This window comes from Thalassovita mediterranea (genome assembly GCA_019448215.1).
GTDB lineage: Bacteria > Pseudomonadota > Alphaproteobacteria > Caulobacterales > Hyphomonadaceae > Henriciella.
In genome coordinates this window covers 1,411,783-1,634,131 of record CP080408.1, presented here as the reverse complement: position 1 = coordinate 1,634,131, position 222,349 = coordinate 1,411,783, and the positions used below count along the sequence as shown (strand labels likewise).

229 protein-coding genes, 5 tRNA genes and 1 other RNA gene (2 of these 235 running past the window's edge) are annotated in these 222,349 nt (G+C 60.6%); 127 read left to right on the top strand and 108 right to left on the bottom strand.

The window, feature by feature from the left end; all coding sequences use genetic code 11:
- The 5 genes in view from KUV46_08115 to KUV46_08095 are tightly spaced (at most 13 nt apart) and all read right to left on the bottom strand, a layout consistent with a single transcriptional unit that may run on beyond the window.
- On the bottom strand, positions 1 to 1,945 hold the 5' portion of the coding sequence (locus KUV46_08115; GenBank protein QYI99324.1) for a flagellar biosynthesis protein FlhA. 134 nt of this gene lie to the left of the window's left edge; the window shows 1,945 of its 2,079 coding nt (coding positions 1-1,945); its start codon is at positions 1,943 to 1,945; its stop codon lies beyond the left edge, outside the window.
- Positions 1,946 to 1,952: 7 nt separating this feature from the next.
- The gene (locus KUV46_08110) at positions 1,953 to 2,216 is read right to left on the bottom strand and encodes a flagellar biosynthetic protein FliQ (GenBank protein ID QYI99323.1); all 264 of its coding nucleotides are present in this window, start codon (positions 2,214 to 2,216) and stop codon (positions 1,953 to 1,955) included.
- 10 nt (positions 2,217 to 2,226) lie between these two features.
- Positions 2,227 to 2,523 (bottom strand): flagellar hook-basal body complex protein FliE, encoded by a 297-nt coding sequence (locus KUV46_08105; protein ID QYI99322.1) that lies wholly within the window; start codon positions 2,521 to 2,523, stop codon positions 2,227 to 2,229.
- Positions 2,524 to 2,536: 13 nt separating this feature from the next.
- The gene (gene flgC, locus KUV46_08100; GenBank protein ID QYI99321.1) at positions 2,537 to 2,911 is read right to left on the bottom strand and encodes a flagellar basal body rod protein FlgC; all 375 of its coding nucleotides are present in this window, start codon (positions 2,909 to 2,911) and stop codon (positions 2,537 to 2,539) included.
- A 12-nt stretch (positions 2,912 to 2,923) separates the two neighbouring features.
- On the bottom strand, positions 2,924 to 3,271 hold the full coding sequence (locus KUV46_08095) for a flagellar biosynthesis protein FlgB (GenBank protein ID QYI99320.1): 348 nt from the start codon (positions 3,269 to 3,271) through the stop codon (positions 2,924 to 2,926).
- Between the two features lie 89 nt (positions 3,272 to 3,360).
- Here KUV46_08095 and KUV46_08090 point away from each other — a divergent pair, with 89 nt between their 5' ends.
- Positions 3,361 to 4,728 (top strand): FliI/YscN family ATPase, encoded by a 1,368-nt coding sequence (locus KUV46_08090; GenBank protein ID QYI99319.1) that lies wholly within the window; start codon positions 3,361 to 3,363, stop codon positions 4,726 to 4,728.
- Here the strand turns inward: KUV46_08090 and KUV46_08085 are convergent.
- The 6 genes from KUV46_08085 to KUV46_08060 form a co-directional block, all read right to left on the bottom strand.
- A complete protein-coding gene (locus KUV46_08085) occupies positions 4,725 to 5,537 on the bottom strand; it encodes a DUF1217 domain-containing protein (GenBank protein ID QYI99318.1) in 813 nt (270 codons plus the stop codon). The two genes, KUV46_08090 and KUV46_08085, sit on opposite strands and share 4 nt — an antisense overlap.
- A 27-nt stretch (positions 5,538 to 5,564) precedes the next feature.
- Positions 5,565 to 6,005, bottom strand: coding sequence for a flagellar biosynthesis repressor FlbT (gene flbT, locus KUV46_08080; GenBank protein QYI99317.1), 441 nt, complete (start codon positions 6,003 to 6,005; stop codon positions 5,565 to 5,567).
- Positions 6,006 to 6,395 (bottom strand): flagellar biosynthesis regulator FlaF, encoded by a 390-nt coding sequence (locus tag KUV46_08075; protein ID QYI99316.1) that lies wholly within the window; start codon positions 6,393 to 6,395, stop codon positions 6,006 to 6,008.
- 69 nt (positions 6,396 to 6,464) lie between these two features.
- On the bottom strand, positions 6,465 to 8,054 hold the full coding sequence (locus KUV46_08070; protein QYI99315.1) for a flagellin: 1,590 nt from the start codon (positions 8,052 to 8,054) through the stop codon (positions 6,465 to 6,467).
- Positions 8,055 to 8,202: 148 nt separating this feature from the next.
- On the bottom strand, positions 8,203 to 8,586 hold the full coding sequence (locus tag KUV46_08065; GenBank protein ID QYI99314.1) for a hypothetical protein: 384 nt from the start codon (positions 8,584 to 8,586) through the stop codon (positions 8,203 to 8,205).
- Entirely contained in the window at positions 8,586 to 9,029 is a 444-nt protein-coding gene (locus KUV46_08060) for a hypothetical protein (GenBank protein QYI99313.1), read from the bottom strand. Before KUV46_08060 ends, KUV46_08065 begins: the two co-directional genes overlap by 1 nt.
- Positions 9,030 to 9,163: 134 nt before the next feature.
- Between KUV46_08060 and KUV46_08055 the strand changes: the two genes are divergently transcribed.
- Positions 9,164 to 10,756, top strand: coding sequence for a flagellar hook-length control protein FliK (locus KUV46_08055; GenBank protein QYI99312.1), 1,593 nt, complete (start codon positions 9,164 to 9,166; stop codon positions 10,754 to 10,756).
- Positions 10,757 to 10,771: 15 nt separating this feature from the next.
- Positions 10,772 to 11,473, top strand: coding sequence for a hypothetical protein (locus KUV46_08050; protein ID QYI99311.1), 702 nt, complete (start codon positions 10,772 to 10,774; stop codon positions 11,471 to 11,473).
- 40 nt (positions 11,474 to 11,513) lie between these two features.
- Here the strand turns inward: KUV46_08050 and KUV46_08045 are convergent, their stop codons facing one another.
- From KUV46_08045 to KUV46_08010, 8 genes are read right to left on the bottom strand one after another with little or no spacing between them, the layout of a single operon-like run.
- Positions 11,514 to 12,053, bottom strand: a complete 540-nt coding sequence (locus tag KUV46_08045; GenBank protein ID QYI99310.1) for a flagellar basal body-associated FliL family protein — start codon at positions 12,051 to 12,053, stop codon at positions 11,514 to 11,516.
- 12 nt (positions 12,054 to 12,065) lie between these two features.
- Positions 12,066 to 12,779 (bottom strand): flagellar basal body L-ring protein FlgH, encoded by a 714-nt coding sequence (locus KUV46_08040; protein ID QYI99309.1) that lies wholly within the window; start codon positions 12,777 to 12,779, stop codon positions 12,066 to 12,068.
- Positions 12,776 to 13,180, bottom strand: coding sequence for a flagellar basal body P-ring formation chaperone FlgA (gene flgA, locus KUV46_08035; GenBank protein ID QYI99308.1), 405 nt, complete (start codon positions 13,178 to 13,180; stop codon positions 12,776 to 12,778). Before flgA ends, KUV46_08040 begins: the two co-directional genes overlap by 4 nt.
- Before the next feature lie 4 nt (positions 13,181 to 13,184).
- Positions 13,185 to 13,970 carry a flagellar basal-body rod protein FlgG gene (flgG, locus tag KUV46_08030; protein QYI99307.1) on the bottom strand — a complete coding sequence of 262 codons (786 nt, stop codon included), beginning with the start codon at positions 13,968 to 13,970 and terminating at the stop codon, positions 13,185 to 13,187.
- 30 nt (positions 13,971 to 14,000) lie between these two features.
- Positions 14,001 to 14,714 carry a flagellar hook-basal body complex protein gene (locus KUV46_08025; GenBank protein ID QYI99306.1) on the bottom strand — a complete coding sequence of 238 codons (714 nt, stop codon included), beginning with the start codon at positions 14,712 to 14,714 and terminating at the stop codon, positions 14,001 to 14,003.
- Positions 14,714 to 16,504 (bottom strand): hypothetical protein, encoded by a 1,791-nt coding sequence (locus KUV46_08020; protein QYI99305.1) that lies wholly within the window; start codon positions 16,502 to 16,504, stop codon positions 14,714 to 14,716. The genes KUV46_08025 and KUV46_08020 overlap by 1 nt, the downstream gene beginning before the upstream one ends.
- Complete coding sequence (gene motA / locus KUV46_08015; protein QYI99304.1) at positions 16,501 to 17,367, bottom strand: flagellar motor stator protein MotA; 867 nt, start codon at positions 17,365 to 17,367, stop codon at positions 16,501 to 16,503. Before motA ends, KUV46_08020 begins: the two co-directional genes overlap by 4 nt.
- A gap of 44 nt (positions 17,368 to 17,411) precedes the next feature.
- Positions 17,412 to 18,236: a FliM/FliN family flagellar motor C-terminal domain-containing protein gene (locus KUV46_08010; GenBank protein QYI99303.1), complete on the bottom strand. Its 825-nt coding sequence runs from the start codon at positions 18,234 to 18,236 to the stop codon at positions 17,412 to 17,414.
- 246 nt (positions 18,237 to 18,482) lie between these two features.
- On the opposite strand from KUV46_08010, the gene KUV46_08005 reads away from it, so the two are divergent.
- Genes KUV46_08005 through KUV46_07985 form a run of 5 tightly spaced genes read left to right on the top strand, consistent with a single transcriptional unit; the run spans position 18,483 to position 24,245 of the window.
- Entirely contained in the window at positions 18,483 to 19,307 is an 825-nt protein-coding gene (locus KUV46_08005) for an OmpA family protein (GenBank protein QYI99302.1), read from the top strand.
- A 60-nt stretch (positions 19,308 to 19,367) separates the two neighbouring features.
- Positions 19,368 to 20,672, top strand: a complete 1,305-nt coding sequence (locus KUV46_08000; GenBank protein QYI99301.1) for a flagellar hook-basal body complex protein — start codon at positions 19,368 to 19,370, stop codon at positions 20,670 to 20,672.
- A 28-nt stretch (positions 20,673 to 20,700) separates the two neighbouring features.
- Positions 20,701 to 22,140 (top strand): flagellar hook-associated protein FlgK, encoded by a 1,440-nt coding sequence (gene flgK, locus KUV46_07995; GenBank protein QYI99300.1) that lies wholly within the window; start codon positions 20,701 to 20,703, stop codon positions 22,138 to 22,140.
- Position 22,141: 1 nt separating this feature from the next.
- Positions 22,142 to 23,128, top strand: coding sequence for a hypothetical protein (locus tag KUV46_07990; GenBank protein ID QYI99299.1), 987 nt, complete (start codon positions 22,142 to 22,144; stop codon positions 23,126 to 23,128).
- Positions 23,129 to 23,132: 4 nt separating this feature from the next.
- Positions 23,133 to 24,245 carry a flagellar basal body P-ring protein FlgI gene (locus KUV46_07985; GenBank protein QYI99298.1) on the top strand — a complete coding sequence of 371 codons (1,113 nt, stop codon included), beginning with the start codon at positions 23,133 to 23,135 and terminating at the stop codon, positions 24,243 to 24,245.
- A 48-nt stretch (positions 24,246 to 24,293) separates the two neighbouring features.
- On the opposite strand, the gene KUV46_07980 is transcribed toward KUV46_07985, so the two are convergent.
- Genes KUV46_07980 through fliF form a run of 5 tightly spaced genes read right to left on the bottom strand, consistent with a single transcriptional unit; the run spans position 24,294 to position 28,562 of the window.
- Entirely contained in the window at positions 24,294 to 25,397 is a 1,104-nt protein-coding gene (locus tag KUV46_07980; GenBank protein ID QYJ02316.1) for a hypothetical protein, read from the bottom strand.
- Positions 25,394 to 26,173 carry a flagellar type III secretion system pore protein FliP gene (gene fliP, locus KUV46_07975; protein QYJ02315.1) on the bottom strand — a complete coding sequence of 260 codons (780 nt, stop codon included), beginning with the start codon at positions 26,171 to 26,173 and terminating at the stop codon, positions 25,394 to 25,396. The genes KUV46_07980 and fliP overlap by 4 nt, the downstream gene beginning before the upstream one ends.
- Complete coding sequence (locus KUV46_07970) at positions 26,157 to 26,480, bottom strand: FliM/FliN family flagellar motor switch protein (protein QYJ02314.1); 324 nt, start codon at positions 26,478 to 26,480, stop codon at positions 26,157 to 26,159. The genes fliP and KUV46_07970 overlap by 17 nt, the downstream gene beginning before the upstream one ends.
- On the bottom strand, positions 26,480 to 27,076 hold the full coding sequence (locus tag KUV46_07965) for a hypothetical protein (protein QYJ02313.1): 597 nt from the start codon (positions 27,074 to 27,076) through the stop codon (positions 26,480 to 26,482). Before KUV46_07965 ends, KUV46_07970 begins: the two co-directional genes overlap by 1 nt.
- Positions 27,069 to 28,562 (bottom strand): flagellar M-ring protein FliF, encoded by a 1,494-nt coding sequence (gene fliF / locus KUV46_07960; GenBank protein ID QYJ02312.1) that lies wholly within the window; start codon positions 28,560 to 28,562, stop codon positions 27,069 to 27,071. The genes KUV46_07965 and fliF overlap by 8 nt, the downstream gene beginning before the upstream one ends.
- A gap of 162 nt (positions 28,563 to 28,724) precedes the next feature.
- On the opposite strand from fliF, the gene KUV46_07955 reads away from it, so the two are divergent.
- The 11 genes from KUV46_07955 (at position 28,725) to KUV46_07905 (ending at position 36,996) form a co-directional block, all read left to right on the top strand.
- Positions 28,725 to 29,237: a flagellar basal body-associated FliL family protein gene (locus tag KUV46_07955; protein QYJ02311.1), complete on the top strand. Its 513-nt coding sequence runs from the start codon at positions 28,725 to 28,727 to the stop codon at positions 29,235 to 29,237.
- Positions 29,238 to 29,241: 4 nt separating this feature from the next.
- Positions 29,242 to 29,748 (top strand): hypothetical protein, encoded by a 507-nt coding sequence (locus KUV46_07950; protein ID QYJ02310.1) that lies wholly within the window; start codon positions 29,242 to 29,244, stop codon positions 29,746 to 29,748.
- A gap of 14 nt (positions 29,749 to 29,762) precedes the next feature.
- Entirely contained in the window at positions 29,763 to 30,422 is a 660-nt protein-coding gene (locus tag KUV46_07945; GenBank protein QYJ02309.1) for a hypothetical protein, read from the top strand.
- Positions 30,423 to 30,480: 58 nt separating this feature from the next.
- Positions 30,481 to 31,095, top strand: coding sequence for a ribonuclease D (locus KUV46_07940; protein QYJ02308.1), 615 nt, complete (start codon positions 30,481 to 30,483; stop codon positions 31,093 to 31,095).
- Between the two features lie 139 nt (positions 31,096 to 31,234).
- Complete coding sequence (locus KUV46_07935) at positions 31,235 to 31,873, top strand: hypothetical protein (protein QYJ02307.1); 639 nt, start codon at positions 31,235 to 31,237, stop codon at positions 31,871 to 31,873.
- 8 nt (positions 31,874 to 31,881) lie between these two features.
- Positions 31,882 to 32,430, top strand: coding sequence for a hypothetical protein (locus KUV46_07930; protein ID QYJ02306.1), 549 nt, complete (start codon positions 31,882 to 31,884; stop codon positions 32,428 to 32,430).
- A gap of 88 nt (positions 32,431 to 32,518) precedes the next feature.
- A complete protein-coding gene (gene lptB / locus KUV46_07925; protein ID QYJ02305.1) occupies positions 32,519 to 33,253 on the top strand; it encodes an LPS export ABC transporter ATP-binding protein in 735 nt (244 codons plus the stop codon).
- Positions 33,254 to 33,258: 5 nt separating this feature from the next.
- Entirely contained in the window at positions 33,259 to 34,770 is a 1,512-nt protein-coding gene (rpoN, locus tag KUV46_07920) for an RNA polymerase factor sigma-54 (GenBank protein QYJ02304.1), read from the top strand.
- A gap of 142 nt (positions 34,771 to 34,912) precedes the next feature.
- A complete protein-coding gene (gene raiA / locus KUV46_07915) occupies positions 34,913 to 35,482 on the top strand; it encodes a ribosome-associated translation inhibitor RaiA (GenBank protein QYJ02303.1) in 570 nt (189 codons plus the stop codon).
- Between the two features lie 19 nt (positions 35,483 to 35,501).
- Positions 35,502 to 35,975 (top strand): PTS sugar transporter subunit IIA, encoded by a 474-nt coding sequence (locus KUV46_07910; GenBank protein ID QYJ02302.1) that lies wholly within the window; start codon positions 35,502 to 35,504, stop codon positions 35,973 to 35,975.
- Positions 35,976 to 36,054: 79 nt separating this feature from the next.
- Positions 36,055 to 36,996, top strand: coding sequence for an MBL fold metallo-hydrolase (locus KUV46_07905; GenBank protein QYJ02301.1), 942 nt, complete (start codon positions 36,055 to 36,057; stop codon positions 36,994 to 36,996).
- Here the strand turns inward: KUV46_07905 and KUV46_07900 are convergent.
- Positions 36,993 to 37,745, bottom strand: a complete 753-nt coding sequence (locus tag KUV46_07900) for a HesA/MoeB/ThiF family protein (protein ID QYJ02300.1) — start codon at positions 37,743 to 37,745, stop codon at positions 36,993 to 36,995. The genes KUV46_07905 and KUV46_07900 overlap by 4 nt on opposite strands.
- 41 nt (positions 37,746 to 37,786) lie before the next feature.
- Between KUV46_07900 and KUV46_07895 the strand changes: the two genes are divergently transcribed.
- Entirely contained in the window at positions 37,787 to 39,136 is a 1,350-nt protein-coding gene (locus KUV46_07895) for an AAA family ATPase (GenBank protein QYJ02299.1), read from the top strand.
- A 9-nt stretch (positions 39,137 to 39,145) separates the two neighbouring features.
- Here the strand turns inward: KUV46_07895 and KUV46_07890 are convergent, their stop codons facing one another.
- The 6 genes from KUV46_07890 to ubiB form a co-directional block, all read right to left on the bottom strand.
- Positions 39,146 to 39,385, bottom strand: a complete 240-nt coding sequence (locus KUV46_07890) for a hypothetical protein (protein QYJ02298.1) — start codon at positions 39,383 to 39,385, stop codon at positions 39,146 to 39,148.
- 96 nt (positions 39,386 to 39,481) lie between these two features.
- Positions 39,482 to 39,937, bottom strand: a complete 456-nt coding sequence (gene dut, locus KUV46_07885; protein ID QYJ02297.1) for a dUTP diphosphatase — start codon at positions 39,935 to 39,937, stop codon at positions 39,482 to 39,484.
- Positions 39,938 to 39,984: 47 nt separating this feature from the next.
- Entirely contained in the window at positions 39,985 to 40,176 is a 192-nt protein-coding gene (locus tag KUV46_07880) for a hypothetical protein (protein ID QYJ02296.1), read from the bottom strand.
- A 189-nt stretch (positions 40,177 to 40,365) separates the two neighbouring features.
- Positions 40,366 to 41,598: a bifunctional phosphopantothenoylcysteine decarboxylase/phosphopantothenate--cysteine ligase CoaBC gene (gene coaBC, locus KUV46_07875; protein QYJ02295.1), complete on the bottom strand. Its 1,233-nt coding sequence runs from the start codon at positions 41,596 to 41,598 to the stop codon at positions 40,366 to 40,368.
- Between the two features lie 101 nt (positions 41,599 to 41,699).
- Positions 41,700 to 42,719, bottom strand: a complete 1,020-nt coding sequence (locus tag KUV46_07870) for a UrcA family protein (protein ID QYJ02294.1) — start codon at positions 42,717 to 42,719, stop codon at positions 41,700 to 41,702.
- Positions 42,720 to 42,810: 91 nt separating this feature from the next.
- Entirely contained in the window at positions 42,811 to 44,340 is a 1,530-nt protein-coding gene (gene ubiB / locus KUV46_07865; protein ID QYJ02293.1) for a 2-polyprenylphenol 6-hydroxylase, read from the bottom strand.
- A 71-nt stretch (positions 44,341 to 44,411) separates the two neighbouring features.
- On the opposite strand from ubiB, the gene KUV46_07860 reads away from it, so the two are divergent.
- The gene (locus tag KUV46_07860; protein QYJ02292.1) at positions 44,412 to 44,594 is read left to right on the top strand and encodes a hypothetical protein; all 183 of its coding nucleotides are present in this window, start codon (positions 44,412 to 44,414) and stop codon (positions 44,592 to 44,594) included.
- A gap of 5 nt (positions 44,595 to 44,599) precedes the next feature.
- Here KUV46_07860 and ubiE read toward each other — a convergent pair whose 3' ends face one another.
- Positions 44,600 to 45,388, bottom strand: coding sequence for a bifunctional demethylmenaquinone methyltransferase/2-methoxy-6-polyprenyl-1,4-benzoquinol methylase UbiE (ubiE, locus tag KUV46_07855; GenBank protein ID QYJ02291.1), 789 nt, complete (start codon positions 45,386 to 45,388; stop codon positions 44,600 to 44,602).
- A 49-nt stretch (positions 45,389 to 45,437) separates the two neighbouring features.
- Between ubiE and mutM the strand changes: the two genes are divergently transcribed.
- The gene (mutM, locus tag KUV46_07850) at positions 45,438 to 46,286 is read left to right on the top strand and encodes a bifunctional DNA-formamidopyrimidine glycosylase/DNA-(apurinic or apyrimidinic site) lyase (protein QYJ02290.1); all 849 of its coding nucleotides are present in this window, start codon (positions 45,438 to 45,440) and stop codon (positions 46,284 to 46,286) included.
- 9 nt (positions 46,287 to 46,295) lie between these two features.
- On the opposite strand, the gene KUV46_07845 is transcribed toward mutM, so the two are convergent.
- Complete coding sequence (locus KUV46_07845) at positions 46,296 to 47,429, bottom strand: iron-containing alcohol dehydrogenase (GenBank protein QYJ02289.1); 1,134 nt, start codon at positions 47,427 to 47,429, stop codon at positions 46,296 to 46,298.
- A gap of 218 nt (positions 47,430 to 47,647) precedes the next feature.
- On the opposite strand from KUV46_07845, the gene KUV46_07840 reads away from it, so the two are divergent.
- Positions 47,648 to 49,504, top strand: a complete 1,857-nt coding sequence (locus KUV46_07840; protein ID QYJ02288.1) for an ABC transporter ATP-binding protein — start codon at positions 47,648 to 47,650, stop codon at positions 49,502 to 49,504.
- An 8-nt stretch (positions 49,505 to 49,512) separates the two neighbouring features.
- On the opposite strand, the gene KUV46_07835 is transcribed toward KUV46_07840, so the two are convergent.
- A complete protein-coding gene (locus KUV46_07835; GenBank protein ID QYJ02287.1) occupies positions 49,513 to 51,891 on the bottom strand; it encodes an EAL domain-containing protein in 2,379 nt (792 codons plus the stop codon).
- Positions 51,892 to 52,006: 115 nt separating this feature from the next.
- On the bottom strand, positions 52,007 to 52,864 hold the full coding sequence (kdsA, locus tag KUV46_07830) for a 3-deoxy-8-phosphooctulonate synthase (protein ID QYJ02286.1): 858 nt from the start codon (positions 52,862 to 52,864) through the stop codon (positions 52,007 to 52,009).
- 139 nt (positions 52,865 to 53,003) lie between these two features.
- On the opposite strand from kdsA, the gene KUV46_07825 reads away from it, so the two are divergent.
- From KUV46_07825 to KUV46_07815, 3 genes are all read left to right on the top strand, one after another.
- Positions 53,004 to 54,218 carry a threonine ammonia-lyase gene (locus KUV46_07825; protein ID QYJ02285.1) on the top strand — a complete coding sequence of 405 codons (1,215 nt, stop codon included), beginning with the start codon at positions 53,004 to 53,006 and terminating at the stop codon, positions 54,216 to 54,218.
- Between the two features lie 311 nt (positions 54,219 to 54,529).
- Entirely contained in the window at positions 54,530 to 55,393 is an 864-nt protein-coding gene (locus KUV46_07820; GenBank protein ID QYJ02284.1) for an FKBP-type peptidyl-prolyl cis-trans isomerase, read from the top strand.
- Between the two features lie 45 nt (positions 55,394 to 55,438).
- Positions 55,439 to 56,485, top strand: coding sequence for an FKBP-type peptidyl-prolyl cis-trans isomerase (locus tag KUV46_07815; protein QYJ02283.1), 1,047 nt, complete (start codon positions 55,439 to 55,441; stop codon positions 56,483 to 56,485).
- 77 nt (positions 56,486 to 56,562) lie between these two features.
- Here KUV46_07815 and cpsB read toward each other — a convergent pair whose 3' ends face one another.
- Complete coding sequence (cpsB, locus tag KUV46_07810) at positions 56,563 to 57,591, bottom strand: mannose-1-phosphate guanylyltransferase/mannose-6-phosphate isomerase (protein ID QYJ02282.1); 1,029 nt, start codon at positions 57,589 to 57,591, stop codon at positions 56,563 to 56,565.
- Positions 57,592 to 57,697: 106 nt separating this feature from the next.
- Here cpsB and rfbC point away from each other — a divergent pair, with 106 nt between their 5' ends.
- Together rfbC and KUV46_07800 are read left to right on the top strand one after the other, a co-directional pair.
- Entirely contained in the window at positions 57,698 to 58,270 is a 573-nt protein-coding gene (gene rfbC, locus KUV46_07805; GenBank protein ID QYJ02281.1) for a dTDP-4-dehydrorhamnose 3,5-epimerase, read from the top strand.
- Positions 58,270 to 59,139 carry an NAD(P)-dependent oxidoreductase gene (locus KUV46_07800; GenBank protein ID QYJ02280.1) on the top strand — a complete coding sequence of 290 codons (870 nt, stop codon included), beginning with the start codon at positions 58,270 to 58,272 and terminating at the stop codon, positions 59,137 to 59,139. The genes rfbC and KUV46_07800 overlap by 1 nt, the downstream gene beginning before the upstream one ends.
- Before the next feature lie 3 nt (positions 59,140 to 59,142).
- On the opposite strand, the gene rfbA is transcribed toward KUV46_07800, so the two are convergent.
- The gene (gene rfbA / locus KUV46_07795; GenBank protein QYJ02279.1) at positions 59,143 to 60,015 is read right to left on the bottom strand and encodes a glucose-1-phosphate thymidylyltransferase RfbA; all 873 of its coding nucleotides are present in this window, start codon (positions 60,013 to 60,015) and stop codon (positions 59,143 to 59,145) included.
- 146 nt (positions 60,016 to 60,161) lie between these two features.
- Here rfbA and rfbB point away from each other — a divergent pair, with 146 nt between their 5' ends.
- The 4 genes from rfbB (at position 60,162) to KUV46_07775 (ending at position 64,585) form a co-directional block, all read left to right on the top strand.
- Positions 60,162 to 61,178 carry a dTDP-glucose 4,6-dehydratase gene (gene rfbB / locus KUV46_07790; GenBank protein QYJ02278.1) on the top strand — a complete coding sequence of 339 codons (1,017 nt, stop codon included), beginning with the start codon at positions 60,162 to 60,164 and terminating at the stop codon, positions 61,176 to 61,178.
- 133 nt (positions 61,179 to 61,311) lie between these two features.
- Positions 61,312 to 62,466, top strand: a complete 1,155-nt coding sequence (locus KUV46_07785) for a sulfotransferase family protein (protein ID QYJ02277.1) — start codon at positions 61,312 to 61,314, stop codon at positions 62,464 to 62,466.
- A 107-nt stretch (positions 62,467 to 62,573) separates the two neighbouring features.
- Positions 62,574 to 63,644, top strand: coding sequence for a GDP-mannose 4,6-dehydratase (gene gmd / locus KUV46_07780; GenBank protein QYJ02276.1), 1,071 nt, complete (start codon positions 62,574 to 62,576; stop codon positions 63,642 to 63,644).
- Between the two features lie 2 nt (positions 63,645 to 63,646).
- Complete coding sequence (locus tag KUV46_07775) at positions 63,647 to 64,585, top strand: GDP-L-fucose synthase (protein ID QYJ02275.1); 939 nt, start codon at positions 63,647 to 63,649, stop codon at positions 64,583 to 64,585.
- Between the two features lie 16 nt (positions 64,586 to 64,601).
- Here the strand turns inward: KUV46_07775 and KUV46_07770 are convergent, their stop codons facing one another.
- The 3 genes from KUV46_07770 to KUV46_07760 form a co-directional block, all read right to left on the bottom strand.
- The gene (locus KUV46_07770; GenBank protein ID QYJ02274.1) at positions 64,602 to 65,741 is read right to left on the bottom strand and encodes a sulfotransferase family 2 domain-containing protein; all 1,140 of its coding nucleotides are present in this window, start codon (positions 65,739 to 65,741) and stop codon (positions 64,602 to 64,604) included.
- An 83-nt stretch (positions 65,742 to 65,824) separates the two neighbouring features.
- Positions 65,825 to 66,829 carry a hypothetical protein gene (locus KUV46_07765; protein QYJ02273.1) on the bottom strand — a complete coding sequence of 335 codons (1,005 nt, stop codon included), beginning with the start codon at positions 66,827 to 66,829 and terminating at the stop codon, positions 65,825 to 65,827.
- A 56-nt stretch (positions 66,830 to 66,885) separates the two neighbouring features.
- Positions 66,886 to 67,947, bottom strand: coding sequence for a hypothetical protein (locus KUV46_07760; GenBank protein QYJ02272.1), 1,062 nt, complete (start codon positions 67,945 to 67,947; stop codon positions 66,886 to 66,888).
- 140 nt (positions 67,948 to 68,087) lie between these two features.
- On the opposite strand from KUV46_07760, the gene KUV46_07755 reads away from it, so the two are divergent.
- The 3 genes from KUV46_07755 to KUV46_07745 all read left to right on the top strand — a co-directional run bounded on the left by KUV46_07755 (position 68,088) and on the right by KUV46_07745 (position 72,338).
- Positions 68,088 to 68,783 (top strand): FkbM family methyltransferase, encoded by a 696-nt coding sequence (locus tag KUV46_07755; GenBank protein ID QYJ02271.1) that lies wholly within the window; start codon positions 68,088 to 68,090, stop codon positions 68,781 to 68,783.
- Positions 68,784 to 68,913: 130 nt separating this feature from the next.
- Positions 68,914 to 69,975 carry a glycosyltransferase gene (locus KUV46_07750; protein ID QYJ02270.1) on the top strand — a complete coding sequence of 354 codons (1,062 nt, stop codon included), beginning with the start codon at positions 68,914 to 68,916 and terminating at the stop codon, positions 69,973 to 69,975.
- Between the two features lie 56 nt (positions 69,976 to 70,031).
- Positions 70,032 to 72,338 carry an FkbM family methyltransferase gene (locus KUV46_07745; GenBank protein ID QYJ02269.1) on the top strand — a complete coding sequence of 769 codons (2,307 nt, stop codon included), beginning with the start codon at positions 70,032 to 70,034 and terminating at the stop codon, positions 72,336 to 72,338.
- Positions 72,339 to 72,343: 5 nt separating this feature from the next.
- On the opposite strand, the gene KUV46_07740 is transcribed toward KUV46_07745, so the two are convergent.
- The 13 genes from KUV46_07740 to KUV46_07680 all read right to left on the bottom strand — a co-directional run bounded on the left by KUV46_07740 (position 72,344) and on the right by KUV46_07680 (position 86,248).
- On the bottom strand, positions 72,344 to 73,432 hold the full coding sequence (locus KUV46_07740) for an acyltransferase (GenBank protein QYJ02268.1): 1,089 nt from the start codon (positions 73,430 to 73,432) through the stop codon (positions 72,344 to 72,346).
- Between the two features lie 13 nt (positions 73,433 to 73,445).
- Positions 73,446 to 74,288, bottom strand: a complete 843-nt coding sequence (locus KUV46_07735) for an SDR family oxidoreductase (protein QYJ02267.1) — start codon at positions 74,286 to 74,288, stop codon at positions 73,446 to 73,448.
- Positions 74,289 to 74,293: 5 nt separating this feature from the next.
- Positions 74,294 to 74,812: a hypothetical protein gene (locus tag KUV46_07730; GenBank protein QYJ02266.1), complete on the bottom strand. Its 519-nt coding sequence runs from the start codon at positions 74,810 to 74,812 to the stop codon at positions 74,294 to 74,296.
- The gene (locus KUV46_07725; GenBank protein QYJ02265.1) at positions 74,809 to 76,533 is read right to left on the bottom strand and encodes a hypothetical protein; all 1,725 of its coding nucleotides are present in this window, start codon (positions 76,531 to 76,533) and stop codon (positions 74,809 to 74,811) included. Before KUV46_07725 ends, KUV46_07730 begins: the two co-directional genes overlap by 4 nt.
- A gap of 13 nt (positions 76,534 to 76,546) precedes the next feature.
- Entirely contained in the window at positions 76,547 to 77,635 is a 1,089-nt protein-coding gene (locus KUV46_07720; protein ID QYJ02264.1) for an N-acetylneuraminate synthase family protein, read from the bottom strand.
- Positions 77,636 to 77,758: 123 nt separating this feature from the next.
- A complete protein-coding gene (locus tag KUV46_07715) occupies positions 77,759 to 79,000 on the bottom strand; it encodes a DUF2793 domain-containing protein (protein QYJ02263.1) in 1,242 nt (413 codons plus the stop codon).
- Positions 79,001 to 79,063: 63 nt separating this feature from the next.
- Complete coding sequence (locus tag KUV46_07710) at positions 79,064 to 79,909, bottom strand: hypothetical protein (protein QYJ02262.1); 846 nt, start codon at positions 79,907 to 79,909, stop codon at positions 79,064 to 79,066.
- Positions 79,909 to 80,859 carry a glycosyltransferase gene (locus KUV46_07705; GenBank protein ID QYJ02261.1) on the bottom strand — a complete coding sequence of 317 codons (951 nt, stop codon included), beginning with the start codon at positions 80,857 to 80,859 and terminating at the stop codon, positions 79,909 to 79,911. Before KUV46_07705 ends, KUV46_07710 begins: the two co-directional genes overlap by 1 nt.
- 19 nt (positions 80,860 to 80,878) lie before the next feature.
- Positions 80,879 to 81,847: an NAD(P)-dependent oxidoreductase gene (locus tag KUV46_07700; GenBank protein QYJ02260.1), complete on the bottom strand. Its 969-nt coding sequence runs from the start codon at positions 81,845 to 81,847 to the stop codon at positions 80,879 to 80,881.
- Positions 81,825 to 82,538, bottom strand: coding sequence for a class I SAM-dependent methyltransferase (locus tag KUV46_07695; GenBank protein QYJ02259.1), 714 nt, complete (start codon positions 82,536 to 82,538; stop codon positions 81,825 to 81,827). The genes KUV46_07700 and KUV46_07695 overlap by 23 nt, the downstream gene beginning before the upstream one ends.
- A complete protein-coding gene (locus tag KUV46_07690; GenBank protein QYJ02258.1) occupies positions 82,535 to 83,890 on the bottom strand; it encodes an ATP-binding cassette domain-containing protein in 1,356 nt (451 codons plus the stop codon). Before KUV46_07690 ends, KUV46_07695 begins: the two co-directional genes overlap by 4 nt.
- A complete protein-coding gene (locus KUV46_07685) occupies positions 83,890 to 84,726 on the bottom strand; it encodes an ABC transporter permease (protein ID QYJ02257.1) in 837 nt (278 codons plus the stop codon). Before KUV46_07685 ends, KUV46_07690 begins: the two co-directional genes overlap by 1 nt.
- A 10-nt stretch (positions 84,727 to 84,736) precedes the next feature.
- On the bottom strand, positions 84,737 to 86,248 hold the full coding sequence (locus KUV46_07680) for a glycosyltransferase (protein QYJ02256.1): 1,512 nt from the start codon (positions 86,246 to 86,248) through the stop codon (positions 84,737 to 84,739).
- Positions 86,249 to 86,424: 176 nt separating this feature from the next.
- On the opposite strand from KUV46_07680, the gene KUV46_07675 reads away from it, so the two are divergent.
- From KUV46_07675 to KUV46_07645, 7 genes are all read left to right on the top strand, one after another.
- The gene (locus KUV46_07675) at positions 86,425 to 87,126 is read left to right on the top strand and encodes an acyltransferase (protein QYJ02255.1); all 702 of its coding nucleotides are present in this window, start codon (positions 86,425 to 86,427) and stop codon (positions 87,124 to 87,126) included.
- Between the two features lie 84 nt (positions 87,127 to 87,210).
- Positions 87,211 to 88,893, top strand: a complete 1,683-nt coding sequence (locus tag KUV46_07670) for a capsule biosynthesis protein (protein QYJ02254.1) — start codon at positions 87,211 to 87,213, stop codon at positions 88,891 to 88,893.
- Complete coding sequence (locus KUV46_07665; GenBank protein ID QYJ02253.1) at positions 88,883 to 90,421, top strand: hypothetical protein; 1,539 nt, start codon at positions 88,883 to 88,885, stop codon at positions 90,419 to 90,421. Before KUV46_07670 ends, KUV46_07665 begins: the two co-directional genes overlap by 11 nt.
- Positions 90,422 to 90,503: 82 nt before the next feature.
- A complete protein-coding gene (locus tag KUV46_07660; GenBank protein QYJ02252.1) occupies positions 90,504 to 91,967 on the top strand; it encodes an aldehyde dehydrogenase family protein in 1,464 nt (487 codons plus the stop codon).
- A 4-nt stretch (positions 91,968 to 91,971) separates the two neighbouring features.
- Positions 91,972 to 92,739 carry an acylneuraminate cytidylyltransferase family protein gene (locus tag KUV46_07655; protein ID QYJ02251.1) on the top strand — a complete coding sequence of 256 codons (768 nt, stop codon included), beginning with the start codon at positions 91,972 to 91,974 and terminating at the stop codon, positions 92,737 to 92,739.
- A 25-nt stretch (positions 92,740 to 92,764) separates the two neighbouring features.
- Positions 92,765 to 94,678, top strand: a complete 1,914-nt coding sequence (locus KUV46_07650) for a hypothetical protein (protein ID QYJ02250.1) — start codon at positions 92,765 to 92,767, stop codon at positions 94,676 to 94,678.
- A gap of 101 nt (positions 94,679 to 94,779) precedes the next feature.
- Entirely contained in the window at positions 94,780 to 95,820 is a 1,041-nt protein-coding gene (locus KUV46_07645) for a glycosyltransferase family 2 protein (GenBank protein ID QYJ02249.1), read from the top strand.
- Between the two features lie 24 nt (positions 95,821 to 95,844).
- Here KUV46_07645 and cysN read toward each other — a convergent pair whose 3' ends face one another.
- Both cysN and cysD read right to left on the bottom strand, forming a co-directional pair.
- A complete protein-coding gene (gene cysN / locus KUV46_07640; GenBank protein ID QYJ02248.1) occupies positions 95,845 to 97,749 on the bottom strand; it encodes a sulfate adenylyltransferase subunit CysN in 1,905 nt (634 codons plus the stop codon).
- Positions 97,749 to 98,651: a sulfate adenylyltransferase subunit CysD gene (gene cysD, locus KUV46_07635; GenBank protein QYJ02247.1), complete on the bottom strand. Its 903-nt coding sequence runs from the start codon at positions 98,649 to 98,651 to the stop codon at positions 97,749 to 97,751. The genes cysN and cysD overlap by 1 nt, the downstream gene beginning before the upstream one ends.
- Positions 98,652 to 98,837: 186 nt before the next feature.
- Here cysD and kdsB point away from each other — a divergent pair, with 186 nt between their 5' ends.
- From kdsB to cysQ, 4 genes are all read left to right on the top strand, one after another.
- Positions 98,838 to 99,653, top strand: coding sequence for a 3-deoxy-manno-octulosonate cytidylyltransferase (gene kdsB / locus KUV46_07630; GenBank protein ID QYJ02246.1), 816 nt, complete (start codon positions 98,838 to 98,840; stop codon positions 99,651 to 99,653).
- The gene (locus tag KUV46_07625; GenBank protein QYJ02245.1) at positions 99,653 to 100,276 is read left to right on the top strand and encodes a histidine phosphatase family protein; all 624 of its coding nucleotides are present in this window, start codon (positions 99,653 to 99,655) and stop codon (positions 100,274 to 100,276) included. Before kdsB ends, KUV46_07625 begins: the two co-directional genes overlap by 1 nt.
- 79 nt (positions 100,277 to 100,355) lie before the next feature.
- Positions 100,356 to 101,318: a Gfo/Idh/MocA family oxidoreductase gene (locus KUV46_07620; protein QYJ02244.1), complete on the top strand. Its 963-nt coding sequence runs from the start codon at positions 100,356 to 100,358 to the stop codon at positions 101,316 to 101,318.
- Between the two features lie 38 nt (positions 101,319 to 101,356).
- Positions 101,357 to 102,160, top strand: a complete 804-nt coding sequence (cysQ, locus tag KUV46_07615) for a 3'(2'),5'-bisphosphate nucleotidase CysQ (protein QYJ02243.1) — start codon at positions 101,357 to 101,359, stop codon at positions 102,158 to 102,160.
- Here cysQ and galE read toward each other — a convergent pair.
- Both galE and KUV46_07605 read right to left on the bottom strand, forming a co-directional pair.
- Positions 102,157 to 103,152 carry a UDP-glucose 4-epimerase GalE gene (galE, locus tag KUV46_07610; GenBank protein QYJ02242.1) on the bottom strand — a complete coding sequence of 332 codons (996 nt, stop codon included), beginning with the start codon at positions 103,150 to 103,152 and terminating at the stop codon, positions 102,157 to 102,159. The two genes, cysQ and galE, sit on opposite strands and share 4 nt — an antisense overlap.
- A 142-nt stretch (positions 103,153 to 103,294) precedes the next feature.
- Complete coding sequence (locus tag KUV46_07605) at positions 103,295 to 106,201, bottom strand: TonB-dependent receptor (GenBank protein QYJ02241.1); 2,907 nt, start codon at positions 106,199 to 106,201, stop codon at positions 103,295 to 103,297.
- A 262-nt stretch (positions 106,202 to 106,463) separates the two neighbouring features.
- On the opposite strand from KUV46_07605, the gene KUV46_07600 reads away from it, so the two are divergent.
- Both KUV46_07600 and KUV46_07595 read left to right on the top strand, forming a co-directional pair.
- Positions 106,464 to 107,897: a YdiU family protein gene (locus KUV46_07600; GenBank protein ID QYJ02240.1), complete on the top strand. Its 1,434-nt coding sequence runs from the start codon at positions 106,464 to 106,466 to the stop codon at positions 107,895 to 107,897.
- Between the two features lie 103 nt (positions 107,898 to 108,000).
- Positions 108,001 to 109,686: an acyl-CoA/acyl-ACP dehydrogenase gene (locus KUV46_07595; protein QYJ02239.1), complete on the top strand. Its 1,686-nt coding sequence runs from the start codon at positions 108,001 to 108,003 to the stop codon at positions 109,684 to 109,686.
- A 1,043-nt stretch (positions 109,687 to 110,729) separates the two neighbouring features.
- Here KUV46_07595 and KUV46_07590 read toward each other — a convergent pair.
- Entirely contained in the window at positions 110,730 to 112,196 is a 1,467-nt protein-coding gene (locus KUV46_07590) for a phospholipase (GenBank protein QYJ02238.1), read from the bottom strand.
- Positions 112,197 to 112,345: 149 nt separating this feature from the next.
- Here KUV46_07590 and KUV46_07585 point away from each other — a divergent pair, with 149 nt between their 5' ends.
- From KUV46_07585 to KUV46_07575, 3 genes are read left to right on the top strand one after another with little or no spacing between them, the layout of a single operon-like run.
- Entirely contained in the window at positions 112,346 to 112,690 is a 345-nt protein-coding gene (locus KUV46_07585) for a hypothetical protein (protein ID QYJ02237.1), read from the top strand.
- Between the two features lie 48 nt (positions 112,691 to 112,738).
- Positions 112,739 to 113,707 carry a KpsF/GutQ family sugar-phosphate isomerase gene (locus tag KUV46_07580; GenBank protein ID QYJ02236.1) on the top strand — a complete coding sequence of 323 codons (969 nt, stop codon included), beginning with the start codon at positions 112,739 to 112,741 and terminating at the stop codon, positions 113,705 to 113,707.
- A gap of 34 nt (positions 113,708 to 113,741) precedes the next feature.
- Positions 113,742 to 114,239 carry a DUF2721 domain-containing protein gene (locus KUV46_07575; protein QYJ02235.1) on the top strand — a complete coding sequence of 166 codons (498 nt, stop codon included), beginning with the start codon at positions 113,742 to 113,744 and terminating at the stop codon, positions 114,237 to 114,239.
- Between the two features lies 1 nt (position 114,240).
- Here KUV46_07575 and rnpB read toward each other — a convergent pair.
- Positions 114,241 to 114,615: RNase P RNA component class A (gene rnpB, locus KUV46_07570), an RNA gene on the bottom strand.
- A gap of 102 nt (positions 114,616 to 114,717) precedes the next feature.
- Between rnpB and KUV46_07565 the strand changes: the two genes are divergently transcribed.
- A complete protein-coding gene (locus KUV46_07565; protein QYJ02234.1) occupies positions 114,718 to 115,317 on the top strand; it encodes a hypothetical protein in 600 nt (199 codons plus the stop codon).
- Between the two features lie 4 nt (positions 115,318 to 115,321).
- On the opposite strand, the gene KUV46_07560 is transcribed toward KUV46_07565, so the two are convergent.
- The 3 genes from KUV46_07560 to KUV46_07550 all read right to left on the bottom strand — a co-directional run bounded on the left by KUV46_07560 (position 115,322) and on the right by KUV46_07550 (position 117,082).
- Complete coding sequence (locus tag KUV46_07560; GenBank protein QYJ02233.1) at positions 115,322 to 115,867, bottom strand: hypothetical protein; 546 nt, start codon at positions 115,865 to 115,867, stop codon at positions 115,322 to 115,324.
- A 9-nt stretch (positions 115,868 to 115,876) separates the two neighbouring features.
- The gene (locus KUV46_07555) at positions 115,877 to 116,419 is read right to left on the bottom strand and encodes a hypothetical protein (protein QYJ02232.1); all 543 of its coding nucleotides are present in this window, start codon (positions 116,417 to 116,419) and stop codon (positions 115,877 to 115,879) included.
- Positions 116,420 to 116,554: 135 nt separating this feature from the next.
- Entirely contained in the window at positions 116,555 to 117,082 is a 528-nt protein-coding gene (locus KUV46_07550; protein QYJ02231.1) for a hypothetical protein, read from the bottom strand.
- Between the two features lie 213 nt (positions 117,083 to 117,295).
- On the opposite strand from KUV46_07550, the gene KUV46_07545 reads away from it, so the two are divergent.
- Positions 117,296 to 118,234 (top strand): YihY/virulence factor BrkB family protein, encoded by a 939-nt coding sequence (locus KUV46_07545; protein QYJ02230.1) that lies wholly within the window; start codon positions 117,296 to 117,298, stop codon positions 118,232 to 118,234.
- Here the strand turns inward: KUV46_07545 and KUV46_07540 are convergent.
- From KUV46_07540 to metZ, 4 genes are read right to left on the bottom strand one after another with little or no spacing between them, the layout of a single operon-like run.
- A complete protein-coding gene (locus KUV46_07540; protein QYJ02229.1) occupies positions 118,219 to 118,902 on the bottom strand; it encodes an N-acetylmuramoyl-L-alanine amidase in 684 nt (227 codons plus the stop codon). The genes KUV46_07545 and KUV46_07540 overlap by 16 nt on opposite strands.
- Positions 118,899 to 119,798, bottom strand: a complete 900-nt coding sequence (locus tag KUV46_07535; GenBank protein ID QYJ02228.1) for a DMT family transporter — start codon at positions 119,796 to 119,798, stop codon at positions 118,899 to 118,901. Before KUV46_07535 ends, KUV46_07540 begins: the two co-directional genes overlap by 4 nt.
- Before the next feature lie 58 nt (positions 119,799 to 119,856).
- The gene (gene apaG, locus KUV46_07530; GenBank protein ID QYJ02227.1) at positions 119,857 to 120,273 is read right to left on the bottom strand and encodes a Co2+/Mg2+ efflux protein ApaG; all 417 of its coding nucleotides are present in this window, start codon (positions 120,271 to 120,273) and stop codon (positions 119,857 to 119,859) included.
- Positions 120,274 to 120,291: 18 nt separating this feature from the next.
- The gene (gene metZ / locus KUV46_07525; GenBank protein QYJ02226.1) at positions 120,292 to 121,488 is read right to left on the bottom strand and encodes an O-succinylhomoserine sulfhydrylase; all 1,197 of its coding nucleotides are present in this window, start codon (positions 121,486 to 121,488) and stop codon (positions 120,292 to 120,294) included.
- 63 nt (positions 121,489 to 121,551) lie between these two features.
- Between metZ and KUV46_07520 the strand changes: the two genes are divergently transcribed.
- From KUV46_07520 to KUV46_07510, 3 genes are all read left to right on the top strand, one after another.
- Positions 121,552 to 122,568, top strand: a complete 1,017-nt coding sequence (locus tag KUV46_07520; protein QYJ02225.1) for a 2'-deoxycytidine 5'-triphosphate deaminase — start codon at positions 121,552 to 121,554, stop codon at positions 122,566 to 122,568.
- A gap of 76 nt (positions 122,569 to 122,644) precedes the next feature.
- Complete coding sequence (locus KUV46_07515; protein ID QYJ02224.1) at positions 122,645 to 123,151, top strand: hypothetical protein; 507 nt, start codon at positions 122,645 to 122,647, stop codon at positions 123,149 to 123,151.
- A 104-nt stretch (positions 123,152 to 123,255) separates the two neighbouring features.
- Positions 123,256 to 124,995, top strand: a complete 1,740-nt coding sequence (locus KUV46_07510) for an amidohydrolase family protein (protein QYJ02223.1) — start codon at positions 123,256 to 123,258, stop codon at positions 124,993 to 124,995.
- Between the two features lie 3 nt (positions 124,996 to 124,998).
- On the opposite strand, the gene KUV46_07505 is transcribed toward KUV46_07510, so the two are convergent.
- Positions 124,999 to 126,306, bottom strand: coding sequence for an MFS transporter (locus tag KUV46_07505; protein ID QYJ02222.1), 1,308 nt, complete (start codon positions 126,304 to 126,306; stop codon positions 124,999 to 125,001).
- A gap of 119 nt (positions 126,307 to 126,425) precedes the next feature.
- Here KUV46_07505 and KUV46_07500 point away from each other — a divergent pair, with 119 nt between their 5' ends.
- From KUV46_07500 to KUV46_07490, 3 genes are read left to right on the top strand one after another with little or no spacing between them, the layout of a single operon-like run.
- Complete coding sequence (locus KUV46_07500; GenBank protein QYJ02221.1) at positions 126,426 to 126,860, top strand: hypothetical protein; 435 nt, start codon at positions 126,426 to 126,428, stop codon at positions 126,858 to 126,860.
- Positions 126,861 to 126,899: 39 nt separating this feature from the next.
- Positions 126,900 to 127,310 (top strand): hypothetical protein, encoded by a 411-nt coding sequence (locus tag KUV46_07495; GenBank protein ID QYJ02220.1) that lies wholly within the window; start codon positions 126,900 to 126,902, stop codon positions 127,308 to 127,310.
- Positions 127,311 to 127,321: 11 nt separating this feature from the next.
- Positions 127,322 to 127,540, top strand: coding sequence for a helix-turn-helix transcriptional regulator (locus KUV46_07490; GenBank protein QYJ02219.1), 219 nt, complete (start codon positions 127,322 to 127,324; stop codon positions 127,538 to 127,540).
- Between the two features lie 5 nt (positions 127,541 to 127,545).
- Here the strand turns inward: KUV46_07490 and KUV46_07485 are convergent, their stop codons facing one another.
- Positions 127,546 to 128,493, bottom strand: coding sequence for a radical SAM protein (locus KUV46_07485; protein QYJ02218.1), 948 nt, complete (start codon positions 128,491 to 128,493; stop codon positions 127,546 to 127,548).
- 149 nt (positions 128,494 to 128,642) lie between these two features.
- Between KUV46_07485 and KUV46_07480 the strand changes: the two genes are divergently transcribed.
- Both KUV46_07480 and KUV46_07475 read left to right on the top strand, forming a co-directional pair.
- Positions 128,643 to 128,716: transfer RNA gene (locus tag KUV46_07480), tRNA-Gly, on the top strand.
- A gap of 94 nt (positions 128,717 to 128,810) precedes the next feature.
- Positions 128,811 to 129,887 carry a GNAT family N-acetyltransferase gene (locus tag KUV46_07475; protein QYJ02217.1) on the top strand — a complete coding sequence of 359 codons (1,077 nt, stop codon included), beginning with the start codon at positions 128,811 to 128,813 and terminating at the stop codon, positions 129,885 to 129,887.
- Between the two features lie 40 nt (positions 129,888 to 129,927).
- Here the strand turns inward: KUV46_07475 and thpD are convergent, their stop codons facing one another.
- Positions 129,928 to 130,935, bottom strand: coding sequence for an ectoine hydroxylase (gene thpD / locus KUV46_07470; GenBank protein ID QYJ02216.1), 1,008 nt, complete (start codon positions 130,933 to 130,935; stop codon positions 129,928 to 129,930).
- A 174-nt stretch (positions 130,936 to 131,109) separates the two neighbouring features.
- On the opposite strand from thpD, the gene KUV46_07465 reads away from it, so the two are divergent.
- The 3 genes from KUV46_07465 (at position 131,110) to KUV46_07455 (ending at position 133,172) form a co-directional block, all read left to right on the top strand.
- On the top strand, positions 131,110 to 131,721 hold the full coding sequence (locus tag KUV46_07465) for a trimeric intracellular cation channel family protein (protein QYJ02215.1): 612 nt from the start codon (positions 131,110 to 131,112) through the stop codon (positions 131,719 to 131,721).
- A 75-nt stretch (positions 131,722 to 131,796) separates the two neighbouring features.
- Positions 131,797 to 132,834, top strand: a complete 1,038-nt coding sequence (locus KUV46_07460; GenBank protein QYJ02214.1) for an alpha/beta hydrolase — start codon at positions 131,797 to 131,799, stop codon at positions 132,832 to 132,834.
- Positions 132,835 to 132,842: 8 nt separating this feature from the next.
- Positions 132,843 to 133,172 (top strand): hypothetical protein, encoded by a 330-nt coding sequence (locus tag KUV46_07455; protein QYJ02213.1) that lies wholly within the window; start codon positions 132,843 to 132,845, stop codon positions 133,170 to 133,172.
- Here the strand turns inward: KUV46_07455 and KUV46_07450 are convergent.
- Together KUV46_07450 and rlmB are read right to left on the bottom strand one after the other, a co-directional pair.
- Entirely contained in the window at positions 133,144 to 134,013 is an 870-nt protein-coding gene (locus tag KUV46_07450) for an alpha/beta hydrolase (GenBank protein QYJ02212.1), read from the bottom strand. The genes KUV46_07455 and KUV46_07450 overlap by 29 nt on opposite strands.
- Positions 134,013 to 134,783: a 23S rRNA (guanosine(2251)-2'-O)-methyltransferase RlmB gene (gene rlmB, locus KUV46_07445; protein QYJ02211.1), complete on the bottom strand. Its 771-nt coding sequence runs from the start codon at positions 134,781 to 134,783 to the stop codon at positions 134,013 to 134,015. Before rlmB ends, KUV46_07450 begins: the two co-directional genes overlap by 1 nt.
- Before the next feature lie 98 nt (positions 134,784 to 134,881).
- On the opposite strand from rlmB, the gene KUV46_07440 reads away from it, so the two are divergent.
- A tRNA-Tyr gene (locus KUV46_07440) sits at positions 134,882 to 134,966 on the top strand.
- A gap of 311 nt (positions 134,967 to 135,277) precedes the next feature.
- A tRNA-Gly gene (locus KUV46_07435) sits at positions 135,278 to 135,351 on the top strand.
- A gap of 8 nt (positions 135,352 to 135,359) precedes the next feature.
- On the opposite strand, the gene KUV46_07430 is transcribed toward KUV46_07435, so the two are convergent.
- Positions 135,360 to 137,597, bottom strand: a complete 2,238-nt coding sequence (locus KUV46_07430) for an EAL domain-containing protein (GenBank protein QYJ02210.1) — start codon at positions 137,595 to 137,597, stop codon at positions 135,360 to 135,362.
- A gap of 10 nt (positions 137,598 to 137,607) precedes the next feature.
- Positions 137,608 to 138,213 carry a hypothetical protein gene (locus KUV46_07425; protein ID QYJ02209.1) on the bottom strand — a complete coding sequence of 202 codons (606 nt, stop codon included), beginning with the start codon at positions 138,211 to 138,213 and terminating at the stop codon, positions 137,608 to 137,610.
- Between the two features lie 119 nt (positions 138,214 to 138,332).
- Between KUV46_07425 and KUV46_07420 the strand changes: the two genes are divergently transcribed.
- Together KUV46_07420 and KUV46_07415 are read left to right on the top strand one after the other, a co-directional pair.
- Positions 138,333 to 139,208 (top strand): DUF3034 family protein, encoded by an 876-nt coding sequence (locus KUV46_07420; protein ID QYJ02208.1) that lies wholly within the window; start codon positions 138,333 to 138,335, stop codon positions 139,206 to 139,208.
- A gap of 3 nt (positions 139,209 to 139,211) precedes the next feature.
- Entirely contained in the window at positions 139,212 to 139,736 is a 525-nt protein-coding gene (locus KUV46_07415; protein ID QYJ02207.1) for a group 1 truncated hemoglobin, read from the top strand.
- Positions 139,737 to 139,754: 18 nt separating this feature from the next.
- Here KUV46_07415 and KUV46_07410 read toward each other — a convergent pair.
- Positions 139,755 to 139,831, bottom strand: a tRNA-Arg gene (locus KUV46_07410).
- 142 nt (positions 139,832 to 139,973) lie between these two features.
- Here KUV46_07410 and KUV46_07405 point away from each other — a divergent pair.
- Positions 139,974 to 141,023, top strand: coding sequence for a TraB/GumN family protein (locus KUV46_07405; protein ID QYJ02206.1), 1,050 nt, complete (start codon positions 139,974 to 139,976; stop codon positions 141,021 to 141,023).
- A 36-nt stretch (positions 141,024 to 141,059) separates the two neighbouring features.
- On the opposite strand, the gene KUV46_07400 is transcribed toward KUV46_07405, so the two are convergent.
- From KUV46_07400 to KUV46_07380, 5 genes are read right to left on the bottom strand one after another with little or no spacing between them, the layout of a single operon-like run.
- Positions 141,060 to 141,512 (bottom strand): YcgN family cysteine cluster protein, encoded by a 453-nt coding sequence (locus tag KUV46_07400; protein QYJ02205.1) that lies wholly within the window; start codon positions 141,510 to 141,512, stop codon positions 141,060 to 141,062.
- Between the two features lie 15 nt (positions 141,513 to 141,527).
- Complete coding sequence (locus KUV46_07395; protein ID QYJ02204.1) at positions 141,528 to 141,803, bottom strand: N-acetyltransferase; 276 nt, start codon at positions 141,801 to 141,803, stop codon at positions 141,528 to 141,530.
- Positions 141,800 to 142,087 carry an N-acetyltransferase gene (locus KUV46_07390; protein ID QYJ02203.1) on the bottom strand — a complete coding sequence of 96 codons (288 nt, stop codon included), beginning with the start codon at positions 142,085 to 142,087 and terminating at the stop codon, positions 141,800 to 141,802. The genes KUV46_07395 and KUV46_07390 overlap by 4 nt, the downstream gene beginning before the upstream one ends.
- Positions 142,080 to 143,324, bottom strand: coding sequence for a hypothetical protein (locus KUV46_07385; GenBank protein ID QYJ02202.1), 1,245 nt, complete (start codon positions 143,322 to 143,324; stop codon positions 142,080 to 142,082). The genes KUV46_07390 and KUV46_07385 overlap by 8 nt, the downstream gene beginning before the upstream one ends.
- A 48-nt stretch (positions 143,325 to 143,372) precedes the next feature.
- Entirely contained in the window at positions 143,373 to 143,564 is a 192-nt protein-coding gene (locus KUV46_07380) for a CsbD family protein (GenBank protein ID QYJ02201.1), read from the bottom strand.
- Positions 143,565 to 143,668: 104 nt separating this feature from the next.
- On the opposite strand from KUV46_07380, the gene mnmD reads away from it, so the two are divergent.
- Positions 143,669 to 145,498, top strand: coding sequence for a tRNA (5-methylaminomethyl-2-thiouridine)(34)-methyltransferase MnmD (gene mnmD, locus KUV46_07375; protein QYJ02200.1), 1,830 nt, complete (start codon positions 143,669 to 143,671; stop codon positions 145,496 to 145,498).
- A 10-nt stretch (positions 145,499 to 145,508) separates the two neighbouring features.
- Here the strand turns inward: mnmD and KUV46_07370 are convergent, their stop codons facing one another.
- From KUV46_07370 to KUV46_07350, 5 genes are all read right to left on the bottom strand, one after another.
- Complete coding sequence (locus KUV46_07370) at positions 145,509 to 145,775, bottom strand: hypothetical protein (protein ID QYJ02199.1); 267 nt, start codon at positions 145,773 to 145,775, stop codon at positions 145,509 to 145,511.
- A gap of 2 nt (positions 145,776 to 145,777) precedes the next feature.
- Positions 145,778 to 146,236, bottom strand: a complete 459-nt coding sequence (gene pspC / locus KUV46_07365) for an envelope stress response membrane protein PspC (protein QYJ02198.1) — start codon at positions 146,234 to 146,236, stop codon at positions 145,778 to 145,780.
- Between the two features lie 12 nt (positions 146,237 to 146,248).
- On the bottom strand, positions 146,249 to 146,506 hold the full coding sequence (gene pspB / locus KUV46_07360) for an envelope stress response membrane protein PspB (GenBank protein ID QYJ02197.1): 258 nt from the start codon (positions 146,504 to 146,506) through the stop codon (positions 146,249 to 146,251).
- A gap of 110 nt (positions 146,507 to 146,616) precedes the next feature.
- Positions 146,617 to 147,303 (bottom strand): phage shock protein PspA, encoded by a 687-nt coding sequence (pspA, locus tag KUV46_07355; protein ID QYJ02196.1) that lies wholly within the window; start codon positions 147,301 to 147,303, stop codon positions 146,617 to 146,619.
- 64 nt (positions 147,304 to 147,367) lie between these two features.
- Positions 147,368 to 147,508, bottom strand: coding sequence for a hypothetical protein (locus tag KUV46_07350; protein QYJ02195.1), 141 nt, complete (start codon positions 147,506 to 147,508; stop codon positions 147,368 to 147,370).
- A 204-nt stretch (positions 147,509 to 147,712) separates the two neighbouring features.
- On the opposite strand from KUV46_07350, the gene pspF reads away from it, so the two are divergent.
- Together pspF and KUV46_07340 are read left to right on the top strand one after the other, a co-directional pair.
- Positions 147,713 to 148,786, top strand: coding sequence for a phage shock protein operon transcriptional activator (pspF, locus tag KUV46_07345; GenBank protein QYJ02194.1), 1,074 nt, complete (start codon positions 147,713 to 147,715; stop codon positions 148,784 to 148,786).
- 53 nt (positions 148,787 to 148,839) lie between these two features.
- A complete protein-coding gene (locus tag KUV46_07340; GenBank protein ID QYJ02193.1) occupies positions 148,840 to 149,646 on the top strand; it encodes a WecB/TagA/CpsF family glycosyltransferase in 807 nt (268 codons plus the stop codon).
- Positions 149,647 to 149,658: 12 nt separating this feature from the next.
- Here KUV46_07340 and KUV46_07335 read toward each other — a convergent pair whose 3' ends face one another.
- Positions 149,659 to 149,853, bottom strand: a complete 195-nt coding sequence (locus tag KUV46_07335) for a zinc-finger domain-containing protein (protein ID QYJ02192.1) — start codon at positions 149,851 to 149,853, stop codon at positions 149,659 to 149,661.
- A 117-nt stretch (positions 149,854 to 149,970) separates the two neighbouring features.
- Between KUV46_07335 and KUV46_07330 the strand changes: the two genes are divergently transcribed.
- The gene (locus KUV46_07330; GenBank protein QYJ02191.1) at positions 149,971 to 150,630 is read left to right on the top strand and encodes a glutathione S-transferase family protein; all 660 of its coding nucleotides are present in this window, start codon (positions 149,971 to 149,973) and stop codon (positions 150,628 to 150,630) included.
- Positions 150,631 to 150,657: 27 nt separating this feature from the next.
- Positions 150,658 to 151,599, top strand: coding sequence for an ABC transporter ATP-binding protein (locus tag KUV46_07325; GenBank protein QYJ02190.1), 942 nt, complete (start codon positions 150,658 to 150,660; stop codon positions 151,597 to 151,599).
- A gap of 146 nt (positions 151,600 to 151,745) precedes the next feature.
- Here KUV46_07325 and KUV46_07320 read toward each other — a convergent pair whose 3' ends face one another.
- Positions 151,746 to 152,696 (bottom strand): glutathione S-transferase, encoded by a 951-nt coding sequence (locus tag KUV46_07320; protein ID QYJ02189.1) that lies wholly within the window; start codon positions 152,694 to 152,696, stop codon positions 151,746 to 151,748.
- Positions 152,697 to 152,815: 119 nt separating this feature from the next.
- Here KUV46_07320 and KUV46_07315 point away from each other — a divergent pair, with 119 nt between their 5' ends.
- From KUV46_07315 to KUV46_07305, 3 genes are all read left to right on the top strand, one after another.
- Positions 152,816 to 154,384: a long-chain-fatty-acid--CoA ligase gene (locus KUV46_07315; GenBank protein ID QYJ02188.1), complete on the top strand. Its 1,569-nt coding sequence runs from the start codon at positions 152,816 to 152,818 to the stop codon at positions 154,382 to 154,384.
- Positions 154,385 to 154,512: 128 nt separating this feature from the next.
- Positions 154,513 to 155,439: an aminotransferase class IV gene (locus tag KUV46_07310; GenBank protein QYJ02187.1), complete on the top strand. Its 927-nt coding sequence runs from the start codon at positions 154,513 to 154,515 to the stop codon at positions 155,437 to 155,439.
- Between the two features lie 20 nt (positions 155,440 to 155,459).
- Positions 155,460 to 156,182 (top strand): sulfotransferase, encoded by a 723-nt coding sequence (locus KUV46_07305; GenBank protein ID QYJ02374.1) that lies wholly within the window; start codon positions 155,460 to 155,462, stop codon positions 156,180 to 156,182.
- Positions 156,183 to 156,303: 121 nt separating this feature from the next.
- Here the strand turns inward: KUV46_07305 and KUV46_07300 are convergent, their stop codons facing one another.
- The gene (locus tag KUV46_07300; protein ID QYJ02186.1) at positions 156,304 to 156,777 is read right to left on the bottom strand and encodes an SAM-dependent methyltransferase; all 474 of its coding nucleotides are present in this window, start codon (positions 156,775 to 156,777) and stop codon (positions 156,304 to 156,306) included.
- Positions 156,778 to 156,859: 82 nt separating this feature from the next.
- Between KUV46_07300 and KUV46_07295 the strand changes: the two genes are divergently transcribed.
- The 17 genes from KUV46_07295 to metK all read left to right on the top strand — a co-directional run bounded on the left by KUV46_07295 (position 156,860) and on the right by metK (position 172,214).
- On the top strand, positions 156,860 to 158,716 hold the full coding sequence (locus tag KUV46_07295; GenBank protein ID QYJ02185.1) for an AMP-binding protein: 1,857 nt from the start codon (positions 156,860 to 156,862) through the stop codon (positions 158,714 to 158,716).
- A gap of 2 nt (positions 158,717 to 158,718) precedes the next feature.
- The gene (locus KUV46_07290; protein QYJ02184.1) at positions 158,719 to 159,633 is read left to right on the top strand and encodes a hypothetical protein; all 915 of its coding nucleotides are present in this window, start codon (positions 158,719 to 158,721) and stop codon (positions 159,631 to 159,633) included.
- A gap of 73 nt (positions 159,634 to 159,706) precedes the next feature.
- Positions 159,707 to 160,663 carry an alpha/beta hydrolase gene (locus KUV46_07285; GenBank protein QYJ02183.1) on the top strand — a complete coding sequence of 319 codons (957 nt, stop codon included), beginning with the start codon at positions 159,707 to 159,709 and terminating at the stop codon, positions 160,661 to 160,663.
- 49 nt (positions 160,664 to 160,712) lie between these two features.
- The gene (locus KUV46_07280; protein QYJ02182.1) at positions 160,713 to 160,919 is read left to right on the top strand and encodes a hypothetical protein; all 207 of its coding nucleotides are present in this window, start codon (positions 160,713 to 160,715) and stop codon (positions 160,917 to 160,919) included.
- 227 nt (positions 160,920 to 161,146) lie between these two features.
- Entirely contained in the window at positions 161,147 to 162,232 is a 1,086-nt protein-coding gene (locus KUV46_07275; GenBank protein ID QYJ02181.1) for a hypothetical protein, read from the top strand.
- A 102-nt stretch (positions 162,233 to 162,334) separates the two neighbouring features.
- A complete protein-coding gene (locus tag KUV46_07270; protein ID QYJ02180.1) occupies positions 162,335 to 162,922 on the top strand; it encodes a NifU family protein in 588 nt (195 codons plus the stop codon).
- Positions 162,923 to 162,950: 28 nt separating this feature from the next.
- The gene (locus KUV46_07265) at positions 162,951 to 163,553 is read left to right on the top strand and encodes a malonic semialdehyde reductase (GenBank protein ID QYJ02179.1); all 603 of its coding nucleotides are present in this window, start codon (positions 162,951 to 162,953) and stop codon (positions 163,551 to 163,553) included.
- Between the two features lie 15 nt (positions 163,554 to 163,568).
- Entirely contained in the window at positions 163,569 to 164,216 is a 648-nt protein-coding gene (tsaB, locus tag KUV46_07260; protein QYJ02178.1) for a tRNA (adenosine(37)-N6)-threonylcarbamoyltransferase complex dimerization subunit type 1 TsaB, read from the top strand.
- Positions 164,216 to 164,704: a GNAT family N-acetyltransferase gene (locus KUV46_07255; GenBank protein ID QYJ02177.1), complete on the top strand. Its 489-nt coding sequence runs from the start codon at positions 164,216 to 164,218 to the stop codon at positions 164,702 to 164,704. The genes tsaB and KUV46_07255 overlap by 1 nt, the downstream gene beginning before the upstream one ends.
- A 7-nt stretch (positions 164,705 to 164,711) precedes the next feature.
- On the top strand, positions 164,712 to 165,131 hold the full coding sequence (locus tag KUV46_07250) for a transcriptional repressor (GenBank protein QYJ02176.1): 420 nt from the start codon (positions 164,712 to 164,714) through the stop codon (positions 165,129 to 165,131).
- Between the two features lie 46 nt (positions 165,132 to 165,177).
- The gene (gene miaB, locus KUV46_07245; GenBank protein ID QYJ02175.1) at positions 165,178 to 166,551 is read left to right on the top strand and encodes a tRNA (N6-isopentenyl adenosine(37)-C2)-methylthiotransferase MiaB; all 1,374 of its coding nucleotides are present in this window, start codon (positions 165,178 to 165,180) and stop codon (positions 166,549 to 166,551) included.
- Positions 166,532 to 167,536: a PhoH family protein gene (locus tag KUV46_07240; protein QYJ02174.1), complete on the top strand. Its 1,005-nt coding sequence runs from the start codon at positions 166,532 to 166,534 to the stop codon at positions 167,534 to 167,536. Before miaB ends, KUV46_07240 begins: the two co-directional genes overlap by 20 nt.
- Positions 167,537 to 167,583: 47 nt before the next feature.
- On the top strand, positions 167,584 to 167,991 hold the full coding sequence (gene ybeY / locus KUV46_07235; protein ID QYJ02373.1) for an rRNA maturation RNase YbeY: 408 nt from the start codon (positions 167,584 to 167,586) through the stop codon (positions 167,989 to 167,991).
- A 110-nt stretch (positions 167,992 to 168,101) separates the two neighbouring features.
- The gene (locus KUV46_07230; GenBank protein ID QYJ02173.1) at positions 168,102 to 168,848 is read left to right on the top strand and encodes a hemolysin family protein; all 747 of its coding nucleotides are present in this window, start codon (positions 168,102 to 168,104) and stop codon (positions 168,846 to 168,848) included.
- Positions 168,845 to 170,485, top strand: a complete 1,641-nt coding sequence (gene lnt, locus KUV46_07225) for an apolipoprotein N-acyltransferase (GenBank protein QYJ02172.1) — start codon at positions 168,845 to 168,847, stop codon at positions 170,483 to 170,485. Before KUV46_07230 ends, lnt begins: the two co-directional genes overlap by 4 nt.
- A gap of 48 nt (positions 170,486 to 170,533) precedes the next feature.
- Complete coding sequence (locus KUV46_07220) at positions 170,534 to 170,947, top strand: helix-turn-helix domain-containing protein (GenBank protein ID QYJ02171.1); 414 nt, start codon at positions 170,534 to 170,536, stop codon at positions 170,945 to 170,947.
- A 70-nt stretch (positions 170,948 to 171,017) separates the two neighbouring features.
- Positions 171,018 to 172,214: a methionine adenosyltransferase gene (gene metK, locus KUV46_07215; protein ID QYJ02170.1), complete on the top strand. Its 1,197-nt coding sequence runs from the start codon at positions 171,018 to 171,020 to the stop codon at positions 172,212 to 172,214.
- On the opposite strand, the gene KUV46_07210 is transcribed toward metK, so the two are convergent.
- Positions 172,211 to 173,872 carry a hypothetical protein gene (locus KUV46_07210; GenBank protein QYJ02169.1) on the bottom strand — a complete coding sequence of 554 codons (1,662 nt, stop codon included), beginning with the start codon at positions 173,870 to 173,872 and terminating at the stop codon, positions 172,211 to 172,213. The genes metK and KUV46_07210 overlap by 4 nt on opposite strands.
- A gap of 56 nt (positions 173,873 to 173,928) precedes the next feature.
- Between KUV46_07210 and trmB the strand changes: the two genes are divergently transcribed.
- From trmB to rbfA, 11 genes are all read left to right on the top strand, one after another.
- Entirely contained in the window at positions 173,929 to 174,540 is a 612-nt protein-coding gene (gene trmB / locus KUV46_07205) for a tRNA (guanosine(46)-N7)-methyltransferase TrmB (GenBank protein ID QYJ02168.1), read from the top strand.
- 52 nt (positions 174,541 to 174,592) lie between these two features.
- The gene (locus KUV46_07200) at positions 174,593 to 175,759 is read left to right on the top strand and encodes an energy transducer TonB (GenBank protein QYJ02167.1); all 1,167 of its coding nucleotides are present in this window, start codon (positions 174,593 to 174,595) and stop codon (positions 175,757 to 175,759) included.
- 49 nt (positions 175,760 to 175,808) lie between these two features.
- On the top strand, positions 175,809 to 177,002 hold the full coding sequence (locus KUV46_07195) for an energy transducer TonB (protein QYJ02166.1): 1,194 nt from the start codon (positions 175,809 to 175,811) through the stop codon (positions 177,000 to 177,002).
- A gap of 198 nt (positions 177,003 to 177,200) precedes the next feature.
- Complete coding sequence (locus KUV46_07190) at positions 177,201 to 177,410, top strand: cold-shock protein (protein ID QYJ02165.1); 210 nt, start codon at positions 177,201 to 177,203, stop codon at positions 177,408 to 177,410.
- Between the two features lie 142 nt (positions 177,411 to 177,552).
- Positions 177,553 to 178,701 (top strand): energy transducer TonB, encoded by a 1,149-nt coding sequence (locus KUV46_07185; protein ID QYJ02164.1) that lies wholly within the window; start codon positions 177,553 to 177,555, stop codon positions 178,699 to 178,701.
- A 121-nt stretch (positions 178,702 to 178,822) separates the two neighbouring features.
- Entirely contained in the window at positions 178,823 to 179,374 is a 552-nt protein-coding gene (gene rimP / locus KUV46_07180; GenBank protein QYJ02163.1) for a ribosome maturation factor RimP, read from the top strand.
- A 51-nt stretch (positions 179,375 to 179,425) separates the two neighbouring features.
- Positions 179,426 to 181,222, top strand: coding sequence for a transcription termination factor NusA (nusA, locus tag KUV46_07175; GenBank protein ID QYJ02162.1), 1,797 nt, complete (start codon positions 179,426 to 179,428; stop codon positions 181,220 to 181,222).
- Positions 181,203 to 181,877 carry an RNA-binding protein gene (locus KUV46_07170; protein QYJ02161.1) on the top strand — a complete coding sequence of 225 codons (675 nt, stop codon included), beginning with the start codon at positions 181,203 to 181,205 and terminating at the stop codon, positions 181,875 to 181,877. The genes nusA and KUV46_07170 overlap by 20 nt, the downstream gene beginning before the upstream one ends.
- Before the next feature lie 53 nt (positions 181,878 to 181,930).
- The gene (gene infB / locus KUV46_07165) at positions 181,931 to 184,486 is read left to right on the top strand and encodes a translation initiation factor IF-2 (GenBank protein QYJ02160.1); all 2,556 of its coding nucleotides are present in this window, start codon (positions 181,931 to 181,933) and stop codon (positions 184,484 to 184,486) included.
- 94 nt (positions 184,487 to 184,580) lie between these two features.
- Positions 184,581 to 185,180, top strand: coding sequence for a YcxB family protein (locus KUV46_07160; protein QYJ02159.1), 600 nt, complete (start codon positions 184,581 to 184,583; stop codon positions 185,178 to 185,180).
- Positions 185,140 to 185,577, top strand: coding sequence for a 30S ribosome-binding factor RbfA (rbfA, locus tag KUV46_07155; protein QYJ02158.1), 438 nt, complete (start codon positions 185,140 to 185,142; stop codon positions 185,575 to 185,577). Before KUV46_07160 ends, rbfA begins: the two co-directional genes overlap by 41 nt.
- 26 nt (positions 185,578 to 185,603) lie before the next feature.
- On the opposite strand, the gene KUV46_07150 is transcribed toward rbfA, so the two are convergent.
- Both KUV46_07150 and KUV46_07145 read right to left on the bottom strand, forming a co-directional pair.
- Positions 185,604 to 185,966 carry a DUF2200 domain-containing protein gene (locus KUV46_07150; GenBank protein QYJ02157.1) on the bottom strand — a complete coding sequence of 121 codons (363 nt, stop codon included), beginning with the start codon at positions 185,964 to 185,966 and terminating at the stop codon, positions 185,604 to 185,606.
- Between the two features lie 69 nt (positions 185,967 to 186,035).
- The gene (locus tag KUV46_07145; protein QYJ02156.1) at positions 186,036 to 187,433 is read right to left on the bottom strand and encodes a mechanosensitive ion channel; all 1,398 of its coding nucleotides are present in this window, start codon (positions 187,431 to 187,433) and stop codon (positions 186,036 to 186,038) included.
- 118 nt (positions 187,434 to 187,551) lie between these two features.
- Here KUV46_07145 and KUV46_07140 point away from each other — a divergent pair, with 118 nt between their 5' ends.
- Positions 187,552 to 188,151: a manganese efflux pump MntP family protein gene (locus tag KUV46_07140; GenBank protein ID QYJ02155.1), complete on the top strand. Its 600-nt coding sequence runs from the start codon at positions 187,552 to 187,554 to the stop codon at positions 188,149 to 188,151.
- 110 nt (positions 188,152 to 188,261) lie between these two features.
- Positions 188,262 to 189,203, top strand: a complete 942-nt coding sequence (gene truB, locus KUV46_07135; GenBank protein QYJ02154.1) for a tRNA pseudouridine(55) synthase TruB — start codon at positions 188,262 to 188,264, stop codon at positions 189,201 to 189,203.
- On the opposite strand, the gene KUV46_07130 is transcribed toward truB, so the two are convergent.
- Positions 189,204 to 189,569 (bottom strand): hypothetical protein, encoded by a 366-nt coding sequence (locus KUV46_07130; protein ID QYJ02153.1) that lies wholly within the window; start codon positions 189,567 to 189,569, stop codon positions 189,204 to 189,206. It lies immediately after the preceding gene.
- 199 nt (positions 189,570 to 189,768) lie between these two features.
- Between KUV46_07130 and KUV46_07125 the strand changes: the two genes are divergently transcribed.
- The 6 genes from KUV46_07125 (at position 189,769) to KUV46_07100 (ending at position 196,362) form a co-directional block, all read left to right on the top strand.
- On the top strand, positions 189,769 to 190,866 hold the full coding sequence (locus tag KUV46_07125; GenBank protein ID QYJ02152.1) for an alkene reductase: 1,098 nt from the start codon (positions 189,769 to 189,771) through the stop codon (positions 190,864 to 190,866).
- Positions 190,867 to 191,133: 267 nt separating this feature from the next.
- Positions 191,134 to 191,403 carry a 30S ribosomal protein S15 gene (rpsO, locus tag KUV46_07120; GenBank protein QYJ02151.1) on the top strand — a complete coding sequence of 90 codons (270 nt, stop codon included), beginning with the start codon at positions 191,134 to 191,136 and terminating at the stop codon, positions 191,401 to 191,403.
- 72 nt (positions 191,404 to 191,475) lie between these two features.
- Positions 191,476 to 193,611 carry a polyribonucleotide nucleotidyltransferase gene (pnp, locus tag KUV46_07115; protein QYJ02150.1) on the top strand — a complete coding sequence of 712 codons (2,136 nt, stop codon included), beginning with the start codon at positions 191,476 to 191,478 and terminating at the stop codon, positions 193,609 to 193,611.
- Between the two features lie 213 nt (positions 193,612 to 193,824).
- Positions 193,825 to 194,664 carry a CAP domain-containing protein gene (locus KUV46_07110; protein QYJ02149.1) on the top strand — a complete coding sequence of 280 codons (840 nt, stop codon included), beginning with the start codon at positions 193,825 to 193,827 and terminating at the stop codon, positions 194,662 to 194,664.
- 125 nt (positions 194,665 to 194,789) lie between these two features.
- Positions 194,790 to 195,476 (top strand): uridine kinase, encoded by a 687-nt coding sequence (gene udk, locus KUV46_07105; protein QYJ02148.1) that lies wholly within the window; start codon positions 194,790 to 194,792, stop codon positions 195,474 to 195,476.
- Positions 195,477 to 195,534: 58 nt separating this feature from the next.
- Positions 195,535 to 196,362, top strand: coding sequence for a CAP domain-containing protein (locus KUV46_07100; protein QYJ02147.1), 828 nt, complete (start codon positions 195,535 to 195,537; stop codon positions 196,360 to 196,362).
- Between the two features lie 16 nt (positions 196,363 to 196,378).
- On the opposite strand, the gene KUV46_07095 is transcribed toward KUV46_07100, so the two are convergent.
- Together KUV46_07095 and KUV46_07090 are read right to left on the bottom strand one after the other, a co-directional pair.
- Positions 196,379 to 197,059, bottom strand: a complete 681-nt coding sequence (locus KUV46_07095; protein ID QYJ02146.1) for a nitroreductase family protein — start codon at positions 197,057 to 197,059, stop codon at positions 196,379 to 196,381.
- Between the two features lie 40 nt (positions 197,060 to 197,099).
- Positions 197,100 to 197,756, bottom strand: a complete 657-nt coding sequence (locus tag KUV46_07090) for an SDR family oxidoreductase (protein ID QYJ02145.1) — start codon at positions 197,754 to 197,756, stop codon at positions 197,100 to 197,102.
- Positions 197,757 to 197,890: 134 nt separating this feature from the next.
- On the opposite strand from KUV46_07090, the gene KUV46_07085 reads away from it, so the two are divergent.
- Positions 197,891 to 198,793, top strand: coding sequence for an SDR family oxidoreductase (locus KUV46_07085; protein QYJ02144.1), 903 nt, complete (start codon positions 197,891 to 197,893; stop codon positions 198,791 to 198,793).
- A 116-nt stretch (positions 198,794 to 198,909) separates the two neighbouring features.
- Here the strand turns inward: KUV46_07085 and KUV46_07080 are convergent, their stop codons facing one another.
- The 4 genes from KUV46_07080 to KUV46_07065 form a co-directional block, all read right to left on the bottom strand.
- Complete coding sequence (locus KUV46_07080) at positions 198,910 to 199,164, bottom strand: YjhX family toxin (GenBank protein QYJ02143.1); 255 nt, start codon at positions 199,162 to 199,164, stop codon at positions 198,910 to 198,912.
- Positions 199,165 to 199,474: 310 nt separating this feature from the next.
- On the bottom strand, positions 199,475 to 200,272 hold the full coding sequence (locus KUV46_07075) for an enoyl-ACP reductase (protein QYJ02372.1): 798 nt from the start codon (positions 200,270 to 200,272) through the stop codon (positions 199,475 to 199,477).
- 81 nt (positions 200,273 to 200,353) lie between these two features.
- Complete coding sequence (gene fabA, locus KUV46_07070) at positions 200,354 to 200,908, bottom strand: bifunctional 3-hydroxydecanoyl-ACP dehydratase/trans-2-decenoyl-ACP isomerase (GenBank protein QYJ02142.1); 555 nt, start codon at positions 200,906 to 200,908, stop codon at positions 200,354 to 200,356.
- 76 nt (positions 200,909 to 200,984) lie between these two features.
- Complete coding sequence (locus KUV46_07065; protein QYJ02141.1) at positions 200,985 to 201,413, bottom strand: aspartyl-trna synthetase; 429 nt, start codon at positions 201,411 to 201,413, stop codon at positions 200,985 to 200,987.
- Positions 201,414 to 201,615: 202 nt separating this feature from the next.
- On the opposite strand from KUV46_07065, the gene KUV46_07060 reads away from it, so the two are divergent.
- Positions 201,616 to 202,602, top strand: coding sequence for a D-glycerate dehydrogenase (locus tag KUV46_07060; GenBank protein ID QYJ02140.1), 987 nt, complete (start codon positions 201,616 to 201,618; stop codon positions 202,600 to 202,602).
- A 56-nt stretch (positions 202,603 to 202,658) separates the two neighbouring features.
- Here the strand turns inward: KUV46_07060 and KUV46_07055 are convergent, their stop codons facing one another.
- From KUV46_07055 to KUV46_07040, 4 genes are all read right to left on the bottom strand, one after another.
- Positions 202,659 to 202,904, bottom strand: coding sequence for a DUF1150 domain-containing protein (locus KUV46_07055; protein QYJ02139.1), 246 nt, complete (start codon positions 202,902 to 202,904; stop codon positions 202,659 to 202,661).
- Between the two features lie 203 nt (positions 202,905 to 203,107).
- Positions 203,108 to 203,785 carry a flavodoxin reductase gene (locus tag KUV46_07050; GenBank protein QYJ02138.1) on the bottom strand — a complete coding sequence of 226 codons (678 nt, stop codon included), beginning with the start codon at positions 203,783 to 203,785 and terminating at the stop codon, positions 203,108 to 203,110.
- Positions 203,786 to 204,078: 293 nt separating this feature from the next.
- Positions 204,079 to 204,154, bottom strand: a tRNA-Ala gene (locus KUV46_07045).
- A 57-nt stretch (positions 204,155 to 204,211) separates the two neighbouring features.
- Positions 204,212 to 204,841 (bottom strand): TIGR02300 family protein, encoded by a 630-nt coding sequence (locus KUV46_07040; GenBank protein ID QYJ02137.1) that lies wholly within the window; start codon positions 204,839 to 204,841, stop codon positions 204,212 to 204,214.
- Between the two features lie 102 nt (positions 204,842 to 204,943).
- On the opposite strand from KUV46_07040, the gene aroA reads away from it, so the two are divergent.
- Both aroA and KUV46_07030 read left to right on the top strand, forming a co-directional pair.
- A complete protein-coding gene (gene aroA / locus KUV46_07035) occupies positions 204,944 to 206,266 on the top strand; it encodes a 3-phosphoshikimate 1-carboxyvinyltransferase (GenBank protein QYJ02136.1) in 1,323 nt (440 codons plus the stop codon).
- Positions 206,267 to 206,325: 59 nt separating this feature from the next.
- The gene (locus KUV46_07030; GenBank protein ID QYJ02135.1) at positions 206,326 to 206,832 is read left to right on the top strand and encodes a macro domain-containing protein; all 507 of its coding nucleotides are present in this window, start codon (positions 206,326 to 206,328) and stop codon (positions 206,830 to 206,832) included.
- On the opposite strand, the gene KUV46_07025 is transcribed toward KUV46_07030, so the two are convergent.
- Entirely contained in the window at positions 206,823 to 207,896 is a 1,074-nt protein-coding gene (locus KUV46_07025) for a PLP-dependent cysteine synthase family protein (protein QYJ02134.1), read from the bottom strand. The two genes, KUV46_07030 and KUV46_07025, sit on opposite strands and share 10 nt — an antisense overlap.
- A 113-nt stretch (positions 207,897 to 208,009) precedes the next feature.
- Between KUV46_07025 and cmk the strand changes: the two genes are divergently transcribed.
- From cmk to mscL, 4 genes are all read left to right on the top strand, one after another.
- Positions 208,010 to 208,642: a (d)CMP kinase gene (gene cmk / locus KUV46_07020; protein ID QYJ02133.1), complete on the top strand. Its 633-nt coding sequence runs from the start codon at positions 208,010 to 208,012 to the stop codon at positions 208,640 to 208,642.
- A 144-nt stretch (positions 208,643 to 208,786) separates the two neighbouring features.
- Complete coding sequence (gene rpsA / locus KUV46_07015) at positions 208,787 to 210,514, top strand: 30S ribosomal protein S1 (GenBank protein ID QYJ02371.1); 1,728 nt, start codon at positions 208,787 to 208,789, stop codon at positions 210,512 to 210,514.
- Positions 210,515 to 210,625: 111 nt separating this feature from the next.
- Positions 210,626 to 210,925, top strand: coding sequence for an integration host factor subunit beta (locus tag KUV46_07010; GenBank protein QYJ02132.1), 300 nt, complete (start codon positions 210,626 to 210,628; stop codon positions 210,923 to 210,925).
- A gap of 109 nt (positions 210,926 to 211,034) precedes the next feature.
- Positions 211,035 to 211,457, top strand: coding sequence for a large conductance mechanosensitive channel protein MscL (mscL, locus tag KUV46_07005; protein QYJ02131.1), 423 nt, complete (start codon positions 211,035 to 211,037; stop codon positions 211,455 to 211,457).
- Positions 211,458 to 211,537: 80 nt separating this feature from the next.
- Here mscL and KUV46_07000 read toward each other — a convergent pair whose 3' ends face one another.
- The 4 genes from KUV46_07000 to KUV46_06985 form a co-directional block, all read right to left on the bottom strand.
- A complete protein-coding gene (locus KUV46_07000) occupies positions 211,538 to 211,966 on the bottom strand; it encodes a DUF3299 domain-containing protein (protein QYJ02370.1) in 429 nt (142 codons plus the stop codon).
- 315 nt (positions 211,967 to 212,281) lie between these two features.
- Positions 212,282 to 213,550, bottom strand: a complete 1,269-nt coding sequence (locus KUV46_06995) for an ABC transporter permease (protein QYJ02130.1) — start codon at positions 213,548 to 213,550, stop codon at positions 212,282 to 212,284.
- Positions 213,550 to 214,254 (bottom strand): ABC transporter ATP-binding protein, encoded by a 705-nt coding sequence (locus tag KUV46_06990; GenBank protein QYJ02129.1) that lies wholly within the window; start codon positions 214,252 to 214,254, stop codon positions 213,550 to 213,552. The genes KUV46_06995 and KUV46_06990 overlap by 1 nt, the downstream gene beginning before the upstream one ends.
- A 7-nt stretch (positions 214,255 to 214,261) precedes the next feature.
- Positions 214,262 to 214,942: a DUF2796 domain-containing protein gene (locus tag KUV46_06985; protein QYJ02128.1), complete on the bottom strand. Its 681-nt coding sequence runs from the start codon at positions 214,940 to 214,942 to the stop codon at positions 214,262 to 214,264.
- A 143-nt stretch (positions 214,943 to 215,085) separates the two neighbouring features.
- On the opposite strand from KUV46_06985, the gene KUV46_06980 reads away from it, so the two are divergent.
- The 3 genes from KUV46_06980 to KUV46_06970 all read left to right on the top strand — a co-directional run bounded on the left by KUV46_06980 (position 215,086) and on the right by KUV46_06970 (position 217,242).
- Entirely contained in the window at positions 215,086 to 215,946 is an 861-nt protein-coding gene (locus KUV46_06980; GenBank protein QYJ02127.1) for a ZIP family metal transporter, read from the top strand.
- A 93-nt stretch (positions 215,947 to 216,039) separates the two neighbouring features.
- A complete protein-coding gene (locus tag KUV46_06975; protein ID QYJ02126.1) occupies positions 216,040 to 216,903 on the top strand; it encodes a hypothetical protein in 864 nt (287 codons plus the stop codon).
- Between the two features lie 63 nt (positions 216,904 to 216,966).
- Positions 216,967 to 217,242: a hypothetical protein gene (locus KUV46_06970; protein QYJ02125.1), complete on the top strand. Its 276-nt coding sequence runs from the start codon at positions 216,967 to 216,969 to the stop codon at positions 217,240 to 217,242.
- On the opposite strand, the gene KUV46_06965 is transcribed toward KUV46_06970, so the two are convergent.
- Both KUV46_06965 and KUV46_06960 read right to left on the bottom strand, forming a co-directional pair.
- Positions 217,239 to 217,631 carry a GtrA family protein gene (locus KUV46_06965; GenBank protein ID QYJ02124.1) on the bottom strand — a complete coding sequence of 131 codons (393 nt, stop codon included), beginning with the start codon at positions 217,629 to 217,631 and terminating at the stop codon, positions 217,239 to 217,241. The genes KUV46_06970 and KUV46_06965 overlap by 4 nt on opposite strands.
- A complete protein-coding gene (locus KUV46_06960) occupies positions 217,628 to 218,608 on the bottom strand; it encodes a glycosyltransferase (protein QYJ02123.1) in 981 nt (326 codons plus the stop codon). The genes KUV46_06965 and KUV46_06960 overlap by 4 nt, the downstream gene beginning before the upstream one ends.
- 87 nt (positions 218,609 to 218,695) lie before the next feature.
- On the opposite strand from KUV46_06960, the gene KUV46_06955 reads away from it, so the two are divergent.
- The 3 genes from KUV46_06955 to KUV46_06945 form a co-directional block, all read left to right on the top strand.
- Entirely contained in the window at positions 218,696 to 220,489 is a 1,794-nt protein-coding gene (locus tag KUV46_06955; GenBank protein QYJ02122.1) for a hypothetical protein, read from the top strand.
- A 30-nt stretch (positions 220,490 to 220,519) separates the two neighbouring features.
- A complete protein-coding gene (locus KUV46_06950; protein QYJ02121.1) occupies positions 220,520 to 221,971 on the top strand; it encodes an AMP nucleosidase in 1,452 nt (483 codons plus the stop codon).
- A 70-nt stretch (positions 221,972 to 222,041) separates the two neighbouring features.
- Positions 222,042 to 222,349, top strand: the 5' end (the start) of a protein-coding gene (locus KUV46_06945) for a tyrosine-protein phosphatase (protein ID QYJ02120.1). It continues 475 nt past the right edge of the window; 308 of the gene's 783 nt are visible here — the first part of the coding sequence; the start codon lies at positions 222,042 to 222,044; the stop codon falls past the right edge of the window.

The following is a 222,349-nucleotide window of genomic DNA, read 5'->3' as shown; positions in this document are numbered from 1 at the left end:
GCGTAACGCCTTTCTGCGCGTACTCGTTCAGCTTCTTCTGGATCGAGGTGGTGAGGTCGCCAAAGATATCTGGCGGCAGTGCGATGTCAGATGCGCCGTCTTCTTTGGTGATCTCATGGGCGGAGAACTGTTCTTCCCAGGTCGGGCCAAGCTGTAGCAGCGGCAGGCGGCCATCGCCGTCCTGGAGGCGGTCCACGATCTGGAAGCCGAGGCGCTGGCGCACGAGCTCTGCGAGCTGCGGCGGGCTGGAGGTGCGGGCTTTCGCTTCGCCGACCGTCTCGATGATGAGGAACATGTTGCGGATAGAGACGCGCTCTTCGAGGAGGAGGCGCAGCACGGCGAGCAGCAGCTCCGGCGTGACCTTGCCGGGGATATACTCGTCGAGGAAACGCTTGTTGGCGGCCGCGCGCTCTGCGTCGGTGAGGCGGGTCAGCGCGTCCAGCGTGTCCATCATCACAAGGCGCGAGAAGATCAGCGAGAAATTGTTCTGGATGATTTCCAGCATGTGCGTGGCGAGCACTTCTGTCGCCTCGATTGCCGGGACACCCGCAGCGGCGAGCTCTGCGCTCTTGCCAGATGGCAACCACCGCGCAGAAGCCTGATAGACAGGCTCTTTCACGCGCTCGCCCTGAAGGTGCGGCAGCTGCTTGTCTTCCATCAGCGCAAGCACATTGCCGGGGCGAAGCGTGCCGCCATCAACCTTCACGCCCTGGATGCGGACACGGTAGGAATTTTTGGCCAGCGTCGGATTGTCCGTCATGCGGATCGACGGCAGGACGAAGCCGTACTCTTCGGCGATGTAGCGGCGGATCTTGTCGACGCGGTTCTCAAACCCGTCGGCGCCCTGAAGCACGAGCGCGACGAGGTCAGGCGCGACCTCCAGGTGGATTTCATCAGAATGGATGCTGTCGCCGATTACGACAGGCTCGGGCGCATCATAGGCGCTTTCCTGCGCCTTCTCAGCTTCCTTGCGCTTCTCGTGCTGCTGGATGAAGTAGGCGGAGGCGCCGAAGATACCTGCCGCTGCAATGAAGGGCAGGAATGGCAGGCCCGGCATGAGGGCGAAAACGCCAAGCAGGCCCGCCACGATATAGAGAACCGATGCGTTCGCACCGAGCTGGGCGAGAAGCGCGACATCGATCGCGCCCTCATCCTTACCCTTGGAAAGCAGAAGCGCTGCCGAGACAGAGATGATCACGGCCGGGATCTGGGAGACGAGACCGTCGCCGACCGTGAGGATCGAGTAATTGTTCAGCGCTTCAGTGACGCTAAGCCCATGCACCGCAATGCCGAAGCCGATGCCAGCAAGCAGGTTGAGCGCCGTGATCAGAAGGCCCGCGACCGCATCACCCTTCACGAATTTCGACACACCGTCGAGGGACCCGAGGAAGGAGGCTTCTTCCTGTTCCTTCTGGCGGCGGATCTTTGCTTCTTCATGGCTGATCGCGCCCACAGCAAGGTCGCTGTCGATGGCGAGCTGCTTGCCCGGCATGGCGTCGAGGGCGAAGCGGGCGCCGACTTCTGCCATACGGCCAGCGCCTTTCGTGATCACCATGAAGTTCACGATGATGAGGACGCCGAAGACAACTAGGCCGACGAAGAGGTTTCCGCCCATGATGAACATGGCGAAGCCCTCGATAACGTTACCGGCCGCGCCCGTGCCGGTGTGGCCCTCGGAAATGATCAGCTTGGTCGAGGAGACGTTGAGCGCCAGCCGCAGGACGAGCGAAGCCAGAAGCACGCTCGGGAAGGATGAGAAATCCAGCGGCTTTTCGATGAAGATCGATGTCGTGAAGATCAGGATGGCGAACGCGAAGGACAGCGTCAGGCCGATATCCATGACCCATGCGGGGACCGGCAGGACCATCACGAGGATGATCAGCATGAGACCGATCGCCAGCAGCGTGGTCGGTTTTGCCAGGTTCAGAAGGCTCGCGGCGGGCATGGCTCGCCTACCCCGCTATTATGGGCAGAACAGAGTTGTTGAAGAAATCGAGACAGAGCTGCGTCATGTAGCCAAGCGTCAGGAAGAAGACGACGACCACCGCCATGATCTTCGGCACGAAGGTCAGCGTCATTTCCTGGATCGAGGTCAGCGCCTGCAGGAGGCCGATCGCGAAACCAAGAATGAGCGTGACGGCAAGGATCGGCAGCGCCATTAGGGCTGCGGTCCAGAAAGCGCCGCGCAGGATTTCAAAGATCGCAAGCTCAGTCATATATGCCCGCCTAGACCGGCATCCGCAGGAGTTCCTGATACGCCTCGACGACCTTGTCGCGGATCGTCACGACGGCATCGAGCGCGAGCTCTGCATTGGCGAGCGCTTCGACCATCGCATGCGGGTCAGCGCCCGATACAGCGGTCTGCATCGCGGTCTGCTCTGCCGCTTCCATCGTCTGCTTGAAGTTTGCAAAGCCATCAGAGACCGCATTGGAACCGCCCTGCGGCTTGGCCGCCTGGCTGGCTGCGTCAGCAGCTTTTACGTTGTTGAGGGCAGCATATGCCGAAAAACCGATACCTGACATCTTCTATGCCCCCCTATCGCTTGAGAACATCGAGCAGGGATTTGTACATTGTACGTGCCTGCTGGAATGAGTTGAGATTGGCCTCGTAAGACCGGTTTGCTTCGCGCATGTCGGCCATCTCTGTGACGACCTGCACGTTGGACATCGTGATGTAGCCATTTTCGTCGGCCATCGGGTGGGTCGGCTCGTAGCTGCGATCACCCTCGGTCTGGTCGAGCTGGATCCGAAGATTGCGGAACGCATCGCCATTCTTATCCACGATGAGCATCTTGCGCTGATAGCCCGGCGTGTCGGCGTTGGAGATGTTCTGCGCCGTCAGGTCGATACGTTCAGACTGAACGCGCATCCCCTGCATGGCCTGCATCATTGTTGCCTTGATCGAATTCATTCAACCTGCCCCCTATCGTCTGCCAAGCGCCGCTCTCAGAAGGTCGAGCGACTTGGTGTAAACCGTGAGCGCCATCTGATGCTGGTCCATTGCTTCGGCCGATTTGTAAAGTTCGTGCTCGATGCTCACCGAGTTGCCATTTGGCGAGGTCGGTGTGCCTGCATCTTGAACCTTGAAGGCCGGCGACTGGCTGGAGCTGAGCGCGGTACGCGAGAGAAAATCCTCAAAGGATTCCAGCTGGGTCGCGCGGTAGCCGGGATCGTCGGCATGCGCGATATTCTTGGAGGCGTGAGTCTGCGCTTCGGCGGCGTGACGCGCCATTGCGCTATACATCTTGAAGACATCCATATTCGAGAACATGGCACAGGCCCATCATGGTTAACTCTTTGCAAAGGGTGCCGGGCTACGTTGAATAAAAGGTTAATGAAAAGCGAGATTCTGTTTACGTAATGCAGTCAGCCCGCGCACAGCCACACGAACTCGTCCGCATCTGGGGCCGCGTCAGCGATGTCAGCCCCGGAAATGTCGGCATTACGGGCGTCAGCGCCCATGCAGGGCTTGGCAATGAGGTCGAGATCCAGACCCAGAGCGGCGCAGCCGTGCGCGGCGAGATCCTGAACATCACCGAAGATCGCGTCACAGCGCTTCTCTTTGACGAGTCCGACGAAGTCCGCATTGGCGACCGCGCCTATATCGACAGGGAAGCGTCTGTCTCGCCCGGTGACCACTGGATCGGCCGGATCATCAATTATCGCGGCGAGATCGTCGATACAGAGAATGGCGCGCCAGAAACACTGCCCAGCAGCCTGATGCGCAAGAAGCTGATCTCGAAGGCGCCCCCGAGCCATGTACGCAAGGCCCTTGGCCCGCGCCTCAATACTGGGCTAATGATCACCGACACCGCCATCCCGCTCTGCCAGGGCCAGCGTCTTGGTCTTTTTGCGGGCTCGGGGGTTGGCAAATCGACCCTGCTTGGTGCGCTCGCCAACGGCGTTCGGGCCGACCGCATCGTCATCGCCCTTATCGGGGAACGCTCACGTGAGCTGAATGAGTTTGCGAAGGTCACCCTTCCCGCAGAAGCCCGCGCAAAGTCCGTCATCGTGACCGCCACTGCCAGCGAACCGCCGGGTGCCAAGAAGCGCGCAGCCTATTGCGCCATGGCGGCCGCTGAGCACTTCCGCGATCAGGGTCACCACACGCTATTGCTCTTTGACTCCATCACCCGCTTTGCCGAGGCGCACCGCGAAGTCGCGCTGGTTGGAGGTGAGGCACCCGCGCTGCACGCTTTCCCGCCCTCGACCGTCCGCACAATTGCCGAACTTGCAGAGCGCGCCGGCCCCGGCCCTGAAGGCCAGGGCGACATCACGGCGATCTTCTCCGTGCTCGTGGCCGGGTCTGATATGGAAGAGCCTGTCGCTGACATGATCCGCGGTATTCTGGACGGCCATATCGTTCTCTCGCGCGATATTGCAGAGCGCGGGCGCTATCCGGCGATCGATGTTCTGAAGTCAGTGTCCCGCGCCCTGCCACGCGCAGCCTCACCCGAAGAGAACATGCTGCTTGCCGAGTACCGCAGGAATCTGGCGCTCTATGAGGAACTGGCACCCATGGTCAGGGCGAACCTCTATGAGCGGGGCAAGGATATGGCGGGCGACCGCGCCATCGATCTCTTTCCATCGCTCGACGGGTTCGTGTCAGAACGCCATGAGGGCGATACCCAGGCCGCCTATGTGCGATTGGCAGAATTACTGAGTGCTGGTCTGATGAAAGAGCTGCCGCAGGACGCACCGCCTAGCATGGCACAAAAGCCGCGCTAGAGCAGGCTCAAGAAGAGGTTCTGGCTGGCGATTGCGCCAAAGCCCTGCCCGCCGCCAAGCAGTGTAAGGGCGGTGTAGCCGGGGGTCATTGCCGAGGGACCATTATTGACCGTTTCCATCACATGGAACCGGCGGATGACCGCGTTGACATTGTCCGGATCCGTCAGCTGCGAAAGGTCGGAAATGCCGAAGGAGGAACGCAGCTTGTCGCGCAGGATCTCAGCCTGCTTTTCAATCGGCTGCTTGGAAATATCCGAAGGCAGGTTCAGCGCCGTTTCCAGCACCGCCTTGACCGGTGGATTGCCGAGGATGCGGTAGGCGATCGCATCATTGGACGCGCCCGTGCCAGCAATATCAACAATTTTCTGCTGATAGTTCAGGCTGAGGCGCATACTCTCATCGACGTCGCCAACGGCGATGCGGAAGGCCGCCGTTTCAAAGTTCTCACCGAGCTGCTCGATCTTGTCAGCGTCAAGCGAGAGCGTGCCGTCTTCGAAGGCGAAAGTCTGCGCGAACTTGGTATAGGCGGGGTTGTTCAGGCGCTCGAGGAAGGTGCTGTCCGGAGTAGCCGCTTCTTCGAGAACCTTGCGGACGAACCCGCCCTTCCATTCCTCGCCGCCGAGATCGAAGGCCGTCATCGTCACGCGCAGGAGCCGCCGGTCGGACATGAAATCGTCCAGCGACACCGGCTTGGACAGCTTTTCGGTCATATAGGCGCGGTCATTCTTGACGCTCGCGCTGTCCGAAAAGGTTTCAAGCTGACGGTTGTAAGTGGACTGGAGAAAGCTCCAGCCGGCCAGGCCCGACATGGGGATCGCTGGCTGCACCATGGCGTATCAGGCGACCTTCGCCTGCTGCGGTTCGGTCATCGCATTCTTCAGGTGAGCGTGACGGAAAAGCTCGGCTTCCAGCTCGACCAGATTGCGCATGTGACAGAGCGCGGAATAGTGATTGCCCCGGCGCAGCATCTGGCGAAGCTGCGGGATCGCTTGCGGATCGATGCCGCGGAAGACGTCTTCGAGGCTGTCGATTTCGCGGAACAGCGCAGGCAGGACATTGTCTTCTTCAAGATCGCCCGTGATCAGCAGCTGGACTGCGTAGTAAACCTGTTTGACGGGCGTGTTCACCTCATCAGGCCGCAGCGCATCGCGGCAGCGCAGGACGCGCGCGTTTGCGTCAGCAATTCTCAGGCTTGAAGGTTTGTCGCCATTTTCCAGCAGCGCGCCGTTGATGACGACTTTCTCGCCAGCGGCGAGCTTCAGTATCAGTCCGGACATTTAGGTAGCAGTCTCCATCTGGCTGGGGCCAACTTCGCCAGAAAGCCCCTTCATTATCGTTTCGTTGATCTCGACAAGATCAGAGATGTCGGTATCGCCCGCGAGCACCTGGTAGCTGACGCGGCGCACCATTTCGGCGAGCGTCAGAAGGTTGGTGCGAAGGCTGTCGTCGAGCCCGTTTTCGGGGCTGACAAGATCTACGGAAAGAAGATGCCAGAGTTGGAGGTTGCGATCGATCGCATCTGCCCAAACGGCAGGAAGCGGCGCATCCTGCACCGCCACATCCTTGAGAGCGTTCGTAATTTCGCTGAACAGGGCAAGTTCGATCTGCTTATCAGAAGCCGTGCGGCTCGTGACCGTGCTGTATGCCTTGTGCGCCAAATTATGCATGTGCCCTCACTCGTAACTGGTAGGTGAAACCGGGCGCCCCAAGGGACGCCCGACCTCAATTCATCGTCCTTAGCGGAACAGTGACAGCAGGGTCTGCGGTGCGCTGTTCGCGATCGAAAGCGCCTGGACACCAAGCTGTTGCTGAACCTGCAGAGCCTGCAGTTTTGCAGATGCTGCTTCGATATCTGCATCGACCATCGCGCCGATACCTGACTTCATCGAGTCGACCAGGTTCTGAACGAACTCCGTCTGGCCTTCGATCTGCTTCTGAGCCGAACCGAAGGTGGTCGCTGCCGTGATCGCCTTGTTGAGAAGCGTCTCGATTGAGGTCAGAGCCGCGGTTGCACCGGCGGAGTCAGACACATCGATGTCAGCAAGAGCACCAAGGCCGCCAGCTGCCGTTGCGGCGTTGGTGGAAGCCAGACCGCCGAGATTGACATCAACGGTGCCGCCATCAGCAGCAAGATTGATCGTCGCGGCGTCGGTTGTCGGATCGTCTGCGTCCGTCACGGTAACAACGAGGTTCGTGATGGATGCATCATCAAGAAGTGACTTAATACCAGCAGCGACGTCGTTTACCGTGTCACCTTCAAGTGCGGTGTAGGTGTAGTCGGTATTGTCGACGTTGACAGTGAACGTATCGCCGGTGGAAATCGTGCCACCTGCAACAGTCACATCGACGCTCTCAGTGTCTGCAAGCTGCGAGACCGATTTGGTAGCGTTCAACTTGGTTTCGTCGAAGGCGATCGTGGAGCTGGCGTTACCGTTTGCAAGGGTCAGGACCGCTTTGTCGGTGCCATCTGCCGGATCGGTCGCGTCGGTGACCGTCACCGTGAGGTCAGAAATGCTTCCGCCGTCAATCTCGGTTTTCAGCGCTGCGGCGATGTCGTTGATGGTCTGACCGGACGTGGCCGTCACGGTGAAGTCCGAACCGCCAACGCTGACCGTGAAGGTATCACCTGCGGCGATGGCGCCACCCTTGATATCGACAGTGATCGAGCCGCTGGTCGGGATCGTGCCCGAGGCGGACGTGGACAGGAAGCCTGCCTCACTTGATACCTTGTCCACATCCGAAGCCGTGATCGTGTCTTCAGTCGAGACATAGCCTGCATCATCAGATGCCTTGGCTGCGGCATCGACAGCGGCAGTCGTCGTGAGGTCAACGCGGGAAACGTTGATGAAGGCTGGTGCAACTGCACCGGTGCCATCGCGGTCAAGCGAAGCGAGGACTTTCAGGTCATCGGTGCCCTTGAGCAGGTTCTGACCGTTCATCTGTGCGCCGTTGACGATGTTCGTGATCGTCGAACGGATAGCAGCAACGTCTTTCTGGATCTTCGCGCGGTCGCTGTCGTTGAGGTCCTGCTGGGCGTCAACGATCAGGTTCTTCATGTCCTGAAGGAGGCTGGTGATCTGCTCGGAAGAAGCGCGTGCAACGCCGACAGTCGCCGAACCCTTGTTCAACGAGGACGAGATTTGTTCGAAGCTTGCAGCGTCGGTCGACATGACAGTCGAGATGGCCCAGACGGAAGCGTTGTCCTTGGCAGACGCAACCTTCTTACCCGTCGAGATTTCATTCTGGATGGATTCGAGATTGCGGTTGATGTTGCGCAGGGTTTCGAGCGCAACCATCGAGCTATTGTTCGTAAGAATACTGGACATCAGTTATCCCCTTTTAAGTTCCAGATCGAGCCGGTGAGACCCGACCTCGAAGTTCCAACTCATGTCATCCTGACAGCAGGTATTTCCTGAACCAATCTTGGTTATGATGCCTGATTACAGGACACTCATGGACAATCGGTTAACTGGCTCACGCTTTTTTTGCGTAGCCACCCGTTGCCTTGGAAAATGCTGTTTTTCCCCCAGCGGCGGTGTAGGCGCCGACATAGGAGTGGGCTGTAGAATCGCTCACGCGCGTAACAGCCTGGCCGACACCATTGCGTACAGCTGAGAAAAGATCGGCATTCTCTGTCGCCAGCGTGACGATGCGCTCCATACGGAGTTTCACGTCAGGCACACCGCGCAGGCGCGCGGGATCTGCAACAAGTGTATCGAAGGCCTTCATAGCCTCCATCTTTGATTGAAGCAGGCCGCTCGCCTTGCCGGCCTGGCCAGCCTTGAGCGCTTCATGTTCTGCTTCGAGAAGTTCCAGCAGACTGGTCAGCACGGACTCTGGATTGGCTTGCGCACTCATCAGGTCTCTCCGACGTTTCTGGACATCTCATATGCCTCCACCGCCCGGTCGACGGCATTGAAGCCGAGCGGATGCTTTTCAGCGAGATCGCGGGCGATGGCTTCGACGGCGAACTGGGTGAAAGCGGCAGCGCCCTCGCCGCCTGCACTGGAGAACGCTTTTTCAAGTCCGGAGTATTTCAGCATCTCGGCCCAGAGCATCTGCTCGAAACGCAGATTCACGTCAGCATTCTTGTCACTGGTCGCAGGAGCGCTGACGGTTTGCGCCGCTGGCGCACGGACGGGCTGCACAGGCGCTGTATAAGAAGTCTGCGTCGATGAAGACGTGGCAGGCGCGGTATGTTCAGGCGTGCGGGAGGATGGCAGCGGCGGCGGGGCAGCCGTCTTCCGTCTCGCTGGCGCAAGCTGATCCGCATTCGGCGTCAGTACTTTTAGAGGGATCAAGTTCTGCCTCCCTGCATCTGGCTGGCCTACGCGGTTGCCGCGATTTTTTTTGGGCCAGCGTTAAATCCGCTTTTACCTGTGGTGAGGCAGATTTGGTTAAGAGAGCGCTAATCAGAGTTAACCAAGGACACTGAATGCCTGCAGCCATTGGACCATTGGGCCCGCTTCTGGCCGAACCGGCGCAGTCGCGCAGTGAGCCTTCCGAGCCAGGCCGCGGCACAGCTTTCGCCAAAATCCTTGAAACTTCAGGCCGCGCTGGAAACGCTTCTGCAGAAGAAGAGCGCGATCAGTCTGACGGATCTGGCAATGCTGCCGCACTTGCCTTCTCTGCGACCGCACATGCATCGCACGAAGAGACCGAAGCCGAAAACACTGACGCCCCAGTCGAAGAGAGCGCCGAGACAGCTGAGATCGCGGTGAGCACTGGCGCTCCGGTCGTTGCTGCGGCGAACGACGTGGAAGTCGACGCTGAAGCCGAAGCTGATGAAGCGAGCGAAGGTGAGACTGCAGTCATCAAAGCCATGAGCGGCGAAGCTGTCAGCCCGAAAGCGGAAGCGGCGACTGCAGAGCAGGCAACGGACGGCAATATCCCCGTTGAGACAAAGGGCGATGCACCTGCGGAGATAAAGCCTGCAGAGGCAGCTCCGACAGATATGGCAAGCCCCTCTGCAGTGGCATCTGATGTGGCTAAAACAGTTGAAGCGCCTTCGAACCCCAAAGTTCAGCCAGCAACCGCTGAGACAGAGACTGCAGACGTTGGAATTGTGAGCCCGGCCTCAGTCGAAGACGCTGAGGCTGCCAAGGTTGATGAAGCAAAAGTCGCCGAACTGAAAGCCGAGAAGGCCGAGCGCCGCGACAATACAGTTGCTGCGAGCACTCAGCTTAAAGGCAATGAAGCACCGGGCCGTCCCGATCTCGTCATGGCTTCTCTGAATCCGGCTGCAAAGACAGAAGGCCGCGAAGCGGGCCGCCTGAAGGATATTCCAGCTACTGGCCTGACGCCGCGCGCTGCCCGCGCTGAAACTGTTGCCATTGGCACGCCGCGCCTCGACCAGCGTGACAATCAGCCTGCCATCACGATCCCGCAGAATGCCGCAGACAATATGATGGAAAGCTCTTCTTTCCTGAGCGGGGGTCTTGAGATCAGTGCGCAGGCGACGGACGCAGGTGATAGCGGCAAGCAGGCCGCCACCCTTTCGCTCGCAGCTGGCGCAGCACCAGCCGCCGCGCCTGCGGCCTACCCGGCGCCCGCCGCCGGTGCCGCGAGCTTTGGTGCCATGATGGCACCGACGCAGGCGACAATCGTCGCTGCGCCTCAGGAAATCGTGGACATCGTCAGCAACAAGCTGGCTGGCGGCGACAAGCCTGACCGTATTCTTGTCCAGCTGGACCCGCCCGAACTTGGCCGTGTGTCGATCGAGTTCAAATTCGATGCACAGGGGCTTCAGCAGGTCGCAGTGCGCGCCGATACACCTGAAGCGATGAAACAGCTTCGCCTGCTGCACTTCGATCTCGTCCAATCGCTCGAACAGCACGGACTTTCGGCCCGCGACATGACCTTCAGCGAAGGGTCGGCCAACGGTTCGCAGAACCAGCAACCAGCTGACTTTATCGACTACACAAACAGTGCAGATGAAGACGCCGCAACCATGCCGGCCGCTGCACTGCTGCAGACACGCCGCGCCCCCGTCACGTTCGGGGCAAGCGGCCTGAACATCAAACTCTAGGAAGGAGTTTCGGAAATGAGCGTTATCAACGCTGCGCAGGCGACACAGATCGCACAGTCCGCGCAATCATCGCAGTCTGGTCAGGCGACAGACAGCCAAAAAAATGAGAGCGGCAGCACACAGTTTGTCGGCGAGGAGTTCAACAACTTCCTCAAGCTCCTGACTGCGCAGCTACGCCACCAGGACCCGCTTTCGCCGCTGGACTCCACGCAGTTCGTTGAACAGCTCGCTTCCTTCTCGACGCTGGAACAACAGGTGCAGTCGAATACCAGCCTGAAGAGCATGGCGAGCATGATCGGCGATCTGCATTCCATGTTCGCCAGCGAATGGCTCGGACAGACTGTGACGGTCGAATCCTCATGGGTGCCCTATTCCGGAAACCCGGTCGATTTCTCCTTCGACGCCCCAAACGAGGCGACTGCCGCCGTGCTGACGATTGCAAATTCGGCTGGCGAGGCCGTCTATAGCGACCGTCTCAAAATCGATGATGAGCGTAAAAGCTGGGATGGCCGGTTCACAAATGGCGGGGCAGCCGCTTCTGGTGAGATCTATCAGTTCGGCATCGATCTCTATGCCGGCGACACCTTCCTTGGCACAGTCGCGCCTCAGGTGCTGACGAAAGTGACCGATGTCGGCACCGAAAACGGTGAGCTGCGCATCGGCACATCGTCGAGCCTTTCAGGTGACCTCGGCCAGGTTCGCCGCGTCGCTGAATAGACTTCTTCTTCACTGGAAATTTGGATTGGAGAGCAGCACGCTAGATGTGCTGCTTTGCCATATCCAGAATGAGCACATTCTCGAGACCTGTTGGTACGAGCTCACGCAGGTTTGCGAGGATCATCGAGCGGATCGTCTCATAATTCTCAGGATTGGTCAGATCGGCCAGGGCGACGCCTTCGTTGGAGAGGCGGATGAGCGTGCTCATGATGTTGTCGCGCAGCTTCGGCTCCATGCCATAGATCTGACCCGAGATGGACTTGTCGATCTCAAGATTGAGATTGATGATCACCAGGGCGTCGACCCGTTCGCCGCGCGTAAGCGGCACGATAAACTCGCGGCTGAATTTGAAATACTCAACATCACCGGACATGCCGGCGCCCGATTTGCCGCCATGGCCACCGCCGCCGCCGTGACCACTCGCTTTTGCCTCACCATGGCCGGATGCTTCGGCCCCATGCCCGTCAGAACTGGCAGCCGCTTCTCCGCCAGACGAGAATGCGCCCTTCATGAATAGGGCGCCGCCCGCCCCGAGGACGACGAAAATGGCAGCGATGATGGCGGGGATAATCTGCTTCATGTCATGCGGACTCTAGAAAGGAACGATGGTGTCGAGAAGTTTGGGAACAAGGCCAGCGCGCACAGGCTCTGTCGCCTGCCCGGAACTGACATAGGAGAGCTGGGCGTCGGCAATCTTTTCATAGGTCACCGTATTCATGCGGGTGATGTCCTGCGAGCGGATAACGCCGGTTACCGTCAGCACACGTACTTCATTGCTGACCCGTGTGCGCTGATAGCCCTGAATGACGAGATTGCCGTTCGGCTCCAGTCCAATAACGCGGGCGGCGAGGCGGAAGGTCACCTGCTCGGCACGGTTGATGGCGCCGCTGCCATTGAGGGCGGAGTTGCGGCTGTAGTCGATACCCGGCGAGACGCTTGCTCCGCCCGGCAGCACGCCATTGGCCCACTCCGGCAGGCCGAAGAGCGCATCGAGATTGAAGTCCTGGTTGGTGCCGCGCGTGCTTTGCAGCGAGTTCTGCATGCTGGCCTGATCATCCATTTCGACGACGACCGTCAGCAGGTCACCCACTGACTTTGCCCGGCGCATGCTGAGCAGCGAATTGGCAGAGGTTGTCCAGAGCGAGTTGGTATCGTTGTTCAACGGCGCTTGCGGGAAGGCCGCCATGGTCTGCACCGGGGGCGGGCTCGCTGGGTGCGGCGCCGTCATGGCCTGCTGGCTGGACGGCGACGACGCGCAGGCCGCGCAACCAAGTGCGACAAGCGAGAGAAGAAGTGCTGTTTTCATTGTGCGAGCACCCATCCACCCGACTGGATGACGCCAGACACCATCTTGCGGGAATTCGTATTGATCAGGGAGACCGTGTCATTGAGGCCGCCCTCTTCCATCGCGCGGGCGGTGGTCGAGATCTCAAGGCCGCCCCGGATATACTTTACCGTGACGACCTGATTGCGGGTCACGAGGCGAGGTGACTGGGTGTTTTCCATGGACACTTCGCGCCCGGCATAGACCGTGCGGCGAACTTCCCGGCCAATGAGCGGGCTATCGAAGACCGGCGTGCCGTCTTCTGTGACCAGCATACCCGGCGTGATGACCTCGCCAGAGCGGATGACGTCTTCGGCAACGATTGAACCGGAAGCGGTGAGCGCAAGCATGAAACCGCCTGCGAGTGTAGCTATAATGCTCATCGGACTACCTCACTCTCGTCGTTGCAGCGAGCATCTCATCTGCTGCCGTGATGACTTTTGAGTTCAGCTCATAGCCGCGCTGGGCCTCGATCAATTCGGAGATTTCCTGAACGACGTCGACGCCGGAGTCTTCAAGATAGCCCTGACGGAGAATGCCAACCCCTTCGGTGGCGGGGACCAGCCTGTTCGGCCCGCCCGAGGCTTCGGTCTCGCGGAACATGTTGTCGCCCATAGCCTCAAGGCCCTTTTCGTTGACGAAGCGGACCAGTGAGATCGTGCCGATCGCCTGACCCTGGGCTTCGTTCGCGAAGTAGGCAACCACTTCACCATCGCTACTGATGGAGATACGTCGGGCATCCTGTGGAATGGTGATCCCATCGGCGAGTTCGAAGCCGTCCTTGGTGACGATCTGGCCTTCAGCGCTGCGGTTCAGCTTGCCGTCGCGGGTATAGGCAGACTCGCCCGAAGGCAGCTGAACCTCAAGGAAGCCTGTACCATCAATGGCGATATCAAGCTCTGATCCCGTCTGGCGAAGCGCGCCCTGCGTGATTTCCATCGAGACGGACGATGGCTTCACACCGGTACCAAGCTGCACACCGGCTGGCACGACCGTGCCCACCTGAGAGGAGATCGTCCCAGGCGTTAGATATTGCTGATACATGAGATCGGAGAATTCTGCCGTACGCGGCCGGTAGGCAGCCGTGCTCATGTTGGCAATGTTGTTGGAGATGACGTCGACACGTAACTGTTGTGCCGCCATGCCCGTGGCTGCGATCTGCAGTGATTTCATAGGGTCCTCCCTTGATCCACGTCCTGTGCGTTAAAGCTGGCGTAAAGTGCTGATGAATTTTGCAATCCGGTCGTCTTCACGTTCGATGAGCGCCTGCCCGGCTTCGTAGGCGCGCTGCACTTCAATCATGCGCGCGATCTCAAGCACGGGAGCGACGTTTGACTGTTCGAGAGCACCCTGAACCACGCGGGGCTCTTCAACCTGCTGGAAGCCGTCTTCTGCCGCGAACATGGAATTGCCTTCGCGGCTGAGCTGGCCTTCTGTCTGAACGACGCCAAGCTGATCGATAATCTGGCCATCGAACGAGATGGTGCCGTCGCCAGCGATGCTGACATTCGTCGCCTCTTCCGGGATCTGGATGGTGCCGCCACCCGCATTCAATACGCGGTAACCGGCAGAGGTAATCAGTTCGGACTGGGCATTCAGCTGGAAGTGGCCCGCACGCGTGAGGCGCTGGCCCTGCGGCGTCTCAATGAGGAAATAGCCTTCGCCCTGAATGGCGACATCGAACTTGCCATTCGTGAAGCGCAGCCCGCCCTGCTCCAGATCGAATTCGTGGCCTGCAAGCGTCCCCATCGACAGGTCCGCCAGATTGTTGCGCGTGCCGGCGATAAATTCGGCGAAGATGGCGCGGTCAGACTTATAACCGGTAGTGCTGGAGTTTGCGAGATTGTTCGCGACGACCTGCATTTCAGTCATCAGGCCGGACTGGCGGGCTAGCGCAGCGTAGATTGCGTTCGACATCAGCGAACCTCCGTCGGAATTGGCCCAAGGGACTCGCGAAGCCGGTCGAGTCTTGAAGACACATCGGTGAGGGCGATCTCGCCCTCGGCGGGCGCTTCTGGTGCCGGTCGCGATTCAGACACACGCAGAGCCCGGACCTGCGCGGCCTCGTCACCGCTCCGGGCGGCGATGGAGTAGAAGCGTTGTGGCACGACCCAATGACCGGCTGCGGCGTCGGCTTCGATCAGCATGAGGGCGGTTTCGACATCTTCGGGCATGCTGCGCGAAAGCCGGTTCACCGCCTCGCTGTCGCCGCGGCTGATCGCGTCGATCAGGGCCACTTTGCGCATCGCCGCATTGTCCGGGTTTTCTGCAATCAGCTGTTGCAGCATTTCGGCATCCTGAAGCTGATAGGCAAGCTCTGCCCGAGCGAGCGCAAGGGCGGCGTCATGCGTGAGGCGCTCTGATAGCTTGGCTGACATGGACGGCAGGCCGAGATTGGCCGCGATAACGGCCGCCCGTGCGAAACGCGCCTCGGTGCCTTCGCGGCCGACGAGAAGGCTTTCGCCCTTCAGCAGCGCGTCCATAGCTTTGAGATTGATGAGGAAAGCCTCGCTCTGCAGGTCGGCGTCGAGCATGCCCTCGAAATGTGCCGCGAGACGCTGACGAGCCTCTGGAGCCGCCGCAGCGGGCATGTTTGCGAGGCGCAGGGTGAGATCGTAGCCGACGGCATCGTTCAGATCGTGCAGGATCAGGTCGAGATTTTGGGAGACAGACGCCTCTGCCGGCAGGTTGCCGAGCTCATTGATATAATAGTCGACGATCTCGCGCTCGAGATCATGTGAGATCGCCTTGCCGTGGCGACGAAGCGCAGCGGCCGCTTCATTGCGGTACTGGGCCCGGCGCAGATAGCCGCGAATGTCTTCGGCAGCACTCGGAGAGCCCATGGACAGGCGCTGGAGCGACTTCACGAATTGTAACTCATGGCTCTGCGCGATTTCTTCAGCGGTGAAGCTCGTCATCAGGCGTTCGGACAGGATCGGCCGGTCCAGCCTGTCGAGGGCAGGAATGATGATGAGCGCGGCGTCGGCGCGAAGGCGCAGCGGCAGCGCGCGGAAGTCGGCAAAGTGTTGCGCCAGAAGGTCAGCCCCGTTGGCGTCATTGGATTTCAGCTGGCCAACAGCCAGCCAGACGCTGTCCTCGGCCGAACAGCTCGCAACGTCGCGGAAGAATGACAGGTTTGGCCGGCCATCCCGGTCCAGAAGATCCGTGAGCTGGCGGAGCGCAACGCCGCCCTGCCCGTGGTCGCCGGCAATCTCGGCGCGCGCTTCAGCGATCATGCCAAGCGAAAGATAGGCTTTCCCCATCAGGCGGCCGAGCGCGGTTGTGCGCTCTTCGCCTTCAAGAAAGCCGCGCCACTGGGCCAGATCGCCATAGGACACGAAGTCGGCGAACTCCGAGAAGTCGTAAGGCGATGTTTCCGGGCAGAGATAATCGACTTTTGTCTGTGCAGCGGCGAGAGGCTCTGTTGGCGTCGTCTCTTCTGTCGCTTCAACCGGCTCAGGCCGAATGTCCCGAGGGGTTTCGCTCAGGGCTGCTTGCTCTGCCACAGGCGCAGGCTGCGCTTCCTCCGATTGAGGCCGCGCAGGCCTTAGCAGGCCCTCATTGATCGCGTCCTGAACAAAACTGTCGAGCTGGCTTGGCAGCCGCTCGATCTCGTCCGGTTCGCCAGACACAATCGGCGGCTCCTGTGCAGAAGCCGCCTGCGCCAGAAACAGAGCGCCAAGACATATGCCCGTGAAAGTTCTCAAGCTGCCTGCTTCAGCCCCCTCAGTGCTTCTTCAATTTCATTGAAGGATGGACGCACCCGTGCCGGTGCGTGGCGTCTCGCCACCTCGACGCAGATGTTGACCGGGTTCTTGTGAAGGTTGGAGACAAGCATCTCGCCGATCATGGAGTAGAAGAAGTGCTCCTCGGTCCGGATGGCTTTGACCCGCGCCGCAAAAGGACCAACAAGTCCGTAGGCAAGGAAGACGCCGAGGAAGGTCCCGACGAGCGCGCCGCCGATCATACCGCCCAGAACTTCCGGCGGCTTGTCGATGGATGACATCGTCTTGATAACACCGAGCACAGCCGCAACGATGCCGAGCGCGGGCAGCGCGTCTGCCATGTTCTGCAGGGCGTGTGACCCGGCCAGCTTGTCCTCGTGCAGGCTTTCCAGATGCTTTTCGAGCAGTTCCTCGACCTGGTGGACATTGTCGAAGTTCATCAGCATCGACCGGATCGTGTCGCAGATCATGTTGATGGCGTCCTCATCCTTGAGGATTTTCGGATACCGCTGGAAGATCGATGATTGCGCCGGGTCTTCGATATGCTGCTCGATGTCGACCGGATTGGTGCGCAGGACGTTCAGAAGCTCTGACATGAGGCAGAGAAGGTCCTGGTAATCAGCTTTTTTCCACTTGGAGCCGGTGAAGGCCGCAAGCACGTCAGCGCCAGTCTGCTTGATCGTGCCGAAATCGTTTGCCGCCAGAAGCGCGCCAATGGCCGCGCCGCCGATCATCATGCCTTCGAATGGAAGCGCATGGGTGATGATCTCCATGTGTCCGCCAGCCAGAATATAGCCGCCAAAGACCATGCCGACCGTCACCAAGATGCCCAGTATTGCGTTCAACTCATCCTCCATCGCGCCGTAAAAGGCGCGGATATTTCCCTCGTTCAGGCGCCCGATAGCTCCTGAACGAAACTTTCCAGCAGGGGCGAAGTCAGCTTTATGGCGCGTCTGTCTTTCCAGTTGCCTAATTCGGCCTCACCGATTTCCACAGGCCCGGTCAGCGTCTCGGCATGCAGGTAAAGCTTGCCGTCCTCTGCATCGGTCAGCGGCAGAACCTGGCCGACCTCCAGGCGCGAACAGTCAGCCACCGTGATAGGCAGCTTTGCCAGCACGGCATCAAGGCCAACACTTGAGCGCCGGATCGACTGGATCAGGTTTGACTTGTTTACGAGAGGCTTCGGTTTCGCGTTCGACGCGGCCGCCCGGTCTAGGCGTTCGGCGTGGGCGGTCAGGCTTTCGACGTCATAGTAGAAGTCCAGGCGCCCACTCGGTTCGACATCGCCGCGGCCAAACAGGTTCACCGTCACGCAGACGAGCTTCGGACCGTCGACAAAGACCTCCGGCAGCCCGGCTGGATCTGCGACCATAAAGTCATCGGGAAGCGGCAGGCCCGCCGGAACAGCGCGCGACAGGTCCCCCATCAACCGGCGCACTGGCTTGTCACACATCAGGCGCAGGAAAAGCGGCGGCGCGATCTCTACATGGGAGAGGTCTTCTTTCAGACGGCGCGCGACGAAACGCTCAGCGAGGGCCGCACCAAGCGAAATGCCGTGAAGGCCGCCCGTCCCGCGTGGTAAACAAATATAGCCGAATTTTTCACGAATACGGACTTTGGCCTGTTCGGTCGCACACATCGACTTGGCGCCGATCTGGGCCTTCATTTCAAAGCCCAGAGCCTCTTTCAGCCACGTCTCACAAGCCTTCGCCATGGAGGCCCAGAGCGGCTCACATTGCAGGAGGGACGGGGGTAATCCGCCCGCAGACCTCATCATTTTGAGCAATGTTTCCGACACGCCAGCCCCTCAGCTGATTGGCTATTTCTCCACAGTCCGGTGTCGATGGATTTGGTAAACGTTTCGTTAGAGAAGCCGCGCCAATCGCGTCCCCTGCCTAGACGAAGCGTCAGCGTCTCTCTGCTATTGGAGATGCTGAAACTGCAGAAAGCGGGTCTTCTCATGGCACAATCGCCGTCCGACGCTCACCACGTCACGATCATCAAGCGCAAGAAAGTCGTCAAAGGCGACGGGCACCATGGCGGGGCCTGGAAAGTCGCATATGCCGACTTCGTGACCGCGATGATGGCGTTCTTCCTTCTCATGTGGCTGTTGAACGCGACGACCGAAGACCAGCGCAAGGGCATCGCAGACTATTTCAACCCGTCCATTCCTGTAAGCCGTGTGTCCGGCGGCGGCGCCGACGGCCTGAATGGCAGCTCGCTCATGGCTGAAGACGCAGCGGTGAAAGTTGGCACCGGCGCAACGGGCATTGGCGACGGCCAGTCGATGGAGCAGCAGCGCCATACCGACATACAGCGCGACCTTGAGCAGATGCGTGAAAAGCTGGGCGAAGACCCAGAGCGCCTGTCGGAACATCTTATGGTCAAGATGACCCCTGAAGGCATCGTGCTTGAGATCGTTGATTCCGAAAGCCGTCCGCTTTTCGAACTCGGCCGCAGCGAACCAACGCCGCTTATGACAAATCTGCTCGATGCTGTGTCAGGTTCGCTCAACACGTTCGAGAATGACGTGAAGATTGTCGGCCATACCGATGACAGGCCATTCCGCGGGGCGGCAGGCTATGACAACTGGCGCCTGTCTTCTGACCGCGCGAACACGGCTCGTCAGCTCCTTGCGGCAAACGGCTTCCCGGCTGACCGTGTAAGAGAGGTTTCCGGCCGGGCAGATACAGACCCGCTGGTGCCTGGCGACCCGTCGGCTGCACGCAACCGCCGCATCTCGATCACCATCATGACAGATGCCCCGGGGCCCGCCGCGAGCTAATTATCCGTCTATTAAACATTCAGCTCCACTTTCAGAGGAAATCTGACAAAGGAGTTGTCAATGAGTATCTCTTCGTCCCTGAATGCAGGAGTAATGGGGCTGAATTCAAACGCGAGCCGTTTGTCCACGATCTCCGACAATATCGCGAACTCTTCGACTTACGGCTACAAGCGCAGCGTCGCAGACTTTTCCAGCATGGTCATCCAGAAACAGGCCTCCGCCTACGCGGCTGGCGGTGTGACCGTGAACACCTTCAAGGATATCCAGCAGACCGGGTCGCTCATCAATACGGGCAACTCGACCGATATCGCAGTTGGCGGCCGCGGCCTCCTGCCAGTGACCGATGGTGCTGGTGTTGGTTCGCTGGCATCTGAACGCGAGCTCATGCTGCTCCCGACCGGCTCTTTCTATGCAGACGAGTCCGGCAACCTTCGCACCCAGAGCGGCATGTTCCTGCTCGGTTGGGCCGTCGATAGCGATGGCGGCATCGGCACAGTCAGCCGCAATAGCGGTGCAAACCTTCAGCCGGTGAACATCTCGGCGTCCCAGTATGTTGCCTCGCCGACCTCCCGGATTGATCTTGGCATCAACCTGCCTGCGGATGCGACGCTCGCAGGCGCTTCCGGCCAGCCATATGATCTGCCGATCGAATATTTTGACAATATCGGCCGTGCACAGACCCTGTCTCTGTCCTTTGTCCCGAACGTGCCGACTGACGGCGCGACCAATCAGTGGACGGTGCAGGTCTTCGATAGCGCGACGGACGGCACAGACCCGATTGCAGAACTGACGCTCGACTTCACGGATGCTGTCGACCAGGGCGGGCGCCTTGAGGATGTCACGGCAGCGACCGGAACCGTCTATGACGAGACGACCGGGATCATGACGCTCACCCTGCCTCATGGCGATGTCGACGTAATGGTCGGCAGGCCAGGCGGCACGACCGGCGTGACGCAACTTTCCGCACCATTCTCGCCAACCAATGTGACCAAGGACGGCGCACCGATTGGTGACCTTCAGTCGGTCGAAGTCGATGAAAAAGGCTTCCTGCAGGCTGTGTACAACTCCGGCTATCGCCGTGCGCTTTACCAGATCCCTGTCGGTGACGTGCCGAACATGAATGGTCTTCGCGCCAAGGATGGTCAGGCTTTCTCCGTCTCGGCTGAAAGCGGCAACCTCTATCTCTGGGATGCAGGTACGGGTCCTGTCGGTGAAGTCGCAGGTTACTCCCTGATGGAGTCGACCACGGACATCGCTGCAGAGCTGACCGACCTCATCGAAACGCAGCGCGCCTATTCGTCGAATGCGAAGATCGTGCAGACCGTCGATGAGATGCTTCAGGAAACAACCAATCTGAAGCGCTAGACCAGTCGCTGAGCGCGGGGGCTAACCCTTGAGTCTGTCAAACGCCATCAATACCGCCCGCACCGGTCTCCAAGTGACCGGCTTGCGGGCGGATATGGTCGCAACGAACGTTTCGAACGCGACGACGCCGGGCTATATCCGGCGCTCGGTGCTTGTCAGCGAACAGATCACCTCGACCAATCCATCCGGCGTGCGGGTGGACGGCGTCGGCCGCGCAACGAATGATCCGCTGACGGCGCAGCGTATGGCGTCCGGCAGCGATCTGGCTCAGGCCAGCGTTATGGCATCAACCTGGGCGTCGCTTTCGGCGCGCCTCGGCGACAGTGTCGATGGGACGGGCCTCTTCTCCAAAATGTCAGGGTTTGAGTCCGCGCTCGCGAATGCCGCGGCGACACCTGAATCCCAGGCAAATCTCAACGCCATAGTCGACTCGGTTCGCGCGCTCGCATCCGAGTTCAATAGTCTTTCAGATTTTGTCTCCTCTGAACGTATCGACGCAGACCGCGAGATCGCGAACGGCGTGGAAACCGTGAACGATGCGCTGAGGCAGATTCAGGCCATCAACTCACAACTTTCGGGAACTGACAGATCATCGGCCAAGGCCGCTGCGCTGATGGATGAGCGCCAGCGCTACGTCGATACGATCTCCGAGTTCGTTCCGGTCCAGACCGTCCAGCGCCCTGCAGGCGCGATTGATATAATGACCAAGGAGGGTGTCTTCCTTCTGGCCGGCAGCGCGCGCGAGATTGAGTTCTCGCCTGCCGCAGCTGTCGGCCCAGGTGACGGTATCGACACTGGCGCTCTTTCGGGCATCAAGGTCGGCAACGTGGATATCACGCCCGGTGCGGCCTCCTATGGCGCGATCTCCAGCGGGCTTTTCGGAGCGCTCTTCACGCTTCGTGATACAGACCTGCCCGCCTTCCAGGACCAGCTCGATACGGTCGCCAGCGATGTGCTGGCGCGTCTCGATAATGCAGATCTTGCAGGCGGGGCGAATACGAGCCTGCTGATCGACCCTGACCCCGGTGCCGGCGTCGGCGTGGCCGCCCGCATTTCGATCAATCCGCTCATTGATCCGCTTCAGGGCGGTCAGCTCAGCCTGCTGCGCGATGGCCTCGACGCCGTTGCACCTGGTGATGCCGGTAATGGCCGCCTCTTCAATGCGATGCTGGACGCGATGTCCTCCAACCGCTCACTGAGCAGTGGAGGGTTTCAGGGAAGCTATACCGCAACTGGCCTTGTCGCTGGATTTGCGTCACGCACCGGACAGATGCGCGTGTCCAGTGAGGCCGTTCAGGCTTCAACCGCCGCCCAGCACTCGATCATGGTCGAAGCTGAGCAGAAGCAGACAGGCGTCGATGTCGACGCACAGATGCAGCTACTTTTGGAAATCGAGCAGGCCTATGCCGCGAATGCGCGCGTCATTGAAGTCGCCAACCAGATGATGCTCAGATTGATGGAGCTCTAGGATGATCAACAAATCCTATCTCGCCAATTCCGTCACGACGCAGCTCAGCCGGGATATCCAGTCTATCCGTGAGCGGATCGACAAGACCTCGAGCGAGGCCGTTACTGGTCGCACGTCTGACCCGACCGCACACCTCTCTGGCCAGATCGGCAGGGCCATGGTGGCGAACGACGCGCTCAACAAGATTGACCGCGACACGAGCCTTCTTCAGATCCGCGAAAGCCGCCTTGATATCACGCAGCAAAGCCTCTCGCGGATGCAGGAAGGGCTGGCTGAGATCTCAGTACGCGCCCTCGACAGCCTGAGCGCTGGCTCGCCTGTCGAACGCACCGCGCTTGCGCGCGATGCGCGGGCCCAGCTTGATGGCGCGCTGATTGCGCTCAATTCCCGTCATGGCGAACGCTTCCTGTTTTCGGGCGATGCGACAGACAAGGCGCCCTTCGGCTCGCCTGAAGACTTCATGACGGATCTGCGCGCAATCGCAGAGGCCGCCACCGACAAGGCAGATTTCGACGCGAGGCTCGATGCCTATTTCGACCTCGACACGGGTGACTTCGCAAACAGCTTTTATCGCGGTTCCAAGACCAGCTCTGACGGCGATGCCGTCACCGGGCTCGACCCCGCTGTGGTCCAGACACTTCGCAGTCTCGGTGTGCTCGCCATGGCTGCCCCGGGCGACGGCCTCGACGACCTGCCCCGAAGTGATGCGCTTGAAGCCATTTCATCGTCGGCCGACAGTCTTGTTCAGGCCGATGCCGCACTCACGCAGCTTCGCGCCGCGAATGGCATCCTTCAGGAACGCGTCGCGACCGGACTCGACAGCCTCGCCAAGGAAAAAATCGTACTGAACAACCTGCTGGAAGGCATGACCTCCCGCGACCAGTACGAAGCCGCCGCCGAACTCAAGGCCCTCGAGGCCAGTCTTGAAGCCTCTTACATGCTGACCGCGAGACTTTCGCAGCTCAGCCTCATGAACTTCCTAAGGTGATCTGATGAAGCCGATCCTCGCTCTTCTCGCCCTCGCAGCCCTCGCTGTTACGGCCCAGCCTGCACTTCAGGCCGACGCGCAGACCCGGATCCGCGATGTGGTCGACGTAGAGGGTGTGCGCCAGAACGATCTGATCGGTTACGGCATCGTGGTTGGCCTCAACGGCACCGGCGACTCGGTGCGAAACTCCCCGTTCACCGAGGATTCGCTCACCTATATGCTCGAACGCCTTGGCGTGAACGTGCAGGGTGAGGACATCAAGCCGGACAATGTCGCAGCGGTGCTTGTCACCGCGACGCTGCCATCTTTTGCCCGAAACGGCTCCACGCTGGATATCTCGGTGGCCTCAATCGGTGACGCCGAGAGCCTTGAAGGCGGCACGCTGGTGCTGACCCCACTCAAGGGCGCCGACAATGAAGTCTATGCTGTCGCCCAGGGCAGTATCGTTGTTTCTGGCATCGATGTGAAAGCAGACGGCGCACGCGCCCGCCGCGGGACACCAACACAGGGCGCCATCCCGAACGGCGCGCGCGTCGAGCGCGAAATCCCCTACCAGTTCAATGACCGCAACTCGCTGGTCTTGGCCCTTCGTGAGCCGGACTTCACGACCGCGGCGCGCATCGAAGACACGATTAACGCCGCAATCGGCTCGCCCGTCGCCTTTACACGCGATCCGGGCACGGTCGATATCGACCTTCGCAGCCTGCAGGGCTCCCCTTCGCGGGTACTTGCCAGCATTGAGAACCTTCCGATCGAAGTCGCTGTCCCCGCCCGCATTGTGATTGACGAGCAGTCTGGCACGATCGTCCTCGGCAAGGACGTCACCATTTCACGCGTCGCCATCGCGCAGGGCGATATTTCCATCAAGGTGACCGAGACACCGGTTGTGTCGCAGCCGAACCCCTTCGCCGATGGCGAGTCGATTGCCCTGCCCCGTTCGCAGATCGAGATCGGCGAGACAGGCTCACGCAATATCGCAACGCTCGACGCCAACGTGACGCTCTCGCAGCTGATCGCAGGCCTCAACGCGCTCGGCGTGTCCCCGCAGGAAATGGGCGACATCATCCGCACCATGAAGGCGGCAGGCGCCCTGCACGCAGATCTGATTATCCAGTAAGTAAAGTCAGGTCAGAGCGCGAAGGGACAGGACTTTGTCCCTGCTCTGCTAACCTGCTTTCACAGGCGCTTTTTCCAGCGTGATCAGGCCGCGGCGCTTCATCGACATGAGCGTCGTCAGGAAAGTGCGCTGCGTTGCTTCGGGGTCCTCGACCGGTGGTCGGTTCGGGTTCGAGAGTGCGTCGCGGTATTGCACCGCGAGGCGAGAGGAAATGTTCTCGAGCAGATAGTCCTGCACCCGCTGGGCCGGGCCGGTCAGGGTCGCGAGCACTGGCACCAGCACGTCCTCACCAAGTTCCTTGAAGACAACCGGCACCGACTGACGTGCCAGGATTTCCGGGAGGCCTTCAATCGTGAACATGACTTTCTCGATGCTCTCGAACTTGTCCTCATGCTCGGTGCGAATGAAGGACATGATGCGCGCGCGCGTATGGTTCGGCAGCAAGCTGAGCAGTTCGCCGACGGATTCCGCGTTCCCACTGCCCGAATCCTCATTCGTCTGTACCTGATTGAGAAACTCGATCTCGACCATCTGGGCGACGACATCCTCAATCTCGCTATCGACATCCTCGCCGCCCACAAGATACCCGATCGTGCTGTCCAGCATCGGCTCCTGAAGGTGGCCGACCACTTCTGAGGCAAAGGCAACGTCGAGCTTACGCAGGATGATCGCACTGATATTCGCGGTCAGCTTCGACAGATAGGCCGCCACCACCGCCGGCTTGCGCGCTTCAAGGCGCGTCCAGACATCGCTCGACTTCGAGACGGGCTGGGGCTTTGGCATTTCGACATTGCCGAAAACGATATCGGCGCGGTTTTCATCAAGGAAGCTGGAAACGATTTCCCGCGCGCGCTCACGTCCACCCCGGAATGAGCCGTTGGTCGCGCGAAGCGCCTGGAGGAAGTCCATGACGATTTCGGTCAGCTCTTCACGGCCGAGATAGGAAACCGCCTCAAGCTCATTGGCGACCTGCGCAAGCGAAGCATTGTCCAGCTTTTCGACGATGGGACGCGCGGCCTGCTCGCCCAGCATGGCGATGACGACAGCCGCCCGCCGTGCCGGCGGGATCGCGCCAACCTTACCGGATGCGGCGCCGCCTCGGGCGCGCATCTGGGTGACGTTCGATCCGGGCTTTGTCGCAGCCTCGCTCATCCGGCATATCCTCTTACCAGTGCCTCGGTGATCTTCAGCCAGCCATCGGCCAGCACGAAGAACCCGATCTTGAATGGCAGCGACACGACGGTTGGCGGAACCATCATCATGCCGACGGCCATCAGGACAGACGCTACGACGAGATCAATAACAAGAAATGGAAGAAAGATTACAAATCCGATCTGAAATGCATGTTTAATTTCAGAAAGCATGAACCCGGTGGCCAGCATCGAGAAAGCTGGCTCCTCGCCTTCGACGATGGGCCGGTTGAGCGCATCGCCCAGCACGCTGAGCGTCCCCGGTTCGACACGCGCGGTCATGAAGGTCCGGAATGGATCGGTTGTCTGCTGCCAGGCAACGGCCTCATCAATCGTGCCGTCGATGTACGGCGAGACACCATTTGCCCATGCCTGGGTGAAGGTGGGCTCCATGATGAAGAAGGTCAGGAAGATGGCGAGCGCCATCAGCATCATGTTTGGCGGGGCCTGCTGAACGCCGAGCGCCTGCCGGATGAATGAAAACACGATGACCAGGAATGGCAGGCAGGTCACCATCATGGCGAGGCCCGGCACAAGGCTGAGCACCGTCACGACAAGGAACAGGATTATGACGGTACCGCTCAGCCCGCCTTCGCCGTCCTGACCAAGCACAGCATCCAGCGCCGCGCCCGCATCGCCAGCTTCCTGCGCGTGCGCCGCAAAGCCAAGGATAAGGGCAAAGGCAATCAGGCTGGCGAGACGCAGGATCAGGCCACTATCCCTAGCCTTCAGAAGCATCAGCCTCTTCCGCGATTTCAGTGATCTTGACGGCAATACCGCCATTGTCAGTCTCGACCAGCTCGCCGCGGGCGATGAGCTTGTCATCGACCATCAGGCGGACCGGATCTTCAATGCGCGAGTCGAGTGCGATGACGGAGTCTGGCGTGAGGTCGAGCACTTCCTGAACGCTGAGACGGCGCTGGCCGACCGACACGGTCAGGGTGACAGGCACGCCATAAATCGCGCGGCGAAACTGATTGACCGGAGAGGTATCTCGCCGGTCTTCGCTTTCGTCGCTGCTTGGCTGAACCTCAGGATTTGCCATCACTCAGTCTCCTGTTCACTCGGCCGCTCGCTGCGCAGATGCCCGATACAGGCTTCCAGCAGACCATCGAAATCGAAATCCAGACCCCCGCTCTTCCAGCTGACATCGACGCGGTTTCCGCAGGCATCTTCCTGTGGGATCACGTTGCAGATATCAGCCAGCTGCTTTGAGCGCTGGATCGTCTCATACAGCTGCTCAGCCAGATGTGGTTCGGCCTTTATGTCAATGCAGACCTCACCGGGCGGGATCATCTTTTCCAGATGGAGAGAGATTTCTTCAGCAAGGAAGCGACGGGCAAGTCTCGGGAAGAGCCGCTCTGCGATCGCAGCGATGGACGCGGCCGTCTGGCGGCGTGCATCCGCCTCGATCTTCTCGACCTTGCCAGCCAGCGAGTCGAGGATGAGCTGAACCTCACCCATCTGCCGACTGAACTGGCTGTCCTGTTCGCGCCGGCGCTTTTCCATCTCGCGCTCATGGGCCTGCTCAAGCTCAGCCAGCCTGTCGCGCGGGTTCTGGGCAGGTGCGGCTGCCGCGACCGATGCGCCCGCGTGAACAGAATCGAAGTTCGGAAAACGGGAAAAGACGGCCCTACTCATTCACAGCTGCCTTTCTGTCTTCGCTCAGCCAGGACTGAAGCAGGGCGACTGCCTCGTCCGGACGCTCGCGGGTGTAGTCGGAAAGATAGACAAACGGGTCGGGCGATTCTTCGCCGGCATTCTCGGCTGCGTTCGGCGCAGGACCTTCAAGCGCGGCGGTCTCCACCTTTTTCTGAGACAGGAGCGGGCGAACTACGCCGAGGCCAAGAACGATGACGACCAGACCAAGAAGCAGCGCCTGCAGACCCGACCAGAAATAATTCTGGACCAGCGTCTCAACCATGGTTGGCGCTGTTACCATGTCAGGCACTTCAGCGACCTGGAACGGCATGAGCTCCACCGTCAGCGTATCGCCCCGCGCTGTGTTCAGACCTGCGCCAGAAAGGATGAGCTGCTCGAAATCGTTCAGGATTTCCTGTGCGGCGGCCTGTGCGGCAGCCGGATCGAGCCCCTCCTCAACAAGCGCGTCCTCATTGAGAAGGACGGCGATGGAGATCCGCTCCACCTGACCTGGCAGAAGTTCTGTTTCGGTGCGGCGCTCATTGAATTCGTAATTGATGCTCTCGGTGGAGTTGCGCATCGTGCTGGAATTGCCTTCACCGCCGCCCGTGCCCTGCGGCAGATTGCTGGCTGCGCTGAGCGCGCCGCTCGTACCAGCGCTGGTTTCGCTGACATCATTAGTGGTGCGGCTGCGCACGATACGTGAGTCCGGGTCTACAGTGCGTTCCGAGATCGTCTGGCGCTGGCGGTTCACATCGACGCTGACGGACACGCGCGCATTACCTGCGCCCACCCGGGCCTCGATCAGCCGCATGATCTTGTCTTCCAGCATGGTCGCCTGATTGTCGGCAGCGATGGATGGCTGGGAGGCTTTCGCAACATTCGGACCTGCAATGACGCCTTTGACCGGGTCGATGACAGCAACGTCTTCTGGCGCAAGCCCCGCAACAGCGAGCGCAACCAGGAACTGGATGGCTTCGGCCTGGCCGGGTGACAGGTCATGCGCCGTGCTCAGCGTGACGGATGCCGTCTGCGGCGTCTGCGAGCGGGCAAAACCTGACCCGAGGCTTGCGCCGATGTGAACTCGTGCGGCCGACACGCCATCTATCGCCAGAATTGTGCGCGTCAGCTCACCTTCCTTGGCGCGCCAGTAGGCGGCATTGTACATTTCCGAAGTTACGGAGAAGCCGTTGACGTCGTCGAGCAGCTCATAGCCTTGCACCGATTGTTGCGGCAGGCCCTGACGCGCGAGCGCATAGCGGACCTGATCGCGCTGGCTCTGCGCAATGAAGATCGAGTCTCCGCGCAGTTCATAGTCGATGCCGCGCTGTTCCAGTTCCTCGATGACCTCACCTGCCGTCGCCGGTTCCAGCTTGGAGTAAAGAAGCGATTTGGGTTCGCTCATCGCGCCCTGGACGAGGAACACCATCGCGAAGATCACACCAAGCACCGCGGCCGCCAGGGCAAGCTGGCGGCTTGGCGGCAAGGATCTCAAGGTCTCTAGAAATTTCATAGCGGATATCAGCCCCGGGTTCTGAAAAGCGCTCCAGATGGAATGATTAATATTTCGGGCGAAATCATTAACGCTTCCTTTACCGGGGATTTACTAAAGCAGCGGTGTGGAATGATGCATTGCCGAGAGGGGCAGATGGCCGCTGATAACGCCCGCAATCCGAACGCAGATGATGCCGCGCCCGCTGAAAGCGGCGGCAATCTCCTTGTAAACTCTGCGATTATTGCCGTCATCTGCGGTGCGGCCGCTTTTGGTGTGGTCTTCTTTCTGGCCCCGTCCGGCGCAACCGAATCGGCCGCCTGCGCGGTCTCTCCAGACGCCCACGGACCTGCTCCGCTGGCGAGCGCCGACACAGGCTATGTCGAGCTGGAAGACATGCTCATTACAGTCGGTGATGGCGCGAATGCGCGTTACGTCAAAGTCAACGCAGTTGTCATGACGCCTGCTGCCGAGGTCGAGGCAGTCCAGGCCGCTTCGCCAATGCTTCAGGATGCCTTCCTGACCTATCTGCGCGCGATCGACATTTCGGACTTCGAGGCAGAAGCCTTCTATCCGGACCTGAAGGAACAGCTGTCGCGGCGCGCCGAACTCGTCCTTGGCGCAGAGCGCGCCCGCGGCGTCCTGATAACCGAATTCATGTTGAGGTAGCGCCATGCCAGAATTTCAGATCACTGACCTTGCGCTTTTCCTCGTCTCGCTCGCAGCCTGCATTTACTGCGTGCAGCTCTCACGCAGGCTGAAATCCCTGCAGGACACACGCGACGGGCTTGGCGCGACCATCATGGCGATGACCAAATCTGTGTCGGCCGTGTCCTCCGCGACTCAGGAAACCCGCAACCAGGCTGGTGAACTGGCCGCCCGCCTCAGCAAGCTGATGAAAGAAGCCGACGCGACGTGCGACCGGCTCGAAGCGCTGGTTGAGCGTGCGGAAGGCTCTGCCCCGCGCCGTCCTGCCCCTGCAACGGCCCGTCCAAAAACCACCTATGAAGAGCCAGCCCGCGAGGCGGCCCCGGCAAGGCTGCCTGCCGGGTCTGAAGGCGGGCTTGAACAATTGATCGACGAAATGCGTGCGCGTCAGGAAAGGCTCAAGAGAGCCGCGCGCAATGGCGACTTCCTTTTCGAAGATGACGAATCCTGGGTCACCCAGAACCATAATTAGGATCTGACGACGATATGGCCGGCAAAGCGCGCACACATGTCCTGATCACGCTCGGTGTCCTCTTCACCGTGGGCGGCGTTGTGCGCATTCTTCCCGACACGCTGGCGTCTGCAGAGAACACCTCGCCGCCAGCCGCAGCCGTTGAAGCGGCCGCCTCTCCTGCCCAACCCGCTGCTCAATCGACCGAAGCCGCACCAGCCACCGCCACGCCTGCCGTGTCAAGCGAGCCTATGGAAGCGCTTCCATCGGAGTTCTGTCTGACTGGAGAAGCCGCCGCAGCGCTCGCCAGCGACCAGAGCGTGCTTCAGGCCCGCTCCGCCGACTTCCAGCAGCGCGAAATCGATCTTCGGGCCCGCGAAGCAGACCTTCGACGCAAGGCAGAAGAACTTGCCGCCCTGCAGCAGGCCGTCGAGGCGCGCTGGGAAGAGATGACGTTGAACGCAGAAGCCGACCTCGAACACCTGACCAAAATGTACAGCGCAATGAAGCCCGATCAGGCTGCGCCCATCTTCAACCAGATGGACCCGAACTTTGCCGCAGGTTTCCTGCGCCTGATGGACAGCGATCAGGCTGGTCTGATCCTGGCGAGCATGCAGTCTGACAAGGCCTATGTGGTAAGCGTCCAGATGGCCAATCGCAACCGCGATATTCGTTCTGCGAGCCGCGCTCCGTAAGGCTTTTCTGCGACTTTACGGTTTGCGTCCCGCAGGAGAATGTCTAAGGCGTCAATGCATGAACAAAATCACCTTACACAAAGGCGATCTGCCTGCCGATCTCGACCTTGGCCGGGAGATTGCCGTCGATACCGAAGCGATGGGTCTCAACCCGTTCCGGGATGCACTCTGTGTCGTCCAGCTGTCGAGCGGCGACGGCACGGCACATGTCGTCCAGCTGGATCGCAGCTTCGACTGTCCGAACCTCAAAGCGATGATGGCGGACACGTCCAGCCTGAAGCTGTTTCACTTTGCCCGTTTTGACGTCGCAATGATGAAGCACTGGCTGGGCATCGATTGCGCGCCTGTCTGGTGCACGAAGATCGCGTCCAAGCTTTGCCGCACCTACACGGATCGTCATGGCCTGAAGGATGTCGCGCGCGAGATCGCAGGCGTCGATATGTCGAAAGCCCAGCAGTCTTCTGACTGGGGCGCATCAGAGCTGACGGATGCACAGCTTCAATACTGCGCCAATGACGTGCTCCATCTTCACGCCATCAAGGCCGGCCTCGAAGAGATGCTCGAAAGAGAGGGCCGGCTGACCCTCGCTCAGGCATGTTTCGATTTCCTGCCAGTTCGTGCACAACTTGACCTTGAAGGTTGGGGAGAGTCAGACATTTTCGCGCACAGTTAGGGACAGACTATCGCCGCAATTAGCGACGATAGGCTAGCTGGCAGGGGGACGCCATTCGCATGGCACGAAGCAATGGAAAGCAAGGCTATTGGCTGTAGACTCAAATAGCGCCCTCAGCTTGTGGGAGCCGCGGCGGCAGATGACGCTTGCGCAGGCGCGCAAACGGTCTTCGCTCGTGGCAATGCTGAGGCTTGCCTTTACCGCGGGCGCCGCCATCGCTGCAGGCATCATGGTCGGCCACCTTGCCGCCAATGCGGTAACCAGCGGGCCCGGCAAGATCGAGCAGCTGACATCGGACGAAGTCGTTACCATGGTGAATGCCAGATTCACCGGCCGCGACGAGACAGGCAGTACGATTGTGATTACGGCTGACACGGCCCAGCGCCAGCGCGACAATCCCGAACAGATTGCCTTGCAGAACCCTCGTCTCGTGACAGAGGACGGCACGGAGATCGACGCACCGTCAGGTCTCTATGACCAGGCCGCGCAGACACTCGCCCTGTTTGAAGATGTGCGCTTGATAGATGCACAGGGCTACGATTTCCGTTCCACGTCAGCGAAAATGTTCATTAGCGAAGGACGCGTGGACGGAATCGATCCACTTGTTGGGACAGGTCCCCTTGGCGATGTGACCTGTGACACGTATGAGATTGTTGACGATGGTGAACGGCTGCGTTGCCGTGGCAATGTCGACATGACGATCTTTCCTGGCGGACGCGATGCATCAGGCAACGCATCGGCCGCAACTACGGCGCCACCGGCCGTCGATGAGGAGTAATTACTGAAATGATGAGACGTCTGACCACGATCCTGGCCATTGCTGCAATTGCTGCTCCGGCCGCCCTTGCGCAAATTTCCGGCGAAGGCGGGCCAATCCGGGTGAATGCCGACACAAGCGAAGTCCTGGAGCGCCAGCGTCAGGTCGTGCTGATCGACAATGTCGACATCATGCAGGGCAATGCCCGCCTGCGCGCTGACAAGGTGACGATCTATTATGGCGGCACCGGCGCAACGCAGACGACTGGCATGAGCGGCTTTGGCGATATTGAGTCCATGGTGGCCGAGGGCGAGGTCTTCTATGTCACGCCTGACCTTAAGGCGACCGGCGATGTCGGCACCTATGATGCACAAACCGATACGATCACGCTGACCGGCGAAGTGGTCCTTGTCCGCGGCGAGGATGTCGCGACGGGTCGCCGGCTCGTCATGCGGCTCGAGGAAGGCCGCACGACGCTCGACGGCGGTGACGGACAGGTACAGTTCAATATTACCCCGAATGAGAGAGAGGCTGGCGAGGCAGACGCCGAGGCCGCCAGCGAAGAAGCTTCAAATTGAACGAACCGGTCTAAGCGGATATTAAGCCTGATCGCCTAAGCATTTATCCGGGCGGCAATCTTCCGCGCCGGGCAAGGGAATGAATTTTATGACGACAGAAGCTACAGGTCTCGTAGCACACGGGCTCGCCAAATCTTTTGGCAAGCGCACGGTCGTCAGAAACGTGTCCCTTTCCCTGCAACGCGGTGAGATTGTGGGTCTGCTCGGGCCGAACGGCGCGGGCAAGACGACGTGTTTCTACATGATCATGGGTCTGATCGGCGCTGATGCCGGGACGATCGAGATTGACGGGGCGGATGTAACTACCCTCCCCATGTATCAGCGCGCACGCCTGGGTGTCGGTTACCTGCCTCAGGAAGCCTCTATTTTTCGCGGGATGAGCGTCGAAGAGAATATCCTCTCGGTCGTTGAGCTCGTCGAAAAGGACAAGGCCGCTCGCAAGCGGGAAGTCGAAGCCCTCCTGGAAGAGCTGCATATCACGCATCTTCGCGAACAGCCTGCGACCTCCCTTTCGGGTGGTGAACGGCGCCGCGTAGAGATTGCACGTGCACTCGCTTCCAGACCGAGTTTCATGCTTCTGGACGAACCGTTTACCGGTATCGACCCCCTCGCCGTGTCGGACATTTCCGATCTGGTCGGTTATCTCAAGCAACGCGGACTAGGCGTGCTGATCACTGACCACCAGGTGCGAGAGACGCTTCAGATCGTGGACCGGGCATCGATCATCTATGATGGTGGCGTGCTGTTTGAAGGTACGCCTCAGGATGTCCTGTCGAACGAGGATGTGCGCAGGGTCTATCTCGGCGAGCGGTTTGCTGCGTAACGCCAATGGCCATTTCACAACGTCTCGACATGCGCCAGGGCCAGTCCCTGGTGATGACCCCGCAATTGCAGCAAGCGATCAAGCTGCTGCAGCTCTCGAACATCGAACTCGCTGAGTTTGTTGAGGCGGAGATCGAGCGCAATCCCCTGCTCGAACACGGCGAAAGCAGCGATCGCGATGATAGCGACCGCGAAGCCCCAGAGCGCGCGTCCAAGCGCGAAGAGCTTAACCTCGATGACAATTCCGCGCTCAATGAAGCGCGCGAGGCAATGGATGCGCCCAAGGAAGACCTCTATGACGGCGGTACCACGTCAGACAGTGCGACGACGGCCAATGAAATGTCCGGCCCGTCCGCCCGCACTGACTGGTCGCAGGCCGGATCTGGCGGCAGCTTCTCCGGTGACGATTATGATTTCGAAGGCTCGCTCAGCTCTGAAACCACGCTGCATGAGCATCTTCACAAACAGATCTCCATGTCCGGCCTCTCTCAGGCTGACCAGCTGATCGCTGCGCGTCTTGTCGATGAGACGGATGAGGCAGGCTATTGCAAGACCGACCTCGAAGAAGTGGCGAGCGCGCTCGGCGCCGATCCGGCAAATGTCGAGGCCGTCCTCAAGGTCTGCCAAGGCTTTGAACCGGTTGGTGTCATGGCCCGCGACGTCAGTGAATGCCTGGCCCTTCAGCTGAAAGATCGCGACCGGCTCGACCCGGCCATGCACGCGCTGGTAAAGAATCTCGACCTTGTCGCCAAGCACGACATCAAGAGCCTTTGCGACATCTGCGGTGTCGACAAGGAAGACGTGTTCGACATGATTGCCGAACTGCGCGCCCTGACCCCGCGCCCCGGCTCCGCCTTTGCGAGCGGCACGACGATCGCCGTCGCCCCGGACGTTTTCGTCCGCGAGATGCCAAACGGCATGTTCGCCGTGGAGCTCAATTCAGACACGCTACCGCGCGTCCTGATGGACAAGGCCTATTATGCCGAGGTCAGCGCTCTGCCGATGCGTGAGCGCGAGAAGGAATTCATTTCAGAGTGCGCGCAGAACGCTTCCTGGCTGATCAAGTCGCTCGACCAGCGTGCCCGGACCATCCTCAAGGTCGCGAGCGAGATCGTGCGCCAGCAGGACGCCTTCTTCGCGCATGGCGTTGCGCATCTGCGCCCCCTGAACTTGAAACAGGTCGCTGACGCGATCGACATGCATGAATCGACAGTCAGCCGCGTGACCTCGAACAAATATATGGGCACGCCGCGCGGCCTGTTTGAGCTGAAATACTTCTTCTCGGCTGCCATTCCCGGCACGGCGGGCGGCGATGCGCACTCTGCCGAAGCAGTTCGCTACCGGATCAAGCAACTGATCGATGAAGAGGGCAACAAGGTCCTCTCCGACGACAAAATCGTCGAAATTCTCACAGAATTCGGCATCGAAATTGCCCGCCGCACCGTCGCGAAATACCGCGAGAGCCTGAATATCCCGTCCAGCGTGCAAAGGCGCCGTCAGATACGTGCAAGTGCCTGATGGCACATGCCCTGCGTGTAGCGCATTGACTCAACCTGTCACGAAATTATGGAGGCGACGCCTCGTAATCCAAGATTTTGGGCGTTATACTGGGAACCCATAACCGGAGAGTTCCGTGCAGATACAAATAGCAGGACGGAAGATGGACCTCGGCGAGTCGCTCAAGACTCGTATCGAAACGGGCCTGGAAGCTGCCGTCACCAAATACTTCGACCGGGATTTTGATGGTCACGTCACCGTCAGCCCGAATGGCCACGAAACCGAAATCGATTGCAATATTCATTTGCCATCCGGCATCATCCTGCAATCGACCGGCAAGGCCGAAGATCCATACGTCGCGCTCGACGAGGCGCTCAACAAGATCGAGAAGCGCGTGCGCCGCTACAAGCGCCGCCTGAAGGATCACCACAAGAACGGCCAGTCGCCTTTCCCGAGCGAGCCTGCCTCTGCCTTCGTGCTGAAGGGCACGCCTGAGGGCGATGATGAAGATCCGGCTGAAACCGGCGAAGACGGCAATGCGCCTGTAATTGTGGCAGAAGCTGCCGCACAAATTCGCACGATGACGGTCTCGGCTGCCGTCCTTCAGCTTGAACTTGCCGACGCCCCCGCACTCATGTTCCGGAATGCTAAACACTCTGGTCTCAACATGGTGTACAGGCGTGCGGACGGTAATATCGGCTGGGTCGACCCGGCCACCGACAGCAAATCCTGACAGAACATCCGGACGCGTTATGGCGACTGATCTTACAAGCCTTCTTTCCGAAGGCGTAATCCTTGAACCTTCTTCGGCTGACAGCCGCAAACAGGCGCTGACGCTGCTCAGCCAGGCGCTTGCGGCCAAGACCAAGCTCGATGCACGCGACATCTTTGATGCCGTGATGGAGCGCGAACGTCTTGGCTCTACCGGTGTCGGCGAAGGTGTCGCCATTCCGCATGCCCGGATTGACCGTCTGTCACAGCCTATTGGCGGTTTTGTTCGCCTTGAATCGGGTGTCGACTTTGATGCCGTCGATGAGCGCCCCTGCGATCTCGTCTTCATGCTGATCGCACCCGTCGGCTCCGGCGCCGATCACCTTCGCGCCCTCGCACAGGTCAGCCGTACGCTTCGCCAGCCAAACGTCCGCGAAGCGCTCCGCAAGGCAAAAGACAAGTCGGAAATCCGCAAGATTCTCTGCCCGGAAGCCGCCAAGGCATCCGCCGCCTGATCGTAAGGCCGCCTTGCGCGCCATTGACGAACGCCGAGCCCGGCTCATCTTCTCTCCCGAAAGCTGAGGGAGGCATCAAATGACATTCAAGACTATTACCCAACGCACCGCGGCGCTGGCTGCACTTGCACTCGCGGGTGCGGCGCCTGCACTGGCGCACGGTTCACATACCCACACGGCGCAGTCCGCATCGCCGACGCCTGTCGAGACAACTGACCTTGGCGACGGCATCTACATGCTGACAGGCCGCGGCGGGAATATCGGCGTCCTCTACGGCGAGGACGGCACGTTCGTGATCGATAGCCAGTATGCCGACATGGCCCCTGCCCTGCTGTCTGCTATCGAGGATATCTCTGGCGAAGCCGAAGTGCGCTTACTTCTAAACACGCACTGGCACGGTGATCATACGGGTGGAAACGTGCCCATGGCCGACACCGGCGCGACCATCCTCGCCCATGACGGGGTCCGGACGCGCCTCACCACAGAGAATTCAAGCCAGATGAACGGCGAAACCCGCGTCACCCCGCCTGCGCCTGAAGCCGCATGGCCACTGCTAACCTATTCAGAAGAGATGCGCGTTCATCTGAACGGCCAGACGATCCACATCATCCACCTTCCTGATGCCCATACCGATGGCGACTCGGCTGTCTATTTCGAAGAAGCCAATGTGCTGCACACGGGCGACGTCATGTTCTCCGGCCGCTTTCCTTTCGTGGATGTGTGGAGCGGCGGCACCTTTGCTGGCTACATCAAGGCCCTCTCGACGCTCTACGACCTGACCAATGACGAGACCCGTATCATCCCGGGCCACGGCCCGGAATCGACGCGTGAGGACATTAAGACGCTGCGTGACATGATGGTCGCTGCGGTGGCCGCAGTCGAAGAAGAAATGTCGGGCGGTGCATCGCTTGAGGCCGTTCAGGCCGCCAATCCGCTCGCGCCCTTGGCAGGCGAATGGGACTGGGGCTTCATCAATGCTGAGCGCTTTACCGCGCTCATCTACACCGACCTATCGAGCTAGGCGCCCGATTTCGTCCCACATACCGGACAGGCCGGGTCGCGCGGCAGACCAATCTGGCGCGTGACCCCGCCTAAGCCATCGAGCACGCTGACCTTGCCAATCAGCGTCTGCCCTGCCCCGGTGATCAGTTTCAACGTCTCAAGCGCCATGTGTGAGGCGACGATGCCTGTTACCGGGCCGACGACACCGACATCTTCGCAGGCTTCTGCCTCCGGCGGCGCTTCAGGCACGAAGCACTGATAGCAGGGCGTGCCTGCCTTAACGCCAGACGCGAACACAGACACCTGCCCCGACCAGCGCGTGGCCGCCCCGGACACAAGAACCCGCCCGCTCGCATGTGCGGCCCTGTTCAGATCGAACCGGGTCTCGAAATTATCAGTCGCATCAATCAGGATATCGCCTGACAGCTTCTGCGCGACACTCCAGCGGCGCGGCTGTACGCTGATGCGGCAGTCTGCATTGGCCGCCTTCAGCCGTGCGGCGAGGCTGCGCACCTTTGCCTCTCCGATATCGGCTTCGGTGAACTGGACCTGCCTCTGCAGGTTCGACCGGTCCACCGTATCGGCATCCCAAAGTTCGATCTCACCCACGCCAGCAGCGGCCAGATACATGGCGCACGGCCCGCCAAGCGCGCCTGCCCCGATGATGGAGACTTTCGCATTCATAAGCTTCTGCACACCCGGCCCGCCAATCTCCTTGAGCAGGAGATGGCGCTTGTGACGGTCGAGCTGCTGCGGAGTGAGTGCCATGCCCTCGCTTAGCAGGGCGGATACGTCTAAGGCTACGTGAAATGCAAACGTCTGACACAAATACCCTGCCTGATACGGTCTATGCCGCGCCCGCCGAATGGGTCGCGCGGGGCGCGGGTGCGCAGGGCAATCTCTTCCTGACGGGACGGGCGGGCACCGGCAAGACCACCATGCTACGCCGCTTCCTGGCAGAGGCTGGCGAAAATACGGTTGTACTCGCCCCCACTGGCGTCGCCGCCATGAATGCGGGCGGTCAGACGATCCATTCCTTCTTCAAATTCCCGCCGCGTCTGATCGAGGAAGCCGATATCAAGCGCCTGCGCGGTGCACGTCTCATCAAGGCGATCGAGACGATGATCATCGACGAGATCTCGATGGTCCGCGCCGACATGCTGGATGCGATCGACAAGAGCCTTCAGCTCAATCGCGGCAACAAACGCCCCTTTGGCGGGGTTCGGATGATCCTGTCCGGCGACCTGCACCAGCTGCCGCCCGTCGCGCGCGGTGAAGAAGCCGAAATCCTGAATGAGCGCTATGGTGGGCACTATTTCTTCAACGCCCCCGGCTTCAAACAGGCAGAGTTTGCCCTGCTGGCGCTGAAACACGTCTTCCGCCAGGAAGACCCGCGCTTCCTTGCGCTGCTCGGGGCCATGAGACAGGGGCGGCTCGCACCAACGGATGAGCGCCTGCTACAGGGCGCCGTTTCAGGCCGCACGGCCGTCGAAGCCAGCGAAACTCATGTCGTGCTCACGCCGAACAATGCGAACGCCTTCCGCATCAATCAGGCGCGGCTGGCTGACCTGCCAGGCAAGTCTCATGAATTCGAGGCCAATGTTCAGGGCCAGTTCGACGAGAAGTCCTTCCCAACAGAGGCTGACCTGGAGCTCAAGAAGGGCGCGCGGGTCATGCTCATCAAGAATGACCCTGAAGGGCGCTGGGTGAACGGATCACTCGCCACGGTCGAGGGCTTCAAGGGCGAGAATGTCTGGGTGGAGCTGGACGGCCACATTCATGAGATCGAACCGGCCGCCTGGGAGAAGTACAAATACACGCTCGACCCGGAGACGAAGAAAGTCTCACGCGAGGTTGTCGGCACATTCAAACAGGTGCCGCTGCGCCTCGCTTACGCCGTGACCATCCACAAGGCGCAGGGGCTAACGCTGGACAAGGTGTTTATCGACTTCGACCGGGGCATGTTCGCCCACGGACAGGCCTATGTCGCCTTCTCGCGGGCCCGCACGCTTGAAGGGCTGGAGATATCGCGCACGCTTCGGCCGCGCGACATGGTGATCGACCGCAATGCGTTCGCCTTTGGCAAGCTCGAGACGGTCGAGGAGACGGACGCCTATCTTCTGGCAAAATTCGCCAAGGAAGACGGCGTCCTGATCTAGGTCCGGCGCTTAAGCCAGGCGGCGGATCTCATCGCGGAGGCGCTCATCCTTGTCGGTCGCGATCGTTTCAAGAACGCGTACCCGCTCTGTCAACCGCGCAATATCACGGCGCATCGATTCCAGCTCATCCTGATTAGCGGCGCCATTCTCGCGGTCAGCCTTCATCTTGATGTAATTGTTGATCACGCCGGCACCGACGCAAACGAGCACAATGAACACGATCATTGTGAAGGGGCTGGTGATTTCCATGTGGCGATCCTTTTCTTATCGTAATTCGATAATAAGGACTGCTCGCTGGCAATTCAAGGAAATTCGGCTGGCCGGCTTCGAATATCGAGCAGGCGTCTAGCGCCCCGTCGACCCGAAACCGCCTTCACCGCGCATCGTCTCAGGCAGGCTGTCCACCTCCTCCCAGACGAGGCGCGTGACCGGCGCCAGAACCATCTGGCCAATCCGCTCGCCCCGCGCGATCGTGAAAGTCTCGCTGCCATGATTGATCAGGATGACTTTCAGCTCGCCGCGATAGTCGCTGTCGATCGTGCCGGGGCTGTTGAGGCAGGTCAGACCATGCTTTGCCGCGAGCCCTGAGCGTGGCCGCATCTGGATCTCATAACCTTCAGGGATCGCCACGCTGATGCCGGTCGGCACCATGGTCCGCTCACCGGGCTTCAGCTCAAACGCATCACCCTCATCATAGGCAGCGCGCACGTCCATGCCCGCAGCACCTTCGGTCTCATATTTCGGATATGGCAGGCCCTCGAAATGGGGCAGCGTGCGGATGGCGACTTTGATCTCTTGCATGAGAGGCAAAGCGACGGAGTCGCCCGCAAGAGTCAACTTGAAAAGGCCTAGATGACGTAGGCGGTCACATCTTCGCCGAACGAGGCGGCAGGCTGGAGGGCGCCATTCGTCTGCTGAAGCTCGGCTGCCGGCGGCACATCCTCGGCTTTCGCCTCGCTCGCGGCATGCGCATTCGCAAAGATGGACAGACCTGCAAGGAGGACGACGATCAAAGTGAAATAGCCGATAATGAGCTTCATGGTCCTGTCCGGGTTACTGTACGCTTTAGCTTAGTGACGCAATCACCAACAATTCATTATCACGTCGGTTAGCTAACAAGAGTCAATGCAATTCGTTCCGCACGTGCGCAGTTGGCTGAGATTTGATTTCTCAGGTTGAATCAACCGGTCACGCTGCAAGGCATGTGCCCATTTCGCAGGCGCAACAAATTATTCGGCAGCGACGCGCGGTTTGTCCTTACCAGACAGATGATCAGCGATGCGCTCTGCCAGGCGGCGCGCCACAGCCGCCTTGTCCATACGCGGCCAGTTCTCGACCCCGCCATCTGTGACAAGCGCAATCTCATTCTCTGCACCGCCCATCACGTCGCCGGACACATCATTGGCGACGATCCAGTCGCAGCCCTTCCTCGCCCGTTTGCGAAGCGCATTCTCCTCCACCGCGTCTGTCTCCGCCGCAAAGCCGACGACCAGTTGCGGGCGGCCTTTCACAAGGCGCGAAATGGCCGCGAGAATGTCCGGGTTCTCAGACAGGGCGAGCGCGGGCGGGCCCTTGCCCTCATCCTTGAGCTTCAGCTTGCGGTCAGCCGGGGTGGAGGGGCGCCAGTCTGCCACCGCTGCCACCGATACGAACACATCTGCTGGCAGCGCCGCCTCACAGGCCTCCATCATCTCTACGGCTGTCTCGACGCGAACAAGATCAACACCGCGCGGCTGTGCCAGGGCGACCGGGCCAGACACCAGTGTCACCCGCGCGCCGAGCTCTGCCAGAGCGCCTGCGATCTCATAGCCCTGCTTGCCGGAGGAATGATTGGAAAGATAGCGCACAGGGTCCAGCGGCTCCCGCGTCGGCCCTGCCGTCAGCAGGACATGCCTGCCTTCGAGTGGCTTTGGCCCGGACTGGCGCGCAAGCGCGCTCTCAATACGGTCGGCAATCGCCTCGACGTCTGGCAGGCGTCCCGGCCCGAATTCACCGCACGCCATGGCGCCCGTATCAGGCTCCATCACCTCGACACCGTCACCGCGCAGCGTCTCGACATTGCGCCTGGTCGCTGCATGCTCCCACATGCGCACATTCATGGCTGGCACCATCAGGACCGGCTTGTCGGTGGCGAGCAGCGTGGTCGAGGCCAGGTCATTTGCATGGCCGTTCGCCGCCTTGGCCAGCAGGTCCGCCGTTGCCGGGCAGACGACCAGCAGGTCAGCCGAGCGCGACAGCTCGATATGGCCCATCTCCGCCTCATCATCGAGGCTGAAGAGGTCGCTATAGCATTTGTCTCCGGACAAAGCTGACACAGACAGCGGTGTCACGAAATTCGCGCCGCCCGACGTCAGGATGCAGCGGCTGGAAATACCGCGCTTGGCCAGCGTGCGGATCAGCTCCAGCGACTTGTATGCCGCAATGCCGCCGCCGATGATGAGAAGAATGCGCTTGCTGCTCATGACAGGGTGTCCGGTTGCCCGGTCCCTCCCTAGCACGGATTTGGTTTACAAATCGACGGCAAGCCTGCGCGATGCGAGGCCCGCCTGTCGATCTGCCTCGCCTAGTAGCGTTGCAGCGGCCCGACCGTGACGCGCGGCGCGCCCTGCCCTGTGCTGATCAGGTGATGACGCTGCAGCGCATCGATACCCGTATCATAGACCGCCCGCTCAATGGCATTCGCCTCGCAACGGCGCTCTTCACGCTGATAGGATAGCGAGCCGCGATTGGCGTCGCAGGCCGCGTCAGCCGCTCGCGCAATACGCGAATAAAGGATTTCAATGGCCTGGGCATCATTCACCGGAGAGAGGTCGCGATAGCAGACTTCATAGAGCTTACGCCCGCGGCGATCCTCGCCAAGCGGCGTGATTTCCTGGGCGCAATAGCCAGAGGCACGGGCCACGACCGGCGTGTAGTCATAGTCATACGCCTCTTCATAGGCATAGGCGTCGCTACGCGCGTCATAGCTGTCATAGGTCGTCCGGCTGGAATAGGTGACAGGCGCTGCGTAGGTCGTTGGCGCTGTATACGTCGTCACGCGCGGCGCGGACGAATACACGGTGCCACCACAGCCGGTATAGGTCGTCGTGACACGCGGGGCGGTGTAGCCACACGGGCTCACCGGAGTCGTCACATAGCTGCGGGTGCCGCTATAGACGCCGATATTGCGCCCATGATGGGTGGGATAGTGGGTCTCATAGCTGGTCGTCGGGCGATAGCCGTGGCCGTAATACCGGTCTGAGGTCCACCATTCAAAACCATAGCTCGTAGCCGCGCGGTCGGCATGGCGCACCGGGTATCCACCGTGACCGTAATAGCTGTTGGAATGGTGCGCATACCCGCCCGGATGATGCCCGACGCGCGCACCGCTCACATGGCCGCTCGACCCATGATGGCTGGTCGGCGACGGCGGCTGGCCATAGGCCTGACGCTCGACCCGGATGATCTTCGTCGCAGAAGTGGAGCCGCCACACGTGTGCGCATAGCTGCCCCCGGTCAGTTCAGAGCAGCCATAGCCCTGCGCGGAAGCAGCCTGCCATGCAGGGAAAAGACAGATGGCGGCGGTCGCGGCAATATACTTCATGGGGTGGCCCTCCAGGGTCGTCCGGGCAGTGTTAAGGTTAAGTACCCGTTAACCTATCACGCACCCGGCAACCGCACAGGACATTCTCGCTTTACGCGAATTGCGCGAGCGCGAACCCTGCGATGACAGCCAGTCCAATGAGACCTGCGAGAGACCAGACAGACGGCCCCGTGCCGCGCACTGGCTCCTTGCCGCGTGCCCGTTCGGTCTCCAGAAAGTCTTCGAAGGCATCCATGACGTGCGGCAGGCGCTTCAACCTGTCCGTGACCTCACGAGCCTGGCGCGCCGCCAGCTTCGTCGCCCCGGCAGGCCCGAAATTCTGCGCGATCCAGCCCTTCACGATCGGCTCTGCCGCTTTCCAGATGTCATGCTTCGGGTCGATTGAACGCGCGACCCCTTCGACCTGCACCATGGTTTTCTGCAGCAGGACAAGCTCGGGCCGTAACCGCATGCCGAAGGTGCGAGTGTAGTCCATCAGCTGGAGCAGGATGCGGCCCATATAGACGTCTTCAGCAGGCTTGCCGTGGATCGGCTCCCCGATGGAGCGCAGCGCCTGCGCAAATTCACCGACGGACTGGTTCGCCGGCACATAGCCCGCCTCGAAATGAACTTCTGCGACGCGCTGATAATCGCGCCGGATGAAGCCCCAGAGGATTTCAGCGAGGAAGCGGCGCTCATTGAAGCCAATCCGCCCAATCAGGCCAAAGTCCACCAAGCCGACCTCATTGTCCGGCAGGATCAATATATTGCCTTCATGCATGTCCGCATGAAAGACGCCGTGCCCGATGGCGTGGGAGAGAAACCCGCGCGTGATCTTGTTGGCGAGTGCCACGCGCTCCAGACCCGGCTGTTCCAGCGCTTCAGGACGGGTCAGCGGGATACCCTCAACCCAGTCAATCGTCAGCACGCGCTGGGCCGTGCGGTCCCAATCGACGGCCGGCACGCGGAACCAGTCTTCCTTCTCGGAGATTGACCGCATCTGGTCGGCGCCGCCTGCTTCCAGACGGAAGTCGAGCTCCTTTTCCATCGATGTCGCGACCGTTTCGGTAAACTTGACCGGTTCAAGACGGCGACTCTCGACCGATGCGCGCTCAACCGTTCGCGCCGCGCGGCGGATGGCCCGCAATTCCTGATAGATCATCTGCTCGACGCCGGGCCGCAGGATCTTAACTGCCTTCGGCCCGTCAGACGTCTCCAGCCGGTGCACCTGCGCGAGCGACGCAGCAGCGACAGGCTCACCTAGGCCTGCGAAAAGGCTTTCAGCTTCTTCCTGGCCAAACTCTTCTGCGAGAATACGGCGCGCCTCAGCCATGCTGAAAGGCTCCAGCTTGTCCTTGAGGCGCGACAGGTCCTGCGCCGTTTCAGCGCCGAAAACATCGGGCCGCGTGGCCAGAAACTGGCCGAGCTTGATATAGGCCGGCCCAAGCTTTTCCAGCGCGCTCGCAAGCCGCTCGCCCGGACGCCCCTTTGCGCGCCCTCCAAACGTCCGCAGCACCCGCCCAGCCATACGGGCAGGCAGCGGCAGACGCGTCTGGTATTCGCCCGGCAGGATAACGTCATGGCGCACCAGCGCCGTGCCTGCGCGCATCAGCCGGCCATAATCAGCAAGTGCTTTCAGCAACTCGTCTCTCCAATATTTGGGAACGCATTCAGTGCACTGGCGTTTTGATCGCCACAACAAGGAGTTGGCAAATGGCTGATAATACTCAATCCAGTAACGGTTTTCTCTACTTCCTGGTCGGCGCACTTCTCGTGGCCGTCATCGGTTTCGGCGTCTGGTACTTCGCTGGCCAGCCGAGCGCAGCGGGCGGCGATGCCGACCTGTCGATCTCGGTCAGTGAAGACGGCATGTCCGTCGATACGCCGGACGAGTAAATCTATCAAACCGCCCATCCGTAGTGGAGTGCGGCGATACCACCTGAAAAGTTGGTCACGGACACAGCCGAGAAACCGGCTGTGTCCAATTCTTTTCTGAACTCTTCCTGCTTGGGAAACCGGCGGATGGATTCAACCAGATACTGGTAGGACTCCCGGTCGCTGGCGACGACCTCGCCGAGCTTCGGGATGACGCCGAAACTGTAAGCGTCATACATCTTCTGCAGTGACGGCGCGGTCATATGGCTGAACTCCAGCACGGCGAGACGCCCACCCGGTTTCAGGACGCGGCGAAACTCCGACAGCGCAGCTGCCCGGTCAGCAACATTTCGGATCCCGAAAGCGATGGTCAGCGCGTCAAAAGTGCGTGCCTCGAACGGCAGCGCCTGCGCATCACCGCACACCCAGTCGAGGCGATCGTGATAGGCCGCCATGTCGCGGCGCGCTCGGCCAGCATTCAGCATGGCTTCATTGATATCGCAGACAATCGCGCTGGCTTGCGCGTCATTCTGGCGACGACGCCCCGCCTTGTCGGCGCGGTCGATAAAGGCCTTTGCGAGGTCACCGGTCCCACCCGCCACATCGAGCAGCTTCTCACCGGGCTGGGGGTTCAGCTTGGCAATCGTGTCATGCTTCCATAGCCGGTGAACGCCCGCGGACATGAGGTCATTCATCACGTCATAGCGGCTTGCGACCGACGCGAAGACGCCTTTCACGCGCGAGACTTTTTCCTCGGGCGAGACTTCTTCAAAGCCGAAGCTTACCGTCTTGTCTGTCTTCAAATCATCTGTCATGCGCGGCGACCATAGTTGCAGCATCCCTGAAACGCTATATCGGCTTTCCATGCCTGAATTGCCCGAAGTAGAGACAGTTCGCCGCGGCCTTGCCCCCGTCATGGATGGCAGGCGCATCATCACGTCAGAGCTGCGCCGCCCTGACCTGCGCTTCCCGTTTGCGAACGACTTTATCGAACGCACGCAAGGCAAGCGGATCGAACGTCTCGGCCGCCGCGCCAAATACCTTGTGGCAGAGCTGGAGACAGGCGACGCGCTCATCATGCACCTTGGCATGTCAGGCCGCTTCACGATCACAGGCGCAGGCCGCCCGGGCAGCTTTCATCACGAGATCACGCCTGACGCCAAGCACGACCATGTCGTCTTCCAGATGGAGGGCGGCGAGACGGTCACCTACAACGACCCGCGCCGCTTCGGTTTCATGGAGCTTTGGCCGCTCTCGCAGCTCGATGTCTATCCTCGCCTTGCAGGCTTTGGGCCTGAGCCACTTTCCAATAGCTTCTCACATGCCTGGCTTCGCGAGGCGCTCAGAAACAAGTCCGGGCCGATCAAGTCCGTCCTGCTGGATCAGCGCGTGATTGCGGGGCTTGGGAATATCTATGTCTGCGAGGCACTCTGGCGGGCAGGGATCAGCCCTCGCCGCAAGGCGTCGACTGTCTCAGGCGTGCGCGCCGGGCGGCTTGCCATTGCCATCAATGACGTCATCCGCGAAGCCATCGCCGCAGGCGGGTCATCCATTTCTGACTTCAAGGCGGCCAGCGGAGAGCTTGGCTATTTCCAGCACACTTTCGCTGTCTATGACCGCGAGGGAGAGCCCTGCAAGAATTGCAACGCCCCGATCAGACGGATGGTCCAGTCGGGGCGCTCAAGCTTCTATTGTGGCCACTGCCAGCGCTAGGCACAGCACCTAGCCAAGGGCGAGTTCATATATCTTTTCGTAGTCGGCCTGCGTGGCCGTCTTGGCATTGCCGCGGTGGGCAAGGTCAGCCAGCGCATATTCGACGACACCCGGGCCATCGGACGCGTCGAGCCCGATTTCCTTCAGCGTCGAAGGAATACCGATATCTTCGTTCAGCTTCTCGATGGCTTCAGCGAGGTCCGCGCCCGGCTTGAGCCCCATCGCAAAGCGCAGGCGCTCATATTTGCCGTCGGCCGAGCCATCATTGAAGCGCAATAGGTGCGGCAGGAAGATCGCGTTCAGCGTGCCGTGGTGCAGCTTCTTCTCATGCAGGCGGCCGGCGGCATGCGACAGGGCGTGCACGGAGCCAAGGCCCTTCACAAACGCAAGCGCGCCTTCATAGGACGCCATCATCATGTGCCAGCGCGCTTCCTTGTCAGAGCCGTCCTGCACCGCGCGGCGCAGCCAGCCATCGCCGACAGCGCGCGTCAGTCCGTCATAACCGATGCCTTCGGCTGGCGGGTTTGAGGCTGGCACGAGGATCGCCTCGATGCAGTGCGTGACCGCATCCATACCGGTCGCAGCCGTCATCATCTTCGGCAGGCCAAGCGTCAGGTCCGGGTCGCAGATCGCGACAGGCGGAATGAGGTTCGGCGAAGCGAAGGTTTCCTTGCGGCCATTATTCAGCGTCGTGATCATGCCAACAGACACTTCAGAGCCGGTGCCCGCCGTCGTCGGAATGGCGATCAGCGGGTCAAGCTTGCCGATATGTTTCGAACCGCCCGACATGGCAGCGTACTTCTCGAGCGGCCCGCCATGCGCCGCCAGCAGGCCAACCGCCTTGGAAAGGTCCATGGAAGAGCCACCGCCGAGCGCGATGATGCCATCCGCGCCCGCCGACTTGTAGAGCTCGGTGACCTCGATGGCCTGGTTCTCCGTAGGGTTGGCGACCGTGTCGGAGAAGATACCGCCCGGCTCAGTGCCAAGTGCGCCAAGAACCGTGTCGAGCAGGCCAGCTGCCTTGATACCGGGGTCAGTGATGATGAATGGCTTGGAGACGCCGTGCCCCTTCAGAACGCCGGGAAGCTTCTGGATCGCCCCATGATCAAAGATGCAGGTATTCAGGAATGTCATAACGGGCATGGCGTTTTCTCCGGAGTTTCTTGTCCTGGTAAAGTACCGGCCACTGGTAGGACGGACAGGCGCGGTCACGCAAGCACAAGTCTCGCGGCAATCTGCCCCTGCGCCGCGCTTTTGCGACCGGAACACGCCCGCCAACTGGTGCAACCTGTTGACTTGGACCCGCCTGTCGGGCCCGTTGAGAAACAAAGACGCTTGCCACCCGAAGGATTGCCCCCGACGTGACCAACCCCATCCTTTCCGTTCGCGACCTGAAGATCGATTTCGACACGCCGGATGGCACTGTCCACGCCGTTAAAGGGACCAGCTTCGATGTGGCGCCGGGTGAATGTCTCGGCATTGTCGGCGAGTCCGGCTCCGGCAAGAGCCAGTCCGCCCTTGCCGCGATGGGCCTGATTGCAGAGAATGGCACCGTTACCGGCTCGATCAATTTCCAGGGCACGGAAATGGTCGGCGCGAAGGCGAAGACACTGCGCCAGATCCGCGGCGCGCAGATGTCGATGATCTTCCAGGACCCGCTGACCTCGCTCACCCCGCACCTCACCGTGGGCGCGCAGATGCGCGAAGTGCTGGCCCTGCACAAGAACATGAAGGGCGACGAAGCCACCAAGCGCTGCGTCGACTGGCTGGAGCAGGTCCGAATTCCCGAAGCCCGTCGCCGCCTCGACCAGTTCCCGCATGAGCTTTCCGGCGGCATGCGCCAGCGCGTGATGGTCGCCATCGCCATGCTCTGCAACCCAAAGCTCCTGCTCGCAGACGAGCCGACCACCGCGCTCGACGTCACGGTACAGGCGCAGGTCCTCGACCTGATGTACGATCTGAAGAAGGACACTGGCACAGGCATCGTCCTGATCACGCACGATATGGGCGTCGTCGCCCGCATGTGCGACCGTGTCATCGTCATGCGCCACGGCGAGATCGTCGAGACGGGCAGCAGCGACGACATCTTCTACAAGCCGCAGCACGAATATACGAAGATGCTGCTCAACGCCGTGCCGCGCATCGACCAGCCAAACCGCGAAGGCCGCCCGAAACTCGGTGAGCCACCTGCCCAGGCTGAAGAGCCAATCGTGAAAGCCCGCGATGTAAAGGTTCAATTTCCGGTCAATGTCGGCGGGGGCCTCTTCGGCAAGACCAAGATGCTGAAAGCGGTCGACGGGGTCTCGTTTGACCTGCGTGCGGGCGAAACGCTGGGCGTGGTCGGCGAGTCCGGTTGCGGCAAGTCCACGCTTGCCCGCGCTGTCCTCAAGCTCGTACCGCAGTCTGCCGGCACTGTCGCATGGATGGGCCGCGACATCACCCAGGCTGGCCGCAAGGAAATGAACAGCTTGCGCGAGGACCTACAGATCGTCTTCCAGGACCCGCTCGCCTCGCTCGACCCGCGCATGACCATCGGCCAGTCCATCGCCGAGCCGCTGACGGTTCACAAGCCGCAAATGTCAAAGGCTGAGCGCGAGAAGATGGTGCGTGACTTCCTGCCCCGCGTCGGTCTGGAGCCCCACCTGATTAACCGCTACCCGCACGAGCTGTCCGGTGGCCAGAACCAGCGCGTCGGCATTGCCCGCGCCATGATCCTGCGGCCCAAGCTGCTCATCTGCGACGAGGCGGTGTCCGCACTCGACGTGTCGGTTCAGGCGCAGGTCGTCGACCTGCTCATCGACCTCCAGAAAGAGTTCGGCCTCGCCATGATCTTCATCAGCCACGACCTCTCGGTCGTGCGCGAGATCAGCCACCGCGTCATGGTGCTTTACCTGGGCAAGGTCGTCGAAGTTGCAGGCCGCACTGCCATCTATGAAGACGCGCGCCATCCTTATACCAAGGCGCTTATCTCTGCTGTGCCGACGCCGGACCCTGAGTTTGAACGCAGCAAGGAGCGCATCAAACTGCGCGGCGACCTGCCGTCACCGCTTGATAGCCGTGCACCGCTGCGTTTCATGAAGTCAGCAGTGATCGATGATCCCGATGCGGACCAGTACAACCCGCAGCTGATCGAAGTCGCGCCCGGCCACCTGGTGGCAGAGCATGACCCCTATCAGGGCGTCGAAGGTCTCTACGCGAAGAAAACCGAAGCGGCCTGAACGCAGGCTCAGGCTGCGCCGCGTGCTTCGTCTTCAACCAGGTCCTTGATGGAGGCTGGCATCGGCAGCGGATGGCTGATCAGGAAGCCCTGAAACTCGTGGCACTTGGCCTCGAGAAGTTTCATCGCCTGCGCTTCTGTCTCCACGCCTTCAGCAACAACCGGGATAGACAGGCTGTGCCCGAGCCGCAGGATGGCATCCACGATGGCGAAGGATTTGGCGTCCGTTTCCATGGCGAGGACGAAGGACTTGTCGATCTTGATGCGATCAAACGGCAGCTGCTGGACGAACCGCATCGAGGAGTAGCCGGTGCCGAAATCGTCGAGCGCAATCTGCACGCCGAGTTTCTTGAATTTCTGCAGCAGGTTCGCCGCCACCTGTACATTGTGAATGATCGCCGTCTCGGTGATCTCAAGCTCGAGGCGGTTCGGCGCGAGCCCCGTCCGGCGCAGCGCCTCGCGCACATCGCCATACAGCTTTGGGTCCAGGAACTGGCGCGCAGACAGGTTCACCGAGACACCGAGGTGCGACTCCCAGCGTGACGCGGCCTCACAAGCCTCGCGAATGCACCAGCGGCCGATATCGGTGACGACCATGCTCTGCTCTGCGATCTCGATGAAATCGTTCGGCATGACGAGACCGTGCCCCGGCCGTTCCCAGCGGATCAGGGCTTCGTAGGACAGTACCTTGCGCGTCTGCGAACAGACCTTGGGCTGGTAGTGAAGCACGAATTCTTCATTCTCGACGGCGCGGGACAGGGCCACTTCGACGTCGCGGCGCGCTTCATAGCGCTCGTGCAGCTCAGCATCATAGAGGCGTGCACTGCCGCGACCGTCTGACTTGGCCGCATAGAGGGCCCGGTCAGCGGCTTTCAACAGCTCGCCGACATCCTTCGTCGTTGCTGTAATTGCACAGGCACCGGCACTCGCACCGCAGCGTATGGCAATCTCATCATGTTGCACCGGAAGCGACAGCGCGCGCACGCATTCGCTCGCATAGTCACTGATCCGGTCAACAGGAAGCTTCGGGCCGGTCAGCAGCACAAACTCGTCGCCGCCCAGTCGCGCTGCCATACCACCGGCAGGCACCAGCGCCCGCAAGCGGGCCGCCGTTTCAAAGATCACGCGGTCGCCAGCATCATGACCGAACTGGTCGTTGATGTCCTTGAACTCATCAAGGTCGAAAAGGATGACGGCCGTGTGCTCTTCTCCGCTGCGCGCCAAGCTCGCGGCCAGCTCGCGTTGGAAGGATTCCCGGTTCGCGAGGCCACTCAGCTGGTCATTGAAGGCCAGTTCGCGGATTTCGGCTTCCTGGCGCATACGGTCGCGCAGGTCGTGGATGCAGAAAATGCTCACACCCTCATCTTCACGGTCACCTTCTGCATTCATCGTGCGAACGCGCACATCTACGGGAATGCTGCTTCCATCCAGCGTTCTGAGCGCCGTCTCGTGATAGCTATCCTCATCTTTCGGGCAGGCGCTCATGTCGACGAGTTCAAGGGCCGATTGGCCGATCAGTCGGTCGCGGGGAATGCCTGCAAGCTTTTCTGCAGCCTTATTGACCTCAACAATAAGCCCGGCCGCATCAACAATCAGGATGCCTTCCGAGGCCGAGTTTGCCAGCATGTTGATCCGGCGGGTCTCACGCTGACGCAAAACGGCTATTTTCTTGTGAAAGCCTGCCGCGATGATCGCTGCCGCGAGAATGGCAATGACGCCCAGCACGACAAAAGTGGCAAGATCACCGCGCGACAGCGTCCAGGTGGAATCCGCGAGCCCGCGCAACGGGTAGACCTTCATCGCCGCCATACCGACGAAGTGAACTGAGGCAACCGCGAGCAGAGTGCCCACAACGCCGACGACATTGCGCCATTTGCTCGTCTGGCTGATGCCGAAGAGATAGGTCACCGCGAAGAAAATCGTGCCGATCGCAACGGCGGCCGCAATGTAGGTCGCATCATATTCCATCAGCGCAGAGGCCTTCAGCGAGCTCTGTCCATAGAAGTGCATGATGCAGAGCGTAGCGCTTGCCATGAAGGCGCTAAGGCTGCGGCGCACAGGGCCGAAGCCTGAAATGAGAAGCTGCGAAGTGCCGACAAATCCGACAATCGCAATCAGCGCAGACACAACGGTCACAACGCCGTCGAAGGAAACTTCAAATCCGGGCTGGTAGCCCAGCATGGCGACAAAATGCGTGCCCCAGATGCCGAGGCCAGTCACACCCCCTGCGGCAGCTGCCCACCACCGCCGCGTCGTCTCTTTATCGCTTTCAATGCCCCGGTTGAAGACAATCAGCGCGCAGACAGCGCCCAAAGTACAAACGAAGACTGCAAGCGCTACGTAGAGAAAAGCGTGGTCGTCCTGAAGACAGGAAAGGACACGATACATAAGGTCACCCGAACTAAACCGAGGGCAGCCCTACCCAATGAGTCCTAACCGTTCGTGCATATTCTCTATATTACTAGAAATAGTGTATTGGCCCTGCTGTATTTCGTGACAGCTATCAGCCTGCGGCGATGGAATGGATCGCTTTCAGCTTTGAAAGAAGCGTCTCAGCCTCGGCCAGATCCAGACAGCTTGGCCCATCGCAGAGCGCCTTGTCGGGGTCTTCGTGAAACTCCAGGAAGACACCATCCGCGCCGGCTGCAATCGCTGATTGCGCAATGATGGCCACGCCTTCGCGGCGCCCACCGGTCGACCCGCCAGATGTGCGCGGATCAGCGCCCGGCAGCTGAACAGCGTGGGTCGCGTCAATCGTCACCGGCACGCCAAGCGCCTTCATCGCCGGAATGCCCAGCATGTCGACAACGAGGTTATTATAGCCAAAGCTCGAACCCCGCTCACACAGAATGGTCGGATTGCGGGCCTCACCCGTCACTTCGCCAATCTTGGTGATGATGTTCTTACAGTCCCATGGCGCCAGGAATTGCGCCTTCTTCACATGCAGCCAACCACCGCTCGCCAACACGGCTTCCGCGCCTGCAACGACGAGGTCCGTCTGGCGGCAGAGGAAGGCCGGGATCTGGATAATCTCTGCGACCTCAGCAACGGGGGCAGCCTGCTCTGGCGTATGATAATCGGTGACGACCGGGACACCGAAGTCTTCCTTGACGTCGGACAAGATGCGCAGGCCTTCATCGAGGCCCGGCCCACGATAGGACTTGATGGAAGAGCGGTTCGCCTTGTCGAAGCTCGCCTTGAAGACGTAGGGAAGCTCCAGCCGCTCGCAGACGGTCTTCAGATGCTCGCAGATCCTCATGGCAAGATCGCGGCTCTCAAGAACATTCATGCCAGCCATGACGGTAAGAGGGTGGCCCTCTCCAATGGTTATGTCATGACCCGGAAGGGAAAGCGTTTTCATTCTGGCGCTCCTCACTCAGTCTGCGTTCGCGCTTAAACAAACGGGAATTTACAGGCAAGTACACACAGCGGCTCTGGCAGCTTGCGCGGCCACAGTCCCCTCAATAGGGTGCGCCGCGTTTGACACTGGACATGATGCCATGAGCAAGAAACTTCCGATCAGCCTCGACGATGTACGCGACGCCGCCCGCGTTCTTGAAGGACAGATTGAGCGCACGCCCCTGCGCATGTCCAAGACGCTCAGCGCGATTACGGGTGCGGAAGTCTGGGTGAAGTTCGAGAACCAGCAATTTACCGCCGCCTTCAAGGAGCGCGGCGCGCTCAACAAGCTCGCCCGTCTCAGTGAAGAGGAAAAGCAGGCCGGCGTGATCGCTGCGTCTGCCGGCAACCATGCGCAGGGTGTAGCCTATCATGGCCGCCGCCTTGGCATACCCGTCACCATTGCGATGCCGACGACGACGCCCTTTAACAAGGTCCAGCATACGCGCGACTTTGGTGCCCGCGTCCTTCTGGAAGGCCAGACATTTGATGAGGCGAAAGCTTTCGCCGAATCCGTCCGCGAGCGCGAAGGCCTCACCTGGATCCACCCCTTCGATGATCCGCTCATCATGGCGGGTCAGGGTACCGCGGCCCTCGAAATGATTGAGGATGGGCCGGACTTCGACGTGCTCGTCGTGCCAATCGGCGGCGGCGGCCTGATCTCTGGCATGGCGACCGTCTCAAAGGCCCTGAAGCCTGACACCAAGATCGTTGGCGTGCAGGCGTCCATGTATCCCAGCATGCTGGCCGCCATTCAGGGGCGCGAAGCCAAGACAGGCGGCGCGTCCATCGCTGAGGGCATCTCGGTCAAGACACCGGGCAACCTCACCAAAGAGGTCGTCGAGGCCCTGGTCGATGAAATCCTCCTCGTTGAGGAAGCGCATATCGAGCGCGCCATCACGCTCTTCGCCGATGTTGAAAAGACGATCGCCGAAGGCGCGGGCGCTGCAGGCCTCGCCGCGCTACTCGCTCACCCGGAGAAGTTTGCTGGACGCAAGGTCGGCCTCATTCTCTGCGGCGGCAATATCGATACACGCCTCCTCGCCTCTGTGTTGACGCGGGCGCTTGTGCGCGAAAAGCGCCTCGCCCGTATCCGTATCATCGGGGATGACCGCCCGGGTCTTCTGGCGCTCGTGTCCAAGATTATTGGCGACAATGGCGCAAACATCATGGAAGTCTCGCACAACCGGATCGCGCTCGATGTGCCGGCGAAGGGCGCAGAGTTCGACATCCTGATGGAAACGCGCGATGCCCAGCACACGCAGGACATCATCGACGCGCTCGACCGGGCAGGTTATCCGCCCCGCTCCAGCTAAAGCGTTTCCGACTCCGGCGGAAACGCGGAGGCGAGCAAGGCGAGCCCGGCGCGAATGCGCCGCACCCGCGGAGCTTCGGAGCCGATCGCTCAGCGATCATTTGATCCAGTGGATCAAATGAAGGCGGAGAAGGCCACGCCAGTGGCAAGCTTCAGCGGGCTGGCGTGAGCGCAAACAAACCGACGACCGATTCCGCTGAAAGCGAAGCCGGTCTAGGCGAACGCTCCATCAAGCCGCAGGTGACAGGCAGGCAAAGCTTGCCTAAGTTCCTCAACTCAAACAGATAAAAGCCTCTGATGGAGACTACCCATATGTTGAAACCTCTCTCTGGCCTCGTTTGCGCGGTCCTTCTGGCCGCCTGCAATGCACAGGAGCAGAGCTTTGATGAGTTCTTCCCATGGGACCCAGAGGCAGAAAACGTTCAGGAGACCGAGTCTGGGCTTCAATATGTGGTCGTCCGTGAAGGGCCTGAAGATGGCGCGTCGCCGACCATCAGCTCGACCGTTCAGGTCTTCTATGAGGGCCGCCTGACTGACGGCACAACGTTTGACGGTAATTTCGATGAGGGCCGCCCGGCTATTTTTGGCGTCGGTCAGGTCATTCCCGGCTGGACGCAGGGCCTGCAGCTGATGTCGGAAGGCGACGAATACGTCTTCTACATCCCGTCTGAGCTTGCCTATGGCCAGACGCCGCGTCCGAACGGCATCATCAAACCGGGCGACGACCTCATCTTCCGCGTCTCGCTGGAACAGGTCTTTGCGCCGCCCCCCGCCGACGAAGAAGCGTGGAGCACCTACACGCCGTGGGACTCCTCTAACGAAGCGGTGCAGTCGACCGGCTCGGGCCTCGAATACGTCGTTCTGGAAAGCGGCGCCGAAAACGGCGTCAGCCCGGAGCCGGATGATACGGTCGTCGTCCTTTACGAAGGCCGGTTTGCCGAGAGCGGTGAAGTGTTCGACAGCGCCTACCAGCGCGGCCAGCCCATCATGTTCCAGGCGAATGGCGTCATTCCCGGCTGGCAGGAAGCCCTCGCGCTGATGAAGCCGGGCGACCGCTGGCTGATTCATGTGCCTTCGGACATTGCCTATGGTGAGCGCGGCTATCCCGGCGCGATCCCGCCAAATTCCGACCTCAACTTTGAGGTCCACCTGATTGATGTTCTGCCAACGGAATAAATCTTGCTAGGCAGACTGCGGATAGACTTGGAGGGGGGCGTCACAATGGCTCAACCGCAACGCAAGCATGGGCAGTTTGCCAGGGTTCTCACCGGACTCGCAGCCGCAGCCTTTGTACTGACCGCCTGTGAGACCGCCGCCCCGGCGTCCCAGACTGATACACCCATGGCCGCAGCGGCTGACAGCGAAGCGGCACTTGCCGCAAAACGCGCAGCCAAGGCCAGCGCGCCCTGCCCTGACTATGGCCGCGGCTCCGGCACGTTCCAGCCGCCCTTCCCGACCAATTGCGCAGGCCTGCAGACCACTGAAGAAGGCCTTCGCTGGATCGAGATCGCACAAGGCCCCGAAGACCGCGAACCACCTCTCGATGGCGCAACGGTCATCGTCGCCTATGAGGGCTATCTCGAAGAAACCGGCGCCAAGTTCGACAGCTCCTATGACCGCGGTGAAGCGGCTATCTTCGTGATCGACCAGGTCATCGCTGGCTGGACTGAAATCCTGAAGCGCATGACGCCAGGCGATGAGTGGATGACCTACATCCCGGCAGAGCTTGCCTATGGCGGCGCGTCACCAAGCGCGGCCATCCCGCCAAATTCCGACCTCGTCTTCAAGATCCGCCTCGACGGCTTCCTGAACGCCGAGGAAGTCGCAAGCCTCCCACCGCCATCAGGCGTGTCGGCGGCCGTCTGGGAAGACTTCCTGCCTTGGGACCGCTCGCGCGAAGGCATCCAGCGCCAGCCATCTGGCCTCACCTATTTCCAGATCGAGGACGGCGAAAGCGACGGGCCCAACCCACGCGCTGACGACCTCGTCGCCATCGACTATGAAGCCCGCCTCGCAGAGAACGGCGCCCTCGTCGCCTCGACCTGGGGCCGTCAGACGCCGCTCGTCGTGCGCGCAGGTGACCTCATCCCGGGCTTCGCCCAGCTTCTCAGCCTGATGAAGGAAGGCGACGTCTTGATCGGTCACCTCCCGCCGCCGCTCGCCTATGGCGATGCTGGCCTGGATGACCTCGTGCCGCCAGATGCGTCGCTGGTCTATGTGGTCAACCTGATCGAGATCAATCCGGAAGTCTCCCAGCCGACACGCTGATACCTTCCAGAACCAGAATTGAAAAAGGCGGGCCTCACGGTCCGCCTTTTCTCATTTTAAATGTCGGCGCCGAAGCCTCAGGCCTTCGCCAGCTCCTTGACCGACTGGACTGTGTGCATGTCGCAGACAAGCATCTCGCCGCCCGCTGCAACGATCACCGTATTCTCGCGGCCCGCCACCGAAATCGAGGTATCGGTCGCGCGGATATAGCAGTTCTTGCAGTCGATCGCCCTGACATTGCCGATGAGAACATTGCCATTCTCATCTTTCTCCGAGCGCTCCCACAGTGCCTGGAAGTCACCAATATCGCTCCACCCCATATCGACGGGCACGACTTTCAGGTCGTCATGATGCTCGATGATGGCATAGTCGATTGACTGTGAGCGACATGCCTCGAAGGCAGCCGTATCAAAGCTTGCGGCCGTGCCCTGCTTCGATTTTGGCATGGCGGCGCTGACCGCGTCCAGAATGTCCGGCGCATGCGCCTTGAACGCCTCTATCATGTCGCCCGCACGGAACAGGAAGATACCGGCATTCCAGAAGAAATTGCCCGAAGCGATATAGGATTTGGCTGTCTCGAGATCCGGCTTCTCAACGAAGCGCACGACGTCGATCACCTCGCCGGATTTGCTGGCCGCTTCGATATAGCCATAGCCGGTCGCAGGCGTTTCCGCGATAATCCCGAAAGTCACGACACTGCCCGACTTTGCCGCTTTCGCACCAGCAAGGATCGCGCGGTGAAATGCGCTGAGGTCTGCAATGTCATGGTCTGCCGGAAGGATGAGGACGAGATCATCGACGTCCGCTGAAAGGGCCGCCGCCGCCACGGGCGCAGCTGAGTTCTTCCCGACAGGCTCCATCAATATGTCGGCGTTGCCAGAAAGACCGCCCATCAGTTGCCCATGACGTTCAGCTCCGATCACCATGGGCTGGGTGAAGGACAGGCCGTCGACAGGGTTCCCCTGAACCCGCGCCAGCGTCACTTCCAGCATTGATGAGGCACCGAGCAGGTTGAGAAACTGCTTTGGATGTTGCGGCGTCGACAGCGGCCACAGCCGTGTCCCGTTCCCCCCGCACAAAACCACCGGTTTGATAGAGATCGTCATCTACGCGTTTCCCTCCAAAAATCGTCCCAAGCCTTTAGGCGTGACACACCCCAGATTGCAACCTGCGATGGCTTGACCTTAGCTGCGGTGAAGGCAATCAAGCGCCATGCCAATCACGTCTGTCGAGACTTTTTCCATATCCGGGCCCGCCCTGCTCAACCTGAAACGCGCAGGCGATGAGCGCGGCTGGTTCTGCGAATCATGGAATGCCCGCGACTGGAAAGACGCTGGCCTGCCGAAGGAAGACTGGGTTCAGGACAATTACGCCTTCTCCGCCGAGATCGGCACGACACGCGGGCTGCATTTCCAGGCCCCTCCCCATGCGCAGGCAAAGCTCATCCAGGTCATTCGCGGTAGGATCTTCGATGCGATCGTCGACATCCGCACCGGCTCGCCGAGCTATGGCAAATCGGTTTGCCTGGTGCTGAGCAATGACCAGCCGCAAGCCTTCTACATCCCGGCCGGTTTCGCCCATGGCTACCAGACGCTCGATCCTGATACGCTCGTCTACTACAAGGTCACCGATCACTACGCGCCGGAAACCGAGGGCGGTCTTCTCTGGAACGGAGCCGGCTCGGGCATCGACTGGCCAATCAGGGAACACGTCACCCTCTCCAGACGCGACCACGACTGGCCAGACCTCGGCGCGCTGAAATCTCCATTCACGCAAGCAGGCTGATGGACTCGAACGCTATCCTCGTCACCGGAGGCGCCGGGCGGCTGGGCCGGGCGCTTGGCCGCCTCGGCTGCAATGCGCCGGGCCGAGACGGGCTCGACATAACGAACCGGGACTCAATCGCGCAGGCCGTTCGCCAATCGCGTCCCGTGCTCATCATCAACGCCGCGGCCTATACCAATGTCGACGGCGCTGAGGCAGAGGCTGATCGCGCCCACGAGATAAACGCCAAAGGTGCTGGCCTCATCGCTGAGGTCTGCGCAGAAGACGACATTCCCCTCATCCATATCTCGACGGACATGGTGTTCAGCCAGGGCAATCCGGATCAGCCCGTGACCGAGCAGGCAGAGCCCGCGCCCAACTCTGTCTACGGTCAGAGCAAGCTCAATGGGGAGCTCGCGGTCCGCGCAGCAGGGGGCCGCCAGTGCACCGCGCGCGTCAGCTGGTTGTTTTCAAGCGAAGGCGAAAGCTTCATCAGCAAGATCCTCGCTGTCGCAGCGCAGCGCGATCACCTTCAACTCGTCGATGATGAATATGGCCGCCCGACCCATGTCGATGCGCTGGCCGCCCACCTACTGAAGCTTAGCGACCTGATGGTCGCGAATGAGACCGTGCCGCCGCTCCTCCACCTTGGGCCGCCCGGTCCTGTCAGCCGCTACGGATGGGCCCGTGAGATTTTCAATGTGTCGGATAAGTACGGCGGCCCAGCACCTCAGATGACACCTGTGCCCGGCAGCACCTTCCCGACCCCGGCAGAGCGAGCGAGAGGTCTGGTCTTGGATGTCACGCTTGCCGACGGCCTGCTCGGGCCCATGCCCCAATGGCAGCCAATGAGCGCCAGCGTCGTCCAGAATTTTCTCGGAAAAGCCTAGTGCCTAGCCTTTCTGAGTGAGCAACTTGCGCAGATACGCGGCGTACTCAGACTTGCCGTAGAAGTCTGCATTCTTCTCCAACTCAGCCCGCGTGATGAAGCCGCGGTGCAGGGCGATCTCTTCAGGACAGCAAACCTTCATGCCCTGCCGCTTCTCGATGGCCGCCACGAACTGGCTCGCATCAAGCAGGCTGTCAGGCGTACCCGTATCGAGCCAGGCAAACCCGCGCCCAAGCGGCTGCACCGACAATTTGCCCTCTTCCATATAGGTCCGGTTGAGGTCGGTGATCTCGAGCTCGCCGCGTTTCGATGGCTTGAGAGCCTTGGCCCGCTCGCACACGCTGGCGTCGTAGAAATAGAGGCCGGTGACCGCATGGTTCGACTTTGGCTGCTCCGGCTTTTCTTCGATGGAGACCGCGCGCCCGTCCGCGCCGAACTCCACAACGCCATAGCGTTCCGGGTCGCTGACCGGATAGGAGAAGACGGTTGCGCCGTCACTGATCGCTGCCGCCTTGAGCAGAAGGCCGCCAAGTCCGCCGCCATAGAAAATATTGTCGCCCAGAACGAGGGCGCAGGGCTCCCCGTCGATGATGTCTTCGGCGATCGTGAAGGCCTGCGCGATGCCTTTCGGTTCAGGCTGGACGCGGAAGGTAAAGTTCACACCAAAGCGGCTTCCATCACCCAGCAGCCGCTCGAATGCAGGTTGGTCGTGGGGTGTCGTGATGATGATGATGTCCTTGATACCCGCAAGCATGAGGACGCTGATCGGGTAAAAGACCATTGGCTTGTCGAACACAGGCAGCAGCTGTTTCGATGCTGCCATCGTCATCGGGAACAGGCGTGAACCGGTTCCCCCGGCCAGAACGATGCCCTTCATACCAAATCCCCTGCTCTACCAATCATCTGTGGCCGTACTGGCCTCGACTTGAGGGGCGTTCTATGACATCCGGCCTTGAGCATCGTCAAGCTGGCCACACCGGCGCCAGCCCCGCACGATCAGGATGGACTGCACACGGACGCGACATGAATTTTCTCGTAACGGGCGGCGCTGGCTTTATTGGTTCAGCTGTCTGCCGGCACCTGGCTGGCGACCTCGGTCACAACGTGACCAATCTCGACAAGCTGACCTATGCTGCCAACCTCAGCTCGCTGAAGCCAATCGAGGACCTCGATAATTACCGCTTCGTTCAGGGCGACATCTGCGACGAGGCGCTCGTCTACCGTCTTCTGGTCGAGAACAGGATCGATGCGGTCCTTCACCTCGCTGCCGAGAGCCATGTCGACCGCTCGATCACAGGGCCGGGTGAGTTCATCCAGACCAATATCGTAGGCACCAGCACCATGCTGCAGGCGGCGCGTCGCTATTGGGATGAAGACCTGAACAAGTCCGACAGCTTCCGCTTCGTCCATGTGTCGACCGATGAAGTCTACGGCGACCTGCCGCTCGATTCCGGCATCTTTACCGAAGACTCCCGCTACGAGCCGTCCTCCCCCTATGCGGCTTCGAAAGCCTCATCCGATCACCTCGCCCGCGCCTGGGGCCGCACCTATGGCCTGCCAGTCATCGTGACGAACTGTTCGAACAATTACGGGCCCTACCACTTCCCGGAAAAGCTGATCCCGCTTGTGATCCTGAACGCGCTCGCGATGAAGCCGCTACCCGTCTACGGCAAAGGCGAGAATGTCCGCGACTGGCTCTTTGTCGAAGATCACGCCAATGCGCTCGCCACCGTGGCGCTGAAGGGCGCGCCGGGCGAAACCTACAATATCGGCAGCAATTCAGAACGCACGAACCTGCAGGTCGTCGAGGCGATTTGCGACCTCATCGATGCCCGCCGCCCCGCAGACAAGCCGCGCCGCGACCTTATCCAATTTGTAACGGACCGCCCCGGCCACGATCTTCGCTACGCCATTGATGCCAGCAAGATCGAGAGCGAACTCGCCTGGAAATCCTCGGTCACATTTGAGGAAGGCCTCGCCCGTACCATCGACTGGTTCATCGAGAATGAGTGGTGGTGGAAGCCGCTGAAAACCCGATAAAGGGGCACGATGCCAGACCGTGGGTGCTGTACGGACTGGCCATGCGCCTCATGCCTCAATAAGCCAATGCTCAGGAGTCCACGCCACTGGCCGGTCTCTCAATGCCCAACAGAATGTGGGGAGCAAGGTTACATTGGCATACGTTTTCTATCACATCCCGAAGACCGCCGGGACGAGCGTGAAGCGCGTTCTTGAAAAATGGTTCAAGCTGCAGAGAGATTCTGCCAAGCAGTTTGGTCCGTTTCGTGAACCGGAGTGCACGACTGGCCACTACGGCGGCAGGTTGGTCGGCACGAGCGCGTCATTGCTCAAGAGAGAACCAGGTCTGGCTGGGAATCCGGAGCTCAAGGTCCTTACCTTCGTAAGAGACCCCGTCGAGCACTTCGTTTCCTACTATTACCACCAGATGCGCCACAGCAATTTAACGCTGAGCCTGGCACAATATGCCCAGCGCCCCTTCGAATTTAGCCTGTCCAGGGCTCTCCAGATCAAGCGCGAGGAAGAGATCGAGGCGAGACTGTCGAACTTCTTCTTTGTCGGACTGACCGAGAGTATCCAGACAAGTATCGCCATTCTGGCAAACCGGGTCGGCAAGCCAGTAGTTGAGGTCCCGAAGGAGCGGATTGGCATCCGCGATGAACAGATCGCGACCCTGTCAGATACAGATATCGAGATGCTGACAAAAAAGTTCGCACTAGACAGAAAAATCTACGAGCGCGTGCGAGCATCGATCTCAGGCCAGGCACCTCTCCACTGGAAAGGCGCCGACCAGTTTCTCGATATCTCACGCCAGACTACCAATCCGCAAAGATCGATCGGTAAGAACGAAACGCCCGTAGCGTCCATCAACGAATTCTACCTCTCGGGCGGTGAGACGAATATAAATGGGCCGTTCGCTTGCGACGAGCCGCTATTTCTTCATCTCAAGTTTACTGTGCATGACGCTTCCCAACGCGTTCAGCCTGCTTTTCGGGTGCTATGGAATGAGCAGACGATCTTCACGATTGCCTACACGCCTGACGATGGATCCGACAGATTTACAAACGGTGTGCATAGCGTATCGGCATCGATCCCTCCCAATCTCCTGAATATCAGCCGCTATGAATTCGAGGCGTCGCTTTGCGACCCCGACCCCGTCCAGCGCTGGGATGTCAGCGAATCGCTGGTCACAGCTGAGATCGCTCCTCCGGCACCGGACAGCATGTCGGCCGCGGGCGACTGGCAGTCGCCTTTTCCGGGACCAATCAGGCCCCTTCTTGAGTGGCAAAAGAGCGCCAGACCTCAATAAATAAGCACTTTGTGGGTGAAGCGGTTGAGCAGTTGCCAGCCCTTCGCTAATGGACTTCGGGGCGGCGCACATTCTGTGCCCAAAAGTTTAGTTACGGGACTGTTTCAATGACATCGAAAAACAAGACAGCGCTGGTCACTGGCGTGACGGGACAGGATGGGGCGTATCTGGTCGAACTCCTTCTGGAGAAGGGCTATACGGTCCATGGCGTGAAGCGCCGGTCTTCCTCGTTCAATACTGGGCGTATCGAGCATCTCTATCAGGACCCGCATGTCGATGACCCGCGCCTGATCCTCCACTATGGCGACATGACCGATTCGACGAACCTCATCCGGATCGTCCAGGAGTCCCAGCCAGACGAGATTTACAACCTCGCCGCACAGAGCCACGTCCAGGTCTCGTTCGAGACGCCTGAGTACACCGCGAACGCCGACGCCGTGGGCGCGCTTCGCCTGCTCGAGGCGATCCGTATCCTCGGCATGGAAGACAAGACCCGTTTCTATCAGGCGTCCACCTCGGAGCTTTACGGCCTCGTTCAGGAAGTGCCACAGAAGGAAACCACCCCCTTCTACCCGCGCAGCCCCTACGCTGCCGCCAAGCTCTATGCTTACTGGATCGTGGTGAACTACCGCGAAGCCTATGGCATGCACGCCTCCAACGGCATCCTCTTCAACCATGAGAGCCCGCTGCGCGGTGAAACCTTCGTGACCCGCAAGATCACGCGCGCCGCTGCCGCCATCAAGCTTGGCCGTCAGGAAAAGCTCTATCTCGGTAACCTCGACGCCCAGCGCGACTGGGGCCATGCCCGTGAGTACGTCCGCGGCATGTGGCTCATGCTGCAGCAGGACAAGGCGGACGACTATGTCCTCGCCACCGGTGAGACGACCCATGTGCGCCAGTTCGTCGAGTGGGCCTTCGAAGATGTTGGCATCAAGCTCGAATGGAAGGGCAAGGGCGTCGACGAAAAGGGCTATTGCTCCGAGACCGGCAAATGCCTCGTTGAGGTCGACCCACGCTACTTCCGCCCGACCGAGGTTGAGCTTCTGCTCGGCGATCCGGCCAAGGCGAAGAAGCAGCTCGGCTGGAGCCACGAGACCTCACCGCGCGATCTTGCCCGTGAGATGGTCCAGTCCGACCTCAAAGTCATGCAGCGCGACCCGGTCTGGAAGGACGCCTGATCATGTATGACCTCGCTGGAAAACGGGTGTGGGTTGCCGGCCATCGCGGGATGGTCGGCGCCGCAACCGTGCGCCGTCTGGAGCAGGAAAACTGCGAGGTGATCATCGCCGGCCGCGACAGGGCCAATCTCATCCGCCAGGATGAAACCGAAAAGCTTCTGGCCGACATGAAGCCGGACGCCATCGTCGTTGCAGCCGCCAAGGTCGGCGGCATCCTCGCCAACGACACCTATCCGGCGGACTTTCTCTACGACAACCTCATGATCGAGGCGAACATCATCAATGCCGCCCACAAGAGCGATGTCGACCGCATCCTCTTCCTTGGCTCCAGCTGCATCTATCCAAAGTTCGCCGACCAGCCGATCGTCGAGGAAAGCCTGCTGACCGGCCCGCTTGAGCCGACCAATGAATGGTATGCGATCGCCAAGATCGCAGGCATCAAGCTCGCACAGGCCTATCGCAAGCAGTATGGCCGCGACTATGTCTCCGCCATGCCGACCAATCTCTACGGTCCCGGCGACAATTTCGACCTGAAATCCAGCCACGTCCTGCCCGCCCTCATCCGCAAGGCGCATGAGGCCAAGAAAGCAGGCGCAAGCGAGATCGAGATCTGGGGCACCGGCACGCCGCGCCGCGAATTCCTCCACTGCGATGACTGCGCCGATGCGCTCGTCTTCCTGCTTAAGAACTATTCCGGCTATGAGCATGTGAATGTCGGCTCCGGTACGGACGTCACCATTCTCGAACTCATGGAAATGGTCGCAGACGTGGTCGGCTTCGACGGCAAGATCGTCAAGGATGAGACCAAGCCGGACGGTACGCCGCGCAAGCTGATGTCAGCGGCGCGCCTGCGTGAAATGGGCTGGGAGCCGTCGATCAGCCTTCGCGATGGCATTGCGTCGACCTATCAGTGGTATCTCGACAATGTGAGCGAGGACTGAGGCCAGTCTCAGCCTGCTAGCGAAAGCGCTTCGCGACGCCGTTTGCGATATTCCGGATGTGCGCCACGACATGGCCTGCCTTGGACCATGCCCAGAATTCACGTAGCACCCGCTTGATCTTTGCGGCGATGATCGCGCGGACGCTCCCGCGCTCATTCAATCTGCGCTGCCAGACTTTCACTTCCAGCATGGTTTCTTCCAGAAGCGCGTATTGCTCAGCTCTCAGCTGCTGCTCTTTCTCGAGCAGGCGCTTGATCGCCCGGGCTTCTGTCTCCGCCGCATTCCTGCGGTCTCGCTCATCACTAAGCTGATCGCTGAGGCTCGCTTCGCGCACCTCAAGTTCTTCAATGCGCGCCGATTTCGATGAGATGATCTGATTATAGTTTTCTTCGCGCTCGCGGATATCTGACTGCAGATCAGCCTCTTCAGCGCCGTCCAAGCCGGGAAGCTGCGGCGCTCGAATTCGCCGTTCCAGTTTCCTTGTAAACTCGAACTGGTCCGCGCGCGTCTCAGCGCTCCCGGTGAAGCTGCGCTCCCGCAGCATATCGCGCACCGTTTCGAACAGCTCGTATTCCGGCGCAAGGGCGCGTTCGATGCGTGAGCGCTGCCTTGATGTGAGCTGCAGGATGAGCTCGTCGCGATCTCCGACATTCTCCTTCGGCACATTGACCGGAGGCTTGCCCAGAAGCTCTGCCAGATACTTCATCGAGCCATCAATGTCTGATGTATCTCCAATGAAATAGAACGAGCCGATCACATCGTCCCGCGCCTTCTCATCATAGGCGGACATCGAATTTCTGTAGAGAAAGCGGCTCGGAAACTCCGCGAATGAAACGATATCCGACGGGATGTTCTTATCGCTCTTGCTGCGGAAATGGTAATAGGACGAGACGAGCTGATCCAAGGGATCACGCAGGAGGGTAAAGACCTTATAGTCCGGATTGCCCACCATCTCAGGCAGCGCATCCGTCAGCGCGCCGTCCTCACCGAAGATGGCCGATGAGAAATGGCTCGAAACGCATATGTCCCTGTCCGAGCGGCCCCGAAGCTGCTCCACGTCCGGAAGTTGCTCAACCCGGCAGAGCTGATACCAGCTCTCGATGACGCGCTTTGTGCTGGTGCCCGCCGTCTTCGGTATGTGAAAGTGTACGAGCATCAGACCCCTAAATCATGACACCGGGATAAAAGAGCGCTCGCTCAGAAGCACCGCAAGCAGTCTCTTAGACAGGGAAACCGGGACTAGCCAGCCGCCGGGTGCGCGAGCAGGGCTTTCATGAACTCATCAGGGTTCTCAACCCTGATATTCTCCGTCCGGCAGCGTTCGGGTTCCGGGTCGCCTTCCCAGAGCTTTGAGCCAAGATAGGTTGGCATATTGTATTCCATGCTCAGCATCAGGCGCTCACGATTGCCGGGACGCCCGCCGCCATGCAGGCACCGGCACGTATCGGTGAAGATGATCGTGCCGGCGGGCCCGTGATATTCGTGCAGAGCGCCCTCAGGCAGAACGCTGTCTTCCTGCCGGTCGAGAACGAAGTCGGGGCGCTCGAACAGGAACTCGCAATCCTTTGCCGCGGCCGCCATGAACGGGCCGGAATTGGCATCGACATCGGTGATGTAGAGGAACACCTTCAGCTGGGCGCGGTCTTCCGGGTCGAAGTGGAGACGTTGCGAGGATTTGCGATGAAACTCCTCATTCTTTGCCAGCGTCACACCGAAACCGGTCATGATCGGGAACATGCCGAAATAGCGGATAACCGGCGCGAGCAGGAGCGGGCTGGTCGCCAGTTTGAAGATTGCGCTGTCGGCGCCGAATGGCTTGCCCGCCGACCCAAGGAATTGAAGGCTGTCCTTTGACAGGAACTCCCGGCCGGACGCGACCGCATCCTCATAGGACTTCAGCCCCTCTGCGATGGCCCCCTGCACCAGCGGGTCGTGGCTGAGATTGATGGACGCGTGCGCGATATCTTTCGGTATTTCGAACGCCGACGTCTCAGGCGCGAGCGACTGTTCAGCCAAATAGCGGCACCCCAGTTCTTCGCGGCGCGCGATCTCCTCGCTTTTGATAAAGCGGGCAAGCTCATGATATTGCTTGCGCTGCTTCATGCTGCCTTGCCTGATCACGAAATCGCGCTCGAACACGGCTGCAGAGCGCGAGACCGCCATGAACTGCTCGGCCTTGTTTCGCCAGAAGTCACGCTCGCCGACGATTTTGTCGACGTTCACGTCCTGCATTGTCTCAGGCATGAGCTTACCCGCTTCCCTATTGTGTCAGTGCGTTCGAACCGATGGTTCAGCGAGCTCTACACGGGCTTGGGGTGCGCCAACAAGGCTTCGGTGTACTCGTTCAGATTATAGTCCCTGACCTTCAGCGTCCGGCAGCGACGCTCAGGCACCGGGTCGCCGTCCCAAAGCTTGGAGGCGAGATGCGTTGGCATATTGTACTCGATGCTCAGCATAAGACGCTTCTTGTCACCAGGCCGTGCACCTGCATGCAGGCAGCGGCACGTATCACAGAAAATCGCCGTACCAGCCGGGCCGGTAAAGGTGCGGATAGATCCTTCCCGAACGGCGCTGTCATCCTGACGGGCCAGTCTGAAATCCGGGTCATTGTAGAGGACGGCGCTGTCCTCGGCCGGAACGGCCATGAACGGACCGGACTTCTCGTCCACATCCGTGATGTAGAAGAAAACCTTCAGCTGCGTGCGGTCTTCCGGATCGAAGTGCAGGCGCTGGGACGAATGCGGATAGAACTCTTCATTGCGCGCTGACAGCAGGCCAAAGCCCGTCATGATCGGCATCATGCCGAAATAGCGGATGACAGGCGCCAGAAGCAGCGGGCTTGTCGCCAGCTTGTAGACACCGCCGCTCGCGATGAATGGCCAACCGGCATCCCCGACAAATTCCAGGCTGTCCTTGGACAGAAGCTCTTTGCCGGAATCGATCGCCTCCTGGTAAGTATCAAGGCATTCCTTGACGGCGTCTTGAACCAGTGGGTGATGGCTGAGGTCGAGAGAGGCAAAGCCATCCTTCTGCAGCACGACCAGCTTCGCCGTCTCCGGGTCCAGCTTCTGTTCGGCCAGGTATTTCTGGCCCAGTTCACGGCGTCGCTGGATCTCAGCCGCCTTAACCTCGCGCGCGAGCATGTGATAGGTCTGCCGCTGGCGCATCGTTCCCTTCGTCATAAGGTACGTACGATCGATCGTGGGCATGTTCTGGAATTGCTCGGCAAGCTGTTGAGCCTCGCTCTTCCAGCGGTTGCGGTCACTTTTCAGTGCCGCAATCTCGGACTCGTAGTCGCGGGACGGCGACGCCACTGCTTCGCCCACATCCCCGTTACGGTCATTTTCTTTGACAACTGACATACTTTGTTAACTCCAGCCCACTTGGCGGGAGAATCTCTCACAGCGTGAAAATGTCAACTACGTAACATCCGCACACCGCTTGCTCTGTCGGCGCAATTGTGGCTACACGGGTTCGACTTTCGACGCTTGAGGACTGCCGCATGCCAATTGAGAATTCCGCCCATATCGCAGACGCGTTTGCCAGGATCGCAGAAAAGAAAATCGAGGTTGGCAGCTTGATTAATATCGGGTCCGGCCGCGGCGATGATCTGGGCTTCTACAAGTCCCATTGGCCCGACATGCAGACCCTCCTCATCGACATGGACCCGCGCTTCCTGGAGATCTGGGAGCAGCTCGCTGCGACGCACGAAGGCACCAAATATGTCGTGTGCGGCGCGTCATCCGAAGATGGCGAAGGCCAGTTCCTGAAATCCAACGATGTCGGCGGCGCGCTCTCCAAAGTGGCAAGCGGCGAAAACGTGCACACCACCCCGCTCCGCAAGATCGACACGCTGGTCAAAGAGTTCGACATGCCGGGGCCTTACTTCATGAAGTTCGACACGCACGGTGTCGAACTCGACATCCTTGCCGGCTGCGAAGAGACGCTGAAGAATACGAGCCTCATCATGATGGAGGTTTATAACTTCAAGCTGAATTTCGTTGATCGCAAGAACCTCACTTTCGATGAGATGTCGCTCCACATGAAATCACTCGGCTTCCGCTGTGTGGACATGTGCGATCCGCTCTACCGGCCCGGCGACCACGCGCTCTGGCAGATGCACCTCATCTTCATCAGGGACGATCATCCGATCTGGCAGCGCAACTCGTATGGCACGGGCGCCCCGGCAGCTTCCTGAGCGACTGAATAGACAAACCGCGCTCCCTCGAATGGCAGACATTTTAAGGCGTGCTGGGTATAGGCCTTGCAAGTGTGACGGCGTGCTGAGATCGGTAAATCGACCGGCAGGAAATTAGCAGGAGCAGGAAATGGAGTGGGCCAGACGCGCGCGCCGCGCCGCGAGTTCAGTCATCCGTGGAGGCCGAAAGAGCGCGCCAACACCTCAAACGCCTCAAAACGCTGTCAGGAACCAGTGGCACAACTCTCTAAATGCCGAGCAGCGCGGCTATGTGGTCGATCATACGGTCGACCCGATCCGTCCAAATCTGGAGCGGGCCGGCAAGCCGCGGCCCCGGCATGACTGTCTTGACCCGCGCCCAAGCGTCAGCGTCGTCCTCGGCACACTCAACCGGCGCAAGCTTCTCGAAAAATGCCTCGCCTCCGTGCGACGGGAACTCGAAGGCCTGGACGGCGAAATCATTGTCATCGATGGCGGGTCAGACGACCGTACGATCCCGTGGCTGACCAAGCAGGAGGATGTGATCACCATCCTCCAGTACAATCGCTACAAGGATGGCGAGACCTCCATGCGCCGGCGCAGCTGGGGCGGCTTCATGAATATGGGCTTCCGCGCCGCTTCTGCCGATTACATCCTGATGATCTCGGACGACTGCCTGCTCATGCCCGGCGCAATCCGTAATGGCATCGAGCAGATTGAATCGGCAAAGAAGGCGGGCGTGCCCGTTGGGGCCTGCGCCTTCTATTTCCGCGACTGGCCAAAGCAGAAACGGTACTACGTCCAGCGCACTATTGGCGGCAATCTGATGCTCAACCATGGCATCTATACCCGTGAAGCGCTTGAAGCGGCCCAGTACGCCAATGAAGACGACTATGTCTTCTACAAGTCTGACACGGACCTCTCTCTCAAGATCTGGGACAGCGGCTACGCCATCATCGATGCACCCCGGTCAATTTGTGAACACTATGTGGGCATAGAAGAAGAGCTTCGGGCCGGTAACACGGCGCTCATGTCCTATGACCGGGCGCAGATGAAGCAATACTGGCCCGACCTTGTGACGGATGAGGGCGTGAGGAAAATGGGTAAGATCTATCTCGACGAACCGCCCGGCGATGAAGCGGACAAGGCGTGGACGAGGCTCTACCGGCAGGAAGAGCGCGCTGCCAAGAAACGAAATCCAAACTTGAAATAGACACCAGATCAGGCGATCCGGTCTGAGGTTCGACTATCCGTAGACAGATGACAGGCATGGCGCAGGCACAAAACAAAAAGAAGACTGCAGCGAAGAAGACGCCGGCTAAAAAGGCCGCAGCGTCTGCGCCCGCGGCTGCGCCAGCTGATCGCCGGGCGCCCTATCTTCTGAAGGGCAAGTCGCCAGAGCCGGACCTTCTATCGCTTTTCCGCCTCCTCACGACGCTCCGGGACGCCAAATCGCGCATCGAGTTGAGTGGTCTGATCCGCACGAGGCTCCGTTCGCTGTATCCGGCCGGATCCGGCGAGACAGGCACCGCCGAGCTGAAAAACGGACTGCGTTTCGATGTCGACCTTGGGGACCTCTTTGGTGCCGAGTTTTTCATCGGCAACATGAATGAAGCCGACGTCCTGAACGCGCTCAATGCCACCCTTCCCAAAGCTGCCACTACCGTTGATATCGGCGCCAATTTCGGACTGTTCGGTGTCCATGCGGGCCATATCGCCCAAAAGGGCAAGGTCATCGCGCTTGAGCCGCTTCCATCAGCATTCGATCTGCTGAAGAAAAATATCAGCCAGAATGGGCTTTCAGGCCGCGTTGAAGCGATCAATGCCGCTGCCTCCAAAAAGGGCGGCAAGGCTGAGTTTTTCGTCGCGACCGACGGGGCTTTCAGCGGCCTGCGTGACACGGGCCGCTCGCCTGTGCTCGAGACCGCAACCGTCGACATGGTCGCGCTCGATAAATGCGCGCCGGTCACCGCCCTGGACCGGATCGACTTCCTGAAGATCGACACCGAAGGTCATGAGGCAGAAGTCCTGGCCGGCGCCCACAAGACGCTGGAGCGCTGCAAGTCGGCGCTCGTCATGCTTGAATACAGCCACAAGAATCTCACCGAGGACGCACGCGCCAACCTCATTGAGGAGCTTCAGCCCCTCATCAGCGCGGGCTTCGAGGCCCAGCTTTATGATGGCAGCCAGACACTGGTGAAGCTCAAGAAGGCAAGCGACATCCCTGCCGACACATCCGGCACCGTATTCCTCACGGGCGAGACCTGCGCCTGGGCGAGCGACTTCTTTGCCGCCCTGAATAATGAGGTCGAGGCCGCCAAATCGGCTCCATTGGAAAACGCCGCAGACCTCATCCTGCGAGAGTTCGGCAATGTCCGGAACAAGATCGCTGACGTCGAACGGCTCGAGGCAGAGTTCCCCTCGACAGGCGGGAAGACACCGCTTTCCAAGCGCATCCAGAACGAAGTCAGCCGCCTTCGCACAGAGATCGAGCGCGCAGAAGCCTATCGCAACGGGCTTCAGGGCCATTACGACAAGGCCGACGCGGACAGAAAGCGCCTGCGTCTGAAATCCGACCAGCTCGGCGAAACTGTCGAGAAATACAAGGAACGCATCGAGGCCTTCCAGAAGGTCACCGATTCACTCCATGAGAAACTGAAAGTCCGCGAGGACGAGCACGCCCAGAAGATCGCCGACATCCGCACCTCCTTCGACCGCCAATATGAGCGGGCAGAGGAGATGAAGAAGTCGCTGCTGGAGTCGATGACCGCCCGCAAGGATCTCGAAAACCAGCTTGCGCAGGCCGATGAGGCCCTGAAGGCGTCGAAGCAGGAATTCAGCGCAACGAAGCGGCTACTCACACACGCCGAAGCTCGCAGCACCGATCTCGAAGGCAAGCTCCAGACGGTCCTCGCCGCGCGTGACTCGCTCAATGAGCGCATGGAAGCCTTCCGCAACCTGTCGAATGATCTGCAACAGAAGCTCGAAGCGGCGAAGGCAGCGCAGGAATCGGCCCGCCGGGATTTCGATGTTCTGATCTCGAAAGAGAAAGCCGCTCACGAGCAGACGCGCGCGCGCCTGGAAGCGGAGCTCGCCAAGGAAAAGGCCGCGCACGAGAAGACCCACCAGGACCTCAAGCAAATCCTCTCTGAGGAGCGAAATGCGCACAAACAGACCAGCGCAGAGCTCGCCAAAGAGAAAGCCGTGCATGAGAAAACGCACCGCGATCTGAAATATATCATTTCAGAGGAGCGCAACGCCCTCAAACGCGAGAAGGCCGCTCACGAGAAGACCCACCGTGACCTGAAAATGCTGCTCTCACAGGAGCGCGCGGCGCACAAGGAAACCCGCAAGCATCTTGAGGTCAGCCGTGAGCTGCGCGCTGATCAGCGCCGGGAACTCGACGAAGCCGCCGCGAGCCAAGCCGCGCTTGAAGCAGAGATCGAGGCGCTCGCAGTCGAGAAGCAGGTGCTTCAGGCTGAGATCGACGAGAAGCGTGCCCTCGTCCGCATCCTGCAGCAGCGCGAAGCCCTGCACGAGATCGGCCTCGGCAAGCACCTGCGCCGGCGCCCATAAGCGAATTAGCTGCTGGCTACCTCATCCGCCTTTGTATCTTTGCGGCGCTTCAGACGCGCATGTCTGTAGCGGTCCAGCGGGCGCTCGATTGCATAGACCAGCGCCAGGCTGATCAGGATGGTCAGCACCGTGCCAAGCAGGGCCTGCCCCTCGGCATAGATCTCACCTGCGATAATAAAGGCAAGCAGGTGCGCGACATAGATCGGATACGACAGGTCGCCCAAGGCGCGATCATACCTGTTGTCCTTCACCAGCGCGAACACCGGCCCGACACTTATGGCGATAAGTGTAAGCAAGAGAAAGCGCGTAATTTCCCTATCAAAAGGGCTGGCATTCAGGGCAAGGATAACGACCACCGTCAGGATAAGCAGCACAAGCCCCAGCTTCTTCATCCACGGCGCATCGAGTTTGTGACGCAACAGCTTCCAGGACAGTGACCCCGCCAGGAACATGAAAAGGATCGATGGGAAGAAGCGATGCGTCCACGGATCGCTTGGCAGCGCCGTCATCGACAGGGCGATGAACACACCAAGCGACAAGGCCAACCCCGCCGCGACACGCCATCCCTTCACAAGAAGAAATGGTGCCAGCGCGTAGAAATAGATCTCAAGCCCCAACGACCATCCCTGCGGGATCAGCAGGAACTGATAAACCGGCACGGCAGAGTCCGTGAAATCGGTCGTCAGGCTCAGACTCTCGCCATCAAAGGACAGGAAAAGCGCCGCATCCAGCAACACGATGCCGAGATTGGAAACGACGATATACGCCTTCGTCCAGAAATCTCCCGCCATGAAGACGGCACCGAGCTCATCCATGGGCAGCGTGAACCGGCTATGGGCGCCGGTCGCAATGCCGACGATCAGCGTCAGCAGCAGGATCGCGAAATAGGACGGGAATAGCCGCAAGTACCGATTGGTGTAGAACAGCTTCAGGCGCCCGGCATACCGGTCCTGCAGCACAAGCGCCATGTAGAAGCCAGAGATGATGAAAAAGGCCTCTACCGCGACAGAGCCTGACCCCATCTGATAGCCAAGGACACCGCCATAGTGATCGACCACGACGGTCATCGCCAGAAGAAACCTGATGACCCCCACCCCGATTGCCTCCCTACATCGCCAGGAAACCGCCATCGATGCGGAAGTCTGCACCATTGGCATAGGATGAGGCGTCCGACATCAGGAAGGCCGTCGGCCCGACATAGTCTTCGGCGAGTGCCATGCCCCGCAGGCGGTCATAATCGCCGCCCCGGCGAAGCGGGATCTTCTTCTCGTAATTGTCGAGGAACTCGCCATCCTGATTGTTGAAGACACCGGCAAAGGTCAGCGTATTGGTGCGCACGCCCTTCGGCCCCCAATAGACCGCCAGATAGCGCGTCAGATTGTAGAGCGCCGATTTCGACGCGCTATACGCGACCGGCTTGTAGAAGGTCTCACCCCGGTCACGGCGATACTGATAGAGCGACTGGTCCGGCGACACGGTGCCATAGATGGAGGCGACATTGGCGATCGAGCCCTTGCCCGCATCGGCCATCGCCTTGCCGAACACCTGACAGCACTGGAAGACGCCCTTCACATTGACGTCCATGATCCGCTCCCAGCTCGCGGCCGGATAGTCCTCGAACGGACCATTCTCTGCCGCCGTGGAGTTTGGCGGGCTGTCGAGCGCGGCATTGTTCACAAGGCCGGACGGCGTGCCGAAGTGTTTGGTGATCGCCTCAAGCGCGGCCTCGAGCGAAGCCCGGTCCGTCACATCGGCAGAGAATGCCTTGATCACATCATCCGGCGCGTCCGGAAACGTCTTCGCGGTCGCCTCATCGCTGGCATTTGGCTCAACGATAGCGACATTCGCGCCGCAGCCGACAAGGCCGTTCGCCATGGCGCGCCCGATCTGGCCATAGCCGCCCGTCACCACGATGGTGCGTCCATACAGTCCGAAAAGTTTGTCCAGCATCTTGCCTATCCTTTTTTGCCTGAGCGCGCCTGCGCAATCGCGTCGCAGGCTTCGCGCACCGCGCCATTGCCGCCGAGGCGCTTTGTCCTGAATGTCTCAATCGTGTCGAGCACTTCGTGTGAATCGCTAACAGAGATCGGCAGGTGCACCAGCTCCAGCACGCCCTTGTCATTGGTGTCGTTGCCGATGAAAGCCGCCTGAGCAAAGCTGAGGCCGCGCTCTTCCAGCACTTTGGTGAACGCCGCCACCTTGTCAGGAATATTCTGCTGGCAGTCGATCTTCAGCTTCTTCGCCCGCGCCGTGACGACGGGGTTCTCCTCGGTCGACATGATGAAGCAATAGACGCCCGTCGCCGCCGCCGCGCGCAGGCCATAGCCCTCAAGACGCGAGCAGACCACAGCCTCGCGGCCATCCTCGAAAACGTAGACCTTGTTGTCGGTCATCACCCCGTCGAAATCGATGCCGAGTATCTCGACATCGCGCGCCCGCGCGGCAAATTCCGGATCGTCCAGCGACCTGATCATGGCATCTCCCCCGCGCGGTCCAGCGCATTCTCATCATCTATCGTCTCAAATGGCGCGCCAGCAAGAATGCCCTCGCAAATCGCGTCCATATTCGGGTCCACGCCCGGCTTTGCCAGATTAAAAGCGTCTGCATGCAGCTGCGTCAGTGGCCACCCGGCAGACCCGTCCAGCGCCTTCAATGGAATGCAGCGGCGGAAATAGAAGTGGTAGACATAGCGCCGCGCCGCCTCGATCTCGCTCTCGGTCAGCGGGTCGAACGTGCCCGGGCTCTCCAGCAGGCGGAAATAGGACTCACGGTCATAGGCGTCGCGCCCGAAACCCTTCCCGCGGATCCACGCATCGCCCGCCACCACCACAGGCATGCCGCGGGCCGACAGCTCCATGCCGAGCTTGGTGTTGAAGATCAGCGCGCCCTTGGACAGCTGCGCGATCGAATAGGTGTTGATGTCATTTTCAGGCGAGACCAGCCGCACATTCTCCGGCATCTCCGGGAAGGCGGCGCGGAGCGCATCGTCCAGCCTGTCAGAGGCGCGCGGGCTGTTCATCACTTCGCCCGGATGGCACCGCACGACCAGCTGGCGATCCGGGTGCTTCGCAAACCAAGACACCGTGTCGATCGCCCATTCAATCATGTGGCCATAGGCTGATTGGGCATAATTCAGCCGCGCATCCCAGACGACATTCGCCGCCAGCAGATAGGTGTCCTTTGCCGGGTCGAGGTCCAGCGCGGCATAGGTCGATTGCAGGCTTTCCGGGTCGCGCCTCTGAAAGGTGATCCAGTCCTGCGCCCCGGTCTCACGTGAGGCGAGATAGGTGTCGAGATCTGCGGTCTCAGCCGCGCTCAGCGGACGCTGGTTCCAGACGCTTTCCGGCTCGTCGATCATCGCGCGGTGATACGTGTCACCATGTTGATAGATCAGACGCCCGCGCCGATAGGCCGGGTGCCAGGTCACAAGCCGCGTGTCGGTATCGCGCGCCGCTTCGGCGAACTGGCCCTGCGGCACATAGATGCCGTGGTGGGCGACGATAACATCGTACTGATGCGCGTCGATCAACCTGCGCGCCGCCGCATCAGACAGCGAGGCGGCCGCGAGGTAGCGGCTGAAAATCTGCGTTTCAAGATCGCTATCGCCAAGGTCGCCCTTGCCGAAAAAGCGCAGCGCGCCGGCATAGGCGTGCATGACGCGCGGGTCGTCATGTTCGGTACTGCGATGACCCTGCCAGCGCTCACCAAAGGCCTTCGCCTCGGCGCGGTCACTCTCACTCAGAACGTCGGAGAACCTGCGGACATCAAGGCCCAGAGGCGAACTCACCCGGTCTGCTGCGCTGGTACATGCCCCACAAAAATCCGGTCCCGGGCCCTCCTTGGCAATACGTGGCAGGCTGGGCGCGAGCGTATGCTCGATCACCTGACAGGCCGGCAGGCCATCACAATAGCCGATATCGACCTTGGCCCCGCGCAGCGTCAGCGCCGCTGCCATCAGCGTGTCGACCGTATTCGCGGTAAAATGAAGCCCAAGACTTGTCGCGATCAGGATGCGCTTGCCATCGGCGCTTTCGCTCGCGGCGGCCCAGTCCTGTTCATGCCCGGAAAGCAGAACGCGCCAGTCAGGGTAAACCCCCGGCCGGCGCGTCAGTCTTTCAAGCCGCCAGCGCCGGACAGGCGCATAGGCTTCAGATTGCCTTACGGCTGTGCGTATGTCGCTGAGAAGCGAGCCCACACCCTCTTACCAATCAGGCTTTGAGGGCTTCGTTCGCAGCAGCTTCCGTCAGGCCGATATCCTCGAAGGTGAAGGCCTGATCATCGGCAACAGCGTTTTTCAGCGTCTTGCCGACAAAGACGTCCTGGAAGTATGGCGCGATGCCGTCGCCTGGCGACTTCAGCGCGATGTCCGCTTCGGTGATCGTGTGACCGGCTGGCAGGTCGCTCGTTGCGCAAAGCTTCTTGCCCATCTTGATCAGTGGGGCGTGCTCAGAGTCGTAGGTGCGCTTCACACCATCGCCCAGTGCGGCGCGGGCGCGCTGCAGGTCGCGGACGAGGCGGCGAAGGCCGTTTGGCTCCAGCGAGAATGCCTGGTCGGTGCCTTTCCAGGCACGGTTCAGCGTGAAGTGCTTCTCGAGCACGCGGGCGCCGCACATATAGCCGAGCATGGCCATGGCGATACCGCTATCGTGGCTGGAGAAACCAATCGGAATATCCGGGAACATGTCGCGATAGGTCTCAATGACCCGGATGTTCAGCTCTTCGAAGGTCGGCGGATAGCCCGAGGTGCACTGCATGATGCAGATATTCGGGTTGATCGGCATGATCTCGTCATAGACGCGCTGGACGTCTTCGATCGACGCGCCGCCGGTCGAGATGAACATCGGCTTGCCGAACTTCGCGATGTACTTGATCTGCGGCAGCGTCTTCAGGTCGCCCGAAGCGATCTTGTAGGCCGGCATGTCGAGGTCTTCGAGGAAGTCCGCGCTCTTATAGTCCCAGGCGGTGGAGAAGAGCGTGATGCCGATTTTCTTGGCATGGTCGCGCAGTTCGATCCACTCGTCGCGGTCGAATTCGAGCATTTCGCGGTGCTCGCCATAGGTTGGCGCGTAAGCGTTCTCTGAATTGTACGGCTGGTTGTAGTATTCCTTGGTGTAAAGCGAGCGATTGTCGCGCTTCTGAAGCTTTACAGAGTGCGCGCCTGCAGCTTTCGCCGCATCGAACAGGTCCTTACACTTCTGGACATCACCTTCATGGTTCTGGCCAATCTCGGCGATGACATACATATCGTCATTGTCGCTGATCTTGATGCCGTCCACGACCATTTCACGATTAGCCATGACTATACCCTCATTCTCTCTTCGGAGACTGCGGTCCCCGCCTGCTAGGTTCGCGGGAAGGGCTAGCCCGTTTCCCCGGCGTTTTCAATCGATCAAACATGAATAAGTCAGCGTTTACGGCCTTTAGATGCTGGAACCTGTCGTCATGCTTCTCCAGGTCGTCCCATCACTGAAAATCACGCCTGCCCCAGCGGCAAGATCCGGCACAAAATAGAGCGCGCCCGCGCCTGCGGCCGAAGCGCTTGGGAGGCTCGCCTGGGTGGAACTGCCAAGCCTGACAGCACCGGCGACATGCAGCGCGCAGCTCGGCTCGCTCGTACCGATACCGACCCGGCCCGAAGATGTTATCCGCATACGTTCGCTGATGCCGCCAACACCGGTCCAGAAGCCAAGCGACATTGGCACAGATACGCCGGAGACCGCCCCATCGACCTGCGCATTGACCAGCGCGCTCTGCGCCCAGGTTTCATCAGCCGTGAATCCACGAAACGAAAACCCGCCGCACCAGTCGCCCAACTGCACCGGAAGCGGCGCATCGAGACTTCCGCGTGCCCGCTTCTGGATCGAAAAGGATGAATAGGCCGAAGGGGTCGCATAAGTGTCGAGGCTGGCCGTCGCGAAATAGCCGTCACGCACGACGCTCAGTGTTGGCTGGTCGTTCGTCGCGGCGCTCTGGTCGATCACCGACAAGCGCCCGGACGGCGCACCACCCACCCCAACATTCGCCGTCGCCGTGTCGACGCTCAGCGCTGTGTCGAAGGCCGTCCCGTCATCGCTGGTACGCAGCTCGAACCCGCCATTCGCCGCCAGTCCGAACTCTGCCTCGCCGGTAAAATCGGTCTGGAACACGACCGACGCGACCTTCGTGCTATCCGCCCGGTTGATGATCTTGCGCGCATCCCCGGTCCCCGGTGTGACATCGTCATGGGTCAGAAGTTCGGCATCGCTGCGCACAGTCAGCCGGTTGGTCTCATCGGCCTCGGAATTGATGCCCAGCGTCAGGGCAGGCCCGCTCCCGGCGCCTTGCACAGCCTCCCAGCCGTCTCCGGTCAGCACAAAAAGAGACGCTTCGTCCTCTATCCATGCAAGCCAGCCTTCGCGCGGCGCGATCTCGAACCAGGCGCCGTCCTGAAAGCTCGCAATGGCCCCAACGGCCATGAAATCCCAGTTTTCACCGGTCTTGTCCGTCGGCAGGATGTAGGATGTCGCCGCCAGCGGCGCTTCTGGCTGGGCCGCCTCACTCCGGCTCACCACGCTTAGCTGCACAACCGCATCCAGCCGCCGCAGGCTTTCATTCAGGGTGACATGCTTCATCGCCTGATTGGCGGAAAGATATGAAAGGCCGATACGTGGGGTCTGGTCCATCTGGGGCTCCGGCAATTGACTGGAGCGGTGACACTAATCGCGCACCACTTACGGTCTGAAAGTTCAGCCCTCTCTGCCCAGTGCATCCCTGACAAGACGGGCAAAACCGGGCAGCCCGGATGCGGAAACCTTCTCGTCTGTCCCCGCTTCAGCCCAGCCCTTCGCTAGCTCCCCGGCAAGCTCGTCTAGCACCGGAACCTCACCCGTCAGCCCTTTATAGACCGCCCCCAACAGCACCAGCCTCCCTGCCAGACTGAGATGAACCCCATCAGGCTGGAACAGGGCCTCATCACCGACCTTGGTCGCCAGCTCTCGCATCAAACCAGCAAAATCAAATGACGGAACACCGCGTTCACTTGCGAGCCTGACCGTGACATCATTCGCGCTCGGACCACCACCGCGAAGCGGCCTTGACCAGTCGAACCGTTCCATCACGCCGCTGGCTGTCGGCGATGTCAGAACCAGCCCCGAAAGCCCCGCATCAACCAGCCGCCCAAGCCTTGCCGACATGAGCGCGGCCAGCGTTTCCGGAGTTGAAGGGTGCGGTCCGCTATCCTGAAGGACGAAACAAGCGCCGGTCCGGTCGCCGAGCATTTCGATCAGCGCATCGACCGCGTCGCCGTCATCCGGGGAGCCTCCGAAGATCGCAAAAAGCGGCTTGTTCGCGGCCTCGAAAAGCCGGCTCAGACCAAGCTCTGGAAAAACCACCGGCAGAAACACCGCCGGTACACCGTCAGTGCACCGTGAAAATTCGACTTCACCGGCAAAAATGCTGTCCCCGAATAGGAGGACGGGCGTCCTGTTTCCACACGCTTCAAGCGCGGAGCGCCAATAGACTTTCCGGCGGGACTTCGCGCCCTGATCCCCCGCCAGCCAGGCGCTCCGAGGGTCAGCCGCCCCAGCGCTCATCAGCTATTGTTGCCGGGTTCGCCGATCAGCTGGATGCTCGGCCTGCGGCCACGATAGCGCTGGCGAAGGTGGAAATCCTTGTTCATCGTCAGGATCGGATCGAACATGCCGATATGCTTCGCCATCATCGTATTGTAGTAATCGCGCGGCAGATTCCGGAAGATCGGCTTCGATGAGTTCATCGAAAGGTCAAAGCGCTTGGACAAACGCGCTTTCGCCCAGTCCCATGCCCGCTTTTTCAGTCTCCAAGTCCGGCTCGGAGCATCATACTGGGCGTAATTCTTCTTGTAGAGCTCATGGAAGCGCTCATGCTTGGCCTGAAGCTTCTTATAGTCTTCGCTTTCCTTGTCCTCGGCCCAGTTGCGATAGTGATGGATCGTCACATCGCGCGTGTAGACCACATCACGGCCAAGAAAGAGCACTTTTGCGGTCAGGTCAGGGTCGATGCCATAGTCGCGGAATTCCTCGCTGAAGCCGCCAACAGCGCGCATCACCTCAGTCGGCAGCATGCCCTGATTGACGTTCAGGATCCCGATCGGTGAGACGCCGCCAATATAAGGCGCCTTCACGAACGGGCCTTCCTTGTCCTTCACCTTGAGGCCGACCATGCCGATCTTCTTGTTCGCCTGAAGAATGCGAACCGCCTTTTCGAGGCCATTATCGACGATCTCATTGTCATCGCTAACCCAGCAGACATAGGGCGTGTCGACCTGCATGAAGACGTCATTATAGGCGCGCGCCTGACCCAGCAGCTTGCCGACAAAAATCGGGCGCACGCGGTCGCTGGCGACAGATTCCAGATACTCGATCGTGCCATCAGTCGAGCCAGCATCAGTGATGTACAGGATGTACGGGAGCTTGGTCTCGCGCTGCACGGACTCGACCAGTCTTTTTACCTGGTCACAGCGGTTATAGGTGCCCGCAACGATCGAAAGAACGGCATCCGTCATTCAATTATTCCCATAGTTTTCAGGACTGCTGTGTCTTGAACCAGTCCGCATAGCGTTTCAATCCCGCCTCGAGGCTCACCTTGGGCGAGAAACCGAGGCCGCTTCGAAGATGAGCAGCATCTGCCACCAGATGCACCGGATCACCAGAGCGCGCCTTGCCGTTAAAGCTCAGCGGTGTGTCATATCCCGCAGCCTTGACCAGCATGGAAGCCAGCTCACGCACAGTAATTGCAGTCCCACTGCCGCCATTGAACAGCCGCACCGTCCCCTTGCCGCCCGGCTTTGCAGATAGCGTCGCAAGAATGGCGGCCGCGTCATCGACATGCACGAAGTCACGCGTCTCATCCCCGCTGCCCCAGAGGTCCAGCGTCGTTTCCGGGTCAGCGCTCACGCGGCGCATGATGTCCCAGAGAAGCTGTTTGCGAAGCCCTTCGCCAAAGATGGAGAACAGCCGCACGATGGACACATCCAGCCCGTTCATGCGCGCCTCGCCGGTGACCAGCTCCTCGCAGACATGCTTGTGCAGGCCATAGGGTGACATCGCCTCGCAGGGGTCGCTCTCCGACAGGCGGTGCTTGCCCTGATTGCCATAGACAGCCGCAGACGAGACGAGCACCAGACGCGCCTCGGGCGCTTCTTCGCGAATGAAATCGAGGATCTCGACCGTGCTGCCAACCGACAGGTTGAAGTCGCCGCGCGGATCATCCCATGACCGGCCGACAGACGCCCCACCAGCAGCATGAATGATGACATCGGGCTTGCCATGATCGGCCATGGCCGCGTGGAAAAGCTGGCGCTGGATGAGTCCCTCGGCGTGGTGGACATTGCCCTCGCGCACGAAAGCGCCCTGCGGCGCGCCGAGGCCCAGCGTGACAACGTTCCACCCCTGCGACGCCATCAGCCGGGCCGTCGCGGTCCCAAGAAAACCGCCGCCCCCGGCAATCATCACAAGGCCGGGTGACCCGCTATTTCCGCCAGTAGTTGGCACGACGCGGCTCCTCAATCTGCAGCGGCTCAAAGCCCTCTACGCTGACATCATCCCGGGTCAGCAGCCAGATACCGCGGCGCGGATGACGGGTTTCCAGATCCCGGAAATCGTCATGATCAACCGGTAGCTTGCATTCATAGACATGGCCGAAACCAGCCGCCCACATACCCCGCTCCAGCGCGGTACGGCTCAGAATTGTGGCAAGTGGCTGTATACCCTGGGTCGCGTTCGGATTTTCGCGGGCAATCCGCCCGACAAAATCGCTGTCTGGAACAATCATTGTCTCAAGCAGCATAGCCTTACCGGTCATCGCACCCATCATCCGCAGCGCACGCAACGGGTTTTCGAGGTGATAGAGAATTCCGAAAGACAGAGCGAAGTCGCGCGGTGCAAGCGCGTCTGACGTCGCGCAATTATCAAAATCAAGCACATCGAATTTGCAATCAGGCGCTCTCTTGCGGCCTTCTTCCGCCACATCATGGCGCCCTTCGAGGGCGACAACATCCAGCTTCGAATGGTGAAGCCGACGCGCGAACCAGCCCGGCCCGGCACCGAAATCATAGGCCGTTTCCAGCGTCATGCCGGAATTGCGCAGGGCTTTGAGGACCTTGTCCGCGATCGTCCAGCGCGCCTCATTGATGGCGATATAATTGTCGGCATCGAACAGGGCCGTGGTTGGCGCTTGCGTCATCCTTCGCGCTCCGTGGACCAGTCGAGGCGCGGCCTGAGACCGCCGGGGAAGTTGCGCGAATAGCGCCCGCGCGCCCGCTGAAGATCATCGCCTTGCGGCTCATACACCGAGAACGCGACGGCATTATCGACATTCTGGTGACGCGTCAGCGGATCAGCCGTGACCATCACCACGGTCACATAGTGCAGGCCTTCATTCAGCAAGTTGGCCGGAATGCGCGCGCGGCACTTGTACCGGCCAGGTTTGTTGATGGCCCCTGGATAATCGCCATCGGTGAAGGCGACGACGAACATCAGGTCGCCGATCTCGTTCTTGACGTGGAGCGCAGGTTCAACACGCATGTCCGCTTGATGCACATCGAAGACGATCTCGATGGCGCTTGGCGTGTCGATCTTCACCGAGCGGGCAACCTGGCCCGTATCATCGAGAACACGCGCGGTAACGAGTTCAGCGACAGAGCCATCGTCCGCGTCGGCTTCCAGCACAGTAGCCGTCTCCGGCTTCTTGGCTTTGGCGCCCTTCTTTTTCTCGTCGCCCGCTTTCGGGTCGCTCTTCTCGGGCGCCTGATACGTCGCAGCGATATTCATCATCTGCGCCTCATAGGCCTCCGTCACGGCCATCACATCGTCGTCCATGACGACTTCGCCATGATCGAGCCAGATGCAGCGATCGCAGAAGCGCCGGATTGCCCCGGTGGAGTGAGACACGAAGATGAGTGTGCGGTCATGGCCGGTGATCTCGTCCATCCGTTCCAGGCATTTCTTCTGGAAGGCCGCGTCGCCAACCGAGAGAACTTCGTCCAGCATCAGGATGTCCGGGTCGAGGTGGGCCGCAACCGAAAAGCCGAGCCGGGCCCGCATACCTGTCGAATAGGTTTCAACCGGTTCCTCAATGAAGCGGCCAATTTCGGAGAAGGCGACGATCTCATCGAGGCGCTGGTCGATTTCCTTGCGGGTCAGGCCATGCAGCGCAGCGTTGAGATAGACGTTCTGGCGACCGGTCATCTTCGGATTGAAGCCTGTACCGACCTCCAGGAGCGAGGTCGCCCGCCCATAAATGAAGGCTTCGCCATCACTCGGATTGAGCACGCGGGACAGGATCTTCAACAAGGTCGACTTGCCCGCACCATTATGGCCCATGATGCCGACACGGTCGCCTGACCAGACCTTGAAGCTCACATCCTTGAGCGCCTGATAATAATTGTCCTTGAAGCTGTGACCGTCCTTGTCTGTCCGCGTCACAGGCGACGTCATCCTGTAGCGCTTCGACAGGCCGCGCACATCCATGACGAGCTTGCGCTCATCATCGCCGGCCGCCGCTTCGGGCGCAGATTGGGGTAGCGTATCAGGCATCACACTCGCTCAGCGTAACTTTTGGCCATCCGGTCGAGAAGCAATAACCCAACAATGGTAAAGCCAACGGCAATGATCGCCGAAATACCGAGCGACACCCAGTCGACATGCTCAGGCGCAAAAAGAGCGCCGCGCAGGCCTGTCAGAACGCCCACCATTGGATTGAGATTGTAATAGGTCTGGATCACCTCTGGCAGGATCTCTTTCGAGAACAGAACCGGCGAAAGGAAGAGACCGAGATAGACGGCCGTCTCAAGGAATTTCGAATTGTCCTGGTGGATAAGGTAGAGCGCCGAGAACAGGACCCCGATCCCGAAGGCGAGCAGGAACATGACCGCCGTCACCGGCACCATGGCAAGGATCTCCCATGACATGGGCACACCGAGATAGAGCTGAAACGCGATCACGGCTGCGGAAATAATGAAGATGTCGACCCAGCGCGACGCGACGACGGCGATCGGGCTCAAGATGAGCGGGAAGTAGACCTTCTTCGAAATCCCCGAATCAAGCCGGAGGGACCCTGCCGACTGGATCACCATTTCTGCCCAGAGGAACCAGAAACAGAGACCGCTGAAGATAAACAGCGGATAAGGGATCTGCGCGCCCAGATTGGCCGCGGACATATGACGGATAAAGACGAGCGCGAGCGCCATGATGGCTGGGCGGATAAAGCCCCACACGATGCTGACCGGCGAGTTCAGGATCCGCGAGCGGATATTCCGGTTGATCATCTGCGCCAGCAGAACTCGGAACTTCCAGATCTCCGTCAGGCTCAAAATGCCAACAGGGCGTTGCGGCCTGATATGGATCACGGGCTGGTTGGACGGCGTGGACATATCGGAAGGTCTAGCTCCGCAGCTTCCGGCGGATGAAGTCTTTCAGCCGGAACAGGAAATTCTGCGACGCAAGTTGCGCGCGCGCGCGTGGAGAATCAATGGCTGACTGCACCCTAGCGATGCGTTCGCGGCGCTCTGCCTCATCACTGACAGGATCGTAATCAACAAAGCGCTGACGCATCTCTGGCGGCGCCTTGGCGAGCGTCGCCTGCACCAGCAACTTGTCGCTCTTGGCCGCGAAGGCCGAATTGCCTTCAGCGATCATGCCGCCAATGCGCGCAAGGTCTTCCGGATTCTCGCGTAGCGACAGGCGCGTATTGCCGAGCCAGCGATCAAACGCTTCCTGCGTGACGTGGCGGTGCTTGCCGATCTCATCAAAGAGAGCGGGCGCAGCCTTCGCGATCACGGCGCCTGCATCATGGCGCGCTGGATCAAAGCGCTGGGCGGTAAATCGGGCGATCTCCATAAAGGTGCGTGCGCGGTCTGCGACATAGCCTGCATGACGCGCGCCAGCCTCAGCAAGGCTCGGGCGCGGCGGGAGGCCCGCGCAGAAACTCTCGAGCGCATTCGCCAGCGAGTTCACATCATTGGGGTCGAAGAAGACCGAGCCTGCTGGCGACTGTTCGCGGTGCACCGGAATGTCGGAGAGAAGCCCCGGCAGGCCGAGCGCGCGGGACTCCTCAACGAAGGTGCTCCAGCCTTCAAACAGGCTTGGCTGCACAAAACCCCGTGCACCCTTGAGAAGGGCAAGCTGTTCGTCGCGGCTGATCCGGTCGGTGATGGTGACGCGGCGGGCCACATCTTCGCGCGCCAGAAGCTCCCGGATGCTGGCGGCATAGTCCGGCCAGCGCGTATCCTCGATGGCGCCAGTCATCACGACGTGGACATCAAGCTCAGGCCGGGCGGCCAGCGCCTCGACAATCTGGAGGTGGTTCTTGTGGCGCCAGAACTGGTTGCAAACGATGAGATAGTCATCTGGCACATTGAAGCGGGCGCGGACCGCATCGGTACCGCCACTCCCTTCCTGCCAGAAGCCCTCATCGAAGACCGCCGGGAAGTGGAAGATCTTCCAGTGATCCTTCTCGAAATCTGGAAACAGTTTCGCCGTGTCCTCGATCGCCTGCTGGCTTGAGAAGACGCAGGCCGCCGGGCCGCGCGCAAGCTCCCTATACTGAAGGAAGCGGCGAGCCTGTTCTTCTGGCGGGAATAGCTCAGGATAGTGCTGGCATTGCCAGTCAGGGATCCAGCCAGCCCAGGGCGCGCCGAAGGGCGCTTCAGGCAGCTGCGTCGCCGGATAGACGAAATCGAGGTTCAGAGACGCGGCGTTTGCGAAGGGCGCAATCTCGTCGGCAAGCCCTGCGTGTTCTGCAGCAATCTCTTCAGCCTGCGGCGTGCTGGTCAGGAAGGTGATGTGCGGGCGCTCGCCCTCAGGCAGCGTGCCCAGCATGCGGGCGATGTTGAGAACATAGTTCACACCACCCATCCAGGCCGGATTGTAGAATATGCGCAGCCCAATTCTCATGGGAGCTCCTGAGCTTGTTTCGCGTACGGCGCGAGGCGTTATCAACGCTCGTTAGATGCGTAAAGCCATTTGCTCAAGTTGCAGCCCCGCTCCAATCCAAGATACGCTGAGCGCTGGACTTGATCCACGGCAAATAGAAAACTAACGCTGTCCAAGCTGGTGAGGGAGAGTACCACATGCGCGGCGCACTGTACCCGGACGATCACGCGTTCGCGGAAGGGCTTGTCTATCCCAGAGTAGCTTCCCTCTCCGAAGCTGCAGCCCAAATCCCCGACAATGAGACCGAGGCCCAACGTCTTCTTGATGTGTGGACCCGTTTCTCGAAGGGCGCTGTCGTCGATGACGACGTGAAGCTCGGCGTGAAAGCGCGTCTCATCAATGGCGGGGCGCCGGAAAATGTCCGCATTCACGGCCCGACCGCGATACGCGGGATCCTGAAGGCTGAAGGGGACGCCACCATCCGGATCGGCAAGTACACCTATGTCGGCGACGACACGATCCTGTCAGCGTCGCAATCCATCACCATTGGGCAGGCGACCCTGCTGGCGCATGGTGTCCAGCTGTTCGACAATGACTCCCACCCCACCCATGCCGACCAGCGCGAAATCCAGTTCCGCCGCATGCTGGGCGACAAGCGCCTCGCCATGCCCCTCGAAATCCGCTCAGCGCCGATCGTCATCGGCAGCCGGTGCTGGATCGGCCTGCGAAGCGCTGTGATGAAAGGCGTGACCATCGGCGACGATACGGTCGTGGCGGCGCAGTCCGTTGTCACCAGCGACCTGCCGGCAGGTGTCGTGGCGGCTGGCAACCCGGCAAAGGTGGTTCGCGAACTCAGACCAGAAGAGCGGCGCCCCACACCAAGTCCACCTGGCGGCTGAACCTGACAATCGAAATTTGATCGGCGCCCGCAGAACGACCCTCGCAACCGGCCGATAACGAAGAACGGAAGTAACCAAGCGCTTATGTCCTCGAAACTGAAAATGCCGCCACGCTTCAAAGGCGCGACCAAGCCTTTCACGCCCGAGAAGGGCTTCTCATCGTGGCCGGACCTGATCGCCGCATCGAAAGGCCAGTGGGAAGCGGATGTAAAATCAGCCACAGGTCCGCGCGTCCTGATCGGGTCGAATACGGGCATGCACGGCGCCGTGACCAATCTGGACGGCGTACTGGCCGCAGGTCTCACCAAAGCCGGGGCGCAAGTCGGCCGCGTTTTCTGTGACGGCTCCATGCCCGCCTGCCTGATGCCGACCTATAGCGAGGCGACACCGCCCGACATGATCGCTGAGTTCGGCCTCGTGAACCGTCTCTGCAAGGCGTGCTTCAATCGCGGCACGAACAATCACCGGCCAATGGGCCTGCCGGAGTTTCGCTATTCAGACCATCTGAAACAGGAAGACTTCAGCGAGGCGCAATCGCTTGCGGCCAGCGTCGATCTTGCTTCGATCTCGGACTGGAAACTCGACGGCATCGCGGTCGGCGAACACGCGCTGGCTGGCGCGCTCCGCTACTATGCGACAGGCGACCTGGAAGGCCAGCCGCGCGCGGAAGAGGTCCAGCGCCGCTACCTTGAGGGCGCGATCCTGACCAAGCGCGTCTATGAGCGCATCATTGCCGCCTGGAAGCCTGAAGTCTGCGTCCTCCATCATGGCATCTACAGCCCGCAGGGCATCGCCGCCGATGTCTGCCGCAAGGCAGGCGTGCGTGTCGTGACCTGGGTCGTGGCCTACCGGAAGAACTGCTTCATCTTCAGCCATGACGACACCTACCATCACACCATGATGAGTGAGCCGGTCGAGACATGGGAAGAGCTCGACATGTCAGAAGCGGTACGCGATGAAGTCCGCGCCTATCTCGAAAGCCGTGCCAGCGGCGGCAAGGACTGGATCTACTTCCACGAAGAGCCGGATTCGGACTTCAAATCCTTCGCCGAGAAGAAAGGTATCGACCTTTCAAAGCCTGTCGTCTCCATGCTGACCAATGTTATGTGGGACGCCCAGCTGCATTATCCAGCCAACGCCTTTCCGGGGATGAAGGACTGGATCATCGACTCCATCCGCTATTTCATTGACCGGCCAGAGCTTGAAGTCGTCATCCGCGTCCACCCCGCCGAAGTGCGCGGCGCGATCCCGTCACGCCAGCGCGTCGTCGATGAAGTGAAGAAGTCTTTTCCGGAACTGCCCCGCCATATCCACATCATCGAACCCGATGAGGATGCGAGCACCTACGCGCTGGCGCACGCCTCCAACGCGGTCATCATCTATGGCACCAAGATGGGCACAGAGCTGACCCCGCTCGGCAAGCCTGTCATCGTTGCCGGCGAAGCGTGGATCCGCAACAAGGGCGTCACGCAGGATGCGAGCGACAAGCCGCATTATTTCAAACTGCTCGACCAGCTGCCTGCCGCCCCCGGACAATGGGCACCTGACCGTGAGCGGGCCCTTCGTTACGCCTACCACTTCTTCTTCCGCCGCATGATCCCGCTGCCTTTCCTGCAGCCAAACGGGACGGGCGCCATGTTCGACATCGACGTACCGAGCGTAGACGATCTCGCCCCCGGCAAGTGGCCGGGACTCGACACCATCACCCAGGGCATCCTGACCGGCGCCCCCTTCGTTTTTGAGGCAGAGCACCAGGATGCCATCTAATCTAGGCCTGAAGGCAAGTTCATTACTTCACCGGGCGATACGATACGTCCGCCGGCGCCTGCCAAAGCGAGGGTTTGAACCTCGCGACGGCGTGGAAAGCGAGTCCTGCTCCGCCGAGATGCTGAAACTGTCGAGGTTCAGCAACGGCGTCACCCTCTATCGCGGCGATGAAAAGAGCGAACAGGAACAGCTGCTCAACCCGTTCGGCGATCCATGGCTGTCGCGTGAGGCCCACAACAAGTTCATTCCGACGATGACGGGATCGCTTGTCGGGTTCCTGAACACCAAGGTCGGCAAGCTCGGCATACCGCTGCGCGGCACTCCAGAGGTCACGCACGCCTATACGCGCTATTCAGGCTATTCCACGCGCAATTACCACTATGACGAAAGCGTCTGTAAGCTGACGATGAACATGCCCGCATTCGAAGAGATGCGGGAAACCTATAAGCGCAAGGGCCTCGCCAAGCGCTTTATCGGCTATGCCGTCATGAACTATGACGACACCTACCTGTTCGGGAAGAATTCAGGCCTCCCGGAGGATCATTATGTTCACCAGCCCGAACGCAGCCCCAATCCTGAAGACCGCCTGAAGTTTGTCGAGGGCGAGGCGCTCGTTGCCCATGGCTACGTCTTCGATATCCGCAAGCCAGAGGTGCGCACGGCGCTCTGCAACCGCGTTCTCGAAATCATGGTTTCGAACGAAGTTGACGCTGTCCTGATCGATTACGCTGTTCGGCGTTATGGCTTCGGCGCGCCCGGCCTGATCTTCGACCTGCCGAAGGACTGGTTCCCGAGCTTCCAGGAAAACCAGTTCAAGATGTTCACCGAGCTTCACGGTCTGCTCAAGGCTAACGGGAAAACACTCTTCCTGAACGGTACCATGCTCGACAGTATCCTCGTGACAGAGCCGCAACTGGTCCGCCAGTACCTCAAGGCGTCAGATGGCATGTTCTGGGAGCAGCCCTTCCGCTGGGAATGGCGCAACTATGAACGCGACGGCGTCGACTATTATGACCGGCTGCAGGAATTCTTCGACAACTCACACCGGATGAAGAAACAGCTCATCGTCAAATCCGGCACCTACCGGTTCCACGGCACCGAGGACGTGATCGCGGGCTGGACCACACGGTTCAAGATGACCGATGAAGGGATTGAGCGTCATCTGGCAGAGTATCTGACCTGCTTCTTCATGCTGTATGCGAACCGGCATTACGACACGCTTTTCCACACCCACCCGACCGAGCATTTCGACATCTATACGAGCGAAGCCTATTTCGACATCTGGTCGAAGCCGATCGGCCCGGACCTCACCAAGCGGGTGCGTTATTCCAAACATGTGCACATGCGGGAGTTCGAGAACGCCTTCGTCTTCGTCAACAACACGCTGGATGCGGTCGAGCTCGACCCGTCCGTGGTCGAGGGGGAGCTCTCGCAGCCAATCCCGGCCATCACGCTGGAGCCCCTGTCCGGCAAGATCGTCATGAAGGACGAGCTTGCGGCAATTGAAGGCGGCGCAGCCACCAATTGACCTTGCCCGGGCTGGCTTTAATCGGCTAGCACCGGGACGCGCGCAGCCGCCGCGCGAGTAAAGACGATCACAGGAGCTGTCATTGCTGGACACATTCGATCCGCAGAACGTGAAATCCCTGATCAATGGAGAGGCCGTTTCCAGTCAGACTACGTCTGACATCCTCAGCCCCCATAGCGGCAAGCCGATTGCCAAGCTGCACCATGGCGGCGCCGACGAGGTCGAGAAGGCCATCGCCGCTGCCAAGGCTGCGCAGAAGGCCTGGGCTGATACGCCTGCTGTCCAGCGTGGACAGATCCTGCACGCCGCCTGCAATCTGATCGAAGCGCGGGCCGAAGAGCTTTCAAAGATCGTCGCTGAAGAAGCCGGCAAGCCGCTCTCTGCTGCGATGGGTGAGACGACCGGCTCTGTCATGTGCGGCCGCTTCTATGCCGGCGAAGGCCAGCGCCTTTTCGGGCGCACCATGCCATCCGGCGCGCCGAACAAGTCCTGCATGACGGTCCGCCAGCCTTGCGGCGTCGCGGCCCTGATCGCCGCCGCCAACACCCCCGCCCCGAACTTTGCCTGGAAGGTCTTCCCGGCCCTCATCTGCGGCAATGCCGTCGTGCTGAAGCCTGCAGAAGACACCCCGCTTTCGGCGGACTGGATGGCCCGCGCGCTTATCGAAGCTGGCGTGCCTGCAGGCGTGATGAACGTCGTTCAGGGCCTCGGCCAGGAAGTCGGCCCGCCGCTGACCGCCCACAAGGATGTCGACGTCATCTCCTTCACCGGCTCGACCCGTGTTGGCCGCGAGATCGCTGGTAAGGCAGGCGCGGACCTCAAGAAGGTCTCGCTGGAGCTTGGCGGCAAGAACGCTTTCATCGTCTGCGACGATGCCGACATCGAAAAGGCGGTCCACTGGGCCTCGCTCTCTGCCTTCTCGAATGCTGGCCAGCGCTGCGCGTCAGGCAGCCGCTTCATCGTCATGGACGCGGTCTATGACGAGTTCGTCGATGCCTTCGTCGCCAAGGCAAACTCCCTCAAGGCCGGTGTCGGCGACGATTGTGAGCTCGGCCCTGTCATCAATGAGCGCCAGCTGAACAACATGCTGAGCGCCATCGAGCGCGCCAAGGGCGAAGGCGCCAAGGTGCTTTGCGGCGGTGAACGCATCGGCGGTGACCTTTCAGGCGGCTTCTATCTGCAGGCCACGCTGATCGAAGGCTCCCCGGCAGACTCTCACCTCTCAACGACAGAGCTCTTCGGCCCGGTCGGCGCCATCTACAAGGTCAGCAGTTTTGAAGAGGCCGTCGCGCTCGCCAATGACAGCCCATACGGCCTCACCGGGACGATCCACACGACCAGCTGGGACCGCGCCTGGACGTTCACGAAAGAGCTCAGCACCGGCGTCGCTGTCGTCAATGCGGGCACGTTCGGTTCAGAGCCGCACATGCCGTTCGGCGGCCTTCGCGCCTCTGGCAATGGCACGCGCGAGCCGGGCACCGAAGCGCTGGATGTCTACACAGAGCTGAAAGACATCTACCTCATCACCGAACCGGGACGGCTCTAGGCTCATGGCAACGGCGTCTTCACCCAGCTGTATCGCGCTCATCCCGGCCCGCTCTGGCTCCAAGCGCGTGCCGCACAAGAACATCGCGCCGCTCATGGGCCACCCGCTGATCGCCTATACGATCGCGGCGGCCAAGCAGTCCGGCATTTTCGGGCGCGTCATCGTCTCAACCGACTCCCACGACTATGCGAAGGTCGCCCGCCACTATGGCGCGGAGACGCCTTTCATGCGCCCGCCGGAATTCTCTGGCGACAAGTCCCCGGACATTGACTGGATCCAGCATGCGCTGCGCTGGTTTGCCGACAAGGGAGAGGCCTATGACGCCTTCGCCCTGCTGCGCCCGACCAGCCCCTGCCGCCTGCCCTCCACCATCCAGCGGGCCTGGGACCAGTTCACCCGGCAGGAAGGCGTCGACAGCCTTCGCGCGGTCGAACCCTGCGCCCAGCACCCCGGCAAGATGTGGGTGGTGCGCGGTGAGCGGATGCACCCGCTCATGCCGATGCAGCCCGAAGAGATCACGCCTTACCATTCGACCCAGTATCCGGGCCTGCCGCGCGTCTATGCCCAGAATGCGAGCCTTGAGATCGCCTGGTCGCGCGTCGCGCTGGAAGCGGGCACCATCGCTGGCGAAGTGCTGACCCCTTTCCTGACGTCAGGCTCTGAAGGCCTTGATGTGAACTCCCCGCGCGACTGGCGCCTCCTCGAAATGATGGTCGAGGATGGCGAAGCCGAGCTGCCGAAAATCGAACAACCCGCCTGGAAAGGCGACTGAACCCAAAATCTGAGGATACGACCCCATGGGTGACCTGATTACCGAAGCCGTCTCCGGCACACTCTACTATCTCGACAAGCCTGCCTTTACCCGCGTGCAGGAATGCAATGCCTCTGCAGAGCAGCGCACCAGCCTGTTCGCAGACATGGCGCGCCTCAACACGCTCTACATGATCGCCAATGCAGGCTCCGGCCATATCGGCTCAAGCTTTTCGAGCATGGATGTGGTCGCTTGGCTCTATCTCAATGAAATGAAGGGCGAGGATCTCTATTTCTCCTCCAAGGGCCATGACGCGCCGGGTCTCTATGCCGTGCTCACCGCGCTCGACGTCCTGCCTTTCGACAAGATCCACAAGTTGCGCAAGATTGACGGCCTGCCGGGCCACCCGGATGTCGGCGTTGCGGGCATGGTCACCAATACCGGCTCGCTCGGCATGGGTATCTCCAAAGCCAAAGGCATGGCGTTTGCCAACCGCATGCTGGACAAGCCTGCGCGCATCTATGTGATGACGGGCGACGGCGAGCTGCAGGAAGGCCAGATCTGGGAATCGCTGATCTCGGCGGCCAATCACGGCGTTGCCGAAGTCACGGTCATCGTCGACCACAACAAGATCCAGTCGGACTATTCAGTGGAGCGCACCTCCAGTCTCGGCGACCTCGAAGCCAAGTTCGAGTCTTTCGGCTGGCACACGCAGAGCATCGACGGCCACGACATTGACGCCATGCGCGACGCGCTGAACGCGGCCCGTCAGGACGAAAAGCGCCCGAGCGTGATCATCGCGAACACCATCAAGGGCAAGGGCGTGAGCTTCATGGAAGGCGTCTCCGTCGACAGCGATGTCGAGCGCTTCCAGTTCCACTCCGGTGCCCCGCAGGCCGAAGACTATACCCGCGGCGCGCAGGAGCTCATCTCCCGCATCCTCGACGGCCACAAGGCTGCTGGCCTGCCAGAGCCTGAGTTCGAGACCGTTGAACGCCCGGCGGCCCCGCAAGGCGGCAACCCGGTCAAGCTCTTCCCGTCCTACACGGCCGCGCTGCTCGATCAGGCAAAGCGCAATGACAAGATCGTCGCGCTGGACGCAGACCTTGTCCTCGACATGGGCCTCGAGCCATTCCGCGACACCCATCCTGACCGCTTCGTCGAATGTGGCATCGCAGAGATGGACATGGTTAGCCAGGCAGGCGGCATGGCGCTGAAGGGTCTGCTTCCGATCGTTCACTCCTTCTCCTGCTTCCTGTCGACCCGTCCGAACGAGCAGATCTACAACAACGCCACAGAGCATACGAAGATCGTCTATGTCGGCGGTCTGTCAGGTGCGCTGCCGGGCGGCCCGGGCCACTCGCACCAGTCTGTGCGTGAGATTTCAGCCCTCGGCTCCATCCCGAAGATGGCGATGGTCGAACCGGCCCACCCGGATGAGGTTGCCCCGCTTCTCGACTGGTGCCTCAACACCCATGACGGCCCATCCTTCCTGCGCCTCGTCTCCATTCCTTATGAGACGGCCTATGAAGCAGATGCTAGCTGGACCCCGGCTGCCGGCCAAGGCCGCGTTGCACGCAAGGGTGATGGCAGCGCTGTCCTCATCGCATCCGGCCTCGTCGGCACGGCGCAGGCTCTCAAGGCCGCAGACCGCCTCTCTGGTGAAGGCGTCGATGCCACAGTCATCTCCTTGCCCTTCCTCAACATCATCGATGGCGAGTGGCTGGCGAAGACGATCGGCGGCGCAAAGCTTATCGCGACCATCGACAACCACTATCGCCGCTATGGTCAGGGTGATGCCGTTGCGACCGCACTGGCAGAAGCAGGTGCCCTGTCAGGCTGCAAGTTCGTGCGCCTCGGCCTCGACCTTACCCCGCCATCGGGCACCAATGACCAGGTGCTGAAGGCGGTTGGCCTCGACGAGGAAACCATCGCCGCAGCGGTGAAAGCCGCACTTTAGGTATCTCTGATGACCTCCAGCCGGGCTCCACGCGTGAGACCGGCTGGACGTCCGGCTTCCCGCAAACCATGATCTGGCTTGCCTGACTGGAGTAGCAGACCTTGGTTGCCGCATCGCCTTTCCGCGCCAGCGTCATCATCGTGAACTATAATGGCGGCGACCTTATCCAGTCCGCCATCGATCACCTGAAAGCACAGACGCTGAAGCCGCTCGAAGTGCTGGTGGTAGACAATGCCTCGACAGATGGCTCTGCTGACCGGCTGGATCTCTCCGGCCTCGATGGCGCGCGCCTCATGCGCATGGATGACAATCTCGGCTTTGCGGGCGGCAACAATGTCGCCGCGAAGGTGGCGACCGGCGACTGGCTCATCCTGCTCAATCCCGATACAGAACCGCATGCCGACTGGATCGAGACGCTGGCTGATGCCGCGCAGCGCTATCCGGATGTCACCCAGTTTGCGAGCGCCCAGTTCGATGCTGAAGATCCGAACCGCCTCGACGGGACGGGCGATTGCTATTCAGTCTTTGGCTTCCCGTGGCGCGGCGGGTTTGGCGCGAAGGCGAGCGACCTTCCAGAAGAAGGCGAATGTTTTTCTCCCTGCGGCGCGACCGCGATGATCCGCAAGGACATCTTCCTCGGCGCCGACGGCTTCGATGAAAGCTTCTTCTGCTATTGTGAGGATGTCGATCTTGGCTATCGCCTGCGCTTGGCGGGCGAGCGCTGCATCTTCGTGCCGCGCGCAATCGTCCGCCATCATGGCAGCGCCATTACGGGCCTTCGCAGTGATTTCACTGTTCGCCAGGGCACGCGCAACCGGCTGACCACCTATCTGAAGAACACGCCGCTCCTTCTGCTCATAGCGAGCATGCCGGGGCACATCCTGCTGACGCTATATCTCTACGTCTCAGCCATCGGAAAGCCGCGCGCAAAGTCGATCCGGCGCGGCCTGTCCGAAGCGTTCGGGCGGTTCGGCGACACGATGAAGGCGCGCCGCAAGGTGCAGCGGGAAAAGCAGCTGTCCAGCTGGCAGATTTCGCGCGCCATGCACTGGAGCCCGATCACGCTCAGCCGCCGTCGCCCGCATGTCTGGCGCGCCCGCCGCTATCCAGCGCCGGGCACCAGCCTTTCAGGCGATGCGTGAAACAAGGCCATGACCGGGGGGCGTCTAGCCCCCGATCAGGCCTGCTTGCTCCAGCCGTGAGATAATCAGCTCTGCAGCCTCTTCCGGGGCCAGCTTGTTGGCGTCGACATGGATTTCCGGATCGGTCGGCGCTTCATACGGGCTGTCGATACCGGTGAAGTTCTTGATCTCACCGGCCCGTGCCTTCTTGTAGAGGCCCTTCACATCGCGGCTTTCGGCGACATCCAGCGGCACATCGACAAAGACTTCCCAGAACTCACCATCCTCGACCATCTGACGCACGATACGCCGCTCGGCCCGGAACGGTGAAATGAAGGAGACGAGCACGATGAGGCCCGCATCCAGCATCAGTTTGGAGACCTCGCCCACGCGGCGGATATTCTCCACCCGGTCGGCATCGGTAAAGCCAAGGTCATTGTTGAGGCCGTGGCGGACATTGTCGCCGTCGAGCGTGTAGGTATGCTTGCCCATCGCCGCGAGGCGCTTCTCTACGAGGTTCGCGACCGTTGACTTGCCCGCGCCAGACAGCCCCGTGAACCAGAGCATGACCGGCTTCTGGCCCTTCATCGAGGCCCGCAGCTCCTTGCTCACATCCAGCGACTGGCGGTGGATGTTGGAGGCACGGCGCAGCGCAAAATTGATAAGGCCAAGGCCGACCGTCTCATTCGTCATCCGGTCAATGACGATGAACCCGCCCATGCGGCGGTTCGCCTTGTAGGGGTCGAACGCGACTTCGCGATCGAGCGCGACATTGACGACGCCGATCTCATTGAGGCCGAGCGTCTTGGCCGCTTCGTGCGCGCGCGTATTCACATCGATGCGGTGGCGCTGCTCGGTCACCTGCATCTGGCATTCGCGAGCACCGATCTTCATCACATAGGAGCGGCCGGGCAGCATCGGGCTGTCCGACATCCAGATCATGGTGGTCTGGAACTGGTCGGAGACCTCTGCAGGCGACTTGTCCGCGCAGATGACGTCACCGCGCGAAATATCGATCTCGTCTTCCAGCGTCAGCGTCACCGATTGGCCTTCAACGGCCTCATTAAGGTCAGCGCCCATGGTGACGACGCGCGCCACCTTGCTGGTCTTACCAGATGGCAGCGCCCGCACGCCGTCGCCTGGCTTGATCGTGCCGGACACGACCTGACCGGCAAAGCCGCGAAAATCGAGGTTCGGGCGGTTCACCCACTGGACCGGCATGCGGAATGGCTGCTCCTGCGCGTCCGAAGCAATCTCGACCGTATCGAGATACTCCATCAGCGGCGGGCCGTCATACCAGGGCGTATTCTCGCTGCCCACGACGACATTGTCGCCAGCGAGGGCGGACACAGGGATGGCCTGAATGTGCTCGAACCCGAAGTCAGCGGCGAACTCGCGATAGTCCGCTTCGATCTCATCGAAGACGTCCTGGTCATAGCCGACAAGGTCCATCTTGTTGATGCAGAGGACGACGTTGCGGATACCCAGAAGGGATACGATGAAGCTGTGACGGCGCGTCTGCATCAGCACGCCCTTACGCGCATCGATCATCACAATGGCAAGGTCCGCCGTCGAGGCGCCCGTTGCCATGTTGCGCGTATATTGCTCATGGCCCGGCGTGTCGGCGACGATGAATTTGCGCCTGTCGGTCGAGAAGAAGCGATAGGCGACATCAATTGTGATGCCCTGCTCGCGCTCTGCGGCAAGACCGTCGACCAGCAGCGCGAAGTCGATCTCCTCGCCCTGCGTGCCGAACTTCTTGGACTCATTCTTCAGCGAAGCGAGCTGGTCATCGAAGATCATCTTCGACTCGTAGAGAAGTCGGCCGATCAGCGTCGACTTGCCGTCATCGACAGAGCCGCAGGTGATGAAGCGCAGGAGCGACTTCTTCAGCTGGCTGTCGAGATATTCCTCGATATTCGCGAAATCAGGGGCTGCGTATCCGTCCATCAGAAATAGCCCTCCTGCTTTTTCATTTCCATGGAGGCGGGCGCATCCTTGTCGATCGCGCGGCCCTCGCGCTCAGACGTGGTCGTACGCAGCATTTCCTCGATGATCTCGGTTATGGTGGACGCTTCGGACTCGACAGCGCCGGTCAGCGGATAGCAGCCAAGCGTGCGGAAGCGCACCTTCTTCATTTCAGGCTTTTCGCCCGGCTCCAGCGGCAGGCGGTCATCATCAACCATGACCATGATGCCGTCGCGCTCGACCACAGGGCGCTCATCAGCAAAATAGAGCGGCACGATGTCGATATTCTCCTGATAGATGTACTGCCAGATATCGAGCTCGGTCCAGTTCGAGATCGGGAATACGCGTACGCTCTCACCCGGCTTGATGCGCGCATTATAGAGCGACCAGAGCTCCGGGCGCTGGTTCTTCGGGTCCCAGCGGTGCTGGGCTGAGCGGAACGAGAAGATGCGCTCCTTGGCGCGGGACTTTTCCTCGTCGCGGCGCGCGCCGCCAATCGCGGCGTCGAACTTGTACTTGGTCAGCGCCTGTTTCAGCGCCTGCGTCTTCATGATGTCAGTGTGGACCGCAGACCCGTGGCTGAATGGGCCAACGCCCTGCTCGACGCCTTCCTCATTGATATGGACCAGAAGATCGATGTTCGGATCGTCCTTGAGCGCATCGCGAAACGCGATCATCTCGCGGAACTTCCATGTCGTATCGACATGTAGCAGCGGGAACGGAATAGGCCCCGGATAGAACGCCTTGCGCGCGAGGTGCAGCAGGACAGAGCTGTCCTTGCCGATGGAATACATCATCACCGGATTCTGCATCGAGGCCGCCACTTCGCGCAGGATGTGGATGCTCTCGGCTTCGAGCCGGTCGAGATGGGTCAGTGTCGTCATGATTAGTCCGGTTTGTGGCCAGGTCGCGGCTAGGTAACAAGCACGTCTCAAGCCAACAATACAGGGACGGTCAAGTCAGACACAGCGTTTGCTAAACTTGCACCGTTTCTGGGCAGGGTCCCGAGCTTGACGAAACGCCCTCTCACGCGCAGACCGCCCACAGGCGTTTGATAGACGGACAAGCCAATGAAGACACTAATTGTCATCCCCGCGCGGATCGGGTCGACCCGGTTTCCAGCAAAGCCGCTGCACCAGATCGCAGGCCACTCGCTGGTTTCCCGCGTCGCCGATGTCGCCGCGCGCGTCGCTGCGGCGCGCTCAGACACATCCTATGTCATCGCGACCGACGACCGTGCCATCATGGACCATGCCGCAGAGATTGGTGCGCCCGCAGTAATGACGGACCCGCACCTGCCATCCGGCACAGACCGGGCCCTCGCCGCCGCCCGCGCGCAGGACGCGGCGCCAGACTTCATTCTGAACCTTCAGGGCGACGCGCCCTTCACACCGCCTGCCTATCTGAGTGCGCTGATCGAGGCCGCCGCCACGACGACCGCCGATGTCGTAACTCCTGTCGTCCAGCTCGACTGGGCCGCGTTCGACACGATCCGTGAGCAGAAGACCCGCGAACCGTTCAGCGGGACGAGCTGCATAAGGCGCAGCGACGGCATGGCGCTCTGGTTTTCCAAACAGATTATCCCGGCGATCCGTAAGGAGGAGAAGCTGCGCGCCGCCGGGCCGCTCTCGCCTGTCTTCCGCCATATCGGGCTCTATGGTTTCCGCATGGCCGCGCTTGAGCGTTTCGCAAGCCTGCCTGTCGGCTACTATGAAGAGCTGGAAGGCCTCGAACAGCTTCGCTTCCTCGAAAACGGCATGAGCATCATGACGGTCGCCGTCGAGCCCGGCGCGAACGCGATGTGGGGCATTGATACGCCTGAGGATGCCCGCTTCGCAGAAGGCCTCATTGCTGAGAGCGGCGACCCGATGGAGGCGCCCCGCTAATGACCCGCACGCTCTATATCGTTCGCCACGGCAATACGTTCGACAAGGGCGACACCATCACCCGCGTTGGCGCCCGCACCGATCTGGCGCTTTCTACGTCGGGAGAGGCGCAGGCCGCCGCACTCGGCACGCATTTCGCCGAAAAAGGCATAGCATTCGCCCAAGCCATCGCTGGCCCCTTGAAGCGCACACGCCAGACCGCTGACGCCATCCTCTCGGCGCAGGCAAACCCGCCAGAGCTGGAAATCGGTAACTTCCTGCGTGAGATTGATTACGGCCCGGATGAGAACCAGCCCGAGGACGCCGTCATCGCCCGTATAGGTCAGGACGCACTCGATGCGTGGGAGCGGGATGCCGTCCCCCCGCCAGGCTGGCGCTTCGACCCGGCCGCTATCGAAGGCCAGTGGCAAAGCCTGTTCGCCAAGCTCGCCAAATCCGCAGCCGACGGCCCAGTCCTGATCGTGACAAGCAATGGCATCGCCCGCTTTGCCCTGACCGCCGCCGGGCTAAAGCCGGACAGCAGCCAGCATGAGAATCTGAAACTGAAGACGGGCGCCTATGGCGTCTTTAGTCTCGATGAAGCAGGCGACCTCTCCCTCACCGACTGGAATATCCGCCCCTGAGCCGCAGACGGAGAGTTGCCGCGCGCCTGCGGACTGGTTACCCGAGAAGCCTGTTTCTGCCGGTCCAGAGTCCCCGCTGATGAAAGCGCTGCGTTTTGCAATCCTCGGAAAAACCCCCCTCGCCGTCGAACGTCTGAAGGCGGTCGAAGCCAGCGAGAATTCGCGCATTGTGCGCAGCTTTTCTGCCGCACAGGTCGCCCGCTTTGCGGACGCCGACTGGTCAGGCCTGCTCAATCGCAAACAGGTCGATGCCCTGATCCTCGCCCTTCCGGCAGAGCAGGCAGCCGATGCTGCAAGGCGCGCGCTCCTTGCCGGCATCCATGTCCTCAGCGAGCTTCCGGGCGGCCTAACGGTCGAGGACATCATCAATCTGCGCGAGGCAGAGACGAAGAGTAACGCCATCCTGAAATTTGGCTGCTCGCTGCGCTATCATGGCAGCGTTCGCGCCGCTGAAGACCTTGTGCGCACGCAGCCCTATGGTGAGCTGCTGACCGCCCGCGCCGTCTACGGCCACGCTGGCTATCCCGGCCCTGACGCCGAAAAGCACGGCGTCCTGCTGGGGCATGGCATCCATATGCTGGACCTCCTGCACGTCTTCTTCGGCCCGTTCGAAAGCGTGAAAGCCATGTGCCCTGAAGGGCGCGGCGGAAATGCGAACCTCTTCGCGATGCTGAAGTCGGGCAATGGCGCGATCGCGCAGCTTCACGCCTCGGCGACCTCATGGCGCCAGACCTTCCGTCTCGAGCTCGGTTATGAGCGCGGCTATGTATGGCTGGACGGGCACCTTCCCGGACTGGAGGACTATGGCCCGGAAATGCTGATTCATGCCCAGCTCATGCAGGATGAGAGCGGGCGGAACGTGCCGAACCCGGACGAGACCGTGACCGAGTATGAGCGCGTCGAGTTCGCCGAGCAGGAACTTGCCGAATTCATCGAAGCCGTGTCCGGCAAGGCGCCCCTGCGTCATGGCACAAGCCGTAACGCCTTCGACGCGATGAACATCGCCCAGCGCATTTGCGCCGCCACAGAAACGTGGGCATAAGCGCCGCTGACCGAAGATCCCGCCCTATAGGAGACGGCATGACGACGATTACAGGCGAACAGCTGGCACGCATCGCACTCGACGCAGGCAAGCTGGTGATGGACATCTATTCCACCGACTTCGATGTCGAACGAAAGGATGACGCCTCCCCTGTCACCGAAGCCGACGCCAAGGCTGAAATCCTGATCCTTGACGGGCTGAAAGCGGCAGAACCGGACCTCAAGGTCATCGCCGAGGAGGCCGTCTCGGCCGGCAAGATCCCTGAGCATGGCCACCGCTTCGCCCTCGTTGATCCGCTGGATGGCACGCGCGAATTCATCAATCGCAATGGCCAGTTCACTGTGAACATTGGCATCATCGAGCATGGCAAGCCTGTCATGGGCGTCGTCTATGCCCCGGCGCTGAACCGTCTGTTCGTTGCTGACGGGCCAGACAGTGCCTGGCAGGCGGATGTGAAACCGGGCGCGCCCGTCCCGTCAGACGATGCGCGCCGCCCACTGCATATCCGCAAATGCCCGGACGCTGGCGTCACCGCCATCGCGTCCAAGTCCCACCGCTCACCAGAGACCGATGCCTTCCTGAAGAAATTCAAGGTCGATGAGATCATCTCGGCGGGCTCATCGCTGAAATTCTGCCTGCTGGGCGCAGGCGAGGCAGACCTCTACCCGCGCATGGGCCGCACCATGGAGTGGGACACCGCCGCCGGTCAGGCTGTTGCCGAGGCCGCAGGCGCTGTCGTTCTCACCGAAGACGGCGCGCCGCTGCGCTATGGCAAGCGCGAGCGTGGCTATGACAATCCACATTTCATCGTTTATGGGGACGTGTCGCCGGTCACCGCCTAATTGTCAGGGCGGGACTTGTGATTGTCCTTCTGGTGCCAGGCCCAGGCGGTCTCGAGGATCGTATCGATATCTGAATGCTGCGGGCGCCAGCCCAGCACGCGCTCAGCCTTCGCGGCTGAGGCGACGAGCGATGGCGGGTCACCCGGACGCCGCGCGCCTGACTGACGCGGCACAGGCTTGCCAGCTACGCGCGAAACTGCATCGGCCAGCTCGCTGACCGAAACACCCCGACCCGTCCCGAGATTGAAGACATCACTCTCGCCGCCCGCATCGAGATAGTCGAGCGCGCGCCAATGCGCGTCAGCAAGGTCGCTGACATGGACATAGTCGCGCACTGGCGTGCCATCGCGCGTGTCGAAATCCGTCCCATTGATCGTGAAGGTGAAGGTGCCGTCCATGGCGCCCATGATCGCCAGCGGAATGACGTGCGGTTCGGGATCGTGACGCTCGCCAATCTCACCTGCCGGGTCTGCACCGCCTGCATTGAAGTAGCGTAGGATCACCGATTTCAGCCCATGCGCCATGCCAAAGTCCTGGATCATGCGCTCAGCGATCATCTTGGACGCGCCATAGGGGTTGATCGGTGCCTGCGGCGTCTCTTCGGTGATTAGCTCTTCATGCACGCCATAGGTCGCGCAGGACGATGAGAAGACGAGCCTGCGCACATCAGCGGCGCGCATCGCCTCAAGCAGGCTCAGCGTGCCTGCCACATTGTTCTGATAGTAGATTTCCGGCTGCTTCATCGACTCGGCGACGTAAGCGAAGGCCGCGAAATGCGCGACCGCGTCAGGCTTCACGTCTTTCAGCGTCTGGGTCAGCTTTGCCGTATCGTGCAGGTCCCCTTCGATCAGGTCACCCCAGCGGACAAAATCCCGCCAGCCGCGCGACAGGTTGTCATAGACCACGATATTCCAGCCAGCATCTGCAAACGCCTTGCAGCTATGGCTGCCGACATATCCAGCCCCGCCCGTCACGAGCACGGTTTTTGTCATTCTCGCAGCCCCTTCGCCTGAACGCCAGTCTCGACAGAAGGCCTAGCGTCTCTCACACGGAATTCAAACCTCAAACCCGAATGCAGAAAAGGCGGCACCGAAGCGCCGCCTTCCCATTTTTCATCTGGTTTCGAAACCTGGCCTAGTTGCCGCCGAAACGCTTCGTGAGGCTGACCTTGAAGGTCCGGCCAAACGGATTGTGCGTGTACGGGTCGTAGCTGACATCGAAGAAGGCCAGCGGCGGATCTTCGTCGAACACGTTCACGACCGACAGGCCGAGATCGAGGTCATAGTCAGAGCGCCAGGTGTAGAAGGCGTCCACCGTCGTCATGGAGTCGATCTCCGACGGACCACCAACGAAGGCGCCCTGCAGGTTCGGCGTGCCACGCTCGTCGTCATAGGAGTCTACGTGACGGACCACACCGCGCAGGTTGTGATTGCCGAAGGCGTAGTTCGCCGAGAAGTTGGCTTTCCACTGCGGCAGTGAGCGGGAGAAGTTCGAACGGTTGAACTGACCCACGCGGTCACCGCCTGGGATGATCACATCCTCGACTGCGAAGTCGTCTACATCATACTCGATGATATAGGTGGCTTCGAGACCCAGCGAGAACTCGTTCGCGCCAAGATCCCAGACCTGCTCGGCACGGAAGTCGACGCCAGAGGTCTTGATATCCGGACCGTTGACGACGTTCGTCCGCACGCGGGCAACTTCGTTCGCCTGGTTGATGCCGTCATTGTTGGCATCGGTGAACGTGATGCGCGACAGGATCGCTGCATCATTGTTGCCTGCTGCCAGAGCAGCGAGTGCTGCCGGCACGATTTCCGACTGGTCTTCAACAATGATCGGATCCGTGAAGTCGAAATTGTAGTAATCGACCGATGCCGTGAAGCCGTTATTGTTGTCGAACAGCGCACCAATGTTGAAGCTGAACGCCGACTCTGGATTGAGGTCCGGGTTACCGAACTGGTCGACCGCCTTGAAGGCAGACGCCGGAGCGACGAATTGCAGCGTGGTGACCTGACCATCGACCTGGTTCAGCGTTGGCCCCTTGAATGAGGTCTGAGCCGAACCGCGCAGGGCGAAGTTGTCGGTCGCCTGCCACTTCACAGCCACTTTCGGGTCGAATGTGGAGCCGATCTCGCCGCCATAATCCTCATAGCGGGTCGCAACCTGCACGTTGAGGTTATCATAGAGCGGGATCTGGAGTTCGCCGAAGATTGCGTAGATCGTCTGGTCGCGATCGGACGCATTCGTGCCGGCGAGGAAGGAGAACGGACCCGTGCCGCCCGGTCCCGGGCTCTTGGCAAGATCAGTCACATCGTTCGGCTCGACTTCATAACCTTCGCGGCGAACCTGTGCACCGAGAGCCCAGCTAACCGGACCACCTTGTGCGACGACGTTGCTCTGACCGCTAAGGGCTGCATCGAAAACGAGCAGGTTGGAGGTCACAACCGTACCGACGCCTTCGGTCAGCCAGTCAGCCAGCGTGACGGAGTTCTCAAGCCCCGGCACATAGGTCGGGTTGGCCTGTCCGGTAATGGCATTGGCCGGGATGGCATTGGAGAATGGGTTGTACCATTCACAGCCTCCCTGACCCTGGACGAGGTTACCCGCATAGGCCGGGTTGCCCCATGGCTGGGTACCAGTTGCAGGGTCCAGACCCGTTGCTGGGTCCACACAGACGCCGAAACCGTTCAGCGCAGCAGTAAAGCCACGGATATAGGTATCGTTCGTGATGCGCTCGCCTTCGGTTTCATGGAAGGTGAGGCCTGCATTCCAGGTCACGCCATTCTCGAATTCACCGTCAAAGCTGCCGGCGAGACGATAGCTGTCATAGGTCCGGTAGCCTTCCTGTGCGCCGCCCGTGACCGGGAAGCCGCCCCAGCCGAAAGACCGGCCAATGAAGAGCGCGGCAATCGTATTGGCCGGGAAGAGGCCTGGATTGTTGGCACGATAGGTCAGGAAGCCTGGGCTGTTGCCCGGAATGACCTGGTTGGCCACTTCCTGTGGTGGATAGGACGGAGAGGTCTTCCACTCAGGCACATCAGTGTGGGCGTAGAGGCCTTCCAGGTGGAAGTTCACGCCATTTCCGAAGGTGTGGTTATATTCGGAGAAGATCTGATAGCGCTCTTCTTCTTCCACCAGATTATCGAACTGGGTGAACTGGAAGTAGCACTGGTTCACAGCGGCCACGTTCGGGTTCTGGAAGCCGCCGACATCATCACAGCCGACATCGTTCACGTTGGCCGCGAGCGGACGCACCGCGCCGCCGACGACACCAAGTGGCACATAGCGACCCGGATTGGAGAGCGACGACCAGCCGCCGACCGGGTTTTCATTGTATGGACGGATAGCCCAGTCTTTTTCGATCAGGCCGACTTCACTGCGGAACTGGTAGCCAGCAGACGTGACCCAGTTCCAGTTCTCGCCCTGGAGGCCGTAGGCGGCAGAGATGTCATACTCGCCGTCGCTGCCCTCAAAGGTTTCGTACTGGGCAGAAATTTCAAAGCCTTCCAGATCATCGCGCGTGATGAAGTTCACCACGCCTGCGATCGCGTCAGACCCGTAAACGGCTGCGGCGCCGTCTTTCAGCACTTCGATCCGGCCGATGGCGGCGGATGGAATGACATTCGTATCAACGAAGAGCTGTGCCTGCTCACCCACACCATAAGGCGCAAATGTCTGGCGCTTGCCATTCAGGAGGACCAGCGTCCGGCCTGGGCCAAGGCCCCGCAGGTTGATGTTCGACGTACCTTCGAGGCCGTTCGAGGAGAACTGGTTCGTCTGGCCGTCGACACCGGTCGACACGCCGAGGTTACGGATCAGCTCGGTGATTGACGGGTTGCCTTCCAGCTGCAGGTCGGCTGCTGACAGAACGTCGACAGGCAGGGCTGCATCTTCCGGCGTACCGGCGATCGCAGAACCGGTAACGGTCACCGTCTGCTGACGTAGCGTATCATCGCCATCGTCGTTCTGGGCATGCGCCGCACCGGTTGCGCAAAGCGCAAGTACCGATGATGCAAGCAGCCACTTATTTCCATTTCTCATGAAGTGTTTCCTCCCAAATACTAGACGATCCGCTCTTTAGGCGGCGGACTCCCGTCGATGTCTGCTGATTTGGAATTCGAATTCAATCGCAATTACGTGCTGCGCCGCACCATAAAAACCTGAGTGCATTGATAGCTATTGAAACCAATAGGTTCTACTTGCCTGAGGGTGTCAGGACTTACGTTCCGGCAATTGCCTTCCCTAGGGGCATTTTTTGCCTGTCCTTGTTGCTGCTACCGCGAAAAACTGTCATCAGACCGTAATGAACTATCAGCCCGCGCCCGAATTTCTCGCCTTGGCTGACGCCTTCGCAGACGCAGCAGAACCTGCGCATTTTCGCATGTCCGTGTTGCGATTTCGCAACACTAGATGGGATGAGCGCGTCGGATTAGGGCAGCTCGATTCTCTTGAATGGCTTCGCCACTTCGCAACATTTTCGCCTCTTGAGGGAAATCTGCAGACGCCGCTCGCCATGCGCTATCATGGCCACCAGTTTGGCGTTTACAATCCGGAGCTTGGCGATGGCCGCGGCTTCCTGTTTGCGCAGCTGCGAGATGATCAGGGCCGCCTGCTCGACCTTGGCACAAAGGGCTCTGGCCAGACACGCTGGTCGCGCCAGGGCGATGGCCGCCTGACGCTCAAGGGCGGCGTGCGCGAAGTCCTCGCCGCGCAATACCTTGAAGCGCATGGCGTGAAGACGTCCAAGCCCTTTAGCCTGATCGAGACGGGCGAGGAGCTTGCCCGCAATGATGAGCCATCGCCTGCCCGCAGCGCCGTGCTCACCCGGCTCTCGCACAGCCATATCCGCTTCGGCACTTTCCAGCGCGCCGCCTCCATGGGCGAGACGGAAAACCTCGCCCGCCTCATCCGCTATTGCTGCGAAGTCTACTATCCGGACGCCCTCGACGAGGACATCTCCGTCATGGCGCCTGCCCTCCTGCATCGGATTACAGAGCAGACCGCCCGCATGGTCGCGCAATGGATGGCGACCGGCTTTGTCCACGGCGTGATGAACACCGACAATTTCAATATCACCGGTGAAAGCTTCGATTACGGCCCGTGGCGCTTCTTGCCGGAATCCGACCCGAACTTCACCGCCGCCTATTTCGACCAGCAGGGTCTCTACCGGTTCGGCCGCCAGCCAACGCAGGGCCTCTGGGCGCTGCAACAATTAGCCGTCGCCATGACGCCCGTCTGCGACACGGACCCGCTCGGCGAAGCGCTTCAGGCCTATGAGCCAGCCTATCAGGCCGCGCTTGCCAGCCATAACCTCAAACTCTTCGGGCTGCAGTCCTCAGGCGAGCTACATGACGACCTCGTCTGGCTGCAGGCGCTCTACACCTGGATGTCGGAAACGCGCGCCCCGTGGCCGCAGGTCTTCTTCGACTGGTTTTGCGGCAAGGAGAGTGAGTCCCGCGCTGCAAACAGCCCGATCGCGGCCATGTATAAGGAGGCAGGCTTCGCCCCTGTGAAGGAAGGCCTCTTTGCCCGCACAGCCGATCGCCCCGAACGCCTGTCACACGCCTACTGGCAGCGAGAGAAACCGGTCTCTCTCCTCTATGATGAGGTCGAGGCGATCTGGGCCCCGATCGCAGAGCAAGATGACTGGAGCCCGTTTGAGCAGACGCTCGAGGACATCGACGCGGCCCGCGAGGCCCTCGACATCACTTTTGAACCTCCCGCCCAAAAGGCATAAGCTGCCCCTGCGGCAATAAATGTCGCTGCGCCGCAGCAAAATTTGTGTCAAATGCGCCCCGGTGCGATAGATACATGGCGCAAGAGACGCCCGGAGGGATAAAATGGACGGTACAGCCGCAGACAAGATTTCACCTGTGATGGACGGCCTGCTTCCTGCGATGAAGGAAGCGGTGGTCAGCCTCGAAGCCTTTGGTGAGGACGCAAAGGCCGCGATGCGCGCCCGCCTCGCCCCTGAAGGCAAGATCGACCGCAAGCTGCTCGACCATCACCAGCATTCCGCCCACGGTCTTGCCTGGGTCATCACCTATGTCGAAACGCTGCGCGAGACGGCCGACTGGGCCGACCGCATGACGGCAGAAGGCAAATTCGGTGAGATCGAACAGCTCCTCTCGCAGATCCTCTTCTCGGAATATTGCGCCCAGCTGATTGGCGGCATCCCGATGAACCAGGGCGAAATCATCCGCCCGGCAGATATCGGCGTCTCCAAGGAAGGCATGCAACGCCTGTTTGAGCCAGCCGTCCAGCGCTTCCTCACCGAAGGCAAGACGACCGAGACCATGGCCGCTGCTGCAAAGCACCTGCCGGATGCGCTGTCACGGGCAACGGTGGAAGAAACCGGCCTCGACGAAACCCTCACCATGATCCGGGACCAGTTCCGCCGCTTTGCGACCGAACGGATCATGCCGCACGCCCATGAATGGCACCTCGAAAACGCCTACATCCCGATGCCAGTCGTCGAAGAGATGGCAGAGCTTGGCGTCTTCGGCCTCACCATTCCGGAAGAGTATGGCGGCCTGGGCCTCGGCAAGACCTCCATGTGCGTGGTCTCCGAAGAGCTCAGCCGCGGCTATATCGGCACCGGCTCACTCGGCACCCGGTCTGAAATCGCCGCAGAGCTGATCCTGATCGGCGGCACCGACGCGCAGAAGGAAAAATACCTTCCGGCCATTTCCTCTGGCGAGATCCTGCCAACGGCAGTCTTTACTGAACCCAACACCGGGTCTGACCTCGGCGCGCTCAAGACGCGCGCGGTAAAAGACGGCGACACCTACAGGATCACCGGCAACAAGACCTGGATCACCCACCCGGTCCGCGCCGACATGATGACCGTCCTCGCCCGTACCGACCCGGCGACCAATAATTTCTCCGGCCTCTCCATGTTCCTGGCTGAGAAGCCGCGCGGCGACGACGAGACCCCATTCCCGGCAGACGGCATGTCCGGCGGTGAGATCGAGGTGCTCGGCTATCGCGGCATGAAAGAGTATGAGATCAGCTTTGACGGCTTCGAAGTGCCAGCCGCCAACCTCCTCGGTGAGACAGAGGGCATGGGCTTCCGCCACCTGATGGCAACCTTCGAAAGCGCCCGCATCCAGACCGCCGCCCGCGCTATCGGCGTTGGCCAGAACGCGTTTGAGCTTGGCCTCAAATACGCGCTCGACCGCGAACAGTTCGGCCGCGCAATCTTCGAATTCCCACGCGTCGCCAACAAGCTCGTCATGATGGCCGCTGAACTGATCGGTGTGCGCCAGCTCACCTATTATTCGGCCCGCCAGAAAGACTCAGGCAAACGCTGCGACCTCGAAGCCGGCATGGCCAAGCTCCTCGGCGCCCGCGTCGCCTGGGCCGCCGCCGACAACGCCGTCCAGATCCACGGCGGCAACGGCTTCGCGCTCGAATACCCTGTCAGCCGCGTCCTCCAGGACGCCCGCATCCTCAACATCTTCGAGGGCGCCGGCGAAGTGCAGGCCATGGTGATCGCGCGCAGGCTGGTTGAGGGTGGGAATTAAGGCGCGTTTGTCTATCTAGAGAACGAAACCTTACGGCAGGCGTCACACTCGACGGGCGATAGCCCGTCTGAGGGTCCATCTCCTGCCACCACCGCCGTGCTCATCATCTCAAGTCAGAAGATGGACGCTCAGACCGCGTCCCGCGGTCGAGCGTGACGCCCGGCTTTAAGGTCTCACTCTACCCTTCCGAAGACCCCTGCGCAGGCAGGGGTCCATGGTGCTTCACTTGAAACGTCAGTTGCCGGTTTTAGGGATCATGATGGATACCTGCCTTCGCAGGTATCTTCGGAACGTGTGGGACAAACAAATCCATCCCCACCCTCACAAACTCAACCCATACTGCACGCCTCCCATCACCAGACAGGGCGGTCCGGACCGACCGGGTGGAGGTGGCTTCGAAGCTGGTCTGCCCTCGGGCAGATCAATCGATCCGGTGGATCGATTGAAAGCGGAGAAGGCCGCGGCAGCGGCTCGCTTGAGAGCCATGCGGCGGGGATTGCGAAGGTGACCGGTGCTGCCGGCGGGGTGTAACGTCCCTGCCATGTGGTCGGCGTCATGTGGGGTAATCAGTGCTGCGCAGGCTGTCCTGCGTACGAAAATGTTTCCGAGACGGGCCGGGAGTGAGACATCCGAACGGCCGACACCCTTCGCAAGGGCGCGTCCATGGCGCACGCTCTACAGCCACGCCGAAAGGCTGGCATTACCTATAGCGTCCACCCTGGACGCGCCCGGCCCTGTCACTTCAGGGCGAGAGTAAAAGCGCACCGCCAGCGGGAAACCCCGCGTGGCGATATTGGTGTTTGTGGACCTATTCCCCTCTCCCTTGGGAGAGGGGCCAGGGGTGAGGGGGAGCTTCGCCGAGGCACCATGAAGCAGTGGCAGTGATACGCTTCAGATGATCACTGCAAAGCTTGGCATCTGTTGAGAGGTCGTTTCCCCTCATCCCCGGCCCTTCTCCCGAGGGAGAAGGGAGAAGTGCAGCCCTGAGCCCGCTCCATGTGCGGCGCGCCAGCGCCGACACGGGAGCAACCGAAAAGAGAGCCCTACGCCGAAACGTTCCCCACAAGGTCGCGCACACCATGGACCAGTCGTTCAGCGAGCCCGTCGCCCACTTCTTCAGGGTCGGCGAATTCATTCTCCGCGAGGATGTTCGCTTCGCCGTTTACATCGGCTTCCTCGAAAAGGCGAAGCGAGCGACCGTCCCCCTTGAGCGCGGTGATTGCGCCAATGAGCGATCTGCGAGACGCGGTCAGCGCATCGGCGAGTTCAGTTTTGCTGACACCGAGGTGCTCGCTGACAAGGCTCGCGCGAAGGTCGCTGATATCGGCGCGCATCTGATCGGGGTCGCCGCATTGGACCGCCTCAACGGCCAAGTCGGTCTCGGTGTCGAAACCCATGGAGCGGTTGTTCAGATTGGAGGAGCCAACGCGGATCATCTCATCATCGAGGATCAGGATCTTGGCGTGGACATAGATCGGGGATTCGCTCTCCGTCACCGGATAATAGGCGGCAAACCGGTTATAGGGGTCATGCGCCCAGAGATGTTCGAGCATCCGCACGCGCGCCCCGTCCATCGCCTTCTGGCGCAGCCACCCTTCGGCGTTTCGCGGCAGGATGAGGATAATTTCCGGCCCATCCCTTTCCTGCAGGCGTTCTGCCATGGCGTGCACCAGCTTGGCAGAGGCGAGATACTGGCTTTCGATATAGAGCGTGTCCTTTGCCCGCGCGATAGCTTCAAGATAGAGCGCCTCGATCTCGCGGACTTCATCAAAGTCGGAAAAGCCCGGAAAGGTGCGCGCCAGCGCAACAGGCACATTGCTCCAGGTGAGGTCGAGGTCTGGCCAGACCGGGTCATTGTCGCATTGCGGTGGCGGCAGTTTCTCACCCGTGGCCCGAAGCCACCGCTCACGGGCAACATCTCCAAGCGCGCAGGCAATGTCGCCGGAGACGGCCACAGTCGCGTCATGCCAGGGCTTCGGCATCTCGCTTTCGCCGGGCAGCGTCCGGCAGGGCTGGTCATCGAGATGGTCGCACGTGTCCCAGCGCCCTGCGGTCATGTCGATGCCGCCGCAGAAAGCCATCTGGTCGTCAATGACGATGATCTTGGAATGGTGCGCCGCGCCGACCGGATGGGTCGAGTCGAGATGGAAATGAAAGTTGCTGTTGAACCGCATCGGGCGAATGCCAATCGGCACCATACCCCGCAGGATGGACTGCATGGCGCCAACATTCCATTTCAGCATGTAAAGCTGAAGCAGCTCGCGTTCGTTCGTAATCCAGGAGAGAAATTCGCCCAGCTGGTTGGGGCCATCCAGCGTCTGTTCGTCTGGCTCAAACTCAATACGGGTGTCGAAATCCCAGCCGATCATCATGATCGTCTTTTCGGCATTCAGCATCGCTTCTTTCACAGCCCGGAAATAGTCCCGGCCTTCCAGAATGATGCGCAGCTTGTCGGCGGTTTCGATACGTTGGCAGGTTTCTCCGGGGACCAGCAAATTCTCAACAGCCATGTCTGCGGCGTCCCCGTCTTTGAACCTTCTGCTTCTTGGTGGCGATTGCCTTCGCCATCCAGTAACGCAGCTGTCGCCGCTGGGTTGCCCGGCTTCGCTGCACGGCCCGTTTCTGTCATAAGGCGCGCAAGAATTTCGAGGGTATGAATATGGACGAAGCAGACTGGAACTTCACCGAGCAGCAGGCCGAGACGGTCTATACGTGCGAGCAGCTGCGCGACACCAAGGGCGTCAAACCCCATAGTGAGATCATGCTGGACCTCTTCTTCGTGCCGATCGAGGGCGAAGAGGCCCGGCGCGAGGCGTTTGAAAAGGCGCTCGAAACCTTCGGCTACCAGCCGGGCGAAGCGGAGAACGAGAATGAGGTTGCCGCCTCAATCGGGCCAATCCCCTTTACACCCCAGGACATCTGGCTGCATGAGGAACGCACCACCAAGATGGCGCTGGCCCGTGGATACAAGCCGGATGGCTGGGGCTTCGCTGAACCGGAATAGGCGCAGGCCCTGACCAAGAGGGCCGCGCAAAAGTTGGAGAGACGGCACATGTCATCTGGACCGGAAAACGACCTCGAAACGGCCCGCCGCGTGGTGCAGATTGAGCGCGAGGCGCTGGACGCGCTCTCCAGCAGCCTTGATGCGAACTTCTCTGCCGCCGTCGATGCGATTGTCGGCTGTGCTGGTTATCTCATCGTCGCCGGCGTCGGCAAATCCGGCCATATCGGCCAGAAGATCGCCGCGACCATGGCCTCTACCGGCACGCCATCCTTCTTCCTTCACCCGACCGAGGCGAGCCATGGCGACCTTGGCATGGTGCGCCCTGACAGCGTCGTCCTCGCCATCTCCTATTCCGGCGAGACGCGCGAGCTGATCGACCTTCTGCGCTATTGCCGCTCTCACAATGTGAAGCTGATTGCGATGACGCGCTCGGCTGACAGCCTCCTTGGACGCAATGCGGATATCCTGCTTGCACTGCCTGAGCACGAAGAAGCCTGCCCGAACGGTCTGGCGCCAACCTCCTCCACCACGATGACACTTGTCATGGGCGATGCGCTGGCGGTCGCCCTCATGGCGCGGCGCGGCTTCAGCCGTGAGGATTTCGGCGCGCGGCATCCGGGTGGAAAGCTCGGCAAGGCGCTTCACACGGTGGCCGATTACCTCATGTCACGCGATGCGAGCCCGCCCGTAGTCGGCCAGGACGCAGGCCTGCGAGACGTCATTCAAGCGATCGCCGAAGGGCGTCAGGGCTGCGTCGCTGTCGTCGATGCGGACGGGCGCTATATCGGCATCGTCACGGATGGCGATCTTCGCCGCTATATGCAGGAAGGGCGCGAAGCCGGCACAGCGCGCGAAATGATGACGCGCGGCGGCAAGACCTTTGCAAAGGGCGACCGCATCGCGCTCGTGGTCGACGTGATGACCAAGCTTCGTATTTCGAACGGTTTCGTCCTTGAGGACGGCACACCGGTCGGGATCATTCACACAAAGGACCTTCTGGAAGAAGGCTACATCTAGCAATCGGCCGCGCGCGGCCCATCTCAGGCTCGTCATGGAAACCGTCGACGTTGATATCGTTCACAGCATCGAACTGGCCGTTGCGCCGGTCTTCCTGATTGCGGGTATCGGCGCACTCCTCACCGTGCTGACCAACCGGCTTGGCCGCACGGTTGACCGCTCCCGCTCGCTGGAGATGGAGCTGATGGTCGAAGGCGCGATGGAGAACCATCCGCGCTGGCGCTCCGAGATAATCCTGCTGGACCAGCGCATCTCGTGGATCAACCGCGCCATTGTCCTCTCAACACTTGCGATGCTGCTGATCTGTCTCGTTATCGTGACGCTGTTTACCGGCCAGCTCTTCCGGCTGGATGTCGGGATTCCCGTGTCCATCCTGTTCATCATGACGATGGGCGCGCTCATCACTGCGACGGGCAGCTTCTTATGGGAGATTCACCTCGCCGCAGCCATGATCCGTGTGCGGACCGATGTGCTGCAGCGGGCGCGGCCGGTCACGCGCCCGAAGGTGCGCTTCTGGAAACGCTGGAAATAGGCTGACCAGACGGCCTGTAAGCCGGGTTCTGTCCAGCGCCTTGCGGCGCCTGTGCAGTCATTCCTCTGGGAGCCCTGTCGCCAGGACCCTCACGCGACACACCCGGGGCGCGGGCTGGAAACGGCCCATGCGCACCCCCTATTCGGTCTTGCTCCGGGCGGGGTTTACCATGCCAGGGACGTTACCGCCCCCGCGGTGGGCTCTTACCCCACCCTTTCACCCTTACCCCAGATCAGATCTGGGGCGGTCTGCTCTCTGTGGCACTTTCCCTCGGCTCACGCCGGGCGGACATTATCCGCCGCCCTGTTTCCATGGAGCCCGGACTTTCCTCCAGCATGGCCTTGTGAGCCATGCCAGCGACTGCCCGGCCGTCTGGTCAGGGCGCCCCTATACGCCAGAATGTCCTCCCCCACCAGATCACCATTATGATCGCGCTGAAGTCGAGGAACATTCAGGGTGAGCAATCGTTGGCAGAGGCATGAAAAAGACACTCACATCCTTCGCCGCCCTCTCTACCGGACTGCTGCTGGTGGCCTGTTCGCCTGATAACAATGAGACAGACACCGATGCCAGCACGCGCATCGGCAAGGCGCCCATCGTAAATGCGCAGGACAGCGACGAGGTCACGACCTCTGACAGCATGTTGCCAGACGATACCGCTGAGGCAGATCTCGGCGTCACGGGCAGCGACGCGACACTGACCTCGCTTCAGCCGATCTCGATGCAGGGCGCGGACATGCTGGATGGAGAGCTGCGTTGTTCGTTCCAGACAGCAGATAGCGGCGAACCGCTGCTCATAGCCGCCGCCGACGTCGATCCTGATGGGCGCGCCACCGCAGCCATCAATAATGATGGCGCTGACCTGCAGCTTTATGGCGAGCAGCTTGGCGGTTTCAGCGGGCTTGAGGAAGATGGTGGCACCTTTGCCGGTGAAGGTATGGTGATCGTGGTTGAGCTGGGCGACGCCACGCTTGATGGCTCGCAGACCGAGCAGACCAGCCAGGCCGCCACCATGACGGTCAACCGCGCAGATGGTGCGACTCGTACCTTCGACGGCGAATGGGTCTGCGGGCCTTAAAGGATCACTTGCCCTCGTTCATATCACGCCTGATTTGGCGCAGTTCCTCGGAGCTAAGTTCGATATGCGGTCGACCAGCCACCTCTGAAAGAAGTGCGGGAACGCCAACCATCCGGTGGGGGACCCCTACCCGGTATCCGTCTCTGAACCAGAGCCGCCACGCTTCAGAAAAGACCATATTGTCTGCCCGTTCGACATCCTGCCAGCGGTATGAACGCTGCGAGCGAAACAGCTTTCTAATTAAAATTCGCTCGCCATCCCAAATAATCTTCTTGGCATCGAGATCCGCGGCGGTAATTGTGGCCACAACCCCAAATAGAAACAGGACGGGGAATGCCAAAGCGTCATCCCTTTGCCAAGTCGCGGGCAGGAGCATTCCCCAGCCAAGTCCTATAGCTGTTGATAGTCCGATAAGACCCAAAAAGAGGGTCAGGCCAACTGGTGCATATACTTCGTTTGGTTGACGATTTCGTCGGTGATCAAGGGTGATAATCCAGTAGACGCCGACCGTGAATACGATTGTTAGAATGGGTCGTAGCCAGAACTCCATTTCGATCTCTTACTCTTTGTTAAAGATCAACGGTTGCGCCTTTGCACGGATCAGCTCGACCAACTCCTCGTTCATGAAGCCGTATTCATCGGGAATGTCGAGAACGTGCAGGGGCTTGTAACGCGTCTCATTGCGGAAGTCGGCACGGATGCGTGCGGCGTGCTTGTCCTCCATCACCAAAATGATATCGGCCCAGCGGATGTCGGCTATAGACAGCTGGCGTCGGGCAGACCGGGCAGTGCCGGCAGAGCGCGTGTCCACGCCTTCCACATGGCGGAACACGGCCTCGCCTGTCGGGCTTCTCCACTGATTCTTCGAGCACACGAATAAAACTCGCACAGGCTCAGCATCCGCCATGATCTTTTCCCATTCATTATGGTGCCAGATCTTGCCGATCTGCCGCGCGCGGTGAAGCTTGTTCTTGCGCCAGTAGATTTTCTTCCAGTCCTTCTCGATGCCATAGCGGCGGGAGGACTGGTCGCGATGATTGATGCGTCCATCGAGCTTGCGCGCAAGGGCGCGGCGCTCGGCACGCGAGTTGGGGTGGGACATTGTCTTCCTCAGTGTTTTGCCGGTCGGGTCAGCAGCCGCGGCAATACGAGGGAGACTTCTGGGGCGGGCTCATATCCTTAGCCTCGGCAGAAAGCAAGGAAATCAAATCTGGCGGCAGGAAGCTATGGCGTGATCCTAGCCACCATTTGTGACAGAGCACGCACTGGCAAAGTCAGCGAATTCCTGGTTTGGCGGAGGCGGCGTGAATGTCACCCGATCACCGAAGGGTTCGTCGATATCAAAAGTTTCTCCGCGCACCACGGCATTGTAGATGCTGATCGCCGTTCCGCTACTACGGGTTTGTATACGGCGAAGACGGCGAACGACGGTCCAGGCTGCTGTAGATTTTTCGCCATTCTCAAACCAGACAGGAACACTACGGGCATCCATGCTGGCAACGCCGACCCTACCAACCGGATTTTCCGCCGGTTCAAAAGAAATGGTGACCTTGAGGCCGTAATGATTGCTGCAACTAAAGCGGATTTCCGGCTTGCTCATGTCGGTCGTCCAGAGCTTGCTCGAAGTATAAGTGACATCCTCCGTGGCACTTCCCTTCACGTCCATGCTTGCCATGACCCGCTGCATTTTCCAGCCCTCGGCAGAGGCTGAGTGCAATGGCAATCCGAAGCTCGCTATGACTGAAAGAACCAGGAATAAACGCATCAAAACTTCCCCCACGCTTGGTACAGGGATTATTCTTTACCGGTCCATGACTTCAATTCAACCGAAAGTAGGCCCTGTTGAGGGTTTTCCGGTCCGGCGCGCCCCGATTTGGAGCAACTCGAATGAGGACGGCTTTGCCGACTAGTGTTAGCTTCACATGATCGCCGGGCATGCGCTTGTTGTTGTGGGCCCGGAGAGCCGCAGGAGAATTCATTGGAAGCCTGGCTGACAAAACTGCCAATGCCGCAATTCCTGCGAGGCTGGATCGTCCTTCCGCTATGGCGCGCCATTGTCCGGCTATCGCGCCCGGAAGTGAGGATCGTGACAGGCGGGATCAGCTTCTACGCGCTCTTCTCCATTTTCCCGCTAATCTATCTGACGCTGACCCTGCTCTTTTCGCTGCTGCCGCATGACATTTCCGATGCGCTGTCGAATACGGTCGACCAGGTGCTGACTTCTGCCGTTGCTCCGCTCCAGCAGGCTGATCTTGCCACCATCCGGGATTCCACCCCGCAAGGCTTGACGATCCGGGCCGTCGGCGCCGTTCTGGTCGTGCTCTACACCGCGACATCCGGAGCCAAGGCCGCCATTACCGGCATCCGCATGGTCGCCGGCAGTGAGCGGCGCTCAAACATTATCCGCTTCCAGGGCGTCTCCCTGCTGATGACGACGATGCTCATCCTCATCGTCTGGTTGCTTGGCGCGCTGCAGCTTCTGATGTCCTTTGCTACCGAGCGCGAAGGCTTCGTCGCTTTCTCTCTGGCGCGCGACATTTCAGATTTTGCAGCCCAGCTCTGGCTGGGCAAATTCATCGCCTGCTTTGTGATCTTCTACCTGATCATCTCGCTGTCGCTTTATGGACGCATCAATTCTGCGCGGTCGATGACCATGGGGGCTGCCGCTGGCGCTTTCAGCTGGAGCGTCGCGACCTGGGCCTATCATCTTTACCTTCGGATTTCGGTGCTCGACACCTTCTATGGGGCACTGGCGTCCGTCATTCTCGGCTTCATCTGGCTGGTCGTTTCGGTCTCGTCGCTGCTGCTGGGCGCCGCGCTGACCGTAGAATGGTCGAGGCTCCTCTCTGACAAGTCACCGGAGGAAGATGAAGCGACCGGCGTCCTGAAAGACGCGCCAGATCAGCCTGCAGAATAGGCGGCAGCGACCGCGGCAGCTCTGGCGCGCAGATCGGCGTCGTCCAGACCGTCAACGCGGTCTGGCATCCAGCGGCGTTGGAATGCGGTGATGGCCGCTGTCAGGTCGCTGACGTCATACCCAATGGCGCGCAGTGATATCTCGGCGGGCTGGTCCGCCCCGGCGCTGACCGAAGGCCAGAGCCCGATGCCCGCTTCGGAAAGGCGTTGCCAAGGGAAATGCTCGCCTGGATCCGCCTTGCGGGCTGGCGCAATATCGCTGTGACCGACGACACGGTCCGCCGGGATATTCCAGCGGGCTATGATCGCTTTCGACAAGGAAACGACCGCCTCGATCTGCGCGTCCGGATAGTCCGGCAGGGTGCCATCGGGGGCGCGCCAGTCATGTCCGCCATTCACGATCTCGATCCCGACAGAGCGGGAGTTGAGGTCCTCATCGCCCTGCCAGCTGGAAACGCCCGCATGCCATGCCCGTTTGTCCTCATCGACCAGCTGCAGGATTTCGCCGGTCTCGCGCACGACATAGTGGGCGGAGACACCGGCCTCCTTGTCGGTGAGCCGCTCAATCGCCGCATCGCCCGTTTCCATGCCGGTATAGTGCAGCACCAGCATATCGAGCGGGAACTGGCGGTCATTGAAGTTCGGGCTGGAGAGGCGCGTAATCTTCATTTCACCACACGGGCTTTTTCAGGAATGGCTGCTTCCGGAAGGGATTTGTTCCGGCGCAGGGCAATGACAAATACCCCGCTCAGGGAAATTGCCGCACCGACCACGAGGCGCGATGTCAGCGGTTCGCCAAGCAGGCTGACCGCGAGGACCACGCCCCAGAGCGGCGTCATCAGCGTCAGCGGCGAGAGGAGCGAGATGTCGTACTTCTTGATGAGGTAATAATAGGCGCCATGACCAAAGACGCTGACGCCAAGCACAGCGAACACGGTCGCGGTCCAGACCAGCCAGCCGCCGCCGACAAAGGCCTCAACCTGTCCGCCTTCTGTCAGGAAGGAGAAAATCAGGAGCGGGCCGAAGCTGAAAAGACCGAGCCATGCCTGAAGCTGCAGCGCGCTGATCGGCGCCATCTTCTTCATCATGATGCCGCCAGAGGCGCCGATGAAGGCCGAGATAATCACATAGATGAGGCCAAAGCTGACCGAGAAACTGTCCGGGTCGAAGGCGATCAGGGTCACCCCCGCAAAGGCCAGCATGATGCCGAGCCCGCGCCGCCAGCCGACCTTCTCACCAAGGAACGCCATGCTCATCAGCGTTGCGAACGGCACGCCAAGCTGGCCCGTGACGGACACCGCGCTCGCTTCAGCATTGGCAAGCCCCATGAAAAGCAGCGCGAAATGCACCGCGCCCATACACATGGAAATGCCGAACAGGGTCAGCATCTGTTTTGGCGCCGGAAACAGGAAGGGAATGAGAACGAGCGCGATACCCGCAAAGCGGACGGCCGCAAAGAAGACAGGCGGCACGGCGGCGTCTGCGACGACCCAACGGGTCACAACGAGGTTCAGCCCCCAGACAAAGCAGACGGCAAAGAGAAGCAGGAAATCGCGGAAACCCATGACTGGCGCTCTAGCAGTGTTTCTGCGCCCGCGTCACCGGTTTTCGGCGGGGAAAGGGCTAGCTCGGAAGGTTCTGGTCGTAGGGACTGTCGAGCGAGAAAGCTGGCACGCGTGCGACAAACTCAGCCCCGTCATCCGACACGAACGTATAGCTGCCACTCATCATGCCGGACGGTGCGGCCAGCGGCGCGCCGGACGAATAGCGGAAGGTGTCACCGGGCTCGAGACGCGGGGTCTGGCCAACCACACCTTCGCCATCAACCGTCTGGCGCCTGCCGAAGCTGTCGATGATGTCCCAGTGGCGAAGCGTCAGCGTCCACGTCGTGTCGGAGCTGTTTTCCATCTCGATCGTATAGGCCCAGACATAGCGGCCCTTTGCCGGAAGCGATTCCTCATCGAGGAATTTCGGCGTGACGGCGATCTTCATGCCGTCCGTCACCGCTTCATAGCGAAGGGCCTTTCGAGACGATGCCATATGCGTCGGGCCCCCAGCCTAGCCGTTCATCGCCGAGAGCGCCGCGAGAAGATCGGCTTCGAGGTCGCCCGCGTCTTCAAGGCCGACCGAGATACGGATCCAGCTCTCATCAAGCCCCATCGACGCGCGCTCTTCCTCATTGAGGGCGCGGTGCGTGGTCGAGGCCGGATGACAGGCGAGCGACTTGGTGTCGCCAAGATTGTTCGAGATATCAACGAGCTTCAGCGCATTCAGCACGCGGAAGGCTTCAGGGCGTCCGCCCTTGACCGAAAAGGCGATCAGCGTGCCCCCCTCTTCCATCTGCTTTGCGTGGACCGCGTAGTGCGGATGGTCGCTGCGCCCCGGATAGCGGACGGCGGCAACATTCTCATGCCCCGCGATGGCATCAGCGAGCCGCGCGGCGTTCTTGCTGGCCTGACGCACGCGAAGGTCCAGCGTCTCCAGCCCCTTCAGGACAACCCATGCATTAAATGGAGAAGCGGCAGGTCCGGTATGGCGCAGCCATGGGTCGATGAACTCCTCCATCCAGTCCGTAGGACCGAGGATCGCGCCGGCCAGAACGCGGCCTTGGCCGTCCATGTGCTTGGTCGCCGAATAGACCGAGATGTCCGCGCCAAGCTCCATCGGGCGCTGGAGGATCGGCGTGGCAAACACGTTGTCGACGATCAGCTTGGCGCCAGCCTTGTGGGCGAGCTCTGCCACGGCGGCGATGTCCACGGCTTCGAGAAGCGGATTGGACGGCGATTCGATGAGAACATAATTGGCCGGGCGCGACAGTGCCTTCTTCCAGGCATCGAGGTCAGAGCCCTGAACGAATTCGGTCTCCACGCCATAACGCGGAAGGATCGTCTGGCAGATGACCCGGCAGGAGCCAAAAAGCGCGCTTGCCGCTACGACACGGTCACCCTGACCAACAGGTGCGATCAGCGCGGTCGAGATGGCGCCCATGCCCGACGAGGTCACGCGGGCTGTCTCTGCGCCTTCCAGCATGGCGAGCCGGTTTTCCAGCATACGGACCGTCGGGTTGGCATAGCGCGAATAGACATAGCCTTCCTCTTCGCCGGACATGCGGCGGGCCGCCTGCTCAGCGCTGTCATACGCATAGCCAGAGGTCAGGTAGATCGCTTCGGAGGTCTCCCCGAACTCGGACCGCATCGTGCCACCGCGCACGAGTTTCGTCGCTGGTTTCCAGTCCTTGCCATCTTCAGCCGCCATGGACTTCATCCTTCCAAACATGAGCGGTCCGTCTTAAGCCTCTTGACGGAAAAGGATCAAGGCATGGTTGAGCCAAGACAGGGCGTCCTGCCCGACGGGGAATTGAAAGAGCTGTTCGGGAAAGGCTCGATCAGGGCTGACCGGCCGCTGGACGCCGATCAGATCCAGCCTGCCAGCCTCGATCTTCGTCTAGGCACTGTCGCCTATCGCATCCGGGCAAGCTTCCTGCCGGGCGATCGCCGCCGGGTCACCGACGTTCTGGAAGAGCCGGGCCTTGCGCTGCATGAAATCCCGCTGACCGATGCAGGCGCCGTGCTGGAAACAGGCTGCGTCTATCTCGTCCCGCTGATGGAAACCGTACGCCTGCCGGACGGCATTTCAGGGCGCGCGAACCCAAAAAGTTCTACCGGGCGGATCGATGTTTTCACCCGGCTCGTCACCGACCGCGCCAATGCATTCGACGACATTCAGGAAGGCTATGACGGCCCACTCTGGCTGGAAATCAGTCCGCGGACCTATTCCATCCTCGCGCGGCCCGGTGATCGGCTCGCCCAGCTGCGTCTTCGCCGCGGCAAGCCGCAGAATGTCAGCGACCTGATCGTCTCCATCGACATGGAGGCCGCAGATGGCAAACCAGTTGGCTGGCGCGCCAAGCATCATGCCGGACTGATCGACCTTCGCGCTATTGGCGGCCATGAGGTGGCTGACTATTGGGAGCCGCTTTTCCCGCATAAGGGGCGAGTCGTGCTCAATCCTGAGGATTTCTATATCCTCGCTTCACGTGAAAGCGTCAGCGTCGCCCCCGGCCAGGCCGCCGAAATGGCCCCGGTCGCGCCGGAACTGGGTGAGTTTCGTGCGCATTATGCTGGCTTCTTCGATCCGGGCTTCGGGACGAATGCAGGCGGCTCGCGCGCCGTTCTGGAGGTTCGCTCACGCGATGTGCCCTTCATCCTCGAGCACGGCCAGCCGGTTGCAAAGCTCGTCTATGAGGACATGGCAGGCGAGCCGGCCGCGCTCTATGGCGGCAAGTCGAGCAATTATCAGGGCCAGCGGCTCAAACTGTCCAAGCATTTTGCCTGAGAGCCTGAAATCGCTGGACAATGTATCCGGCAGCCTTTTGGATTGCCGCATCCTTGCAACTTTGGGGGCTTAAGCCATGAAATTCCAAATCCTTAGCGCGGCCGTTGCCGGTCTCGCGCTTGCAGCTTGCGGCGGCGGCGAAACCGACCCGGTCGAAAGCGCTGAAACCGCAGACGAAACCGTGATCGAGGCGGCCGAGGAAGCTCAAGCGCCAGAAGTCGATGACGTGGCCGCGCTGGAAGCCGACTGCCTGATCCTCGCAAGCGACCCGGAAGCGCAGGAAAGCTTCGTCGACATGGGCACCGACACGGAAGGCTTCTGCGCGTGCTTCGTGGACGTCATCGACAATAGCCCGGAAGACGAGCGTGCGCAGATGCTCATCACGCTTGAAGAAGTGACCGACGGCATGGAAGCCAGCGGTGAAGGCGCCGAAGATGTCGTCAGCCGCATGATGAGCGCCGCCATGACCGACGCGGAAGGCGAAGCAGCGCAGGGCACCATGGCTGGCGTCCGCATGATTGGTGACGTGATCGACCGCATCGATAACAGCATGGAAGACACAGGCACCTGCCCGGCTGCTTAGGCGGTTTTCGGGACTGCGGTTCCGATTGACTTACCAAACGTCAGGGGCGTTTCTCTCTAGCCAGACAGGCCTGCCATAAGAGCAGGCCGAACGGAGGAACGCCCATGACCCATGATCTCGTCATTCGCAATGGTTTCGTCGTCGACGGAACAGGAGCGCCCGGCCGGGAAGCCGATATTGCCATCGATGGTGGCCGGATCACCAGCGTCGGAAACGTCCCCACCAAGGGCCGCGAAGAGATCGACGCAAAGGGCGAAATCGTCACCCCCGGCTTTGTCGATGTGCACACGCACTATGACGGGCAGGTCACCTGGGGCGACACGCTGACGCCATCCTCGATCCACGGCGTCACCACAGCCATCATGGGCAATTGCGGCGTCGGGTTTGCCCCTTGCCGCGAACAGGATCACGACCGGCTCATCCGCCTCATGGAAGGCGTTGAGGATATTCCGTTCCCCGTCCTCTCGACCGGCCTTCCGTGGGATTGGGAGAGCTTCCCGCAATATCTCGAAAGCCTGTCGGACAAGAATTTCGACATCGACTTCGGGGCGCAGCTGCCTCATGCGGCACTACGCGTCTTCGTGATGGGTGAGCGCGGGGCCAATCGCGAGGAAGCGACTGCCGACGATATCGCCGCCATGGCAAAGCTCGCCCGCGAAGCGGTTGAGTCTGGCGCACTCGGCTTTTCGACCTCCCGCACGCTGAACCATCGCACCTCTGACGGCCAGCCCACCCCGACGCTGACCGCCAGCGAAGAAGAGCTGACCGGTATCGGCATGGCGCTGAAGGAAGCCGGCAAAGGCGTTCTGCAATTCGTGTCGGACTTTGATGACCCGAAAAAGGAAGCGGCCATGCTGCGCCGGATCGTGGAGCGGACGGGCCGCCCGCTGTCTGTCTCGCTGGCCCAGTCCGATGTCGCGCCGGAAGGCTGGCGTGTGCTGCTCGGTGCCATTGAAGATGCGGTCGATGACGGCCTGCCAATGCGGGCACAGGTCTGCGGCCGACCGGTCGGCGTGCTTCTCGGCCTCGACCTCACCATGAACCCGTTCACAGCCCATCCGGTCTATCAGGAGATCAAGGACAAGACGCTTCAGGAGAAGGTCGCTGCCCTGCGCGATCCTGACTTCCGCGCGCGGCTGCTCTCATCCAGGCCGGACCCGAACAATCCATTCGTGAAAAGCCTGCTGCGCAATTTCGGCAAGCTATTCACCCTCGATGCCGTGCCGGACTATGAGCCGGAAGCCGACCGCACCGTCGAGGCCATCGCCAAGGCGCGCGGCGTCACCAATGAGGAAGCCGCGCTCGATATCCTGCTCGAGGATGACGGGCGAGGCATGCTGTACTTGCCCTTCCTCAACTATGCGAACGGCTCGCTCGACCCGTCCTATGAAATGCTGAGCAGCAAGGCGACCATTCCGGGGCTGTCAGATGGTGGGGCCCATGTCGGCATGATCTGCGACGGCTCTTTCCCGACCAGCATGCTGACCCATTGGACGCGTGACCGCTCACGTGGGCCGAAATTCTCACTGGAATGGACGGTCAAACGCCAGACGGCGGACACCGCCCACTGGATCGGCCTGCATGATCGCGGGCTAATCGCGCCGGGCTATCGCGCAGACCTGAATGTCATCGATTATGGCAGTCTGACCCTGCACCGTCCCGTCATCCTGCGGGACCTGCCGGCAAATGGCCGCCGCCTCATGCAGCGGGCCAGCGGCTATACCGCGACCATCGTGGCGGGCCAGACGATCTATCGCGACGGTGACCCGACGGGGGCAAAGCCGGGGCGGCTAGTGCGCGGCGCGCAAAGCGTCCCGGCGCAGGCAAAGGTCGCGGCAGAATAGACGTCAGGTGCTAGCTGGCGGCTTTTCGCTGACGGCCTGTTCCTCGATATTCTCGAACCGGTCCGCGCGGGCGAGGTCGGGGAAAAGCCGCGTCCACAGAAGCGCAGTTGTGATCGCTGCGCAGCCGCCAAATACGACCGCGCCGACAGGGCCAAGCAGCCTAGCGGCGACACCGCTCTCGAACTCTCCAAGCTCATTGGAAGCGGAGATAAAGATGAAGGAGACCGAAGACACACGGCCCTTCATCTCATCGGGCGTCGCGAGCTGGATCAGCGAGGCGCGGACATAGACGGAAATCTCATCGGCCGCGCCCGTCACGATCAGCGCTGCCATGGAGAGGAAGAAGTAAGGCGACAGGCCAAAGACCAGAGTCGCGACGCCATAGATGCCGACCGCCCACATCATCCATGGGCCGGTGTGGCGGGTAAGCGGGCGTGTCGCGAGGATGAAGGCCACTGTGGCCGCCCCGATTGCGGGCGATGCAGCAAGAATGCCGAGGCCTTCCTGCCCGACATGCAGGATGTCGCGCGCAAAGACTGGTAGCAGCGCCTTGGCCCCGCCAAAAAAGACAACGACCAGGTCCAGAGAGATGGCGCCGAGGACGATCTTGTTGCGGCGGATATAGCCAAGCCCTTCAAACACCATGGACCAACCACGCACATTCAGGACTTTCTCATGCGGCGGCGTCTTTGCCGTCGCGATGGCGAGAATGGCGAAGGAGGCGAGGATGATGGCCACCGTGTACACCGTGGCCGCACCAAAGAAGCCATAAATCAGCCCGCCGACAGCAGGGCCCACGATCACGGCCGTCTGGAAGCCGAGTGAATTCCAAGCGATCGCGTTTGGCAGCTCCTTTCGCGGGACGAGACGCGGGAAAAGCGAATTGGCGGCGGCGGGCGTAAACGCGTTGACGCAGCCGAGCATGATCGCAACGCCAAAAATAATCGGCAGCGCATTCGATGCGGGCAGGAAGACCGAAGCCAGAAGGCCGAAGGAGAGCAGCACCCGCACCGTGTTCGACACGATCAGGATCATCTTCCTGTTAAGCCGGTCTGCGGCCTGTCCCCCGACAAGCGAGAGCAGGAGCACGGGCACGAATTGCGCGAGGCCGACAAGGCCCAGCAGGAAGGCCGATTCCTCAATGCTCCAGCCAAGCCCGCCCGTTTCTGCGGGCCTGCGGGCGAGGTCATAGACCTGATAGCCGATTGTGATGGCTTCCATCTGGCGCGCCGCCGCGATCGACACCCGCATCAGCCAGAAATGCAGGTATGCGCGGTGCCTGAAGACGTGAAGGGAAGGAGCAAGCGCCATGGGTGGGCTGTCCTATACCCTGCGTCGGCAGTGGGAAAGCACGAATTTTGTCAAGGACGCTTGACTGACAAGTTTCCTTGTCATAATGTCAAGGAAACACGACAAGACTGGAACTTGAAATGCAGGAAGAAAAACAGGATCTCGAGCTCGGAAAATTCTGGGCACGCATCTTTGGCGGGCTGGGCCTGTGCGCCACGGGCGCCATCGCCGCACGAGCGATCGAAAGCGAAACACTCACCGTGCAATGGGGCGGCGTCGGCATGCTCTCTGGCACGCTTGTCGCCTTCTCATTCATGCTCATGAAATACCGCCGCGGCGATGAGTTCGACAGAGCCATCGACAGGGTAACGAGCGTTCAGGCCGGTCTTTTCACCATCGGCATGATCATTTTCCAGAACCTGATCGCACAGATGGGCTGGATCCCGTCCGAGGCGATCCCTGTCTACGCGATGCCGGGCTTCTTCATCCTCTACAAGACGATGACGGCGCAGATGCTTCGCGCCTCACTCGCCGAAGGCAAGGACTCTGCCGGTATTCTCGCGCTTCGCGCCTGATCACTCACACACAACACTGACTAGAATTGGAGGCCGCATATGGCCCAGCAACTTGGATTCAACACCGCCCGCAAGAGATATAAGCGCCTCTATTGGCCCGCCGTGATCGCATATGTGGCGGCCTGTATCGGCGGCGCGATACTGGTGGACAAGGACACGTCGCCGGTCTGGATGACGGGCGCCTTGTCCATCCTGACGAGTGCGCCGCTCGTCTTCATCATGTGGCTCATGCTGCGCCACTCAGATGAGACCGATGAGTATACAAGGATGCGCCAGCTTCAGGCCTTTGCAAAGGGCGGTGCCATCACGATGAGTGCCATCTGGGTCGTTGGGAGCTTCCAGCTCTGGGACGTGATACCCGGCCTCAACGTCTTCTGGTTCGGGCCTTTCTTTTTCCTCGCCTATGGGCTGACCTACTGCTGGGACAGCATGACCGGCAAGACGGTCTGATGGGGCGCTTCATGGAGAATATCATCCGCACCCTTCGCGCCGAGCAGGGCTGGAGCCAAGCCGCACTGGCCGAACAGCTCGACGTGTCACGCCAGTCAGTAAACGCCATCGAGACGGGCAAGTACGACCCGTCCCTACCGCTGGCCTTTGCCATTGCCCGCCTGTTCGGCAAGTCGATTGAGGAAGTCTTTCAGGACCCGGCCGCACCAGCCGTGAAGGCTGCGGAATAGGCCGCTCAGGCTGAACAGCTTGCTCCGCCCAGCACGCAGAAGGTCGCGCACCAGGGGTGGTTCAGCTGGACCGGGTCTTCAGTCGCGGCGGCCAGCGTGTCGCCAAGTTCAAACTCCGGCGCATAAGCCAGCAGGGTGCAGGCCGTCACTGTGGCGCGGCCTGCGCCTTTGCGCCGGATGACCATGCGCTGACTGGCGCACATCATGTCGCCCGGATCGACATCGAGAATGCCCCAGCAGGCCGTGGTGATTTCTGGCGGGCTATCGCCCTCGATCATTTCAGGAAACAGGACGAGCGCCTTTGTATCAGCCGGATCGATGCGTAGCCCGAGCCTTTCGATAAGCGCCCCATAGCCAAGGCGGGCTTCCGCCTCGCTCTCAGCCAAGTCCTGCCGCCCGGCGATGGCGACTGAGAAACCATTCGAGGCGAGCCAGGCGAGGCCTTCACCGGCAATCTCGAAACTGCCGGCGCCGCGCTCAGCATCGTGAAGTGGCTGCGAATGGTGATCCATCGACACACGCATCGTGATCCTGTCGCCAAACCGCTCATTGAGCGCGAGCAGGCCCTCGCGGATTTTCGGACGCATCATCGGGCGCATTGCATTGGTCAGGACAAGCAGCGTGTGACCGCGGGTCAGCACCTCTTCCATGATTGCCAGGATATCCGGGCACATGAAGGGTTCACCGCCGGTAATGCCGATCTCCTTTGTGCCCTCAGCCAGGGCGTCGATCTCATCAAGAAACGGCACCACGTCGCCAAGCGTCAGATAGACGAGGTCATCATTGGTCGGAGAGCTTTTGATGTAGCAGTTGCGGCACTCAATATTACAGAGCGTGCCGGTATTCAGCCACAGCGTTTTGAGGCCGCGCCAGTCCACTGACCCACGGGTCTCCCCCTTCGCCGTGACGAAAGGGTCGCGAAACTTCTGTTCGATCAATGTCGTATGCGCCATGGGCCCGGACATTAGTCTTGCACACCAGCATGACAAGCAGCCGTTTTCATGCACTCGCGCAGATGTGAACGCGTCCCAACTGAGGGCCCGGGCTGACAAATCGCTGGCGTTTCCCGCCAGAAAAGCTATTCAGCCAGACCGGCCGGCGCGCGGGTGTAGCTCAATGGTAGAGCAGAAGCTTCCCAAGCTTAAGACGAGGGTTCGATTCCCTTCACCCGCTCCAGCCGCCTCATCTTCCAGCTGAATAGTCTCCCGATGTGGCAAATTCCTCGCTTCGGTTTTGATCGCCTTAACCGGTTTTCTGTTAAGCATCCCGCATGGGCACGCACGCGGACTATATTGATTTTTCTGACCTGACCGGGGCTGACCGGGAAGCTTGGGCTACCTTGCAGGCGAGCGATCCATGCCTCTGGAGCCCCTATTTCTCCTATTCCTATATTGCTGCTGCCGAAGCCGCCCGGCCCGGCGTCAAGATCATCCGGTTCAGCCATGCAGGCAAACCTGTCGCCTATTGGCCCATCAGGCCGGGGCCTCTAGGCACCGCCCGCCCTGTCGGCGGGCCGATGGATGACCTTCATGGTATCGTCGCAGCGCCAGATACCGTCCTCGATCTCAGCCAGCGGGCCGTGTCGCGTCACATTGGCGGCTACGCGTTCACAGCGACGCCGAACAATCAGCAGCGCCATGGCCTCATCGGTCATGTCGGCGACGGCAATCACATCATGGACCTGTCGGACGGCTATGAGGCCTGGCTTGAGGAGAGGCAGGCAGCCTCGACCACCTTGCGGCGCGAATACCGCAAGGCCGAGAAGCTCTTGAGCGATGCGGACACGCAGGTCGAGCATGATCTGGTCGACGCTGAAGCTTTTGACCGGCTGCTGGAGCTTAAACAGATCGCCTACAGGCAGTCTGGGCACTTCCCGCTGTTTTCACTCGAATGGCCACGTCGCTTGCTGGAGACCCTGCAGGAGACAAACGCCCCCGATGCGCGCGGCGTCCTCTCGACGCTTCGCATCAAGGGCGAACTCGTCGCCGTGTGCTTCAATATGCGTTCAGAGCGCGTCCTGCACTACTGGTTCCCGGCTTATGAGGAGCAGCATTCAAAGCTGAGACCTGGTCTCGTCCTCCTGTTCAGCCTCGCCGAATGGAGCGCCGAGCAGGGTATCCAGGAGATTCACCTTGGACTTGGCGACGTCGAGTTCAAACACCGTATGGGAAGCTGGATGTCGCCGGTCAAAGGGGGCTCGCTTGCCATTAGAGCGCCGCAAAAAATCGCGACATCATTGACCGGCGTCACGACCCGGATCGAGGGCCAGAACGCCCTGCTTGATTTGCCGGCAAAGCTTGCCCGCAAGTACCACCGGGTCATGCTGGCCGGGGCATTGCGGGCTTGAGTTTGCCTGTCGTGGCAGGCCGTTTTTGCAGTGTTGCCGTCTAGGACAGTCTACCCGTCACTTTCGAAAGCGGTGCGAGCGGCTTTTCCACCCGGCGGTGAGCAATGTGCTCAGGACGCTGCGAATTCGCCGCGAACGGGGCCTTCAGGCGGTTGGACCACGCATTGAATACGAAGAAGGCGTTCATCCGTTCGAACGGGGTTATATTGCCATTCGAGGCGTGCAGCGTGTTGCAGTCGAAGATCACGACGGAACCTGCCTTCGGAGCCGGGGCGACAATGCCGCCTTCATCGACAAGCTGTGCGATGGAATCGGCATCCGGAATGCCGGTTTCCTGACGCTTGAGCGACGACTTGTAATTGTCTTCAGGCGTTTCACCGACGCAGGAGATGAAGGTCTCATGGCTGCCCGGGACGAACATGACAGGGCCAGCCTGCGGGTGATTATCCGTCAACATCACGGACATGGAGAGGGCGCGCATATCCGGCATGCCATCTTCGGCGTGCCATGTCTCGAAGTCGGAGTGCCAGTAGAACTCCTTGCCCTTGAAGGCTGGTTTATAGTTCAGGCGTGACTGATGGATGTAGACCTCATCGTCGAGGATGTACCGGGCGACATCGGCCAGTCGTGGGTCACGCGCGACAACATCGAAGTCGCTGGTCTGGCGGTGGATCGCAAAGACGGAGCGGACGGCTCCACTATCGCGCTCTGAGATGACGGTTTCATCGGCGAGGCTGTCTGGATAGTCGCGCATCTCATTCGCCGTACCGCGCATGCGGGCGACCTCCTGAGGTGAGAAAACATCTTCCAGCACCATGAAGCCGTCGCGTTCGAAATTCCGGATGAGCTCCGGGTCGATCGGCGGCGTGGTATCGCCGCGGGCGTGCACGACATCGTCGCGGCGGGCGATCTGTTCAGGTCTCGTGTTCAGCCTTGTGGTGTATCGGTCCTCTTGCAACTGTTGCATGGCTAATCGTTCTGATCCTCTTGGTTTCGCGGGCGCTTTCTGCGCCAGTTCTTGATTATGATGGCAGCTCAAGCCGCCCATCTGGCCGCACCTACGCTGGGACACACCTATAGGTTGCAAGAGAATTCCACGAATAGTCCTTATCTTAATTGAGGTTATGCAGACGCCGCGGTTGAGGCGTGCAACCGGGCGGGGTGTGGGTCTACCGAGGCGAAACGCTGGACGCTTTGATGCTTCTCAGTCACAAGGCTGCCCATGAGCCCAGATCTTCTCATCGCCTTTGCCGACAGGTTCGGCGTGTTCGTCTTTGCCATCTCGGGCGGCGTGCTCGCTGTGCGCAAGGAGATGGACCTGCTCGGCGTTATCGTGCTCGCTTTCCTGCCTGCCATTGGCGGGGGCACGCTGCGCGACCTTCTGCTTGGCGCGCCCGTCTTCTGGCTGTCAGATACGCTGACACTTGTGCTGGCGATTGCAGGCGGGCTCACCGCTTTCCTGTTCTATCGCTATGTCAGCCAGTTCCGCGCCCTTCGCTGGCCAGACGCGGTGGGGATGTCGCTCTTCGCTGTCACGGGCGCAGCCAAGGCCATGTCGCTCGGCCATGGCTTTCTGGTCGTCGTGATCATGGGCGCGATCACGGCAAGCGCGGGCGGCCTGCTGCGCGATGTGATCGCCAATGAAGAACCGCTGGTGCTGAAAGAGGGTGAGCTTTACGCGACCTGCGCACTGGCCGGGTCCGGCGTCTATTTCGCTGCGGTTGCACTTGGCGCGCCCGAAGCCATCGCCTTTGCCGCAGGCATGGCGACCGCCTTCATCTCCCGGGCGATGGCCATCATCTTCGGCATCAAGCTGCCGCGCGCTAAAGGTTGACCTCGCGAGCCCCTGCCTCAGCCGCCCTCCCCGTGCTAAGGCACAGCAACAAGAAATGCCAAAGGGAGGATAAGAATGGCAAAGGGCGCAGACGATCCAAGACTGGACCCGCGCATTCGCGCAATGCTTACAACCATGCCGCAGCCAGCGCCGAACCCGGCGACGACGCGCGAGGAAATGGTCGCACGCGCCAATTCGCCGGAAGCAAACGAACGCGCCGCTATGGTGCAAAAGCTCTTCTCCCAGATCGACACTGAGCCGCTGGCGCCGACGAAGGGCCTCGATATCTCAACCCATGAGTTCACCTCGCAGCCCGATGGCAACACGGTGAAGATCCAGCTCATCAAGCCGGAAGGCGCCGGAGAGCTGCCTTGCGTCTATTACATCCATGGCGGCGGCATGCAGGACTTCTCCTGCTTCGACGCGATGTACCGGACCTGGGGCCGCCTGCTGGCGCATCAGGGCATGGCAATCGCCATGGTCGATTTCCGCAACAGTCTGCGCCCCTCCTCGGCCCCAGAGATTGAGCCTTTTCCAGCTGGCCTCAATGACTGTGTGTCGGGCGTCAGATGGGTCAGCGAGAATGCCGGCAAGCTCGGCATCGACAAGGACCGGATCATCGTCGCGGGCGAAAGCGGCGGCGGCAATCTTACGCTTGCGACGGGCCTCAAGCTCAACCGGGATGGCGATGTTAGCATCGTCAAAGGCCTCTATGCGCTTTGCCCTTACATCGCGGGCAAGTGGCCTGACGATCGCCTGCCCTCCAGCACCGAGAACAATGGCATCCTGCTCCATCTTGAAGGCATGGGCGCGGCAATCGCCTACGGCATCGACGCCTATGAAGCGAAGGATCCGCTCGCCTGGCCGCTCTTTGCCAGCGAGAAGGACGTAAAAGGCCTGCCGCCCGTGATGATCAGCGTGAATGAGTGCGACCCGCTGCGCGATGAAGGTATCGAGTTCTACCGCCTGCTGCTGCGCGCCGGACAGCCTGCCCAATGCCGCAATGTCATGGGCACCAGCCACGGCACTGAAATCGCCGCGCATATGTGCCCCGACATCAGCCGCCGGACAGCGGCCAGCATCGCGCAGTTCCTGAAAGAGGTGTCAAACTGACCGCGCCGATGTTCACGGTTATATATCGCTGGAAGCTAAAGACCGGCCAGGAAGACACCTTCCGCGACAGCTGGGGTGAGGCGACGCGGATCATCAAGGCGCAGTGCGGCAGCTACGGCTCCTCCCTGTTCCACGAAGCGGACAATATCTGGTGCGCGATTGCCTGCTGGCCGTCCAGCAAGGCGCGAGACGATTGCACCCGCAAGGACCCTGTCCCCGAAGAGGTCTGGGAGAGAATGCGGGCCTGCGTCGAAGAGCGTCTTCCGGCGCGCGAACTAACGCTAGACACCTATTTGTGGTCAGGAGAGATCAGAGAAAATCCTGAAGCGTCTCGATGAAGAGATCGAACTGGTCATGGTGCAGCCAGTGACCCGCTTCGGGGAACATCTTCACGTCGGCATGTTTGAAATGCTTGATCCGGCCATCTTCGGCCGGGTTCGAGGCCCAGCTTTTCTCGCCATAGAGCAGCAGGGTCGGACAGCTGATATTCGACCAGAGCTCAGCCACCTGCTCATGTGTGATGTCGACTGACTCCCAGACGCGGAGGTAATTGTCGAACTTCCAAGAATAGGTACCGTCCTCATTGCGGGCGATACCATTAATGGTGAGGTGGCGTGCCTGCTCGGCCGTCAGGAAGCTGTTCTCTTCCTTCATGCGGGCATAGGCCTGCTCGAGCGACTCGTACCGCTTGGGCTGGCGGCCAGCGAGACCGCGCTTGTCATCGATCATCTTGCGGAAGTGATCCTGCCACGGCGTCTTGCGGCGTTCTTCCAGGCGGCTCGGGCTTGGCCCGAGGCCTTCGATCGCGACGATCTTGCGGACATTCTCCGGATAGAGGCCGGTATAGCGCAGGCAGATATTCCCGCCGAGCGAATGGGACACGATGGTGACAGGCGCAAGCTTCAGCTGGTGGATCAGCTGGGCAAGGTCGTAGATATACGCCTGCATGTTGTAATTGCCTTCAGGCGACCAGGCGCTGTCGCCATGGCCGCGAAGGTCTGGCGCAATGACGTGCCAGTCCTTGCGAAGGGCCTCTGCCGTCCAGTCCCAGCTGCGGCAATGGTCACGCCCGCCATGCACCAGAAGGAGCGGCGGCGCGTCTTCATTGCCCCAGTCGGCATAGTGCAGCTTCAGGCGCTGCGAGAAATAGGTGTGCGAAGTCGGTCCGAGAAGTGTCATCAAAGCCGTTTTGACCGCATCGCTTCGTAGAAGGCAATGGCTGCCGCGTTGGAAACGTTGAGACTTTCCATGCCGGGCACCATCGGGATGCGCGCCAGCGTTGCGCATGCCTTCGCGACCGCCGGGCGAAGGCCTGATCCTTCAGCCCCCATCACGAAGGCGATCTTGCGCGCGCCGCTGACGGAATCAGAAAGATGTTCCTGTCCTTCACCGGCAAGACCCACCGTGTGATAGCCCGCCGCCCCCAGCGCATCGAGCGCGCGGGCGATGTTCACGACGCGGATTTCCTCCACCGTCTCGATGGCGCCTGCCGCAGACTTGGCGACCACGCCCGTCAGCGGCGGCGTATGCCGCGTCTGCAGAACAAGGCCGCCGACACCGAATGCGGCAGCCGAGCGGAAGATGGCGCCGAGATTATGCGGGTCCGAAATCTGGTCGAGAATGCACAACGTGTCCGGCGCATCAGGACGGTTGATCACGTCTTCCAGTGCGGCCGGCTCGGCCGGCTCGACCTTGATGGCGATGCCCTGATGGACCGCGCCAGGCGGCAGCAGCTTGCTGAGCGCCTTCTGGTCCATGACTTCAAAGCCCTCAAGGCCGGTGCGCTTGGCCGCATTCTCTGTTGCGACCCAGCGCAGAATGACCCTGTTCTTGTTGGAAATTGCGGCTTCGACGGCATGCTGCCCCCAGAGCCAGAGCGGCTCATTCGGGTCTGGTGCAGATCGCGCTGCAAATCGCCGTTTCTCATGGTTGCGTGGAATGGGCTTCATCCCTATAAAGCGCGCTTCGGAGCGACCGGGTTGTTGATGACAGCCTTTTGGCGGTCTGATGTGGCAGCGTCAATTACCGACGCTGCAAGGCAATCCCTGGAGGGGTGGCCGAGTGGTTAAAGGCAGCAGACTGTAAATCTGCCCGCATAGCGTACACAGGTTCGAATCCTGTCCCCTCCACCATTTGCTGCCGGTTGAGCGTCAGCTCAAAAAATCAGTCCGGGGGACTGATTTTAGGCAAGCAAATGCCCCGGCAGGGGCTTTTCTTGATTGATCCCCGCTCCACTACGTTCCGCGATGGATCGCGCTCAGGGCTGCCTGGCTTTACTTTGCTTCCGTATCCTCGCTGCGCTCGTCACATGAAGCATGCTCAGGGCTGCGGGTCAGCGGTCGCCAACGAAGTCACTTCGAGCCGCCATCATCCCCACTGCCATCCGCGTGCCTCTTCCCTTGCATCGCGCCGCGCCCCGAAGTATCTCGTGGCCCTCTGGCGCGCGGATATAGCACAATGGTAGTGCAGCAGCCTTCCAAGCTGAGGATGCGGGTTCGATTCCCGCTATCCGCTCCAGGCCAACCTCATCCCGCCTTCAAGGATTGCTCGTCGTCAGCTTCGACTGTGAAGCTGTCGAGGAAGCTGATCATGCTGTCAGACCCGACCGGGCGCGAGATGTAGTAGCCTTGAGCGCGGTCGGCACCCATGACCGACAGCATGGACATGATCTCGCGCGTCTCGACGCCCTCAGCCGTGACCTTCATCCCGAGACTGTGCGCGAGATCGATCGTCGACTTGATCAGAAGCGCATCTGAGGAGCCAACTTTCAGAGGGAGCACGAAACTCTTGTCGATCTTGAGCTCATGCGCCGGGATCTGTTTCAGATAGGAAAGCGACGACAGGCCTGAGCCATAATCGTCGATGGATATCTCAAAGCCTGCTTCACGCAGCAGCTGGATATTGGAAAGCGCCAGTTTCGGGTCATCGATGACCGCCGTTTCGGTCACTTCGAGGCAGTAGCGATCTGCCTCTGCGCCGATGAAGCCAATGCTCCAGCGAAGGAATTCGGTATCAGTCAGAAGCCGACCTGAAAGATTGACGGCGACCTTGATGTCATGCCCCGCATCGAGGAAGCGGGCCCGCTCATCCCTGACCTGCCTGAACACCCATTCGCTCAAGGGGCGAATGTGGCCAGTCTCTTCGGCGGCGCGGACGAAGTCCTCAGGCGAAACGAAACCGCGCTCTGGATGCTCCCAGCGAAGCAGGGCCTCCGCGCTGCAGACCGTCTGGCTGCGAAGGTCCACCTTTGGCTGGTAGGTCAGGTAGAGACTGCCATCCTCCATGCCTGCCACCATCTCGCTCATCAGCGAGAGCGTGCCACTCGGATCACCATAAGCGACCTTGTCGAACGCAAAGACAGGAAGGCGGCGCTGCCTGGCCTGATGGAGGCCGATAACCGACTCATCGAGCGGTGCGAGCTTTCCGTCTGAGCCGAGCGGCGCGAAACCTGCCGAAAGCTGCACATCAACCAGCTCGCCGCGCACCCGGACCGGGCGACCGGCCCCCTCCAGAATGGCGCTGAGGCGGATACGCGCCTCTTCATGGCTGGCTGCGCCTATCGCAACCCCGATGACTTCTCCGCCAAGCCGGCCGAGTGCGAGGACATCCGGCATCTCCTGAAGCCGCTGGCCAAGCAGGGCCACCAGTTCGTTGCTCGCTGCCTGACCAATAACCGAAGTGATATTCGCAAACCTGTCGGGGCTAATCGCAGCGCAGTAGACATCCGCGCGGTCCGTTCCGGCGAGGAACATCTCCATCGCCCGGCGGTTCGGCAGCTCTGTTTCCGGATCTGTCAGGGAGAGTTTGAGGATATTTTCCTCACGCGCCTGCACCTCTTTGACCATGTGGGAAAAGCTGTTCGCGAGCCGGCCGATCTCATCATCGGCTTTCACGTCGAGGCCGGCCTTCTTCCCGCTTGCAATCGCCTGCGCCGCCGCATCCAGCTTCATGATCGGACCGGTCACCGTGCGAGAGATGAACCACGTGCAGACCAGCAAGGCGACAATGCCGCCTGCAGCCATGAGCGCGATGATGAGCAGCATGCTCCTGAAAGGCGCCATGGCTCCAGCTAGCGGGTATTCAAGCTTGAGGACGGCATCAGGCAAATGCCCAAAGCCCTTGATCGGGCTTGAGCGCGTCACAAAGCCGGGCTTGTTTCCGGCATCGTCTCCATACTGCCCGTCGATCAGGATTTGCGCGGTCAGCGGAATGGCCGACAGGGTCTCAAGTTCGCTCAGCTCTGCCTCATCGAGCCTTTCGGCAAAGAGCACCCAGCCGAGAAGGGTCGGGGCCATGATCGGACGTGAAACGATCTGGTGCACAGCCCCGTCCAGCGCGGCCACACCTGTTTCCTGCCCATTGGCGTTCAGCGCCGCCAGAAGCTCTGCATCGACCGTTTCGGTCTCCACCGCGCCGCCCCTGAGGCCTCGCCCGTCAGAGGTCACGATGAAGGCGGCTTCGGCATCCAGCCTGTTGAGGAAGTTTTCGAGCGCCGAGGACATGGTGGCGACATCATCGGTGGCCACCGCTTCGCGGAAACCGAAATCGCGCGAGACAACGCTGGCAGCCTCCTCCAGCTTGTCGGCCCGCATCTGCCACAGACGGTTGGAGACCGCTTCGGTTGCGGCCATTTCGTCGTCGATTTTCTCGCGCGCCGCCGCCTCAATCGCGAAATAGCTCGCCAGCACGATGACCGCCAGGATCAGTCCTAGAAGCCCGCCATAGGAAACGACAAGTTTGGTCTTTAGGTGCCGGAAGGCCATGCGCCGCGCCCTATTCGGCAGCGCCTGGTGGCGGCGGCGAATAGCGAGCAGGGAGCGCCAGCTTCATCGTCTCGCCGTCGAGCACCGGCGTCACATCGACCGTCTGGCCGCCGGACATGTCGGGCTGCCAGACCTGCGCGATGCCAGCATCAGCCGGGAGGCCTTCGATCTCGACGCGCCCATCAGCGTCGGTGACACCGGCATAAGCGGCGTCAGTAACGTGGATATAGGCGAGCATGAGGTCATGGATGTTGCAGCCGATCGCAACCGTGCCGGGCGTATCGAAGGTGACAAAACGCTGCTCTTCGCGGCCATAAAGTTCGAGCTCGAACCTGTTGCCACGCGAGAATGAGTAAACGTGGTGACGTACACGGTCGAGGTTTGGAAAGGTCACATCCGCGCCTGTCGGAACTGCCAGTACATAAGGCTTGAAGCGAATGTCCTGCTGACTGAGTGCGAGCGGCTGGCCGTAGGAAGAGGGCGCCGCGCCGCCCGTATCAAAACTGACGACGGCGTTGGCCACAGGCTCACCGGAAGAGTCGACGACAATAATCGGACGCGCAAAGGCCGGCAGCGAAACGGATACCAGCAACAGGAAAAGCGAAAATAGTCTCATTCTTATTTTCTATACAATGTTATTTACACATCTATTAATTATCGCGCGCTATTTCTCGCCCCCGACCAGAAATGATCAGGGGTGACTTTATGCTTTCACGACTTCGCAGAAGCGTAATCATGCCGCTTCGGGCGGCTATGGCAGCGGGTATTTTGATCGGGGCTCCGGTCACGGCAGCGCATGCTGACATGCTGGATTTCGAGACAGGCGGAAAACTGCTGCTCACCCGCGGCGTGACCGATGTCGACGGCGCGGCAGGCGGCGGCATCACGCCCTGGGCGGTCATCGCCGGCAACTCGACCGATCGCGGCATAGGTGGCACGGCCCATTACACCTATCTCGACCTGCCAGATTACACTTTTGAGTCCTATGGCGCTGCGGCTGGCTTCTATAACCGGTTCGAGATCAGCTATTCGCGTCAGGAATTCGACACGGGCAGCACTGGCGCGGCGCTCGGCATCGGCGACGGGTTCACATTCAATCAGGACATCGTCGGCGCAAAGCTACGCCTTGCTGGCGATGCGGTCTATGACCAGGACAAGTGGCTGCCGCAGATTGCTGTGGGCGCCTTCTACAAGTCCGCAGATCACGGCCCGCTCCTCAATGCACTCGGCGCTGAAGATGATGATGGCGTCGAAGTCTATGCCAGCGCGACGAAGCTTTTGCTTGCGCAAAGCCTGCTTCTGAATGCGACGCTTCGTTATACCGACGCCAACCAGAACGGCCTTCTGGGCTTTGGCGGCACAAACGACCATCAGCTCCAGCCTGAAGTCTCTGTGGCCTATATGCTTTCCCGGCGTCTCGTCATTGGCGGGGAATACCGGATGAAGCCGGACAATCTCGCCTTCGCGCAGGAAGAAGACTGGTTCGATGTCTTTGCAGCCTATGCGCTGAACAGGAATGTCACCCTCACAGCGGCCTATGCCGACCTCGGGTCGATCGCGACTTTTGAAGACCAGCGCGGCCTCTATCTTTCACTCCAACTGGGATTCTAGCCCATGCGTATTTTCTCAGCCTCCATCGCACTCATCATCGCCCTGGCTGGTCCTGCAGTCGCCCAGCCTCTCAATGAGGGAGACGCAGTGCCGGCGCACATGCGTGAGGGCGAGCTTCATGTAGACCCTTATGAAATCTCCAATAAAAATGCTGGCGCAGACCCGATTTCGGACCCGAGCGTGCTCGCCGCATTCAATGGACGCGAAGGTATCGCGCGTATTGTCGACAGCTTCGTCGAAGGCGTGCGGACGGATCCTCGCACAGAAAAAATCTTTGCGGCCTCCGACTGGGTCCGCCTGACGCGCACGCTGAATGAGCAGTTCTGCTATATTCTCGGCGGCGGCTGCGACTATACCGGCCGCGACATGAAAGAGGTCCACCGCGACCATGGTGTCACCACAGCCGAGTTTGCTGCGGTGGTGGAAATCCTTCAGGCGGCCATGAATGAAGAAGGCGTGCCGTTCCGCATGCAGAACCGCTTTCTTGCGAAACTCGCGCCCATGAAGCGGGACACTGTCACGCGGTAATCTTGTCTGAATAGGGAATGGCGCACCTAACAGGATTCGAACCTGTGACCTCTGCCTTCGGAGGGCAGCGCTCTATCCAGCTGAGCTATAGGTGCGTTGCCAATCCCTCTATGCGAATGGGGCGGCAGGTGCAATCTTTGCGAAACACGCCAAATCAGCTTTGTGCCAGTGTCCGTTGGCATGTAGTAAAGCCTGTCGCCGGCATTGCAGGCCGCCCGTCTTGAGGAGATTACACGTATGAGCCGCAGCTTCCATTTCGTTTCAGGCCTGAGTGCCCTTGCCTTTGCCGCGCTCGCAGCCTGTAGCCCGTCTGGCAGCGATGAGGCCGCCACGAGCGACGAGCCAGCCGTCGTCGAAACCGGCACGGGCGCCGAAGATACGAGCCCTGAAGGCTCGGCCGAATATCGCTCGCGCGATGAGCTTATGGCTGAGTTCGATGCGGCGCTGGAGCAGGCGCAGGCCACGAAGGGTGACGGCTCACCCGCGATCTGGACCATGTCCGACGAGGACACGACGGTCCATATCTTCGGCACCGTCCATCTGATGCGGCCGGACCTAGACTGGCGCACCGATGAGTTCACCGAAAAATTCAATTCGGCTGACGTTCTCGTCCTTGAACTGGATATGGTCAGCGAGGCAGGTCAGCAGGCCGTCGCCCGTGATTTCCTGTCTCGCGGTTTCTATGGGGATGGGCGCACGCTCAGCAACGAGCTGCCAGACCCGGTCCTCACCGCTTTTGAAGAGGCGTTGTCCGGCCTCAATCTGCCCGTCTCGGCTTTCGACCCGATGGAGCCATGGATGGCGGCTGTGAACCTCTCCGTTCTGCAGCTCCAGTCTGATGGGTTTGACCCGAATGCCGGCATTGAGCAGATCCTGATCGCCGATGCAGAAGCGGCCGGAAAGGAATTCGCCTTCCTTGAAACCGCCGCCGACCAGGCCGCGATTTTTGACGAACTGCCCGAAGATACGCAGGCCGCCTACCTCTATGAGACCTCCATCACGCTGGGCGATACCAGCCGCACCCTCGATCAGGTTGTCGATGAGTGGCGCGACGGCGATGTCGAAGGTCTGGGCATGCTCGTGGCGAACCCGGATACGGGCGGCGGCGACGGCATCTATGACGCCCTCTTCGTTGAGCGGAACGAGAACTGGGTGCCGCAGATCGAAGGCTTCCTCGATGATGTCGAAGGCACCGTCTTTGTTGCGGTTGGCGCAGGCCATCTTGCAGGGCCTGACAGCGTCATCACCCTGCTGCGCGACAAGGGCTATGAGATCGAGGGGCCATAAGCCCCATTTGAAATCTGGTATCTGCCGGACTGGCGATCAGTCCGGCGGGTTGCCGTCCCAGTCGATGATCCAGTCAATCTGGTCTTCCTCGAAGACGGTCTCTTCGCTCACCGTCTGGCCCATGATCGATTTGCCGACCTCATGGATGCGCTGGCGATCACCGCAGACAAGATGATGCCAGTCTTCCAGTCCGCGTCCCTCATGCACGCGGCGATAGGCACAGCTTTTCGGCATCCATCTCAGCTCTGACACCGATTTCGGCGTCAGGATCACGCAATCCGGCACCTTGGCCTTACGGTTCTCATAGTCTGCGCAGCGGCAGAGGTCGGCATCGAGCAGTTTGCAGTGCAGCCTCGTATAGGCGACGTCGCCGCTATCTTCGTCCTCGAGTTTGATGAGGCAGCATTTCGCGCAGCCATCGCAAAGCGACTCCCACTCCTGCGGGGTCATCTCTGTCAGGCTTTTGGTTTCCCAGAATGGCTTGCTCATACCTGACTTAATGGATCAGGCGAGCACATCCTTCCAGTCCGGATGCCTGTCGATCTGCGTTCGGGCGAAACCACAGACCGGCACGAGCTTGAAATTCTCTGCTCGGGCTTTCTCAACCAGCTTGCCGACCAGCTTCGTGCCGAGGCCGCGTCCGCCGAGCGCCGATGGCACACCGACAAAGTCGACGCGCATCACGTCATCGCCCTGCCAGCCATAGCGGATGACAAGTTCGTGGCCTTCGACATCCGTTGTCAGCTGCTTGCCATCATCTTGAAGTGTGAGGTCGCTCATCGAAGAACATCCTTCCATTCCGGGTGCTTCTCGAACTGCGCCTTGGCAAAGGGGCAGAGCGGCATGATTTTCAGCCCGCGCTCGCGCGCAAGGGCAATGCCCGCCTCAACCAGCTTCAGACCCACGCCCTGACCGCCGAGCGCTTCGGGCACGCCCGTATGATCAATGATCATGACCGTCGTGCCTGCCTTGGAGTAGGTCATCTCGGCCTTGTGGCCATCAATGGTCGTGTGGAAGACCCCGCCGCTATCGCTTTCTGAGTGCTTGATTTCAGGATCAGCCATCGAGCTTCAGACCTTCTGCTATGTCGAGCGTGTCCAGAACAGATGGGATCTGCTTGCGCAATTTGAAGAAACCTTTCCTGGCGTGCGGCCAGAAGCACTCATCCCAGTCACGCCGGATCTGGTGGATGTGAAACCCGTCTGCCCGAAGCTCAGACAGGAGCGGCGACAGCGCATCGAGCGTCCATCCGGCCGGGATGTAGGGGACAATAATGTGCCGGGTCTCAAGACTGCTCGCCCAGTCTTTCAGCGCGGATTGCTTGTCGCTGTCATCTGAGAGACTTTGGGTGGAAACGCCGAAATGACTGCCTGCCCTTGCAAGGCCATCTTCGAGGGCGCCTTTGGTGAAGGACATGGCCTTCTTCGAAACGTCTGCAGCGCACCTGCTCTCTGCACTATGCAAACCGGCAATCGCCTCGATGTCCAGATGCTCATTGAGCCATGTTTCGACGCTGAGATCATCCTCGGTGAGAAGAAGCGCAAATCGCTCGTCAGGCAGGCTGTCGCGGGCCGGAAGCTGTTGCGGTTGGGGGTTTTCTGGCCCCGGAACCTGACGGGCGCTCTGGGCGAGATTGCCCGGCGCGAACCTTCCATCGCTGCACGTCTCAATGGCTTCCTTCTTGGCGAGATAGGTCTTTCCCGGCGTGTGAAGCCCAGCGACCCAGCGCCAGGACAATGTGTTGGAGGCGGGGTCACCGTCGAGGAGGTGGCGGAGGAAAAAGTCTGCGCCGAGCGACCAGGGCAACTTCAGCGTGAAGAGCCAGATCGAGGCAAAGGACATGCGGGCGTGGTTGTGGAGATAGCCGGTTTCAGCGAGCTCTTTCGCCCAATGGTCAAAGCCTTCGATACCGGCGCGGCCTTCAATTGCAGCCTCATAATCGGCGCGTAGGCCCTTGTCCTTTTCGAGGGTATTAAATTGCGCATCACGGTCGGAAATATAGTCTGACCAGACCGACGGGTGATGCTCCAGCCAGCCTTTGAAATATGTCCGCCAACAGATTTCCTGAATGAATTTCGTGGCTTGTTCGCCGCCATGCACGGTGAGGGCCGCGGAGGCGACCTCTTCCTCGCTGACCAGCCGGTGACGAAGAAAGGGGGAAAGCTGGGAAACGTTCGGGCGGCCATCTTCACCCGGGTCAATATTGCGCCGGTGCGAATAGTGCGCCCCCATCAGGGGCGCAAATTCATTCAATCTTTCAAGGCCTGCGCGCCTTGCAGGGGTCTTATGGTGCGAAATCATTGTAGTGGATTTAGACGCCGCAAGGCCCCTGCCAAGCAGATTGAAGGCCTATTCAGCCTTCTTTTTCTCTTCTGATTTCAGGGCATCCTTGGCTTCGCCGACCATTTCCTGGCCTTTGCCTTCTACCTGTTGCGCCTTGCCTTCGGCTTCGAGCTTGCGGTTATTGGTGGCGACACCTGCGATTTCCTTTGCCTTGCCAGCGACTTTCTTGCCAAGGCCTTCAGCTTGATCTTTTCCCATGGAAGGTTTCTCCTTTTGCGTGTGTAGATCACTATAATAACAAGCGATCTGGCCCTGCCGTTCCCGGGGTGGAATATTAAATTCCCGTGCTAGATGAGCCGCAAATGAGCCGACTACCGCCCCGCCCTGAACTTGACTGGAAAGATGATGGCACGCCGCAGGATGTGCGGGTGGATGATATCTATTTCTCCCGCCAGAGCGGGCTGGAGGAAACACGTCTTGTTTTCCTGAAAGGGTGCGGCCTGCCAGAGCGCTGGGAAGGCAAGGACAGCTTCACCATTGGCGAGCTTGGCTTTGGAACAGGGCTCAATTTCCTTGGCACCTGGCAGCTCTGGCGTGAGACACGTCCCTCGGACAAAGCGTGGCTGCACTTTGTTTCCTTCGAAGGGTTTCCACTCGACCGGGAGGATGCCGCCCGCGCGCTTTCCGCATGGCCGGAGATCAGCGAGTTCTCAGACCAGCTGATCGAGCGATGGCCAGAGCGCGCGATAGGTGTCCAACGGATCGTCTGGCCGGTTGAGGGCGTCACACTGACGCTTCATACCGGGGACATCAGCGAGACTTTGCCCGCCTCCCGCTTTGCTGCCGATGCGTGGTTTCTTGATGGATTCTCCCCGGCAAAGAATCCGCAAATGTGGGATAAATCCCTCTGGCCGATGGTGCAGCAGCGGTGCACTGACGGTGTTTCTCTCAGTACATTCACGGTGGCTGGTTTCGTGCGGCGCGGCCTTGCCGAAGCTGGCTTCGATGTCGCCAAGGTCGAGGGCTTCGGGCGCAAGCGCGAGCGGCTGGAAGTGCGCCTCAACGAGGCGCCGCAGCCTGCACCGGATGTCTACGGCCTTCGCTCACCCGATGGTCGCCCAACGAAAGTCCGGATCATCGGGGCTGGTATAGCCGGGGCGTGTCTGGCGCGGACATTTCTTGATCGCGGCCTTGAGGTCGAAGTGATGGACGCTGCGAGAGGTCCGGCGCAGCAGGCGAGCGGCAACCCGCTGGCGCTGGTCATGCCGCGGCTTGATGCGGGCGATACGGTTCAGGCGCGGCTGCTGATCGACGCCTATCTTCGTGCGCGCCAGTTCTATGCGGGGCGGCCGGGCGTTACCGAGACCGATGTGCTTCAGCGCCCAAAGGATGAGCGCGAGGCAGAGCGGATTGCCAAAGTACTGGCTGACCCGCCGCTGGGGCTTGAGACCCTTGAGGCGGCAGCGAGCGGCCAGCTTCACAAGAAGGCGCTGATACTGGAGCCGGAAAAGCTGATCGCGCACCTGCTCGAAGGGGCCGAGACCAAGTTTGACGAGACGCTGGATCTCTCAGGCCTTAATCCAGACATACTGACCATTATCGCAGCCGGTCAGGGGGCGCAGGATCTATTGCCATGGCTGGCGCTGACCGGGCGTCTTGGGCAGGTGGAGTTTGCCGATGTCGCCGTTGATGCGCCGCCTTCGGCGATTGCCAGCGGCCACTATGCCCTCGCCTTGGGCCAGACCCGCCTATGGGGCGCAACGTTTGAAGCCTGGGACGGCACCGGGCCGGACGTATCTGCTGCGGCGCGGGAAACGAATATGGCAGCCCTCGAACAGCTGGACCCGTATTGGCGCCAGGCCGCCAAATCTGCAGAACTTCAGAGCCGCGCCGGGGTCCGCGCGACAACGCCAGACCGCCTGCCGCTGATCGGAGCGGTGCCCGATGAGGCAGCTGCGCGAGCAATTTTCGATGGGGTGAAACATGGTCAGGCCATCGAAGTGGACGCGCCGCTGGTCGGTGGCCTGTTCATGGCAGGTGGATTTGGATCGCGCGGATTTACCTGGGGCCCTTGGGCGGGCGAGATACTGGCCGGTCAGATCCTTCTCGAGCCCGCCCCGGCGACGAGGCCCGCCCTTGAGGCGGTGTCGCCGATGCGGCTCATTCTTCGCGCCCTGAAGCGCGGGGGCTGACGACCCCGCCTCAGGTAGCGGCGGCGAAGATCAGCTGCAGACCGCGCTCTGCCGAAGCTTCGAGCGTCAGCTGGACACCGCCAGCTTCGATGTGCAGTCCGCCGAGCATGCTGGCTGCGACGGCAGACGCCAGGATGAAGGTTGCACCGGCAAGTGCGAGCCATCCGCTGGTCTGGAGATTGCGAGTCATTTCAGGAGCCCCCTTGGCTTCAGTCGGTTGAGGTGCCGGCTCTATCCAGTGATACCGGTTTGGCAGGGAGAGGAGTTGAGCCGACATGTTCAGTTCTTTTCGAGGTTGCGGAATTCACGGCGCAGGCGCCATTCATCCGAGGTGACACTGGCTTCGAGGTTCTGGAGACGGTCCTCCAGGTCCATGAAGGTGTATTTGAGACCGGAATAGGTCGTTTTCGGACGGTCGGAGACACCGCGCCAGAAAGCCTCTTCTTCAGGGGCGAGATGCCCATAGGACTTTGGGGCTTTCGGCACGATCATCCACATGAGCAGATAGCCAAGAAGCATCAGCGGTCCGGCGAGGAAGAAGAAGGCCACCACGGTGACGAGACGGACCACGAGCGGGTCCCATCCGTAGCGTTCGCCGATACCACCACAGACGCCTGCCAGGATCCGCTCATTGCGCGAGCGGTAGAGGCGTTTTGGGTTTGGCGAGCGGAACATCTCGTCTTCGTAGCGCTGATGACGGTCGCGCCCGGAGCGTGGGTGACGGTCAGATTGGGTCATTAAAGTGGTTCCTTATTGGTCGTAGGAGGAGCGCGGCTGGCGGCTGACCGGCGCGGCATCTTCCGGATTATTGTCTACGAGCTTCTCGAGGGTCTCGATGCGGCGCTCCATTCGTTTTGCGGAGCGCCAGAGGTCTTCGAGCATGCGTTCGTCGTCTGGTTCGAGCGTCTTCTGTTTTCTCCAGAGCGTGACGTAGTGAAACACCATGGCTGGGAAGACGATAAAGAGTGAGACGATCGCAACGAGCGGGATCAGGAGATCCGAGTCCATGACTATCCTTTCTGGGCGTCAGCCCGGTCATCCATGGACTGGATGACGAGACCTGGCACGATGATGATGGAGAGGATAATGCCGAGTACGATAAGGGATGTCAGCATGACTTAGCCCTCGCTCTGGGTGGATTGCGTGGAAGACTGACCGCGCGACTTCTTCAGGGCTTCGAGCTCTTTCTCGACGGCTTCGTCACGCTCAAGCGCAGCAAATTCGTCTTCGAGGCTCGGCTCACGGCCCTGGATGGTGTCAGCGTAGGCTTCCATCTCGTCGACCTTGCGCTCGACGCTTGCATAGCGGGCCAGCGCGTCATCGACACGGCCATCATAGGTCTGCGAGCGCATGCGGATGCGTTGCTCGGCAGCCTCGCGGCGCATCATCAGTGCACGGTGCTTGGCCTTGGCTTCGTCAAGCTTTGCCTGAAGCTTGCCGAGGTCCGACTGGTGCTTCTCGAAAGCGTCTTCTGCGGCCTGCATGGCATGCTCACGGCGATCGATTTCACCGGCGGCTTTCTGCTTTGCGGTCAGTGCGCCGCGGGCAAGGTCTTCACGGCCCTTGTCGATGGCGACGCCGGCCTTCTTTTCCCAATCGTCGCGGACGTTGGTGTAGTAGGCGATCTCGCGTTCCATTTCCTTCTTGTCGGCCATGGCGCGGGCGGCCGCGGTGCGGACCTCAACCAGCGTGTCTTCCATTTCCTGGATGATCAGGCGTGCGATCTTTTCTGGGTTTTCGGCGCTGTCCAGCATCGCGTTAATGTTGGAGTTGATGATGTCGCCGAGGCGGGAAAAAAGTCCCATGATTTTTATCCTTTCGAATTCTCGTCGGTCTTCTGGGAGGAGACGAGGTGCTTTTTACGGGTGGCTAGAAGAACAGGCCGCCAAGGAAGACGCCTGCTGCAAAGAACATCCAGCACTCGGCTGGACGGCTTGCGAGCCAGCGGCCGAAGCGGCCACCTTCTTCGCGGCCTTGCCGGTAGCGGGTCTCGTAGGAGCGGTCGGTCATTCTTCTGGTCCTTTCGGTTTAGGCGACGCCCATCGCCTGACTTGCCATACTCATTTCAAGGACCGTGCCAGTTTTTTGCTAACCACCTAGCACGTTGTTTTTGCTGGATATAAAATTTTCAGACCACCAACTCGGCAGAATAAATTCGTCAATTACGCTAATTATTTTGGTTGTTTTGACTGACTATTTAGCTAAATTCACAGTATGATTGGCAATACACCCCAAATTATTGGCGAAGCCCCGGAGTGGCTTTCAGCGCTGGAGCATGTCTCACGGCTTGCGCCGCTGGACCGGCCTGCGCTCGTCATCGGGGAGCGCGGAACCGGTAAGGAGCTGATTGCCGAGCGGATGCACTTCCTGTCGAAGCGCTGGGACGGGCCGTATATCAAGGTGAATTGCGCCGCCCTGTCCGACGACCTTCTGGATTCAGAGCTGTTCGGACATGAGCGCGGCGCGTTCACCGGCGCGACGGAGCGGCGGACCGGGCGGTTCGAGCTTGCCAATGGCGGCACGATCTTTCTCGACGAGATCGCTACGGCGACCCAGCGGGTACAGGAGAAGCTGCTGCGTGTCATCGAGTATGGTGAGTTTCAGCGCCTCGGCGGGGAGAAAGTCCTGGAGACAAATGTCCGCGTCGTGGCGGCAACCAACATAGACCTGCCTTCCGCCGTCGAGGCGGGCAGATTCCGCGCAGACCTTCTGGACAGGCTGGCCTTCGATGTCGTGACGCTACCGCCATTGCGGGCGCGCAGGGGCGATGCCTCCCTATTGGCCGACTTCTTTGCGCGGCGCATGGCGCGCGAAATGCTGGAAGATTTTCCAGGCTTTGCCCCATCGGCCATCGAGGCGATTGAGGCGCATGACTGGCCGGGCAATGTGCGCGAGCTCAGAAACTTTGCCCAGCGCATTACAGCGCGCGCGCTGATCGTGCCCACCAATGAGCCTGTGCGCTTCGATCCTGAAGCGCTGGACCCGTTCGCGTCGCCCTTCAGGCCACCTTCGGTCTTGAAAGGAACATCAGACTCCCCACCTGCCGCCACTCAACCCACCCGCTCCAATCAAGTCGAGCTGCCGAAGCCGCAGCTTGGAGCCACTTTCGAAGTTCAGACAAAGGTTTTCGAAACAGCTCTCATAGATGCTGCACTTGCGGCCCATGATGGTCATCAGGGCAAGGCCGCAGAAACGCTGGGCCTGACCTACCACCAGTTTCGCGGGCTTTTGCGCAAACACGACTATGGAAAGAAACCGGGAAAGCCGGACACCGAGACAAGCGACTGAAACAGGAATAGATTCGCAAGCGCTGATCGACGCGATCTGCCTGCCAAGGAGACATGATGCAGGGTTCTACCGCAAAGACGCCGCAGACTGGTGCCGCCCCGGCCGCCAACCTGCCGGACGCCGTGGACTTTCTCGGCCTGACTTTCCAGCCGCGCTCAACCCGTCAGGCTGCGCGCACGATTGCCGCCAGCGCGCTGGGGTCTGAGAGCTTCTGGTATGTCGTGACGCCGAATGTTGACCATATGGTCCGCCTTCAGCGTGAAGAGGAGCTGCGCCATCTTTATGATGAGGCCGGCCTGATCCTGAACGATAGCCGCATTCTTGAACTGCTCGCTGGGTTTGAGAAGATCGACCTGCCCGCGTCGCCGGGTGCCGACATCGTGCAGACGCTGTTCGAGAAGGAACTGGACCCTGAAGAGCCTGTCGTGGTGATCGGCTGTACGGCGAGCGAGATTGCCGCGCTGAAGGCGCGCTTTGGACTCTCCGATGTGCGCTGGCACGACCCGCCAATGGGGCTTCGGCGCAAACCGGAGGCGGTGAAGGCCGCGGCCGAGTTCATGGCGCGCAACCCGGCGCGGTTTCACTTTCTCTGTGTCGGATCCCCGCAGCAGGAGATGGTCGCACTGGCAGCAAAGCAGCTTGGCACGGTGCAGGGCGTCGGGCTCTGCTGCGGCGCGAGCCTCGACTTTCTGACTGGGCGCACGACGCGGGCGCCCGAATGGATGCGCAATTTCAGGCTGGAATGGCTGCACAGGCTGACGAGTGAGCCGCAGCGCATGTTCAAACGCTATCTGATCGACGGGCCGAAGATTTTCGGCATGTGGCAGCGCGACAAAAAGCGGCGCAGGCAGGCAGCCTAGGCCGCATCCGCCTTACTGATCGGCGTCGTACTTGCCGCCCTTCAGGACAAAGCGGCGGTCGCAATAGCCACATTCGACCATGTCGTCGTCGCCCATTTCGTACCAGACGATCGGGTGTCCAAGCGGGCCATTTCCGCCGTCGCAGGCGACGCGGTGCTCATCGGTGACGATCGTCTCCGGGGCTTCCGGCAGGTTCTGAGTGGCCATAGTTGAGCTTCCCCAATGTCAGCATTGCCCGTCAGGCGGTACGGCGCATAGGTAGTCCGTCATGACAAGCGGCGTCAATTGGATGAGACACCGCACCGTTTACCGGGAGGCCGACCGATGAAACCGACACTCTATCACTGCCGCAATGCCCGCTCGTTCAGGCCGCTCTGGGCGCTGGAGGAAATGGGCATCGATTACGATCTCGTCGTCCTGCCCTTCCCGCCGCGTGTTCACTACAAGCCGTACATGGAGATCAACCCGCTCGGCACCATCCCGTTCTTTACTGACGGGAAGACGAAGATGACCGAATCGACCGGCATCTGCCACTACCTTGCCGAGACCCATGGGCCGACAGACCTTGCCGTCCGGCCCGATGAGGCGGGGTATGGCGAGTATCTCAACTGGATGTATTTCTCTGACGCGACGCTGACCTTCCCGCAGACGCTGGTGCTTCGCTATGAGATGCTGGAAAAGAAGTCCCGCCGTCAGCCGCAGGTCGCCGATGACTATCGGATGTGGTTTTCGGGCCGCCTGCGCATCGTCGACCAGAAGCTGGAGCATTCACGTTTCATGGTCGCCGACAGGTTCACCATGGCAGATATCGCCATCGGCTATGGCCTGCTGCTGGCCAGCGTCCTGCCGCCGCTGGAGCCGTGCCTGACCGCGACGTGCAAGGAATATCTCGGACGGATGAAGGAGCGCCCTGCATTCAAGCGGGCGCAGGAGCGACAAAAACAGGCGCTGGTGGTAGAGGTCGAGGGCGACAGTCCTATATAGACGCTTCGAGCAAACCACGGAGAGCAGATGTCCGCCCCTGATTATGCAATCGAGGTCGAGAACCTCGAGAAGGTCTACGCTGCCTCTGGTAAGATGCCGGAAAAGCGCGCGCTCCAGTCCATCAGCCTGAAAATCCCGCGCGGCAGCATCTTTGGCCTGCTTGGCCCGAACGGTGCGGGCAAGTCGACCTTTATCAACATCCTTGCTGGCCTCGTGACCAAGACATCCGGCACGGCCCGTATCTGGGACATGGATATCGACCAGCATCCGCGCGCAAGCCGCGCGGCGATCGGTGTCGTGAACCAGGAAATCACCATGGACCCCTTCTTCACGCCGGAAGAGGCGCTGGAGCTGCAGGCTGGTTTCTATGGCGTACCGAAGGGCCAGCGCCGGACGCTGGAAATCCTCGATGCGGTCGGCCTTGCTGACAAGCGCGACGCCTATGTCCGCCAGCTATCGGGCGGCATGAAGCGCCGCCTGATGATCGCGAAGGCGCTGGTGCATCAGCCGCCTGTTCTTATCCTTGATGAGCCGACGGCCGGTGTTGACGTGGAGCTTCGCCGCTCGCTCTGGCAATATGTCCGCCGTCTGCACGATGAGGGCACGACCATCATCCTGACGACGCACTATCTGGAAGAGGCTGAAGAGCTCTGTGACGAGATCGCCATCGTCAATCATGGTGAGATCATCGCCTGTGAGCCGACGCCGAAACTGTTGGCGCGCATGGACCAACGCATCCTGAAGATCCAGCCGCGCGAACCGCTCACTGATGTGCCAGACAGCCTGAAGCACCTCGATATCCGGCTCCTCAAGTCTGGCGAGCTTGAAATCGCATATCGCAACAGCGAGACCGGCATCGGCCGCCTGCTGGAACAGGTGCGTGAAGCAGGGATCAGCGTGGCGGACCTCTCCACCGATCAGCCGAAACTGGAAGACGTGTTCGTCGCCATGACGACCGAGGCTGCCTAGGCTCAATTACAGGACTATCTCCCGCGACGCCGTCCCTCCACTGAAAAGTGGGTTCTGTGGCGGCTGGGGATGAGCGCGCTCAACCGCCATTGGTCCCAGCTTTCGCTGGGAAAACGGCGTGCGGGCGCTCGATCTTGGGACGTTTTCTAACCGAGGCGCCGGACCATGAAGCCGGTGCGTGGGAAGTGCAGGTTCAGTGTTTCGGCCTGCTCATCATGGCGGTGGATGATGATGCGGTCGGCGGTGGCGATGACGATCTCGCCCTCGACCCAGTCGCGACCATAATCGTCGGCCGCGACAGCGACGCGCTCACCAGGCTCGAACTCCTGAAGCTCGCCTTCGGTCTTGGCGGCCTTGAGGCGCGGGGCGGCGTGAAGCGCGATCTCCAGCGCCTCTTCGCCCGTGATGTCTTCTGGCGTCTGACCCTCGATTTCCTTCATGCGCTGATACCAGTCTGCGGTACGCGGGAAGGATTTGAAGCACTGCGCCGCAAAATCAGGCAGGGCGCTCTCCATGAACCATGGATTCATATAAGCGTGCACATCGACGAGGCCGGGCTTGGTGCTGACCAGCCAGTTGCCGGCACCCGCGCCCTGTCCGCCCGTTAGGCGCTGTTCGAGCCAGGCCATCTGCGCGCGCCACTGATCCTTCATCATCGGCACGACAGCCTTCATGGCATCGGTATCGAATGGGCGGCCTGAAAGCTGCTCGCGGTCTTTCTTGAAGGCTTCCGGCACCTGATCGCCGATCGTGCCGAAGATGATGGCAACGCTGGTCTGGAACCACTTACCGTCAGCCCATGAGCCGACGACATTGGAAAGGCCCTCATGGCCCGGCAGGTCGAGCTGCGGGATCTCGAAGCGTTCCTCCAGCGCGCGGATAATCATCGCGCTGTCGAGGAAGATGTCCGCGCCAATCTGCATGACGGGCGTCTTGCGATAGCCCCCCGTCAGCGGCATCAGCAGCGGCTTTGGCATCATGTTGGGAATTTCGACCGACGCCCAGGCGAGGTTCTTCATTCGCAGCGCGAGCCGGACTTTCTCCGAGAAGGGAGAAGTCTGGTAATGGTGGAGAATAATCGTCTGCGCGCTGGCCATCTGCGTTCCTTTTCGCTGTCTGGCAGGCACCCTATCCCATCTGAGGGCTTGCCCGCCGCGTTCAAAGCGATTTCAAGCGGTAAAGAAAAAGAAGCAAAGCTCAAGAGGAAGTCCAGAAGATGCTCGATCCCGTCCTGATGCCACACCTCGCCGATATTCCGCGCGTGCAGTCCGAGAAACTCGCTGACAAGCCCGCGATCTGGTTCGAGGGGAAGACGACGACATTCGCCGGTCTCGAAAAGAATGCCAACAAGGTCGCCAATGGCCTGCTGGCGGCAGGCGTGAAGCCGGGCGACCGGGTCGCCTATCTCGCAAAGAATATGGGCTGTTATTACGAGCAGCTTTTCGGCTGTGCGAAGTCGCGCTCGACCATGACGGGCATCAATAACCGCCTCGCGCCGCCGGAGATGAAATTCATCCTCTCCGACAGCAAGTCGAAAGTCCTGTTCGTGGCCAAGGAATTCTATGAGGCCGCAGAGAAAATCGCGCCGGAATGCCCTGAGCTGAAGACGATCATCGCGATTGATGGCGGCCACAAGGACTGGCCATCCTATGACGACTGGATGGCGAGCCAGAGCGACAAGGCGCCGGAACTCAAGACCGAAGATGATGACGATGTCATCCAGCTCTACACCTCGGGCACCACGGGCCTGCCCAAGGGCGTCATGCTGACCAATGCGAACTATCGCGCCGTCTTCACCGAAGCGGCGAAGCTCGACTGGGCTGCCTATGATGAGGGCGATGTGGTGATGAACGCCATGCCGCTCTTCCACGTGGCGGGCTGCAATATCGGCGTTCTAGCCAGCGCGCAGGGGGCGATGACGCTCATCCTGCGTGAGATCGACCCTGCCGCCATCCTCGACCTCGTCGAGCAGCACAAGGTCAATCACGCCTTCTGGGTGCCGGCTGTCATCCTGATGCTATCGCAGATGCCGGGCGTCGATGAGCGGGATTTCTCGTCGCTGAAGACGATTTCCTATGGTGCATCGCCGATTGCCGAAGACCTGCTAAAGCGCGCCGTCGACCTGTTCGGTGCGAAATTCACCCAGCTTTACGGCCTGACCGAGACGGTTGGCCTTGGCACCTACCTGCCGCCAGAAGCGCACGACCCGAGCTGGGGCAAGCTGCGCTCCTGCGGTGTGCCTTATCCGACTGCCATCGTTCGCGTGGTCGACCCGGAAGACAATCCGGTCCCACAGGGCGAGGTTGGCGAGATTGTGATCGGCGCGGACTTCGTCATGAAGGGCTACTGGAACCGTGAGGAAGCCACAGAGGAGGCGCTTCGCGGGGGCCTCTTCCATACGGGCGATGCCGGCTATTTCGACAAGGATGGCTTCCTCTTCATCCACGACCGGATCAAGGACATGATCGTGTCGGGCGGCGAGAACGTCTATCCGGCCGAGGTCGAGAATGCGCTGTTCAGCCACCCGGACGTCGCCGACGTCGCCGTCATCGGCATTCCGAGCGAGAAATGGGGCGAAGCGGTCAAGGCGATCATCGTTCTGAAGGAAGGCGCGACCCCGGACAAGGACGCCATCATCGCGTTCACGAAAGAGAAGATCGCTGGCTACAAGTGCCCGAAATCGGTCGACTTCGTGAAGGTGCTGCCGCGCAACCCGTCCGGCAAGATCCTTCGCAAGGATCTGCGCGAGCCTTACTGGAAGGATACTGACCGCCGGGTTGGCTAAAGCGCAAACCTCAACGCGCTCGTCCTTCGACCCCTGCCTTCGCAGGGGCATGCTTCGCTCTGGGGCAGTCCGGTGTATGACTAGAACCGGACGTTCAGAACCGGACGTTCGAGACAGGAGACCACTCGATGGAAGACGAACCGCACGGTGTGCATGACTTTGTCTATGATCCGCGCAATGCGGATGTGCTGATCTCCGTCAATGGAGAGCTGAAGCACCGCGATGAAGCGACCGTCTCGGTATTCGACAGTGGCTACCTGCTGGGCGACGGGGTTTGGGAAGGCCTGCGGGTCAAGAATGGCGGTGTGGCCTTCCTCGATGAGCACCTGAAGCGGCTCTATGCGGGCGCAAAGACCATCGACATGGATATCGGGCTTTCGAAGGAGGAGCTCACCCAGCGCCTGTTCGACTGCCTGAAGGCGCAGGAGATGAGCGACGGTGTGCATATCCGGCTGATGGTGACGCGTGGCATCAAGAAGACGCCTTATCAGGGCCCGCGCTTTACCATTACGAAGCCGACCGTCGTCATCATACCGGAATACAAGGCGCCCGTGCCGGAAGTGATCGAGAAAGGGCTTTCGCTCTTTACCGTTCATGTGCGTCGCACTGGGCCTGCCGAGCAGGACCAGAAGCTCAACTCGCACTCAAAGCTCAATTGCATTCTCGCCTGCATCCAAGCCGACAAGGCGGGCGCGGATGAGGGGCTGATGCTGGATGCCAACGGGTTCGTCGCGACCTGTAACTCGACCCATTTCTTCATCGTGCGCGATGGCGAGGTCTGGACGTCGCCGCCCGATTACTGCCTTGGCGGAATCACGCGCGGGAATATCATCCACGTCTGCGAGGAAGCCGGGATTACGGTCCGTGAGAAACGCTTCTCGCTGTTTGACGTCTATTCGGCTGATGAAGCCTTTGTGACGGGCACGTTTGCAGGCGTGACGCCGGTGCGTGAAGTGGACGGGCGCACAATCGAGCATGTCGGCGGGCCAATGGCGAAGCGGATTACCGGGCTTTACCAGGATCTTGTCGCCCGCAGCCTGACACCAATCAAATGAACGAGCCTGTCCGCATCGCCATGTGGTCTGGCCCGCGTAATCTCTCGACCACGATGATGCGCAGCTTTGGCGCGCGGCCTGATACGGCCTGCGTCGATGAGCCGTTCTACGCGGCCTATCTTGTCTCTACCGGCACCGTGCACCCGATGCAGGCGGAGATCCTGGAGGCGCAGGCGCATGACGGCGCCGTTGTTGCGCGAGAGCTGAGCGAAGCGCCCGTGCCGAACGGAAAGCCCGTCTTCTACCAGAAGCATATGACGCACCATATGGCGCCCGCTCTGCCCCGCAGCTGGATGCACCGGGTGACCAATGCCTTCCTCATCCGAGACCCGGCACGTGTGCTCGCCTCCTATGCGCGCAAGATGGAGACGGTAAGCCTCGAAGCGATCGGGGTGCCGCAGCAGGCAGAGCTGTTCGACAGGGTGTGTCAGATCAGGGGCGAAGCGCCGCCTGTGGTCGATTCCGATGATATCCTTGAAGACCCAGCCGGGATGTTACGCGCCCTCTGCGCAGCGCTTGGCATCGAATACACCGATGCCATGCTGAGCTGGGAGGCGGGGCCAAAGCCGGAAGACGGGGTCTGGGCGCCGCACTGGTATGATGCGGTGTGGCAGTCGACAGGGTTTGGCGCGCCGCGAATGGAAAATCCGGTGCTGCCTGACGCGCTGCGCAAGCTGGCGGATGAGGCGCGGGAGAGCCATGAGGCGATCGCTGCCCACCGATTGAAGCCGAAATCCGCCTGAGGCTTCCTCACTTCCGCCTCCCCACCGCAAGGTGGGGTCCATGACGGCCGGGAGGTGATTTCTCAACCGCCATGGGTCCCAGCTTTCGCTGGGATGACGGAAAGAGGGGGTTGGGCAGCAGCTACTTCCAATACCCCGCCATCAGCGCCTTTGACCAGTCAGGTTCGAGGATTTCACCGCGGGGCAGGAAGCCTTCCATGACGGGTTTGATGTCGATGACCGGGGTGCCGTCGATCGCGTCGAGGCCTTCGAGATAGAGGTTTAGCCCGTCCACCTTCAGGACGCGGCAGACCGTGACGCCGATCCGGTTGGGACGGTTCTTGCCGCGCTGAGCGAAGATGCCGGTCAGTGGCCAATCCTTGTTGCCGCGCGGATGACGCGCGCCGCGCTCAATCTTCTCATCGGGCACGCGGTCGAAGAGGAAAATGATCTCCGCGTGAGAGAATGTGTCGAGACCGAAAAGTGCTTCGGGCGTGAACTGATCGGGGTCGAGTTCGATGTGCGCGGGGATGGCACCCCATCCGTCATCTATCGGTTCAGAGCGCTTGGACCTAACAATTCCGATAGGGTAGATACCTATATTACGTTGGGTCATCGGCGGGTTTCTCTTGGCAGGAATTTGCCTGTGTATAGACTGGTCGGGCTATACAAAAAACTGAATTTCAAGGGAGATACCCATGGCTGACGGACAGGCTTTGCCGCCATTTCGCCCCCTGCCGCAGAAAGAGCCGGACATCGAGATGGTCCGCAAGGATGACGGCACAATCTATCTGACGCCGCGCCAGACACCCGGCGACCGGCCGAAGACCATTCCGCACTGCCTGGATGAGCGCGCCGCAGAACATCCGGACCGCCCATGGCTGAAACAGCGCGACGCTGAGACCGATCAGTGGCGGACCGTCACCTATGGCGAAGGCAAGAAGAAGGTCGATGCGCTGGCGCAGGCTTTCCTCGACATGGGTGCTGGCCCGAAATCGCCGGTGATGATCCTGTCTGGCAACTCCATCGAGAGCGCGCTGGTGATCCTGGCAGCGATGAAGATTGGCGCCCCCGCCGCGCCGATTTCTGTGCCCTATTCCACCATGTCGACCGATTTCGGCAAGCTGAAGCATTGCTTTGAGGCGGTGCAGCCCAAGGCGATCTTTGTTCAGGATGTGGCGCCGTTCAAGAATGCGCTCGACGCGCTCGGCGAGCATGGCTGTACGATCTTCGCCAAAAATGGCGCGACGAATGAGATCCAGTCCTTCGACACGCTGGCAGAGACCAAGCCGACCCCGGCCGTCGATGAGGCCATGTCGAAGCTGAACGATGATAGCGTCGGCAAATACCTCTTCACCTCCGGCTCCACCGGTATGCCAAAGCCTGTGCCACAGACGCAGGGCGCGATGTGTTCGATGATCGCCGGCGTCGATGGCCTGCGCGATGACGAGAAGGACCCGGACTATGATCCGGACGAGGTCCACAACGTCCTCGACTGGCTGCCGTGGAACCACATTTCTGGCTCGAATGTGAACTTCAACGGTGCGCTGTTCAACGGCTCAACCTTCTGGATCGATGGCGGCAAGCCGACCCCGGACCTGTTCGGTGAAACGATCCGCAACATCCGCGAAGTCAGCCCGTCTTCCTTCGGCACCGCGCCGATCGCGCTCTCCATGCTGGCCGATGCGATGGAGCAGGACGATGACCTGCTCGAGGCTTTCTTCAAGAACATGCGCTCTGTCGGCTATGGCGGCGCGACGCTGTCGGATGACCTTTATGACCGGCTGCAAAAACTCGCCATCAAGGCGACCGGCAAGCGTATCCCGATCATCACCATGTATGGCGCGACCGAGACGCAGGGCATTACCGTGGTGCACTGGGTGGTGGAGCGCGTAGGCCTGATCGGGCTGCCGCTGCCGGGCTCTACCCTCAAGCTGGTGCCAAATGGCGCAAAACTGGAAGTTCGCGTGAAGGGCCCCAGCGTGATGCCGGGCTATCTCGACATGCCGGACAAGAACGCCGAAGTGTTCGACGAAGAAGGCTATTACAAGCTCGGCGACGCCGCCATCATGGTGGACGAGAATGACCCCAACAAAGGTATCATTTTTGACGGCCGCGTTGGTGAGGACTTCAAGCTGTCGACCGGTACATGGGTGTCGGTCGGCACGCTGCGACCCGACCTTGTCGCGGCCTGTTCGCCGCTGGTCTTTGACGCGGTCATTGCCGGTCAGGACAAGGACTTTGCAGCTGCGATGTTCTGGCCTGCGCAAGCGACCTTCATGTCATACGTGAAGAAGGCAGAAGGCGACGCGCCGAAAGCGCTCGCGCAGCTGACCGCCGACCTCACAGAAAAAGTGAAGGCGTTCAATGCGGGCGAAAAAGGCTCTTCACGCAAGATCCGCCGTTTCACCGTCATGACCGAGCCGCCATCCATCGATGCGGGCGAAATCACCGACAAGGGCTATGTAAACCAGCGCTGCGTCATCGACCGGCGCGACGATCTGGTGCGCGGCCTCTTCAGTGAACCGCCAGCACCCGGCGTCATCACAGCCTGAGTGTGAGCGGCGAACCAGACAGACCGGATGGGGGGAAGGGCAAGGCGGCGTCTGGCGGCACCTGGATTGTGGCCGCCGCCTTCGTACTTGCCCTCGCCGTCACCGGTCTCCTGTTCGCCTGGCCCTCTCTCACCGGCGGGCAGATCAGCGATGAAGTCGCCAGCGACGGGAAAGCTGACGCCGAGGCCGCGCTTGCCGAGCTTGGCGAAGACCCGCTGACGCGCACCTATTTCCGAAAGCTCGACAGCGCGTTTCCGGCAGAGGCCCGGCAGTTGCGCGAGACATTGCTGGTCGCCCTTGAGCGGGGCGTGCCTGAGGGAGAGATCGGCGTGCTGCTCCTGCAGGCCGGTAGCGAGCCGATCATGCAGAGCCTGCAGCGGCTGTCCAAGGCCGACATACGCTATGCAAATGAGGTCATGGAGCTGACGCGCTCGCGTCTGGAAAGCCTGTCAGAGTCCGGCGCGCCCTATTGTATGGGCACCGACCTTGTCGCCTATGCAGAGCTCGCCGAGCAGGATGCCTACCTGCTGCTGCAGTCCTATCTCGCACCCGGTGAGCCGCTTTACGATTATTCGCTGGAGACGCTGACCATCCTGCTCGATGCGGTGATCGATGCGAGGATACGGCCACAGAACAGAGGCTATCCATCGCGCGCCGATATGAGCGCCCTCCAGACGCTCGGCACCGGTGCCTTGTTCGATAGCGACCTTACCCTACTGCTGACCACCGAAGGCAAGAGCCGGCGGGAGATGGATGCGGCGCTTGAGACCGTAAACTTCTGCGATCTTGGCGTTCGCATGATCCAGCGCGTCGAGAACCTGCCCGAGATGACCAAGGCGCGTCTGTGGACGACCGGGCTCGACTATCTGGACCGCTATGGCATCCGGCGGATCATCTGGATGATGTCAGCCTATTAGGCCCGCCCACAAAAAACCCGGGGCCTTGCGCGAAAATATGCTTCAAAAAAGGTGAGTGAAGCGTCATTTTAGGGTGATGGCTCTCGACGAAACCCTGCGAACCTTTCTGGACCGCTTCAAGCTCCCTGACTTTTCCAAGCTGGATTTCGTCCAGTCGGCCGACAGGCTGAGGAGTAGCTTTTACCGGGCGAGCCGGTCGGTTGAGCGCGATGCGCCGGAGCTTGCCGATATCTCGACGCTGGCCGTCGATGGTGCGGACGGCCCTCTCAAGGCGCGGCTCTATACGCCGCTTGGCGCCGGGATCGGCCCCGGGCCGGGCATCGTCTTCTTTCATGGTGGCGGGTTTGTGCTGGGCGACCTAGACAGCCATGACATGATCTGCCGCCGGCTTGCGGCCGGGTCGCGCTGCCGCGTCCTGTCCGTTCACTACCGGCTGGCGCCGGAACATCCATTTCCGGCCGCCCACGAAGACGCCATGGCGGTCTGGAAATGGACCACCGCGCGCACCGAGTTCCTGAAAATGGATCCTGAACGGCTCTGCGTGGCAGGAGACAGTGCTGGGGGCAACCTTGCCGCCTATCTCTGCCAGGAGCTGAACCGTCAGGGCGAACCTTCACCGTCTTTCCAGCTTTTGCTGTACCCGCTCGTCCAGTTTGCCGACATCAGCACCAAAAAGCTGACCTTCCAGGAAGGCTTCTTCCTGTCCGAGCGCCTCTTCGACTATTTCCGCGATGCCTACATCCAGGCAGAAAGCGACCGGATGGACAGGAAAGTGTCTCCGCTATTTGCGCCGGACGACGATTTCTACGGTCTGCCACCCGCGCATGTCGTCCTTTGCGGGTGGGACCCACTTAAGGATGAAGGACGCGCCTATGCCAGCAAGCTGGCCGCGCATGGCGTCCCCGTTACGATCCGTGAGCATCCGGGCATGGTTCACGGCTTCATGAATCTTACCGCCGTTTCGATGCCGGCACGCGACGCGATCCACGAAGCCGGCGAAACGGTCGGCCGGGCGCTCGGCGCGATCTAGACCAAAGCGCTCGCTTTTTGTGTCGATTCACAGTATTCGCCTCCTCCACATGAAAACCCTACGGCCCCTCCTGTCCCGGCCATTGGCCGCGCTGCTACTGGCCATTTCTGCCAGTATTTCCCTGCTTTCGGCATGTGACCGGCAACAGGAACGCCTCGACCGCGTTCAGGACATTGCTGAAGGCGTCAGCGAGCAGGTGAGCGAGCTTGAGGCTGACGAAAATGAGGAGAGTACCGAAGATGGCAACGACAACTGAGCGTCCAGCAAGACGTCATCGCGGCGGTCAGATTGGGCTCTTCGTCCTCCTTTCCATGGTTGCGGCCACCAGCGCACTCGCGCTCGTGCAAACGCTGGGTCTTTAAGGCGCGGACGAAACTGTTGATCGTTTCGCAGGCGTAATAAACGCACAATACACCGTGGGCGGATCAAGATTTATGTGTTAACAAAATCTTAATCGAAGAAGCTGCGGCGCTTGATCAAGACGTGTCGCCAGCGCGCCACGACCGGATCATCGACCGCATGAACAATGTCGAAAAGCTTCCAGTAAAGACCCGCGAGGACGGGCCTGCTGTGACGCTGATCGGGACTGACCTGCCGGACTCCTATCTTGATGAAGCTGAGCCGTCGCCCTTGATGCGCACGGCTGAATGGTGGTGGGCCAGAGGCGTAAAGACGCTTAAAGTCTTCGGTATTCTTGCCATTGTGGCGTTTTATCCGGCGCTCGTGGCCGGATCACATGACATCAAGGATGAACCCGTCGTCCTGTCAGCCGAGCGACCCTGGACCTCTCCGGAAACGGGTATCATCATCACCATGATCGGCCGAGAGATCGAAGGTCCGGGCTGGGCCAATGACCGGCCGGGCTGGCATCCGCAGGCACGCCTGACCGGCCTTCCAGCCTGGCAGGAAGCGCTCTCATCCTCGATGAGTGAGTATACGCGGCTGATGTCGATGCAGGCCAAAACGCCTCGCGGCAGTGCAGACCCTGATCTTTCAGCTGCGGCCCGGCTGCTCGCGATTGATCCGCAACTGGAACAGACACCGCGCCTTGCCGCCGCCGCCGAGGCGCTGGCCCGATATGAGGGCCGTCTGGAGCGCGACCTCGCCGCCGAAGCTGCAGGGTTCGAAAGCCTTCTGGACAAGCTCGGCCTTCTGGCGAGTTGGTCTGACATCTCCGTCGCCGAGCTTGGAGAACAGTCAAACCTTCGCGATGGATGGCCTGCTTCGAAGAGCGATATACGCGCGTTCTATGCTGCACGCGCCCGCGCGCAGCTTGCAAGCCAGCTGATCACCGCCAGCCTCAATGCTGAACCGGACAGTCTGGTCAGCGAGGCCGTTCAATCGCGGATTGACCGGCTTTCAGCGGCATGGCGAAAGGCAGCGACGCTGGACCCGCTTTTTGTGTCGAACCAGTCAGGCGACGCACGTCTCATGGCCGACCATCTGGCCATGATGGCCTTCTATATCGGTGAGGCTGGCCGGGCGACGCGTGATCTCGGCGGCGCCATCATCATTGACGCAGAAGACCGGGCGGAGGCTGCCCTGGCAGGGGCGTCGGGCACGCAATAGCCTGTAGCGACGTTTGCGCCAGACGGCTGTGAGTGGCTTGAAACAAGCGGTATGGGCGTCCATCTGAACGGCGTTAGCAGACAAGAGAATGCCGGACCTTCGATGTTTATACAGACCGAGCCCACGCCAAACCCCGACACAATCAAGTTCATCCCCGGCGAAACCGTTGCGGGCGCCGTCGGCCCGTTTGATTTCGCAAGCGTTGAAGAGGCTGGCTCCAGCCCGCTTGCCCAAACTGTTTTCAATGTGGACGGCGTAACTCGTGTTTTCCTCGGACCGGACTTCCTGTCTGTCTCCAAGGCAGAAGGGTCTGACTGGAAACATCTGCGCCCGATGGTGCTTGCCGCGATCATGGACCACTATGTCGCCGGGCTTCCCGTGCTCAGCGATGGCGGCGCGTCGCCGCAAGTTGACGCCAATGCGACCACCGCGGACGACTATGAAGGCGAGACCGCTGAAATCGTCGGCGAGATCCTGGAGCTGATCGAGACGCGCGTGCGTCCTGCTGTGGCGCAGGATGGCGGCGACATCACTTTCCAGCGCTTTGATGCCGACACGGGGATCGTCCACCTTGCCATGCGCGGCGCCTGCGCAGGCTGCCCATCGTCCACGATGACGCTGAAGCAGGGTATCGAAAATATGCTGAAGGCCTATGTGCCCGAAGTGAATGCGGTCGAGGCCGCGCTTTAGACTTTTACCATCAAGGAGTTTCGGGACCATGTCTGATCCGGTCAATGATTACGCGCTGGACCTCATCTGGCGGAAGGGGCGTTCGTACAATGGCTGGCACGACAAGGATGTGCCCGAAACTCTGATCCGCGCCGTCTATGACCTTGCAAAGATGGGCGCAACAAGCGCCAATTGTTGCCCCGCCCGCTTCGTTTTCATCCGCACCGAAGAGGCCAAGGCGCGCCTCAAACCGCATCTGATGGAAGGCAATGTCGAAAAGACGTTGAGCGCGCCCTGGGTCTGCATCATCGCCAACGACTTCATGTTCCATGAGAAAATTCCGCAGCTTTTCCCGCACAATCCAGGCGCCAAGGACTGGTTCTCCGATCCGCATGCCCGCGAAGAGCACGCCATGCGCAATGGCTCGCTTCAAGGCGCCTATCTGATGCTGGCCGCGCGCGCGCTGGGTCTCGACTGCGCGCCGATGTCTGGCTTCAATCAGGATGGTGTCGATCTCGAATTCTTTGCCGACAAGGATGAGACCCATCACTGGCGTTCGAACTTCCTCTGTGCCATCGGCCATGGCGATGACAGCACCATCTTCGATCGCAGCCCGCGCCTCAGCTTCGATGAGGCTTGCAAGATCCTTTAGCCGGGCGTCCCTCGCATGCTGACGCTTGGTATCAACACATCCGGCCCGGCCTGCGATGTCGCGGTCCTGAAGGATGGCACCTGCCTGTCCGAACGCCATGAAGACATGGTACGCGGACAGGATGCGCGCCTTCCCGCAATCGTCGAGGCCTGCCTGAAAGAGGCGGGTTTCAGTCTTCAGGATGTTGAGCGGATTGGTGTCGTCACCGGCCCCGGAAGCTTTACCGGCATCCGCGTTGGCGTCGCATTTGCGCGCGGCCTGTCGCTGGCGCTTGAGGTGCCGTGTGTCGGCGTGACCGCGCTGGAAGCGACACTCCCTGCAGGCCAGCAAGGCTCGGCCATCGTTGCCCTTCCCGCCAAGAGACGCCCACCTGACCTGTCCTATTGGGTGCAGCGGTTCCGCACAGGCGCGGCGACTGGTGAGCCGGAGGAGCTTGGTCTCGACGCCATAAAGGCTGAACTCAGCGCTCACCCGCATTTTGTCTTTGGCGAAGTGGGCGGCCCGCTGGATACCGCGCTTGAAGGAATCGAGATTCATGAGGCCCGCCCAAGTGCGCGGCGGACGGCGGAGTTTGCGGCGGTCGCCGACAATCCTGCAGGCGTGGCGCGCCCTGTCTATGTACGCGCGCCCGACGCCGCCCTGCCCGGCGGCCGCAAGCCCTGATGGCCGGAAGGCGCGGCATCGTCATCCTGAATGAGGAAGATTCAGCGCGTGCGGCCATGCTGCACGCAGCCTGTTTTGACGTCAGCGGGCAGTGGAGCGTCCGCTCCATGCGTGAGTCGCTCAGCGCGCAGACCACACTCGCGCTCGGCCTGGAGGAAGACGCCAATCTTACCGGCCTGCTTCTAATACAGCGCGTCCCACCGGACGCTGAAATCCTGACGATCTGCGTTCATCCGGACGCAAGGCGCAGCGGCGCAGCGCAGCAGCTCTTCGAGCACGCAGCCACATTGCTCGGCCCCTATGGTATAGACCGGTTGATGCTGGATGTTGCTGGTGACAATCTTGCCGCTATCTCTTTCTATGAACGCAATGGGTTCGGGCGTGATGGTGTTCGCAAGAACTATTACCGCCGCGAAGACGGCGCCGCTGTCGATGCGGTGTTAATGTCGCGTCCGCTCGCTGGACACACACACAAATCGGGGGCATGAACAGGCCATGGATCGTCTCGAAAAGCTTTGCACCGAAAAAGGTCTTCGTATGACCGAGCAGCGCCGCACGATTGCGCGTGTGCTGTCCACGTCCGATGACCATCCCGATGCCGAAGAGCTGCACCGCCGCGCCAATGCGCTCGACAACTCCATCTCGCTGGCAACTGTCTACCGAACCGTGAAGCTGTTTGAGGAAAGCGGCATCATCGAGCGCCACGAATTCCGCGACGGGCGCGCCCGCTTCGAGGAAGTGCCTGAAGAGCATCACGATCACCTGATCGATGTGAAAACCGGCGACGTGGTCGAGTTTCACTCCGAAGAGATTGAGCGCCTTCAGGTCGAGATCGCTGAACGCCTTGGCTATCGGCTGGTCGATCACCGGCTGGAGCTTTACGGCGTGCCGCTGAAATCGGACAAGTCCAACTAACTCCCGAGGCTGGCCCCAAGGCCTGTTTTGTTGCATAAGCCCGCGGATGACCACCCCAACTTCGCGCCCAGAGCCCAAGCGTCTTTTCATCAAGACGTATGGCTGCCAGATGAATGTTTATGACAGCGAGCGCATGCGCGATGTGCTGCGCCCGCTCGGCTATCAGCCTGTCGACGGCCCGGAGACCGCTGACCTCGTTGTGCTGAACACCTGCCACATCCGTGAGAAGGCGACCGAAAAGGTCTATTCCGAGCTTGGCCAGATCAAGAAGATGAAAGAGGCCTCCGGCGGCAAGATGACCATCGCCGTTGCAGGTTGCGTGGCGCAGGCCGAAGGCGCCGAGATCATGCGCCGCCAGCCTGCCGTGGATCTCGTGCTTGGCCCGCAGGCCTATCACAAGCTGCCTGAAATGGTCGCCCGCGCCAGCCGCGCGGCAGGTGACCGGCTCGAGACCGAGTTTGAGACGCTAGAGAAATTTGACGCCCTGCCAAAGCAGCGTGAGGCGGATGGCCCTGCCGCTTTCCTGTCGGTGCAGGAAGGCTGTGACAAGTTCTGCACCTTCTGTGTCGTGCCTTACACCCGCGGCGCAGAGCTTTCGCGCCCCGTCGATGACATTGTCATGGAAGCGCGCAGCCTTGCCGCACAGGGCGTACGTGACATCTCGCTGCTCGGCCAGAATGTGAATGCCTGGCATGGCGCAGCGCCAAAGCTGGAAGGCGGCGGCGAATGGGGCCTTGGGCAGCTGGCACGCCACCTCTCAAAGATCGGCGGTATCGACCGTATCCGCTACACGACCAGCCACCCGCGCGACATGGATGACGACCTGATTGCAGCGCATGGCGAAGTGCCGGAACTGATGCCATTCCTGCACCTGCCTGTGCAGTCTGGCTCTGACCGGATCCTCAAGGCGATGAACCGCGGCCACACGGCCGAGCACTATCTCGACATCATGCGCCGGATGCGTGATGCGCGCCCTGACATGGCGCTCGCGTCCGACTTTATCGTCGGCTTCCCGGGTGAGTCCGATCAAGACTTTGAGGACACGATGAACCTCGTCCGTGAAGTCGGCTATGCCATTGCCTATTCGTTCAAGTACTCCCCGCGCCCGGGCACACCAGCGGCTGACATGTTCGGCCATGTGCCCGAAGAGGTGAAGGACGAACGCCTGCAGCGGCTGCAAGCCCTGCTGAAGCAGCAACAGACCGAGTTTAACGCCTCCAAAGTTGGCGAAACACTGCCTGTCCTCGTGACCGGCAAGGGCAAGATGCCGGGTCAGGCGCATGGCCGCTCTCCCTGGATGCAGGCGGTTCACTTCGATGCGCCTGAAAGCCTTGTAGGACAGATTGTGGACGTGAAGATTGTCGGCTCGACGATGAGCTCTCTCACCGGCGAATACGCCCATGCGGTGGAGGCCGCCTGACTTGAAAGGCACCGTCACCCGCCTCTACACTCCGGACAATCCAGCGCTTCTTCCTGCGATCTGCGGGCCGCAGCATCGCAATCTGATGAAGCTGGAAATGGCCCTTATTGATGGCAAACTGAAAGCCGACAGCCAGGGCGGCAGCATCCGGCTGACCGGCACGCAAGCCGCGGTCGCTGACGGCGAAGCAGCACTGGCCGCGTTCGAGCGTATGCTGAAGAGCGACCCGGCCGCTGGCGAAGATGCCTTTGAAGGCGCCATCGATCAGGCCCGCGCCCCGGCTGAAAGCTATGGCTCGCTGACCGGGCTTCGCGTGCCCGTCATGCCGCAGACCCGTACACAGGCCCAGTATATCGACTACCTCACCCGCGAGGGCCGCGACCTTGTCTTTGGTGTTGGGCCTGCTGGTACCGGCAAGACCTATCTTGCGGTCGCCGCGGGCGCTGCAGAGCTTCGAAAGAAGACCAAGGAACGCCTGATCATCACACGCCCTGCCGTTGAGGCCGGCGAAAATCTCGGCTTCCTGCCCGGCGACCTTGAAGAGAAGGTTGAGCCTTATCTACGCCCGATCTGGGATGCGTTGAACGAAGTGCTCGGCGCCGATCATGTCGAGCGCATGCGTGAGAAGAAGATTATCGAGGTCGCCCCGCTCGCCTTCATGCGGGGCCGCACGCTCAAGAACGCCTTTGTCATCATGGACGAAGCGCAGAACGCCACGATCGGTCAGACCAAGATGGTCCTGACGCGTCTTGGCCGCGACTCCCGCATGGTCGTCACGGGCGATCCGGGACAGGTGGACCTTCCGCCGAAAACACCGTCGGGCCTTGCCCATGCGCTTCGCATTCTTGAAGGCGTCGAAGGCACAGGCATTGTTCACTTCACTGCTTCAGATGTGCGCCGTCATGCGCTCGTCTCGCGCATCATCCGCGCCTATGACAAGGATGCGGGCACCAGCGACGACAAGACGCCGGGGGCCGGATCGTGAGCATCGTGCTGGACCTGCGCATAGAGGACGCAGGCTGGGCTAGTGAAATGGAAGACGCCGAAGCGGTCTGCCAGCGCGCGCTGGACGCCGCTTTTACGCTTGTCGCCATTGAGGGGGAAGTCGCGCTTCTCCTGACCGATGATGATGAAATGCATACGCTTAACCGGGACTGGCGCGGCAAGAACAAACCGACCGATGTATTGTCCTTTCCGGCTGATGAAATGGACGCACCATTCCTGGGCGACATTGCAGTCGGGCTTGGCGTTTCGCGTGGCGATGCAGCCACACGCGGCATCAAACTGACTGATCACCTGAGCCACCTCGTCATTCACGGCTATCTTCACCTGCTCGGCTATGATCATATGACCGAGGAAGAGGCCCGCGAAATGGAGGCGCTCGAGATCAAGGCCCTTGCCGGTCTTGGAATTGGCGACCCCTATGGCAGGGACCTCTGAGCTGGAACGAGATGACTGACACAACTGACCGAGAGAGACGGCGCCGCCCGCGCCTATTCAGATTTAGCAGGCGGCGCGAAAACGAAGAGCAGCAAGCAGAAGCTGTAACGGTGCAAAACGCACAGCATACGCCTGCCCAGCTTCGACTGCGCCTTGCAGAGTTCGAAGAGGGCCGTGTCGCCGATGTGATGGTGCCACGCGCAGAGATTGTCGGCGTCGAACTCTCGACTGACCTGCCAGCGCTGATCCAGCTCTACGCCGAAGAGTCGCATTCCCGCCTGCCCGTCTATCGAGAGACGCTGGATGATCCGATTGGCCTCGTTCATATCAAGGACGTGGTGGGAGAGATTGCGCGGGGCGGCGAAGGCATGGACCGCCCGCTCGAACGCCTGCGCCGTGACATCCTCTATGTCCCGCCATCGATGAAGCTCGCTGACCTGCTGGTGAAGATGCAGACAAGCCGTATCCATATGGCGCTCGTCGTCGACGAATATGGTGGAACGGACGGCCTCGTGTCGCTCGAGGACCTGATGGAAGAGATTGTCGGCAACATCGAAGACGAGCACGATGAAGAGCCAGCCATGGTCGTGCGCCGCGGCCGCCATGCCTGGGAAGCCGACGCCCGCATGGAAATCTCGGACTTCCTCGAAAAGACCGGAATGGATCTCGACCTCGGAGACCAGGACGTCGAGGTCGACACGCTTGGCGGCGTCGCTTTTGCGCTCGCCGGCAAGGTCCCGCTTCGCGGTGAAGTCCTGCGCCATCCGGTCGGTGCCGACATCGAAATTCTGGACGGTGATGCCCGGCGGATCGAACGCCTTGTCGTCCGTAGCGTCGCAGCAGAGGCCGGGGCTTGAGCGCTCGCGAGCAGAGCTACGGGCTAACAGCCCTCGCCCCCCTGCATCAGGGCGTCTCCGGCATTTCCGGCCTGCTCGCTTTCATCATCTGCATCTTTCTCGGCGCGGTCGCTGCGCTGGGCTTTGCGCCATTCCACATCGCGCTTGCGCTTGTCGTCTGCGTGACGCTGCTCGTCTGGATGATGGATGGCGCGCGCAAAAAGGCCCGTTGGGGCCGCGCCCTCTTCATGCGCGGCTGGGCCTTTGGCTATGGCTTCTTCCTGGTCAGCATGTACTGGACGGTCTCTCCATTCCTGGTCGATCCAGCCCAGCATGCCGCTTACATCTGGATGCCTCTGGTCCTGTTGCCGGGCGGCATGGCCCTGATCTGGGGGGCAGCTTTCTGTCTGGCTGGTGCCTTCTGGTCTGCCTCTCCCTCGCGGATTTTCATCTTCACCGTCTTCATGGGACTGGCAGAGCTCGTCCGTGGCTATCTGTTTGGCGGCTTTCCCTGGAACGTTTTCGGCACGACCTGGACGCCGGGTAGCTCGCTGTCGCAGGCGGCATCGCTTGGCGGGGTTTACTGGCTGACGCTGCTGACACTGTTTGTGAGCGCAGCCCCGGCTGCCCTTGTCGATACGCGTGAAGTCCGCGGCCTGTTCGAACGGGCCTTGCCAATCACCGCAGCAGTTATCCTTGCCAGTGTCGGCTGGGCCTGGGGCGCGCAGCGTCTTGCAGAACCATCCCAGATGACAGAGCAGCACGTCGTCCTGATGGATCCGGGTGTGCCGCAGGCAGACAAGTATAATGGCGCCTCTGACCGGCTGTTTCGCCGCTATCTCAACTTCCTTCAGGAGGTTGAGAGCGCCGAAGATGACATCGTCATCTGGCCCGAGGGTGCCCTTCCCTTCTACCTGCTGACCAACACCTATGCGATCGACACGATTTCGACCTATCTCGGCAATCGCACGCTGATCGTCGGCTCTACGCGCCGCAGCCTCGATGAGAACGACACGGTGTTTTTCAACAGCCTTGCCGTACTCGCAGCAGAAAATGGGCAGTCAGAGCTGATCGGCCTTTATGACAAACATCGCCTGGTCCCGTTTGGCGAGCTGGCTGCGACGGACATCATTCCGTTCGGCGACATGATGGCTGGTTTCCTGCCCGGCGCCATGCAGGAGCTGGCGTCGGCAGGCTTTACGCCCGGTGCGGAACCTACGGTCGTCTTCCCGCGCGACGTGCCGCCTTTCATTGCGCTGATCTGCTATGAAGCGCTGTTTCCCGAAATTACCCGGACCGCAAAGCCGCAGCGTGAAGCGGCAGAGTGGATCGTCACCATCTCCAATGATGCCTGGTTCGGCCGCGGCCTTGGACCGGCGCAGCACTACGCCCAGAACCGCTATCGCTCCATCGAAAGCGGGCTGCCCATGGCGCGTGTCGCAAGCCGCGGCGCGACGGCGGTCATCGATGGGTTCGGCCGTGAGACCGCGCGTGGTCAGAGAAGGCCCGGCGACCCTGATGGCTGGGTCTCTTCGGTTGTGCGCGCGCCCCTGCCCGCGCCACTGGCAACAACACCCTATCAACGCTTCGGGGCCGCGCTGTTCTGGCTCACGCTGGCCGGGTTTACGGTTCTGGCCTTCTTTACCTGGCGGCGCTAGAAGCCAGCGACCACCCTTCTCAAAGCCGTACCCTCAAAAAGCGACGCTATGCCCGAGAGTAAATTACCCAACAGGATCGACGAACTCGTGGGCCAGCGCATCCGCTGGCGCCGCAAGGAACTCAAATGGACGCAGGAACAGCTGAGCGAGCGGCTCAGCCTCACCTTCCAGCAAGTCCAGAAGTACGAGAAAGGCGTGAACCGCATTTCCGCAGGCCGGCTTTATGAGCTTGCTGGCGTGCTCGACGTGCCGATCGCCTATTTCTATGAGGGCGCCGAAGAGTACCTGTCCCTGCCGGGCCAGCTGCATGAGGATGCCAGTGAAGCGGCGCCGCTGCCCCAGATCGACCATGAGGCCATGGAGCTAGTCTCTTCGTTTCAGAAGATCCGGGACGAAGCGCTGCGCAAGTCGCTGCTTGCGACCATCAAGGCAGCGGCGGCTGTCGATGATGAGAATTCGTGAAAAGCCTAGCGTCACCAAGGCGAACCCTATAACAGGGCTAAGTCGACCAATCTAAAAGCGGAATAGAATTTTGACCGATCCAGTATTTCTTTTTACCAGCGAGAGCGTCTCTGAGGGACACCCGGACAAGGTTTGTGACCGCGTTTCCGACGAGGTCGTTGATCTCTATTTCCGCGAAGCCATCAAGGCTGGCTACGACACCTCGCGCGTCCGCGTTGCCTGTGAAACCGCTGCGACGACGAACCAGGTCGCCCTTCTCGGCGAGATGCGCGGTCCGGACACGATCACGCCCGACATGATCGAGGATGTCGTTCGCGCCGCCGTCAAGGATATCGGCTATGAGCAAGACGGCTTCCACTGGAAGAATCTGAAGCTCAATAACTGGCTGCACGGCCAGTCCGAAGATATCGCCGCTGGCGTCGATGAAGGCACGGGCACCTACACCGAAGAAGGTGCTGGCGACCAGGGCATCATGTTCGGCTATGCAAGCGACGAAACCGATGAGCTTATGCCGGCTCCGATTTCCTATTCGCACCGCATCCTGAAGCGGATGGCAGAGCTTCGCCATTCCGGTGAGCGTCCGGAATTCGAGCCTGACGCAAAAAGCCAGGTCACCATGCTGTACAGCAATGGCAAGCCTGTCGGTGTCGACGCAGTTGTGGTCTCGACCCAGCACCAGGATGGCCTATCCGCCGCTGATGTGCGCGAGCTTGTCCGCCCGGTGGTTACGGAGATCCTTCCAGACGGCTGGTTCCCGGACGAAGACAAGTTCTATGTGAACCCGACCGGCAAGTTCGTCATCGGCGGTCCGGACGGCGACGCAGGTCTCACAGGCCGCAAGATCATCGTCGACACCTATGGTGGCTCCGCCCCGCATGGCGGCGGCGCCTTCTCCGGCAAGGATCCGACGAAAGTTGACCGCTCGGCCGCCTATGCCGCGCGCTACCTCGCCAAGAACGTTGTCGCAGCTGGCCTTGCCCAGCGCTGCACGCTCCAGCTTTCCTACGCGATCGGCGTGGCGCGCCCGCTCTCCATCAACGTCAATCTTCACGACACCGCGAAGACCGACGAGCGCAAACTTGAAAAGCGCCTGATGGAAGTGATGGACCTGTCCCCCCGCGGCATCCGCACGGCGCTCGGCCTCAACAAGCCGATCTATGCCCGCACGGCAGCTTATGGCCACTTTGGCCGTAAGCCTGACGCCGATGGCGGCTTTGCCTGGGAAAAGACCGACCTGGTTGATCAGCTGAAAGACCTGCTGGGCTAGGTCCTGCCCTGCCAGGATGCCGGGCAGATTTTCCAGTAAACGCCGGGCGTATCAAATGAAGAATTGATACGCTCACATTGCCAGGTCTCTACGGCCACATTCTCAATCTGCTGAAGTCGGCGGATGGTTTCTTCAAAGGAACCTTCCGCCGTTTCTGTTATGACTACATAGAGTCTCATCGACGGATCACGAACGAGGTCGCGTATCTGGCGGCGGTAGCCTTCCAGTGCAGGCGCGCTCCAGTCCTGCGGCACGAGATGGGTGAGCCGCGCTGTTTCCGGGAAAAACGGTGACAGGAACGCCCCAGGATAGCCGCCAGCAAAAGCTATGACCGCACCATCATAGGCGCCCTCATTCGGCAGCTCGGCGCTAACATAGGGCGCGCTCCAGTCCGCGGGCCATGGCGCGCGGCGCAGGAGCGAGGGCTGCGTTATCACGGAGAGGCCAACGGCTGCCGCAAGTCCCGCGAGCGACGCTCGGCTTCCTGACAGCAATCTTGGACGCCAGAGCGCGATGACGAGCGCGGCCATAAGCGGGCCGATCATCCAGGCCGCAATGATGTAGCGGGCAATCGAGAAGACAGCGGTCCAGCCTGCCAGCATGACGATAAAGCCTGCAGCAAGCGCGCAAGCTTCGCGGACGCCTGCCTTCTGCCAGAATTGCCGCAATGCGAGCGCAGCAATCAGAATAACAAGGCTGGCGAGATAGCCGATCTGCAGGCGCGGATCGAAAAAGTCGTGCTCATTTATGAGCTCGCCGTCGAAGAGGAAGGCGAATGGCCGGAGAATAGCTTCACCAAATCCATGCGGCAGATAACGCTCATCCCGGAACGCTTCTTCCGGTCCGAGTGGCGCGTCGAATACCCCGTTCAGTAGAGGAAAGATCGGGTTGCCATAGACGTTATAGAGATAGAGAGCCCATGCTCCGCCGGTCACCATAATTCCGATGAGCGCGAACCCGGCGCAGATGAGCGCGCCCGAGATACGCTGACGCCAGCCCTGCAGTACGATCAGAGCGCTCGTCGCGAAAAACAGTGCATAAACCGCATTGGTAAGCTTGAGACCGATGCATAGGCCAAGAAGTCCGCTGGCAATACCAAGGCTCTTCCAGCCCGGCGCCCCACCATCCCGAGGAAAGAGCAGGACGAGAGAGCCAAGCAGCGCGACCGTAAATACAGAGTCGTTGCGCACGGAGCCGAACAGGCCGAACTGGGCCTCGGCAAGAAAGCCCGCCGCCGCAATCGACAGCACGACAAGCAAGCTCGGCTCTGCGCCGGTGCGCTGGAGGACCCGCCGGGACAAGGCGTAGAGCGCTGGCAAGCCAAGCCCTTGCAGGACACCGAGCAGGAAGGCGACGGCCCGTCCGGGCAACCACTCGATCAACAGCCAGACAAAGACCTGCCAGCCCGGACTGGCGAAGCTGTGCATTTCTGCAGGCGCGAGATCGTAGCCGTCACGGCCATTGAGTGCTGCCCAGCCATTGTGAAGGTGATAATGGGCGACATCGAAACTTGCATCGCGCGGCACCATCATGGAGAACGCGCCAAAACAGGCCAGCCACACCGCCCACCACAGCCACGAAATCTCAGTGGCTGGAAGGTCGGTCACTGACTGGCGCCGCGTCACCGGAGCTTGTCGTGAAATCGTCTGAACACTCACCCATCCGCTCCTTCGGCCGAAAGGGCGGCCGCCCCTTGTCGGGCAGACAGCAGAGTTTGGTTGATAATCTCTTGCCCCGCCTGCGCCTTCCGGGCGACGCGAACGCACTGAAGCAGCCTCTAGGCCTCTTCGATGCAGAGGTTGGCCAGCTTTGGCTTGAGATCGGTTTTGGCGGCGGCGAACATGTGAGCGCGCAGGCAAAAGCCAACCCGGACGTCGGCATCATGGCGGGCGAGGTCTTTGTTGAGGGCATCGCGAAGTGCCTGTCCGATATCGAGGATATGGCGCTGAAAAATGTCCGCCTCTGGGATGAGGATGCCCGTGAACTCGTGGATCTGCTGCCAGATGCCTGCCTCGACCGCGTCTTCATCCTGTTTCCCGACCCATGGCCGAAGAAACGCCACCAGAAACGCCGGATCATCCAACCTGATTTCCTGACGGCCCTCAGGCGGGTGATGAAGCCCGGGGCGCGGCTTCGGTTTGCAACCGATGTGCGCTCATACGCCGACGAAGCGCTGAGCATATTTCTCGCTGCTGAGGGCTTTAATTGGCTCGCTGAGAAAGCCGATGACTGGCGCCAACCACCCGCCGATCATTTCCGCACGCGGTATGAGACAAAGAATCTCGGCGATATCGCGCCCGTCTTCTACGAATTCACCCTCGACTAAATAAGCCAAAACTTCATGTTGATCTTGTTCAGGTTTTCCTGAACAAAGACGTATGCATGTACGAAAATTCATCTTGATCGGTGTCGGCTTCTTGCTGGCAATCTCAGGCCCGGCACAAGCAGTTACGCTTGATGAAGCTAATGCCCTCCACCAGCGCGCGATGACGTCAGGGTCTCCGGACGACAGGACAGAGGCCGCCCGCATACTGGCAGCTTCCGTGCTCGCCAATCCGGACCGGCCAGACGCAGTGCTACGCGCATTCGAGGCGGGACAGACGCTTTGCATCTATTCTGGCTGTCAGGGCGCAAAGGAAATGGCGGCTTTCGCGAGCAGCCATCCCCTGCCGGCAAATGTCCTTACCAGCGAGGATATCACTCTTCTGAGTGCCTTTGCCGACTGGATCACGGGAGACGCCCCCGGCACGCGTGAACGCCTTGATGCCGCGCTGACTTCATATCTGACCGTTAGAGCCACACCGCTCGCAATCGTGGCGTTTCAGACTCGCTATACCGAAGATTTCAATGCCAAGGACTGGGGCCGAGCCGCCAAGTCGGCGCGAGAGGCCTCGATATACCTTGCGCCTCACCGTGCGGTCGTCGGCGAGCGGTGGAGCGACGCCGTCATCGCCTCAGCGACAGCAGGTTACAACCACAATCCGGACCTCAACGACACCCTGATCCTGGCGCACCATATCAGCGACCTCATCAAACTTGATCATGATCTCCCGCAAAGGCCAGACTGGCTGGAGAGAGACCTCTATCTTTCCACAGCGTGGAGAGCAGGCATCCTGATGTATTTCCAGTCAAACGGGTCGACCCGCGCAATGGGCGCCTCACGCTATGAAGTTTCGGGACCTGACCCTGACGTGTTCAAACAGCAAGCGGCCGAAATCATCGCAGGAGCCGGCCCCACCGATATGCTGCCGACAAACCCGAACCTCTGTGAGGGCAGTTTCGATGAGGATCCTGAATTTCGTTATCCCTTCAATGCGCTGAAGGGCAAACAGAATGGCGCCGTTGTGCTCCGCATGGATCTCAACAACGGAAAAGCCTCAAACGTTGAGGTTCTCGCCTCCATCCCGGAACGCACCTTCGACAATGCGATCATCTCATCCATTCGCAAATGGACGTATGAGCCGGACGAGGATGCTGCCGATGATGGCCCCTGTGAAGCCTCCGCGAAGGACCTGATCTATACCTATTCCTTCGGCGTGAATTGAGAGCGCTGTCTGCGCCACTTCAAGGTGCATCCCCTTGTCAGGAGGAAAGATGAAACTGTTTGCCGTTCTTGCTGCTGCGCTGCTCGTAGCACTACCCGCTGCTGGCCAGTCTGATGAGATGAGCGATGCGATCGTCGCGTATAACGAGGCGGTGTCATCAGGCGGCGCCGCGGCACGCGTAGATGCGGCAAGAGCTCTGGGCCAGGCAACGCTTCGTCATCCGGAACGAGACGATGCCGCCCTGCTCGCCTATGAAGCCGGACAGACACTTTGCGTTTATGCAGCGTGCGATGGGGCTATCCCCTTCGCGGAATTTGCAAGCAGCCGCCCTCTGGTCGGCGACGCTGTCTACCCGTCAGATGTCGCCCTCCTCAAGGCCTATTCTGCCTGGAAAGACAAATCCGATCGCAGCACCAGAAACGCGCTCGATCAAGCGCTGGAGGATGTCGGCAATGAAGGCCTGACCAGCCTGTCGCTCACGGCCCACCACAATCGCTACATCGCAGATTTCAAGGACCAGAACTGGAGGGAGGCCAGCCAGACCGCCGCGCAGGCCGCGTCACATTTTGCGCCATTTCGGTCTGTGATTGGCGAACAATGGAGCGATGCGTCGATTGCGAGCATTGTTGCCGACTTCAATTCCCGCCCCGATACGAAGGACGTCATGGACATGGCCTATCATCGGCTGGAGCTGGGCAAGATTTACTACACGGTCGAAGACGAGCCTGATTGGCTGGATGGCCACTGGTACCTCACAGATGCCTGGCAAATGGCGATGTCTGCCTATTTCGCGTATGGCGCAGACTCCAGAAGCGGGCCTGGAGTTCGGACTCCCGATCACAAATACCTCGATGCAAGGGTGGAAGAGATCATGGATGGGCTCTCGGAATTCAGGGACAAACTGCCTGAAGCCACTGACGTCGATTCTGCTGCGGAAGAGGGCGAGGAAGACACGCGCCTTCCGTATTGCGACGGCACGTTCGATATGACGCCAGAGCTTAGTTATCCAGATGCCGCAGCACAGAAAGGCATGTTCGGCGCGGTGATTGCCCAGATCAAAGTGGAAGACCGCAAGGTTACGGACGTGGAAATTCTGGCTGCCGTACCATCTTCGGCTTTCGAGGAGTCGGCGGAGGCAACGATACGGCAATGGGAATGGCAACCGGAGGGTGAAGAGCCAGGCGTGACCTGTGATCCGAGCTACCGCCGGATTATCCTGCCAATGGCGTTCATGCTGGAGTGACTCAGCTTCACCGTGAAACGCCGATTGCAGGAACACGTGATTTCAGGCATAATGCATCTATCGAATATACGGTCGGTCTGAATTCATAAGACCCCGTCGGACCGACGGCCTTTCTTCACTTCCCCCGTTTCTTCGAGACCCTTCGTGACCATCCGCGCGGTGCGGGTCCGGCACGGGGAGAAGACTGGAGTAGCCAATATGGCAACCGGAAAAGTTAAATGGTTCAACGACCAAAAAGGCTATGGCTTCATCAAGCCTGACGCTGGTGGCGCTGACATTTTTGTTCATATCTCGGCCGTCGAGAAGTCCGGCATGCGCACGCTCGCCGAAGACGCACCGATCGAGTATGAGCTCCACACTGATGAGCGCCGCGGCAAGACCTCGGCCGTGGACCTGAAACTTCTCTAGATTTGGATTGGCCAGAAATGGCCTCTACTGATCAGGCGGCGGCTTCTCCGGAAGCCGCCGTTTTTCGTTTTCACGCCGGGTTTTGCGGTTGACCGCCCCCGCTTCGCCCATAGTATCCAAGGTTGATCAGAGGGGCAGGCGCATGATCCAGAAGTATGCTTTCATTGGTATTTTCGCTGTGCTTGGCGTCCTGCCTGCCACTGCTCAGATCACAGACGCGACGCTCGAACGCTATAACGCCGCCGCAGGTGGCAATGTCATTGAAGAAAAACTTGCGGCCGCCGAGCAGTTGGCAACCGAGGCGATTGCGACGCCGCAAGACGCCGATGCAACACTGCTGGCCTACGAAGCTGCCTGGACCATGTGCAGCGTCGGTTATTGTACGCGGGCAGTACCCGCCGCTGACTTTGCAGTTAGCCAGCCCGCGACCGATGCCCACCCGGTAATGGCAGACCGGAAACTGCTTGCAGCCTATGCAAGATGGAAAGCTGCCCCAAACAATGAGACCAGAGCCTCGCTGGACTCCGCTCTCAGCACCGTTGCAGATGAGCCGCCCAGCATGCTCAGCGTCTCGGCTTTTCATAATAGATACATCGCTGACATGTCGGAATCGGACTTCGAGACGGCCAAGCAAACAGCAGCTGCTGCGGCCGCTCACCTATTCCCGGTACGCGATCAGGTAGGACCGACATGGTCTGGCGCTGCCATCACTGCGGCCGTTGCGTCGTTCAATGACGACCGTGAGCCAGAAGCTATTATCGACATTGCGAAAGCTCACGCCGAAATTTCAATAATGCGGCATATGTCTCCGTCACCGCCTGACTGGCTGCTGGACCGCTACTATACCAGCATGGCCTGGCAGTCCGCGATGAATGCTTATTTCAGTAGTGAAGGCGACGCGGCCAGGGAGATTGAGATCGCCGACCAGATCGTTGATGACGCGATCACGGACGACAATCACACCCACCCTGACGGACCTTCTATTCACACTATCGATGGTCTGCCCTCCTGTGACGGAAAGTTTAACCGGCCACCAAAGCCAACCTACCCGAACAGGCCTGCGCACCAGGGTTATGTTGGCGCCGTAATCGCGCTTATGGACATAGACGAGAGCGGAACCATCACACCCCGGATTGGCGCCTCTGTTCCGGGCGACATGTTCGACGATGAGGTATTGCGCTCGCTCAAACGGCTGAGATGGAAATGGGAAGACACAGCCGATGGCGATCCAAACTGCCGCAAGATCAATCGGGATGTCGTATATCCTTTCCAGTTCCAGCTGGATGGATGACTGACGAGGCATATGGACAAAAGAGTCTGAGACGACTATTCTACCGTCCAAGTCGAAAAATATCGGCGGCGGGTCCGGCAACGGGTCCGCCGCTTTCTTTTGTCCCGGAGACAGTTGAACCGTGATCGCGCTTTCGCAGCAGGAAAAAACCATTCTTAGCCTCATCGAGCCCGTGGCCGATGGCATCGGCATGGAAATCGTGCGCGTGCGCCTCATGGGCGGCAAGCGCCCGATCCTTCAGATCATGACTGAGAAGGCTGGCGGCGCGCCGACCAATGTCGAAGATTGCGCCGACCTTTCGCATGCCATTTCTCCGTTGCTTGAAGCCGCTGACCCTGTGTCAGACCCGTACCGGCTCGAAGTATCCACGCCGGGCATTGACCGCCCGCTGACCCGCAAGGGCGATTTTGGTCGCTGGACCGGACACCTCGCCAAGGTCGAGCTCGCCATGCCGATCAGTGGCCGCCGCCGCTTTCAGGGCATTATCACTCGTGAGGATGACCGCGGTGTCGCGATTGAGCTCGACGATGAGAGCGAACTGGTCGCGCAGGTCGATGAGATGTCGAAGGCGAGCCTTGTGCTCACTGATGAGCTGATCGAAGCGGCGAAGAAGGCAGGCGGCCTGCCGCCGCAGCCAGATGATGAAGATTTTTTCCGGCCTCGATGTCGATGACAGCGAGGACGAGGACAATGAAGACAATAAAGAAGAAAGTGGAGCGAACAGATGAGTACAGTCGGCGTTTCAGCCAACCGGCTCGAAATTCTTCAGATTGCTAAAGCCGTCGCGGAAGAGAAATCCATCGACCGCAGCATCGTCATTGGCGCGATGCAGGAAGCGATCGAGAAGGCCGCGAAGTCCCGCTATGGTCAGGAGCACGACATCCGTGCCGTCATCGACGGGGACACCGGTGAACAGACCCTCTGGCGCGTCCAGACCGTCGTCGCTGACGATGAAGTCGAGGACCCGGCCCAGCAGCTTGCACTGACCGAAGCCAAGAAAATCGATGCCAGCTACGAAGTCGGCACCGAGATCAAGGAAGAGCTTCCGCCATTCGACTTTGGCCGCGTTGCTGCACAGACCGCCAAGCAGGTCATCATGCAGAAGGTGCGCGATGCCGAGCGTGAGCGTCAGTATGACGAGTACAAGGACCGTGTCGGCGAGATCATCAACGGCATCGTCAAGCGCGTCGAGTATGGCCACGTGATCGTGGACCTTGGGCGCGCCGAAGGCATCATCCGCCGCAATGACGGTATCCCGCGTGAGAACTTCCAGCCGAACGACCGCGTTCGTGCCTATCTCTACAAGGTAAGCCGCGAGACCAAGGGCCCGCAGATCTTCCTGTCGCGCGCCCACCCTGACTTCATGGTCAAGCTATTCGCCCAGGAAGTGCCGGAAGTGTATGACGGCGTCATCGAGATCCGCGCCTGCGCCCGTGACGCAGGTTCGCGCGCCAAGATCGGCGTGATCTCCAATGACAGCTCGATCGATCCGGTCGGCGCCTGTGTCGGTATGCGCGGCGCACGCGTCCAGGCCGTCGTTGGCGAACTGTCAGGCGAGAAGATCGACATCATCCCTTGGAACTATGATGCCGCAACCTTCATCGTGAACGCGCTGCAGCCGGCCGAAGTGTCGAAAGTGGTTCTGGATGAAGACGAGCAGCGCGTTGAAGTCGTTGTTGCTGACGACCAATTCCCGCTGGCCATTGGCCGCCGCGGCCAGAACGTCCGTCTCGCGTCGCAGCTGACCGGCTGGCAGATCGACCTCGTCACCGAGACCGCCGATTCCGAGCGCTACCAGAAAGACTTCCAGGCACGTACCGAGCTCTTCATGAAAGCGCTCGACGCCGATGAGACGCTGGCACAGCTGCTGGCATCTGAAGGCTTCGAGAGCGTTGAGGAAATCGCCTACGTCGCACCTGAAGACTTCATCTCCATCGATGGCTTCGACCTTGAAGTCGCCAATGAGATCCAGGAACGCGCCCGCGAATACCTCGAGAACCTCGCAGCTGAGCAGGACGCTCGCCGCAAGGAGCTTGGCGTTGAAGACAACGTCATGGAGCTTGAAGGCATGACCGTCGCTTTCGCCGTGAAATTCGGTGAGAACGAAGTGGCGACGCTTGAAGATATCGCTGGCCTGGTGCCAGACGACATCACGGGCTGGCGTGAGCCTGGCCCGGACGGCAAGCCGGTCTTCAAAGAAGGCATCCTGAAGAAGGGCGAAATGCGCAAGGATGAGGCCCAGATCTTTATCATGCGTGCCCGTGTGGCCGCAGGCTGGGTTGAGCCGGAAGCGCTTGAGCAACTGGAAGCCGACATGGCTGCCGAAGCTGAAGGCGAAATGGCTGACCTGTCCGAAGAAGAGCGCGCCCTGCTCGCTCTCGGCGACATCGGCAAGGGCGGCAATGAGGCCGACGAAGAGCTCGCTGAAGAAGAGCTGATCTTCGACCTCGACGCACTCGCTGCCGAAGAGGCTGGCGACGATACCGCAGAGGACGGCGACGATGCCGACTCCAAGGAATGATCGCCGCCAACGCCTGAAGGCGTCCGACAATCAGGAAACCGGCACTGACGGCCCCGTCCGTCAGTGCGCGGTGACCCGCGAGTCTTGGACACAGGACTGCATGATCCGCTTTGTCCGCTCTCCGGACGGGATTGCTGTGCCTGACGTGGCCGGCAAGCTGCCCGGACGCGGCGCATGGGTGAAGGCAGATCGCGAGACTGTCGATGCGGCAGTGAAGCAGGGCGTTTTCGCCCGTGCCTTCAAGCAGAAAACGACCGCTGAAGCTGGCCTTTCCGACCTTGTAGAGCGTCAATTGCTACAGAGGTGCCTCAATTATCTCGGCATGTCGCGCAAGGCAGGTGAGGTGGTCATTGGATTCGACCAGGTTCGTGCCTATCTAAGGAACGAAGCGCCCGGCATCCTCCTGGAAGCCAGCGATGGCAGCGAAGATGGCCGCAAAAAGGTTCATTTTCTCGCCAAGGCCATATATGAAACGCCACAGACAGCAGGTGCTCTCACTTCTGCTGAATTGGGCATGGCCTTTGGCAGGCCGCATGTGATACACGCGCTGCTTCAGCAGGGGGCGCTGTGCGAAGCCTTCAAGGACGCATACTGGCGTCTGACGGGATTTCGCCCGGCACCGGAGCGAGACTGGTTTTCTGGTCTTAAACGGTAAGATGATTTCGGCAGGGCGTTCCTGCCGGTAAATACGCAGGTATATGGAGTCGCATGAGCGATACGAACGACAAAGGCAATAATAGTGGACGCAAGCCCCTGACGGTGTCCCGCGGATCAAGCGGCACGGTCAAGCAGAGCTTTAGTCATGGCCGTTCCAAACAGGTCATCGTCCAGACGAAGAAGCGGCGGGTCGTCGGCCCCGGCGCCGGTCAATCCGGTAGCGGGGGCGGCGCGAATGCGCCTGCTTCAAAGCCTTCGTCCCAATCTGGCAGCAAGCAGCCTTCGAAACTGGCTGAAGCCGCCAAGAAGCTTGGCATTACTGAAGAAGAACTGATTGCGCGCCAGAAGGTCCTGCTGCAGCGCCGGGAAGCCGAGCAGAAGCAGAAGGCCGAGAAAGAGCGCCAGGAAGCGGCCCGCGAGCGCCTTCTGTCTGAACAGGAACGCAAGGTCCAGGAAGACAAGGAACGCGTCGAAGCCGAAGCCCGCCGTAAGGCTGAGGAAGAAGAACGCAAGGCCCGCGAAGAAGCTGAAGCTCGCAAGAAAAAGGCTGACGCCAAACCACGCGGTGCTCAGGGGGGTGCAGCTGCGCCATCGCCTGACATGCCGATGCCGGAGCCTGCTCAGGGCCGCAACAAGAAAGCCCGCAAGGGTGGCAGCGACCGCGACTTTGACGACAGCAATTCACGCAATCGTGGCGGCGGCGGCAATAACAAGCGCCGCAAGGGCAAGCTGACCATTGCCAGCGCGCTCGGCGATGACGGTGACCGTCAGCGTTCGCTCGCATCCGTGAAACGCGCCCGTGAGCGCGAACGTGAGCGTCGTCAGGGCGGTGATCAGCAGGAGAAAGTCTCCCGCGAAGTCACCCTGCCAGAAACGATCACGCTGCAGGATCTTGCCCAGCGCATGAATGAACGCGTCGCTGACGTGGTCAAATATATGATGCGCCAGGGCGAAATGATGCGCGCCAATGACATCATTGATGCCGACACCGCTGAACTGATCGCCGAGGAATTCGGCCACACGGTGAAACGTGTTGCTGAATCTGACGTCGAAATCGGCCTTGGCGACGACAAGGACGATCCGAAGGATCTGAAGCCACGTGCGCCGGTCGTCACCATTATGGGCCACGTTGACCACGGCAAGACCTCCCTGCTCGACGCCCTCCGCTCGACCGATGTGGTCGCAGGCGAAGCTGGCGGCATTACGCAGCATATCGGTGCCTATCAGGTTCAGCTGGCGTCAGAGGACAAGATCACCTTCCTCGACACGCCGGGCCACGCAGCCTTCTCGGCCATGCGGGCGCGCGGTGCGAACGTCACCGATATCGTGATCCTCGTGGTTGCCGCAGATGATGGCGTGATGCCTCAGACGATCGAGGCGATCAAACACGCCAAGGCCGCTGAAGTGCCGATCATTGTTGCGGTCAACAAATGCGACAAGCCGGACGCCAATCCGGACAAGGTCCTGACAGAGCTGCTCCAGCACGACATCCAGGTCGAAGCGATGGGCGGTGACGTCCAGGCGATCAAGGTGTCGGCACTTGAGAAGACTGGCCTCGATGAGCTGACCGAAGCTATCACGCTGCAAGCCGAGCTTCTCGAACTGCAGGCCAATCCAGACCGTCAGGCAGACGGCATCGTGGTGGAATCCCAGCTCGACAAGGGCCGCGGCCCGGTCGCGACCGTGCTGATCAATCGCGGTACGCTGAAGCGCGGCGAAATCGTCGTTGCAGGCAAGCAGTGGGGCAAGGTTCGCGCCCTCGTGAACGAGCGCAACCAGCAGCTCAAGGATGCAGGTCCGGGCGTTCCGGTCGAAATCCTTGGCCTGAATGGGGCCCCGGAGCCGGGCGACATGTTCAACGTGGTCGATAGCGAGGCACGTGCCCGCGAGATCACTGAATACCGCGAACGCGCTGAGCGCCAGAAGCAGGGCGTGGCCTCCGGCCGTGCATCGCTCGAGTCGCTCATGAACTCGATGAACGCTGCGGAGGTTTCGGAACTTCCAATCGTCGTCAAAGGCGACGTTCAGGGTTCTGTCGAAGCGATCCGCCACTCTCTTGAAGGTCTATCGACCGAAGAAGTTCGCGCAAATGTCGTTTACGGTGCCGCAGGCGGTATTTCTGAAAGCGATATCCTGCTTGCGAAATCGTCCGGTGCACCGGTCTTTGCGTTCAACGTGCGTGCGAACAAGCAGGCCCGTGAGCTCGCTGAGAAGGAAGACGTGGAGATCCGCTACTATTCGGTGATCTACAACCTGATCGACGATGTGAAAGACACGCTGTCGGGCATGCTCGCCCCAGAGAAGCGCGAAACCTTCATCGGCTATGCCGACATTCTGGAAGTCTTCAACATCACCAAGGTCGGCAAGGTGGCTGGCTGTAAGGTATCCGAAGGCACGGTCAAGCGCGGTTGCGGCGTCCGCCTGCTGCGCGACGATGTCGTGATCCACGAGGGTAAGCTGAAGACGCTGAAACGCTTCAAGGACGAAGTCGCTGAAGTTACCTCCGGCATGGAGTGCGGCATGGCCTTCGAGAAATACGAAGACATCCGCGAAGGCGACAAGATCGAGTGTTTCGAGATCGAGATGATCGAGCGCAAGCTCGACTAAGCTCACCGCCCGACATTGATACCAAGTTGAGAAAGCCGGGAGATTTCCCGGCTTTCTCCATAAGCGGTTAAACAAGATGTGGTTTGTGGCGGCCATGCCATCGCTCGCCGCCACGCCCCTCTATTCCGCCGATGCCGACACGATCAGCATCTCAGGTGCCCCGAGCGACCGCGATATGAAGCGGCTGGTCAGCCAGACCCGCTCCTCGAATATCGGCCCGACCGCGCTCTATTACGCGGGCGTCACCGCGCCGGTGATTTCTGCAGGCACCGCGTTCGTGACGCGCGAGATGCTCGCTGGCACAGCCTTCACCGACTACTGGATCCTGCTGACCTCTTCCCTGCTCGCCGCCATGGCGGGGATCAGCTGGTATCTGATCTTCATGCGCTGGTCCTATCGCCACAATCATGGGCGCGCCGCAGAGCTCGACAGCGAAACCGCCATTGACCTTACGCCCACGGGCCTCCACATCCGTCGCGGCGATGTAGAGACACGCATCGCCTGGCGCGCGCTCCGGTCTGTCCGCGAGAGCCGCCGTGATACACTTATCACCTTCAGGGGCGCAGATCCGCTGCTCGTCCCCGACAAGTGGTTTGGCCGCGACAAGCAGGCAGCGCAGGCGTTCCGCGCTCGTCTGAGAGAAGGATTGCACGATGGCGAAGAAGAGACGATCGCAGGCACCCGCCGCAAATGAACCCTCACAGCGCCAGCTGCGCGCTGGTGAGCTGATCCGCCATGCCCTCACAGACATCATGATGCGCGAGGAGTTCCGCGATCCGGACCTTCAGGGCGTCAATGTCACGATTGGCGAGGTCCGCGTTTCCCCGGACCTGAAACATGCGCACGTCTTCAGCTCGCCCCTCGGCGAAACGGACGAAGCTGCACAGATCGTACTCGCCAAGGCGCTCAACCGCGCGGCGCCCTATATTCGCGGGCGCCTCGGCAAGCATATCGACATGAAATTCACCCCGCAGCTGCACTTCATCGCCGATCATTCCTATGATGAAGGCGCCTATATGGAGTCGGTCTTCAATAGCCCGGAGGTGAAACGCGATCTCGTCAGCGATGACGATGAAGGCGACGACGACTAGTTTTCCGACGGGGCGCGATTAGCCGGTCAGGCCTTTGCTGGGCTGCGAAGGATTTTCTCCATCGCCTTTCCCTTGGCCAGCTCATCGATGAGTTTGTCGAGATAGCGGATCTCCCGCATCGTCTCTTCCTCGACCTCCTCGACCCGCACCCCGCAAACGACGCCCTTGATCAGGCCCCGGTCAGGATTCATGGCCGGCGCAGTCGCAAAAAAGGTCTCGATATCGGTGCCGTCCTCCAGGACGCGGGCGAGGCTCGTCGCATCGTGGCCAGTCAACCAGCAGATGATCTCGTCGACCTCAGCCTTGGTTCGGCCCTTCTTCTCTGCCTTGACGACATAGGCTGGATACACCTTTGCGAAGGCCATCGTATAGATGCGGTGCTTGGTCATGGCGGGTCGCTTTCCAGCTTTTCGAGCGAGAGTTTACGCCGATAAAGAGCGATGAGCCACTCCCTGCCTTTACTCCACCGGTCGTCCGCTATCGAGAAGGTCTTTCTCGCCGGTCTGCGCGCGTTCTTCGTCGACTTTCTCGGCGATATGGTCATCCGGTCTTGTATCGAGAACATCAGCTTCAGCTGTGCGTGCATCAGGTGAGGTGGCTGGCTTTGACCTTGCTGGCGGAGCGGTGGCCGCATCGCCTTCTGACACGGTCACCCCAGTGCCTGCTTTCACCTGAACCGGCGCGCCGTCGAAGCGCAGGCGATAGATCGGCTCTGGCAGGGTGAAGCCTGCTTCTTCGACCGCATCCTTGGCGGCCCGAATGGCGAGGCTGCGGGCCTTGCCGAAATTCGTCTCCGACTGGTTCACCCAGCCCATGAAGCGGATGACGATATTGCTGTCGCCCACCGACTTGATGATTGCGTCGGGCTTTGGCTCATCGAGAACAAAGTCGAGACCGGCGATCGCCGCGATCCCCGTCGCCATGGCCGCAACCGGATCGTCCTCAGCGTCGACACCAAGCTCGAACTCGAAGCGGCGCTCCGGATTGCGGGTATAGTTGAGGATCACCGCCTTGAAGACGGTGGAGTTCGGCACGCGCAGATGATTGCCATCAAGCGTCATCAGCACGGTCGCGCGAGACGTCAGCCGCACGACGCGGCCCTCATGGTCGTCGATCAGCACATGGTCATTCGCGCGAAAAGGCTGGCGAAGGCTGAGCATGATGGAGGCGATATAGTTCTCCACCGTATCCCTAACGGCAAAGCCGATGGCGAGACCGATCACGCCCGCACCGCCAAGGATCGCCCCCATCAGCGCCGTCGCGCCAACGAGATTAAGCGCCATGACGAGGCCCACAACGACAGCGATGAAGCGGACCGCTTGCGACGCAATCTCTGCCAGGAACGGGTTCGGCGTCACACGCCGCCAGAGCGCAGACCAGCTGGCCAGCAGATGACCGATAATCAGGATGACCACGAAGACGGCGATGGCGAGACCGACAAGCGGCAATGCTTCCCAGCCCCGGCGCAGGCTGTTCTCAAGATTCGCGATGGCAGGAGAAAGCGAGCGGTCGACAGACAGGTCGCGCTCAATGCGCTGCTCCACCGTCACAACACCCTGAAAGCGGCTGGCAATGGAAACGGCACGGTCGATATCGGCCTGGCTCGCCACCATGCCGGAAAGGGAAACGACACCTTCGGTGACGCTTGCCTCAACGCCCGACAGCGCGGAAATTTCGTCGAAGATGGCGTTGATCCGCGTCTCGATCGCGCCGTCATCGCTGCTCGAGACCGAGATTTCCTCTGTCGGCTCAGAAGCGCCGGGCGCCTGCGCCAGTGCGGGGCCCGGGAGGACTGCCAGCTGGACTGCGGCGAGCGCGGCAAGAGCGATCAATATGCGCGTGAACATCGTGGTCATAACCTGATCAGCTAGGCCGGCGTTCCCGGCTGGCGACGGCAAATGCCCTGTTATTCAGCACGAGCGCAAGATGCGGCCTTCCTCTTGCAAGTTACGGGAGCGCGCGCCAAGAGAGCGCATGTCTGGCATTCTTACCCTCATCGCCCTCGCCTTCGGCCTGTCCGTCGATGCCTTCGCGGCCGCGCTCGGCAAGGGGACGGGTGAGCGCACATCGACGTTCACGAGCGCGCTTCGCATCGGTTTCGTGTTTGCGGCGATGGAAGCGATCATGCCAGTCGTTGGCTATTTGATCGGGATGGCGCTATCGGCCTGGGTTGCCGGGGTCGATCACTGGATCGCCTTTGTCCTTCTCTCCCTCGTCGGCCTTCACATGATCTGGCAGGCGTTCAAGGACGAACCAGAGACAGTTGAAGACCACGCGGAAACCGCAGCGAACGGCCCGATCAAGGGCCCGCGCTGGGTTCACCTTGGCCTTGCAGCCGTAGCGACCAGCATTGATGCGACCGTGGTCGGCGTGAGCCTCGCCATGGTCGGCACCAATTTGATCCTCGCTTGCCTCATCATTTTCGCCGTGACTCTGTTCATGTGCACCATCGGCGCCCTTATTGGCCGCAAGGCAGGCGACTGGCTTGGGCACTGGGCTGAAGTTGCAGGCGGCGTTGTGCTGATCGTGATCGGCGTTCTGATCCTGAGCCAGCATCTCAGCCAGGGCATCTAGCTGGTTGACGACGGGCCGCGGGCCGCCTAGCTCGCCTGCTCAAACGACATATCAGGCCCCGCGCCCGCGTTCGATCCGCGGCGCGACCCGGGAAGAATGGAGACACCCTCGTGGGACGCAATCGCAAGAAGAAGGGCCAACCGGTCCATGGCTGGCTCAATGTCGACAAGCCGTCTGACATCACGTCGACGCAGGTCGTCGGCATCCTGAAACGGCTTTTCGATGCCCACAAGGTCGGTCATGGCGGTACGCTCGATCCACTGGCTGACGGCATCCTGCCGATTGCCTTTGGCGAAGCGACCAAGACCGTCCAGTGGGCGATGGACGCCGACAAGGAATATGTCTTCACGATTGCCTGGGGCACGTCCACCAACACGCTGGACGCTGAAGGCGAAGTCATTGCCTCGTCTGACACGCGTCCGGACCGCGACGCGATTGAAACCGCGCTTGAAGGCTTTGAAGGCGAGATCGATCAAATCCCGCCAAAATTCTCCGCCATCAAGGTCGACGGCGAACGCGCCTATGATCTTGCCCGCGACGGGGAAGAGTTTGAAATCCCATCCCGCACCGTGCTCGTGCATGAGGCACGCCTTGTCGACATGCCGGATGCCGACCACGCGGTCTTCCATGTGCGTTCCGGCAAGGGCTTCTATGTTCGCGCGCTCGCACGCGATCTTGCAGGCGCCCTCGGCTGCGATGGGCATATCTCTCAGCTGCGCCGTATTCGTGTCGGCGTGATGCATGAGGGCGCCGCCTTCAAACTGGCAGACCTCGAAGCCATGGAGAGCCGTGATGCGCTTCTGCGCACCCTCGCCCCTATCGAGGCGGTGCTCGACGATGTACCTGACGTCGAGATCAGCGAAGAAGACGCTGCCGATATCCGTCAGGGCCGCGAGGTCATGCTGATGCCGCATGTGACAGAACGCTGGCGCCTCGAAAAGAACCCCGATCCGGAAGACCGGCTCGCGCTTGCCATGTGCAATGACGAAGCCGTCGCCATGGGCGAGGTTCGCGCCGGGCGTTTCCAGCCAATGCGGGTGTTTCAAGTCTAGCTAGCAGCCGCCATAAGCGTCCGGCTCCCATGCCTGGCTGTCGATCGTGAAGTTGGCGGGGGCATAGACATAGCCGACGCCCACCTTCTGGCCTGTCGGCAGATAGTGTTTGCCGTCAAAGCTGTGACCGCTTGTGCTAGAGTTTGGTCCAAGCGTCAGGCCGAGGCAGAGAGGCCGGCTGCCATTATTGATAGCCCAGAAATTCCAGAAGCGGTCGCCCTCGAACGACTCCGACAGCTCGCTATAGATATAGAGCCCGTCGGCGTCATAGATCGTGTCGCGTTCGAGCAGCACGGGCTCATACAAGGTCTCGCAGCCGGCCAGCACGAGAAATGCCGCCGCAGCGGCCATGACCCTGATTTTCACGAATAGTCCCCAGAGTTGGAAACCCAGCGGTAGCAACAGTTTCCAGCGCCGCCTAGCGAAATCGCAGCGGTCCCCTAGAGCGCATGAACGGCTCTATGCACCAGCGGAACAACTCCTATGCGCGCGCTTTGTCTCTTCGCACGCACGAAGGCTTCCTAAGTGAGGCCTGTAAGCCAACAGGCAGAAGGAACACTCCCAAATGACCGAGAAGCTATTTACCCCCATTGACCTTGGCGACCTCACCCTACCCAACCGGGTCTTCATGTCGCCGCTGACCCGCAACCGCGCCACCGATGGCGAGAACCTCCCGCACGAACTGCATGAGGAATACTATGCCCAGCGCGCAGGCGCGGGCCTCATCATTACCGAAGCGACGCAGATTTCGCCCGAAGGCAAGGGCTATGCCTGGACGCCTGGCATTCATAGCGATGCGCAAGTGAAGGCCTGGAAGAAGGTGACCGATGCGGTCCACCGAAAAGGCGGACATATCGCGATGCAGCTCTGGCACGTCGGGCGCATCTCGCACACCTCTCTCCAGCCGGACGGGCAAGCGCCTGTCGCGCCATCGGCTATCGCCGCAAATGCGAAGACTTATGACGGCGAAGGTTTTGTCGACACCTCCACCCCGCGCGCGCTCGAGACCTCGGAAATCCCTCGCCTCCTGCAGGATTATCGCAAGGCCGCAGAGAATGCGAAAAAGGCCGGTTTCGACGCCGTCGAGATCCACGCCGCCAATGGCTATCTCCTGGATCAGTTCCTGCGCGACAGCTCAAACAAGCGCGAGGATGAGTATGGCGGCTCTGTCGAAAACCGCACGCGCCTCCTCAAGGAAGTCATCGAGGTCGTCACAAGCGTCTGGGAGCCAAAGCGCGTTGGCGTCCGCTTCGGCCCGTTCTCCAATGCGAACGATGTCTCTGACAGCGATCCGATGGCGCTCTTCTCCAAGGCTTACTCGCTGGCCGAAGAGGCCGGGCTCTGCTTCATCGATATCATCGAGGGCCAGACAGGTGGCCCACGCCATGCGGACGCTGACAAACTCGCGGAGCTCCGCAAGCATTTCAGCGGCATCTATGTGGCAAATAACGGCTTTGACCGGGCGCTTGCCATTGATCATGTCGAAAGCGGCAAGGCTGACGCCGTCGCCTTCGGACGCCCCTTCATTGGGAACCCTGACCTCGTCGAACGCCTCAAACAGGACGCGCCGGTCAATGAGAGCAATCAGGAAACCTGGTATGGCGGCGGCGCCGAAGGTTACACCGACTACCCAACACTGGAAGAAGAGAAGGCCAAAGCCTGATTTCGCCCGCCCTCTCAACGAAAAGGCTCGTCCCTTCAGGGGGCGGGCCTTCCTCCATTCCTGCAAGCGAACTGGAATGGTCTTACAATGAACCCTTCCCTTTCGGGCTCAAATGTGCCATCTGCGCCCCCGTGAGGCGAGTTTTCTGCTCTCTAGCCCGGCTGGACGACATCCCGGCCCTGGCTGAATGGCAGCTCTCCCCTCTAAACCCCGCCATAGAAGGCGACAAACCCACCCGCCGCAAGGCGAAACAGAAAGTATTTGACGATGTCGATCACGGCAGAAAAAAAATCCGAACTGATCAAGAAATTCGCCCAGAATGACGGCGATACCGGTTCTCCGGAAGTCCAGGTTGCGATCCTCACCGAGCGTATCTCGAACCTGACCGAGCACTTCCAGACCAACAAGAAAGACCACCACTCGCGCCGCGGCCTGCTCAACCTGGTCGCCACGCGCCGGAAACTCCTCGACTATCTGAAGAGGAAAAATGAGGGCCGCTATCAGGCCCTGATCGAAGAGCTGGGTATCCGCCGCTAGGCACTGGCTCACAAATAGCCCGCCAGGACATGGGGTCCGGGCGGGCTTTTCGCATGAAGAGAAAGAAAACGCATGTTTGATAAGCAAACCGTGTCGCTGGAATGGGCCGGCCGCACGTTGACGATCGAGACGGGCCGTGTCGCTCGTCAGGCTGACGGGGCCGTCCTCGTCACATATGGCGACACGACGGTCCTCGCGACCGCGACCTTCGCCAAAGAGGCCAAGCCGGGGCAGGACTTCTTCCCGCTCACGGTCAACTACATGGAAAAATACTACGCTTCAGGCCGCATCCCAGGCGGCTTCTTCAAGCGTGAGGGCCGTCCGACCGAGAAAGAAACGCTGACTTCGCGTCTCATCGACCGCCCAATCCGTCCGCTTTTCGTCGATGGCTTCAAGAACGAAGTCCAGGTCGTCCTGACGGCGATCTCCTACGACATGGAAAACGATCCGGATATCGTTGGCATGATTGGCGCCTCGGCTGCCCTGGTCCTGTCCGGTGCGCCGTTCATGGGCCCGATCGGCGCAGCACGCGTCGGCTACAAGGATGGCGAATACCTCATCAACCCAACCGTTGATGACCTTGCGGAATCCGATCTCGACCTCGTCGTCGCTGGCACCAATGACGCCGTGATGATGGTTGAATCCGAAGCAAAAGAGCTTCCTGAAGATGTGATGCTCGGCGCTGTCATGGCTGGCCATGACGCCATGCAGCCGGTGATCGAAGCGATCATCAAGCTGGCTGAAAAAGCTGCCAAGGACCCGTTCGAGTTTGAAGGTGAAGACCTTTCGGGCGAGCTGAAGCAGATCCAGGACCTCGTCGGCGCAGACCTCTCCAAGGCTTATCAGATCACTGAGAAGCTTGAGCGTCAGGCTGCTGTTGGCGCTGCCCGCGAAAAGGCTGCCGAAGCCCTCGTTGCAACCGAAGAGAAGCCAGACGGCATGAGCGCCCAGGTGTTCAAGTCTGCCTTCAAGAAAGCCGAAGCCTCCGTGGTTCGCGGCGACATCATCAAGACCGGCAAGCGCATCGATGGCCGTTCGCTCGATCAGGTTCGCCCGATCGTTGCCGAAGCTGGCTTCCTGCCACGCACGCACGGTTCCTCGCTCTTCACCCGCGGTGAAACGCAGGCGATCTGTGTCGCGACGCTCGGCACCTCCGACGATGAGCAATTCATCGACGGCCTGGGCGGTACGCACAAAGAAAAGTTCATGCTGCACTACAACTTCCCGCCTTATTCGGTCGGTGAGACGGGCCGCATGGGCGGTGCAGGCCGCCGCGAAATCGGTCACGGCAAGCTCGCATGGCGCGCGCTGAAAGCCGTCCTGCCAAAGGCTGAAGAGTTCCCGTACACGATCCGCCTCGTTTCCGAGATCACTGAGTCCAACGGCTCGTCCTCGATGGCGACGGTTTGTGGCTGTGCGCTCGCAATGATGGACGCAGGCGTGCCAATCGCACGTCCGGTGTCCGGCATCGCAATGGGTCTCATCAAGGAAGATGACGGCGTCGCCGTTCTTTCTGACATCCTTGGTGACGAAGACCACCTCGGCGACATGGACTTCAAGGTCGCTGGTACCGAAGTTGGCGTCACATCGCTTCAGATGGACATCAAGATTGCTGGTATCACCAAGGACATCATGCAGACCGCGCTCGATCAGGCGAAGGGCGGCCGCGCCCACATCCTGGGTGAGATGAACAAGGCCCTTGCAGAGTCCCGCGGCGAGCTGTCCCAGAACGCACCGCAAATGGAAATCGTGAATATCCCGGTCGACAAGATCCGTGACGTGATCGGTTCCGGCGGCAAGACGATCCGCGATATCGTCGACACGACGGGCGCCAAGCTCAACGTCGAAGACGATGGCACGATCCAGATCTCTGCGCTCGACCGCGCTTCGATCGATGCTGCCAAGAAGCGTATCCGCGAGCTGACGGCAGAGCCGGAAGCCGGCGAGATCTACGAAGGCAAAGTCGTGTCCATCAAGGATTTCGGCGCGTTCGTGAACTTCTTCGGTCCCAAAGACGGCCTCGTCCACGTGTCGCAGATGGCAGACGAGCGCATCGGCCACCCGAAAGACCTCGTCAAGGAAGGCGACACGGTCTGGGTCAAGCTGATGGGCTTCGATGACCGCGGCAAGGTTCGCCTGTCGATGAAAGCCGTCGATCAGGAGACCGGCAAGGACAAGGAAGCTGCTGAGGGCGGCGACGCCGAATAAGGCGCCCCGTCCTGCGGTCCGACTTCTGTCAGACCCGGCACAAACCACCTCAATTCAGAAGGCCGCCAGCGATGGCGGCCTTTTTTGTTGCGTCTCCTGCAGTTGCGCTCGCCGGAAATCCTGAACGAAATCAGAGTCCGTCCGTGCACCGACGAAATATTCGCCGATAGAATCGTCGTTTTTTGATTGACATATAACTGTCACAAACGCTTCATGACACTTATGTTACAAAAATATGACGTCCCTCGCGCCCTTTCGCTGCTGGCCTTGGCGGCAGCGTCGGGCACCATCATGGGCCTTCCGGCCACCGCCCAGACCGGCTGCTCGCTCGAAAACGGCTATGCAGATGGCCTCGTCAGCTATGTTGCCGAAGTCGAATCCTGCCTCGCCGTAAACAGCGATTTTGAGGCCCGGTCTGAAACCGCCCTTTTCGATGCAACCAACAGCCAGCGTGCTGGCGCAGGCGTTGCCTCACTCAACCGGCGCGCCTCGCTCGACCGCGCTGCACGGGCCCACGCCCTCGATATGGCCGCACGCGGCTATGCGGGCCATGACGACCTTGAAGGCCGGGGCCACATCTATCGTATGCGGGCACTCGACCGGCAGGTCCTTGCAAGCGCTACCGGTGCGAACGTCGCCGTCCTCGACGCGAACGCCTCGCCTGCTGAGATCTTCGAAGCGATCTCAGCCGACAGCGCCAACCGCCAGAACCTCGTCCATGACGGCTTCACCGACACCGGTCTCGGCATCGCGAAAGCAGATGGCCGCCTCTACGTTGTCCAGATGCTGACCACGGTGGATGGCGAACTGGAAAGCCCATTGCCGCTTCAGGTCGCTGGCGCGACCAACATCACGCCGCGTGTGAACCAGAACTACTTTCGTACGGCAGGCTGGAATCTCAGCGACGCAGCTGGCAACCGCCTCGCTGGCGGCACGATGATGCGGATGCATGACGCCGCCATCGACCGCGCCGACACCGGCTATCTCGACGTGCTGGTTCAGGTCGATGCCGACACCTATGTCCTCAAGGGACCGATCGTCACGCGCCAGTAGCGTGCTTATCAAATGACTGGACGGGCGCTCTTTCTGACCGGAAGGGCGCCCGTTCTCATTGAAGAACAGCATGCCTGCGAGGTGCAGGTTTCCATTCGCGCCGTGATGCGGTTACAAGCGCGGCCATGACGATGTCTCCCTTCCTTGTTGCCATGTCAGGCGGTTCTGGCTCCGGCAAGTCCACGCTCGCTGATGCGCTGATTGAGCGCCTTGGCCCAGGCCGTGCGGTTATCTTCCACGAAGACGGCTACTATTGGCCAATGCGCCACTATGGGCCTTGCGAGACGCCAGAGCAGCGCGCCGCGATCATTGAACAGGCCAATTATGATGACCCGTCCTCCAAGGACACGGCGCACCTCGTCAACGATATCCGTGCACTGAAGCGCGGGCAGGTCATTGAACAACCCGTCTATGACTTTGACCGGCATGACCGCGATGAGAGCCGGACGCTACGCATTGAGCCTGCGCCCGTCATCATCCTCGAAGGCATTCATGCCCTGTCAGTAAAGGCGCTGCGCCCGCTGATCGATCTGTCCATCTATGTCGATACGCCGGATGACCTCAGACTGGCTCGCCGGATCCGCCGCGACGTTGTCGAGCGCGAACGCACCGTGCAGAATGTGCTGGAGCATTACCTCAAGACCGTACGCGCCGCGCACTACAGATTCACCCACCCTGCCAAGTTTGAAGCAGAGCTTGTTATTGCGGATGAAGGCTTGCCGGCTTATGGTAAAGTCTACCCGGGCGAAGACGCCATCGACAGAATGTTGGCCCCAGTCGTCTCGAGGCTCCAATTAATGGGTGTCTTATAAACGTTTTTGCCGTATAGTGGCAAAAATGAGGGGAATTATTGTTTTATTAACCATTTTCGTGGGTGTTTTCGCCTCACAGGCGAAGGCAGAGTGTCGCATTTCGTTTTCTGAGCGAGCTCGCGACCTGCCAACCTACGTCCAGAATGGTCAGGCATGCCTTCAAACCATCCCGTCAGGCTTTTCTTTTGATGAAGAGCTGGAGGCCCGCTTCGCCGAGCGTATCAACCAGACCCGCCGCGAACATGGTCTTCCGACCCTCGTTTACCGGACCGAACTTCGCAACGCCGCGCGCTGGCACAGCCTCGACATGGCGGCGAACGACTTCTTCAATCACCAGGGCCTCGACAAGACGATGCCCAAGGACCGGATCAACGCGCTAGACCGCACGCTACTGACCAGCCTGCTGCTCGAGAACATCGCCTCCATCACCGGCAATTTCGACTGGGACACCGTCGTTGAGCGTCTACATACCGGCCTCATGAATTCCCCAAGCCACCGCGACGCGATCCTGCGCGACGGCATCACCCATTTCGCGATGGGCGTCGTGACCACAGAGCGCGGCGTGTGGCTGACAGAGCTTTTCGTGCGCGAGGATGGCACCTTCGACCGCCCGGTTCCGCTCCGCCTAGAAGCGGGTACGACCATCCGCCAGCCCGCAACGCTACGCCGCTGGACGATGAGCGGTCTCGCCATGATGCATGGCACTGGCGCCGACGCGTTCGACCTCAAGGCAGAAGGTTGGGCGATGGGCCGCATCCCGCCTCAAATCCGCGGCAAGATCGACCTGACCGTTCGCGGCGAGAAGGCTGGCCCGCAGCCGAACCAGACGGTCTATATCCACTTCCACGGCCCGACCGTTGAAGTGCAGCCATCCAGATCGTCCTGACGGGCCGCATACGGCCTCATAGAAAACTGCAGATTTCTCCGGACGCCTTTTTCTTGAGGGCGTGTTTCGGCACCATGGCGCCGTCTGCCGGGTGCCCCACCACCAGGATCAGATAGGGTTTCTCCGTATCCGGACGGCCGCATAGGCGGTTGAGAAAGCTCATCGGGTTTGGCGTGTGCACCAAAGTCGCCAGCCCCGCCTCATGACACGCGGCAATCAGCAGTCCCGTCGCGATGCCGACGCTCTCATGAATGTAGTAATTCTTGCGGTCCTCGCCGGCTTCGGCCCCGCCCCTGCGCTGCGCGAAGATACAGATCAGCCAAGGCGCGGTCTCCATGTAGGGCTTTTCAGCGTCCGTCCCTATCGGCGCGAGCGCATCGAGCCACTCGTCCCCCGCCTTGCCCGCATAGAAGGCGCGCTCTTCTGCTTCTGCAGCCTGCCTGATCTCACGCTTCTTCTCTACAGACCCGACGCAAGCGAAATACCAGGGCTGATGATTGGCCCCGGACGGCGCAGTCCCGGCCGCAGACACACAGGCCTCGATAACCGCCCGGTCAACCGGTGTGGACGCGAAGTCCCGCACCGAGCGTCGTGTGCTGAGATGGCGGTAAAATGCCTGCGCCCTCTCGATCTGCTCTGCAGGTGTAAGCTCTTTATATCCCTCAAGGGGGACATGCGTTTCCGGTGTGGCTTTCATCGCTCAAGTCTGGCCGAGCCTGCCTCAACCGGCAAGATGCTCAGTCGCGCTTCAGCGCTGCCACGGCCGCATCGACTGGCATGTCGCCATTGGTCAGCTCGAAGATATCCTGCCGGATCTCTGGCGTATCGATCAGTTCCGCAATAAAGGCGGCAACATTGCCGCGCGCGACATCGCCATAGGTGAGCGCCCGGCCCGCAGCGACCTGCCCGTCGCCATCCTCGCTTTTCAGCGTGCCCGGACGGACAATGACATAGTCGAGCCCGCTCGCGGAGAGCGCGGCATCAGCTTTCTTCTTCTCCCGCATATAGTGCTCAAAGCCGTCTGACGTGTCGCGGTCGCGCCCAGCGTCGGGGAACACCGAAACCAGATAGACTCGCTTCACGCCTGTCGCCCGCGCCGCCTCGATCAGCTTTACCGGCCCCTGCCCGTCAATCATGCTCGTACGATCAGCGCCGCTTCCGGCAGCACCTGCCGAGAAGACCACCGCGTCAGCACCCTTTATGATGGCGGCAAAATCATCGGCGCTCATCTCCATGAGGTCGCCCTGCGCTGGCGTCGCGCCCGCATCCCTCAACTCACCGGCCTGTTCGTCCTTGCGATGGAGGCCGGTCACGCTATGCCCCCGGCGGATCAGCATGGGGATGAGCCGGCTGCCAACGCCTCCCGTTGCGCCGATAATAACGATATCTGCCATGGCATGATCTCCTTTTCCTGCCCCTTGCAACCAGCGCCCAATCACGAAGTTCCAGCGCTTTCCCAGCCGTCAACACTGGCGCAATCGCGGACCGCGCATAGGATGTCCGCAAAGCATAATGGAGGAGAAGGCAGATGAAGGAGTTCAGCGGGAAGATCGCAGTCGTCACCGGCGGTGGAAACGGGATGGGACGGGAGTTGACAAAACAGCTCGCCGAGGCCGGGTGCAGCATCGCCATCTGCGACATCTCTGAGGACGACATGGCCGAAACCGTAAGCGCCGCCGAGGCGCTCGCGCCGCAAGGCGTCCGCATCACCCATTTTCGCGCCGATGTCGGCAAGGAAGAAGACGTCCAGGCCTTTGCGGACCATGTCCGCACCGCGCATGAGACCGACCACATCCATCTTCTGATCAATAATGCAGGCATTGGCGGCGGCGGCAGTTTCGTGACCGGCCCGCGCGAGAACTGGGAGCGGACGTTCAATGTCTGCTGGTACGGCGTCTACAACAATGCGCGCGCCTTCATGCCCATGCTGGTCGCTGCTGACGAGGCCCACATCGTCAATGTGAGCTCGGTCAATGGTTTCTGGGCCAGCATCGGCCCGGACACGCCTCACACCGCTTACTCCGCCGCCAAGTTCGCCGTGAAGGGCTTTACCGAAGCCCTGATCACCGACCTTCGCCTCAACGCACCGCACGTAAAGGCGAGCGTCGTCATGCCCGGCCATATCGGCACCCAGATCGCGCTCAACACGCTGCGGGAATTTGGCAACGACTCTGCTGTCGGCGGCGGCAATGAAGAGTATGAGGCCGCCAAGGCGCGCGGCGAACAATTCCGAGACAATGCCATCACGTCTGCCGAAGACGCCGCCCGCATCATCCTGGACGGCGTCCGCGCCGATGACTGGCGCATCCTCATCGGCCCTGACGCCGAAGCCATTGACGAAGCGGTCCGCAAGACACCGAAGGCCGCCTATGAAGGCGACTTCGGCCTCAGCATCTTTGCGAGACTGCGCGAAGCCATCGCGCCCGGCTGAGGCAGCCCGGTGTTTGCCGCTTCATCCTTCGACGAGATCAAGATGAGGTCCGAACGTTCGTACACCGGAATGGACCTCACCCTAAGCCTGCCGAAGGGCGAGGCCCAGTCTTGGGCCTATCGATTATCTAGCTCAGATCGCACCAGTTCCAGCCCACGCCGCGTGATGCGGTAAGGTGCGCCGCCTTTGGAAGCGATGGCGCGCTTCTTCTTGAGCTTGCGAAAGAGATGCTCATCAAGCCCGGGAAACTGCCATCCGTCCCGCGAATAGCAGTTCAGCTTGGCCAGTTTCTTGTTGTCCTTGATAAGTTCGATGCGCCCGCCCTGTGCGAGCAGGTGCAGGATGCGCTGTTCGGCGCGTGAGATGTCCATTGTGTCTTTGGTCCGGAGGATGCGCACTGCGCCACGGCAAGCGCGCATGACAAGAGTTCGGCCTCTCGAAGGAGAAACCGGCTTTCGCTTGTCTGCCTGCCTCGCCATTACTGGCGCTTTAGCGGCAGGCCCTCTAGCGGGACTCAGACTGGTTGCGTGTCATCAACACTCCATTGGAGCGGTGAGTTTGCGTGAATTTCAGAGGAAAGCAAGCCCCACCCCGACCCGGTGGGGAGGGGGCGCAGGCTGCAATCATGGCACGTACCTCTCCCTCCCCTTCAGGGGAGGGTCGGGGTGGGGCCTTGGAGCCCTAGTCCTCACCCATGTCCGGCACGCCGACCACATGGAAGCCCGCATCGACATGCAGCACTTCACCAGCCACCGAATGGCCAATGTCGGAGAGGAGGTAGAGCGCCGCGCCTGCGACGCCTTCCATGCGCGTGTCTTCCTTGAGCAGAGACATGTCGCGGCCGGTCCCCATGAGGGATTTGCCGCCCTTGATGCCTGCCAATGACAGCGTGCGCATCGCACCAGCCGAGATCGCGTTCACACGGATGCCCTGAGGGCCAAGATCGCGCGCAGCATAGCGCGTCGAGGCTTCCAGCGCCGCCTTGGCAACGCCCATGACATTGTAGGACGGTACGACGCGCTCAGCGCCGAGATAGGTCATACAGATGATCGAGCCGCCATCCGGCATGATTGCCGACGCGCGGCGGGCGCAATCGATGAAGCTGTAGACCGAGATGTCCATCGCCCGGCGGAAGCCTTCCCGCGTCGTATTGGCGACCATGGAGCCCTGGAGTTCATCCTTGCCTGCAAAGGCGATGGAGTGGACGAGGAAGTCGATCTTGCCCCACCTCTCCTTCACCTGCGCGAAGGCGGCGTCCATGCTTGCATCGTCGGTGACATCAGCCGGGATCATCGTGTCCATGCCGATCGACTCGACCAGCGGGCGAACCCGGCGCTCAAGGCTTTCGCCCTGATAGGTAAAGGCAATCTCGGCGCCCTGCGCAGCCAGCTGCTTGGAGATACCCCAGGCAATGGAGTTCTGGTTGGCGACACCCATCACGATGCCGCGCTTGCCCTTCATCAGATTGCCTTCCGGCATATTCCAGTCGTCAGCCATGAGCGTTCACTCCCTGCGAATATCTATGTCTGTGGTCCGGGCTAGGCGCGCCGGAGGAAAGCGTCAAGCGCCCGGGATACCCGTATCGCCGTCCAGCACGTTCTTCAGGCCGACCTTCATGTCGAGCGCCGTATAGACATGCTCTTCATCGACATAGACGCGGCCATTGGCGATGCCGAGATTCAGCCTGCCGCGGCGCACGCGCTTGATGTCGATGACATATTTCACGAGCTTCTTGTCCGGCGTGATCTCACCGGTGAACTTCACTTCGCCAACACCCAGCGCGCGGCCCTTGCCAGGCGAGCCTGACCAGCCAAGCCAGTAGCCGACAGCCTGCCACATGGCATCGAGACCAAGGCAGCCCGGCATCACCGGATCGCCCGGGAAGTGGCACTGGAAGAACCAGAGGTCAGGCTTCACGTCATACTCTCCGATGACGTGGCCCTTGCCGAACTCACCGCCATCGAGACTGATCTCGGTGATGCGGTCCATCATCAGCATGGGCGGAACCGGCAGCTGTGCGTTGCCGGGGCCGAAAAGCTGGCCCTGCCCGGAGATCAGGAGTTCTTCCTTGGTATAGGAGGATTGGGGCGTGTGGTAATCGTGCGGTCCGCTCATGCAATGCCTCTACTTGCCGTCAATTGCGATCAGGGCATGAGCCTGCCCCAATCCGCCTTGTCAAGCAAACCAGCAGCTATAGGCCAGCTGTGTCTGTGTTCAGACCCCAGAGCGAAGGCTTGTCGATCCAGCCGGTGTAGGCACCTGCGCTCACCTCGCACCACCTCTCATTGCAGCTATGCAACTCTGCAAGAACGCCAGGTTCAATCGTCGCGCGCGCCGGGGAGCCAGATTGCGGTTTTCTCCGCAGGGCGGTTTCCTTGGTGACGATCACATGCCCGGGTTCGGTCAGTTGTCCGACATGTATCCAGACTTCATCGCCGTCAAAATCGCGAACCTGCGCCCAGTCGGTCGTTTCCTTCACGATCAGCACCGGCATGCCTGCGCGCTCATATTCGAACGCTACCTGATGATCCGTCGACGGCCCGATCCGTCCATTCACCCGCGCATAGCGCAACGAGGCAAAGCGCGGCACAGGCTTTCCCGAAAACTGACTGATCTTCACGGCCTGCGCTGCGGCAGACGGCGTTGCCAACTGACAGGCAGTCAGGATAAGGCAGGCAGATAGAAAAAGACGGCAAAATCCCAGCATGTGGCTATCTAGTCGGCGCTTGGTGAATCGGGCGTAAAGGCCGATGGTTCTGTCGCAGCAATTGGCGCAGGCGGTTCGCTCTGCTATGCGCTGACGGCAAGGAAAGGAAACGCGCATGACCGCAAAGCGGCTGAAGGTTATCGTGACACGGCGCCTGCCGGACCCGGTGGAGCTCCGTCTGAAAGAGCTCTTCGACACCGAGCTCAACGAAACTGACACTCCGTTCGACGACGCAAAGCTCGTCGACGCGGTCAAGCGGGCCGACGTTCTGGTGCCGACGGTTACGGACGCGATCGATGCCCGCCTTCTGGCGCAGGCCGGCCCGCAGCTGCGCCACATCGCCCAGTTTGGCGCAGGCGTCGACAATCTCGACATTGAAAGCGCGGTCCAGCGCGGCATTACCGTCACGAATACGCCGGGCGTGCTGACCGACGACACCGCTGACGTCACCATGGCGCTCATCCTCGCTGTGCCGCGCCGCCTGCATGAGGGCATCAAGCTTCTCGAGGAAGGCAAGTTCGATGGCTGGGCGCCGACCTGGATGCTCGGCAAGCGGCTTGCCGGTAAGCGGCTCGGCATTATCGGCATGGGCCGGATCGGTCAGGCTGTTGCCCGCCGCGCAAAAGCGTTCGGCCTGCAAATCCATTATCACAATCGCAAGCCGGTGAACCGTCAGGTGACCGAAGAACTGGATGCAACGTACTGGGAAAGCCTCGACCAGATGCTGGCCCGGATGGACATCATCTCGGTCAACTGCCCGCACACGCCGGCGACCTTCCACCTGCTGTCTGCGCGCCGCCTCGATCTCGTCCGCAAGGACGCCTACATCATCAACACGGCGCGCGGCGAAGTCATCGACGAAGCGGCCCTCGCCCGCGCGCTCAAGGCTGGCAAGATCGCTGGTGCAGGCCTCGACGTGTTCGAGCGCGAGCCTGCCGTGAACCCTGAACTGCTGGGCCTCTCCAATGTGATGCTCCTGCCGCATATGGGTTCTGCGACCGAGGAGGGCCGCATCGAGATGGGCGAGAAGGTCATCATAAACATCAAGACCTTCGCCGACGGCCACAGGCCCCCAGACCGCGTCATTCCGGCTATTCTCTAGACAGCAAAAAAGCCCGGCATCTCGCCGGGCTTTTCCTTGTTCATCCGATAGGGCGTCTAGTGGACGCTGACCGGCTGCATCTCATAGGCGCGGGCTGCAGCAAATGCAGCGTCGCGGCCCTCTACGATGGCCAGTTGCTGTCCCTCGCCATTCGCGACCACAAACAGACGGCTGCGATCATTGACGGCTTCCAGCGCCTCATCAGGCAGGCCGCTCAGTTCCTCGTCCGCAATCTGGCGTACATAAACCAGATCCTTCGCGGTGAAGAGCTTTGCAGCTTGATGTTCAAGGTCTGTCGTCATGGCATGCTCCTTCCTTCAAAGACAGGACCACGACACATGAGAACCCCGGCCAGGTGCCCCGCTTGGCAGCGGCACCGGATGGTGCCGGGTCTTTCCGTGTCATGATCAGATCTGGGGGCTGATTATGCCGCGTTCAAGCCGCAATGGCGGCGGTATGCGGGCATTCAACCTCCTAAAGCCTTGAGTCTGAACACCTGTTCAGATCAGTCGAAGAACTCCTCGATGATGATGTCGTCTTCCGCGACGCCGATCTCCTTCAACGCGCCGGCGATGTCCTCGACCATGCCATCTGGCCCGCAGATATAGCATTTGCCCTTGCCCGGCTCGACACGCTCTTCAAGCAGCGCCTTGTCGATCTTGCGCGTATGAACATCGGCGTTTTTCTCATCCGTGACAGTGAAATAGGTCTTCAGGCCTTCCATCCGCTCAAACTCGTCGCGGTAGATGATGTCTTCTTCCCTGCTGTTGGAGAAGATGAGTTCACAGCCTTCCAGCGTGCCCTTGTCCTCCAGCCGTTTGCGAAGGATCGCGATCATAGGCGTAACACCGGCACCGCCCGCAATGAACCAGCCCTTGCCCTCATCATTGATGGCGCCCCATGGCTCATCCACGAGGACACGGTCACCCGGCTGCAGCTTGGCGATCTGCTCGGTGACGCCGTCATGTTCGGGATAGGATTTGATGGTGAATTCCAGAAAGCCGTCAGAGGGCAGGCTGGTCGGCGTGAACGGGCGCTTTTCCTCACGCCAATCATCCTTGTCGATAGCAAGATCGACCGCCTGGCCCGGCTTAACGCCCAGACCTGCAGGCTTGTCGAAGCGGTACTTGTTCACGTCAGGGGTCACAGTCTCAACCGACTGCAGGGTAAGCGTATAGCTCATCTCTTCTTCTCCGTGTCTTGTCGAAAGTCAGGAGAGAAACGAGCGATTTATCAGGAGTGTTCCGGGGCGCGGCGTCGCAGGCGAAGTGGAGATTAGCGCTGCTGCTCAATCTGCAGCCCTGAGCGCGACCCATGTGAGGCGCGAGGCGCCGATACGGGGTCAGAACCAGAAGCCCCTGCCGGGTCATTCATCTAGGAGAAACAGTCTGCCGGAAATCGGGCTGCTGTCGCAGCATTCAAATCCTAAAATCGATCCCCCGGATCGATTTTTTCACGAAGTGAAATGGATTGGAATGGTGGAGCCTAGCGGGATCGAACCGCTGACCTCCTGCATGCCATGCAGGCGCTCTCCCAGCTGAGCTAAGGCCCCGTACCAGTCGGAGACGCGTGAGTTATAGCCTCACGCGCCGCCGATCAAGTCCAATTATCAGGACGATTTCGTATCGTCCTCATCGTCGCCGTCATCTTCGTCGGCGTCGTCATCACCATCATCATCGTCATCGATGTCGAGATCATCATCGTCGAGGTCGATATCGCCTTCGAGGTCGAAGTCTTCATCTTCGTCGTCGTCGAGCGGGATGTCTTCATCATCGTCGTCGTCATCGCCGAGATCGTCTTCAGAGAAGCCGCTTGGCACCTTGCCGGGTGCAGCTTCCTCGTCTTCGTCCTCGTCATTGCCTTCCAGGACGACTTCATCGGCTTCAGATCCGAGTTCGCGGGAGGATTCATCATCCTCATCGTCCTCGTCTTCTTCTTCCTCATCATCCTCATCTTCGTCCTCATCATCGATGTCATCATCATCGGTGTCGCGGACGGTGGCTTTTTTCTTTTTTTTCTTCTTCGTCTCTTCCTCGAGATCGTCCTCATCCTCATCGACAGGGACAGAACTCTTGGCGCGCTTGGCCTTCAGCTTTGCGCTCGTCGTGCGAACCTCATCGTCTTCAGGATCGAATTCGGTCTTGCACTTGGGGCAAACGGCAGGGCGCTTGTTGAGATCGTAGAATTTCGCTTCGCAGCTCGGACAGATCTGCTTTGTGCCAAGATCAGCATCAGCCATTGGTAGGAACTCCGGGCTCGATTTAATAATTGCCGGGGCGCTTGCCAGAAACCCCCGCCCCTGTCAAAGCGCTTTTGGCGTCGATCTGTAAAGGAGAAATCATTGGCATGGACTTCGTTCCCGGTTGATCGGTTTCAGGGCGCAATTCGCGCACCAGGTGACAAATCCTGTTCACACCGCGCGCTAATGCTCGCAGGTGCCGCAAACGGCGTGTCTGAAATCTCAGGGCTTCTTGAAGGCGAGGACGTCATCAACACGGCGCGCGCCATGGAGGCCCTCGGCGCTGAGGTCGAGCAGACCGCACCAAAGCGCTGGCGCATCAAGGGTGTCGGAGAGGCAGGCCTGCGCTCGCCATCTGCGTCTCTCGACTTTGGCAATTCCGGTACCGGCTCGCGCCTGATGATGGGGCTAATGGCGGGCTATGACCTCACCGCAGAGCTGACGGGCGACAAGAGCCTTTCCTCGCGCCCGATGGCCCGCATCACTGACCCGCTGAAGCTGATGGGCGCGCAATTCTCGCCAGAAGGCCGCGACAGGCTTCCGCTGACCCTGACCGGACGCGCAGACCTTACGCCGATTTCCTATGCGCCCAAGCAGGCCTCCGCGCAGGTGAAATCCGCCATCCTTCTCGCAGGCCTCAATGCTGATGGCCTCACCGAAGTGACCGAGCTTCACGCCACCCGCGACCATACCGAACGCATGCTGCGTAGCTTTGGCGTGGACGTTTCGGTCCGCCCCGGCAGCGGCAGCCAGAACGTGGTCTCCATCAAGGGCGGGCAGTCCCTGCAGGCCGTTGAGACGAGCATTCCCGGCGACCCCTCATCGGCGGCTTTCCTGATCGCAGGCGCGCTGATCTCTCCATCGGGCGGCGTTGTCGTCGAGCACATCATGTCGAATGAGACGCGCGACGGCTTCTTCCAGGCTGCAGGGCGCATGGGCGCAGGTTTAGGCGCAGAAGAGATTGGCGACGGCGCCGGCGAACGTCTTGTCGACCTTCAGGCCGCCACCAGCGACCTCAAGGGCTGCACCATTCCTGAAACGCTCGTCGCCGCCATGATCGATGAATTCCCGATCCTCGCCGTCATCGCCGCCTTTGCCAAAGGCGAGACCCGCGTGCGCGGCGCCGAAGAATTGCGCGTCAAGGAAAGTGACCGCATCAGCGCCATCGTCGCCATGCTGCGCGTCAACGGGGTCGAGGTCGAGGAGCATGATGACGGCTTTACCGTCATGGGGTACGACGGCCCCCCGCCCGGCGGCGGCCTTGTGGAAACCCGCCACGACCATCGCATCGCCATGAGCGCCCTCGTCATGGGCACGGCCAGCCAGAAGCCTGTCGCCGTCGATGACATCGCAATGATCGCGACCTCCTACCCGGAATTCCTTGACCATATGCGCACACTCGGCGCTGACATCCGAGAGACATAGACGGCACGCCCCGCGCCCGCCTGCGTTCAGCCCTGAAGTGAATATGGAGTGAACTCGATATGCAGGGCACGATTGATCTCTACCAAGGCAACATTCTCGATGTGGACTGTGATGTCATCGTGAACGCCGCGAATAGCTCACTGATGGGCGGCGGCGGAGTCGATGGCGCAATCCATCGCGCTGCCGGGCCCGAGCTGAAAGAGGCCTGCAAGCCGCTCGCACCCTGCCCGACAGGCGAGGTCCGCGTCACCGAAGGCTTCAATATCGCGCCACGCCTCATCTTCCATACGGTCGGCCCTGTCTGGCGCGGCGGCGATCAGGGCGAGGCTGAATTGCTGAAGGCCTGCTACCGCCACTGCCTTGAGGAACTCGTCAAACGTGACCTGACCTCTATGGCCTTTCCGGCGATCTCAACCGGTGTCTACGGCTATCCCGCTAATGAGGCGGCCGGCATTGCGGTAAACACCTGCCGCGACTTCGCCAAAAAGCACGCCGTCAAAATTACGCTCACCGCCTTCGACCAGAAAATGGCCACAGCCCTTGAAGGCGCTTTGGATCAGCCCTGACGGGTGAGCCCTTCAATCGTCTCAAGATGCGGCGCGAGTTCGAGGCCCTGCGCGGCCAGCCAGTCGGCACTGTAGTAGGTATCGAGATAGCGCTCCCCGCCATCACAGATGAGCGTTGCGACGCTACCTTCCCGGCCCGCCTCACGCATTTCCGCCATCAGGTGCAGCGCGGCCCAGACATTCGTGCCGGTGGAGCCGCCGCACTTGCGGCCAAGCACCGTCTCTAGCCAGTGAATGGTTGCCAGTGACGCGGCATCCGGCACTTGAACCATCCGGTCGATCACGCGCGGCTGGAAGGAGGCTTCGACCCGTGGCCGCCCGATCCCCTCGATCCGTGAGCGTGTCTGCAGGCGCAAATCCCGGTCACCTGAATTGTAATAGTCGTAGAAGACCGAGTTTTCAGGGTCGGCGACGCACAGCTGCGTCTTGCCGGAGAGGTCACCGCGATAGCGGATGAACCGCCCGATGGTCGCCGAGGTCCCGCCCGTGCCCGCGCTCATCACCACCCAGTCAGGGATGGAATGTTCTTCCAGCGCCAGCTGCGCAAACAGGCTCTCGGCAATGTTGTTATTGCCGCGCCAGTCTGTGGCCCGCTCCGCGAAGGTGAACTGGTCCATGTAATGACCGCCCGTTTCACGCGCGATCCGCTCAGCTTCGGCATAGATCTGCGAGGCAGGCACCGAACGGGTCTCGGCGCCATAGAAATTGATCTGGTCGATCTTCTTCTGTGCGGTCCCTTCCGGCACAACGGCGATGAAGCGCAGGCCCAGCAGCTTGGCGAAATATGCCTCCGACACGGCCGTCGAGCCTGAGGAACTTTCCACCACGACTGTGTCCGGCCCGATGGCGCCATTGCAGATGCCATAGAGATAGAGAGACCGCGCGAGGCGGTGCTTCAGACTGCCAGACGGGTGAATGGACTCGTCTTTCAGATAGAGCTGCTGGCCCGGGAAGCCCGGCAGGTCTACCCGGATGAGGTGCGTGTCCGAGGAGCGGTTGAAGTCGGCATTGAGACGGCGCACCGCCTCACACACCCAGTTGCGTTGCGCGCATAGACCACTCATCAGCCTGTCTTCCTTGTATCCGGGGCCAGTTTCGAGGCCCGAATTGACAGGTGACTGCACCGCAATGCAAGGCTGGTTGACCCTTCCGGCTACATGACGCATCTGTCCGCGCCATGATTATTGCCATTGATGGAACGCTCGCCTCTGGAAAGGGGACGATTGCCCGCCGCCTGTCGGACCTGTTTGCCCTGCCGCACATGGATACCGGCCGCCTCTACCGCGCCACCGGTGTTGCCGCGATGAATGCAGGCGCTGACCTCACCGATGCCAATGCCGTCGCAGAGATCGCCTCAAAGCTTGAGCCATCGCTCTTCAGCGAGGCCGAACTGCGCACCGCTGAGGCGGGTCTCGCCGCCTCAAAGGTGGCTGTGTTGCCAGAAGTGCGCGCCGCCCTACTGGAGCTTCAGCGCAACTTTGCCCACCAACCGACCGGCGCCATCCTCGATGGACGCGATATCGGCACCGTGGTCTGCCCGGAAGCCGATGTGAAACTCTGGGTCGACGCCGATGTCGAAGTGCGCGCCCAGCGCCGCCATGCAGAGCTGAAAGCCGCAGGCGACACGATCACGCTCGATGAGCTGACCGCCCAGCTGCGCGAGCGCGATGAACGCGACTGCAACCGCAAGGATGCGCCCATGGTGGCGGCCGCAGATGCGATCTTGATCGACACGACTGATCTGACTATAGACGCCGCTGTGGACAAGGCGCGGGCCGCCGTCGAAAAGGCGAACTCCCGTACCGGCTAGCAGGTTCTGGCGCATCTGGCGTCAAATCCAAAAACCTCTGCCCGCCTCGTTCAAGACCCTGACCTTGCGATTACGCCAGCAATCCCGCTTGCGCGTCATAAACCCGTTTGGGTCAGACCTGGAGTTTACATGTCTACTGAAACAATGAATCCGAGCACCGACGATTTTGCAGCAATGTTCGAGGACTCGACCGCTGCATCTACCCTGCAGGAAGGCCGCGTGGTCCCTGCAACTGTCGTTGCCGTAACCAATGACCAGCTCATCCTGGACGTCGGCCTGAAGGTCGAAGGCCGCGTCGCCATGAAGGAATTCATGCTCGAAGACGAGCAGCCGAAGCCGGGCGACATCGTCGAGGTCTTCCTCGAGCGTATCGAAAACCTGATGGGCGAAGCCGTTCTCTCGCGCGACAAGGCGCGCCGCGAAGAGAGCTGGATCAAGCTGGAAGACAGCTACAATAAGGACGAGCCTGTCAAAGGCGCGATCTCTGGCCGTGTCAAAGGCGGCTTCACCGTCGACCTCGGCGGCGTCAATGCCTTCCTTCCTGGTTCACAGGTCGACATCCGCCCAGTGCGCGACGTTGGCCCGCTGATGGGCGAAGTTCAGCCATTCGCAATCCTCAAGCTCGACCGCGCACGCGGCAACATCGTTGTCTCGCGCCGTGCGATCCTTGAAGAGAGCCGTGCCGAACAGCGCGCAGAAATCGTCGAAGCGATGAACGAAGGCGATGTCCGCGACGGCGTCGTGAAGAACATCACCGATTACGGTGCGTTCGTTGATCTCGGCGGCATTGATGGCCTCCTCCACGTCACCGACATGAGCTGGAAGCGCATCAATCACCCAAGCCAGGTCGTCAATGTCGGCGACACGGTGAAGGTCCAGATCATCAAGGTGAACGAAGAAACCCAGCGTATCTCCCTCGGCATGAAGCAGCTCGAGGCAGATCCATGGGAAGGCATCGAGAGCAAGTACCTCATCGGTACGCGTCTGCCGGGTGTTGTCACCAACATCACCGATTACGGTGCCTTCGTTGAGCTCGAAGATGGCGTTGAAGGCCTGATCCACGTCTCTGAAATGAGCTGGACCAAGAAGAACGTCCATCCTGGCAAGATCGTCTCGACCTCTCAGGAAGTCATGGTCGAAGTGCTCGACGTCGACTCCGAGAAGCGCCGCATCTCGCTCGGCCTCAAGCAGACCCAGGACAATCCATGGTCGGCTTTCCTCGGCGAGCATCCTCCGGGCACCGAAGTCGAAGGCGAAGTCCGTGGCATCACGGAATTCGGTCTCTTCATCGGTCTTGGCCCAGAGCTCGACGGCATGGTCCACATCAACGACATTTCGTGGGATGTGCCAGGTGAGCAGGCGATCGCCAACTTCAACAAGGGCGACCAGGTCCGCGCCAAAGTGCTCGACGTCGACACCGACAAGGAGCGTATCTCGCTCGGCATCAAGCAGCTTTCGGGCGACCCGATGTCCGATCTCGACGTTCGCCGCGGCGACACGGTCACCTGTACGGTCAGCGAAGTCACCTCCGGTGGCATCGAGGTCCAGTTCGGCGATCCGGCCATGACGGCCTTCATCCGCCGCTCTGATCTGTCGCGCGACCGTTCCGAGCAGCGCCCAGAGCGCTTCTCTGTCGGCGACAAGATCGATGCCAAGGTCACGCAGATGGACAAGGCTTCGCGCCGCGTCTCCGTCTCGATCAAGGCGCTCGAGATCTCCGAGGAACAGGAAGCCGTCAAGCAGTATGGTTCTGCTGACAGCGGTGCCTCGCTCGGCGACATCCTTGGTGCCGCGCTCGCATCGGGCGACGACAAGGAGACCTCCAACAAGGTCACCGAAACCCCGGATGAGATCGACGAAGACAAGAACTAAGCCCGTATATTGGCTTAATTTTTGGTAATTCCGGTCGATTCGGAAGAAACCTGACATAGTTTGGGGCGGAGCCACTGGTTTCCGCCCCAAATTTCATTTACATTCAACGTCATGCTCAGGTCAGAACTGATTGCCCGTCTGGCAGAAGAATATTCGCATCTCCGGCACGATGATCTGGAAAAGATCGTCGCGGTGATCCTTGATGAAATCGCAGAGGCTCTGGCCGACGGTAACCGCGTCGAGTTGCGCGGCTTCGGCGCCTTCTCCGTCAGGGAACGAAAACCGCGCACCGGCAGGAACCCCCGCACCGGCGAAACAGTCGAAGTGAAGGCCAAACGCGTGCCTTTCTTCCGGCCCGGCAAGGAATTGCGCGCCCGCGTCAATGGCGGCGACGATCCCGAAGCCCGCTAGGACTGGCCGCGCGGCCGCACGCCACTCATTCGCTATCAGTTGACGCTGGGTCCAAAGCTGGGAATATCCGGTTTTGCCGTAGGGTCGGCTTGCTCAGGGAGACACCTCAATGTTCAAGGAATTCAAAGAGTTCGCAATGAAAGGGAACCTGGTCGATCTGGCCGTTGGTTTCATTCTCGGCGGTGCGTTCTCGACCATCGTAAAGTCGCTCGTCAACGACATCATCATGCCGCCGCTCGGTCTGGTGCTTGGCGGCGTCGACTTCGCCGACCTTCTCTACCCGCTGGACGGGAATACCTATGAATCGCTCGAAGCGGCCAATGAGGCTGGCGCACCCGTCATCGCCTATGGCCTCTTCATCAATAACGTCATCTCCTTCCTAATCATGGCATTCGCCCTCTTCTTCGTCGTGAAGGGCATCAACAGCATGAAACGCAAGCAGGAAGAGGCGCCGGCCGAAGTGCCTCCGCCGCCGCGTCAGGAAGTGCTTCTCGAAGAAATCCGCAACCTGCTCGCCAAGCAGCAGAGCTAAAGCGAGACTTTCTTCGCAAGAACAAGAAAGGGCGGCTCCGATGGGGCCGCCCTTTTCGTGTCCGTCAGTGCTGAGCCAACCTAGTACTCGTAGATTTCCCAGCCGGTCATCTCGATCGTATAGGCCGCATCTGCAAGCTCAGTATCCTGACGCGCCGTGCGGATCGTGCCTTCAATCCAGACCGCTTGCGACAGGTCGCGCAGCTTGATCTTCTCTTCGGTCTCGACAAACACGGTCTGGTTTGGCGGTGGCGGCGGCGCGTGCAGGCAGGCGCCATAATAAGGCACCAGCAGGAATTCAGAAATCTCGGCTTCGGAGCCGTAATCAAATGGCACCGTATAGCCCGGCAGGCGGATCTTCATGCCGTCCATTTCCTCGACGACGTTGAACGTGCCGATCTGGATGGCCTGGTCGGCGGCCGATCCTTCAGCGATGCCCCCGCCTGAATAAAGCCGCGCCATCTGCGCCTGATACATCTCGGCGACGCGCTCTTCCTCGCCTTCCGGCATCAGCTCTTCCCAGCCGATTTCGGTAATGCCGCGCGCTGCAAGTTCTGCGTCGCGCTGCGCCTTCTGAGCCATTGAAGACGTCTCAGGCTCTGGCACCGGGTCGCCAATCTGCGGACCGTCAGATGTTTGCGGAAGGTCGACTTCGGCGGTTTCCGCTGGCTCTGCTTGCGGCTGCGCCGCTTCGCTGGTCTCGCCGCTGCAAGCTGCAAGTGCCAGAAGGCTGGCGGCGGTGAAAAGGCTAGGAATCTTTCTCATGGCACTGAGATAGCGCAGAGGCAGCGCCCCTTCCATAAGCAACTTCACGAAGGGTCTGGCCTAGAGCTTCACCGTCAGGCCATCGGCCAACGACCGGCGAAGCGCCATGACAGCTGGTATCGTGCCGATCAGTGTCGCCGCGCCAAAGACCGCAAGCACCGTCCAGCCATCGATGGCGGAAATCCCAAGACCGCCAATCGAAATCCCGTAGGCCGACGACAGGAGTGGCCCGGCGATCAGCAGCCCGAGCTGAACCAGCAGGACACCGGCAATCGCACCGCAGAGCCCCAGCATCGCCGCCTCTGCCACCATCAGGAAAAAGATATGCCCCGGCCGCGCGCCGGTTGCCCGCAGGATCGCCATCTCACGTCGCCGCTCATTAAGGCTCGTCAGGATGCTCGTCAGCACCGACACAAGACCAACCGCGATAACGAAGACAGACACGGCAATCAGCGCACGCTCGACAATCCCTGTCACCTGCCACAGCTCGCCCAGCGCCACGCCCGGGATAATCGCCAGCAGAGGCTCGCCCCCCTGCGTGTTCAGTGCCCTCTGGGTGCGCAGCAATGTGCCCCGCTGCTCGAGGCCGACAAACACCGCCGTGATCGATTTCGGCGTCAGGTCAAAGCCGCGGATCATATCTTCACTGATCGTGTCGGCAAACGGGCTACGCGTGCCGCTCTCCCAGCCGACATGGATCGCCGTCACGCCCTCAAGCGGGATGTGGATCGACCGGTCCACCGGTGTGCCGGTCTTGGCGAGGACGCCCGTCACGATGAATGGCTTGTCCTCATGGTCGGTCAGCCCGCCTGCCCCCAGGCCATGGGTCAGAACCAGCTCGCTGCCGATAGTATAGTCAAGCTCTTCGGCAACGTCCGCGCCGATCACGGCCTGATAGATATCACTGAACAGCTCGCCTTCCGACAGGCGCAGCGCCGTCCCGCCGCCATGCTTGTAGTGCTCGAAATAAGCACCATTCGTTCCGACCACGCGGAAGCCGCGATGATTGTCGCCAAGCGACAGCGGGATGGTCCAGGCGATGTCATCGCGCCCATCAATGGCTTCATATGTGTCCCAGCTGATTTCGGCCGTCGCACTCCCCAGACGAAAAACCGAATAGAGCAGCAGGTTGATCTGCCCCGTCGGCGCGCCGACGATGAGGTCCGTTCCCGAAATCGTATTGTCGAACCCGGCCCGCGCGCCATTGCGCACCTTGTCGACACCAAGAAAGAGCGCGACCGACAGCGCCACCGCGAGGATGGTCAGCAAGGCAGAGCCGCGCCGGTTCATCAGGCTGCGCCAGGCAAGGCCCAGAATGGAAAAGCCCATCAGATGCCCCCTTTCGCGCGGTTTATTTCAGAGAGGTCCACGCTGCGGTCAAAATGCCCCGCCAGCGACGCATCATGGCTGACGAATAGAAGCGCAGAGCCGGACCGGCCCGCTTCCTCATTCAACAGCTCAATGAAGCGGTCACGCGCATCGGCATCGAGGGCAGATGTCGGCTCGTCAGCAATGATGAGATCCGGTCCACCAATCAGAGCGCGGGCAACCGCCACGCGCTGCTGCTGGCCAACCGACAGCTCCGTCACAGGCCGCGCCAGCAGGCGCTCACCGCTCAGGCCAAGGCGCGACAGCAGCCTCACCGCTTCATCGTTCAGCTTGCCTTCCCCGCCCGCTGCCGCGCGCCGGGCAGACGAAAAGCGGCATGGCAGGGTCACATTCTGAACCAGCGACAGGTAAGGCACCAGATTGAACATCTGGAATATGACGCCCAGCCGATCTGCCCGCAGCGCATCGCGCTTTGGTCCGCTCAGCGCCATCATGTCATGGGCCAGAACCTCAACCTTACCAGATTGCGGCTCCAGAACGCCCGCGATCAGGCCAAGCAGCGTCGACTTGCCGGACCCGCTCGGCCCGCGCAGGAAGACGCGCTCGCCAGCTCCAACCCTGAATTCAGGGATATCGAGCAGGGTCGGACCATCCTGCCAGGCAAAGCGCAAATCGCTGAGGTCAATGACAGGTGTTTTGGTCACGATAGGTCTAGTTGATCCTCAGTTCCGGGTTCGTACGCGTCAGGTTTCCTGCTGCCTGCTCTGTATCCGAAACATAGACCGCTTCAACCTCTGACAAGGCCGGATAGGTACCAAATCCGCCGAAACGGATTGCCTGCAGCGCGTCTGCGTTCTGGCACGAATAGGACGTTTCCATCTGCAGCTCGCCATGACCGTTGGCGACGCGGGTCGCCATGCCCTTGGATGAGATATCGCAGCTCACATTGCCGCGCAGTTCGACAAGGTTTGCATCATTGGTGAGATCATTGCGGATCGCCTCGATCGCCGCGCGGTCCTCTTCGGTCTGCGGGTTTTCGGTCACCCCGAACGCAGACAGAGGGGCCTCTAGCGATACGGAGATAGAGCTCCCCTGACGGGTAACGGCCAACATGGCATGGCCATGCGTATGGCTGCCCAGCCGGGCCTCTGGTGGCGGAACACTCATCGTCCGGTTCGCCTGAGGCGCTTCAGCTGGCTCAGGCGCGGCAGCTTGCTCAGGCGCCTCGACCTCAGTTTCGGTCGTGATTTCTGTGGTGATCTCTTCTTCCTCGATCACTGTCTCAGAGACAGCGGTGTCCGCCGGCGCGGACGGGTTTTCCTCGGCCTGACTACAGGCGGGCGTCACGAGAAGGGCGCCAAAGGCGACGAGTGCGGCACTGCGATATTTCATGAAAGTCCTCTTTTCCGGCCAATGATCTCAGTGTATTGGCTCGCATTCCCTCAAATGAGATACTATAACGTCTCAATCAGCTATTATGCATCAAGGCAAGGCCAGCGGATACGCGGGCGAGCGCAGTCAGGCAAACAATACTCATGTGGTCATCCCTGCAAGCTCCGCTCTTTTTCGGCCTGATCGCCGCTTTTGTCACGACAATTGGCCTCGTCATCGTTGCCCAGCGCGCCCCGTGGAGTGAGCGTCACGCCTCCATGTTCGGCCTCGCTGCTGCCGGTATGCTGGCAACGCTCGCCTTCCTGCACATCATCCCCGAAGCCTTTCACCTCTCGCAGCAGGCGCCGATCTGGCTCGCGACGGGCTTCTTTGGCGGCCTCCTCCTGCACAATGCCGTCGCGCTTCTTTTTCCGGAACGCCCGGGGCGCAAGCCCGTCAACATCGCGCTCACGCCGATCATCGCCATCGCGTTTCACTCCTTCATCGACGGCGTCATCTATTCGGTGACCTTCGCGACCAGCTTTGAGTCCGGGGTTTACGCTTCGCTGGGCCTCATCCTGCACGAGTTTCCAGAAGGCGTAATCGCCTTTGCCATCCTGAAGCGCGCCGGGGTCAGCAATATGAAGGCGTTCTGGTTCGCCTTCCTCGCCGCCGCGGCGACAACGCCGTTCGGTGTCGTCGTCTCAGCGCCGGTCATGTTCACCCTTGATGCGCAGACCCTCGGCGCTCTCTTTGCGATGTCCGCAGGTCTTCTCCTCTTCGTGGCAACCGGCCCACTCATGGCCCCGCTGAAAGAAATGAAACCGGCACGCGGGCTCGGCGCGGTTGCAGCAGGCGTCGCCGCGGCCATGCTTCTTGTGTTCGCGCCGATCCACGGTGGCCATGGCCATGGTATAGGTGACGAGCATGAGAGCCATGACGATCATGGCGAGATGACCGCGTTGTCCGGCTTTGCGCTTGCGCCACTGGTCGAGATGCAGGGCCGCGGCTCACCTGCCCGCTAAAAACACCGCCAGTGCACCGTCACTGCACCATCAGTACACCGCTCCGGCACCACATTTGCAACGGTTAGCAAAAGGTTACCGGAGCGCGGATGAATGCGGGACAAAATCGGAAGATACACCAGCGCGCTGATTGTATCGCTCGTCTCAATGTATTGCGGCGCCAGCCGTTACGCCTTCGCTGAAACGCCTGTGCCCCAGGCCTGCGGTCTCAACGACGCACTCGCCTGGCAGATGCAACTCGACGCGCCCGAGGAAGAGGGAACGCCCGCCTATATCCGCCGCATTACCGAAGACTTCATCAATCGCTGTCCGAACCGTCCTGAAGTGCCTAGCGCCCACCAGGTTGCCGGCATGGCCGCAGGCTGGGAGGGGCTTTCCGAGGTCTCCGTCCAACACTTCCGCAAGGCAGGCGCGATGCGCGATAGCGATGCCCTTTTCATGGCCGCGGCGGGTGAACTTCATACCGGAAACAGCGACATCGCCTGGGCGCTGCGCGACCGCGCCATCGCTTTGTGGACGCAGCGCCTCGCCCATCGCGGTGCAGAGGTGGAGTCTTTTGAGGTTCGCGGTGGGACAATTCATGCCATCCGCTTTGCAGGGCCGCGCGCTTCGACGGGAGCAACGCATATATGGCTGGCGCAACCTGACGGTCCCGGCTGGCCCGGCGTGCTGACCTTGCAGTCGAGCGACCAGCTCAACGCCCTCCACCGCCTCACCGCTGGCGAGGACGCGAAACCCGTCTCTCACCTTCGCTTCGTCCGGTGCCAGTCGCGCCGCCTTCTGGCGCGGACAGAGGACGCCTTTACCGAGGAAGAGCTGGAGGAACTCGCCGAGCAATCTTTGGCCGCCTACCTCGCAGACCCGGACCGGGAAGGTGAGGAGGAATACTCCACCTGTATCCTCGCCCGGCACATGCTGGCTGAGCCGCAGGATCCCGCGCGGCTATTGACCCAGTAGGCCAATCTGGCACTGCTGTGACCGTCACACTTTCAGGCGGAAGAGGCTGGGGGCCTTTCACGGATGCCAAAGGCACTATCCATCCCATTGATGCTGTCAGGCCTCCTCCTGATTTGCGCACCCCTCATCATCTACGCCCTCGATTCCCTGATCGGTCTTGGCAGGCTTGATCCGCTTACACTATCCACCCTGATCGGGACGTTGGGCGCGGGCCTTCTCGCCTTCAGCCAGGGTGACCGCTGGCCGCGCTTCTTCCTCGCCCTCGGCGCAGGATTAGGGGTCCTTGTCCTGCAGATTTACGGGATTGTGTTTCTGGTGCTGGGCTCGAGCGGGCTCTAGCTGGAGCGGAAAGCGAACTTTCCATACCCGGCAAATGACACCAGCGTGCAGATGATTGTCGCGATAGCTGTAGCCAGTACTGGCGGGCAGGTTGGCACGATCACAAGCAGGCCCGCATAGAGCAGGTAGTTCAGCGCCGCGACGCTGGCTGCCACGGAAAAGTATCGTCCCGCTTCAGATATCTGGCTGCCGCTGCTCGCGCCGAACGTGAAGGCGCGGTTGAGCCGCCAGGTCACGAACATCGCAAACAGGATGGAGACGACACGCGCGGCAAAGGGGCCTACGCCGCCTGAAATCAGGAGGAAAAGTGTTCCAGCATCCGCCAGAAAGCCAAGCCCGCCGACCAGAACGAAACGTACGGATCTGGCCTTCAGGACCTGATTGATCACGATTTCCATTCGGGCGCAGGATAGCTGAGGAAGACGGAGCGTTTTGCCTCCACACGGGCCCGCGCAAGACTGTCGAGGATAAGCCCGCAAACCGCCGTCACCGTCGCCACGATGACAAGCCCCATGGAGAGAACCGCCGTCGGGAAACGTGGCACGAGGCCGGTCTGGAAGTAGGTCAGCGCAAGCGGTGCCGCGAGGCAGAGCGCCGCCAGCGTCAACGCGAGACCGATCGCCCCGAAGAAGGCGGCCGGGCGGGTTTCCTTGGCCAGCACCATGAACATGCCGAGAATGCGGAAACCGTCGCGGAACGTCTTGAGCTTGGAGGTCGAATCCTCTGGACGCACGCCATAGGGCGTTGGGCGTTCCAGCGTCGGAATGCCTATCTGGCAGGAATGGACCGACATTTCCGTCTCGATCTCGAAACCGCCTGACACGGCGGGAAACGACTTCACGAACCGGCGGGAAAATACGCGGTAGCCAGAGAAAATGTCGCTGAACTGGCGACCGAAAAGCCGGTTGAACAGCATGTTGAAAATGCGGTTGCCGAAGGCATGGCCACCGCGGCCAGCATCCTTGGTCACATTGGCACGCGTACCGACAACCATGTCGACATGGTTTTTCTTCATCAGCTCAACCAGCGTCGGCGCCAGTGAGGCATCATAGGTGCCGTCGCCATCGGCCATCACGTATATGTCCGCCTCAATATCCGCGAAGATGCGGCGCACGACATGGCCCTTGCCCTGACGGGTTTCGGTGCGGACGATTGCGCCAGCTTCCCGCGCGATCTGCGCGGTCGCATCGGTCGAGTTGTTGTCGAAAACATATATCTCGGCCCCGGGAAGCGCGGCGCGGAAATCCTCAATGACACGGGCGATGGTTGCGGCTTCATTATAGCAGGGCAGCGTCACCGCGATGCGGGCTTCTGCCGGGTCAGCGGCTGGACGGGGATCAAAAGTTTCAACAGCCGCGCGCTTCATCGCGTCACCTTTCTGTAACCACATTCGGCGTTTAACAGGGCCAGGTGAACAGCTGGTTACGCCTGCCAGCCCTGAAGACGAGCGTGCATGCAGAGCGAAAAGCCATCCCCCCTCACCTCGAAATGGGTGCTGATCACCTTCGGCCTGCTCGTCGTTGGCCTGGTCGCCCTGCAGGCTGGTCCAGCGCTCGGCGGCGACCTTCGGGGAAATGATGACATGATGCGCATGCAGCAGGTTCGCGACCTGCTGTCGGGTGAGCGCGGCTGGTATGACGTTAGCCAGAGGCGCCTGCTGACGCCTGAAGGTGGGGAAATGCACTGGTCGCGCCTGCCAGATCTTTTCATCGCCGCCATCATCTTCCTGCTGCAGCCCCTGATCGGCACGCGCATGGCAGAAGGCGTCGCGGCGACGCTGTGGCCGATGATGCAGCTGGGCTGGATACTGGCCATGGTCGCCATCTGCCTGAAGCGGCTCGGCGCGACCTTGAGCGGCCAGCTCGCCGGGATGTTCTTCCTCGCCACCTCATTCGCGCTGTTCAATCTCGTACCCGGCCGGATTGACCATCACGGGCTTGGGCTTGCGCTAACACTGACGGGGTTTGCCGCCCTCCTCTCCCCCATACGCAATGCGAGGTCCGCCTTCGTCGGCGGCGCCTGCATCCCCGTCATGCTGAGCCTCGCCATCGAGAATTTGCCAGCCGCGGCTTTCCTGATTGCCGGGTTCTCGATTGCCTGGATCGTGCGCGGCGGGATCGAGGCTGGACGCCTGCGCATCTTCGGCGCAACGCTCGTTGTGACTGCACTCCTCACTTATGTGTTTGACGCGCCGGGGGCCCAGGGCGTACGCGCAGTCTGCGACGCCTATGGCCAATCGCACTTTGTCGCGCTGCTCGTCGGCGGGGCCGGGCTTTTCATTATCGCAACCGCTGCCCCGACCGCCGACACGTGGCGCTTGCGCTTTGCCCTGATTGCAATCGCCGGGGCCGTCGCGCTCGCGACCTTCATCGCCATCAACCCGTCCTGCCTCGGCAACCCGTATGGCAACGTCCTCGAAGATGTTCGTACCGGCTGGCTCGCTGGGGTGGGCGAAGCGAGGAATGCTGCAGCCGTCTTCGCCGACGACGCCGCGAAAGCGGTGTTCTATTTCGGTTTCGGGTTTGCTGGCGTCATTGCAGCCCTCATCTGCCTCCTGCGCGCGCCGGCGCCGGACGGCCTTCGGCTCGCACGCAGCTTCCTGCTCGCCTTCTGCATGCTCGGCTTTGCGATCTCACTCTGGCAGCTGCGCGCAGCGATGATGTCCCATGCCTTTGCAGCCATTGCAGGCGGCTTGCTGACCGGCTTTGCCTTCCAGCACTGGAAACAAAAACGCGGCGGACAGGCGGCGCTCGTCCTCGTGCTGGTTGCCCTGCTCGCCTCACCAGCTGGCTGGCGCCTGCCGGGTCTGTTGCTGGCTGATGCAGAAGATGAAGCCGACACAGCAGACTATGACTGCACCTCCGCCGCCGCGCTGTCGCAGGTCGCCGCTGCGCCAAGCATGGTCGTTTTCACCCCGATCGATCTTGGCGCACCGCTGATCTATCACACGCCGCATTATGCAACGGCAGCGCCCTACCATCGCAATGTGCATGCGCTCTCACGCACGCTGAACATCTATACCGGCCCGGTTTCCAGAGCGCGTGAGAAGATGTCCCGATCAGGGGCCACGCACCTTCTCTATTGTCCCGGCCTGAATGAGATGGCGGCCTATGCAGAGCGCGCCCCGGACGGCTTCGCAGCCGCACTGGAAAGCGGCAACATTCCGAACTGGCTGGTCGCGACAACGCCGGAAGAGAACAGAACCGGCGACCCGGTCCTTTACAGCATCGTCTTCGACCGCAATTGACGTCGCGAATGCTTTGCGGCAACGGAGGGCATGTCAAAACTGGATACGCCCGAAAAAGTCGTCGACGCGCTTGAGGCGCTCTATTCGAACGCCGTCAACGCGCTCACATCAAGCCTTGAAACCTATCTGAATGAAGGCAAGGCGCCGCCGATAGAGCTGCGCACAGCGCGCACCTTCTGCTACCCCGCCCTGATCGTTCGCTATGACCCTGAGGGGCCGCCGCCACCAATCTCCCGTGCGTTCGGGAAGATGTCGGAGCCCGGCACCTATATGTCGACCATCACCCGGCCCGACTATTACCGCCCTTACCTGCTGGAGCAGCTCCGCCCGCTGATGCGCGACTATCCGGTCGAGGTCGAGGTCAAGCCGTCCGGGTCCGAAATCCCTTATGCCTATGTCTGGGATCAGGCCGAAGCCCAGGGTCTGGATGAGGTAAATCCTGCCGAACTCGCCCGCTGGTTTCCGTCCCCGACCCTGTCGGCGATTGGCGACGAAGTGGCTGATGGTGAGCTTTACGAACCCGGCTCAACCCGCCCGCTTGCCCTGTTTGACGGGCCGCGCACCGATTATTCGCTGAAACGCCTCGCCCACTATACGGGCACGCCGGTCGAGCACATGCAACGCTATGTGCTGTTCACCAACTATCACCGCTATGTCGATGCCTTCTGTGACTGGGGCGTCGAACAGCTGGAGAAAGGCTCGCGCTATACCGGATTATCCGTCGCCGGCGGCCTGGTCGTTGACGCAAAAACGCCAGACGCAAAGTCAGCCATCGATGCAGCGCCGTGGCGGCGTTTCCAGATGCCGGCCTATCACCTGATGGCGGAAGACCGGACCGGCATCACACTGGTCAATATCGGTGTTGGCCCGTCCAATGCGAAGACGATTACGGACCATCTCGCCGTGCTCCGCCCTGAATGCTGGCTGATGGTTGGCCATTGCGGGGGCCTGCGTCACTCCCAGCAGATTGGCGACTATGTGCTGGCGCACGCCTATCTGCGCGATGACCATGTCCTCGACGGCGTGCTGCCGCCGGACATCCCGATCCCGCCAATTGCCGAAGTTCAGATCGCGCTTCAGCAGGCCGCCGCGGATGTGACCGGTGAACAAGGCGACGCGCTGAAGAAGCGGCTTCGCACGGGCACGGTTGTGACGACCGATGACCGCAACTGGGAGCTTCGCTTCACAGAGACCGCGCGCCGGTTCAACCAGTCGCGCGCCATTGGCATCGATATGGAGAGCGCGACGATTGCCGCGAATGGCTATCGCCTGCGTGTGCCTTATGGCGTGCTGCTCTGCGTGTCTGACAAGCCGCTGCATGGGGAGATCAAGCTGCCCGGCGCGGCGAACCGCTTCTATGAGCGCGCCATCGGAGAGCATATCCGCATCGGTATCGAGACACTGGAACGGCTCGCCCGTGATGGCGGGGCCGCGCTGCACTCTCGCAAGCTGCGCGCCTTCGATGAGCCGCCTTTCCGCTAGGGCGCGGGTGGACGGCTGTGGGCGATCATCCTAGCTCACCTCACAGCATAGATGGTAAAAGGCAGACACTATGGACGACCGGGTAAAGCCGCTCGAAGGCGTACGGAATTTTCGTGATTTTGGCGGCTATGAAGGCGTCGATGGCGCACGCATCAAATCAGGCAAGCTCTACCGGTCCGGCCATTTCGGTGAAGCCTCCGACAATGACCTAACCGCGATCGAGCTGTTCAACATCACGCTGCAGGCAGACCTCCGCCGTCCCGATGAGCGCGAGCGCCACGGCGACAAGTGGCCCGTCAAAGGCGTCCACCGTCTCTATTCAGACCTTGGCCGCGAGACCGATGCCCCGCACGTCAACTTCCTGCGCCAGGTCGCCAT

What these genes read in the sequence shown, in the direction of transcription:
- KUV46_08095 (QYI99320.1), bottom strand. Translation starts at nt 3,271, where the DNA reads ATGTTCTCGAATATGGATGTCTTCAAGATGTATAGCGCAATGGCGCGT.
- KUV46_08075 (QYI99316.1), bottom strand. Translation starts at nt 6,395, where the DNA reads ATGCATAATTTGGCGCACAAGGCATACAGCACGGTCACGAGCCGCACG.
- KUV46_07955 (QYJ02311.1), top strand. Translation starts at nt 28,725, where the DNA reads ATGGCCGCTGATAACGCCCGCAATCCGAACGCAGATGATGCCGCGCCC.
- KUV46_08090 (QYI99319.1), top strand. Translation starts at nt 3,361, where the DNA reads ATGCAGTCAGCCCGCGCACAGCCACACGAACTCGTCCGCATCTGGGGC.
- rpsO (QYJ02151.1), top strand. Translation starts at nt 191,134, where the DNA reads ATGTCGATCACGGCAGAAAAAAAATCCGAACTGATCAAGAAATTCGCC.
- KUV46_07050 (QYJ02138.1), bottom strand. Translation starts at nt 203,785, where the DNA reads ATGAGCTATACGCTTACCCTGCAGTCGGTTGAGACTGTGACCCCTGAC.
- mnmD (QYJ02200.1), top strand. Translation starts at nt 143,669, where the DNA reads ATGAGCCGACTACCGCCCCGCCCTGAACTTGACTGGAAAGATGATGGC.
- KUV46_07090 (QYJ02145.1), bottom strand. Translation starts at nt 197,756, where the DNA reads ATGGCAGATATCGTTATTATCGGCGCAACGGGAGGCGTTGGCAGCCGG.
- rfbA (QYJ02279.1), bottom strand. Translation starts at nt 60,015, where the DNA reads ATGAAGGGCATCGTTCTGGCCGGGGGAACCGGTTCACGCCTGTTCCCG.
- KUV46_07510 (QYJ02223.1), top strand. Translation starts at nt 123,256, where the DNA reads ATGACCCATGATCTCGTCATTCGCAATGGTTTCGTCGTCGACGGAACA.
- KUV46_07405 (QYJ02206.1), top strand. Translation starts at nt 139,974, where the DNA reads ATGAGCCGCAGCTTCCATTTCGTTTCAGGCCTGAGTGCCCTTGCCTTT.
- KUV46_07450 (QYJ02212.1), bottom strand. Translation starts at nt 134,013, where the DNA reads ATGACACTTCTCGGACCGACTTCGCACACCTATTTCTCGCAGCGCCTG.
- pspA (QYJ02196.1), bottom strand. Translation starts at nt 147,303, where the DNA reads ATGGGACTTTTTTCCCGCCTCGGCGACATCATCAACTCCAACATTAAC.
- KUV46_07280 (QYJ02182.1), top strand. Translation starts at nt 160,713, where the DNA reads ATGAAAACCCTACGGCCCCTCCTGTCCCGGCCATTGGCCGCGCTGCTA.
- KUV46_08055 (QYI99312.1), top strand. Translation starts at nt 9,164, where the DNA reads ATGCCTGCAGCCATTGGACCATTGGGCCCGCTTCTGGCCGAACCGGCG.
- KUV46_07600 (QYJ02240.1), top strand. Translation starts at nt 106,464, where the DNA reads ATGAACTATCAGCCCGCGCCCGAATTTCTCGCCTTGGCTGACGCCTTC.
- kdsB (QYJ02246.1), top strand. Translation starts at nt 98,838, where the DNA reads ATGAAGACACTAATTGTCATCCCCGCGCGGATCGGGTCGACCCGGTTT.
- apaG (QYJ02227.1), bottom strand. Translation starts at nt 120,273, where the DNA reads ATGGCATCGTCTCGAAAGGCCCTTCGCTATGAAGCGGTGACGGACGGC.
- KUV46_07055 (QYJ02139.1), bottom strand. Translation starts at nt 202,904, where the DNA reads ATGACGACAGACCTTGAACATCAAGCTGCAAAGCTCTTCACCGCGAAG.
- KUV46_07620 (QYJ02244.1), top strand. Translation starts at nt 100,356, where the DNA reads ATGAAAGCGCTGCGTTTTGCAATCCTCGGAAAAACCCCCCTCGCCGTC.
- KUV46_07475 (QYJ02217.1), top strand. Translation starts at nt 128,811, where the DNA reads ATGGGCACGCACGCGGACTATATTGATTTTTCTGACCTGACCGGGGCT.
- KUV46_06960 (QYJ02123.1), bottom strand. Translation starts at nt 218,608, where the DNA reads ATGAAGCGCGCGGCTGTTGAAACTTTTGATCCCCGTCCAGCCGCTGAC.
- KUV46_07585 (QYJ02237.1), top strand. Translation starts at nt 112,346, where the DNA reads ATGGACGAAGCAGACTGGAACTTCACCGAGCAGCAGGCCGAGACGGTC.
- KUV46_07735 (QYJ02267.1), bottom strand. Translation starts at nt 74,288, where the DNA reads ATGCTGGACAAACTTTTCGGACTGTATGGACGCACCATCGTGGTGACG.
- KUV46_07490 (QYJ02219.1), top strand. Translation starts at nt 127,322, where the DNA reads ATGGAGAATATCATCCGCACCCTTCGCGCCGAGCAGGGCTGGAGCCAA.
- KUV46_07665 (QYJ02253.1), top strand. Translation starts at nt 88,883, where the DNA reads ATGCCATCTAATCTAGGCCTGAAGGCAAGTTCATTACTTCACCGGGCG.
- KUV46_07300 (QYJ02186.1), bottom strand. Translation starts at nt 156,777, where the DNA reads ATGACCCAACGTAATATAGGTATCTACCCTATCGGAATTGTTAGGTCC.
- KUV46_07710 (QYJ02262.1), bottom strand. Translation starts at nt 79,909, where the DNA reads ATGAGCGCTGGGGCGGCTGACCCTCGGAGCGCCTGGCTGGCGGGGGAT.
- KUV46_07575 (QYJ02235.1), top strand. Translation starts at nt 113,742, where the DNA reads ATGGAAACCGTCGACGTTGATATCGTTCACAGCATCGAACTGGCCGTT.
- KUV46_07750 (QYJ02270.1), top strand. Translation starts at nt 68,914, where the DNA reads ATGGAGTGGGCCAGACGCGCGCGCCGCGCCGCGAGTTCAGTCATCCGT.
- KUV46_07835 (QYJ02287.1), bottom strand. Translation starts at nt 51,891, where the DNA reads ATGTATCGTGTCCTTTCCTGTCTTCAGGACGACCACGCTTTTCTCTAC.
- KUV46_07465 (QYJ02215.1), top strand. Translation starts at nt 131,110, where the DNA reads ATGAGCCCAGATCTTCTCATCGCCTTTGCCGACAGGTTCGGCGTGTTC.
- KUV46_07675 (QYJ02255.1), top strand. Translation starts at nt 86,425, where the DNA reads ATGCGCGGCGCACTGTACCCGGACGATCACGCGTTCGCGGAAGGGCTT.
- ubiE (QYJ02291.1), bottom strand. Translation starts at nt 45,388, where the DNA reads ATGACAGATGATTTGAAGACAGACAAGACGGTAAGCTTCGGCTTTGAA.
- cmk (QYJ02133.1), top strand. Translation starts at nt 208,010, where the DNA reads ATGATTATTGCCATTGATGGAACGCTCGCCTCTGGAAAGGGGACGATT.
- KUV46_07680 (QYJ02256.1), bottom strand. Translation starts at nt 86,248, where the DNA reads ATGAGAATTGGGCTGCGCATATTCTACAATCCGGCCTGGATGGGTGGT.
- mscL (QYJ02131.1), top strand. Translation starts at nt 211,035, where the DNA reads ATGTTCAAGGAATTCAAAGAGTTCGCAATGAAAGGGAACCTGGTCGAT.
- KUV46_07010 (QYJ02132.1), top strand. Translation starts at nt 210,626, where the DNA reads ATGCTCAGGTCAGAACTGATTGCCCGTCTGGCAGAAGAATATTCGCAT.
- KUV46_08110 (QYI99323.1), bottom strand. Translation starts at nt 2,216, where the DNA reads ATGACTGAGCTTGCGATCTTTGAAATCCTGCGCGGCGCTTTCTGGACC.
- flbT (QYI99317.1), bottom strand. Translation starts at nt 6,005, where the DNA reads ATGTCCGGACTGATACTGAAGCTCGCCGCTGGCGAGAAAGTCGTCATC.
- KUV46_07460 (QYJ02214.1), top strand. Translation starts at nt 131,797, where the DNA reads ATGGCAAAGGGCGCAGACGATCCAAGACTGGACCCGCGCATTCGCGCA.
- KUV46_07420 (QYJ02208.1), top strand. Translation starts at nt 138,333, where the DNA reads ATGCCGCTTCGGGCGGCTATGGCAGCGGGTATTTTGATCGGGGCTCCG.
- KUV46_07540 (QYJ02229.1), bottom strand. Translation starts at nt 118,902, where the DNA reads ATGAAGATTACGCGCCTCTCCAGCCCGAACTTCAATGACCGCCAGTTC.
- KUV46_07755 (QYJ02271.1), top strand. Translation starts at nt 68,088, where the DNA reads ATGCCAATTGAGAATTCCGCCCATATCGCAGACGCGTTTGCCAGGATC.
- galE (QYJ02242.1), bottom strand. Translation starts at nt 103,152, where the DNA reads ATGACAAAAACCGTGCTCGTGACGGGCGGGGCTGGATATGTCGGCAGC.
- KUV46_07580 (QYJ02236.1), top strand. Translation starts at nt 112,739, where the DNA reads ATGTCATCTGGACCGGAAAACGACCTCGAAACGGCCCGCCGCGTGGTG.
- pspC (QYJ02198.1), bottom strand. Translation starts at nt 146,236, where the DNA reads ATGACCCAATCTGACCGTCACCCACGCTCCGGGCGCGACCGTCATCAG.
- KUV46_07560 (QYJ02233.1), bottom strand. Translation starts at nt 115,867, where the DNA reads ATGGAGTTCTGGCTACGACCCATTCTAACAATCGTATTCACGGTCGGC.
- KUV46_07745 (QYJ02269.1), top strand. Translation starts at nt 70,032, where the DNA reads ATGGCGCAGGCACAAAACAAAAAGAAGACTGCAGCGAAGAAGACGCCG.
- KUV46_08040 (QYI99309.1), bottom strand. Translation starts at nt 12,779, where the DNA reads ATGAAAACAGCACTTCTTCTCTCGCTTGTCGCACTTGGTTGCGCGGCC.
- KUV46_07415 (QYJ02207.1), top strand. Translation starts at nt 139,212, where the DNA reads ATGCGTATTTTCTCAGCCTCCATCGCACTCATCATCGCCCTGGCTGGT.
- KUV46_07025 (QYJ02134.1), bottom strand. Translation starts at nt 207,896, where the DNA reads ATGAGTGGTCTATGCGCGCAACGCAACTGGGTGTGTGAGGCGGTGCGC.
- pnp (QYJ02150.1), top strand. Translation starts at nt 191,476, where the DNA reads ATGTTTGATAAGCAAACCGTGTCGCTGGAATGGGCCGGCCGCACGTTG.
- lptB (QYJ02305.1), top strand. Translation starts at nt 32,519, where the DNA reads ATGACGACAGAAGCTACAGGTCTCGTAGCACACGGGCTCGCCAAATCT.
- KUV46_08050 (QYI99311.1), top strand. Translation starts at nt 10,772, where the DNA reads ATGAGCGTTATCAACGCTGCGCAGGCGACACAGATCGCACAGTCCGCG.
- KUV46_07800 (QYJ02280.1), top strand. Translation starts at nt 58,270, where the DNA reads ATGGACTCGAACGCTATCCTCGTCACCGGAGGCGCCGGGCGGCTGGGC.
- miaB (QYJ02175.1), top strand. Translation starts at nt 165,178, where the DNA reads ATGACCACCCCAACTTCGCGCCCAGAGCCCAAGCGTCTTTTCATCAAG.
- KUV46_07370 (QYJ02199.1), bottom strand. Translation starts at nt 145,775, where the DNA reads ATGTCGGCTCAACTCCTCTCCCTGCCAAACCGGTATCACTGGATAGAG.
- flgC (QYI99321.1), bottom strand. Translation starts at nt 2,911, where the DNA reads ATGAATTCGATCAAGGCAACAATGATGCAGGCCATGCAGGGGATGCGC.
- KUV46_07655 (QYJ02251.1), top strand. Translation starts at nt 91,972, where the DNA reads ATGGCAACGGCGTCTTCACCCAGCTGTATCGCGCTCATCCCGGCCCGC.
- kdsA (QYJ02286.1), bottom strand. Translation starts at nt 52,864, where the DNA reads ATGAAAACGCTTTCCCTTCCGGGTCATGACATAACCATTGGAGAGGGC.
- KUV46_07075 (QYJ02372.1), bottom strand. Translation starts at nt 200,272, where the DNA reads ATGCCGGAAGGCAATCTGATGAAGGGCAAGCGCGGCATCGTGATGGGT.
- KUV46_07935 (QYJ02307.1), top strand. Translation starts at nt 31,235, where the DNA reads ATGACGCTTGCGCAGGCGCGCAAACGGTCTTCGCTCGTGGCAATGCTG.
- KUV46_07240 (QYJ02174.1), top strand. Translation starts at nt 166,532, where the DNA reads ATGCGGTGGAGGCCGCCTGACTTGAAAGGCACCGTCACCCGCCTCTAC.
- flgG (QYI99307.1), bottom strand. Translation starts at nt 13,970, where the DNA reads ATGAAATCACTGCAGATCGCAGCCACGGGCATGGCGGCACAACAGTTA.
- fabA (QYJ02142.1), bottom strand. Translation starts at nt 200,908, where the DNA reads ATGAGCGGACCGCACGATTACCACACGCCCCAATCCTCCTATACCAAG.
- coaBC (QYJ02295.1), bottom strand. Translation starts at nt 41,598, where the DNA reads ATGAGCAGCAAGCGCATTCTTCTCATCATCGGCGGCGGCATTGCGGCA.
- KUV46_08065 (QYI99314.1), bottom strand. Translation starts at nt 8,586, where the DNA reads ATGAGTGCGCAAGCCAATCCAGAGTCCGTGCTGACCAGTCTGCTGGAA.
- KUV46_06950 (QYJ02121.1), top strand. Translation starts at nt 220,520, where the DNA reads ATGTCAAAACTGGATACGCCCGAAAAAGTCGTCGACGCGCTTGAGGCG.
- KUV46_07715 (QYJ02263.1), bottom strand. Translation starts at nt 79,000, where the DNA reads ATGGACCAGACCCCACGTATCGGCCTTTCATATCTTTCCGCCAATCAG.
- KUV46_07555 (QYJ02232.1), bottom strand. Translation starts at nt 116,419, where the DNA reads ATGTCCCACCCCAACTCGCGTGCCGAGCGCCGCGCCCTTGCGCGCAAG.
- KUV46_07060 (QYJ02140.1), top strand. Translation starts at nt 201,616, where the DNA reads ATGACCGCAAAGCGGCTGAAGGTTATCGTGACACGGCGCCTGCCGGAC.
- KUV46_07690 (QYJ02258.1), bottom strand. Translation starts at nt 83,890, where the DNA reads ATGCCTGATACGCTACCCCAATCTGCGCCCGAAGCGGCGGCCGGCGAT.
- KUV46_07670 (QYJ02254.1), top strand. Translation starts at nt 87,211, where the DNA reads ATGTCCTCGAAACTGAAAATGCCGCCACGCTTCAAAGGCGCGACCAAG.
- KUV46_07425 (QYJ02209.1), bottom strand. Translation starts at nt 138,213, where the DNA reads ATGAGACTATTTTCGCTTTTCCTGTTGCTGGTATCCGTTTCGCTGCCG.
- KUV46_07910 (QYJ02302.1), top strand. Translation starts at nt 35,502, where the DNA reads ATGGCGACTGATCTTACAAGCCTTCTTTCCGAAGGCGTAATCCTTGAA.
- rfbB (QYJ02278.1), top strand. Translation starts at nt 60,162, where the DNA reads ATGAATTTTCTCGTAACGGGCGGCGCTGGCTTTATTGGTTCAGCTGTC.
- KUV46_07650 (QYJ02250.1), top strand. Translation starts at nt 92,765, where the DNA reads ATGGGTGACCTGATTACCGAAGCCGTCTCCGGCACACTCTACTATCTC.
- KUV46_07390 (QYJ02203.1), bottom strand. Translation starts at nt 142,087, where the DNA reads ATGGCTGATCCTGAAATCAAGCACTCAGAAAGCGATAGCGGCGGGGTC.
- flgA (QYI99308.1), bottom strand. Translation starts at nt 13,180, where the DNA reads ATGAGCATTATAGCTACACTCGCAGGCGGTTTCATGCTTGCGCTCACC.
- KUV46_07720 (QYJ02264.1), bottom strand. Translation starts at nt 77,635, where the DNA reads ATGGCTAATCGTGAAATGGTCGTGGACGGCATCAAGATCAGCGACAAT.
- KUV46_07385 (QYJ02202.1), bottom strand. Translation starts at nt 143,324, where the DNA reads ATGATTTCGCACCATAAGACCCCTGCAAGGCGCGCAGGCCTTGAAAGA.
- ybeY (QYJ02373.1), top strand. Translation starts at nt 167,584, where the DNA reads ATGGAAGACGCCGAAGCGGTCTGCCAGCGCGCGCTGGACGCCGCTTTT.
- raiA (QYJ02303.1), top strand. Translation starts at nt 34,913, where the DNA reads ATGGACCTCGGCGAGTCGCTCAAGACTCGTATCGAAACGGGCCTGGAA.
- KUV46_07310 (QYJ02187.1), top strand. Translation starts at nt 154,513, where the DNA reads ATGGAAGACGAACCGCACGGTGTGCATGACTTTGTCTATGATCCGCGC.
- KUV46_07760 (QYJ02272.1), bottom strand. Translation starts at nt 67,947, where the DNA reads ATGTCAGTTGTCAAAGAAAATGACCGTAACGGGGATGTGGGCGAAGCA.
- cpsB (QYJ02282.1), bottom strand. Translation starts at nt 57,591, where the DNA reads ATGACGATCTCTATCAAACCGGTGGTTTTGTGCGGGGGGAACGGGACA.
- rfbC (QYJ02281.1), top strand. Translation starts at nt 57,698, where the DNA reads ATGCCAATCACGTCTGTCGAGACTTTTTCCATATCCGGGCCCGCCCTG.
- KUV46_07000 (QYJ02370.1), bottom strand. Translation starts at nt 211,966, where the DNA reads ATGCCGGAAGGCGAGGAAGAGCGCGTCGCCGAGATGTATCAGGCGCAG.
- KUV46_07965 (QYJ02313.1), bottom strand. Translation starts at nt 27,076, where the DNA reads ATGAGTAGGGCCGTCTTTTCCCGTTTTCCGAACTTCGATTCTGTTCAC.
- rpoN (QYJ02304.1), top strand. Translation starts at nt 33,259, where the DNA reads ATGGCCATTTCACAACGTCTCGACATGCGCCAGGGCCAGTCCCTGGTG.
- KUV46_07765 (QYJ02273.1), bottom strand. Translation starts at nt 66,829, where the DNA reads ATGCCTGAGACAATGCAGGACGTGAACGTCGACAAAATCGTCGGCGAG.
- KUV46_07085 (QYJ02144.1), top strand. Translation starts at nt 197,891, where the DNA reads ATGAAGGAGTTCAGCGGGAAGATCGCAGTCGTCACCGGCGGTGGAAAC.
- KUV46_08025 (QYI99306.1), bottom strand. Translation starts at nt 14,714, where the DNA reads ATGTCGAACGCAATCTACGCTGCGCTAGCCCGCCAGTCCGGCCTGATG.
- KUV46_07515 (QYJ02224.1), top strand. Translation starts at nt 122,645, where the DNA reads ATGAAATTCCAAATCCTTAGCGCGGCCGTTGCCGGTCTCGCGCTTGCA.
- KUV46_07815 (QYJ02283.1), top strand. Translation starts at nt 55,439, where the DNA reads ATGGCTCAACCGCAACGCAAGCATGGGCAGTTTGCCAGGGTTCTCACC.
- KUV46_07625 (QYJ02245.1), top strand. Translation starts at nt 99,653, where the DNA reads ATGACCCGCACGCTCTATATCGTTCGCCACGGCAATACGTTCGACAAG.
- KUV46_07685 (QYJ02257.1), bottom strand. Translation starts at nt 84,726, where the DNA reads ATGTCCACGCCGTCCAACCAGCCCGTGATCCATATCAGGCCGCAACGC.
- KUV46_07990 (QYI99299.1), top strand. Translation starts at nt 22,142, where the DNA reads ATGATCAACAAATCCTATCTCGCCAATTCCGTCACGACGCAGCTCAGC.
- KUV46_07565 (QYJ02234.1), top strand. Translation starts at nt 114,718, where the DNA reads ATGAAAAAGACACTCACATCCTTCGCCGCCCTCTCTACCGGACTGCTG.
- KUV46_07315 (QYJ02188.1), top strand. Translation starts at nt 152,816, where the DNA reads ATGCTCGATCCCGTCCTGATGCCACACCTCGCCGATATTCCGCGCGTG.
- infB (QYJ02160.1), top strand. Translation starts at nt 181,931, where the DNA reads ATGAGCGATACGAACGACAAAGGCAATAATAGTGGACGCAAGCCCCTG.
- cysD (QYJ02247.1), bottom strand. Translation starts at nt 98,651, where the DNA reads ATGACGACACTGACCCATCTCGACCGGCTCGAAGCCGAGAGCATCCAC.
- pspB (QYJ02197.1), bottom strand. Translation starts at nt 146,506, where the DNA reads ATGGACTCGGATCTCCTGATCCCGCTCGTTGCGATCGTCTCACTCTTT.
- KUV46_07900 (QYJ02300.1), bottom strand. Translation starts at nt 37,745, where the DNA reads ATGGCACTCACTCCGCAGCAGCTCGACCGTCACAAGCGCCATCTCCTG.
- KUV46_07270 (QYJ02180.1), top strand. Translation starts at nt 162,335, where the DNA reads ATGTTTATACAGACCGAGCCCACGCCAAACCCCGACACAATCAAGTTC.
- KUV46_07125 (QYJ02152.1), top strand. Translation starts at nt 189,769, where the DNA reads ATGACCGAGAAGCTATTTACCCCCATTGACCTTGGCGACCTCACCCTA.
- KUV46_07140 (QYJ02155.1), top strand. Translation starts at nt 187,552, where the DNA reads ATGTCTGGCATTCTTACCCTCATCGCCCTCGCCTTCGGCCTGTCCGTC.
- KUV46_07880 (QYJ02296.1), bottom strand. Translation starts at nt 40,176, where the DNA reads ATGAAGCTCATTATCGGCTATTTCACTTTGATCGTCGTCCTCCTTGCA.
- KUV46_07520 (QYJ02225.1), top strand. Translation starts at nt 121,552, where the DNA reads ATGGTTGAGCCAAGACAGGGCGTCCTGCCCGACGGGGAATTGAAAGAG.
- nusA (QYJ02162.1), top strand. Translation starts at nt 179,426, where the DNA reads ATGAGTACAGTCGGCGTTTCAGCCAACCGGCTCGAAATTCTTCAGATT.
- tsaB (QYJ02178.1), top strand. Translation starts at nt 163,569, where the DNA reads ATGCTGACGCTTGGTATCAACACATCCGGCCCGGCCTGCGATGTCGCG.
- KUV46_07550 (QYJ02231.1), bottom strand. Translation starts at nt 117,082, where the DNA reads ATGCGTTTATTCCTGGTTCTTTCAGTCATAGCGAGCTTCGGATTGCCA.
- KUV46_07950 (QYJ02310.1), top strand. Translation starts at nt 29,242, where the DNA reads ATGCCAGAATTTCAGATCACTGACCTTGCGCTTTTCCTCGTCTCGCTC.
- KUV46_07040 (QYJ02137.1), bottom strand. Translation starts at nt 204,841, where the DNA reads ATGGCTGATGCTGATCTTGGCACAAAGCAGATCTGTCCGAGCTGCGAA.
- metZ (QYJ02226.1), bottom strand. Translation starts at nt 121,488, where the DNA reads ATGGCGGCTGAAGATGGCAAGGACTGGAAACCAGCGACGAAACTCGTG.
- KUV46_07320 (QYJ02189.1), bottom strand. Translation starts at nt 152,696, where the DNA reads ATGGCCAGCGCGCAGACGATTATTCTCCACCATTACCAGACTTCTCCC.
- KUV46_07340 (QYJ02193.1), top strand. Translation starts at nt 148,840, where the DNA reads ATGATGCAGGGTTCTACCGCAAAGACGCCGCAGACTGGTGCCGCCCCG.
- dut (QYJ02297.1), bottom strand. Translation starts at nt 39,937, where the DNA reads ATGCAAGAGATCAAAGTCGCCATCCGCACGCTGCCCCATTTCGAGGGC.
- KUV46_07895 (QYJ02299.1), top strand. Translation starts at nt 37,787, where the DNA reads ATGCAAACGTCTGACACAAATACCCTGCCTGATACGGTCTATGCCGCG.
- KUV46_07970 (QYJ02314.1), bottom strand. Translation starts at nt 26,480, where the DNA reads ATGGCAAATCCTGAGGTTCAGCCAAGCAGCGACGAAAGCGAAGACCGG.
- udk (QYJ02148.1), top strand. Translation starts at nt 194,790, where the DNA reads ATGACGATGTCTCCCTTCCTTGTTGCCATGTCAGGCGGTTCTGGCTCC.
- cysN (QYJ02248.1), bottom strand. Translation starts at nt 97,749, where the DNA reads ATGGACGGATACGCAGCCCCTGATTTCGCGAATATCGAGGAATATCTC.
- KUV46_07160 (QYJ02159.1), top strand. Translation starts at nt 184,581, where the DNA reads ATGCCATCGCTCGCCGCCACGCCCCTCTATTCCGCCGATGCCGACACG.
- KUV46_06970 (QYJ02125.1), top strand. Translation starts at nt 216,967, where the DNA reads ATGCCAAAGGCACTATCCATCCCATTGATGCTGTCAGGCCTCCTCCTG.
- KUV46_07705 (QYJ02261.1), bottom strand. Translation starts at nt 80,859, where the DNA reads ATGACGGATGCCGTTCTTTCGATCGTTGCGGGCACCTATAACCGCTGT.
- KUV46_08010 (QYI99303.1), bottom strand. Translation starts at nt 18,236, where the DNA reads ATGGCGAAGGCTTGTGAGACGTGGCTGAAAGAGGCTCTGGGCTTTGAA.
- KUV46_07870 (QYJ02294.1), bottom strand. Translation starts at nt 42,719, where the DNA reads ATGAAGTATATTGCCGCGACCGCCGCCATCTGTCTTTTCCCTGCATGG.
- KUV46_08000 (QYI99301.1), top strand. Translation starts at nt 19,368, where the DNA reads ATGAGTATCTCTTCGTCCCTGAATGCAGGAGTAATGGGGCTGAATTCA.
- KUV46_07220 (QYJ02171.1), top strand. Translation starts at nt 170,534, where the DNA reads ATGCCCGAGAGTAAATTACCCAACAGGATCGACGAACTCGTGGGCCAG.
- fliP (QYJ02315.1), bottom strand. Translation starts at nt 26,173, where the DNA reads ATGCTTCTGAAGGCTAGGGATAGTGGCCTGATCCTGCGTCTCGCCAGC.
- KUV46_06980 (QYJ02127.1), top strand. Translation starts at nt 215,086, where the DNA reads ATGTGGTCATCCCTGCAAGCTCCGCTCTTTTTCGGCCTGATCGCCGCT.
- KUV46_07170 (QYJ02161.1), top strand. Translation starts at nt 181,203, where the DNA reads ATGCCGACTCCAAGGAATGATCGCCGCCAACGCCTGAAGGCGTCCGAC.
- KUV46_07195 (QYJ02166.1), top strand. Translation starts at nt 175,809, where the DNA reads ATGAAACTGTTTGCCGTTCTTGCTGCTGCGCTGCTCGTAGCACTACCC.
- mutM (QYJ02290.1), top strand. Translation starts at nt 45,438, where the DNA reads ATGCCTGAATTGCCCGAAGTAGAGACAGTTCGCCGCGGCCTTGCCCCC.
- KUV46_07500 (QYJ02221.1), top strand. Translation starts at nt 126,426, where the DNA reads ATGCAGGAAGAAAAACAGGATCTCGAGCTCGGAAAATTCTGGGCACGC.
- KUV46_07825 (QYJ02285.1), top strand. Translation starts at nt 53,004, where the DNA reads ATGAGCAAGAAACTTCCGATCAGCCTCGACGATGTACGCGACGCCGCC.
- KUV46_07145 (QYJ02156.1), bottom strand. Translation starts at nt 187,433, where the DNA reads ATGACCACGATGTTCACGCGCATATTGATCGCTCTTGCCGCGCTCGCC.
- KUV46_08085 (QYI99318.1), bottom strand. Translation starts at nt 5,537, where the DNA reads ATGTCGGGCCTGGCCGGCTGGAGCTTTCTCCAGTCCACTTACAACCGT.
- KUV46_07110 (QYJ02149.1), top strand. Translation starts at nt 193,825, where the DNA reads ATGACACTTATGTTACAAAAATATGACGTCCCTCGCGCCCTTTCGCTG.
- KUV46_06975 (QYJ02126.1), top strand. Translation starts at nt 216,040, where the DNA reads ATGCGGGACAAAATCGGAAGATACACCAGCGCGCTGATTGTATCGCTC.
- KUV46_08070 (QYI99315.1), bottom strand. Translation starts at nt 8,054, where the DNA reads ATGTCCAGTATTCTTACGAACAATAGCTCGATGGTTGCGCTCGAAACC.
- KUV46_07325 (QYJ02190.1), top strand. Translation starts at nt 150,658, where the DNA reads ATGTCCGCCCCTGATTATGCAATCGAGGTCGAGAACCTCGAGAAGGTC.
- KUV46_07190 (QYJ02165.1), top strand. Translation starts at nt 177,201, where the DNA reads ATGGCAACCGGAAAAGTTAAATGGTTCAACGACCAAAAAGGCTATGGC.
- KUV46_06985 (QYJ02128.1), bottom strand. Translation starts at nt 214,942, where the DNA reads ATGAAATATCGCAGTGCCGCACTCGTCGCCTTTGGCGCCCTTCTCGTG.
- KUV46_07080 (QYJ02143.1), bottom strand. Translation starts at nt 199,164, where the DNA reads ATGGACATCTCACGCGCCGAACAGCGCATCCTGCACCTGCTCGCACAG.
- pspF (QYJ02194.1), top strand. Translation starts at nt 147,713, where the DNA reads ATGATTGGCAATACACCCCAAATTATTGGCGAAGCCCCGGAGTGGCTT.
- KUV46_07400 (QYJ02205.1), bottom strand. Translation starts at nt 141,512, where the DNA reads ATGAGCAAGCCATTCTGGGAAACCAAAAGCCTGACAGAGATGACCCCG.
- KUV46_07985 (QYI99298.1), top strand. Translation starts at nt 23,133, where the DNA reads ATGAAGCCGATCCTCGCTCTTCTCGCCCTCGCAGCCCTCGCTGTTACG.
- cysQ (QYJ02243.1), top strand. Translation starts at nt 101,357, where the DNA reads ATGACGACGATTACAGGCGAACAGCTGGCACGCATCGCACTCGACGCA.
- KUV46_07860 (QYJ02292.1), top strand. Translation starts at nt 44,412, where the DNA reads ATGGCTGATAATACTCAATCCAGTAACGGTTTTCTCTACTTCCTGGTC.
- rlmB (QYJ02211.1), bottom strand. Translation starts at nt 134,783, where the DNA reads ATGAAGCCCATTCCACGCAACCATGAGAAACGGCGATTTGCAGCGCGA.
- KUV46_07455 (QYJ02213.1), top strand. Translation starts at nt 132,843, where the DNA reads ATGTTCACGGTTATATATCGCTGGAAGCTAAAGACCGGCCAGGAAGAC.
- KUV46_08105 (QYI99322.1), bottom strand. Translation starts at nt 2,523, where the DNA reads ATGTCAGGTATCGGTTTTTCGGCATATGCTGCCCTCAACAACGTAAAA.
- KUV46_07485 (QYJ02218.1), bottom strand. Translation starts at nt 128,493, where the DNA reads ATGGCGCATACGACATTGATCGAACAGAAGTTTCGCGACCCTTTCGTC.
- KUV46_07980 (QYJ02316.1), bottom strand. Translation starts at nt 25,397, where the DNA reads ATGAGCGAGGCTGCGACAAAGCCCGGATCGAACGTCACCCAGATGCGC.
- KUV46_07030 (QYJ02135.1), top strand. Translation starts at nt 206,326, where the DNA reads ATGCAGGGCACGATTGATCTCTACCAAGGCAACATTCTCGATGTGGAC.
- KUV46_07265 (QYJ02179.1), top strand. Translation starts at nt 162,951, where the DNA reads ATGTCTGATCCGGTCAATGATTACGCGCTGGACCTCATCTGGCGGAAG.
- KUV46_07820 (QYJ02284.1), top strand. Translation starts at nt 54,530, where the DNA reads ATGTTGAAACCTCTCTCTGGCCTCGTTTGCGCGGTCCTTCTGGCCGCC.
- rbfA (QYJ02158.1), top strand. Translation starts at nt 185,140, where the DNA reads ATGGCGAAGAAGAGACGATCGCAGGCACCCGCCGCAAATGAACCCTCA.
- KUV46_07250 (QYJ02176.1), top strand. Translation starts at nt 164,712, where the DNA reads ATGGATCGTCTCGAAAAGCTTTGCACCGAAAAAGGTCTTCGTATGACC.
- KUV46_07350 (QYJ02195.1), bottom strand. Translation starts at nt 147,508, where the DNA reads ATGACCGACCGCTCCTACGAGACCCGCTACCGGCAAGGCCGCGAAGAA.
- KUV46_07770 (QYJ02274.1), bottom strand. Translation starts at nt 65,741, where the DNA reads ATGCTCGTACACTTTCACATACCGAAGACGGCGGGCACCAGCACAAAG.
- KUV46_07150 (QYJ02157.1), bottom strand. Translation starts at nt 185,966, where the DNA reads ATGACCAAGCACCGCATCTATACGATGGCCTTCGCAAAGGTGTATCCA.
- KUV46_07335 (QYJ02192.1), bottom strand. Translation starts at nt 149,853, where the DNA reads ATGGCCACTCAGAACCTGCCGGAAGCCCCGGAGACGATCGTCACCGAT.
- KUV46_06995 (QYJ02130.1), bottom strand. Translation starts at nt 213,550, where the DNA reads ATGGGCTTTTCCATTCTGGGCCTTGCCTGGCGCAGCCTGATGAACCGG.
- rpsA (QYJ02371.1), top strand. Translation starts at nt 208,787, where the DNA reads ATGAATCCGAGCACCGACGATTTTGCAGCAATGTTCGAGGACTCGACC.
- KUV46_07505 (QYJ02222.1), bottom strand. Translation starts at nt 126,306, where the DNA reads ATGGCGCTTGCTCCTTCCCTTCACGTCTTCAGGCACCGCGCATACCTG.
- KUV46_08045 (QYI99310.1), bottom strand. Translation starts at nt 12,053, where the DNA reads ATGAAGCAGATTATCCCCGCCATCATCGCTGCCATTTTCGTCGTCCTC.
- KUV46_07695 (QYJ02259.1), bottom strand. Translation starts at nt 82,538, where the DNA reads ATGACGCAAGCGCCAACCACGGCCCTGTTCGATGCCGACAATTATATC.
- KUV46_07890 (QYJ02298.1), bottom strand. Translation starts at nt 39,385, where the DNA reads ATGGAAATCACCAGCCCCTTCACAATGATCGTGTTCATTGTGCTCGTT.
- KUV46_07605 (QYJ02241.1), bottom strand. Translation starts at nt 106,201, where the DNA reads ATGAGAAATGGAAATAAGTGGCTGCTTGCATCATCGGTACTTGCGCTT.
- gmd (QYJ02276.1), top strand. Translation starts at nt 62,574, where the DNA reads ATGACATCGAAAAACAAGACAGCGCTGGTCACTGGCGTGACGGGACAG.
- KUV46_07185 (QYJ02164.1), top strand. Translation starts at nt 177,553, where the DNA reads ATGATCCAGAAGTATGCTTTCATTGGTATTTTCGCTGTGCTTGGCGTC.
- KUV46_07255 (QYJ02177.1), top strand. Translation starts at nt 164,216, where the DNA reads ATGGCCGGAAGGCGCGGCATCGTCATCCTGAATGAGGAAGATTCAGCG.
- KUV46_07430 (QYJ02210.1), bottom strand. Translation starts at nt 137,597, where the DNA reads ATGGCCTTCCGGCACCTAAAGACCAAACTTGTCGTTTCCTATGGCGGG.
- KUV46_07095 (QYJ02146.1), bottom strand. Translation starts at nt 197,059, where the DNA reads ATGAAAGCCACACCGGAAACGCATGTCCCCCTTGAGGGATATAAAGAG.
- KUV46_08005 (QYI99302.1), top strand. Translation starts at nt 18,483, where the DNA reads ATGGCACAATCGCCGTCCGACGCTCACCACGTCACGATCATCAAGCGC.
- KUV46_07535 (QYJ02228.1), bottom strand. Translation starts at nt 119,798, where the DNA reads ATGGGTTTCCGCGATTTCCTGCTTCTCTTTGCCGTCTGCTTTGTCTGG.
- KUV46_07730 (QYJ02266.1), bottom strand. Translation starts at nt 74,812, where the DNA reads ATGATCAGGTCGCTGGACGATCCGGAATTTGCCGCGCGGGCGCGCGAT.
- KUV46_07305 (QYJ02374.1), top strand. Translation starts at nt 155,460, where the DNA reads ATGTGGTCTGGCCCGCGTAATCTCTCGACCACGATGATGCGCAGCTTT.
- KUV46_07590 (QYJ02238.1), bottom strand. Translation starts at nt 112,196, where the DNA reads ATGGCTGTTGAGAATTTGCTGGTCCCCGGAGAAACCTGCCAACGTATC.
- KUV46_07595 (QYJ02239.1), top strand. Translation starts at nt 108,001, where the DNA reads ATGGACGGTACAGCCGCAGACAAGATTTCACCTGTGATGGACGGCCTG.
- KUV46_07380 (QYJ02201.1), bottom strand. Translation starts at nt 143,564, where the DNA reads ATGGGAAAAGATCAAGCTGAAGGCCTTGGCAAGAAAGTCGCTGGCAAG.
- KUV46_07200 (QYJ02167.1), top strand. Translation starts at nt 174,593, where the DNA reads ATGCATGTACGAAAATTCATCTTGATCGGTGTCGGCTTCTTGCTGGCA.
- KUV46_07775 (QYJ02275.1), top strand. Translation starts at nt 63,647, where the DNA reads ATGTATGACCTCGCTGGAAAACGGGTGTGGGTTGCCGGCCATCGCGGG.
- KUV46_07330 (QYJ02191.1), top strand. Translation starts at nt 149,971, where the DNA reads ATGAAACCGACACTCTATCACTGCCGCAATGCCCGCTCGTTCAGGCCG.
- KUV46_07495 (QYJ02220.1), top strand. Translation starts at nt 126,900, where the DNA reads ATGGCCCAGCAACTTGGATTCAACACCGCCCGCAAGAGATATAAGCGC.
- thpD (QYJ02216.1), bottom strand. Translation starts at nt 130,935, where the DNA reads ATGGGCGGCTTGAGCTGCCATCATAATCAAGAACTGGCGCAGAAAGCG.
- KUV46_07395 (QYJ02204.1), bottom strand. Translation starts at nt 141,803, where the DNA reads ATGAGCGACCTCACACTTCAAGATGATGGCAAGCAGCTGACAACGGAT.
- KUV46_07905 (QYJ02301.1), top strand. Translation starts at nt 36,055, where the DNA reads ATGACATTCAAGACTATTACCCAACGCACCGCGGCGCTGGCTGCACTT.
- KUV46_06955 (QYJ02122.1), top strand. Translation starts at nt 218,696, where the DNA reads ATGCAGAGCGAAAAGCCATCCCCCCTCACCTCGAAATGGGTGCTGATC.
- KUV46_07945 (QYJ02309.1), top strand. Translation starts at nt 29,763, where the DNA reads ATGGCCGGCAAAGCGCGCACACATGTCCTGATCACGCTCGGTGTCCTC.
- KUV46_07930 (QYJ02306.1), top strand. Translation starts at nt 31,882, where the DNA reads ATGATGAGACGTCTGACCACGATCCTGGCCATTGCTGCAATTGCTGCT.
- KUV46_07845 (QYJ02289.1), bottom strand. Translation starts at nt 47,429, where the DNA reads ATGCCCGTTATGACATTCCTGAATACCTGCATCTTTGATCATGGGGCG.
- KUV46_07295 (QYJ02185.1), top strand. Translation starts at nt 156,860, where the DNA reads ATGGCTGACGGACAGGCTTTGCCGCCATTTCGCCCCCTGCCGCAGAAA.
- KUV46_07940 (QYJ02308.1), top strand. Translation starts at nt 30,481, where the DNA reads ATGAACAAAATCACCTTACACAAAGGCGATCTGCCTGCCGATCTCGAC.